Here is a 226,392-nt window from a genome sequence, read left to right on the forward strand (position 1 = left end):
GGCGGTCGAGTTCGGCGAGATCGGAGTCGGTGAGCCGGTCGAATTCGTCGGGCAGGGGTGCGCCAAGGGTGCGGATCAGCGGCGTGGCTGCGTCCGGCATGGGATCTCCGTATCGGTATCGAATTATGGCGGTCAGGTCAGCTGCTGCGCGGGGTGATCGCGGCGTGGTCGGCCCGCATGTCGTCGACGAAATTGGCGATCGCCTCGGCGACCAGCAGCGGCTCGGTCACCGGCAGCCAGTGGTCGGCCGGGACGGCGCAGCGCCACAGCCGGTCCACCCAGCGCGTCGAGGTGTCGTAGATGGAGGCGGGCACGAACGGATCGGTGGTGTCGACGAGCAACTGCACCGGAACCGCAGTCCGCCGCACCCGAGGCCGCCGCAAATGATGCAGCAGGTTGGCCTGCGCGATCCGCCCGCCCGCCAGTAGATCCGTACGCCAGGTGCGCGCGATCCTGGCCGGCACCGGCGAGAGGCCGCCGAGCCGTTCCACTAGCAGCGTGCGCACCCGCGGCGGGTAGAGCCTGCGCGCCACCGGTACCGGGCTGAGCGTCCATCGCACACCGCTCAACCACCAGCCGATGTCGCCCGCGTGCAGGCGGGCATGCGGCGCGACGGCCCGTAGCCAGAGACCGAGGTGATCAAGATTCGGCCCGGAAATGGCTGTGAACGAAGCGATTCGGGTGTTCGCCCGCGGATCACACACCGCTTCCCACAGCTGCACCGCGCCCCAGCCGTGCCCGCAGGTGTGCACCGGCCGCTTCGGGCTCGCCGCATCGATCACCGCGAAGAAGTCGGCGGCGAGCCGATCGAGCCGGAAGTCCGACAGCAGCGCCGGCGTGGCCGAACGACCGTGGCCGCGCACGTCATAGGTGATCACCCGGAAGCCGTCGGTCAGCAGCGCGGCGACCGTGGCCCACACGCGATGCGTGTCGGTGAGGCCGTGCACCAGGACCAGCGGTGCGGCGGCGGGGTCGCCCCATTCGTAGACGGCGAGTTCGGTGCCGTCGGCGGTCACCGTCCACTGCCGATCCGGGCGGGGCGTATCGGTGTCGAGCTCGTTGGTCATTATTTGTTGCCTCGTTCGGGTGCGGGCTGCCGGACGGTCACGCGGTGGTCGGCCGGGCATCGGACACTGCGATTGGCTCGCTGGAACGATCGGCCCGTACCGGTAGTACGTTTTCTGATACTGACAGTACGAAGAAATGCCCCAGAACGGGAGAGCTACCGACAGACTATGGCGTACCTCACGGCTACGCCTCGCTGGTGCTCGGCTTCACCGTTCGGTAAAACCGCGGTGTTGTCGGTTCGCTCGCTCACACCGGTTTCCGTACCAGCGGTACGTGTATGCTGCGGTCGTGCCTCGTCCCAGCGTTCGTTCGACGACCTCCCGTGCGGAGATCGTCGACGCCGCGATCCGGGTGATCGACCGGGACGGACCGCGGCCGAGCATGGACGACATCGCCCGCGAGGCCGGTATCACCAAGCCGCGCCTGTATCGGCAGTTCGCCGACAAGGCCGATCTCTACACTGAGATCGGTAACCGGATGGCCAAGGCCGCCGCGGCCGCCGCGGGCAACGACCTGACGCTCATGCTGCAGCCGCCGCGGACCGCGTTGCGCCGGGTGCTCACCGGTTACGCCGACAGTATTCTGCAGCATCCCAACGTTTTTCGCTTCCTGGGCCAGGCGCAGGTGACCCAGCAGTCCGACGGAACGGTGCTGCAGTTCGACCTCGGCCGGGCGGCCTCGGATCGCTTCGCCAGGCAGGCCCGCGACATCGCCGAGTCCATTCCGATCGACACCGCGGGCATCGACTACCTGTCCCGCGCGGTGGTCGGCGTCGTCGTCTCCATCACCGATCTGTGGCTGGCAGATTCGGCCCTGCCGCACCCGGACCGGACCGCCGAATTCATCGACCAGGCCACCGAATTCGTTTGGGGCTTGATCGACGGCTTCCTGCACCGGCAGGGCATCTCGGCCGATCCGGAAACGCCGATCTTCACCTCACTCGCCGCTGTCAATCAGGCGCAACAACCCGCAAGCTGACCGCTGCCAGCGTTTATCGGACCCAGCCGTGCCCGCCTTGTTGACACACTGCCAATAGTGCGACAATCTGAGCACGATGACCGGCGTCGACGCCGGGGGAGCTGCGAGCAAAGGATCCGATGATGGCACGCGCCGCATGGAGTGACGACGAGGTCGAGGCGGTACGCGACCTGGCGAGGGCGTTCTTCGAGAAGGAGGTCGTTCCGCACGAGGAGAAGTTCGTCGCGCAAGGCCACCCCGACCGCGCGCTGTACAACCGGGCCGGCGAACTCGGCCTGCTGTGCACCGCCATCCCCACCGAATTCGGCGGTGGCGGCGGCACATTCGCGCACGAGGCCGCGATCATCGAGGAGCAGTCCCGCGCGGGCGACGGCTCGCTGGGCATGCCGGTACACAGCTCGATCATCGCGCCGTATCTGAAAGAATTCGGCTCCGCGGAGCTCAAGCAGCGCGTGCTGCCGAAGGCGGCCAGCGGCGAGATGGTGCTCTCGATCGGCATGACCGAACCGGGCACCGGCTCCGATCTGCAGAACATCAAGACCCGCGCGGTCCGCGAGGGCGACGAGTACGTGATCACCGGCTCGAAGATCTTCATCACCAACGGCTGGCTCTGCGACGGCATCATCATCGCCGCCAAGACCGACCCGACCAAGGGCGCGTCCGGCGTCTCGCTGATCTTCGCCGACGTGTCCGACGACACCCCCGGCTTCAAGCGCGGCCGCATCCTGAACAAAATCGGCGGCAAGGCCCAGGACACCGCCGAACTCTTCTTCGACGGGCTGCGCGTGCCCGCCTCGAACCTGCTCGGCGAGGCCGAGGGGCTCGGCTTCTATCAAATGATGCAGATGCTGGCCCAGGAGCGCCTGGTCACCGGCATTATCGCGGTGGCGATGATGGAAAAGGCCGTGCAGCTGACCATCGACTACACCAAGGGCCGCGAGGCCTTCGGCAAGCCGCTGTTCGCGATGCAGAACACCAAATTCGAGCTGGCCGAGTGCGCCACCCTCGCGAAGGTCAGCCGCACCTTCCTCGACGACTGCATCGTCAAACACCTGCGCGGCGAGCTCGACATTCCCACTGCGGCGATGTCGAAGTACTGGCTCACCGATCAGCTGGGTATCGTGGTTGACCGCTGCCTGCAACTGTTCGGCGGCTACGGCTACATGACGGAGTATCCGATTTCGCAGCTCTACACCGGCGCCCGCGTCTTGCGCATCCTCGCGGGTAGCAACGAGGTGATGAAGGATCTCATTGCCCGGTCTCTCTGATACGACGAGCGAGACCGTGCCGCGCCGCCGTCGGCTGGAACCCGACGAGCGCCGGGCCGAGATCTTGGCGTGCGCGATCGACATGTTCGGCGAGCGGCCGTACGCGGCCGTCTCGACCGCCGAACTGGCCCAGCGCGCCGGGGTGGCCCGCGGTCTGATCAACCACTACTTCGGCAACAAGCGCGACCTGTATCTCGCGGTGGTGCGCCGGATGGTCACCCTGCCCAAGCTGGACGACATGATCGTGCCCACCGGCACCGAGCGCGAACGCGTCGATGCAAGTGTGCACTGGCTGCTGGATACCATCGCCGAGCACGGCAGCACCTGGGTGAAGGTGACCAGCCATGAGGGCGTCGGCAACGACCCCGAGGTGCAGCAGATCCTGGATCAGGCCGACGACGCGGCCGCCGAACGGCTGCTGCTGATGGTCGGCCTCGCCGATTCGGCACGCAGTGCGGCATTGCGCGCGATGGTCCGCGCCTACGGTGGGCTGGTGAAAGTCGCAGGCCGGGAATGGATCACCCGCGGCACGCTGACCCGCCCGCAGGTACACGAACTGCTTGCGGACATGTTGATGACGCTGGTCACCGAGTCGCTGCCGAAGGTGGACCGCCGCCGCTGAGCGCACGGCGGTCCCTGTTCGCTAGTTGAGCGCCTCGGGTGTGGTGTCGCGCGGTTCCATGCTGTAGCGCACCCGCCGCCGGTGGCCCGGCGCGTGACCGAGCCTGCCGTACTTCAGCTCGATTACTTCTTCGCGCCGATGCTCGACCACCAGGGCGCCGATGCCGAGAATCCAGAGCGCGGCCGTGATGATCGCGCCGGTCTGGGTCCAGTCGTTGAAGCCGTATCCCGCGGCAGTGAGGGTGCAGGCCAGCGCGACGATGCCGAGCGCACAGAGAATCAGGCCGGGAACGTTGTAATTGTCGCCGAGCAGATCGCCGGCCTGAGCGTGCCAAGGCCGATTTTCGCGGCCGTCATCGGTGGTGCTACCGAACATGGTTCCTCCTGTGGAGTGAGCGCAAGATCAGTGACACATTCCGATCATCATGAACCTCCGGCGGGGAAACGGCCAGGAATTGGACGTTTCAGATGATGTCGCGCCGTCGGGCCCCTATTGTTGGTCGGGATATCGGGGCGGGTCCGGGCAGTCCGAGGTTCCTGCACGGTTGTTGGTGTGGAGAGGGACCTGGCATGGCACGGGCGGAACGCCGTGAAAGTGAACGTTGGCCTGCGGCAGGGCAGGACGACCGGTGGCCTGAAGCAGGCGAAGAGGAACAGTGGGTCGATCCGGAACCCGAGGAGCGGTGGCAGGAACCCGCGTCGGCGCGGCGGCGGACCGGTCGGTTGCGGGTGGAAATTCCGCCGATTGTCAATCCGTACGCGATTGTCGCGCTGGTGGCCGCGCTGGTCGGGTTGTTTCCGGTGGCCATCGTTTTCGGCTTCATCGCGTTCTCGCATCCGCGCGGGCGGGTGATGGCGATGTTCGCGCTGCTGATCGGTGTCGCGGAGGTGACGGCGCTGGCCGGTGTCGTGGTGGTGTCGGGAAACATGTTGCCGGACTCGCTGACCCGCGCGAACAAGCCCGCGGCGAGCCTCACGGTATCGGCGACGGCAGAGCAACTACCGCAGCCGACGGTTCCGGCGGCGCCGACTCCGGTGGTGACCACGACGGCGAGCCCGTCGACGGCGAATCAGAGCAACCTGAAGAAGGGTGCGTCGTGCACCGAGGGGCAGGTCGGGCAGATCGGCAGTGCCTCGGACGGCGGCACGCTGATCTGTCTCGGCGCGGGCAGCACATATCAGTGGGCGGGCCCGTACACCGTGTCCACAGTCGTCCAGCAGGCCGGGGCGAAGTGCGATGGCACTACGGCGAAGACGGGCCGCACCGCGGACGGCCGCGCGCTGGTGTGCGAACCGGCGACTCGCAGCGGCACCTGGGTGTTGTGGACAGAGTAGTTCCTACTCTTCTTTCTTGGCCCGACTCGGCTGAACACGCGGCGGTTCGTTCGGCATCTTCGGATATTGCGGCGGCCACGGCGCGTCCATGAGACCCGACGCCATATCGCGTTCGGACATTTCCAGCAGTGGCGCAATGGATTGCGGTGCGCGATCGGCCCACGGGTCGCCGAGTTCGGCGAGCCGGGCGGGCACGGTGGCGATGGTCAGCTCGTCCGGGACGATGGTGTCCAATTCGGACCACGCGATCGGCGTCGACACCTGTGCGCCGACCTTCGGGCGCACACACCAGGCTCCGAAAACCGTTTTGTGCGGGGCGTTTTGGTTGAAGTCGACGAACACGCGGTTGCCGCGTTCCTCCTTCCACCACTGTGCGGTGATCTCCTCGGGGTGGCGGCGCTCCAGTTCCCGCGCCAGCGCGACGGAGGCGGCGCGCACCTGGTAGCCATCCCAATTCGGTTCCAGCGCAACGTAGATGTGTAGCCCGCGCGAACCGGAGGTCTTGATCCGCGACTCGATGCCCAACTCGACGAACAACTCTCGGGTGAGCACGGCGGCGTGCTTGAGGTCGTCGAATGTGATGCCGGGGGAGGGATCGAGGTCGATGCGCAGCTCGTCGGCGATCTTCAGGTTGTCCGCGCGGTTGGGCCACACGTGAAAACCCAAGCAGCCCTGGTTGACTGCCCACAGGATGTGCGCGAGATCGTGCGCGACGAGCGCATCGGCGGTGGTGCCGTTGGGGGTGGACACCTCGACGGTGTGCAGCCAGTCCGGCGCGGTTTTCGGCACCCGCTTCTGAAACCAGGACTTACCGGAGGCGCCGTCGGGATAACGCTCCAGCAGTAGCGGTCGCCCGCCGACCACATTCAGGAACGGTTCGGCCACCGCCTGGTAGTAATGCACGAGATCGAGTTTCGTGTCCCCGCGCTTGGTGAAATACACCTTGTCGGGATTGCTGATGGTGACGGTCCGGCCGTCGGTCTCGATATCGACTGACGGAGTCACTGTGCCTCACTGAAGATCGCACTCAATTCCGCGGGCGGTGCCTCGTCGAGCTGAGCGTAGGTACACGATTCGGGTGTGCGGTCGGAGCGGAAACGGACCAGCCTGCCGCCGTGGCGTAGCCGCCCAGACTGCACGTGTTCGTAGCGGACCTCGGCTACCAGTTCGGTGCGCAGCGCCACCCAGGACAGGTCTTTGCCGCCGGTCCAGCGGCTCACTCCGCCGGGCATCTTGCCGTCGGCCTTGGCCTGCGCAGCGGCGTCGGCCCATTCCCGCCACGGATGGTTTTCCAGGGCGTTCTCGCGCAGCGGCGCCAGTTCGTCGACGAGTTCCTTGCGCCTGGCCGCGGTGAAGCTGCTCGCGACGCCGACGTGGTGCAGGTGTCCCTCGTCGTCGAAGAGTCCGAGCAGCAGCGATCCGACGCCCGCGCCGTCCTTGTGCCATCGGAATCCGGCGACCACGCAGTCGGCGGTGCGCTCGTGCTTGACCTTGAGCATCACCCGCTTGTCCTGCAGGTAGGCCAGATCGTTGGCCTTGACCATGACGCCGTCGAACCCGGCGCCCTCGAACCGGGTGAACCAGTCCTCGGCGACCGCGGGATCCTGGGTGATCGGAGTGAGATGGACCCGAGCCAGCTCGGTGTCCAGGATGGTTTCCAACAGCCGCCTGCGTTCGGCGAACGGTTCCTCGGTCAGATCCTTGTCACCGAGGGCGAGCAGGTCGAACGCGACGAAGCTGGCGGGCGTCTCCACCGCCAGCTTGTTCACTCGGGAGGCGGCCGGATGCAGCCGATTCTGCAGAGTGTCGAAGTCGAGGCCCTCGTCGGTGACCACAACGATCTCGCCGTCCACCACGCACTGCTCCGGCAGCGCCTTCTTCAGCAGCTCGGCAACCTCGGGAAAGTACCTGGTCAACGGACGGTCATTGCGAGAGCCGAGCTCCACCTCGTCACCGTCCCGGAAGACGATGCAGCGGAAGCCGTCCCACTTGGGCTCATAACTCAGCCCGGCCTCGTGTGGCACCCCTGGCGCGGTTTTGGCCAGCATCGGCTTGACAGGCGGCATCACCGGTAGGTCCACGCGATCCTCCTCGGATTCGGTTCTCACCGGTACCGACGGACTGAGCACGCAGAACTCATCGGTACTTGCCGATGATCGTAAGCGCCGCATCCGACAAGATCGCGGAAGCGGGGGCGCCTGCTACACGTCCAGCCAGCCGTGTTGTTCGGCGAACACGGTGAGCCGGTCGCGGATGGTGAGGATCTCGCCCGCGGTGAGGGCGGGGCTCGCGTCGAGCAGTAGCTCGGTGATCAGTCGTTTGTGTTCGGCGGCGTTGAGCTGGCCCGAGTTCGACCGATGTTTCGTTTTGTGCGGCGCCGCCGGCGGCGGACTCGGCTGGCCACCGACCACGCTCAGATTGACCGCCTTCGGCCCACGATCACCCTCTGTCATGTCGAATTCGAACACCCGCCCCTGCCGCAACTCGTCTTCATCCAGACCGATGTCGTTGACGTGCACGAATACGTCCGGCCCGCCGTCCTCCGGTCGAATGAACCCGAATCCCCGAGAGCTATCGAACGACACCAATTTCCCGATGGACACCAACACCCGCTCCTCGTCGCGCCGTCGCTACCCGGTCACCTTAGCCCGCGTTATCGTCACTGTTGGACGAAAGCGCCTTTTGCAATGAATTGAAAACGGTGAGTCCCTGACCGACCATTCCGTTGACGAGTTCGCTCACTCCGTCCGGGCCGTTGAGCACGGTCAGATTCGCGCCCGCCAGCCCGTTCGAGGCCTGCTTGACGATCTCCGGCAGTTGTTCGATCAACAACTGGTCCAACGCGATCCGGTTGTTCGACGCGGCGGCTGCGGCCTGGATCCTGGTGCGGTCGGCCTCGGCCTCGGCCAGGATGCGCACCCGTTCCGCTTCTGCCTGAGCGGGTTTCACCACTTCGGTCTGCAGCTGCTGCTCGCGCAGTTCCGCGGTCTTGCGGGCCTGCTCGGCCTGCGCGGTCAGCACCTCCTGCAGCGCCATCGCCTCGGCGAGCGGACCAGCCTGTGCCGCTTCGGCATTCGCCTTGTCGATGTCGCGCTGATACTGCGCGCGCAGGATCGCGGTCTCGCGCTGGTACTCCGCCTGCCTGCGCAGCGATTCCTGCTCGGCCTGCGCGGAGAGCTGGGCCGCCTGCGATTGCGCGATCTGCGCGTCGCGCTGGACGGTGGCATTGTGCGGCGCGGCGAGTGCCTGAATGTAGCCGAGGTTGCCGTCATCGATCGACTGGATCTGGAACGAATCCACCCAGAGCCCGATATTGCCCATCTCCACTTTCGAGGCGACGAGTACTTCATCGGCCAGTTTCTGGCGTTCCCGGATGATCTCCTCGACCGTCATCGAGCCGACGATCGAGCGCAGATGACCGGAAAAAATACGGCCGGTGAGGACCGACATCTCCCTTTCCTGTTCGGACAGGAAGCGTTGCGCGGCATTCACGATCGAGGTGGTGTCGTTGGCGACCTTGAACGCGATCACCGCGCGGACCTCGAGCTGGATCGCCTGCTTGGTGACGCAGCGCTCCTTGATCTCGGCCTCGAACATGGCCAGCGAAAGGTAGCTGACCTTGCGGAACAGCGGAACCGCCCAGGTGCCGCGGCCGATCACCACCTTGAACGGCGCGTTGTCCTTGCTCTTGGCGCCGCTGATCAGCATCGCCTCGTCCGGGTCGGGTACGTGGTAACCCAGCACGGTTGTCTCCCTTACATTTTCAGATGGTTTCGGCCGGATCTGGCAGCAGCGGAATCCAGGGCACCACATCGACGATGCGCCCCGGACTGACGTCGATGACCAGCACGGTTGTGCCCGCTGGAATCGCTTCGACGGCACGTGCGATGTACAGCTCCGTCCCCCCGCGAATCGCCACCAGGACCTCCCCGAGCAGCCCCGCGCCTCGGATCGGCGATGTGAGCGTACCCGTCGAACCGACCACGGGGTCGCTCATCGCAACGATCTCCTCCCACTCGTATCCAGGCTCGCCACACTACGTCTCACACAGCACGTTTCGATATACGAATGGTGTCCGCGAACGTAACGCGATCGTTGTGACGACGGAATGCCCAGGTTGCGGGCATGTGATCCGTTTCGATAGCACGCGGGTATGTTGCTTGCATGGGAGGACGACTCGCTTTGGTTGTCGGGTCCGAGTGTGTGGCGCTGGGGGAACTGGGGTTCACCGGCGAACTCGCGACGGGTTTGTATGGGAGTTTGACGGAGGTCGGCGGGTGGCGCTCCGCGACCGAAGACGACGGCCCGGTGCTGAATCCGACTGCGGCGCAGCTGGTCACGGCGGTGGACGCCGCCTTCGAGGCGGCCGGGCAGCGGCAGGCGACCTTGCTGCTCGCGTTCATCGGACACGGCGTCGCGACCAGTGCCGAGGACTTCTATCTGCTCGGGCACGATTCGCCCGCAGTGCCGAACTCGCACAACGCCTTTCACCTCACCCAGGAGATCAGGGAACGGCTGAACCAGTCGGCCGTGGACGGTCTGGTGGTGCTGATCGACGCCTGTGAGACCGGGCAGGGCGTGCTCGGTGCGGCGCGGCGGTGGTCCGATCTGCTCGCGCAGTCGGCGGGGCGGATGGAGATGCTGGTCGCGGCGGGAGACGGGCCCGCGTATTCCGGCTGCTTCACGCGGACCATGCTGTCCACCTTCGATGACGGGTTACCGCTGCGCGGGGAGAACCTGCTGCCCGCGGACCTGGTCGATCCGATCGCCGGTGAATGCATTCATCAACAGCCACAATATCTTTCGTTCACCTCGGGCTCGGTGTCGGTGGCGCACGGCGCGGACCCGGGACTCTGGTTGGTGCCCAACCCCGCTCGGCATCGCGATGCCGTAAGTGGGCGCTCCGCTGCGGGTTTCGTCGATCAGCTGACGCGCGGGCTGCTGGTGACGCCCGATGTCCGCGAGCATCTCGACACGATCGTGGACGCGGGCAGTAATCGGCTGCGCGTGGTGATCGGCCCGGCCGGTGCCGGCAAATCCACTCTGCTCGCCATGCTGATTCGGCCGAGCCTGGTGGAAGGCCTGGCGGTGACGCCCGAATACATCACCGCCGCAGTGTTTCTGACCGCCGCCAGTTCGATCGAGGCGGTCGCGGCCGAGCTGGCCGCGCAGTTGAGTGCACGGGTACCCGGCTTCGCGGAGGCCGCGCAGGCGGTGCACGTGCATCTGGCGCGAGACGAGTTCGACATCTTCGACCTGTCGGTGCGGCATCCGCTGGCGCGGCTGTCGACCGCCGGTCGGCGGGTGACGATCGTGCTGGACGGATTGAACCAGCCGCAGGAAGGCACGCGGCGGCTGCTGATCTCGGCCATCGCGGATCTGACCCGCCGCCACGATCTGCGGCACGTGCGGGTCATCGTCGGCATCCGGGACGGCACCGGCGTCGAGGACGATCCCGCGCTGGCCCACATGTACCGGATCGACGTGGGCGAACCCGCCGCCGACGATATCGCCACCGTCGTCGGGTCCGCGCGCGGCAGCGGTGCGCCCGCCGATCCGGCGGACTGGGTGAACTGGATCCAGTCGCTGCTGATCGAAACCCCCACGGACGTCGAGGGGCCGCACGCCGTCTCCGGCGGCTGGCTGCTGGCCAGGATGCTGCTCGAGGTGGCATCGAGCATCACCGACGGCGCCGTCGCCGCCGGTATCGGGCTCGATCGGATCGTCGCACTGCGGGTCGATGCGGCGCTGCGCGGCATGTATGCCGAAACATCCGGAGCGACAGGTACTTTCCTCAGCATCATGGTTGCCGCCGGTGTCGGACCGGTGCTGCCGATGGAGCTGCTCGATGCCGCGCTGACGGCGCGTGGGTTCGATCTGCACATCGCCCGAATCCGGGATATGACAGTCGCTTTGGGAGCGTTGGTCACCCGCAGCCGACCCGGCACGCCGCGTGAGTCCCTCGGTGTGACCCACGGCGCCCTGCTGCCCGGGTTGCGCGCCGAATGCGCAAAGCTCGGCGCGAAAGTCGAAGACGCGCACCGGGCCATCGTGACGGCCATCAAGCAGAGTCCCGGTGATCGTGCAGCTGACTATGCACGCGGCTCGGCCGTGCGGCATTGCCTCGCGTATCGGGACTCCGCCAGCGCCCTGCATTTCCTCGAGCTGCTGCAAACCGCGAGATCCGCGGACAACCGGGACCTTTGGGCGGCCTGGGTGCCCGCGTTCGTCGAGACCTTGGGCCCCGACCACCCCGACACGCTGACCACCCGCAGCCGCGAGGCATACCATCGCGCCGAAAGCGGCGATCTGGTCGGCGCTATCAGCGCGTTCGAGCTGCTGCTGGCCGACCGGCTCCGTGTCCTCGGCCCCGATAACCCGAAAACCCTTGGCACGCGCACGAATCTGGCCACCTATCGGGCCCGCTGCGGCGACTACATCGGTGCCAGAAGCGAATACAAGCGCTTGTTCGCCGACCAGCGCCGCCTGCTCGGACCCGACGACCCCGACACGCTCCGGACCCGAAACGATCTGGCCTCCAACCGGGCCGACCTCGGCGACCTCGTCGGCGCCATCGCCGATTTCGAACAGTTACGCCTCGACCGTGCCCGCGTGCTCGGCGCCGACGACCCGCAGACCCTGCGCACCCGCAACAGCCTCGCGTACTGGCACGGCGAAAACGGCGACTTCGCTGCCGCCCGAACCGAATTCGAACAACTCCTCGCCGACAACCTGCGCATCTTCGGCCCCGACCACCCGGCCACCCTCGCCGCCCGCAACAGCCTGGCCGCCTTCCGCGCGCGCAGCGGCGACCTCGCGGGCGCGGCCACCGAGTTCACCCACCTGCTAGCCGACCGCCTCCGCGTGCTAGGTCCCGATCATCCCGACACCCTCACCACTCGAAGCACCCTCGCCGACTACCACGCCGACACCGGCGACCTCCCCGACGCGATCATCGAACTCGAACGCCTCCTCGCCGACCGCCTCCGCGTCCTGGGCCCCGACCACCCCGACACCTTCGCCACCCGCAACGACCTGGCCACCCGCCACGCCGAAACCGGCGACCTACCCAGAGCCATCGCCGAGTTAGAAGTCCTCCTGGTAGCCGAACTCCGCGCCCTCGGCCCCACCCACGCCGCCACCATCCGCACCCAATCCACCCTCGCCCACTGGCGAGCCCAACTCGTCAAGTAGCCGGGGGCCAGCTCCGGCGGCGTCTGGGTTCGGGTACAAATTTGCGGTTGATTTGGACTATCAGAACCGAATTTGCTATCAAAAACCCAGCTATGCAAACCGCGATGAGGATCCACGTAATCGCCATAGGTCCGCCGACACGGAATGCGACCACAGCACCCACGACGATCGCATCTGCTGCGCTCAACACCAGGGCTGCAATTGTGCCGCGTCTCAACCATTGTGGTGCGCGTTGGCTCATCCACAGTACTGGGACGCTACACAATGAAATAAGCGTTGTTATCGACAAGGCAATCGCGGCTATGACGATGACCTTGTCATTGCTATCGTTGAATTTGTTGAAGTCCCGCGTCAGAAGGACGAAGCCCGCAGTCGGTACTGTGCTGCCGACGGCATTTATGATGCCTCGAATCCTTTGCCACCGCAAAGTGATATCCATCTTATTTGATGGACCAGTCGGCGACGTCATCGAGCTTTGTTTCATTATCCCGGTCGTGTTGTGCGGCATCGTACGATTTACCATTCTGCCATGTAGTATTGTCGGGTGGCCGTGACCGCCTTGTCGCCATCCGCACCCAAATCCACCCTCGCCCACTGGCGAGCCCAACTCGTCAAGTAGAGGCCGGGGCCTGTCCGTCGAATTGGCTTACCAGCCTGCGAATCTCGAGATGATGGCGTAGAGCATGAATCCGACGAACACGGCGGCTATCGTCGCGACAATGTAAAACCAGGTCATGCCTGGCGACTTCTGCGGCTGTGGGTCGAGCGCTCCGGGGAGCATTGCGACGATCGGGGAACGGTAGTAGGTCCGCGTGCTGTGGTTGTGCGGTACGGGGAGGAAAGCATCGGTGAAGCCGAAGTCATGGCCCAGCCGCCGTAGGCCGACGTACTGGGCCCAGCGCAACCCTGCTGTGTAGACACGCACGCGGTAGATGCCCGGTGCCAGCGGGACGAAAGTGTCACCCCAGCCGGCATCGGGCACTTCCTGGCCATTGATGAAGATCTTCGGTCGAGTGAACGCCAAGAAATTCACCGGAAAATACATCGGAAGGTGGGAAGCAGTCACCATAATTCCGGTGGGGCCAGGCTCCGGCGTATACCTGGGCATAGGGGCTCGATTACGACCGGCCCACGGAATGCAGAAGTCCTCAGGTAACTCGACCATGCTGTACGGCGGCAGCTCGGTCGTCTGAAATGGGTTGGCCAGCAACACATGAGGTGGGATCAACGCCGGTCGCCCCGCATATGCGGGATTGCCCCGCGGATCCACCTGTGGCGGATACGGCTGCGGCTGGTACTGACGACCATCGGGCCCGGTTGCCCCCTGCCGTCCGCCGAAAGGATTACTCACGGATCTACCTTCATCTCGAATTGGACAGTCCCGCCGGTTCCCCGCTAAGCGGGTGCCTCCTCCTTCGGCGCGAGGAGCTTCAGAATCACACCGCCGATCTGCTGGACGTACGGCATCAGGTCGGTAAGAGCTCCGCGGAGCTCGGCGAGCAGCTTGGTGATCTTGAGACCGTCCCGACCGATGCGTTGCAAGACTTCTGCCGCCACCAATGGACCTGCGGCGCCGAGGGTTAGCGCGAGTTCGAGGGTGTAGGCGATCAATGCGCCCGCGAGGCTGGCCAGAATGTCGCCGACCAGACCGCGAATGGCGCCCACGATCTCCTTCGCCTTCGCGATGATCTCGGACATGCTTGCCGCGACACCGCCCGCGGCGTTGATGTGGTCGGTCATTTCGGTGGCACGGTTGCGGTAGGCGTCGGCGGCCGCGCCGGTCCACTTCGCGGTGTCGGTCTGCACGGCTGTCTGCCAGTCGGTGCTCACTCCGGTCAAGGCCTTGGAGATGTTGGCCCAGGAGTCGGCGTAGGCCTTGACCATGTCGGCGTTGCCCGCCAATCCGTCGAGCACCTTCCGATACGGCTCGACGTGCTCGAACATCCACCCGGCGATCTGGCTGCCGACATAGCCGAAGGGATCGGTGACCATTTCCTCGACATCGAGCCCGACGCCGCCGGCGCCGAGCAGCCCGTCGAGCAGATTCGCGCCCTGCAGATCCACGTATGTCTGCCAGGCATCACCGGCGGTCGTGCCCTTCAGTACCTCGGGCACGCCGTTCTCGTCCGTCGACAAGCCGACGTGGTGGAACGGAAACAACGTCTCCTGGAAGTACTCTTCGCGGAAATCGGTGCCATCGGCGATGAGGTCGTTGTTCTCCGGCTTGGCTTCGTCGTCCAGTCCGACACCGAGCATGTTCTCGTTGATGTACTTGCCGATTTGTGTGCTCATCAGCGCCCCTGATGTGTGCCGTTGATGACGCCGCGCAGCTCATCGAGTGCGCGAGCCCAGGTGTCGTCCCATAGGTCGAACGCGTCAGCGCTGGTGCCGAGCTTTCCGGGAAGTTCGGCGGTCTCGCCTGCGGCTTTGCTGATCGCGTCGACCGCGCCTCGATTGTTGTCGTCCATCAGCGAGTGGACCAGCGAGCGGATCAGCCAGCCGTAGCCGTCGTCGACATTCCCGAGGTACGACGCGGCTTCGACGGCCTTCGTCAAAGTCCCCATCAGCCCCTGGATTGTCGAGGCGTGCCGGCGCAGGTCATCGGTGACGACCTGAATTTGCGGATTGGTCATCGCTACTCCAGCCAAGTCTTGTTGCGGTAGTACTCGTCCTCGTCGGTGGGATCCATCGGTTCGGCCGGTCCGGGCCGTGGATCGGGCGTGGCCGAGGCCGACTCGCCATCCGGGAAGCGAGCGGTGTACTGCGACAGGACACGTGCGCCGATTTCGTCGTCGCCCACCATGTCGTGCACCAGCGCGGTCACCTCGCGGCGGAGCTTCGCCTGCGCCTGCCGCAAGGTCGACATCAGCTCCGCCGACAGCGCCGTCGGATCCATGCCCTTTGTCGCACTGGACAGCCGGATATCGGTGGGCACACCGTTGCTGTCGACGGTCACGCTGACCCGGTTGCCGTCGGAGGTCGCGGTCACAGTCGTCGCGTCCATCCGGCCCTGCAAACTTCGGTAGCGCTGTGCCTTGCGTTCCAGGTCTTCCGACCATTGCGTGAGACCGGTGATGGTGCGGTCCAAGGCGTCGGTCATCGTCCCCCCTTCGTACGTAACAGTTTTCGTGAGCAGCAGTCGAGCACTCTACTCAGAGCGACACGCGCCGTTTCGACGCTGGTCATCGTTTGCTGTGCCTAGATTCGTCCATTACTCAATCCGACGCACCAACCCGTAGATCGGTTCCATCTAAATTTGACTTCGTCAACGAGGCACGGCGCCGGTCGCTGAACTGCGGCCAGGGGGCGGGCTACCAGGGAACGACACCCGAGTCGTCGAAGAAGCCGCCTCGCGGTCCGTCATCGGGCAGGGTGGCGAGGTGGATTGCGATGGCGGCGCCCTGGGTGGGGGTGCGGGGGGAGTTGAAGCCGGTGAAGTCGGTGGCGACGTAGCCGGGGCAGCAGGCGTTCACGATGATGTCGGTGTCGGCCAGTTGGCGGGCGTATTGCGTTGTGAGGCTGTTGAGTAGGGACTTGGAGGGGGCGTAGGCGGCCAGGATCGGGCCGGTTTGCAGGGTTAGTGAGCCCATGTTGCTCGATACGTTGACGATGCGGGGTGCGGGCGCGCGGCGAAGCAGGGGGAGCATGGCGTTTGTTACCCGGACGGCTCCGAATGCGTTGGTATCGAGGACAGTTCGGAGCACGTCGAGGTCGAGGGTTGTCGGATCCTGTGCGCCGCCGTCGATTCGGCCGGCGATGCCCGCGTTGTTGACGAGCACGTCGAGTCGTCCTGCGGTCCGCTCGATGGTTGTCGCTGCCGTAGTGGCACTTTCGTCGGAGGTGACGTCGAGGGCGACACCGAACGCGTCGATGCCGGTGGCACTAAGGCGCGCAACGGCTTCCGCGCGCCTGGCGTCGTCGCGGGCTCCTACCGCGACGGTGTAACCGAGCGCTCCGAGCCCCTGGGCGATGGCGAAGCCGATTCCCTTGTTCGCGCCGGTGACCAGCGCGATCTTTGTGTCGTTCACTCGATCGATCCTTGGCGTGCGCGCCGGGATCGTCCAATATCGGTTCAGTGCACTGTGATACTCGCCAGGTATCAGCCGGTAGGCTGCTGACGTGCATGATCTCGAGACCCGTGAGCTGCGGTACTTCATCGCCGTCGCCGAGGAATTGCACTTCGGCCGCGCCGCCGGTCGGCTCGGGATCGCCCAGCCGCCACTCTCGCGCGCGATCCGCCAGTTGGAGCAGCGGCTCGGCGTCCAGCTCTTCGACCGGGACCGTCGTGGCGTGGCGCTCACCGAGGCGGGCCGGGTGCTGCTTCGGGAGGCCGCAGCGGCCCTCGATGCGGTCGCGGCCGCCGCGCGCCGGACGCAGCGTGCCGGAAGTCCGGAGCGGGCCTTGGTGCTGGTGACGAAGGCGGGAGCGTCCCATGAGCTGCTGCAACAGCTCCTCGACGCGCTGGCGCGCGAACCTGATGCGGCACCTGTCGAGGTCCTGCTGTGTGAGGTCGGTGAGCAGGCACGGCGGCTGCGCGACGGGCAGGCGGACGTGGCACTGATGCATCGCCCGTACGACGACCTCGCCGGATTCGACACCGAGGACCTCTACGTCGAAGGCCAGATCGCGCTCCTGCCCGCCGGGCATCCGCTCGCGGCACGCGAGAAGCTCACGCTGGCGGAGGTCAGCGCGGTGCCGGGCCTGCCGATCGCTCGGTGGCCCCGGCTCGACGGGACCTACCCGGACGGGCCAGGACCGGAGGTGCGCACCCAGTCACAGCTCGCTCAGCTCGTGGCGCTCGGCAAAACCCTGCTCGTCATCCCCGCCTCCAGCCGGGCCTGGCAGTGGCCCGAACACGTCGCGGTGCCCGTCATCGACGCGCCGGATGTCACCACGGTGCTCGCCTGGCCATCGAGCAGCCGCTCCCAGGCCGTCGCCGCACTCGTCCGCTCAGCGTCCGAACTCCACGTCACCGCGCCGCTCTAGCCACCGCAGATCGCGAGCGAGACGTCTACGCGGTCCACTTCCCGCGCACGCCCGCGAAGACCTGGGCTGCCGGATCGGCGGTGATCTTGTCGGAATCCGTGTCGTAGTCGTACAACTCGGCGTACCGGCCCCAGTCGATCGCGATATCCAGTTGCCGCCGAGCATCTTCCGGTCCGAACCCGCGGCGCAGCAGGTCGAGGAAGAAGCCGGCGCGCAGGCTGCCGTCGGAGCTGCCGGTGAGGCCCTTACAGATCGTGCGGACCAACGGTGCGCGGTGGCGGGCCTGTTCGGCGAAGATGCGCTTGCTCTCCTGGATGTCGGCGGTGGTGAAGCGGGTGCCGATGTCGGTGAGCAGCACGTCGCCGTCCTCGACGGTGATGAAGCCGAGCATCTCGGCGGCGTCGACGAGGGGGAGCAGGTCGTCGATTTCGAAGTTGAGCTCGTCGGCGATGTCGGGCAGGTCGGCGCGGCCGCCGTTGGCGTAGACGAGTTCGACCAGACCGGCCAGGCCGCCGACCGAGGCGTCGGGCAGCGGCTGGGCGGTGGGGGTGGCCTTATCCGGTTCGGCGACAACGGGTTCGGTATCACGGCCGGTGAGCAGGCCATAGATCTGGTCGACCATGGCCTCGAACCACGGTGCACGCCGATCCCGTGGGCGCTGCTGCGACACCGGGATTTCGGCGATGATGCGACCGGGGTTGGAGCCGAGCACCAGTACGCGGTCGGCCAGCTGCACGGCCTCCTCGATGTTGTGGGTGACGACGCAGATCGCCTTGGTGGGGAACCCGTCGGTGGCCCACAGGTTCACCAGCTCGGTGCGCAGGTTCTCCGCGGTGAGCACGTCGAGCGCTGAGAACGGCTCGTCCATCAGCAGCAGATCCGGTTCGAGCACCAGCGCGCGGGCGAAGCCGACCCGCTGGCGCATGCCGCCGGAAAGCTCCTTGGGGTAGGCGGATTCGAAGCCGTCCAGGCCGATCATATCGATCGCGGCCAGTGCCCGCTGCTGCCGCTCGGCGGGCGGCACGTTGCGGGCGGCGAGCCCGAGTTCGACGTTGTCCTGCACGGTGAGCCACGGCATCAGCGCGAACGACTGGAAGACCAGCGCGGCACCGGGATTGCTGCCGTTGAGCGGGGTGCCGCGGTAGGTCACCTCGCCGTCGGACGGCGCGATGAGCCCGGCGATGATGCGCAGCAGGGTGGACTTGCCGGAGCCGGAACGCCCGAGCAGCGCGACGATTTCGCCGCTGCGCAGCTGCAGGTCGATACCGTCGAGCACCCGCAACTCGTCGCCCGCGGCACCGGTGAATCGCTTGCCGACTCCCGAGATGTCCAGCAGCACATCGCGGTTGGCCTCGGTGGTGGTCACGGTCATGATCGATCTCCCGTCGAACGGATGGAGCAGTAGCGGGCGTTCACAGCGAGTACCGCCGTTCGGCCAGTGCGTAGAGCCGCCGCCAGAACAGCCGGTTGATGCCGACCACGTAGATGCTCATGACCAGCACGCCGATCAGAATCCGTGGTGAGTCACCGACTTTGGTCGCCTCGTGGATGTAGGAGCCGAGCCCGGCCGCCACCAGCGTGGTCGACCCGTAGTCGACGACCTCCGATACGATGGATGCGTTCCAGGCGCCGCCGGCCGCGGTGATCCCGCCGGTCACATAGCTGGGGAAGATGGCGGGCAGAATCAGCCTGCGCCACCACAGTTTTCGCGGCAGTTGCAGGTTGGCGGCGGCCTCGCGCAGGTCGGTGGGCACCGCGCTGGCGCCCGCGATGACGTTGAACAGGATGTACCACTGCGCGCCGAGCGCCATCAGGATGGTGCCCGCCCAGTTCAGGCTGGCCCCGCTCCACACGAGCACGGCGGTGATGAACGGGAACAGGAAGTTGGCCGGGAAGCTGGCCAGCACCTGCACCACCGGCTGCGCGAGCCGGGACACCTTGGGGTTCAACCCGATCCACACGCCGATGGGCACCCATACGATGGTGGCGAAGACCAGTAGTACGACCACCCGCAGCAGCGTCAGGAAGCCGAGCCCGAACGCGTGCCCGACCTCGCCGAAGCCCGCGGTGGATTCGATGTAGTCGGCCACCCGATACCCGCCGTAGGCGACGCCGGCCGCGACCACCGCGGCGAACACCAGATCCCCGGCGCGGCGCCGGACCGGCGAGGCGTGCAGTGGATACTCGGCGAGGCCGAACACGCTCATCAGCCGATCCAGCGGCGACACCAGCGGACCGAACACCTTGCCGAGCAGCAGCGGAATGTGCGAGCGCCGCAACAGATTCAGCATCACGCTGCGCGGCGCGTCGGCCGCCCCGGTGTCCTCTACCCGGAACCGCTCCGCCCACGCGGTGAGCGGCCGCCAGAACAGGAAGTTCACCCCGACCACCATCACAACCATCACGCCGATCGCGATGAACACCTTGCCGAGATCGCCGTCCCCGGTGGCCGTCGCGACGTAGGACCCGATGCCGGGCAACGCGTACTCGTGGTTGTTCACGCTGATCGCCTCCGACGCGACCAGGAAGAACCAGCCGCCGCCGAAGCTCATCATCCCGTTCCAGACCAGCGGGATCATGCCGCTCGGCACGTCGACGCGCCAAAAGCGTTGCCAGCGCGACAGTCTCAGGTTGCGCGCGGCCTCATCCAATTCACGCGGCTGCGCGGCCAGGCTGTGGTAGAACGCGAACGCCATATTCCACGCCTGCGAGGTGAAAATCGCGAAGATGGAGGCACTTTCGAGGCCGAGCTGGGAGCCGGGGAACAGTGCGATGAACCCGGCGACGGTGATCGACAGGAACCCGAGGATCGGCACCGATTGCAGGATGTCGAGCAGCGGCAGCAGCACCGTGCGGGCCCGCCGCAGCCGCGCCGCCGCCGTCGCGTAGACGAAGGTGAACAGGATCGAGAGCCCGAGCGCGGCGAACATCCGCAGCAGTGAGCGCGCCGCGTAGTAGGGCAGCTCGGCGGGATCGGTGGACACGGTGGCGGGTGCGTCGGCCTGGTCGAACGGCACGTTCGCGCTGGCCGACACCCGCACGACCAGCCAGATCAACACGGCCGCGCCGACGAACACGACGACATCGGCGAACCGATTGCGCGGCCGGTCGAGCGCACTGCCCGCAGGGAAAGAACGAAGCAGAGTCATGCCTGCGGGCCCTTCACATCCGTGGTGGCGATGTGCCAACCAACACTGGTCACCGACGGTTCCAGGCTGAGCCTGCTCACCGCCGACTCCATCTGGCGATCGTCGCGCTGATCGCCGAACAGTTCCGCGCGCACCTCGACCCGGCCCGGCGTGCCGGTGTTCGCGCTGGAGATCGAGATCAGCTGAAAGTCGGTGCGGGTCAACGCTTGTACGAGCAGCGCGCGCACGTGCGCCTCGTTGTCGTCGTTGGTGACGGCGGCGAACGCATAGGAGGCGGGTTGTTCGTGTCCGGCCTCGGGCTGCTTGTCGACGGCGCGTCCGGCCGCGCGCAGCGCGACATTGACGCCGACCACCGCGACCGTGCCCGCGGCCGCCGTGCTGTACATGCCCGCGCCGGCCAGCGCGCCGACCGCCGCCGCGCACCACAGGGTGGCTGCGGTGTTGAGGCCGCGCACGTTGAGCCCGTCGCGGATGATGACGCCCGCACCGAGGAAGCCGATGCCGGAGACGATCTGTGCGGCGACCCGGGTCGGGTCGGCGTCACCGCCGGAGAAGCCGTGTGCCGACAACAGCACGAACAGTGTCGCCCCTGCGGCGACGAGCGCGTTGGTGCGCAAGCCTGCCATCCGGGCCCGGTACTGGCGCTCGAAGCCGATGGCCGCGCCGAAGCCGACCCCGGCGAGCAGCCGGAGGATCATTTCCACTGTTGTCATGACCGCACTCCCTGAACTTGTCAGCGCACCGTCGAAAACAGCAGGTTACGGGGCTTTTCCCGAAATGAAATCAGCTGTTGAGGTGTCGCCGGGTGAATACTTGGCTAACGGGGGATACGGACTATTACCGCCGGGCATCCGGCTCACCTCCTTCGTCCATCAGCGCACGACAAATGCCGCACGTCACCTAGTTGATCGTGGCAGAGCACACCAGAGGAACCCGGCTAAAACGCCGGTCAGTACCCCTCCTCGTAAGACCTTTGGCACTTCACGGCGTAAACCCGGTGGAGCCGGGAGCCAATCGGGATCACCCCTTAAGCCGGGGAGATCTGTCCTGACCCGGGGCGTCTCTCGACGTTCGGGGTCGCTGGCCTGTTTCCGTGAAGGAGCCTCAGCGAACGATCGGCACCTTGCGCTGGTCAGTAAACACCCCAACGGAAGCAATGGCAACCCGGATGTGATCGCGGTCGCATCGCGACCGTGAATTCCGTTGTGCCCCAGTGGGGCACGCGCTGCGTCAGGACTTGTACAGCGAGCGGTACGCGGTGATCACCGCGACGCAGTGGTCGATGATCTCGTCGCGGGTGGCGCGCAGCGAGCCGTTGAGCCAGGCGGAGAACATGCCCGCGTTGCCGCTCGCCATGGTCACCGCGGCGAGCCTGCGCTTGACCGGGTCGTCGATGTGCGAGAAGAGGTGGTCCTGCATGAGCCGGGTGAAGACCGGCATCACCGAGATGGTGGTCTGGCCGAGGCCGGTGCTGGAGTAGGGCTCGACCAGGAACAGCCGGGATTTGCGCGGGTCGTCGAGCACTTTGTCGACCAGGATCTTGGCCAGCTCGCGGTCACGGGTCGGCTCGTCGGTCGCGGCGAACGCGGTCATCGGCTGTAGAAACTCGTCCGCGACCTGCCGATAGAGCACGTCCAGCAGCTCGTCGCGGCTGGTGAAGCTCTCATAGAAGTACCGGTCGGTCAGATTGGCGCGGCGACACACCGCACGCATGGTGACCCCGGCGGCGCCCGCCTCGCCGATCAGATCGAGCGCGGCCTCGAGCAGCGCGGTGCGACGCGCCTCCCTGCGTTCGGTGAGGGTCGTGCCGCCCCAGATCCGTGGGCCCGCGTCGTCGTCTGATTCCTGGCCTGATTGCACCGCACCAGACTAGTGCCTGGTCGGCGGTGAGATCGGCGCCCCTGACATCGGGGTCTTGCCGTCGCTGATTCGGGACGGCCATCCCGCGGCCATCATCGGTTCACCCGAGCTGGTTACGGTGCGCCCGATCGGTCGGCGGCACAGCGGAGGGTAATGGCGAGTGGACGGCTCCGCTGCGGGGGTTTCGACGGGGGAGTACGCCGACAGGAGAACGGTCAAAGTGCCGAATCATCCGGCGCTACAAATGATTCGGCAGGCACAGCTGGTTCGTGTGCCGCGTCCCGCGCGGCTGCCGCTGGCCCCGGCTCAGGAGCGGATGTGGCACGCGGCTCGCGCCGGGAGCTCCAGCGACTGGAATGTTGGTCGCGCCGTACGCATTTCGGGTGACGCGGTGAGTCTGCCCGCGCTGGCCGCGGCGATCGGCGATCTCGTCGACCGGCACGAGCCGCTGCGTACCCGCTACCCGGCATCTGGGTCGGGGCCCGTTCAGGTGGTCGTTCCGATGGCCGATGCGGCCGTCGTGACGGAGATCATCGCCGCCACCGAGGACGAATTACCGTGCCGAATCGCGGAATTCGTGACTGTGCCGTTCGATCTGACCACTGATCTCCCCTTCCGTGCCCGTGTGTGCGTGCTCGGGCCGCAGGACGTAGTGCTGATCCTTGTCGCGCACCACATCTCGATCGACGGCCGATCCGTCGCGCCGCTGATGCGTGACCTGGTCACCGCATATCTCGCCAGGCAGACCGGCCTACCGCCGGGGTGGTCGCCGTTGCCGGTCGACTATGCCGACTACGCGCTGTGGAAGCACGCGCAATTGGGTGACTACAGCGACGAGTGGAGCCGCGCGACGCAGCAACTGCGCTACTGGGCCAACGCGCTCGCCGGGCGGCCGCCGGTACTCGAATTCGCTTGCGCGCGTTCGTCTGACATTGAACGCGACACCGCCGGAGCTACGGTGCCGGTAGTATTCAGCGCCTCGGCGCACAGTGCGCTGCTGGCGCGGGGACAGCAAGCACGAGCGAGTCTGCTCGTGGTGCTGCAGGCGGCGTTCGCGGTCGTCGTCGGTGCGCTGGCCGACAGCACGGATATCACCCTCGCGACGGCCGTGGCGGGTCGCGACCACCGCCTGCTCGACGATCTGGTCGGCAATTTCGCCGACGACGTGCTGCTGCGCATCCGCCTCGACCGCGCCGCCGACGTCGACGAGCTGCTCGACCAGGTGCGCCGGGTCACCCTGGCCGCCTTCGCCCACCCGGACACGCCGAACCAACGGCTGCGCCGGTGCCTGCTGCAGGACGCCTGCTGCCCGCTGTTCCAGGCGACGCTGATCCTGCAGCGCGGCACCGTGCCCGAGCCCGCCTGCCCCGGCACGCTGACGATCACCGAGCTCCCCACCGGGGTGACCAGGGCGAAGCACGACCTCGAATTCGGCCTGGTCGAGCGCTACGACCGGGTCGGCACGCCCGCGGGCGTGGACGGCGTGTTCATTTATCCGACCGCACTGTTCGACCAGGCAACGGCGGCCCAGATCGTGGCTCTGTTCACCGCGACGGTCGAGATCCTGGCCGAGGGTTGTCGCGGGCCGCTCGATGCGCTGCTGCCTGAAGCATCGCTCAGGGCAATACGAGGCAAACCGGGCCGAGATTGACGCCGTTGCCGACGGTGGCTGCCGTCGAGACGAACGCGTTCGAACTGTGCACCGCATACACGGTGTGATTGCCGGGGATCAGCGGCGTCCACTTCGCGGTCACCGTGCCCGACGCCGGGACGGTGATCCAGCCGCTCGGGTCGAAGGTGCCGGTGGGGTCGAAGAATCCGACCACGTCGCCGGGCGCCGCGGTCGCCGTCGCGATGTAGGTGCAGTTGGTGCCGAACGAGGTGGAGCTGCCGAAACTCAGCCCCGGTGCCACGCCGACGGCGGAGACCGCGGCCGGTGCGGCGGGGGCGGTGAGCACCAGGGCCGCGGTGATGGCACCGAACGAGGTCAGTGCGGCGGCGACGGATTTCTTCGACCGGTACATGATGAATCATCTCTCTCGGGCGTTGACGTACGGACAGCGCTGGGTTCCGCGCTTCGTGAGCAGTCTCCCCGCGACCCGAAACAGACACGCGCGAAATGGCCGATGGCCCGCGCGCGTCACCCGCCACTTTCCAGCGGCAGGCCCGCATCCCGCCAGGCAACGATGCCGCCGGCCAGACTGCTCGCGTCATAACCCGCCTGCTTGGCCCGGGTGGCGAAGCGCAGTGACAGCTCGCCCACCGGGCAGACGAACACCACCGGCCGGGAGCGCGGGAACGGGATGCCGTGCGCGAACATGTCGTCGAGCTGGTCGTCGCGAATGTTGAGCGCGCCCGGCACATGGCCGATCCGGTAGGCCATCGAGCCGCGAGTGTCCACGATGGTCGGCTTGCCGGTGCGGTCCAGCTCGGCCAGCTCGCTGGGTGAAAGGCTCGGTGTGGCAGCCTGTTCCGTTGCGGTCGGCGGCGGTCGGCGGTCGGCGCGGTCGAACAGGTCGGGCCTGCGCTTCTTGAAGTAGGACAGGTACGGTTCCAGTCGGTCGCAGACGATGAACACGGCGACGATCGGCCCGTCCGTCCGCTCCGAGACATCCGCTGCGGCAAGGGTTTCCAACGCGGCCGCATAGCTGGCACCGCTCGTCGGCCCGGCCAGGATGCCGTACCCGGTGGCGAGGCGCAGCGTGGCGTCCACCGCGTTCCCGGCCTCGACGGTCACGATATCGTCGTAGAAGTCGGCTTGGAACAGCCCGACATCCCACATCTCGCTCTCCGAGCGGATGCCGGGAATGAAGTCGGTTCGGTCGGAAACCACGGCGACAGTGCGTAATTCGGGATTGTGCTTGAGCAGATAGGTGGCCGTCCCTCTGGTCGACCCTGTCGTGCCGAGGCCGCCGATCAGATAGTCGACCCGATTGATGCCGTCGGCGGCCAGGTCCTCGTGGATCTCCCGGCCGGTGCCGTGGTGGTGCGCTTCGATGTTCTTCTCGTTGGTGTACTGCGACGCGTGGAAGTAGGCGTCCGGCTGCTGCGCCATCGTCGCCTCGATCACCGAGTACACGTCGTTCGGCGTGGTCGGATCGGGGCACTCGGACAGGCCGGGCAGCTCGACGATCTCGGTCCCGAAGAGCTGCAACAGCTCTCGCACCTCGGCGACCTTGATCCGGTTCGTCACCGCCCGCAGCCCGATGCCGTGCATGGCGCCGAGGATCCGCAGCGCCTTGGCGGTATTGCCGCTCGACGCCTCGATGAAGGTCTGCCCGTTCGCCACGATGCCGTCGAGCTCGTCGCGGATCATGCCCCACGCCACCCGGTCCTTCACCGAGCCGAAGGGGTTGTAGGACTCCAGCTTTGCGTACAGCTCGACGTTGGGCAGGCCATGCACCGCAGGATCGAGCCGCAGCAGGGGAGTGTTGCCTATGAGTTCGGTGATGTGGTCGTAGCGCATCAGGGCGCCTGGGTGGGTATGCGCGGCGAACGTCGCGGTGTGGACTGGTGTTGCGGCGGTCCGATCGGTAGCTCGGGTTCGTAGTCGGCGTCGAGGCATACCTGGAAATCGCCACCGTGGCGCGCGACCGCCAGTTTGATCGGCGGTGGCCGCATCGACGCCGTGGCCGCGGACAGATCCATGTGGTAGGCACCGGTATTCGGGAACACCACCAGATCGCCGGGGCTCGGTCGCGCCGCAAGCCATACCTTGTGATTGGTGATCAGATCACGCTCCAAGCAGAGCCGCCCGGCGAAATACACACCGACAGGCGCGGTTTCGCCGCCACCAGACCTCGGCAGAATGACCGGATCGACCATCACCTCCTGATCGGCCGGTGTCACCGAGTCACGGCTGAGATCGAGGTTGACCAGCACCGTGCCGTCGGCGATCTCCTTGACGAACTCGACCATGGCCACCGTCACCCCCGCGTGATCGACCAGCGCCTTGCCCGGCTCCAGCCAGATGTCCAGCAGATTGTCCGAAGCCACCTCGGCGACGGTGCGCCCGCCGTGCCGCTCCAGCGGCGCGGTGAACAGGTCCGCCAGCATCTTGGTGGCCGGAATCGTGTTGGCGTACTTGTGGAACACCGGTATCCCGTGCACCGCGCCACCGGCGACGTGATAGCCGAAGGTGTTGCTGCCCCAGCTCATCGGCGTACCGTGGCCGAGCAGCGATTCGCGCAACGCGTGCACGTAGGCGTCGAATTGGTCGGCGTCGGCGGTGAACACCTGGCGGTACCCGCCGCCGATATTCAGCACCGACGGCGTCAGCCCGTAACCGTAGGCCTGCTCGACCAACGCCAGACACGCGTCGATCGCGCGGATCCGCTCGCCCGTGTCGCCCGAATCGAGGTGAAACGCGAACCCGAGGAACGCGATTCGGTCACGGTGCGCCGACAGCAGCTCGAACGCGCGCTCGACGTGCCCGAGCGGCACCCCGAATCGGCTCACCTGACCGTCATCGAACCCGGAAACCCGCAGCAGCACCGGCACTTTCGTGCGGGCCAGCTCGGCGATTCGGGCCAGCTCCCACAGGTTGTCCACGTTGATCGTGATACCCCGGTCGATCAGATCACGCAGGAACACCTCACCTTTCGGCCCGGTCACCTCGACCCGCTGCGGCCCGAACCCGGCAGCCACCGCGCAGGCGACCTCCTGCGGCGAGGCGGCATCGATGGCGATCCCGGCCCGCGCGGCGGTCCGCACGAACGCGCGAGACTGATTAGCCTTGTGCGCGTAGCAGATTCGATAACGAGGCAGCACATGATCGAGCACCGACCGGAACTGCGCGAGGTTCTCCGCGAACACCTGCGGGAATACCAGGTGCACCGGCGAACCGAACTGATCCAGCGCCGCCGCCACCGCGCCCGGCGAATCGAGAAAGGCGCGCACCAGCGGATCGATCTTCGCGGGCAGCGCCGGAATCGGTGCCGTCATACCGCGGTTTCCGACGCGACGACACCCTCCGCCGCCACCGCGGGCCGCTCCGCGACCGGGTTGTAGCCGCCGTCCCGAATGGCCTCGAAGGCCCTGGCACGGTTGCGCGGGCTGCGGAACTCGGCGACCACCCGCTTGCTCATCAGATCGATCTCGACCACCCGGATGTCCATCGACTCCAGCACCCCGCCGATCGTCCGGACGCAGTGCTTGCAGGTCATATCCGGCACGTAGAACACCTGATCCTCGGCGGTGGCCGCCCGATCGGCGGTCTCGCCGTCCAGGTCGGCGCTCACCTCGACGAGCTCGCAGCGCCCGGCGACCTGGGCGAACACCGCGACGAACTGATCGACCACCACCGGCAGGATGCTGTAGTGCCCGCCGCCGAGATGATGCGGCATCGCGGCCAGGCAGGCGGGCCTGGTCCCGGCGGGCAGCAGCGCGTATTGGCGGGAGATCAGGTCGAGGTCGTCGTGATACTTGGCAAGCGCCGCCGGAATGCTCAACCCCTCGACATGGGTGGCCCGCCGCATCACCGTGTGCGCGTCGGCGATGGTGGCGTCCTTCATCGCCCGCAACGTCGCCACCGTCTCGGCCGAGTACCGCACGGTGCCGTCGGGCTGCGCGATCAGGGTCACCGGAATCATCCCGCGCCGGTAGGTCGAGGCCTGAAGCTCCCAATACCAACGGGTGGCGACGGCCGAGAAGAGGCCGGATTCGTGCATGCCGAGCGCGAATTCGGCGGCGCTGCGATACGGCGTCTGCCTGGCGAGCAGGGCGTGCTGGGCTAGTGCCCGTCCGGCGGCTTCGATGCCGACCCGGAAGATATCCATCGGCTCGTGATCGGTCGTGGTGCCGTCCAGCATCGCGTGCTCGCGCGGTCCGAGCGCGGAAATGCGTTCGGCGAACGCGGTATTCGTACTCAGCGCGTGCCACAGCGCCAACACCGTCTCGCGCATGGCGATCGGCACCTGCGGGCCGAGGCCGTCGGCGCGATAGTAGCCGGTGTTGGGGATCCCGTCGCTGTCGGTCCAGGTGATCCGGTGCGTGGCGCTGGTGACCTGGTACGGCCGGCACGGCCGCATGAAGCGCTCCAGATACAGCCGCTGCGAGAAGGTGAGGTGGCTGTTCGGCTCGGTATGCAGTGCGGTGCAGGTGAATTCGAACTTGCGCCGGTCGGGGACGGGCACCGGCGCCGCGAACAGACCCGGCTGCGCCAGCCCCGCGAGCACCCGGGACGCGGCCCGCCGGTCGTAGCGCGGAGTGTCCATGGTCATCTGACCTCCTCGGCAATCGTCTTGACGCACTGGGTGAATCGGTCGATCTCGTCGGCGGTGTTGTAGATGTGGGTGCTGACCCGCACCGAGTCGTCGGCGTCGGCGAGCCGTTGGTCGAACGCGCTGTCCTTGACGGCGGCCGTGCAGTGCAGGCCGGTGCGGACCAGGAAACCCAGTTCGCTCAGCACGAAGCCGAGGTCGGTCGCGGAGATCCCGTCGAGGGTGAACGAGACGATGCCGTAGCCGCCCGCGTTCGGCGCATACGCTGGGCCAGGCAGGAATTCGAGTCCGCGGATGGGGCGAAGACCCTCGATGAGCCGCACGGTCAGTGCGTGATTGTGGGCCGCGATCGCGCCGATGTCGAACGACTCCAATACTTCGAGCGCGCTGCCGAGCGCGAGAATGCCGGGGATATTGTGCGTGCCGCCCTCCAGTAGCGCGGGCATCGCCGCCGGCATCAACCCAGCCTCGCTCACCAGCACCCCCGAGTTACCGCCGGGCAGGAATGGCACCAGGGTATCGTGTACTCGCCTGTGGCAGTACAGGATTCCGGTTCCCGGCGCGCCGAACATCTTGTGCGCGGCAAAGATCGCGAAGTCGGCGCCGAGCTCGGTCACGTCCACCGGCACGTGCCCGCCGCTCTGGCTGCAGTCGAAGCACAGCAGAATGGCCGGGTCGAGCAGGCCGCGCAGTGGGGCGAGCGTGGTCAGGCCGCCGTATACGTGGTGTAGATGGCTGGTGGTGATCAACCGGGTGCGCGGGGTGACCTTGGCGAGGATGTCGGCGGTGTCGGCCTCCCCGGTGGCGGTGACCCGATAGGGGACCAGCTCGATCCGGCGCCCGAAATGCGCGAGCAGGCCGCGCAGGTGGTACCAGGGATGCACATTCGACGCGTGATCAGCTGGGCTGTAAAGGATTTCGTCGCCGTCCTCCAGAATGGCCAATCCCCAGGACAGCGTGACGGCGTTGAGCGCCGCGGTCGCGCCACCGGTGAAGACCACCTCGTCGGGATACTCGGCACCGATGAACGCCGCGGTGCGATCCCGGATTCGGCTCAGTCGGGTGGTCAGGCTGGTCGCCCACGGGTAGGTGCCGCGCCCGGCGTTGGCGGTTCGTGAGCTGTGATAACGATGAATGGTCTCGATGACCGGCAGCGGCTTCTGCGTGGTCGCGGCGCTGTCGAGGTAGATTTCGGTGGATTCGGTCAGGGCTGGGAAGAGCTTCCGGATGTCGGCCGGGGTCGGCGTCGACGTTGCCGATAGTCGGGGGGCTGATGGCCGCGCGAAATGCGACCTCGAGGCATGGGATCGCAACGTGACGCTCCCTCCGCAAAACCCGTTCACAAGGTGCGTTGGACGCCACCCACGATACGCACTTTTGGTAGGGTCTTCGAAGGTTATCGCGCGGCCTCGAACATTCGTCCACGCAAGCGCTTCCTGGGCAACGGCTTTCACACACTAGGGTGGAGACCATGGCTTTGACCTTGAAAGAGCGTCAAGAGTTCCTCGCGCAGCCGCATATCGCGGCGCTGTCCGTGGCGGGTGGCCCTGGTCGGGGCCCGCTGTCGGTACCCATCTGGTACCAATACGAGCCCGGCGGCGAGCCTTGGGTGATGACCGGGGCCGACTCACAGAAGATCCGGTTGATCAAAGAGTCCGGGCGATTCACCCTGATGGTGCAGCGCAGCGAACCGACCACTCGGTATGTCTCGGTCGAGGGTTCGGTCGCCAGGATCGTTCCGCTGACCGATGAACTGCATGTGGAAATGGTCGAGCGCTACCTGAGCGGCGACGCTGTCGACCATTACCTGAAGCAGGCGGAGAGCTTCGGCGATCAGGTCGTGGTGTACCTGCGGCCTGAGCACTGGCTGTCGGCGGACCTCGGCAGCGCCTAGCGCAAACGGGCTCAGTACTTGCCCTGTAGATATTCGACGAGGTGCTGCTTCTCCGTGGCCAGCTCGGAGATCGCGCTCTTCACCACGTCGCCGATGCTGACGATGCCGATCAGCCTGCCCTGATCGACCACGGGTAGATGCCGAATCCGATGCTCTGTCATGGTGTTTCGCAGCCCGTCGACCTCGTCGTCGGGCGCACAGGTACGCACGCCGGTGGTCATGATCTCCGCGACCGGCGTGTCGAGCAGCTCCGCGCCGCGAGCGTGCAGGTTGCGTACCACGTCGCGTTCGGAGATTATCCCTACGATCCCTTCGCCGTCACGTGACACGACAACCGCACCGATATTGTGCTCGGCCAGCGTCGCCAACAAGCTTCGAATTGTCGTGTCGGGTGCGATCGTGGCGACGTCGCTCCCTTTTCTACGCAAGATCTCGGCTATTCGCATACTTTCACCATCCAGTGTCCGCGGCAGTTTCAGGATCCCAAGGTTCTGCTCTGGTGGCTAGTGCCACGTCATAGGCGACGGGTGACGCTGTTGTCCAGATCGCGGGCGAGCAGGGCGATGGCCGCCTGCGAAATTCCGGCCGAGGTGGCCAGGTCGATACTGGTGAGCTGCGCGATCCTGCGCAGCCGGTAGTCGACGGTGTTCGGATGCACATACAGCTGACGTGCGGTGAGCTGGCGGTTCATATCGTTGCCGAGGTACGCGCGCATGGTTTCGAAGAGTTCGGCGTGCGCTTCGAGCGGGTCGAGGATGGTGGCGATCCGCCGGGTCGCCGGGCCGCCGCGGGTCAGTTGATATTCCACCGCGAGGTCGGCCATCTGATACAGGCCAGGGGGCTTGCCACCTACCCGCACCAGATTGAGCAATTCGTGTGCCTGGTCCGCGGATTCGGGGACCTCGTCGGTGGCGCTCGCGACGACCGTCGCGGTGAGCGGCACCTCGGCGGCCTCGGCCAGCAGAGTCAGCGTCTCGACGGTCATGGTGGCCGCACAGCCTTCGCCCGCCGGGATGAGCATCGTGCCGCCCTTGGTACTGAGCAGTGCCAGCGCGCGCGAGGCGAACACGGTGGCCAGCGCGGATTGCAACCTGCGTAGCTTGCGGCGGGCCGCGACATGCGCGTCGACCCGGGAATCGCGTTCGTCCGGATGTTCCGAAAGCGACAGCGCCACCACCTGATACGAGTCAGCGATCGGGATGCCGGCCTGCCTGGCCAGCGCCGAACTGCCCCGTCCGCTCAGCAGCGCGGAGGCCAGGGTTTGCGCGGCGGTCTGGTGTTCCTTGGCGACCAGATGCTGTTCGTCGACGTAGGCATCGGCCACCGCGGCGGTGACGGCCTCCAGCAGTTCCAGCATGAGATCGGTGGCGACCAGCAGTTCGTCCACGTCGTCGGCCCTGGCGGGCGCGGTGACCAGGCCGAACGCGATGCGAACGCCCTCGTGGTAGCCGCGCAGAATTGTGCTGAGCGGCACGCCTTCTCGGGCCCACTGGGCGGCAGCCTCGCGGACCTCGCCGAATTGTTCATCGCCCGGAACGGTGCGCCGGTCGAACATCTCGGCGACCAGTCCCAGGCAGCTACGGGTGAGTTTGGTGACGTCACCGCGTATTTGTTCGCCGGGAAGGGAGCGGCACGGTGCCATGCAGGTGGCGAAATATCCCACCATCCGCGAGGCCACCCGGTCGGTGTTCTGCAGGGGCACCGAAGCCGGCTGGCCACCGATTTCGAGCGCCGTGTCGGACGAATCGGCGGGAAGATGCAGCGCGGAGAAGGTCATTCGGGTCGCTCCATTGCCACGTCGGGCGTAATAGAACTGTGCCCGAATCGTTCGGCTCACTATACGAAGGGGTCCTTCGCCGGGGAACATATCGGCGAGATCCATTGGGAGCCTACGGCATTATGGGGTGGCCTGATCGTGACATTCCACTGTCTCGGGACATCGCCGCGCGAGCGCGTTATGCTGCAGGGAATGTTCGGTCGGTTCGAACAATGTTCGGTTCGGACTCGAACATCCATTGTGTGCCAAGGGATTCGAGCGACTACTCGTCGTCGAGACCGGCGGAGAGGTAGGCGGCCGCGGCGAGCCATTGCCGGCACTGCGGGCCGTGTACCTCATGGGCGGACAGGATGTCGCGCGCCAGCCGGTAGGTAAGACCGGGGGGTTCGACACCGCAGTCGGAAACCTGGACCGGAGCGGGACACTGCCGCAAAGTCTCGACGCCGGTGCCGATGACGGCAACCCGGCGGGGAGTCCGGAATGGCTGGCTCATTCGACCGCCCCTCGCGTGTGGCGTGTGGGGAAGTTGCTGTGTAGGCGCCGCCGGCTCGAATCTCCCTGCGTACCTCCCCGATATGGGTCCGAGTCTATGCTGCCGTCGCTTACAGATGCAAGTACATCTGCACTAACGGCCCCGATGAATTCGAGCCGAAATCGAGCCGAACGGCGGTCGTTCGCGGCCGCCGTCGTCGTCCCCGATCGAGCTACGGCTTGCGAGCTACCGCGCAGTAGGCGGAGATCGGCCTGGTCAGGGCCTTCTCTGTGGTATCGGTTCGCCACTGGGTGATCGAAACGAACCCGGGCTCAACGAGTTCCAGCCCGTCGAAGATGTCGCGGATTTGTTCCTTGGGCCGCGGCAGATACGGCGCGCCGCCGGTTCCGGTGTAGTTGTCGCAGAGCTTCACGTAGTCGGCGCTGTCGTCGGTGCCATCCCAGACGGCGAGGTAGCTGCCGGATGGCACGGCGGCCAGGACGGTCTGCACGATGTGCGACACATCCTTATAGGACGCTGTGTGGCCGAGTACCCCCATGAACATGACGCCGACCGGCTGGTCGAGGTTCAGTATGTGCTGCGCTTCGGCCACGATGCGCTCGGGATCGTTGTAGTCGGCCGCTATGTAGGTGGTCACGCCTGCCCCGGCGGTGTCGGTCAGCAGGGCGCCGGATCGGACCAGCACCATCGGATCGTTGTCTATGTAAACGACTTTCGACTCGGCGGCGACCGCCTGGGCGATCTCGTGGGTGTTCTGCACGGTCGGCAGGCCGGTGCCGATGTCGAGGAACTGCCGCAGTCCCGCGTCGCCCGCCAGGTACTGGACCGCACGGATCAGGAACTGTCGCGATTGCACGGCCATGGTGACGATCTCGGGGTCGATCTCGATGCCGGCATCGCCCGCGATCCGGTCGATTTCGTAATAATCGTTGCCGCCCATCCAGTAGTTCCAGACGCGCGCCGAGTGGGGGATGTCGGTGCGGATCACGGGGCTGTTGTCCTCGTCTGGCATGGGGGTTGGGCTCCTCGGGAACGCCGGTGCGAGCGCGTGTTGTCGGCGCGCACCGGGGTGATGTCGCGAATGACTGATACATCCGATCTGCATTGCGACAGTACAAGATTCACCTTTCCTAGACAGTCGGTGCGCCGTCCTGACCAGTCGGTTCTTTATGCGAAACATTAGTGCCTCAGATCGTGGACCGGGTGGTCCAAATTAGTAGAGGCGCGGTGGCGAACTTCGTGCTATCGTCCAAACTGTTGGTGCAGATGCAAGAACGTTTGAGCGTGCAGATGCACAAACTGTTTGATCCAACACTGGCGTAACCGAGGAGTGGGGAAAATGTCGGATACATCCATCAACAAGATCACTGGCTCATGGCGAAAGAGCACATACAGCAACCCGAGCGGCAACTGCGTCGAAGTCGCCGAGGCGACCAACGGCCAGGTAGCCATGCGGAACTCCCGGGATCCCGAAGGCGGGGTGCTCTTCTACACTCGCCCCGAAATCGATGCGTTCGTCCGCGGCGCGAAGGCGGGGGAGTTCGACTATCTGACGAGTTGAGCGGTAACATAGGCGATCGGTGCGGTGTGTTTCGCGACAGGTGGTTGTGACACACTGTGGGCAACCCCCGAGTATCGGAGACGAACTCAATGATCGCTGAACCCGACGACGATGGTCAGGTGCATCCCGTTGTCGCGGAACGTGGTCCAACAGTGCTACGCATCGCACTGGGCGGCCAGTTGCGCAGGCTTCGAGAAGCCAAAGGAATCACCCGAGAAGCGGCGGGCGACGCCATTCGTGGTTCGCACGCCAAGATCAGTCGTCTCGAGTTGGGCCGCACCGGTTTCAAGGATCGCGATATCCGGGACCTGCTGTCGCTCTACGGCGTCAACGACGCCGAGGAGCGCGAGCGGTTCCTCGATCTGGCCAGGCAGGCGAACGAGCCGGGATGGTGGCATCGCTACAGCGATCTGCTGCCGCAATGGTTCGGCACCTACCTCGGTCTCGAACAGGCAGCGAGCAAGATTCGTACCTACGAGGCGCATCTTGTTCCCGGACTACTGCAAACCCCCGAATACGCCAGGGCGGTAGTGGCGCTCGGGTACGAGGATGTCGACACCGATCGGCGGGTCCAGGTACGTCAACGCAGGCAAGAGATTCTGCATCGTTCGGATCCGCCGATTGTGTGGGCGGTTATCGATGAGGCTGCGTTGCATCGGCCGGTCGGCGGGCCTCGGGTGCACCGCGAGCAGATGGAGCACCTGATCCAGCTGGCCGAACTGCCGACGGTCACCATTCAGGTATTGCCGTACTCGTCGGGTGAACACGCGGCCGCGGGTAGTTCATTCAGCATTTTGCGCTTCGCTGAGTCCGAGCTGCCGGACATCGTGTATCTCGAACACCTGACCAGTGCACTGTATCTGGATCGGCGCCAAGACCTCGCGCTGTACCTGTCGGTCATGGACCGGCTCAGCGTGCAGGCCGAGCGGCCGGAGAAGTCGGTGGAGATCCTTCGCAAGTACGCAGAGGGATACGGTAGCTGATCACCCGCGAGGGGATCATTTGTGAGGCGCGTCAGCACGGATATACCAGAACGCCACGTGTCACGAAGTCGGCCGTGGTGGTCTGGTTCGAGTGCTGTTCGGCGCCGGTCGGCCCGAGGAGGCCCGGCCGCTGTGCGCGATTCTGCGCGACGTAGCTATTCGCCGGGGACACTGCGTGATTCGGCGGCTGCCCCGCGGCCCTGTGCGCGATCAGCCGTCGGGAATGGGTTGTTGCGTGCCACGTCTCCGCCGCTCGACGGTGTACTGAGCGCCCATGGCGCAAGGCAATTCAGCGGGGGAGTCCGACACGATTGTGCGCCTGGTGATTCCATGCCGGCGCTGGCCGATTCGCTGCGGTTGCAGGCCAATTCACCGCGGGCGCAGCTTGATTCCCCGCGGGCGCAGGGTGATTCCCCGCGGGCGCAGGGTGATTCCCCGCAGGCGCAGGGTGATTCCCCGCAGGCGCAGGGTGATCCCCCGCTGGCGCGAGGTGATTCGGCGCTGGCGCGAGGTGATCCAGCGCTGGCGCGGTGTGATGCACTGCGAGCGTCTCGAAATTCGGTGCGGGCGCAGCATAATTCACTGCTGGCGCAGGGTGATGCCCCGCTAGCGCGAGGTGATTCGGCGCAGGCGCGGTGTAGTTCGGCGCAGGCGCGGCGAACTACACCGCGAGCGTTTCGAAGTTCGGCACGGGCGTCTCGGAAATTGGCACGAGTGCCGCGCAATGTGAAACGTGCGCAATACAATTCGATGCGGGTGCCCGGTGGTTCGTTATGGGCGCAGGGCGGCTTATCGTGGGCGCATCAGCGGGCGGCGCGTGCGCTGTCTGCTGGTTCGATCCGGCTCCGCGCCCAATTGCCTTGTGCCGCAAACTCTGCGCCTGAGGGTAGATCATCGCCGGTGGAGCAGGTCGGCTCAGTGCTTGCGGTACAAGGCAATTCGGCGTCCGCCGGACATCGGGATGCCCGGAAGTCTTACAGCCTGATGAAGCTGGAGGCTATCCGCCAGAACGTCGACGGCTGTATGGTGTGGAAGTCCCAATCGTCGACCACATCGTGCGCCGTGGTGACGATCCGATCGATATCGAAATCGTGCCGAGTGGCCGCACCTTTGGACTCGACGGCATCGATGACGAACGCGACGGCGGTTTCCCGCGAGTACGCGGTGGTCCTTTGGCCGCTTCGGGCCGTGGGTGTGCTCATTTTTGTACCGTTCGCTGGCTGGTCGACCAGTGCGGCGGCGGCTATTCCGAGCCGAGCGCCGGAAAGTGGTTGGTTCATTCGAACGCCCCTGACGTTTGGCGGCGGCGGACCCACGGCGACTGCGGCCTTCGGCTCGACCATCCGGCCTCCCCTGGTTGTCCCCTGTAAAGCGTTGCGGGACTGAGTTTAGGTCGCTGCACCTTTCATATGCAAGTACATCTGCACGATCGATTTGCAAGCGCACGTGCGGGTTTAGGCGTCTGATTGTTTGCTGACACGGTGTACCAATAAGACGATCAGTTGGCAAAAAGGACGTCTGTGCTGTAGTGGATCTGGGTTCCGGGTTCCACATACTTGTCGGCGGCGGCCCGCATCGCCAGAAAATGTTCGGTGAAGCGGTGCGCCTCGGCCGCCTCGTCATCGGTATATAGCTGGTAGAGGAAGAATCGATGCGGGTCGAGGCGGTCGGCACAGACATCGAAGCGTAGACAACCCGGCTCGTCTCGCAACGACGACACGGCGCTGCGCGAGATGGCGTCGAGGAAGTCGGCGCGCGATCCCTCCCGGATCTTCATGGATACGATGCGGCTGAACAAGGTTGCTCACTCCTAACGAGAAGGTGAACGTCAATCGGCAACGGGGGCAGTGCCATCCGAAATTGCGCGGTCGGCGAGCGCTGCCACCGCCCGGTTGATCGTCGTGTCGCCGGTGACGAGTTCGAGTGTCGCGCCCGCGGTGTGCGTCGCGGGGAGTAGTTCGGCGAGCACGGCGGCCACGTCGGCGCGCGAGATATCGCCACGCGGAACGGGCGGCGCGGTCAGGGTGACCAGGCCGGTACCCGCGGTATCGACCAGCCGGCCCGGCCGCAGGATGGTCCAATCCAGTGCGCGCTTGCGCAGGTCGTCTTCGGCTTGCGTCTTGGCATCGATGTAGGCGGCCCAGATGTCGTCGCTCCCGGGTGTGGGAGGTTGACCGGCACCCATCGTGGAGATCTGCACGAAACGCCGTACTCCCGCCCGTTCGGCGGTGTCGGCCAGCCGGACGGAGCCGTCTCGGTCGACAGTGTACTTGCGTTCGGCACTACTGCCCGGTCCCGCGCCAGCCGCGAAAACCACTGCGTCCGAACCCTGCACGGTGGCTAGCAGGTCCGCCGCGTCGGCGTGCTCGAGATCCAGCACTGCGGGTTCGGCGCCGACGGCGGTCACGTCGGCGGCGTGCTCCGGATTGCGGATGAGCGACACCACCTGGTCGCCGCGGCGGGTCAGCAGTTCAGCGAGCAGCAGTGCGATCTTTCCGTGTCCGCCTGCGATGACAGTGCGCATGGGTCGGTCCTTCCGGTCGGGGGTGGGCCTGGACTCAGCGTTCGGGGCCACCCGGGTTGCAGCGCGCTTCGACGGTGGCCTGGTAGCCGACCGCCGGACGCCAGGGTTCCAGATTCCAACTCGGTTTGTCCGGTTCGACCAGCCGCGCCCAGGTCCAATGACAGATGAACTGGTCGCGCATACCGGGTGTGTCCGCGTCCGGTGCTTGGGCGAGCACCTCCTGCCATGCGCGTTCGTCGGTGCCGGGAAAGGTGGTCTGCCGCCCGGCTGGTGTGGGGTAGACGAGCAGCCGCGGGCCGTCGATCGCCTCGGTCCAGTCGGTGTGGTCGATGAGCGGCAGGCCGGCAAAAGGGTCGACGGTGGGTGTCGCGGCGGTCGACGGCGGCATCGTCGCGGAAATCGTTGTCGGCGCGGGGGATACGGCGGCGGGTCCGCTCGATCCGCAGGCCGTCATCGTCGGCAGCATTGCGGCACAGAGCAGTACGGTCGTTCGGGCCTGGCGTGCGACATCGGCCCGCCGCGACACGCGAGTCGGCCGGTTCGGGTGTCCCACTCCGGCTCCTTTCGCGTCGTGCTCGGGCCGCTCACGACCCGGCCCTGTCCGTCGAGCCTAGCGACCGGCCGGTACCTTTGACAGCTTTCGGGCCCGAAACCAAGCCTGGCCATACCTCGCCGACGGCCGCGGAAACGCGCCGCCCGCCCCGCGTAGGCCAGTGATTGTGGTGGCTTGCCCCGGCGTGGCCGGGTGGGGATAGTCGGTCGATGATGTGTACACGGATCATGGCGGGGGCGGCCGGGGTCGTGATCTCGGTGGGTGTCGCGCTCGCGTCACCGGCGGTGGCGAGCGCGAGTGAGGCACCGGGGACGGTGACGAATCAGGCGGAACTGACGGGGCGTTTCCGGGTGGACGGCGCGGCGACCGCACAGCGGCTGACCTATTGGTCGCGTGGACCACGCGGGCCGATGCAGAGCACCGGCGCTGTCTACGTGCCGCCGGGTCCGCCGCCGGCGGGTGGCTGGCCGATCGTCGCCTATGCGCACGGCACCACCGGCATCGCCGATCAGTGCGCGTTCACCACCGAACCCCGCGTGTACTACCTGGATTCGCTGTACCCGGAGTTGCTGCGGGCCGGCTACGCGGTGGTGATCTCGGACTACGTCGGGCTCGGCACGCCGGGCACGCATCCTTATCTGGACGGACCTTCGGAGGCGCGCAGCGTGATCGACGGTGTCCGGGCGGCACGGGCGGTGGCGCCGGAACTGGGCACCCGATGGGCGGTGCTCGGTCAGTCGCAGGGCGCGCAAGCGGCGTTGTTCACCGCGCACCTCGGGCCCGCCGACGCACCGGAACTCCAGCTGCGCGGTGCGGCCGCCACCGGCCCGCCGTCGAACCTGGATCTGCTGCTCCCGCTGGGCGGACCGTGGATTCCGCGGCTGCCGCTGGAGAAGACCCCCGCCTACGTCGCCATGCTGCTGGCCGGATTGCGGGCCAGCGCACCGGAACTCGAGGTGGACAGCTACCTGACGCCGACCGGCCAGGCGGCGCTGCAGGTAGTAGAGACGGAGTGCATCACCGAGGCCAACGCCCGGCTGGCCGCGGTGCCGATCGGCGAGATGCTGGCCAAGCCGCTGAACGATCCGGCGCTGACGTCGGCCGCCGCCGAGATGATGCGAATACCGACCGCCGGGTACACGATTCCACTCTTCGTCGGTCAGGGCCTGACCGACATGGAGGTCCCGCCGCCGTTGACCGCGAAACTGCTTGCCGAGCTGAGCGCGTCGGGCACCGATCTCGAAACCCATCTCTACCCAGGCGATCACCTCGGTGCCGCGCGGGCGGCGCTGCCCGACGCCGTGGCCTTCCTGCGTCGCGTCCTGGATCCGGTGTAGCAGGCTGGAATTGCACTCGATGCCGACTGGCATGCGGTGCTGACGCGCAGAATGTGCTGAAACGCGGCGATTTTCGCCGCATATCCGACGAAATCCGCTCAGTGCCAGAGCGATCGGCAGGGCAATCGGCGCAATCCCGGACGCAGCATGCCGTCCACCGTGACGGTGAGTCCGGCGTGCACGGCGGCGGAGGTGAATTCCCAAGCCTCCGTGCTGCTTGCCGCGTACTCCAGGATCATCGCGTCGTCGGGAGTCGGGCCGTCGAAGTAGACGGTCACGCGTCGCGTCGGTACCTCGTCGATATCTTCGCGGTAGGCGAGTTTGCGCGCAGTGCCGTCCATGCCACCGTCTCCTTCCGAGCCGGGCGCGGCAGCCGCGCCGGTAGTTGTGAAGGTAGAGCCGCGCCACGGACCGCAACATGTTCCGTCTCGTTGGCTGGACATGTCACAGGACGTGGTCGCGGCGGTGGGGCCGTGTCACGAGCGAATGCGGATATCCGTCACAGACTGGTCGCTCCAAACTTGTGAGATCTCAACATGATCGCTTCGCTCCCTGCCTTTCGATGCCGAAGTTGTCGAGGATGAGTCACAACGTTGGACCATTCGAGAGGCACCTATCGATGAGTCAGGCCCTACGTTCGATGGGCAGGGGAGCGACCCGCACACGATTGGCTCGCGCGTTCGGCGCGATGGCGGCCGGGCTGGTGCTCGTCGCCACGATGGCCGGACCGGGCCACGCCGCCCCCTTGTACCCAGCACCGGACCCCGATCCCTTCTATGCGACACCGGCGGATATCGCGGACAAAAAGCCGGGCGATGTCCTCGCGACCCGCGTGATGCCGCCGCTGATGATCTTCCCGGACACCACGGTCACCGTCGTCCGGTTCCGTTCCACCAGCTCCGAGAACCAGCCGATCGCGGCGACCACCACCGTGCTCACCCCGAAAGTGCACGCCAAGGACGGTCCGCTGCTGTCCTTTCAACACATCATCAACGGCCTCGGCGCCGAATGCTCGGTCTCCAAGGTCCTCTACACCGGTGACCCGAACCTGATCGTCCGGGAGGCGCCGGGCTGGAATGTGCTGTTGCAGCGCGGCTGGACCGTCGCACTGCCCGATCATCTCGGACCGAACTTCGCCTACGGCGCCGCGAAGCTCGGCGGCCAGATCACTCTCGACGGCATCCGCGCGGTCAAGCAGGTGGCCGAGTTGCAGGTGCAGCAGAGCAAGGTGGCGATGGTCGGCTACTCCGGCGGCGGCATGGCCACCGCGTGGGCCGCGGCGCTGCAACCGACGTACGCGCCCGAGTTGGATATCGCGGGCGCGGCGATGGGCGGCGTGCCGATGAACCTGGTGAAGATGCTGGAGTCGCTCGGTCTCGGCTCGCACCCGGTGTTCGGGCTGGCGCTGGCCGCGGGGCTGGGCCTGGAACGCGAGTATCCCGACCGCTTCCCGCTCAGCGATCAGCTGAACGACCGTGGTCTCGCGGCTCGGGCGCAGATGGCCAACAGCTGCACCAACGACATTCTCTCGGCGGGCGCGGGGCATGGCGCGCTGGACTTCGCGAAGACGACGTCGATGATCAACGACAGCACCGCCCGCGGCGTGGTGGAGGAGAACAGCCTCGAACTCTACGATGGGGTCCCGAAAACGCCGGTCTTCGAATGGCATTCGCCGATCGACGGATTGATCCCGGTGGACGCCGTGGTGAACACCGACAAGCGCTGGTGCACCGCCGGTGCGAAGGTGCAGACCGAACAGATCCCGGTGCCCGATCATCTCACCGCAGCGGTGCTCGGCATCCCGGACGCGTTGAATTGGCTCGACGCCCGATTCCGAGGAGACCTGGCACCCAGCAACTGCTGAACATGTGATGACTACCGAGCCGAGGCCGCTTCGAGAGAAGCGGCATTCGGCTCGGTTGTTGCGGTTCGGCCACGTGTCACACACAACTCGGTCGTTTCAGCGCGGAGTTGCGCGCTGCGCGGGTTAGCCTGACTGTCTGGTACAACAGGGGGCATTTTCGGGGGCGAAAGCCGCATCTTCCTGGGTGCCAGGTGAACCCGACGTCCGCACCCAAAGGCGTGTGCCATGAGATGCTTGCCTGCCATTGCCGTGGCATTGCTGATCGTCTGCCCGATGGTGACGGGGCAGGCGGTCGCCGAGCCGCTGCCCACGCCACCCGCGCTGCCGGAACTGCCCGCGCTGCCGCAATTTCCGGGTCTTTTCCCGCCGCCGCCGGACGGCGGCTCGCTGCTGCCCGGTGTGCAGAATCTGATCGATCGGGTGATTCCACCTCCGCCGATCACGTCCGCCCAGACGGAGCCGTCGCCGGTGTGGGAGGCGACGAGCATGACGCCGCCGCTGGTCGCGCTGCGCGATGCCGCCCTGCCCGGCAACATCGGTGATCCGATATTCGATGCTTGGCCGGCGAACCTGGCGGACTATGCCGAGGGGCAGGTCATAGAGTCACGTGACATTACGGCGACCACCGCACCACTCATGCTGCTGCCGATCCAACGCGCGCAGCTGCTGAAATATCGGACCACCGACGCGCACGGCGCACCGTCCTATGCCACTGCGACACTGGTGGTTCCGGCCGCGGCCTGGCCTGGGCCGGGGGAACGGCCGGTCGTGGTCAACAACCTGCCGATCGACGCGCTCGGCCGCACCTGCACTCCCAGTTACACGCTGTCGCACGGCTTCAACGCGGACACCAGCGTCACCGACTTCATCCCGCCCACCACCTACGTCGCGGCGTTGCGCGGCTACGCGGTGCTCATTCCCGATCACGAGGGCCCGTGGATGGCCTATGCGGAGCCATATGTCGCGGGCCACGCGGTGCTCGACTCGATCCGCGCGGTGCGCGGCCTGCTGCCGGACGAGTTCGGCGCCAGCAAATTCGGCATGGCCGGATATTCGGGTGGCGCCATCGCCACGCACGGCGCGGTGAAACTGATCGACAGTTACGCACCGGAATTGGCGGGCGTCATCGTCGGCGCGGCGCTGGGTGGCGTGCCCGCGGACTACGAGATCCTGTCGCGCAGCATGAACGGCAACCTGGCCTCGGCGGTGTTCATGGCGGCGGTCTTCGGCATCGGTCGCGAACGCCCGGAAATCCTGGCCCGGATGAACAATCTGGCGCAGTGGGTGGTCACCTCGCCGGCGAAGGACCTGTGCGGCAGCACCTACGGGCTGATCGGGGTGCTGATGCTGCCGATCGATATCGCCGCGAACATCCCCGATCCGCTGCACTCCGCGGTCGCGGACGAGATATTCCGGGTAACCAAAATGGCGGACATGAAATCTGGTACGCCGCTCTATATCTACAACGGCGAGCAGGAATTCTGGATCCCGGCCGAAGGTGCCCACAATCTTTACCTCGAACAATGCCGTCTCGGGGTGCCCGCGGTCTATCGCAGTGTGCTCGGCGAGCACCTGATCGCGGGCGGGCTCGGCTATCCGGAGGCAATGCTGTGGCTGGATCAACGGCTGCAGGGTGTGCCCGCACCCAATGAGTGCTGACGGTCGGTGTGTCGTCAAGGCCGCTAGATGATCGGTGTTAGCGTTCGCCGCGTTTGTCGCGATCTAAGACGGACGAACCCTTCCCCCGATGTCGGTTGGGCCAAGTCCGGACCTGCCCGCCCCGGCGGTGCGACTCTGCCGCGTTTCGGTATTGTGGGCCGGTCCGGGCGAGCTTGACGCCAGGATTCGCGAAAGAGGCAGATGAACGACATCACGACCACCGCGTCCGAACAGGCAATGGCCTTGGTGGGACGGCACTATCGGATGACCGAGCACTACGAGGTAGGGCGCGAGAAGATCCGGGAATTCGCCCGCGCTGTGCACGAGCAGCATCCGGCACACTGGCACGAGGATGCCGCGGCGGAACTGGGCTACGACGCCCTGCTGGCGCCGCTGACCTTCACCTCGATCGTGCTGATGTTGATGCAGCGCAACATGTTCGAGTCCGTGCTCAGCGCCTACGACATCGGTCAGGTGTTGCAGTCCGAACAGTCGATCCAGGTGCATCGCCCGGTGCTGTCCGGCGACCGGTTGCAGTGCGTCTCCTACATCGAGTCGTTCCGGCAGTTCGGCGACAAAGACTTCATGGTGACCAAGAACGTGCTCACCAACCAGCACAAGGAACTGCTGCAAATCGCGACCTCCACCGCGGTCGCGCAGACCGGCGTGGAAATCGCCACCGACCTGCGGACCGCGGTCGACGGCGTGATCATGAGCGGGCAGTCGACGGCCGACCGCAACGACGCGGCGGCACACCGGGCTGCGCCCGGGGGAGAGGCGGGCGTGGTCGAATGCTTCGACGAACCCGCGCAGGCCGACCCGCTCGACCACCGGCGGACGCCGCGCACCGTGCCGAGTTTCGACGAGCTCGCCGTCGGGATGGAACTGCCCGTGCGTTCGATGCCGCTGTCCCGCGGCGATCTGGTGAATTACGCAGGCGTGTCCGGTGATTCGAATCCGATCCACTTCAGTGATGTGGTCGCGCGCAGCGCGGGCCTGCCCGACGTGGTCTCGCACGGGCTGCTCACCATGGGCCTCGGCGCGGGCTACCTGACCTCGTGGCTGGGTGATCCCGCCGCCGTCGCCAACTACGGCGTGCGGTTCGCCGGTTTCGCGCCGGTCGCGGCGACCAAGGCGAGCGAGATCGAGTTCCGCGGCAAGATCAAGTCGCTGGACCCCGAGCGGCGGATGGCTACCGTCGCGCTCACCGCGATCTGCGACGGCCGCAAGCTGTTCGGCCGCGCGACGGCGGACGTCGCGCTGCGCTGAGTGGGCCTGTTGCGGCGTGCCGAGACAGTGCTTCCGCCGAGAATTCGCATTCTGGGCGGGCTCTGTACCGGCGGTTTGTTTCCGGCACAGGGTCTTTCGTCAGTAGAAACCGACAAGGTTCGCATGGCAAACTTTAGGAATGCGTTCCTCGGAGGCTCGACAGTCGGCTGAATCCCCGCGCGTACACGGGGTGAGTCCGGCGGGCGGTCCCACCGTGTTGCGGATGATGCTCGGCAGCAGGCTGCGCAAACTTCGCGAGAACTGCGGGATGAGCCGCGAGGACGCGGGCGAGGCGATTCGCGGTTCGCACTCGAAGATCAGCAGGCTCGAGCTCGGCCGAACCGGTTTCCGGGTGCGCGACCTGGTCGATCTGCTCGACCTCTACGGGGTCACCGATCCAACCGAGCGCGAGGAATATCTGGAACTGGCGCGGCAGGGCAACGAGTCGGGCTGGTGGCACCGCGACAACGACTGGCTGCCCAAGTGGTACGACACCTATCTCGGCCTGGAACAGGCGGCCACGCTGGTCCGCGCCTACGAACCGCGGGCGGTGCCGGAGCTGCTGCAGACGCCGGAGTATGCCCGCGCGCTGTTGTCGCTGGCGCATACGGGCGAGCCACAGCCCTCGATCGAGCGGCGGGTCGCGTTGCGCATTCGCCGCCAAGCGATCCTCGACCGCCCGAATCCGCCGCAGCTGTGGGTGGTCGTCGAGGAGGCGGCGCTGTCCCGGCCGATCGGCGGCTCCGCCGTGTGGAACGAGCAGATCGATCACCTGTTGCGGGTCGTCAACAAGAAGAACGTGATCGTTCAGGTGCTCGCCGACCACGTCGGCGGGCCCGCGCTCGCCGATGGCGCGTTCACCATCCTGCGCTTCGCCGAGGCCGACCTGCCCGACATCGTCTACCTGCAGCAGCTCACCAGCGCGCTGTATCTGGACAAGCAGGCCGATCTGGACGCGTATCGCGCTGTGGCGAACCAGCTTTCGGTGCATGCCGCGCCGCCGGAATACACCGTCTCGTTGTTGAAGGCGCTGCGCCGGCGTCAGCCGCCGATCCTCGATCAGCCGTCGAGCATCCGCAGGGCCTGACCCTGCCGCCATGATTCGGCCCGGCTGAATCGGGCATGTCGATATCGGAGACCAATGCTCGTATTGCGCTGAGTGAGGACCCAGCCCGCCTTGCTCCAAGTGACCCGACACGGGCCGAACACTGGGCGCGAAGTATTGTCCCAATGGGACAATAAGGTGGTAAACTGACAATATGAGCGACGATGGTGTCGATCTCGATGGCCGTCGGCTGCGCACCAGGCGCAGTCGGGAAGCGTTGTCGCGTGCGGCCTTCGACCTGCTCACCGAGCGCGGGTTCGGCGCGGTGGCCGTCGAGGACATCGCGGTGCGGGCCGGAGTCACCCGGCGCACCTTCAGTCGTCATTTCACGTCCATCGCGGAGGCCGTCCTCGGCGATGTCGACCAGGACGTCCACCTGTTCAACGAAGCGCTGTGCCGCCGCCCGCCGCACGAATCGCCGCTGCTCGCGTACCGCAACGCCATCCACGACTGGTTCGAGGTCGAATACGGCGGCGAACGCGCCACGCTGCTGGCCCGGCGGTGGACGCTGTTCCAGCGTTTCGAGGACGAACCCGAGCTTTTCGCCGGATATCAGCGCATCCGGATCGAAGGTCAGCGAGAATCGGTGCGTATCATTGCCGCCCGGCTCGACGTGGACCCGGAGCTGGATCTGCGCCCGGCCACCGCGGTGGCCGCCGGTGCGGGCCTGCTCATCTCCGCGTTGCAAACCTGGGCCGCCGGCGACGATCCGAGCGCCCTACCCGACCTCATCGAGGATTATTTCGCCACACTCGTCGCACTCACCACCGAGTTCCGGACCGAGGAGTCACCGTCATGACCACAGGGTCGGTGAATATGTATCGCAGGACGTGCCGCCGCGTCGGGCTGGATCGAAACCCGATGCGCCGCAGAGAAGATCGCGTGCAGACCATGGTTGCCGCCGCGCTGGCGCTGGTGTTCCTGATAATCGTGCCGGTACTGGTGCTGGTGGTCGGCGTTCGCGTCTACCACACGGAAACCGCTGTGGTGCAAGCGAAGACAGCACAATTGCATCAGGTCGACGCGACGGTGATCGAAACCGGGAAGGCGCCGCTGTACGCGCCGATCATGCCGACCAAGGTGCAGTGGAAGGATGCCGACGGCATCGCGCACACCGAGGACTATCAATCCACCACCGTTGTGCAACCCGGTCAGGCCGTGACCATCTGGCTCAACGGCGCCGACAAGATCGTCGAGCCGCCGTCGGGGACCCAGGCGCTCAGCAAGGCGGTGCTGCTCACCTCCGGCGCCCTGTTCGGCGTGCTGCTCGCGGTGGTGGCCTGCTACTTCCTGCTGCGCAGCAGCCTCGACCGCAAGCGTCTGCGGATGTGGGAAATGGAATGGGCCACTGCGGATCTGCGCTGGGGCAGCCACAGCTGATCGGAAGAGCTCCGTGCCCGCCGAGCGAGGGTAGGGTTCAGGCTCGGCGGGCACGTCGCGGGCCCGGGTCGCGGCGAACGACGGCCGGGCACGTGCTCGACGTTAAGCCATCCGTCCCGAAGCCGTTGGGCAAGAACATGATCACCGGACACACCACGATCGGGGCCCCGGTTGCGTTGTGACCCAGCACAACCGGGTCGAGCGATTACACCGGCAGGAGGCTGTGCTTGCGTGGATTCGGCTTGGCGGTGTCCTTCTCGCGCAGCAACCGCAGCGCCTTGCGGATCTCCAGCCGCGTCTGGGCCGGTTCGATGACCGCGTCGATGTAGCCGCGTTCGGCGGCGATCCACGGCGTCGCCATGGTGGCGTTGTAGAAATCGATCATCTGCTGCCGCACCGCGGCGCGCTGGTCGACCGGGGCGGCCTCGAGCTGCTTGCGGCCGACGATGCCGACCATGCTCTCGGCGCCCATCACCGCGATCCGTGCGGTCGGCCAGGCCAGGCTGATGTCGGCGCCGAGCTGCTTGCAGCCCATCACCGCGTAGCCGCCGCCGTAGGCCTTGCGGGTCACGATGGTCACCATCGGCACGGTCGCCTCGATTACGGCGCGGAAGAAACGCCCGCCGCGCTTGATGACGCCGTTGCGCTCTTCCTCGATACCCGGCAGCACACCGGGGGTATCGACCACGAAGATGAGGGGCAGGCCGTAGGCGTCGCAGAGCCGGATGAAGTGCGTCGCCTTGTCCGAGGCCTGCGCGTCGAGCGCGCCGCCGAGCGCCTGCGGCTGATTCGCGACGACGCCGACGCTGCGGCCGTCGACCCTGGCGAAGCCGGTGATCAGGTTCTGCGCGGTGCCCGCGCCCATCTCGTGGAAGTCACCGTCGTCGAAGATCCGGAGCAGGATCTCGTGCATGTCGTAGCCGACCTTGTCCGAATCCGGAATGATCGAATTCAGTTCCAGGTCATGGCTGGTCAGCTCCGGCTCCAGACCGGGATTCACCACCGGCGGCTGCTCCAGGCAGCTGGACGGTAAGTAGCTCAGGTAGTTGCGCACCCAGTCGAAGGCGGCCTGCTCGTCGGGCGCGACATGGTGGACCGTGCCGTTGCGGGTCAGCGCGGCGGCGCCGCCGAGCTCTTCCGCGCTCACGTCCGCGCCGGTCACCTCTCTGGTGACCTCCGGACCGGTGACGAACATATACGAGTTGTCGGTGGCGACCAGCACGTCCATGTTGACCGGCCCGTACACCGAACCGGCCGCGCACTTGCCGAGCATCACGGCCACCTGCGGCACGTACCCGGACATGTCGCCCTGGCGGCGGCACATCAGCGCATACCAGGCCAGCGACGTCACCGCGTCTTGGATGCGGGCACCGCCGGAGTCGTTGATCGCCACCACCGGGCAGGCATTCTCGTACGCGAACTCCATGGCGGCGGCGACCTTGCGGCCGAACATTTCGCCGACCGAGCCGCCGTGCACGGTCTGGTCGTGCGCGATCACCACGACGGGCCGGTTATCGATGCGGCCGCGGCCGGTGACCACGCCGTCGCCGTACATGGCGCCGGGTTGGGCCGACTGGCGCATCAGCGCGCCGATCTCCACGAAGCTGCCGGGGTCGAGCAGCGCGCGCACGCGTTCCCGCGCGCTCGGGATGCCTTTTTTCTTTCGCTTCGCGATGCCGACTTCGCCGGCAGGTTCCGCGGCAAGCTCCAGGATCCCCCGTAGCTCTTCCAGCTTCTCTCGCGTACCACTCATGACTGCGCCTCGCTGGCGCTCGGCTCCGTCATGCGCGGTGCGCGCTGCAACATGACTCGGTCACTTCGTTCCCTCATGTGGTGTGTCATTGCCCTTCGAAAACTCTGCAGCGTCGCCGTACGTGGAGGCGCAGCGCTCGATGTTATCCGTGGTGAGAGCTACTGCACAGTCGTTCGTCACATCTCATGGAAGAGCGCACAGGTTTGGCCGTGGCGTTCGTGGTCAGTGCGACCGTCCGCGCTGCCTACGAAGGAGAGCCGTGTCTGTGCAACTTACCAGTCAGCGAGCGACGCGCCGAGGACAGCTCCCGAGGATCGCCGAGGTGCCTATTCGAGAGGGGCAGGTGGCGTTAAGGTGACGTCGACGCAGCGCCGGAATGCGCGGTCGGCGCTGCGTCACAAATAATTTGGGTGGTCGGGGGATCGCACCGAAGTGAAAATCAATCTGCGCCGTATGGGCCGTTATCGCCGAAATATTTCTCGTATGGGGTGGTTGACGTAACGAAAAGCACTCCGAGGCTTGTGATTTCGCCCAACTCATGACGTGATCACTGATGACTTACCCGATTTCGTGATCGTATCCCGATTCGATCACGATTCGCCGCTAGCCTTTGACAGTCATGACGGCAAAGCGGATGAGTTCGAGTTCCGAGAGTCTGGCGTCGAAGCTTCTCGACTACCTGGCGCCACGGGCGGGTAGCGCGCCACCCGGTGATGTCGCGACCACCACCAGGGATTGCGTTGCGGCGGCCGTCGAGTTGCTGGCACCGCGCAAGCGTTCCCGAGTAGCCGAGCCCCCGGAAATCGCCGGTGCCGCAACGCGTTGGGCGCGTGAGGGCGTGTCGCTGGAAACCGTGCTCGCCGCCTATCATGACGAAATTCGTTCCGGCCTGGAATTCGTTGCGGCACATACCGAAGGTGACGATGTGGTGGCCGGGGCGCAGCTGATCTTGCGGCTGCTGGAAATGGTGACCGTCACGTCGTCGACCGCGTACGTCGACGAACATCGCCTGGTGGCAAGGGAACACCAGACCGCGGCGCAGACGCTCGTGTCCGCGCTGCTCGGCGGCCATGCGGTCGGCGAACTGGTGAGCGAGACCGGGATCGCCGTGGCACCGGCGTATCAGGTGGTGGCGCTGAGCATTCCGGCCCATCCCGACGAGCGACGGCCGGGTGCGGGCGCGGCCGCGGCCCGGCGCAAGCTGCGCCGGGTGCAGGCCGCGCTGGCCGATCCGCTCGGCTCCCGCGCGTTGTCGCTGCTGTCCGCGGCGGGCGGCACCGTGCTCGTGCCCGCTGATGTGCGGCCCGTGCGCATCAGCGCACCCGCGATGACCGCCGACGTGCTCGCCATGCTGACCGAGGCCGCCGAGGTGCCGCTGACCGCCGTGCTGGCCACCGGGGCCACCGCGCGCATTCCGGAACTCGCCGCCCGCACCCATGACCTGCTCGACCGCATCCGCGCCGCGGGCAGGCCGCCCGGTCTCTACCGGGTGGCCGACCCGCGGGAGGCGACCGATGGTGACCCGTCTCAGCAGGTCAGGATTCCGGTCGTCACGTCGACCGATGAGCGCGAAATCGAACGCTCTGCATGAACGTCGGAATGATCGAAAAATGAGGTGAGACAAGCACAGTCGCTGATCAACGGTACGTACATTGACGCAATGTCATCGAATCGCGGGCGGTCGACGGCCGTCGCTGCACCGAGTGGCCGACCTGCGCGAGGCGACCGATTGTGATCCGGCCCAGCAGGCCGGGATCACCGTGGTCACCTCGACCAATGATCACGAAATCGAGCGCTCGGCTCGACGTTTCCGGCCTACTGTCGAATTCGCCGCGCTGAGCATAAGGAGCACGTGTGACCACTGCGCTGACCGATCGCGAAATCCTCCGTGAACTCGAACCCGTCGCCGAACGTTTGCTCAACGATCATCTGCGCAAAGCGAAGGACTGGAATCCGCACGACTATGTGCCGTGGGACGACGGTCGCAATTTCGCCGCGATGGACGGAATAGATTGGGAGCCCGGTCAATCGAAGCTGACCGAGGTGGCCAGGACCGCGATGGTGACGAACCTGCTCACCGAGGACAATCTGCCGTCCTATCACCGGGAGATCTCGGATTCGTTCTCCCTGGACGGCGTGTGGGGCACCTGGGTCGGTCGCTGGACCGCCGAGGAGAACCGGCACGCCATCGTCATGCGCGACTATATGGTGGTCACCCGCGCGGTCGATCCGGTACTGCTGGACAAGGCCAGGATGGCGCATATGACCACGGGTGTCGCGAAACCGGTGCCGGGGCCGCAGTTTCTGCGTTCGGTCGGTTATGTCACGCTGCAGGAATTGGCTACCAGAATCAGTCATCGGAACACCGGAACCGCGTGCGACGAACCCGTCGCTGAGCGTATGCTCCAACGGATCGCTGCCGACGAGAACCTGCACATGATCTTTTATCGCAACCTCAGCTCCGCCGCTCTGGACCTGATGCCGAACGAGATGCTGCGTGCCATCACCGACATCGTCACGCGCTTCCAGATGCCGGGGCTCACCCAGCCGAACTTCCGCCGCAACGCGGTCGTGCTCGCCAAACACGGCATCTACGACCTACGCCAGCACCTCGACGTGGTGGTCCGGCCGGTGCTGCGAGCGTGGCACGTGTTCGAGCGCACCGACTTGTCCGGCGACGGCGAGCGTGCCCGCGATGAGCTCAGCGCCTACCTCGACGAGTTAGCCGAGAAGGCAACCAGATTCGAGGAGCAACGGGATCGGATGGCGGCCAGGCAGGCAGAACGAGCCGCCGCAGCGCGATGAGACTCCGGAGCCCGATCACCGTGGCGGCGATGACCGTAATCGCCGCGACCGTCGCTGTGCCCGCGGTGGCGGACACACCGGGCGTGCCGAGTGGGCCGCCACCCGCCGTCGACCCGGCGATGACCAGGACCGGGCTGATCTCGATCGAGAGCGCGGGCCCGCACCGCGATCACCTGCAGATCGCCTCTGCGGCCATGCGACGGATCATCGAGGTCGACGTGCTGCGCGGCATCGGCTCGGGGCCGCGCCCCACGCTGTATCTGCTCGATGGTGTCGACGGTGAAACCACCTCGGGCTGGCTGAGCAAGGGTGGCGCGGCGGAGTTCTTCGCGGACAAACCGGTGGACGTGGTGCTGACCAGCGGAGGCACCGGCAGCATGTACAGCGACTGGGACCGCCACGACGCCACCCTCGGCCTCAACCGGTGGGAAACCTTCCTCACCGAGGAACTCCCGCCGATCGTGGAATCGCTGCTGAAGTCCAGCGGCCGCCGCGCCATCGCCGGGGTCTCGATGGGCGCGCAGGCGGCAATGATGCTGGCCCAACGACATCCGGGCCGCTATCGCGCGGTAGCAGGCATGAGCGGCTGCTATTCCACCGCGGACCCGCTCGGTCACGCCGTCACCACGATCACCGTCGCCTCGCGCGGCGGCAATGTCGAAAACCTCTGGGGCCCACCGACTTCCCCGGAATGGGCAGAGCACGACAGCCTGCTCGGCGCGGAGGCCTTGCGCGGCACCGCAATCTACCTCTCGGCCGCCACCGGCATTCCGACCGGCGCCGACCTCGTCGCCATCGCACAGTCGCCGTCGGTCGTCGAGGCGCTGCGACTGGCCGGCGGCGGCGTGGCCCTGGAAGCAGGCGCTCGCTCCTGCACCGAGCGATTCGCCGGCCGCCTGACCGAACTGAACATCCCCGCCACCATCGAATACGACGCCGCAGGCATGCACACCTGGCCCGACTTCGAGGCAGAGCTGCCAAGGGCCTGGTCGGTCCTGGCCAAGGCGCTGGAACTGCCGTCACCGAAGTGACCGTGGCCGCAACGCGGAATCACCGGCCGTTTGCCGCGTTGACACAGGTATGACCTCGGCACTTGCCTCTGTCCGGTTCTCCATCCTGGATCGTTCGCGTGTTCGGCGCGGGCAGAGCCATCCTGCGGCGTTGCGCGAGACGGTCGAGTTCGCGCGGCTTGCTGAGGAGTGGGGTTATCACCGGTTCTGGGTGTCCGAGCATCACAGTGTGCCTGGCGTGGCGGGGTCGGCGCCGACGGTGCTCGCTGCGGCCGCTGCTGCGGCGACCGAGCGCATTCGAATCGGGACCGGCGGGGTGATGCTGCCGAACCATCAGCCGCTGATCGTGGCCGAGCAGTTCGGTGTGCTGGAATCGCTGTATCCGGGGCGGATCGACATGGGTCTGGGCCGGTCGGTCGGCTTCACCGACGGGGTGCGACGCGCGCTCGGGCACGACAAGCGCGACGCCGAAGACTTCGATGCCCAGCTGACCGAAGTGCTGGACTACTTCGACCACGGCCGCAACGGCGTGCACGGCTGGCCCGCCGAGGGGCTGCATGTTCCGGCGTTTCTACTGGCCACCGGTTCGGGTGCGGAGCGGGCCGCGCGGTTCGGGCTGCCGCTGGTCATCGCCGCGGTGGGCGGGCAGGATCGGATGGTCGAGGCGATCGAGCGCTATCGGGCCGAGTTCACCGCCACGGCGTGGGGCGCCGAGCCGTATGTCATGGTGTCCGGGTCGGTGGTGATCGCGGATACCACCGAGGAAGCGCACCGACTGCTGCTGCCGGAGGCGTGGTCGAACGCGTATTCGCGGACCAGGGGCGAATTTCCGACGTTGATCCCACCCGCGGAGATCGAGGCGCTGACCATGACCGATCGGGAGCTGCGGATCTTCGAGGAGTCGTTGCACGGTCACGTGCACGGGACCGAGGACGAGGTCGCCGATCAGCTGGAGCGGCTCGTGATCAGCACGGGTGCCGACGAAATCCTGGTGCACACAAGCACTTACGACCGCGCGGCACGACTGGAATCGCATCGTCGGCTGGCGCGGTTGACCGGGCTGCTCGGCTCTGCGGGTGCGAGTCGTTCAGTCGTCGGCCCGCGATAGGTCAATCGGCAAGGGGGAAGCGGACTTCCGCTGCGGCGTAGCCGAAGAGTCTGCGGCCCGCTGAGCGTGCGTCGATCGCGATGGTTGCGCGGCGACGGCGCGGATCGAGTGAGGTGATGTGGCCGTTGAACTCGATCGCACTCGCGGCATGTGGCGGGATGCGCAGGTAGTGGGTGTAATGCGCGAACTGGGCGCGAAACCTGGTGACCGCGGCTGGATCGCCGAGCCGGGAACTCAGAAATGCCGCCGCCATACCGAGTTTCAGCATTCCGGGCGCGACTGCCGACGGCAATCCGGTCATCGCGCCAGCGGAGGTGCGCATGATCGAATCGGTGTCTCCCACCACTGCGGCGTAGTTCACCAGGTCATCGTGGGACAGTCGCACGGTGCGAATCGGCAGCGCGGCGCCGACCGCAAGCGAGTCGAAAGCGACAGTGGTGCAAGGTGTCCGGCTCCCACCGGACGGGGCAACCGGGTCCGCGAGCGGTAGCGCCGGTCGTGGCAGGGCGGGGGAGTAGCCCGGGAGCGCGACGGTCTCGGCCAGCTGCGGATGGGCGCGGCCGGTCCTCGCGAGCAGGGCGGTCGAGCCGGTCTGGACCGTCTCGCCGTGCTGATCGATGAGCACGCTCTTGATCGCGAGCACGTCGTAATCGGCGAAATGACGGACGGATTCGAAATAGATATCGCAGGTCAGTGTGTCGTCGGCAACCAATGGCCGATTGATGTCGAGCACTTGGTCGGCGTGCAGAATCCGGGTCGATCGATAGCCGGTGAGTACGGTGTCCAGAATTTCGCGCTGCACGTGGTTCAGGATGATCGAGGAGAAGGTGGCCGGTGCGAGCAGCCCGGTGAAACCGAGATCGGCGGCCGCGTCCTCGCTCCAATGCGCCGGGTGATAATCCTGGACGGCGCGGGCGAATTCGCGAATCTTCTCCCGACCTACCGTGTAGGGCGTCGTAGAACGATACCGACCGCCGGTCAGTGCCCTCACCTGATCGGACGTAGTCACCGAAATGTCACGCATAATCGCTCCTTTCGCAAACCGAGCCCGACGGCGATCGCACTGTGACTATTCCTCACCGACTTGTATCTCGGGGCTGGACTGTGCCGTTTAACTAACGGCGACAGCGGCTTTGGTGAGCTGTCCAGAAACCGCGTCGACCGAGCGGTTGCCGAGCCGCACGGTTTTAGCGTTGGCGCAGTTTCAGTGCCGGTTACCGGCATTCCTCGGCACTGTCACTCGAATTCTGTGCTCGACGTAGGAAGGCATGCAATGAAACGAAGTACCTCCGGCCGATCGTCGCTCGCGGCGGCGGTGCTGCTGGGCGTCTCGGTGCTGGTCATGTGCGTCGCCGGGCCAGGCGCGAACGCCGACCCCGCGCCGACCGAGCAGTCACTGGCCGACTACATCGCCGCGGGCCGCACGGCGGCGCCGGTCGCCGATTCCGGCAGCGCGTCCGGTTCCGCCTGCAACTCCGGCAGCGGCGCCGGCTCGGGCAACGGCTCCGGCAACTGCTACGGCGGTTCCGGTAGCAGCTCTGGTCTGTCCGGCGGATATGCCAGCGACACGGTCGGTTACGGCCCGCCGATGACCTCCTGGCTGGCCGCCTTCGGCTACGGCCTGCTGAATCCGGATGTCGCGCCGCCCGGTGCCAACGACTGGAACTGCAAGCCGACCGCCGCGCACCCGCGCCCGGTGGTGCTGCTGCACGGCACCTGGATGAACGCCTACAACGGCTACGCGTACATGGGCCAGCCGATCAAGGATGCGGGCTACTGCACCTTCACCTTCAACTACGGCCGATCCAACGTGATCCAGGGCGGCGGACTCGGCTCGGTGCTGCCCGGCGTGATGGGCACCGGCTACATCCAGGACTCCGCCGCGCAGCTGGCCACCTTCGTCGACCGGGTGCTCGCCGCCACCGGGTCACCGGAGGTCGACATCGTGGCGCACTCGCAGGGTGGCGCGATGGCGAACTGGTATACCAAGTTCAACGGCGGCGCGGACAAGGTGAAGAACCTGATCACCTTCGGCGCCACGAATCACGGCACGTCACTGGACGGCATCGGCGCGCTGGGCCGGGCGATCAACAACTTCGGCATCGACATCCTCGGCTTCATCGAGATCTTCGTCGGCCACGCCGGCATTCAGCAGACCATCGGCTCCGATTTCGTCAACAAGTTGAATGCCAACGGCGACACCGTTCCCGGCGTCGATTACACGATTGTCGGCACCCGCTACGACGAAGTCACCAATCCCTACGACTTGACTTTCCTGAAACCGGGACCGGGCGCGTCGGTGCGGAACATCACCCTGCAGGACGGCTGCGAACAAGACGTTTCGGACCATTTGACCATGATGTACTCGCCTCGGGCTCTGTCCATTGCCTTGCGTGCCTTGGACCCGGCCGGCCACCCCGGCCTGGAGTGCACCTTCAACCCATGGGTGATCGGCGGCGGCGGCGGGCTGTAGCACCCGAAGAGAACGTGCATCTCGAGAAACAGGCGAAACCCTAACTCTCCAAGCCTGTTTCGGTAGATGCGCCACCGCCGCGCGACCGGTGTGCCCAGAACGGGAACCTCAACCCCGCCCCTTGTTCTGTCGCATATTGTCCGAGCCGTGGCGAACGTGCCCACCGAGCGGCGACCGCACGCGCCGCCCGGTGGGCACTGTGCTTTTCATCGAATCTGTAAGAGGTTTACCGAATCTGGATGAAATTTACGTGCCTTTGGTCACGTGGTTATATCCGCTCCATGATTCGCTGTTTGCCTGTAGGTCTGTGCCGTTTCCGTGTATCCCGAACGCTGCGCACGACGCAGGAAGGCCTATCGATGAAACGAACGAACTCCAGCCGATCGTCGATCGTGGCTGTGCTGGTCGGCGTCGCCGCGCTCGTCCTCGGCGTCGCCGGTACGGGCGCGAGCGCCGCGCCGGGCGAGTCGATCGAACAGCTCATCGCCGACCGCATCGGGCGCGGCGCCGCGGTTGCCGACTACGGCTTCAGTGCCGGGCTGTCCGGTGGATTCGCCAGTGACACAGTGGGTTCCGGTCCGGTGCTGCCCGCGTGGCTGGCTGCCTTCGGCTACGGCCTACTGAACCCGGATGCCGCGCCGCCCGGCGCCAACGACTGGAACTGCAAGCCGACCGCCGAGCATCCGCGCCCGGTAGTGCTGCTGCACGGCACCTGGATGAACGCCTACAACAGCTTCGCGTTCATGAGCCAGCCGATCAAGGACGCCGGTTTCTGCACCTTCGCCTTCAACTACGGCCGATCCAACCCCGCGCAAGGCGGCGGACTCCCACCGGTGCTGCCCGGCGTGATGGGCACCGGCAATATCGAGGACTCGGCCAAGCAGCTCGGCACCTTCGTCGACCGGGTGCTCGCGGCCACCGGCGCGCCCGCCGTGGACATCATCGGCTACTCGCAGGGCGGCGCGATGGCGAACTGGTACACCAAATTCGAGGGCGGCGCCGACAAGGTGCAGCACCTGATCACCTTCGGTGCGACGCATCACGGTTCCACCATCGACGGTATCGCCGCGCTGGGCCGGGCCATCAACAACGTCGGCGTCGACGTGGTCGGCGCCAGCTCGATCGTCGTCGGGCACGCCGTGGCCGAACAGACCGTCGGCTCGGACTTCGTCAACCGGCTGAACGCCAACGGCGACACCATCCCCGGCATCGACTACACGGTCGTCGGCACCCGCTACGACGAGATCATGACGCCCTACAACCTGACCTTCCTCCGGCAAGGACGAGGCGCGTCGGTCCAGAACATCACCCTCCAAGACGGCTGCGAACTGGACCTCTCCGACCACCAAACCCTGATGTACTCCCCGCGCGCCCTCTCCATCGCGCTGCGCGCCCTCGACCCCGCGGGCCACCCGAACCTCGCCTGCACCTTCAACCCGTGGCTGATCGGTGGCGGCGGGCACCTGTAACAACGGTTCACTCGGTGGGGCTCGCGCAACCGCACAACACGCTGGTCGTGATGCCGGTCGCGGTGAGAGCCTCCGACGTCTTGGTGACGAGGTACTCGGCCCAGGACGTCTCCTGGGCCAGGGCAATTTCGGACTTCGTTGTCGCGCAGTGGAACTGGGCGCAGGCCACGGTGGCGTCCAGTGCGAAGATCACGTCGACGGCGACGCTGTGGTGCAGCGTGACGGTGATCGCGGCGATGGCGCGGCGTTCGACGATGTGCTTGGTGTGCACGGTGGCCAGGGCCAGATCGCGCACCCGTGGTGCGCTGATGCCGACGACATTGCCGAACCGCCACCGGCGCGGCGACCGATCGCCCGACTGGCCCGCGGCCTCGTGGACCGCCAGGATGAGGTCGTCCAGCGCCGGCGTCGGGACGCTCACCTCATAGGCATATCGACGGTTCACGATCCGTGCCCACACCTTCCGCGTGCGGCCGCGACGTTGTCGTACCGGCGACCGAGTTCAGAACAAGCAATGCCCGAGAAACTCGTGGGCGCAACTGATCTGCACGACGGCAGGGGGTGCTTGCCTAGTGCTGTGGTCGGTTTCGTCCGCGAAATCTGACGATGTCACGATTTCGCATCTTTGTCTGTCGGTCAAATGTCCGACACTACTGCCGTCGGCGGTGGGCACGCTCGATTCACATCGGTCGTTCGAATGATGTCGTGTCGACTATCGCGATGTTAGCGTCGAAGCGAGAGAAGGACGGTGGCGATGCGACTACAACTCGTCCAATGCGATCACGCCGTCCTGCAGGGCACGGGCCACCAGCGCAGCCTTGGTGTTGGCGGCCCGGTCGACTGCCGCGTATTTGGCGCGGATGCGGGTGATGTGGGTGTTCACGGTGCCGATCGACAGGTACAGCTGCATGCCGACCTGGGTTTTCGAATCGCATTTGACCCAGGCGACAAGTACTTCGAGCTCGCGCGCCGACAGGTGCGGGTCGCGCCACGACGGGGTCGGGTGTGGTTGTGGTCGGGGATCCGGAACGATCGCAGTCATCAGTTTTTTCCCGCTTCATGCAGTGTCAGTCGGCTCCGGTGCCGCACCTCCCCGAAGGTTGCAGACCAATAACCGATGTGCCCACTGAATATATGACCGGATTTCATTCCTGTGAATTCCCCAGCTCTCAGCCCGTAGGTCTGGGGTCTTGCTTCGCTTCGCGAACAAGTTGCCGACCGTCCAGGTCGGACCGGACCACGCCGGTCGCCTCGACCTCGATCCGCAGTTCGCCGTTGTCGCGCAACAGGATTGAGGCCAAGGTGCTGCGTCCCGGCGGCAGGATCCGGGCGGTGACGGTGCCGCCGTCGGCGTAGTCGAGCGCGTCGCGCAAGACGGTGCGTACCTGCTGGCGACGCTCGGTGTCGACCTCGTCGAGGCCGCCGCCGTCATCGAGTACGACGGTTACCCCGCGTTGGCGCGCATAGCGTGCCGCGGCGCCGACCGACGCATCGATCATCAAACCGCCCAGTATGTCGTCGCGCAACTCGGCCTCGACGAGTCGGCACTCGGCCTGCTCCTGCGCGGTGAGCGGCCGGCCGGAGGCGATGATCTCGAGCAGCGGCCGCGCGACGGCGTCGAGCCGGGCGACCCGTTCGTCGCGTTCCTGCTGAGCGGCCTGCGCGGCGGCCTCGGCCGCGGCCCGCTCGGTATCTTGTTGGCGCAGCGCGAGAATCGAATGGGCCAGCGGGCGGACCACCCTGGCGAAGAATGTCGCCATGAGCAGCGGGGTCAGGTTGATGAACGAGAAGCCGACTCCGGTGAGCCAGCCCTGACCGGTATGTGTCGTCCACGATGCGCTGACGGCGATCTGTCCGAGCACGCCCGCCCACGCCAACAGCGGTGCGCCGCGCACGCACAGGAAGTTCAGATACGCCGATCCCGCACCGAGGAACCAGATCTGGGTGGAATTGGCCATCGGCACCGGCAGCTGCCAGATGGCCAGCGCGGCGGCGAGCGGGGCCGCCGCCGCGGCGGGCACGGCGAACCGGGCTGGCAGCGGATCGCCCGGCGCGAGCAGCATCGCGGCTCCGGCGCCGAGGATGAGCGCCACAGCGAGCGCGGTGAACCGGATATCGCGGATCCCGTCGTCGGCGGCGAACGCCATCGAGGAGATCGCGACGGCGAACAGGCCGGACACCAGCCACGCCGCCCGGGTCCGCATACCGAGAATGTCGCGCACATCGTCGCGCACGGTTCGATTCGACATCATCGGGCCGCCCACCCGGTGCTGATCCGGCAGCCGCGGCCCGGTGCGGCCTCGATCATCGACCAGCCGCCCGGCAACTCGGCCAACCGGTCGATGATGCTGGCGCGCAAGCCGATCCGGTCCGGCGGGACGCTCGCGGGATCGAATCCGACGCCGTCGTCGACGACATCGATCTGTACCGAGTCCGCGTCGGCGCGCACCTCCACCTCGCAGGCCGCCTCGTGCGTGGGCGAACCGGCGTGCCGCTGCCAGTTCCGCAGCGCCTCGCCGACCGCGGCGGCCAGTGCGGTCGCCACCTCGCTCGGCACCGCGAGGGCGCTGTCGGCGACCTGATCGGTGCGCACCCGCACCGAGTCGTCGACCTCGGCCGCCGTCGCCCGGATGCTCGCGACCACCTGACCGATGTCGAGGGTGTCCCGCAGGGGCATACCGGAACTCAGCCGTTCGAGGTCGCGCAGCGTCACATCGGCGTGGTGGGTGAGCACGGCGGAGTTGGGCGCGCGCGAGGCCTCGAGCAGCGTCGCGATGACCCAGTCGTGCGCGAGGGCGTCGAAGCGCCTGCGCTCGAACCGGCGCGCCTCGGCGGCGGCGGTGGCGGTGGCCTTCGCGCGCACCTCGTGCGAGGTCTGATCCAGCACCCGCCCTACCCGCACCAACACGACGCACGCCGCACAGGGCAGGGCCGAATAGGCAACGGCGAACAGGAAATCGGGCACCACCGGGTTGTGCGCGTCCGGTCCGCGGGCGTACGCCGCGTCGATCTGCGCGAGCGCGGCGGCGGCGACGAGATAGGCGAATGGTATGCGGCGCCAGAAGATGCAGAGCGCCACCGCGGGCAGTCCGGGAATCCAGGTGATCCACAACGATTGTTCGGGCGGTACCACGGCATCGGCCCGCACGACCAGCCAGCTGGCCGCGGCGAACAGATAGCCGAACGCGAAAGCCAGTACCGCGTATCGGGTGAGGTCGAAGCGCCAGCGCAGCGCGGCGGCGGCGATGAGCACGGTGGGCGCGTAGATCACGGTGAGCGCCAACGGAGTCCACCACGACGCCGCCAACGACGACTGGGACAGTGCGGTCGGCACGGTGAGGGCCGCGTAGAACAGGCCGCCCGATCCGACGAACAGGCCTGCGCCGCGGACGAGGCGGGACTCGGCGCTACGCGGTGGCGCGGCCGTTTCGATCATCGGGGCCGTGGATCGCCGCCGATGAAGCCGTCCCGCTTCGCCTCCCGGTAGAGGTCGACCCGGGACCGGACCGGCCGGCCCGCCTCGGCGTACCTGCGGCGGATGCGGCTCAGGTAGTCGTTGACGGTGTGCTCGGAGAGTCCGAGCTTGTGCGCCACCGAGGCCGCGGTCTCGCCGTTCGCATAGTGCTCCAACACGTCTCGCTGCCGGGGCGGCAGGTCGATATTGGTCAGCGCCGGGTCGCTGTCGATGGCCGAGGCCCAGGCCATCGTCGCGACCTGCCTACCGGAGGCGGCCGCGCGGATCATCGCGGTGGTGCGTTCGGCCGGGTCGCTCTTCAGCGCGACGCCGAGCACGCCGGCCCGGGCGGCCGAACGGATCAGGTCGCGCCAGTCGCCGGTGGTGTAGACGAGGCAGGGGATGCCCAGGTTGTGCAGCGCTTCGACGTTCTCGCGTGGGCTGGAGCCGTCGGGCAGTCGCAGGTCCAGGATGGCCAGGTCCAGATTTGTTGCCTGCTTGAGCAGTTCGGGGACCGTCGGTGCGATCGCGACGACAGTGAGGTCCGGCTGGTCGGACAGGATCGCGGCCAGGCCCACCGCGACCGCCTGGTGGTCCTCGACGATGCCGATCCGGCGCACCGTGCCGGGCTTCGCGTACGGGCCGGGTAGATCGGTGACGGCCACGCCCGCCATAGTGAGCAGTCGACGGATCACCATGAATGGAATTAAATCACTCGGTAACGAACGTGCCAAGTCGGCCCGTTCATTTATTCGGATTTCACACCGGTTCGGCCGGATGGAATGATGATCGAATGGTGGTCTCGGATTGCACCTCGTACGGTGTAAGTTGATATCGACCGGTCGGTTTTATGGTTGCGTGCTCGAATCCGGTTGTGGCACTGGTGATCAGCGGTGTGATCCGGCGGCGTTGCGTGACTCTTCGGAATATCTGAAACTACACTGAGTCTAATCAGGTACTTCTAGACGAAATATGTTATCGGCTGAACCGGCCGACGTTATTTCGCGGAAGTTCTTCGAATTACCCATTTTGACTTCACCGACGGAGGAATGGTTGCCACCGAAATCCCCGATCATGGACTGGTGTCGTGCGTTCGGCGGACAGACAGCAGGCCTCGGCGCCACGAAGCTCACTAGGTGAGGACACGGGGCGCACCTCCCCGCGGAGCGGCAGGACTCAGGAGAGATGGACGTGCACTCGAGTCGGCATCCGGACAGCGCCACGATGTTGTTGTCGCGCTTACATTTTCCGGCGGCGAACATCGGTTATGGAATTCGGGCGGGGATTTGGCTGCCGGGCTGCCGGATCTTCTGCCGCGACTGCCTCGCCGAAAACGCCTGGGTATTCGACGAATCGACGCGCTGCGGCGTCGACGCGATCCTCGGCTGGCTGCGCGAGTTACCCGCCGACCGGCTCGACGGCGTCACCATCTGCGGCGGCGAGCCGACCGACCATCCCGCGGCACTGCGCGCCCTGCTCGACGGTATCGGTGAATGGCGCGCGAGTCTGGACGGCTTCGTCGACATCCTGCTCTACTCCGGGCGATCGGCCGCCGCGCTGGACGCGCAGCTCCCTTGGCTGCGGGGCTCAGTGGATGCGCTGGTCGCCGAGCATGTCGTAGCGGCGGACGGGCGCGACCTCGCGCTGCGCGGTGTGGCCAATAAGGAGGTCGTCGCGGGCTCCGCGCTCGGCACGCTGCGTTACGCCGCAGCGGAATTCGGCAGTGAGCTCATATCGTGCGATAGCTGCGCGCGACCAACGCCGATCGCAGATACCACAGCCCGGACGGTTGGGACGGGTCGAAGCCGGTGAGCTGACCGATGCGCTTGAGCCGGTAGTCCACGGTGTTGGTGTGCACGTGCAGGACTCGCGCGGTGCGCTGCCGGTTGAGGTTGTTGGCGATGTGGCGCTGCAGGGTTTCCAGGAGCTCGGGGTGCTCGTCGAGCGGATCGAGCAACTGGCCGAGGAACTCACGGCCTGGGCCCGGGCGGGTGAGCTGGTACTCGAGCGCGAGTTCGTCGAAGCGGTACAGCCCGGCCACTGCTTCCAGTCGCTGCACCATATCGAGCAATTCGTGCGCCTGGTCGGCGGCATTGGGGATCTGTTCGGGGGTGGCCTCGACCATGGTCGCGGTGATGCCGACCTGCGCGGCGTGCGACAGCTGGGTGACCATGGCGTCGTAGCCCGCGTTGTCGAAAGTGGCCGCCGGGATCAGGACGGTGCCGCCGTCGACGCTGAGCAGCGACAGCGCGCTCTCGCCGCAGCGGGTGGCGAGTTCGGCCTGCACCCGTCTGAGCTTGCGGCGCGCGACGACCTGACTGTCCAGCATCGGATTGTGCTCCTCCCGATGCGGCGGAATCGCCACGGCGAGCACGGCATACGAGGTCGCGATGGCGATACCGCACTCGCGGGCCATGGTGGAGGTGCTGTGCCCGCCGAGCAGCGCCGAGGTCAGCGTGTGCACGGCGGTGTGGTGCTCGCTGACCACCGAGCGCAGTTCCCTGATGTAGGCCACCGAGACGGCCGAACTGATCATGTCCAGCATCTCCAGCACCATCTTCGCGCCGTCGACCAGGCTGTCGTAGTCCTTGATGGACGCGTCCGACACCACCAGATCCAGCCCCATCTTGAAGCCTTCGTGGATGGAGTGGTGAATGGTGTCGATCGGCACGCCCTCGCGGGCCCAGCTCGACGCGGCGTCCTGCAGGCGCTGCAACTTGCCCGGGATGTCCTGTCCGTCGAGCATGCTGACCGCGAATTCGAGGCAGACCCTGGTGATGGTGGTGACATCCCCGGAGATCGCGTCCGCCGGCAACGTGCCGCAGGGGATGACGTTTTCGACGAAGTGGCCGACCATCTGGCGCGATAGTGCGCGAACGTCCTTGAGCGGGGACGACATCGGCTTGCCTGCCAGAGTCAAGCTTTGCCGTGCAGAGTTGTCGATCGACATTGACGACTTCCTTCCGCCCCCGGAGATAGCTGTACAGCGCATTCACACTAATCGTTCGATACCTGTTCCGGATCGATTCGCCAGGTTCTATAGCGGGCATCAGAGACTGGTCGGTTGGTGGTTGTGTTGCGTCACAGTGGGTTATGCGGCCTCGCATTCGCGCTCGCACGCGCTCGGTACCGCCGAATGCGGTACCGCCGGTTCTGTCAGTTGATGCGATCGCGGCCGGCGCTGGCGGTAGGATCGCTCGCGCCGGGCTTGTACCAGGAACCATGGGCTTGCCGGGCACGTGTCGTGCCGGAGGGGGTGTGCTGTACCCGTCTGCCGCGCACGCACGCCAGGGAAAGCGGAGATGACGCGATAGGGGGCTAGGACACATGAGACCGGCTCTGAGATGTCTTGTCTGGGAACTGGACAACACATTGTGGGACGGCGCGGTGAGCGACCGGATCAGCGGCGCGCTACGGCCCGCCGCGGTGCGCACGCTACGGCTGCTCAGCGAGCGCGGCATCTGGCACGCCGTGGCCAGCCGCGGCGATCGCGAGTGGACCATGGACAAGCTGTACCGGCACGGCGTCTACGAGATGTTCTCCGCCCTCGAAATCGGCTGGGGCCCGAAGTCTTCGGCGATCAGCCGGATCGGTACCACGTTGGGGCTGACGCTGGACACCATCGGATTCATCGATGACGAACCGGTCGAACGCGGCGAGGTGTTGCGCGCGTTGCCCAAGGTCCGCTGCTACGCCGCGCACAATGTCGACGTGCTGCCCGCGTTGCCCGACTTTCGCCCCGTCGTGCGGACCGGGCCCGATCCGACTCCGCCGGTGGGGTTCGCCCGGGTTCCTGCGCGGTAGTACCGGCCGAACTGCTCGTGCCCACACACGTCCGGTGTGTGGGCACGGTTTACGTTGTGGCCCAGGTTTATTGCGGCAGCACCGCGAGGTCGAGTTCGCGCAGGCGGGCCGGGTCGGCGATCACCTCGTAGCCCGCGACCCGAGCGTCGCGCACCGTAACCGTGAGGGCGAGTAGGAGTTTGCCGCGCGGCGCGACCAAGATGCCGACCGCGCCGTTCACCAGCGCCAATGTCGCCACCCGTGAACGACTTTGCAGCAGTACCGTTTCCTTCGCCACCGACTGAGCGCCGCGCACCACCGCCGACATTCCGGCGGGCAGCGCGGCCGGGTCGGCGACCCGGATCACGTCGGGGGCGAGCACGGCCAGCAGGGCGTCGAGGTCGCCGCCGCGGGCCGCAGCCAGGAAGGCGGCCACGACCTGCCGTTGGGCGGCGAGTTCGGTTGCCGTGGTTGTTGTTTCTCCCTGTGCGCGCTGTCGTGCGCGGCTGGCGAGCTTCTTCGTAGTCGCCGTGGTCCGCCCGACGATCGGCGCGATCTGATCGAACGGCACCGCGAACAGATCGTGCAGCACGAACGCCACCCGCTCGTCGGGGCCGAGCCTGTCCAGCACCACCAGCAGGGCCCGGCCGACCGAATCGATCAGCACCGCTTCGTGTTCCGGGTCGCTGTCGTAGGCGGAGTCGCCGAGTTCGGCGAGTAGATCGATGGGCTCCTCGCGCCGCGTCGCCCGAGTCCGCAGCATGTCGAGGCAGATCCGCGACACCACCGTGGTCAACCAGCCGACCAGGTTCTCGACGTCGTCGGTGTCGTGCCGGGCCAGCCGCATCCAGGCCTCCTGCACGGCGTCGTCGGCCTCGGTCCGTGACCCGAGCATCCGGTACGCGACCGCCCGCAAGTGGCCGCGATGCGTCTCGAATCGCTGCGCCAGCATGTCCTGGGCCCGCATCGGTCACCTTTTCGTTCCGCCATCCGTCACACAGTCGGCGGATACCACAGCGCCGGTCGACCGGGTGCCCGCCACCTCACGATCGCAGACCGGCCACGCAACGAACCAGGAGGGTGCTACCCATGTCCACCGCTTACGTCATCGTCACCATCGCCGCCGCGGCCGCCGCGCTGATCGCCTCGGGAGTCGATGTCTTCCGCGCCCAATGGGTGCGCGACAACATGCGGCGCTACGGCATACCGGACTGGACGCTGTACCCGCTGGCCGTCATCAAAGCCGCCGGAGCCCTCGGCCTACTGGTCGGCTTGGCCATTCCACCGCTGGGCCTGGCCGCCGCGATCTGCCTCGTCCTGTACTTCCTCGGCGCGATCATCACCATTATCCGAGCCGGTGGCTACCGCGATCTCGGTTATCCCATGCCCTATCTGGGGCTGGCCGCCGCATCGCTGGCCTTGTTCGTCGCGTCCTGACCGGGCTTACCCGTTCTGGATGAAGTGGGCAGCCTGCTCGCCGATGAAGACGGCGGGCGCGTGGGTGTGGCCGCGGATGAGCAGCGGCATCACCGACGCATCGGCCACTCGCAGGCCCTGTACGCCACGGACTTCCAGCTTCGGCGTGACGACGCTGGCCACGTCGGTGCCCATCCGGCAGGTGCCGACCGGGTGATACAGGGTGTGCGAGTAGCCGTTGAGGGCGAGTTCGAGGGTGGCTTCCAACTGTGACGGTGCCTGCGGCGGGTAGATGATCGGGCCGAGTACGTCTTTCATCGCCGGGGCGGCGGCGATATCGGTGCAGGTGCGCAGGCCCGACATCAGGGCGGCGCGGTCCATGCCCGCGCTGTCGGACAGGTAGCGCGGGTCGATCAGCGGCTTGGCGGCCGGGTCCGCGGAGGCCAGCGTGATGCGCCCGCGGCTGTGCGGGCGCAGCAGCACGGTCGCGAGGATGACGCCGTGTTCGGTCGGATCGACCAGGCCCTCGTAGTAGAACGGGGCCGGGGCGAAGATCATTTCGAGGTCGGGCAGGTCCAGATCGGGCCTGCTGCGCACGAATCCGTAGGCCTCGCCGACATTGGAGGTGAGCATGCCGCGATGCCGGACCAGGTAGTCGAGCAGCTGGCGGGGCTTCTCGGCGGCGAACAGCGAATCGCCGGCCACACTGTAGCCGACGCCGGTGACGAGATGATCCTGCAGGTTCGCGCCCACCTCGGGCGCGTGCCGCAGGGCACGAATACCTTGGCGCGCCAATTCGTCTCGGTCGCCGATGCCCGAAAGCATCAGCAATTGCGGGCTGTTGATCGCGCCGCCGCACAGCACCACCTCGCGCCGCGCGGTGACCGTGTGCGGTCCGCCGCCCTGGTGGTATTCGACGCCGACCGTCTGGGTTCCCTCGAACAGCACGCGCGTGGCCAGGGCCTCGCTGCGGATCGTCAGGTTCGGTCGGTGCAGCGCGGGCCGCAGGTACCCGTCCGCGGTGCTCCACCGCCGTCCGCCGTGCTGGGTGACCATGGTCTCGCTGAAGCCGTCCGGCTCCGGGCGATTCGGCGGCTCGACCTGGAAACCGGCCTCCCGCACCGCGGCCAGGTATGCGGCGGTCAGCGCGCGCGGACTGCGTTGGCGCGAAATGTGCAAAGGCCCGTTGGCACCCTCGTCCGGATATTGTGCGTCCTCGACACTTTCGATTCGCCGGAACTGCTCGACCGCGGCCGCGAAACCCCACTCCTGGCCGGCCAGCAACGCCCACTCGTCGTAGTCGGCGCGGAAACCGCGCACCCACATCATCGCGTTCATCGAGGACGAGCCGCCGAACATCTTGCCGCGCGGCCAATAGATCTGCCGGTTCTTCAGCTCCGGCTGCGGTTCGGTCAGATAGTCCCAATCCACTTCGGAGCGAAAGAGTTTCGCGAAACCGGCGGGGATGTGCGCGAATTTGTTCTTGTCCGCGGGTCCGGCCTCCAGCAGCACCACCGAGGTATTCGGATCGGCACTTAGTCGATTGGCCAGCACCGCGCCCGCGGATCCGGCGCCGACGATCACGTAGTCTGCGGTAAGGCCACCTGGTTGCACTGTCCCACTCCGATCTATGACGCCTATGGCAAAGATACGAGGCTGGGGCGGACCGGGGTTCGATTTCGGCGCAACCGAACCCAAGTCACCGACTGTGGCGGGTATGGCGTCCTTTACTGATCTTGCTTGCGGCCGATAGGGTGGCGAGATCGGTGACGACAGTCACAAGACGATCGATCGGTCGTATTCGCTTGGTAATCTCGGTTGAGACCGTTCGGTTCCCTTTGATCGAGAGGCTGTGATGACGATGTCGAACGAGGACCGCCAGCGCAAGATCGCGACGATCGAACAGTTCTACGAGTTCATCTCGGCGGCGGAGTACGAGAAGCTGTACGAGTTGTGCACCGACGATGTTCGGATGTCGATCCCGTTCCAGCTGCCCGGATTCCCGAATCATGGCGAGGGCAAGGACAATCTGCGCCAGTTGAGCGGGGCGATGGATCGGTACAGCTCCACCGCGCAAACGGTGGTCAAGGTCGAGCCCATGCTGAATCCGGACAGCTTTGTGGTCGAGACCAAGGGCGACATGGTCGTTCGGGATACCGGCAGGCCGTACCGCAACGACTATCTCAATATCTTCCGGTTCCGCGACGGCAAGGTCGCCGAATGGGTCAGCTACCACGACCCGGTGCGTCAGCTCGTCGCGTTCGGCTTCACCGAGTTGCCGGTACCCGCCGAGTCCTGATCGGCGTACGCGAGCCGGAAGCGCGACGGCGAGGTGCCGTAACGGTCGACGAAGGCCTGCCGCAGGGTTTCGGCCGAGCCGAAGCCGCAGCGGGTCGCGATGCTCGCGATCGGCAGCCGAGTGCTCGCCAGCAGTTGCGCCGCCGCCTCGGTACGGGAGCGGCGGACGAAGCGGCCCGGTGTATGGCCGAGCTCGGTGACGAACAAGCGGGTGAGATGGCGTTCGCTGACACCGATCTCGGCCGCCAGGGCACTCGGGGACAGGTCCTGGTCGAGATGGCTGTCGATGTAGGTCACCGCGCGACGGACGAGGTACCCCACGATGACACCCTCGCGCGCTTGCACCCGTCCAGCGTACGTCGAATGGGTAGCGCTATTTCAGGATGAGCAGCGCGGACTTCTCGATGCGGTCGGCGATCTCCGAATAGGACGCGTAGCCCATGCCCGCTCGCACGAGGGCGCCCGCGTACAGCAACTCCAGTGATTCGACGACATCCGGATCCGAGTCCTCGCCGAGCGCTCGGATGAGGCGCTTGCGGATCTCGGCCCCGATGCGGCCGCGCAGGTGCACCACGTCGGGATCGCGACCGAGCAGCGCGCTGGTCACCGCGCCGGACAGTTCCTGTTCGTCGGCGACGAGCATCGCGATGTTCCGCAATTCGGCGACCACCCGGACGGTCGGGTCGGCGTCCTCGCTGACCGGTGACGGCGCGGAAATCAAACGCCGCCAGAAGATCTCGGCGACCAGGTGCTCCTTCGAGGAGAAATAGGTATACGCGGTGGCCGCGCCGACTCCCGCCGCGGCGGCGACCATCCGGATGGTCAGCCCCGCGAACCCTTCGCGGGCAAGCACTTCCACCGCCGACTTGGTGAGCTTGTCGACGGTGTCGGCCTGCTTCCCGGACAGCCTGCGGCGGGTCGCCTCGAGAATGACGGAATCGGGTTCGGACATGTGTCTGGATACTACTGGTGACTGTTCAGTTCTTCGCGGCGGCAATGCCCGCCCGCCGGCCATAGAAACTGCCGTCGCCCAGGGAAGCTCCGCTCACGTACCCGCCCGCGCACAGCCCGGAGGTGCAGCGCCCGGCGGCGAACAGTCCCGGGATCGGCTCGCCGGAGACGTGCAGCACCCGGGAATCCAGGTCGGTGCGTAGCCCGCCGAGCGTGAAACCCGCGGTGAATCCGCGCATGTCGAACGCGGCCAGCGAACCTTGCAGTGGCCGTACCCATTCCGGCTTCTTGCCCAGCAGTGGATCCTTGCGGTCGGCGGCGTGCAGGTTGTAGCAGTCGACGGTGGTCTGCAGTGCCAGCGTGGGCAGGCCCATGTCGCTCTCGAGTTCCGCCACCGTTTCGGCGGCCCAGGTGGGCGGCTGCCGGAAGAACGGGGTGGAGGTTTCGGTGGCGAGTCCGGCTTCGTAGGACGCCTCGTCGATGACGAGGAACGCCTGGTTCTCCTGTTGGATGAGTGTTGCCTGGCCGATGCGGCCCGGGTAGGTGTCCTCGGCGATGAACCGCTGGCCGCGCCCGTTGACCAGGATGCCGCGCGCCATCAGCTGCGGGTCGCCGAAGAACGCCACCTCCGTCGCGTCCATGTGCGCCAGTTCCGCGCCGAGGGCTTGCGCGACCCGGATGCCGATGCCGTCGTGTTCCTCGATCGCGGCGGCGGGCCTGCCGATCAGGCGCGGTGCGTAGCCTTCGATCATCTGCGGGTGATAGGCGAAACTGCCGGTTGCCAAGACGATTCCGCGCTCGGCGCGGATCGCCACCTCCTTGCCGTAGCGCTTGGCGATCACGCCGACGACGCGATCGTCGTCGTCCACTACCAGCCGGCCGAGCCGCAGATCGTATTCGACTCGGACACCGAGGGATTCGGCGGTCTCCGCCAGGGGCTTCATCAGCATGTAGCCGCCGCTCTTGCGGCCGATCTTCTTGTCCGCCATCTGCGGAACATGGCCGCGCGGCGCCGGTTTCGCGATCGCGTTGAACGGTGCGGCGTTCTCGCCGCCGGAGTACATCAGCCCCTCGTCGTGCGGCGGCTCCCAGCCCGGCTCGCCCCAGAAGGCTTCGCGGAACGGCACACCGTTGGCGACGAGCCAGTTGTAGTGCTCGACGCTGCCGCGCGTGTAGTCGGCGATCTTGGCCTTGTCCACGCCTGGGCCGAGCGCGGCCAGCAGGAAGGTCTCCATGTTCTCCGGCGTGTCCTCGAAGCCGAGCGCCTGTTGCAGCGGGGTGCCGCCGCCGAGGTAGATGAAGCCGCCGGCCATCGCGGCCGCGCCGCCCCAGCCGCCGGTGCGTTCCAGGATCAGCACGTCGGCGCCCGCCCGGGCCGCCTCGATCGCGGCGCACACCCCGGCGATGCCGTAACCGGCGACGACGACGTCGGCCCGGTGGTCCCACGCGGTGACGCTGCTCGCTCGCAGCGGGCGAAGGGTGTTGGCATCAGACATGTTTCGGGTCCTTCACTCGGTGGGATCGGATTGTTGCTTGCGGGCGGCCTTCTTCTGTTGCGCCACAATGGTGCCCACCAGGAGGTCGAGTTTGGTGCCGTTCGGCCAACCTACGTAGTGGCAGAGGAACACCGCGATCTCGTGCAGTTGCTCCTCGGTGAGTTCCTCGTTGCGTAGCGCGGCGCCGATCTGGATGCCCGCGGTGTCGATGGCCCCCTGTGCGGTGAGAGCACCGAGCAGGATCAGTCGCCGGTCCCGGATGGACAGTGCGGGACGCGACCAGATGTCGGCGAACAGGTGATCGGCGGTGACGGCGAAGTGGCTGCCGGGGTAGTCCTGGAACTCCGTGCCGTACACCTCGGCCATCTTGGCCAGGCCGCGCTCGCGCACGGAATCGGCGGAACCGTTGTCAGTCATGATTGCCTTTCGGATGCGCCGACGCCGAGACCGGGCCCGAGGTGTTCGAGCGCGAGTTCGGCCAGGGGGAGTGCGATATCGAGCCGGGTGCCGAGGGCGAGGGCGAGGCTGAGGTCCTTCTCGCCGAGGTCGCGCACGTGCCGCAGGATCGGCAGCCAGAAGTCGCCCTGCTCGATCGGCGCGGTGCGGTCGCGCAGCATGATGGCGCCGGGTCCGCCGGTGACGGCGTCGGAGTGACGAACCACCTTGCCGAGCACCGTGATATCGAGTCCGGCGGCCTCGGCCAGCCGTTGCGCCTCGGTCGTCGCGGCGAACGAGATAAAGTGGATCAGGTTGCGCGCCAGCTTCATTCGCGTGCCCGCGCCGACCGGTCCGGCGTGCACGATCAGATCGGCGAAGCAGCCGAACGGTGCCCGGACACGCTCGAAGGCCGCGTCGCTGCCGCCGACCATGACCGCGAGAGTGCCCTTCGCCGCGCCCGGTCTGCCGCCGCTTACCGGTGCGTCCACGAGTTCGACACCGTGCGTGGTGCATTCGGCCGCCAGTTCCTCGGCGGTCCGGTCGCTGATCGTCGAATGCACCGCCACCACGGTTCCCGGTGCGGCACTGCGCAATAGTCCATCGCGGCCGGTGATGACGTCGCGCACCTGGGCGTCGTTCACCACGGCGACCGAAATGACCGTGGCGTGTTCGGCTACCTCGGCCGGCGAGGGGGCGGCCTCGGCCCCTTCGTCGGTATAGGGCTCGAGGGCCTCGGGTCGTACGTCACACACGGTCAGTCCACCCGGCCAGTCGAGCAGCCGCTTTGCCATCGGCGCACCCATCGCACCGAGGCCGATGAAGCCGATTCTCGGTTCGCTCACGATCGGAACACCTGTCCGCCATCGACATTGAAGATCTGTCCGGTGACCCAGCTCGCCTCGTCGGACAGCAGGTACAGGCACGCGCCGACCAGGTCCGCCGGTGTGCCCATTCGTTTGAGCGGCAGCCGATTCACCATGTCCTCGACGATCGCCGGCGGCGTCACCGCTTTGGTGGCGTCGGTGTCGATGGGACCCGGTGCGATGGCGTTGATTCGGATGTTCGAGCCGCCGAGCTCGAACGCCAGCTGCTGGGTCAGGCCGTTGATGCCGACCTTGGCCAGGCCGTAGAAGCTGGAGTAAGTCCAGGCGGCGGTGGATGATTGGTTGACGATCGAGCCGCCCGCCTTGCGCATGTGCGGCCAGACCGCGCGGGTCATATTCAGCGCGCCGTCCATGTTCACGCTCATGAACTTTTTGTAGTAGTCCCACGGCACGGTGAGCAGCAGGTTGAGCTTCATCTCGCCGTAGATGGCGGCGTTGTTGACGAGGTGATCGATGCCGCCGAACTCGGCGACCGTCAATGTGGCCAGCGCTGCGGCGGATTCGGGATCGGACACATCCACCTGACCGAACAGTGCGGTACCACCCTCGGCGGCGATCTTCGCTACCGTGGCCTGACCGCCCTCGGCATTCTTGTCGGCGACAACGACTTTCGCGCCCTCGGCGGCCAGCGCGGCGGCGTACGCGGCGCCGATGCCCTGTGCGGCGCCGGTGACGATGACGGATCTTCCCGCGAAACGGGCCATGACGATGTGCTCCTCTTATCCGGCGGTCGCGATCAGCTTGGTTTCCAGGTATTCCTCGAACCCGGCGAGGCCCATCTCCCGGCCGATGCCGGACTGCTTGTAACCGCCGAAGGGCGCGTCGGCGGAGTACCAGACGCCACCGTTGACGCTCAACGTCCCGGTGCGTACGCCGTTGGTGACGTGGCGGATTCGCTCGGGATCGGTGCCCCAGACCGAGCCGGACAGGCCGTAAGGGGAGTCGTTGGCGAGGCGGATGGCGTCGTCGTCGCCGTCGTAGGGGATGACGACCAGCACGGGGCCGAAGATCTCCTCGCGGGCGACGGTCGCGGTGTTGGGTACGTCGGCGATCAGTGTCGGTTCGAGGAAGAAGCCACGCGCGAGGTTCTTCGGCCGACCGCCGCCGACCACGACGCGGCCACCCTCCGATCGCGCGATGTCCAGATAACGCTCCACTCGGGCGCGCTGCCGTTCGGAGATGAGTGGCCCGCACACGGTCCGCGAGCTGGCCGGATCGCCCGGCTCGATGCCGGCGATGGTCGCGGCGGCGGCCTGCACCGCGTCGTCGTAGGCGGCGCGGGGAACGAGCAGCCTGGTGGTGATCGCGCAGCCCTGTCCGGCGTGCACGCACACCGAAAAGGCCGCCACCGCACAGGCTCCCGCGATATTCGCGTCGTCGAGCACGATGAACGCCGACTTGCCACCCAGTTCCAGGAACGCCTTCTTGAGTGTCGTTGCGGCGCCGCGCATCACCGCGCGTCCGGTCTGCGTCGAACCGGTGAAGCTGATCAGGTCGACCAGGGGATGCTCGGCGAGTTGGGCGCCGAGCCCGTGGTCGGCGGAGGTCACGATATTCAGCACACCGGCCGGAATATCGGTCTCCTCGGCGACGATCGCGCCGACGGCCGCCGCACACCAGGGCGTGTCGGGAGCGGGCTTGAGCACCACGGTATTTCCGGCTGCGAGCGCGGGACCGAGCTTGGCGAAGGTGATCTGGTGTGGGAAGTTCCACGGGGTGATCGCGGCGACCACGCCGACGGGTTCGCGGCGCAACACGCGCCGGGTCTTGATGCCCATCGGCTCCGCGACACCGAGATCGGTTTCCCAGCTGTAGGTTTCGGCGAGCGAGGCGGAGTAGGCGAGGTCGGCTACCGGACCCTCCAGTTGCGGGCCTCGGGTGAACATGGCGGGCGCGCCCGCCTCGGCGATGGTCAGCTCGCGTAGGTCCTCGATGTGTGATTGCAGTGCGGTGCGCAACTGTTCGAGGCAGTGCGCGCGGAAGGCGTGGTCGCGGGACCAGTCGGTGTCGTCGAATGCGGTGCGGGCGGCGGTGATTGCCGCGTCCATGTCCGCGGCGTTCGCGTTCGCGGCGTGCCCGAGCACCTCCTCGGTCGCCGGATTGACGGTGGCGAAGAAGCCGTCCCCGCCCTCGACGAGCTTGCCGCCGATCAGCAGTCGCGCACCGTCGGCGGGCAGCAGGCTGGTCATGCGGTTCTCCGATGCTGTCTGGACACGTGTACGGAATATAGTCACGCGCCCCGATTTTGTGCAAGAACAGGTTCTAACTCTGTCATTCTGGGCTAAGCGTCGCGCGGTTGTGGTGGATTCTCTCCGGTTCCCGGGCGGGTCGACCGGATTGTGCGCAATGGTGTTGGTAAGCCAGTGGAAACGTTGTCGGAGGTAAGGGCCGGTGGTACTGTCCAGACACATGTCCAGTTATCTGTCGCTGCCCGGTTCGATGCGGGTTACAGCTCGGGGGAACTTGTTCTCGAATATCGGGTGGGTGTGGTGACGGCCGCGTTGGAACCCTTGACGTTCGATCCGTACGACTACCGGTTCCATGAGGACCCGTATCCGACGTATCACCGGTTGCGCACCGAGGCGCCGCTGTACTACAACGCCGAGCTGGATTTCTGGGCTTTGTCCCGGCACGCCGACGTGACCAACGGATTCCGCGACAGCACACGGCTGTCCAGCGCCAACGGTGTTTCCCTCGATCCGGCCGCCTGGGGTCCACATGCGCATCGGGTGATGTCGTTCCTCGCCATGGATGATCCGCGGCACCTGCGCATGCGCAGGCTGGTCTACAAGGGGTTCACGCCGAAGCGGGTGGCCGAAATGCGGGGCCGCATCAAGGAATTGACGCTGTCCTACCTCGAACCCGCGCTTGCCGCCGGATCTTTCGACTGGATCGACGAGGTCGCGGGCAAACTGCCGATGGACGTCATCTCCGAGCTGATGGGCGTGCCCGCGAGCGACCGTGTCGAAATCCGCAGGCTCGCCGACCTGGTCGTGCATCGGGACGACGGGGTGCTCGACATTCCGCAGGCCTCGATCGAGGCCTCGATCAAGCTGCTCACCTACTACTCCGAGATGGTGGCCGAGCGCAGGCGCGCGCCGAGCGCGGACCTGACCTCGGCGCTGCTGGACGCCGAAGTCGACGGCGACACACTGTCGGACGAAGAGATCATCGGCTTCCTGTTCCTGATGGTGGTCGCGGGCAACGAGACCACCACGAAGCTGCTGGGCAACGCGCTGTACTGGGGCGCACGGAATCCGGGCGAGTACGCCAAGGTCGCGGTGGAGCCCGCGCATGTATCGGACTGGGTGGAGGAGACGCTGCGCTACGACACCTCCAGCCAGGTGATCGCCCGCTCCGCCACCACGGAGCTCGACTATTACGGCGGCGCCATCCCCGCCGGTGCGAAAGTGCTGCTGCTGATCGGCTCGGCGAACCGCGATCCCGCAGTGTTCGATGACGGCGACACCTTCCGTATCGACCGGGCCGACAAGGCCGGGTTGGCGAGTTTCGGTGCGGGCGTGCACTACTGCCTCGGCGCGCACCTGGCGCGGTTGGAGGCGGCGGTCGCGTTGCGCGAATTCGCCTGCCGGGTGCGGTCTTACGACGTGGTGGAGGCGGGCATCGTGCGCGTGCACTCCTCGAATGTGCGCGGCTTCGCCAAGCTGCCGATTGTTGTGGAGGCGAGATAGTGCCGCGTTTCGAACCCCATCCGGCCCGCCGCCCGGTCCTGGTCGCCGGAGCGTCGTCAGGGATCGGCGCCGCCACCGCGGCGGCGCTGGCCGACCTCGGGTATCCGGTCGCGCTCGGTGCGCGCCGGGTCGACCAGTGCGTGGAACTGGCGGACAAGATTCGCGCCAACGGCGGCGAAGCCTTCGCGCAGCGGTTGGACGTCACCGATGCCGCGTCGATCGATGAATTCGTCACTGCGGCCGAAAATGCGTTGGGCCCCATCGAGATTCTGGTCTCCAGCGCCGGGGACATCGAGTTCTCGCCGGTGCACGAGATGGACCCGGAGCGCTTTCTGAATCAGGTTCAGGTGCATCTGGGCGGTGCGCATCGGCTGGTACATCGGGTGCTGCCCGGCATGCTCGACCGGCAGCGCGGTGACGTCGTGCTGATCAGCTCCGACTGCGCCACCGAGCCACGTCCGCGCACCGGTGCCTACAGCGCGGCCAAGGCCGGGTTGGAGGCCATGGCGCTGCAGATGCGAATGGAATTGGAAGGCAGCGGGATTCGAGCCTCCCTGGTGCGACCCGGCCCGACGCTGACCGGAATGGGGATGAACTCCACCCCGGAGGTCATCGGACCACTGCTGGAGTCGTGGCGGGACTGGGGCTTCGCCCGGCATCCGAACATGCTGCGCCCGTCGGATCTTGCCGCCGCGGTGGTTGCCGTGGTGTGCACGCCGCGCGGTGCGCATCTCGTGCTCGTCGAAGTCCAGCCGGAAGCCCAGGTGAGCAAGAAGTGAGAATCATCGCGGATTTGGACCTGTGCCAGGGGCACGCCGTGTGTCAGGACGAGGCGCCGAACGCTTTTCGGGTGCCCAAGCGCGGCCAGGTGGAAATCCTGGTGGACGTGCCGGACCCGGCCGATCGGGCTGACATCGAGCGGGCCATCCACTACTGCCCGACGCAAGCACTGTCGATCGCTCCAACGGAAGGTGCCCGGTGATGACAGGTTTCCCGCGTGACGAGCTGGACGAGATGGTCCGGCGGTGGCTGATCGAGAACCAGCGCTGCGAAGAAAAGGGCGACTGGAAACCCCTGGCCGAGATGTACACCGAGGACGCCACCTACGGCTGGAACTATGGTCCCGCGCAGCAATTCATGGCCGTCGGCCGCGACGAGATCCGGGACCTCGCCCTCGGCCAGGAGATGCAGGGACTCGACGGCTGGACCTACCCATACCAGGAGTTCGTCGTCGACGACCGCAACGGCACCGTCATCGGCTTCTGGAAACAGGTGTCGGAGGTGAAACGCCCCGACGGGCGGCACTATTCGCCCGAGGGCATCGGCGGCAGCTGGTTCCGCTACGGCGGCGACTTCCAATGGTCCTGGCAGCGCGACTTTTTCGACTTCGGCAACGTCTCGCACATGTTCATGGAGATGATCACCGGCAAGGTACTGCCCGCCGGCATGCAGCAGCGCATCGAACGTTCGGTCTCCGGTCCACTGCCGGGGTGGTACCCGATCGGTGAATCACCGGCCTCGCTGTGGTGAATGCCATGTCGGGGAGCAACTTCGAGCAGTTGTCGCGGGCACAGCTCGCTACGCTGCTGCCCGAACTGCTGCTGTGCGGCCACCTGATCGACCGGTCCGGCATGGCACACACCATCGCGGCGTTCGGCCGGACCGGGATGACCGCCGTCGCGATCGAGGAGTGGCAGCTGGCCAGTCCGGTCTACACCCGGCGCATGCAACGGGCGTTCGGGTTCACCGGCGACGATGTGGTCACCATCTTCAAGGGCTTGCAGCTGGATATCGGCGCCCCACCGCAGTTCATGGATTTCCGGTTCCGCGTCGACGATCGGGACCACGGCGAGTTCTGGCTCGACCACTGCGGCGCGCTGCTCGATGTGGAGCCGATGGGGGACGAATTCGTGCTGGCGATGTGCCACGACATCGAGGATCCGACCTTCGATGCCACCGCGCTCGCCACCAATCCGCGCGCTCAGGTCCGGCCGGTCCATCGCCCGCCACGGCGTCCGGCGGACCGGAAGCCGATGTGCGCGTGGACGGTCACCATCGACGCGGCGCACGTACCGCCGCCGGTGCCGCCGAACGCCGACCGCATAGCGGCCACCGCGGCTGCGCGGGTGGTGCTCGCCGACATCGATCCAGCGGATGAGGGGCAGTCCGACTACTCGGGCCCGTTGCTGAGCGATCTTCGCTTCGCCGACTTCTCGAAGTCGGCGTTGGTGCGGATGGCCGACGAGGTGTGCCTGCAACATCATCTGCTGACCCTGGGATTCCTGGTCGCACTGCGGTCCCGGCTTGATCCCGCCGCAGCGATCGCGTTGGGCCGCAAGCAATTCGCTGGCATCGCCGGGCTTACCGCCGAACGACTGTGTAAGGCACTGAAGCTTGGCGACGACATGGTCGCGCTAGCGATGGTGCTTCGCCTTCATCCGGCTTGGAACCCGTTGGCGTACACAGACATCAGCGTTGTAGAAGCCGATGGCGCGCTCCAGCTGACGATTCCACGTGCAAGCTGTGCCGAGTCGGACGGTTCCTGGCCCGCGATGATCGATGCCGATCACCTCGCGCCCCTCGACGCGATGGCCCGCGCGGTGAACCCCCGATTCGCCGCGCAGACAGTCGATTCCACCGATCGCGCGCTGACGATCGAGATCATCCGCGCGGATCAGCCCTCCCGCGAGTCGACCGAGGTCGCGTTGACCCGATTCAGCACCGGGGCCGCCTTTGCCTTCACCGACCGCGGCATCCCGCTGCCGCTCACGGTGGTGTGAGAAGTATCGAGAGAGTGAATTGCCGTGGCACGTAACTTCGCCGACCTGTTCGAGCATTCCGTCGACGCGATGCCCGACCGCGTGGCACTACTCGAAGGTGACCGCCGCCTGACCTTCGCGCAGCTCGACGCGCGCGCGAATCGGCTGGCCGCACACCTGACGGCAGCGGGGATCCACGCGGGCACCCATGTCGGGTTCCAGATGCACAACGGCATCGAGACCATGGAAACGCTGCTCGCCTGCTTCAAGGTTCGAGCCGTCCCCATCAATATCAACTATCGCTACGGCGTCGAGGAACTGCGCTACGTCTACGACAACGCGGACCTGCGAGCACTGGTCTACCACGCCTCCTACGCACCGGCGGTGCACGAGGCAGCGGCACAGGTCTGGTCGCTGCATCACCGGATCGTGGTGCCCGACCACACCGCGGACACGGACCCACCGGTCGACGCCGTGCACTACGAAGACGCGCTCGCCGCCGGTTCCACCGAGCGTGATTTCCCGCAGCGCAGCGCCGACGACCTGTTCATGATGTACACCGGCGGCACGACCGGCCTGCCCAAGGGCGTGATGTGGCGCCAGGAGGACATGTGGCGGGTGCTCGGCGGCGGCATCGACTTCTATACCGGCGTACCGGTGGCCGACGAATACGAGCAGTCCCGTGTCGGCGCGCAGGGGGAGCAGAGCATGTGGTTCGTGCTGCCGCCGCTGATCCACGCCGCCGCCATGATGCCGACCTTCGCCGCGCTGTGGTCGGGCAACGCCGTGCTGTTCGAGCCCCGATTCGATGCGAATCGAGTGTGGCAGGCCGTCGTTCGGCACCGCCCACAGGTCATGGTCATCACCGGCGATGCCATGGCGCGGCCGCTGCTCGACGCCTACCGTGCCGCACCGGTCGACGCATCGGGACTGCTCGCCATCGGCTCGGGTGCCGCGCTGCTGTCGCAACCGGTGAAGAACGAACTGCTGGAACTGTTTCCGTCGGTGGTCGTCACCGACTCGATCGGCTCATCGGAAACCGGTTTCGGTGGAATAGGTTTCGCGCAGAAAGACGACAATCCCGGTCGCGGGCCGCGAGTCCGGACCGGTCGCGGTTCGATCGTCGTGGACGACAACGGCCGACCGGTCCAGCCGGGCGAGGAGGGGTGGCTGGCGAAGAACGGGTCTGTCCCGCTGGGCTACTACAAGGACCCGGTCAAGACCGACAAACTGTTCAAGACCGTCGACGGTGTGCGCATCGTGGTCACCGACGATCGCGCGCGCATCGAGCAGGACGGCTCGGTGACCTTGCTCGGTCGCGGCAACATGGTCGTCAACAGCGGCGGCGAGAAGGTGTTCGTCGAAGAGGTCGAGGGCGTGGTGAAGGCGCACGACGGGATCTACGACGCCGTGGTGGTCGGTGTACCGCACGAGCGGTGGGGCTGGCAGGTCGCCGCCGTCGTCTCGGTCGCCGAACCCGTCGATTTCGCGGCATTGAACACCCACGTGCGCCAGCACCTCGCGGGTTACAAAGTGCCCAAGCAGATCTGGCTGGCCGACGTCATCGCCCGAGCCCCGAGCGGCAAACCGGACTATCGCTGGGCCAAGGACTACACGGCACAGCGCGCACCGGACTATCAGACGGACTGATCCATGAGACTGCGCGAACGCCCACGCCACGCAATAGGAACATGTTCTAATTCGAGTCGAGCACCTGGCCCGATACCTGCGGCGATTCCGCACGTCATGGAGAAGTCCTGATGAGTACAGAGACCACGAAGAGTCCAACGGCCACGCTGCCTGCCCGGATCACCGGAGCGCTGATCGACCGGCTGACCGGTCTGGTCGCCGCCGACGGTACCGCCGCACCGTACTCGATGGTGGAGGTCTACACCGGCGCGCCGGTCGGTGTGCTCCCGCAGTCCACGCCGGACGACGTGATCGCTGCCGCCGCGACTGCCCGTGCGGCACAACAGGAGTGGGCCGCGCTGCCGCTACGACGGCGGCTGCAAGTCTTCGAGCGGATGCACGAACTGATCCTCGCCGAGGTCGAGACCATCGCCGATCTCATCCAGATCGGGTGCGGCAAGACCCGCCGGATGGCCGTCGAGGAATCGTGCGACGTGCCGATGGTCATCAGCCACTACTTGAAAACCGCGCGCCGCGTGCTGCGTTCGAAGCGCCGCGGCGGTCCGATGCCGATCGTGACCACCTCGACCGAGGAACACCGGCCCAAGGGGCTGGTCGCGGTGATCGCGCCGTGGAACTTCCCGTTCGCGATCGCGCTGTCCGACGCGATGCCCGCGCTGATGGCGGGCAACGGCGTAATCCTCAAGCCGGACAACAAGACCGCGCTGTGCGTCCTCTACGGCGTCGAACTGCTGCACCGGGCCGGGCTGCCGCGCGGGCTGGTGCAGGTCGTGTGTGGCGAGGGACCCGATATCGGGCCGAGCCTGATCGACAACGTGGAGTTCGTCATGTTCACCGGCTCGACGGCCACCGGCCGCATGGTCGGCGAACAGGCCGGGCGCAACCTGATCAGCTGCAGCCTGGAACTCGGCGGCAAGAACCCGATGCTCGTGCTGGCGGATGCGAACCTGGACGACGCGATCGCCGGCGCGGCGTTCGCGGTGTTCGCCAACTCGGGCCAGGCGTGCATGCACATCGAACGGATCTACGTGCATCGCAGCCGCTTCGACGAGTTCGTGCGTGGATTGGTCGCTGCCGCTGATGAATTGAACGACAAGATCGGCGCGGCCTACGACTACACGCCGGAACTCGGTTCGCTGGTGTCGGTGCAGCACCGGGATCGGGTTGCCGCGCATGTCGATGACGCCCGCGCCAAGGGCGCCACCGTGCTGACCGGCGGCAAGGTGCGCCCCGACATCGGTCCCGCGTTCTACGAGGCGACCGTGCTGACCGGCGTCACTCCGGAGATGACGCACGCGACGCTGGAGACCTTCGGCCCGGTGGTGAGCGTCTACCCGTTCGACGACGAGCAAGAAGCCATCCGGCTCGCCAACGACACCGACTACGGCTTGAACGCGAGCGTGTGGAGCCGAGACCTGGCCCGCGCCAACCATATTGCCGCCCAGCTCCAGGCGGGCAACATCAACATCAACGACGGGTTCGTGGCGACCTACGCCGCCAAGGGCACGCCGTCGGGCGGGCTGAAGCAGTCCGGCGTCGGGACCCGGCACGGCGATCAGGGCCTGCTGAAGTACACCGACACGGTGAACGTCGGCGTGCTCAAGCGCCAGGTGATGTCGGCCCGCTCCGGGCAGCCGTACGAGAAGCAATTGAAGATCACGCTGCTGTCCTTGCGGCTGATGCGCCGAACAAGACTGCGCTGAGGCGCGGTTCGCAGTACCCATCTGAGGAGGTAGCCGTGGCGACTCCGTCGTTGCCGGCCGGATTCGACTTCACCGATCCGGCGCTCTGGGAAACGCGAAGGCCCGTCGAGGAATTCGCGATGCTGCGCCGGACCGCGCCGGTCTGGTGGAACCCGCAGGCCGATGACCACTCCGGCGGGTTCCGCGACGGCGGCTACTGGGTGGTGAGCACACTCGATGACGTCAAGGAGATCTCGCGCAACTCGGAGCTGTTCTCGTCCGAGCGGAAAGGCTCGATCATCCGGCCGTCCGACGCCACCACGCCGGAGCAGTCGGCGGCGGCGAGCGTGCTGCTGGTGAACATGGACCCGCCGAAGCACTCCAAATTCCGCAAGATCATCACGAAGGGTTTCACGCCGCGGGCGGTGGAAGGATTGCGCGCTGCCCTGACCGAACGAGCGCATGCCATTGTGCACGAAGCGAAACAATCGGGCGGCGGAAACTTCGTCGAACAGGTCGCGTGTGAGTTGCCGTTGCAGGCGATCGCCGAGCTGATCGGCGTGCCGCAGGCCGACCGGCGCAAGTTGTTCGACTGGTCGAATCAGATGCTCAGTTATGACGACCCGGATTACGGGGATCCCGCGCTCGCCTCCGCCGAAATCCTCGGCTACGCCTGGAACATGGCCGAGCAGCGGCGCGGTGCGCCGGCGGGGGATATCGTGTCCGAACTCGTACATGCCGACGTCGACGGCGAGTCGCTCGGTTCCGACGAATTCGGTTTCTTCGTCATCCTGCTTTCGGTGGCGGGCAACGAAACAACACGCAATGCCATCACGCACGGCATGAAGGCATTCGTGGACAATCCGGAGCAGTGGGAGCTCTATCAGCAGCGGCGCCCACGCACCGCGCCCGACGAGATCGTCCGGTGGGCCACGCCGGTGACCGCGTTCCAGCGCACCGCGACCGCCGATACCGAGATCGGTGGGACGCCGATCCGGCAGGGCGAGCGGGTCGGCCTGTTCTACGGTTCGGCCAACTTCGACGAGGACGCGTTCGCCGATCCGTTCACCTTCGACATTCTGCGCGATCCCAATCCCCATGTCGGTTTCGGCGGCACCGGCGCGCACTACTGCGTCGGCGCGAACCTGGCCCGCCTCGAAATCGACCTCATGTTCAACGCCATCGCCGACGCCATGCCCAAGATCACTCAGGTGGCCGATCCGGTACGGTTGCGATCGGGGTGGATCAACGGAATCAAGAATTGGCAGGTCCGATACGAATGAATCTTCGAGACGTACCGCTACAGACGCTGAGCGGTGAATCCGCGACGCTGTCCGAGCTGGTTGGCGACAAGGTAGTGCTGCTGGTCAACGTGGCCTCGAAATGTGGGCTGACGCCGCAATACACCGGACTCGTCGAATTGCAGAAGTCCTACGGCCCGCGCGGTTTCAGCGTGGTCGGCGTGCCGAGCAATCAGTTCATGGGCCAGGAACCCGGCACCGCCGAGGAGATCCAGGAATTCTGCTCGACCACCTATGGCGTCGACTTCCCGCTGCTGGCGAAGACCGACGTCAACGGCGAAAACCAGCACCCGCTGTATGAAACCCTGGTCGAAACCGCCGACGCCGACGGCGCCGCGGGCGACGTCCAGTGGAACTTCGAGAAGTTCCTGATCGACCGCGACGGCAAGGTGGCCGGGCGCTTCCGCCCCACCGTCACCCCCGATGCGGCAGCACTGGTTGCAGCCATCGAATCTCTGCTCTGACTGCACAATTCGAGGCCCGTCCACCAGGACGGGCCTCGAATCATGTTCGGGTGCAGGATTGATACATGGGCCAATCCACACTGCACACCGAGCGACTGACCCTCGCGCCCCTGCGAGCCGAGCACACCGAGGCGGTCATCGAGGTGTTCGCGCACAAGAGCATGAGCACCTACATCGACATCGATTTCAGCGACCCGAACAACGCGCGCGAGATGATGCGGGGCCGGCTCGCCTTCAACGGCCCAGCGGGCATGGGCCACTGGGCATTCCTGGAAGGTGACACCCTGGTAGGCATAGGCCACCTCCGCCCCTCCTGGGAACTACCGGGCGACCTACCTGAAATCGGCTGGTACCTGAGCCCGCACCACGGCGGCCGAGGCCTGGCCACCGAAGCCGCCAAGGCCATCCTCGACCACGGCCTCACCACCCTCCACCTGAACTCGGTCTGGGCACTGGTACACACCGACAACCAACCCAGCCTCGAACTCGCCGCCCGCCTCGGCTTCCTGATCGTAGGCACCGGCCGCCACTACGGCGCCGACCATCGCGTCCACGTCGCGCTTCCCTGAGTCACAACCGCACCACTCCCGATGACCCGCACCGGCAATATTCGGTGGGCGGCATCGGAAATGGTGCGGCTCAGGTGCGGTGAGTGAGAGGGGCGCGGAGGCCGAGGTGGTGGCGCAGGGTGGTGCCGGTGTATTCGGTGCGGTAGACGCCTCGTTCTTGGAGTTCGGGCACCAGCCAGTCGACGATTTCGTCCAGTCCGGTGGGGATGAGGTAGGGGGAGATGTTGAAGCCGTCTACCGCGCCCTGGCGGACCCAGCGGGCCAGTTCGTCGGCTACCTGGGCGGGGGTGCCTGCGAAGCCGGAGCGTTCGGTGGTGGCGATGACTGTCTCACGGAGCGAGAGGTTTTCGGCTTCGGCGCGGGCGCGCCATTCGCGGGCGATCGATTGCGGGTCCTGGCCGTGGCGGGGGGAGCCGCGGGTTTCGGAGATGGGGCGGTGTTCGGGGTCTTCTTTCGGGAGGGGCCCGTCTGGGTCGAGGTGGGACAGGTCGCGGCCCCACACCTGGCCGGCCAGGGAAAGGGCGGTCTGGCCGGTGTATTGGCCGTTCTTGACCCAGCGGACCTTCTCTTCGACCTCGGATTCCTTCTCCGCCAACACGATCTGAGTGCCGGGGAGGATCTTGATGTCGTCCTCGGGTCGGCCCGCGGCGCGCAGGCGGGCGCGGATGTCGTCGGCAAAAGCGAGAGCGTCGTCGAAATGTGTTCCGTGCCTGGAGAAGATGACGTCGGCGTTGGCCGCGGCGAAATCACGGCCGGTGGGGGAGTCACCGGCCTGGAAGATGACGGGATGGCCCTGGGCACTGCGAGGCAACGTCGGGGTGATCTGGACCTGGAAGTGGTCGTTGGATCTCTCGACCGGACGGACCGCGTCCTCGTCGGCCCATGACGGGCTCTGCTGCGAGGAGGCGATGGCACCATCACGCCAGGAATCCCAGATCGCGCGGGCGGTGGCGAGGAACTCTCCGGCCCGCTCGTACCGCAGGGCATGATCCAAATAGCCACCGCGGCGGAAGTTTTCACCGGTCCAGGCGTTGTCGGTGGTGACGGCGTTCCAGCCGGCCCGGCCGCCGGAGATCAGGTCCAGACCGCTGAGGCGGCGTGCCAGGTCGGCGGGCTCGTTGTACGTCGTGTTCTGGGTGGCGACCAGGCCGATGTGCCGGGTGATGCCCGCCAGCGCGGCGAGTTGGGCGATCGCGTCCGGTCGGCCCGCGATGTCGAGTTCGAGGATCTTGCCGTCCTGCTCGCGCAGCCGCAGGCCCTCGCCGAGGAAGAACGCGTCGAACAGCCCGCGCTCTGCGGTCTGCGCGACGCGGCGGAAGGTCTCGAAGTCGATCTGTGAGCCGCTGCTCGGATCGGACCAGATGGTGGTGTGGTTGACGCCCTGGAAGAACACACCGAAGTGGACCTGGGCGTCCGGACGTGGATCATGTGTCATGGTCAGGCTCCTGTCGGTCAGTTCGACGCGGCATAGCGATTGGCGGGGCGGGCCAGGCCGAGGTTCGCGCGCAACGTCGAACCCGGCACCGGGCGATGTGCGACGCCGGTGCGCAGCAGCGCGGGCAGCACCTCGCGGGCGAGCACCGGAAGGTCCTCGTCGATGACGGCGGGGTGCAGGCGCACGCCGTCGAGATGGGTGCTGAGGTGGGTCAGTAGATCGACCAGCTCCGCCGCGGATCCAGAAAAGGCCAGGCGGGCAGGGGAATTCGAGGGTGCTGCGCCGAGCCGTTCGACGGCGGTCGCGCCGGGCGTGTCCAGCGTGACGTCGATTTCGGCGAAAGCCAAGGGTGCTCCCGCACGTTCGGCCGATTCGATAGCGGCGGCCACTGAGTCGGCTGCGACTATCCGGACATCGACGTCACCGTCGGCACCGAACACCACGGGCTGCCCCTGCGGCGGGCGCGGCACGATCGACGGGCCCTTCACCGAAAAGGAAGCACCACGAAAGTCGATGTAATGCAGTTTGTCCCGGTCCAAAAACCGCCCGTTGGGGTAGTCGCGGATCACCGCATCGTCCTCCCACGAATCCCAGAGTCGGCGGGCCACTTCGATGGAATCGCTTTGCTCCCTGGTTAGTTCGTCACCGGTGACCTGCGTGCGCCCCCAGGTCGCCGCGGCCCGCGGGTCGTCGAGCCGTTCGGCAATCCACCCGGCCCTGCCGCGCGACGCATAGTCGAGCGTCGCGATCTGCGAGGAGGTGTGGAACGGTTCGGCGTAGCTGGTGGCGACCGTCGGGACCAGGCCGATGGTGCTGGTGGTCGCCGCGACGAACGAGGCGCGGGTGACCGCGTCGATGCGACCGGCCACGGACTCCGGCGGCAGGATGGAGTCGGCGAATGTGACGAGCGTGAAGCCCGCGTTCTCGGCCGTGGCGACCCGGGTGCGCAGGGTGTCGCCGGTGAGCAGACTGTCCGGCGTGTGGGTGGCGCGGCGCCAGGCCTCCGGATGGAAGCCTTCGCCGTCGAGTTCTATGCCGAGCGCGAAAACGCCCATTCGACACCTTCCTCCGTGCTGCGATCGAGAATTGCGGCAACGAGACCGGTTCGCCCGACTGGCATCTCGACGCCTTTCTGTCCGACTGGCGAAGCAGCCCTCTTGAGCATGCGTTCGATCGCGGGCGGCCGCGACGGTTTGCGTCGTGCTGATTCGAAGCCGGACAGCACTGATCCCGGGCCACCAGGTGACCCGGGATCAGTGCGGTGCGTGCTATCGCGCCGCGCGGGCCGACAGACCCGCCGCGACCAGCACGGTCACCCCTTCCGCGATGGCAGTGCCGCCCAGCGCGTGCGACGCGGACAGCGCCGTACTGCCCGCCAGGCCGAGGAACAGCGTGCCGAACGAGGCGATACCGACGACGATGCCGAGCTGCACATTCGTCACGAGAATCCCGCTGGCGTCCGCCGCCAGACTCATCGGCACTTTGGCCAGCGTCCGCGTCATCAGCGGGCTGAACGCGAGTCCGTTGCCGACGCCGCAGAGCGCGAGCAGTACCAGTACGAGCGGGCCCACGTCGGCGCCGTTGCGCAGCAGCGCACCGATCGCGACCATGCTCGCCGCAGCCAGCACCAGGCCGAGCGGAATCATCTTGGCGTGGAACCGATGTGGGATGCGCTCCCAGTTCATGCCCGCGATCGCGAACGTCACGCCCAACGGGATGAACATCAGCCCGGCATGTAGCGCGCTGTAACCGAGCGTGCTCTGCAGATGGATGGCCATCACGAACATCCAGCCACCGAACGTCGCCATCACCACGAACAGGGTCGCCGCGGTCAGCAGCAGTCCCGGCGCGGCGAGCACGCGATGCGAGAACAACGGCTCACCGTCGCGTGCCGCCACCGCCCGCTCGATCCCGATGAACGCCGCGAAGGCAAGCACGCAGGCGCCCAATGAAATCCAGGACCACAGCGGCCAGTTCAGCTCTCGGCCGAGCACCAGTGGAAGCACCAGGGCCAGGACGGCGGCGGTGAGCATGGTGAGTCCGGCGAGGTCGAGCTTACGATCGAAACGCTGGGTCACCTTGGGCAGCACCCGCGGCGCGACCACCAGCAGCGCGAGACCGATCGGCACATTGACCAGGAACACCCCGCGCCAGCTGCTGCCACCCACGTCGGCGCTGACGATCAGCCCGCCGAGCACCTGCCCGGCGACCATGCCGCCGGAGATGATCGCGGAGTACACGCTCAGCGCCTTGGCCCGCGCGTTCCCGGTGAAGTTGCGCTGGATGAGTGTCATGATCTGCGGCACCATCGCCGCCGCCCCGACACCCTGGGCGAAACGGAACACGATGAGCGATATTTCGTTCCAGGCCAGCCCGCAGACCAGCGAGGCGAGCGTGAACAGCGCCAAACCGGCGATGAACATCCGCCGCTGACTGAATCGGTCGCCGAGCCGGGCGCCGGTCACCAGCAAAACGGCATAGGCGATCACATAACCGGCCACGATCAGCTGCAAAGCCGCGCCGGAGGTGTGCAGGGAACTGCGAATCGAGGGAATCGCGACATTGACGATGGAGGCGTCGAGCACGGCCATGAACTGACCGGTGAGAATCACTGCGAGGATGGCAAGGGTGCGCCGCGCACCGTACGCGGCGGGTGGTGCTGCCGGGGGCGCGGTAACCGGCTGTGCGGCTGCCGAATCCGGCGACAAGATCTGCGTCATGCACTGATCTTGCGGGCGGTCCGACACCAGTAACAGGAGCCCATTAAAACTGGTACCGGCAACACCTGGATAAGTGCGCGTGGAACGCGAGGAATGTCCGCTATACGGCATATTATTCCTGTCAGGTGTGGCGGATACCACCATTTTCGTCGCTAGTGCACGCCCTTTTCCGAAATACTTAGGCAGGCTAACCTGTTTGAAAAGTTGCAGGGCGTTTCTAACTTTCTCAGCGAGGGAGATTTGCCATGGCGGTAGGTACACGGGACGAACGGCTGAAGAGCCGTATCGCGCAGTTGTTCGCCGAAGATGAACAGGTCAAGGCGGCGCTGCCGCTCGAGGCGGTCACCGCGGCGGCGCGAGAACCCGGATTGCGGGTGGCGCAGGTCATCGACAGGGTGATGCAGGGCTACGCGGACCGTCCTGCCCTCGGTCAGCGTGCCTTCGAACTGGCTACCGATGACGCGACCGGCGCCAAGTCGGTGCGGTTGCTGTCCACGCTCGAGACCATCACCTATGGCGAACTCTGGCAGCGGGTCGGCGCGGTCTCGACCGCGTGGCAGCGCGATTCCGAAAAGCCTTTGCACCCCGGTGATTTCATCGCACTGCTGGGCTTCACCAGCATCGACTACACGACGCTCGATCTGGCCACGGTGCACCTCGGCGCGGTCACCGTGCCGTTGCAGGCCAGCGCGGCGGTATCCCAGCTGACCGCGATCCTCACCGAAACCGCGCCACGGCTGCTGGCCTCGACGCCGGACTACCTCGCGGCGGCCGTCGACTGTTTGCTCGCCGGCACCTCGCCGGAGCGACTACTCGTATTCGACTACCACCCCGAAGACGACGCGCAGCGCGCCGCATTCGATGACGCCCGTCGGCGCCTCGCCGACGCGGACAGCTCGGTGACCGTCGAAACTCTCGACGAGGTACTCGAACGCGGCAGCGCACAGCCGCAAGCGCCGTTGTTCGTCCCGGCCGAGGATGACGACCCGCTCGCGCTGCTCATCTACACCTCGGGCAGCACGGGCACGCCGAAGGGCGCGATGTACACCGAGCGGTTGACCAGGGTGATGTGGCAGGGCGGGCAGCCCGGCGTCGGGATCAATGTCAACTACATGCCGATGAGTCACATCGCCGGACGCCTGTCGATGATCGGCGTGCTCGCCCGCGGCGGCACCGCGTATTTCGCGGCGAAGAGTGATATGTCGACGCTGTTCGAGGACATCGCACTGGTGCGGCCCACCGAGATATTCTTCGTGCCGCGCCTGTGCGACATGATCTTTCAGCGCTACCGCAGCGAGATGGACCTGCGCTCGGCCGCCGGCGTGGACATCGCGGCCCTCGATGAAGAGGTGAAAACCGAACTGCGGCAGAACTTCCTGGGCGGGCGCCTGCTGGGGGCGATCGTCGGCAGCGCGCCGCTGTCCGCGGAGATGCGGACGTTCATGGAGTCCGTGCTCGACGTGCAACTGCACGATGGGTACGGCTCGACCGAGGCGGGCGCCGGCATCATCATGGACAACCGGGTCCAGCGGCCGCCGATCACCGACTACAAGATCGTCGATGTGCCCGAGCTCGGCTACTTCCGCACCGATCAGCCGCATCCGCGCGGTGAGCTGCTGGTCAAGGCGACAACCCAGATTCCCGGGTACTACAAGCGACCCGAGGTCACCGCCGAGATCTTCGACGAGGACGGCTTCTACAAGACCGGTGACATCGTGGCCGAGCTCGGGCCCGATGAGCTGGTGTATGTCGACCGTCGCAACAACGTGCTCAAGCTGTCCCAGGGCGAGTTCGTGACCGTCGCTCACCTCGAGGCGGTGTACGCCACCAGCCCGTTGATTCGGCAGATCTACATCTACGGCAGCAGCGAACGGGCCTACCTGGTCGCGGTGATCGTGCCCACCGACGCCGCGCTGCGTGACTACGACACCGACGCCTTGAAAACGGCGCTGACCGAGTCGATTCAGCAGCTGGCCAAGGACGCGGGCCTGCAGTCCTACGAGGTTCCCCGCGAATTCCTCATCGAGACAGAACATTTCACCATGGAGAACGGCCTGCTCTCCGGCATCGCGAAGTTGTTGCGCCCCAAGCTGAAGGAACGCTACGGGCAGCGGCTCGAGCAGATCTACACCGATCACGACGCGCGGCGCAGCGACGAGCTGCTGGAGCTGCGCCGGGAAGCCGGTCGACGTCCGGTGCTCGAGACGGTCGGTCATGCGGCCCGAGCCATGCTCGGCCTCGCCGCCACCGAGTTGCGCCCCGACGCGCACTTCACCGACCTGGGCGGCGATTCGCTGTCGGCGCTGTCGTTTTCGAATCTGCTCAACGAGACCTTCGGGGTCGAGGTGCCGGTCGATGTCATCATCAGCCCGGCGAACAACCTCCGGGAGATCGCGAAATACATCGAGACGGAACGTGATTCGAGCGCGAAGCGGCCAACCTTCACCTCCGTGCACGGTGCTGGGTCGCAGATCCTGGCCGCCGATCTCACGCTGGACAAGTTCATCGACGGCCGAACCCTGGCGGCCGCCGACACGATTCCGCATGCACCCGTCCCCGCACAGACGGTCCTGCTGACCGGCGCGAACGGCTACCTCGGCCGCTTCCTGTGCCTGGAATGGCTGGAGCGACTGGACAAGTCGGGCGGCAAGCTGATCTGCATCGTGCGCGGCACTGACGCGGCGGCGGCCCGCAAGCGGCTCGACGCGGCCTTCGACAGTGGCGATCCGAAACTCGTCACGCACTACCAGGAACTGGCCGCCCGGAACCTCGAAGTGCTCGCGGGTGACATCGGCGACCCGGATCTCGGTCTGGACGAACCGACTTGGCAGCGGCTGGCCGACACCGTCGACCTGATCATCCATCCGGCCGCGCTGGTGAATCACGTGCTGCCGTACCGCCAGATGTTCGGCCCCAATGTCGTTGGTACGGCCGAAATCATCCGCCTGGCGATCACCTCGCGGCGCAAGCCGGTCACCTACCTGTCCACCGTCGGGGTGGCCGATCAGGTCGAGCCCGCGGCGTTCCAGGAGGACAGCGACATCCGCGAGATGAGTGCGGTGCGGACCGTGCGCGAGGGCTACGCCAACGGCTACGGGAACAGCAAGTGGGCGGGCGAGGTTCTGCTGCGCGAGGCGCACGATCTGTGCGGGCTGCCGGTCGCGGTGTTCCGTTCGGACATGATCCTCGCCGACCGGCGCTACGCGGGCCAGCTCAACGTGCCCGACGTGTTCACCCGGCTGATCCTCAGCCTCGTCGCCACGGGCATCGCGCCGTATTCGTTCTACCGAACCGACGCCGAAGGAAACCGCCAGCGGGCCCACTACGACGGTCTCCCCGCCGACTTCACCGCTGAGGCGATCACCACCCTCGGCATCAAAGCCACCGACGGCTTCCAAACCTACGACGTGCTCAACCCGCATGACGACGGCATCTCGCTGGACGAATTCGTCGACTGGCTCATCGAATCCGGTCGGCCGATCCAGCGCATCACCGACTACGCGGACTGGTTCACCCGTTTCGAGACGGCAATCCGCGGTCTGCCCGAAAAACAGCGTCAGGCCTCAGTTCTCCCGCTGCTCGACGCCTACCGCCGCCAGGCTCCAGCCGTCCGCGGCGCCGTCCTGCCCGCCAAGAAGTTCCAAGCCGCCGTGCAGGCCGCAGAGATCGGCGCGGACAAGGATATTCCGCACTTGACGGAGGCACTGATCGACAAGTACGTCAGCGACCTGGAACTGCTACACCTGCTCTGATTCCTGCAGCAGGACAACAGAAGCGGCGAGACGGGCACGATTCGGCCGTCTCGCCGCTTCCGTATCCGATCAAACCAGCAGGGACGCGAACGCCTCGAGCATGGCGTTCACACCGGCGCGCACACCTCGTCCCTGACCTCGACACCCTGGCGATGGAGCCGAAGCAGAACCAGTCCCGAGCTGATGAGCACGATGGCGTACACGATGACAAAACTGTTGATCAGAATCTGCGCACCCGGCCACCACGGCGGGAACAGGAACAGCCCGACGACCACATAGTTCGGGTCGTACTCCCACGTCCACGCACCGATCGAGGCGAAAAGTGCTGCGGCGACGAGCCACCAACCCCACCGGGATTGCGCTTTGTGCACCAGATAAACGAACAGCGGAACAAACCACACCCAGTGGTGATCCCAGGAAAACGGGGACACCGCGCAGGCGGTGAGTCCCGCCAGGGCCACCGCGAGCAGCCGTTCGCCGCGCCGGAACAGACCCGCGGTAATCGCCAAGCTCACCAGCGTGACAGTGCCCGCGATGAGCAACCACAACCACAGCGGCGCGGGGTGGTGGGTGAGGTGCGCGATGGCGCCGCGGATCGATTGGTTCGACGGATGCATGTCGTCGGCGATCCGATTGGACTGGAAGAACGTCGAAGTCCAGTACTGCTTGGAGTCGGTGGGCAGCACGACCCAGGCGAGCACGATCGACGCGACGAAGGTCGCGACCGCGGTGCAGGCCGACCGCCATTGGCGCAGCACCAGGAACTGCACGACGAAGTAGGCCGGAACGAGCTTGATGCCCGCCGCCAGGCCGACGCCGATGCCGCGCAGCTTGCTCCGGTCGGAGCGGGAGAAGTCCCACAGCACCAGGAACATCAGCATCAGGTTGATCTGCCCGTAGAACAGCGTGGTGCGGACAGGTTCGATGAACGCGCAGGTGATCGCCAATAGCGCGCTGACCGCGGTGAGTTGGGCGTTGATCCGATATCCGAGGATGCGCCAGCTCAGCAGCACACAGCCGCAGAGCACGATCAGGTTCAACACCAGCCAGGTGTCGGCGACCCACGACCACGGAATCGCCACGATGGGTATGAAGGCGATCGTCGAGAAGGGGGTGTAGGTGTACAAGAGCCCAGCGATGGTCGGCTCGGTATAGAGCGGCTGTCCGTGCAGGATGCGCCAGGCGCCGTCCCGATACACGTGCACGTCCAGCCCACCGTCCAGGATGCCTGCCCGGTCCAGCCACGGGTCGACCGTGGTGAACAGCAGGATCACCGCCAGGGCGGCACTTGCGGCCAGTATGAAAAGCGTTGGGCCCGAGCGTGGAAACTCCAACATCCGGGACTTGGGCACAAGTGATCAACTTACCGAATAACTCGAGCCGGAGCACGCCCCGAAGGCTCGGGTCGCGTTCGAATGCCGGATCGCCGCCGTAAAACGGGTACTAGCAGCACCTGGATACCGCTAGTGATTTCGGGCACGATCATGAGATGACCGATGTGCTGGATGTCCGGGCGGTGCGCAAAGCGCGTCGCGCGGAGCTGGGAACGTTCCTGAAGTCGCGCCGCGCCAAGATCTCGCCGGACGACGTCGGGCTGCCACCCGGCCCGCGCCGCCGCACGCCCGGGCTGCGGCGCGAGGAGGTCGCGCAGCTGTCCGGCATCGGAGTCACCTGGTACACCTGGCTCGAGCAAGGACGTCAGATCAACGTCAGCGTGCAGGTGCTCGACGCGGTGGCCAGGACGCTCGCGCTCGACGATGCCGAGCGCGGTCATCTCTATCGGCTCGCCAATGTGCCGACCGTGCCGAGCCCGCACTCGAGCACCGCCCTGCCCGAGGAGATGCAGACCATCCTCGATCACTTGGCGCCGCTGCCCGCGGCGGTGTTGAGTGCGCGATATGACGTCTTGGCGTTCAACGACTCCTATGCGGCCCTGTGCCCACGTTTCCTGGCGGGGGAGCGCAATGTCGTGCGGCGGGTATTCCTCACGCCGCCCTGCTGCAACACCTACCGGAGCAGCCGGGACGATCTGCGCCGCATGGTCGCCTACCTGCGCGGCGCCTACGCGAAGAACCTCGACGACCCGAGCTGGCAGGAGTTCATCGAGGAAATGTGCTCCGAGAGTGCGGACTTCGCCGCGCTGTGGGCGCGCAACGACGTCGCGGTCCCGTCGAACCGGATCAAGCAGCTCCGCCACCTGGCCATCGGCGAGCTGGAAATGTTCATCACCAGCATGTCGTTGCCCGTCGTGGCCGGCGCGTGGGTGCAGATCTACACCCCGACCGACGAAACCCAATGGGCCCAACTTCGACTGCTGCTCGCGATGAGTCCGGAGGAGCAGCGCGAGCCCTGGGACGAGCACCGGCGGCGGTATCACTCGGTGCCCGCCGCGGTGTGAGCTCAGCCCTTGCTCTTCCACAAGGTGAGGATGCGGCTCATCGCGGCCCGGTCGCTGGTCACGATGTCGTACAGCTGAACAAGATCTTGCTTGAGCGCGGTACGCGAATTTCCGTCCAGGTACACCATGTGACCTGACTCGTAGAAACGGATCGACAGGTTCTGGCGGACCGTCGGATCGTCGAGCGGCATCTGCTGCAAGTCGAGCACCGTCTGATACTGCGGCGTGACGAAGTCGTAGTAGCCGTTGGCCGACAGGACTTTCAGGTCGACGTTTATCGCCATCAGCGCGGCCAAATCGCCTGCAGTGTAGAAAGCGTCGGGCCCGTGCTTCGTGCCGGTCGGGTCGACGTGGCTGTAATCCCAGTTCAGGAACACCTGATCATTGAGGTCGGTGAAAGCCGAGTCCGACGTGAACTTCAACTGTTCTTCGAGATACCAATTCCACATCGCGGTGTAGACGCCGGACACGGCCGCCATAGTCGGATCGTTGCCGCCGGAGTTCGGGTCGACCTTGCCTGCGATACCGGAATCGATCCCGGTGACCCGGCCGTCGTACGCGCCGACCGCGCGGTTGCGATCCTGCAGCAGCGTCGTCAAGAACGGCCAGCCGATGTAGAGACTCCACGAGGTCAGCACGATCTTGTCGATGCCCGTGTACGCCGCGAGCTTGTCGATCACGGCCGGATCGACCTTCGGAAACGCTTGCAGCGCAGCGAGATAGTCGCCGGTGGCGAACTGCTCGACCTCGGCCAGGAACGTGGCCAGGTCGGCGGACGGCGGGGTGATGCCGAGCCGTTTGTGATACCAGGCGTCGGCAGCGGCCGTCGGCAACAGGCCGATCGGGTTGCCCGACTGCCGGTAGTCGAGGATCGACGACAACAGGGTGATGCCGTTCAGGTCGACGCCGTCCTCGTGCAGCCGGTAGGCGAGGACGCAACTGCGTGCGGTGCCATACGATTCGCCGAACAGAAATTTCGGCGAGTTCCATCGGGAGTTCTTCGTCAAGTAGCGCTTGATGAACTGCTTCAGCGACTCCGCGTCCTGATCGACACCCCAGAAATCCCGATTCTTATGTGGCGCAACGGCTGCCGAGTAGCCGGTGCCGACGGGATTGACGAACACCAAATCGCTTGTGTCGATGAGACTGTCGGGGTTGTCCTCCATGGAATACGGTGCGGGCGGCGTGAAGTCGGGCATTTTGGTTTTGATCCGCCGCGGCGCGAACGAACCGAGCAGCACGAACACCGCCGAGGAACCCGGACCGCCGTTGTAGAAGAACGTGACCGGTCGCGTCTCTTCCCGCTGTGCGTCTTTCGTGAACGCGACATAGAACATTTTCGCGTTCGGCATCGAGCTGCTCGGATCGACCGTGACGAGGTGACCCGCCGTCGCGGTATACGGGATCTCGTTGCCGTCGATGGTGATCGTGTGATGGGTGACGGCCGCGCTTTCGGCGGTGTCGGTGACGTTGTCGTCCGGGCCGTTGCCGTACACCACCGGATCGAAGAACGCCTGATCACCGCCATCCGCTGGAGTGGTCGAACCGTCATCGGAAACGGAGTGAATGCGCATCGTAACCCTCCCCAGGGGTGGACAGCTTGCTATCAACCATACAAGCCTGGCCGCCGGCGGGGGTGGACCGTTCCGTGTAGTGGAACGCCCGCGCTGCCGCAGATCCTCGCTGCGCTGGCAAACGTGGCGCGAATACTCTTCCAGGCTGAACCATCCTGGCGGGCAATACGTTTCAACAGAATGGCGGTGTCTGCCGACACCGTGTGCGGACCATGATCGGAACAGCCATGGCATCGGACACCCCGTGCGTTTGTCGATTTCCCCTCGCCTACGACGCCGAAGCCCGGGCCTTCTGGGTGTGCGGACACCCGTTGCCGATCGTGACGCAGGACGTCTCGGACTACTGCGAGCAGATCTGCCTGGATCCCGACGCGCGACTGCGTCGACACGACCAGTTCGCCGCGCGTGCGCGTGCCAGGGAACTGCGCTCGGCCACCGCCGACACGAGCAAGTAGTTGCTGAAGAACAGCAATCGATGGTTGGAATGGAGACAGAAGAATGACTACCTCAGCCCTGGATAAGACCGCCGTACCCCTCGATACACCCGGTTGGGATATTGCACGCAAGCTCGTCGTCGAAGGGATCGGCACGTTCTTTCTCGTCTTCACCGTCGGCGCGGCGGTGCACAGCGGGAGTTCGCTCGCGCCACTGGCGATCGGCGCGGTCCTCATGGTCATGGTCTACGCGGGCGGCCACATCTCCGGCGCGCACTACAACCCAGCGGTCACCTTGGCGGCACTGGTCCGCGGCCGAATCAAACCACTTGTCGCCGTTGGCTATTGGCTCACCCAGCTAGTGGCCGGACTGATAGCGGCAGTGGTCGTCCGCATCGTCGTCGGCGGCCCATCGGGTCACGCGCTGAGTCCGTCGGGTCATCTCCTGGCCGACGCCCTCGTCGCCGAACTCGTCTTCACCTTCGCCCTCGCCTACGTCGTACTCAACGTGGCGACCAGCGCCGATCACCCCAACAACTCGTTCTACGGCCTGGCCATCGGATTCACCGTTGCCGCCGGAGCCATCGCAGTAGGCGGCATCTCCGGCGCTGCCTTCAACCCCGCAGTCCTGCTCGGCGGCATGACAATGGGCCTCTTCGGCACATCAACCCTGCTCTACCTGATCGTCGAGTTGCTGGCCGCCGCCGCAGCGGGCCTGGTATTCCGCATGCTCAACCCAGCCGACGCCTAGCCGCCGCCCGCTCTGCTGGCTTATGAATCCAGACGTGGGAAGCGGGTGCGCGTGAATCGCCCTCCGTCACCCGCACGGGACTGTCCCGTTGCCCGGCATGCTGTCCGCCGGATCATCGGGTCTTCGTCGAACTGTCCAGAACCGGTGGGCGACGATCAGCCCGCGGCGGACGTCTTCGTGATCTGCACGATCGGAAGCACCAGTGCGGCAGGCGCATTCGCGGGCACCACCGGCGCGGCCGGTGCGACCGGGGCGATCTGCTGGTAGGCGGCGCCGAGCGGGGGCCGGGTGTCGATCTCGCCCTTGTTCGGCCAGTAGGCGGCGGCGCGTTCGGCCTGGGCGGTGATGGTGAGCGACGGGTTGACGCCGAGGTTGGCCGAGACCGCCGCGCCGTCGACGACGCTGAGCGTCGGATAGCCGAAAACGCGGTGGTAGCCGTCGATTACGCCGTGCTCGGGGTCCGCGCCGATCACCGCGCCGCCGAGGAAGTGGGCGGTGAGCGGGATGTTGAAGATCTCGCCCCAGCTGCCGCCCGCGATGCCGCCGATCTTGGCGGCCACCCGACGGGTGACGTCGTTGCCCACCGGGATCCAGGTCGGATTCGGTTCGCCGTGGCCCTGTTTGCTGGTCAGCTTGCGGCCGAACAGTCCGCGCTTGGTGTAGGTGGTGATCGAATTGTCCAGGTGCTGCATGACCAGCGAGATGATGGTGCGCTCGCTCCAGTCCTTGGTGCTCAGGAAGCTGAAAAGGTTCATCGGGTGACGCAGTACGAGGCCGAGGAAGCGCAGCCAGCGCGGAATGCGACCGCCACCGTCCACCATCAGCGTCTGCAGCAGGCCCATGGCGTTGGAGCCCTTGCCGTAGCGGACCGGCTCGATGTGGGTGTCCGGGGTGGGGTGGATGGATGAGGTGATCGCCACGCCCTTGGTGAAATCGACTCCGGGCGTGACGTTCTTGGTCGCGGCACCGACGATCGACTCGGAGTTGGTGCGGGTCAGCTGGCCGAGCCGATCCGAGAGCTCCGGCAGTGCGCCCTTGTCCTTCATGGCGAACAGCAGCTGCTGAGTGCCCCGAGTGCCTGCCGCGAGCACGACGTTCGCCGCGGTGTAGGTCTTGGGCTGCTTGCGCACCCAGGCGCCGGTGCGCGCGGTGGACACGTCCCAGGTGCCGTCCGGGTGTGGCCGCAGATCGGTGACCGTCGTCATCGGAATGACTTGTGCCCCGGCCGTTTCCGCGAGGTAGAGGTAGTTCTTCACGAGCGTGTTCTTGGCGCCGAACTTGCAGCCGACCATGCAGTCACCGCATTCGAGGCAGCCGGTGCGCTCGGGGCCGACGCCGCCGAAGTACGGGTCCGCCACCGTCTTTCCCGGTTCGCCGAAGAACACACCCACCGGGGTCTGTACGAAGGTGTCGCCGACACCGAGGTCGTCGGCGACCTGCTTGAACACCTCATCGGCCGGGGTCATGTGCGGGTTGCGCACCACGCCGAGCATCTTCTGGGCGCGTTCGTAGTACGGCGCGAGCTCGGTCTGCCAGTCGGTGATGTCGCGCCACTGCGCGTCCAGGAAGAACGGCTCCGGCGGCACATACAGTGTGTTGGCGTAGTTCAGCGAACCGCCGCCGACACCGGCGCCGCCGAGGATGAGGACATCGCGCAGCAGGTGAATGCGCTGGATGCCGTAGCAGCCGAGCTTGGGCGCCCAGAGGAACTTCTTCAGATCCCAGCTGGTCTTGGGCAGTTCGTCGTCGGCGAACCGCTGGCCCGCCTCGAGGATGCCTACCTTGTAGCCCTTCTCGACCAAGCGCAGCGCGGTGACGCTGCCACCGAACCCAGAACCGACGATGAGAACGTCGAAATCCGTTGCTCTCTGGTCCATAGGAAACTCCTCGATAGGTCGCCAGTGACTCGAATAACACTACTACTCAGTAGGTTGTGCGCCGAACCAGGGCGGGTGGCGTGGTCTTGTGTCGACGCCACCCGCTTTCCGCGCTCAGGACTGCGACTTCTGTCAGGCGACGGAAGCGACCTTCAGCCAAGTGAGAGCAACGCTCTCTGTTGTTGACAATGCTCTCTTGGTATTGCACGGTGAATGCATGCCGACGACGCCGCGCGCCCGAGCCAGGGCGCAGACCATGACCGACATAGTCCGCATCGGCCGGGAGCATCTGGCGACCGACGGTGCCGCGGCTCTCTCGCTGCGCGCGGTCGCCCGTGACCTCGGCGTAGTCTCCTCGGCCGTCTACCGCTACGTCAGCAGCCGCGACGAACTACTGACCCTGCTGGTCGTGGACGGCTACAACGCACTCGGTGACGAGGTCGACGCCGCGCTCGCCGAAGCGCCCGACGACCCGATCGGACAAATCCGCATCCTCGCCCGCACCGTCCGCCGCTGGGCCCTGGCCGAACCCGCCCGCTACGGACTACTTTTCGGCACCCCGGTCCCCGGCTACGACGCCCCCGCCGACGAAACCATGGCCCCCGGCACCCGAGTGATCATCGCCCTGCAATCTCTCTTCGCTCGCGCCTACCAGTCGGACCTGCTGCACGTTCCCGCGTTGGTCCCGCGCCTATCATCGCCTCTAGCAACGGATTTCGCCCAAATCCGGAACGACCTCCACCTCGACATCCCCGACTGGCTCATCATCCGCGGAGTTACCTTCTGGGCCAGCCTGTTCGGCGCGGTAAGCGCCGACGTCTTCGACATGTACGGCGCGGAAACCTTCGCCGACCGAGCCGAACTCTTCGAACTTCAACTCGACGCCCTGCTCGACATGCTCGGCTACCGGCCGAACAGCTAGCCGCGCAGCCTGTTCCGGGCTCATGGGTGCGAAGCGACCGCTCGATCTAAGTTCCATTTAACGAACTAAGTTCCTGTCAAGCTATAGTGGTCGGCATGCCCGCCGATCCCCGCCAACGCCGCGCAGCTCGCCACGCCCAACCCGCAGCGGCGGCCGCGTCGACACCGCACAAGAAGCCGATCACCGTCCAGCGGATCACCGACGCCGCCTTGGAAGTCGTCGCGGCCGAGGGGTATGACGCGCTGACCATCCGCCGGGTCGCCGCCGTGCTCGGCACCGGTCCGTCGTCGCTGTATGCACACATCGTCAACAAGGACGACATCGACGATCTGCTGATCGGCAGCCTCTACTCCGAAGTCGTGCTCCCCGAACCGGACTCGGCTGTCTGGCGCGAGCAGCTGCTCGGGGTGTACACGCAGATCCGCGACCTGTACCTGAAATACCCCGGCATCTCACGTGCCGCGCTGGCCACGGTCCCGACCAACCTGGAAACGCTCCGGGTCGGCGAAGGAATACTGGCGATCCTGCTCACCGGCGGCATCGAACCCAGGACGGCCGGATGGGCTCGCGATGCGCTGTCCCTCTACGTCAGCGCCTATGCGCTGGAGCAGTCACTGGTCCAGCAACGGCGCCGGCACCCGGATCAGGAATGGGTGCTCAGCCACGAGGAGTTGTTGGACCGCTTCACCGCACTGCCCGCCGAGAAGTTCCCGCTGACTCGACGCCATGCCGCCGAGTTGATCTCCGGCACCGGACACGACCGCTTCGAGTTCGCCCTCGGCCTGCTCATGGACAATCTGACGACAAAGGCTTGATCAGCGGCAACGGCGGGACTGGTCAGCGATCCCCGGAACGGCCGCTCATCCTGATCCAGATGCCGGCCATCCAAGATCCGAATAAGGGGATGTCCGCTTTCTGATGAGGGTTTCGTGACCGGCGCTGTTGGTCTGTCCAGCTCGTCCAACCTCGAGGAATGGGGATCGGTAATGCGTAGGTTCATCCGCAGCACGCTCGGAATGACAGGCTTGCTCGTCACGTTTCTACTGGGTTCGAGCCCGGCCGCCTCGGCGACCGTGGCGGAGCACGTCGGCCCCTCGCAGCCCTCGGCCTGTAGCCGAGCCGGTGCCACTGCAGCAGCGGCACCGGACACGACCTTCGTGGCGGCCGACGCTTGGTGGACGGGGTGCCAGCTGAATTCCTGGGAAGTCAGGGGTTGCGAGCAGTACGACATGTACGAAATCGAGCGCCAGCCATGCGAGCGCGGGTACAAATATCACTGCTCGAGCACCCCGCCGAAGAAGAAGCCCGCGTAGCTCTCCGCACGATGTGATGGATGCAGCATGTCATCCACCACATCGCCCGTAGCGGACATCGCGAGAACGAACGGACGCCCAGCGCGCTAAGCAGGTGGCTGCGAATCCCAGTCGTTATCCGCAGGATCGCCGATTTCCTCGCAAGCATTGTTCTTCGCACGCACAGCGTCGGTGTACTTCTGTTTTGCGGCTGATGCCTTCTTCTTGTTCGCTGCGGAGGGATCCTTCTTGCTGGCATCCGCGGCCTTCTTCATGCTGGCTTCAGCACGCTCGGCAGCCTGGGTCGCGTCTTCGCAAGCGGCCTCCCGCACAGCGGTCAGGCGGGGGAGTGCGAGGTCTCGCGCGGACGCCGCGCCGGCACCGGAGACGAAGACGGCCGCGCATGCTCCGACCACGGTGACTAGTGAGGCAACACGTACCCGAACAAGGTGCATTGGTGGCCCTAACCGTTGGAAGGTGTACCGCGATTCGGTTCACCGTATGCGGTCTATTCGGAACTGGGGCCGACCTCGGATGGTACTGCGAGTTCATTGCGAATGAGCGGATTTAGGGGACAGCGTAACTGGTCGTATGCCCGTTTTAAGTGGATCTGCGGCGGTGCAGAGAGTTGGGGGAGGAGTCGGGCAGATCGGCCCTATAGGTGAGGCAGGGGAGTTGTCGCGCCTTGATAGGGAGTTCTGTTGGGGGACTGCGGGTTCCGGAGTCATCAGGTTCTGTGGCGGAGATCGGCTGAGGCTCAGTGGAAGGTATCAAAGTAGATAATCCATATAGATACGTAGATATGCGTATCTTCGCATACGGAATATTCCAACCGCACCTCACCACAAATCACCATTGCTCAATCAACCGTTCCAGCCCTCTCGTCAGCCAAGACGAGAGGGCGCGGGCGACGAGTACTAGTTCTCTGTTGAGGTGAGTGCCGCGAGGAGTTGGGCACCGGCTGCACGGGCGGGTGCGCGCATGACGAATCGGTCGAACCCCCAGCGCTTCTGGTGTGCACGCAGCTCGGTGACCAGCTCGTCGATTGTGCCGATCAAGACGTACGGTGCGCTGAGCAGCTCGGCGACGCTGGTGGTGGGAATGTCCTCGGCGAAGCGGGCACAGGCAGCTTCCGCGTCGTCGGTGATCTCCACATGCTGCACGAGCGCCTCGAACGCGGGCGAATGTCCTGCCTGCTGAGCAGCATCGAGTGCGAGCTCGACGTGCGCGTCGATCTGATCGCGACTCCACCGGGTTTCATGGTTGCGCCCATCGGCCAGCGTCCGACCGAGCCCGGAGAATCCGACGATATCCGCGTTCGCGGCCGCATATCGAAGCACGCGAGTCCCATTGCCGCCAACGAGAACCGGCACTTCCTCCTGCACGGGCCGCGGCCGGTTCAGTACCGCATCCCGGAGCTGAACGTGCTCACCCGCGAACGTCACCGTCTCGCCGGCGAGCAGCCGCCGCGTGGTATCGGTGACCTCGACCATTCGGTCCACCCGTGCCGAGGCCGAAGGATGCTCCCGCCCCTGCATGGTCCATTCCGCCGGGGTGTGCCCGGCCCCGATCCCGAACAACGCCCGCCCACCGGACACGAAATCGAGCGTGGCGACCTCGCCGGCCAGCAGAAACGGTTCCCACATCCCGGCATTCACCACATTCGTCCCGAGCCGGATCGTCTCGGTGGCGGTCGCGGCCGCGGCGAGCGCGACGAAAGGCGAAACGAACGAACCTGGATGGTCAGGGACCATCAGGGCGTCGAACCCCTCCCGCTCGCATCCCTTGGCGAAGTCCGGCCAGGAGCCGACCTCGACCACATTGGCGGTCATCGAGAACTTGATCGGAGCGTGCATGCTCGACCTCCCTTCGAGCTGCCCACGCTAATTCGGGAAAGCCGTGCTGCGTAAGCGATTCCGCTGAGGGCGAAGTCAGCGCTGTCCTTGATCCGCACTGACGACGGGCAGTCGCACGGTCACCGGGTCGGTGACGGGGGTGGTCTTGACGAGGTCGGTCATGTTGCGAGCGCTGGGGTGCTCATCATCGAGGACGGGTTCGCCGAGGCCGACGCGCTGTTGGAGCCGTTTCATCCAGGCCGGCGCCCACCAGCAGTCGTCGCCGAGCATTTTCATGATGGCGGGTACCAGCAGCATGCGCAGGATCGTGGCGTCGATGAACAGTGCGGCGATCATGCCGTAGGCGATGTACTGCATCATCACCAGGTCGGAGAAGGCGAACGCGCCGGTGACGACGAGCAGTATCAGCGCGGCGGCGGTGATGATTCCGCCGGTGTGTGCGGTGCCGATTCGGATGGCCTCGGTGGTGGTCGCGCCCTTGGTGCGGGCTTCGACCATGCGGGACAACAGGAATACCTCGTAGTCGGTGGAAAGCCCGTAGATGATGGCGATGATGACGATCAGCACGTTGGCTTGGATCGCCTGTGGAGTGAAGTTGAGCAGGCCCGAGCCGTAGCCGTCGACGAAGATGAGGGTGAGAATGCCCAGGGTGGATCCGAGGCCGAGCACGCTCATCAGAGCGGCCTTGAGCGGCAGTACGAGGGATCCGAAGGTCAGGAACATGAGCATCGTGGTCAGCAGCAAGACCACCACGACCATGAACGGTATGCGGCCCAGCATGCCATCGATGGTGTCCTTCTTGAACGCGGGTTGGCCGCCGACCAGCATGGTGACCCCGTCGGGCAGCGCCATCGCGCGTAGGTAGTCGATGGTCGCGTTGGCCGCGTCGGTGTTCGTGGAGTCGGCCAGTTGAGCCTCGGTGCGGTAGACGCCCGGCCGGAGGGTCGAGGGGGTCGGCGTGGCGAATTCGCCTGGCACACCTGGTCTGAGCTCAGCGAGCCCCGGTGCTCGATTTGCTTGTTTGAGCGCCACGCCGATGGCATTACGGTGAGCCTGGCGATTGTCGTCGGTGTCCTCGGTGACGAACACCAGTTGCACCGGGTCGGACTTGCGCTTCGGAAAGGTGGTGTCGAACTCGTGTTGAGCCATTCTGGTCGAATTATCCGGTGGCAGATAGGTTTCGCTGAAGGTACCGAAGGCGATGTTCTTGACCGGGATGATCAGTAGCAGCAAGCCGAGGATCAGCGGGACGGCGATCTTCTTCGGGTGCTGCATCACCCATCGCGTGCTGCGGCCCCAGAGTCCGTTCTCGACTTCTTCAGCGGTTTTGGTTCGGCTGAACCGCTTGACGCCGAGCATATCGACGCGCGGTCCGAGGATGCTGAGGATGGCGGGCAGAATGGTGATCGCTGACAGCGCGGCCAGCGAGACGGTCGCGATGGAACCATAGGCCAGCGATCGTAGGAATCCCTGTGGGAAGAACAGTAGGCCGCCGAGGCTGATGACGATCATGGTGGCGGAGAAGACGACGGTGCGGCCCGCGGTCATCACGGTGCGGCGGACAGCGACGTGAGTTTCGTAGCCTTCGGCGACTTCTTCGCGGAAGCGGCTGACGATAAACAGGCCGTAGTCGATCGCGAGACCGAGGCCGATCATCGTGACGACGCTGGAGACGAACGAGTTGACCTGTGTGATCTCGGTGATGAATCGGACGATGCCGTTGGCGCTGATGATGGTGAGGCCGCCGAGGATCAGCGGCAGTGCTGCGGCGACAAGACCACCGAATACGAAGAAGAGCAGGATCGCGACAGCAGGTAGCGCGAGCAGTTCCATGCGGTGCAGGTCGTCGGCGATGGTGTCGGTGAGGGCGCCCGCAACCGGTTGGAGTCCGGCTACCTGGACGTCGATTCCGGTGATATAGAAGACGTCCTTGACGGCCCGGAAATTGTTGACGATGTCGGTGTCGTTGTCGCCTTTGATGGCGACAGAGGCGAATGCGCGGTTCTCCTCGGGTTTACCGAAGATGGCGGGGTTCCCCGGCGCAGCATCGGTTCGCCAGTAGGCCCCGTTGACCTTGTCGATCTGGGGATACTTCTTCGGCAGATTGTTCAGGCTGTCGACGATCTTGGCGCTGAACGCGGGATCGTCGAGTTTCACACCGGGCGGTGCGGTGTAGACCAGAAGCACGTCGGCGGTGTGGTCGCGCAGGAACGCTTCGTCGGCAAGGCGTGCGGCGTGCGACGATTCCGATGTGGGGTCGTCGAATCCGCTGGCGCCGAGATGGTTTCCGAGGTCATAGCCGTATGCGCCGAGCGCGAGCATGCCCGCACCGACGACGCCGATGACGATGAATCGGAACCGGTGGACGAAATCTCCCCAGCGCGCGAACATCAAGCGGCTCTTTGTCGGTGCGGGCAGGTCGGTCGGGTGGGGAGCGGCCTGAGGGCACCGATCATCAAGAGATTGCATCCTTCCGGTGGTCGCGCCCGATATGCGCGCTATCCAAAGTACCGGTGGTGCGGAGTGGTCTTCCTGAGAGTTTTGCTAGGAAATGTCGGTTGGGCCAAGGATTTTGCCGAGTGTTCGGGTGAGTGTCTGCAGTTCGTCGGGGTCGAGTTTGCCTGCGAAGCGTTGTTCGATGCCGGCGAGGTAGCGCGGGGCGGCTTCGCGGAGGCGGGTGCGTCCGGTGTCGGTGATGGTGACGAAGGCGGATCTGCCGTCGTCGGGGTTGGCTTCGCGGGTGACCAGTCCGGCGGTCTCGAGTTCGGTGACGAGTCGGCTTACCCGGGTGCGGCTGAGGACGACGCGGGCGCCGAGGTCGGTCATGCGCAGGGGCGGGACGCCGTCGAGTTCGAGCAGGACGTCGTACCAGGCGAGGGGGAGTCCGGCTGCGGTGCGTAGGTCGGCGTCGAGTTGGGGCACCAGTTGGGCGTGGACGCGCAGGAGCGCGGACCAGGCGTTGGCTGCTGCGCGGGGATGGTCGGTGTGGGCCACGGTCCGATCTTACCTACTTGTGTGCGCCCGCACGCATATAGTAGCGTGCACACGCACATAGTTTGTGTTCGGAGGAAGGAAATCTCATGACCGATGTCATTGCTCGTGCGGAGCTCGCGGCCGCAATCGAGGCCGGTTCGGTGACGGTGCTCGACACGCTCGGGGCCGGCTACTACGAGAAGGCGCATCTGCCCGGCGCGCTGGTTCTGGTCGAATCCGATGTGGAATCGACTGCGGGGCAACTGCTTCCGGATCGCGAGGCGGCCATTGTGACGTATTGCGCGAACGAGGCGTGCCGTAACAGCGAGAACGTCGCGGTCAAGTTGCGGGCGCTGGGCTATACGAATGTTCGCGCGTACCGGGCGGGGATTCAGGACTGGGCGGACGCGGGTCTGCCAGTTGTCGAGGGGGTCTGAGCTGCTGAAACGGTGGAGACTTGCGCCTGTGTCTAGCTATGCTAGATTGATTAGCAACGCTAGATCGAGAGACGGAGTCCATCAATGTTCAGCACAGTCGTTCAGGTTCTCGGCATCGTTGCGGTGCTCGCCAACGCCGTCGTCTACGGCACCGATGCCTGCTACGCCATCATCACGCGGTCGGTGTACGCACGGTTGGACGATGCGACAGTGACGGCCTCGGCGGGGTGGGGGCATTACTACGGTGACCGTCGGATGCCGATCGTCGGGATCAGCGGGGTTGTCACCGCGGTGCTGACCGCTGTGCTGGCGGCGATCGGCGGCTATGTCGGTGCGGCCGTGGCGGCCGGTATCGCGGTGGCGGCGTTGGTGATCTGGCTGCTGGTCTACGTTCGCGTGGCCAAGCCGGTGAACACGCAGCAGACCGCCGCGGCGCAGGCGGGGATCACGCCGCCGAATGCTCGTGCGCTGCAGGACAAATGGGACAGTGTGGTGAATGCGCGGGTTGCGTTGCAGTTCGTTGCGCTTGCCGCGTTGGGCGCGGCCATCGCGTTGGTGTGAGGGCGCGGACTGTGCGGTCGCTCCGGTCGAACCGGATCGACCGCACAGTCATGTGATGAGCCGTGTTCGGATGGGTGCGGACCGGCTTCGTCGTTCGTGGAGCGTTGTCTGTCAACAACTTTGCGTCGCGGGCACGCGACCTCCGATGTGACATGCCCCTCGGTCCCGGCCTGGCACAGCGACTGGGGAACGGCAACGTGTCAGGATTCTCAGATGGTGTCGAATCCGCTGCCGCCGATTGCCCGCAGGCTGGCCCAACAGCGCTGGGTCATGCGCACCGCGCCGGTTGTCATTCCGGTGGAGCGCGCTGTTCGACGTTGGACCGACGGCCGCAGAGGCGTGCTGGATCTGGTCGGGCTGCCCTCGATCGAGGTCACCGTCGCGGGGCGCAAGACCGGTATCGCGCGGACCACGTCGCTGCTGTATGTGCCCCGTGGCGAAGACTTCCTTGTGATCGGCTCGAACTGGGGTAATCCGAAGCATCCGGTGTGGTCGGCCAATTTGCGTGCCGCCGATACGGCGACTGTGCGGCACAAGGGCGAGCAGTTCATGGTCGGAGTTACCGAGCTCACCGGTGTCGATCGCAAACCCGCCTGGGACCTGGCCGTGGAATTCTGGCCCGGGTACGAGATGGAGTACGAACTGTCCGGTGGGCGGCAGTTCCGGATGTTCGAGCTGCGCCGCCTCTGACGGCGGTCGAAATGTGTTCGTGGCGGCGGTGAGTCGCGGCTGACGAGCTGGCCCACCACTTTGTCGCAGGGCCGGGTTACGGTGGAACGGTGACCACGCATCTGACGCACTGGGGTGCCTTCGAGGCCGACAGCGACGGCGATCGACTGACTGCTGTTCGCCCGTGGCGCGGCGATCCGGAGCCGATGCGGTTGATCGAGAATGTGGCGTCGGCGCAGCATCATCCGACCCGGGTCGATCAACCCTATGTTCGACAGGGCTGGCTGGAGCGCGGGCCGGGTGCGGCCGGGCGCGGGGACGAGCCGTTCGTGCCGGTGTCGTGGGAGACCGCGTTGGATCTGCTGGCCGGTGAGTTGGGGCGGGTGTATCGCGAGCACGGTGCCGAAGCCGTGTACGGCGGGTCCTACGGGTGGGCGAGTGCGGGGCGGTTCCATCACGCGCAGAGTCAGACGCATCGGTTCCTGAACTGTCTCGGCGGGTATGTACGGCACGTCAACAGCTACAGCCTCGGGGTGTCGCAGGTGCTGATGCCGCATGTACTCGGCTCTCTCGATCTCGTCCTCGAGCGGGCGACGTCGAAGACGGTGCTGGCCGAGCACGCCGAGTTGGTGGTGGCGTTCGGCGGGTTGTCCCCGAAGAACGCTGCGGTGACGCCGGGCGGTGTGTCCCGGCACAACGCGCGGGGCTGGATCGGTGCCGCGCGGGCGCGGGGCTGCCGGTTCGTGTCGATCACGCCGTTGCGTGACGACATTCCGGCGGAGGCCGAAGCGGAGTGGCTCGCGCCGCGGCCGGGCAGCGATACCGCGCTGATGCTGGCCCTGGCGCAAGTGCTGGACGCGGAGGGGTTGGCGGACAAGGCCTTCCTGGACAAGTACACGGTCGGCTACGAGCGTTTCATCGGCTACGTCCGCGGCGAGACGGACGGGATCGTCAAATCTCCCGAGTGGGCCGCGACGCTCACCGGCCTACCCGCCGAACGCATCCGGACACTCGCGCGTGAGATGGCGAGCGCGCGGACCTTCGTGACGGTCAGTTGGTCGTTGCAGCGCGCGCAGTACGGTGAGCAGCCGCTGTGGTTGGGCGTGGTGCTCGCGGCGATGCTCGGCCAGATCGGGTTGCCCGGCGGTGGGTACGGGCACGGCTACGGGTCGACATCGCACGTGGGCGAGCCCGCGCGGGAATTCTCGCCACCGCGACTGCCGCAGGGGCGCAACGGAGTCGACACCTTCATTCCGGTCGCGCGCATCGCCGACATGCTGCTCAATCCGGGCCAGCCCTTCGAATACGACGGGCAACACCTGGTCTATCCCGATATTCGGCTGGTCTACTGGGCCGGTGGGAATCCCTTTCACCACCACCAGGATCTGGCCAGGCTGCGCGAGGCGTTCGCCCGACCGGAGACCGTGGTGGTGCACGATCCGTTCTGGTCCGCCACCGCCCGGCACGCCGATTTCGTGCTGCCCTCGACCATGTCGATCGAGCGCGACGACTTCGGCGCCGGCGAAAACGACCGCCTGATGTTCCCGATGAAGGCGATCACCCGTCCGCACGGCAAGGCGCGCGACGACTACGCCATCTTCGGCGAGCTGGCCGAACGCCTCGGCATCGGCAAGGAATTCACCGAGGGCCGCACCACCGACGAGTGGCTGCGCCACCTCTACGAGGAATGGCGACTCCGCCACAACCTGCCCGACTTCGACACCTTCTGGGCCAGCGAGCACATCGAACTGCCGGTGCCCGACCCGCAGCAGATCCTGTTCGCCGACTTCCGCGCCGCCCCCGAGCAATTCCCACTCGACACCCCGAGCGGCAAGATCGAGATCTTCTCCGAAACCATCGACGGCTTCGGTTACGCCGACTGCCCTGGCCACCCGAGGTGGTTCGAACCCGAGGAATGGTTGGGCGCCCCCGCTGCGGCCGAGTTCCCGCTGCAGCTCGTCGCCAACCAGCCGCGCGCCAAGCTGCACAGCCAACTCGACGTCGGCGCCTACAGTCAATCCACCAAAGTCGCCGGGCGCGAACCGGTTCGACTGCATCCCGCCGACGCCGCCGCTCGCGACCTGCACGACGGTGACACCGTCCGTATCCGCAGCAAGCGCGGCAGCTGCCTGGCCGGGCTGGTCATCGATGACGGAGTGCGGCAGGGCGTAGCGCAACTGTCCACCGGCGCCTGGTACGACCCCGATCCGACGAACCCCGCGTTCTGCCGCCACGGCAACCCGAACGTCCTGACACCCGACCGTCCCTCTTCGACGCTGAGCCAAGGAAGCACCGGTCAGCTGTCGCTGGTCGACATCGAACGGTACGACGGAGTCGCCCCTGACTTGGCCGTCGACCAGCCACCTGCCACGGTTGAGGAAGCGGCACAACGCCTTCCGTGACAGCGCGGGTGGTCGTGCCACCCGCGCTTCGGCAGAATCGGCGGTCATGGAACGAATTCCGTTCGACGTCGACGCCTACGTGCAGCGCACCCAGTCCGAGGCCTGCTTCATCTGCGGGCTGGTAGCTGCCAAAGACGAGTGGCACCAGGTGATCGCCGAGAACGAGGACAACATCGCGTTCCTGTCGAAGTACCCGACCCTGCTCGGCCATGTCCTGGTCGCCCCCAAGATCCACCACGAGCATGTCGTGCGCGATTGTGCCGAGGATGCATATCTGCAGTTGATGGCGTTGGTCTACCGAGTTGCCCGTGCGGTAGAGGCGGTTTTACCGGTCGAACGCACCTACCTGCTGACTCTGGGCAGCCAACAAGGCAATTCACACCTGCACTGGCACGTCGCGCCTTTGCCACCCGGCGTGCCCTACCGCGAACAGCAGTTCTATGCGCTGATGGGTGAGAACGGTGTACTGCCGTGGACACCCGAGCAGGCAGAGTCGTTGGCCGAACGACTCCGAAGAGCACTGGATACGGGTGATGCAGGTATAGTCGGATCCGACTAATAGGAAGCGACTAACTGTGGCACGACGCAAAGTTACCAACACGCTGGCCCTCGCACTGCTCGGGCTGCTGCTCGAACGCCCGATGCACCCCTACGAAATGGCTGCCACACTGCGAGAACGTCTCAAAGACAGCAGTTTCAAAATCAATTCCGGCTCGCTGTACGACACCGTCGAGGCGCTCGTGCGGCACGAATGGATCGAGCCGGTTGAGACGGTTCGCGATGGCAACCGCCCGGAGCGAACTGTTTACGCGCACACCGAACTCGGGCGCCAGGAATTCGTCTCGTGGCTCGACGAACTGGTGCGCATCCCGGTCGCGGAGTTCCCGAGGTTCATTGCGGCGATCAGCTATCTCGGCGCGCTCGGCCCGGTGCGGGCCGCCGATGCGCTCGAGGAGCGCGCCCGCCATCTCGCCGAACATATTTCCGGTGCGGACGCCACACTCGAGCAGACCGTGGGCGCAGGAGCGCCGCGGCTGTTCATGATCGAAGTCGAGTACCAGCGGCACGCCTGGCAGGCCGAACTGGAGTGGACCCGGCAGACCATCGCCGAGATCGCCGACGGCTCCCTTCCCTGGCCTGAGCCCGGCACGTACTGAGGGGGAACACGATGTCCGACCGTTCACTGGATACCGAAGTCTTGATCGTCGGCGCGGGCCCGGCAGGTCTGCTGCTCGCCTATGAGCTGGCACTGGCCGGGGTGCGCACCACCGTCCTCGAGCGTTCGCCGGAACCGCTGTGGTGCCGCGGCTACAACCTGAACGCCCGCGCACTCGACCTGCTCGCCCGGCGCGGCTTGGCCGAGCAGTTCATCGCCGAAGGCCACCAGGTGCCCAACGCTCCGGCCACCGGGATCCGGCAACCGTTGCGACTGGCCGGGACGCGGACCGATCACCCGTTCTCGTTGGGCATCCCGCAGACCCGCGTCGAAGAGGTACTGGCCACGCGGGCCTGCGAGCTGGGTGCCATCGTCTTGCGTGGTCACGAGGTTCGCGCAGTCGAGCAGGACATCGAGTCGGTCACCGCGACGGTCGATAACGGACGGTCCGTCACCCACGTGACCGCGCGGTATCTCGTCGGCTGCGACGGTGGCCGCAGTGTGGTCCGCAAGAGCGCGGGCATCGCGTTTCCTGGCACCGACGCCACCTTCTTCGCCTTGCTCGGCGACGTCGAATGCGATCTGCCGCATGGTCTTTCGACCGGACCGGACGGGGGAACCGTGTTCGTCATCCCACGGCCCGGATACGTCAGAGTCATTGTGCGCGAGCAGGATCCGCCCGCGGACAAGGACTCCCCGGTGACGTTGGCGTTGCTGCAGTCCCAAGTGTCCGACGCGCTCGGCGTGCGTACCGAACTGCGCGCACCGCGCTGGCTGTCCCGGTTCGGGGACGCCGCGCGCCTGGCCGAGCGCTTCCGCGATGGACGTGTCCTGCTGGCCGGCGACGCGGCGCACATCCACCCGCCCGCCGGGGCGATCGGCGTCAACGTCGCCCTCGACGACGCGTTCAACCTGGGCTGGAAGCTCGCGGCCACGGTCCGCGGCACCGCGCCGGAAAGCCTGCTCGACACCTATCACGACGAACGGCACGCGACCGGTACGGCTCTGCTGTCGAACCAGCGTGCGCTGCTCATGCTCACCGAACCCGAGTCGCCGCTGGCCGACCTGGTCCAGCGGGTCGCGGCACACCCGGCGGGCAACCGCGCGCTGACCGAGATCCTGACCGGCCTGGACACCTGCTATCCGCCCGGCGGGCACCACCCCTGGCTCGGCCGCCTCGCCCCCAACCTGTCCTTGTTCACCGCCGCGGGGGGAACAACCCTGGCCGCGCTATTGCACTCAGGCCGTCCGGTGCTGCTGGATCTGACTCCCGAACAGGCGTTCTCGAGGTGCTCGGCCTCGATCACCTGGGTCGGCGCCAACTGTCCTGCGCATCCCGATGTTCGCGCGCTGCTGCTGCGCCCGGACGGCCACACCGCCTGGCTCAGCACCACCCCCGCACACGACGCGAGCCTTGCCGACGCACTCGATCGCTTGGTCGCCCCAGCTCTTGCCGGATCCACCGGCGATATCGGTTAGCGGGGCGCGGCAAAGCAGCAGAGCGAGTCAGTCGGGCAGCAGTACAAGTCGTTGCGCGTCGTCGAACAGTGCGCGTTCCGCGACACGGGCGGCGGTGAGAGCTGCCAGAGCGGTCGCGGCCAACAGCATGTACATGACCACGATTTGGTAGCGGATCGCGGTGAGCGGATCGACACCGGCGAGGATGAGGCCGGTCATCGCGCCGGGCAGGCTGATCAAGCCGACGACCTTGGTCGCGTCGATCGAGGGGACAAGGGCGGTGCGCAGGGCGGACTGGCGGTGCGGCAGGAAGGCTTGGCGGGCAGGCAATCCCAGGCAGAGGCGAGCTTCGATGGCGGGTCTTGCCTGTCGGGCGTCTTCGCGGATTCGGCGTAGTGCCAGACCGGTGGCTTGCATGGCCCCCGACACGACCATCCCGCCGACCGGGACTACCACGCGAGGTTCGGTGGAGATCACGCCGAGCAGGACGAGCGTGCCGAGAGTGATGATGGTGCCGACGGCAACGCCTATCGTCGCGGTGCGGCGCGCCTGCGGGAGGCCGGCGCCGCGACGGCCCGCGACTTGTCCGGCGATGATCATCATCAGGATCACCCAGGCGAACGCGCCGGGTAGTGCGGTGTGGCGGAACACGATCAGCAGGATCGCGCCGACCGCGATCAGTTGAACGCCGGCGCGTATCGAGGCGATGACGAGTTCACGGGTCAGGTTGAGGTGTTGGCGGTAGGCGATGAACGCGGCCAGGGCGACCAGCAGCAGCGAGGTCGCGACGCCGGTCCAGTCCGGTACCGAAAGACCTTGCACCATCAGCGCTTCCGATCTATTTGGTCGGTTCGGTCTTCGGGTATCAGGTGTTTGTCGTCGAGTAGCAGGACGTCATCGGCGACGGTTCGCACGAAGCTGGGATCGTGGCTGACCAGGATCACGTTGCCGCCCGCGTCGACATGCTCGCGAATAAGGTCGGCGATCACCGCGGCCGCGGCCGCATCCAGCGCGGAGGTCGGTTCGTCGAGCAGCAGCACGTCGGGTTCGACGGCCAGCGCACGGGCCAGGCAGACCCGTTGTGCCTCACCGCCGGACAGTTCCGCGCAGCGGCGATCGGCGAACGACTCCGGCAACCCGACTCTGGTCAGCAAAGCCTGTGCCCGTGGGATCGGCAGGTCGCCGCGCCCGACCCGCACCTCATCGACCACAACGTCGGCCAGCAGTACCGATCGCTGCGGAACCAGTCCGACCCGGCGGCGCAACGCCAGCACGTCGAGCCCGGTGATCGGGGAGCCGTCGAGCAGGATCTGGCCGCTGCTCGGTTCGGCGAGGCGGTTGAGCAGTCGGAGCAGCGTGGTCTTGCCCGTCCCGCTCGGCCCGACCACCGCGGTGCACCGACCTCCGGGCATGGTGACGTCGAGGTCGACGAGCAGCGGTGTCGAACCGGCGACCACGCCGACTCGATCGAAGACGAAGGTGTGCACGGGCCAATCCTGCTACGCGGCGGTGAATTTATTGCGCTGCATCGGCACTCGGGTCCCCGATAGGCTCGCCGGCATGATTCTTCGCCACGTCGCCGTCGACTGCGCCGATCCGTACAAGCTCGCGTCGTTCTGGAGCGCCGTCACCGGTTGGCCGCTCTCCGATGAGGACGAAGTCGACGACGACGAGGCGCTGCTCAGAGCGCCCGAGCCCGTTCCCGGTTTCCTGTTCATCCGGGTTCCGGAGGGCAAGACGGTGAAGAACCGGATCCACTTCGATTGGATGCCCACCGAACGCACCCGCGACGAGGAAGTCGAGCGCCTGATCACGTTGGGGGCGACACTGTATGAGGATCACCGCACCCCCGAAGGTCGCGGGTGGGTCACTCTCCTCGACCCCGAAGGGAACGAATTCTGTGTCGAGCGAAGCACATCCGAACGAGGGATCGACGACTGAGCAAGGCTCAGCGCACGAGCATGCGCAGGCCGGTGCGTTAGAGAGCGCCGGTTCCTGCCCGACCTGCGGTAATGCGCTCGATGAACACAATCGGCACCGGCGGTTCACCCTGCCGGATCCAGTGCTGGCCGCGCCGGACCGGGAGCGGACACCCGGCACGTGGATGAGCGGCGAGACGGCCCACATCTCGGAGCTGTTGATGGTCCCGAACGAAGGCACGTACGTTCGGGCAACGCTGCCCATCAAACTCACCGGGGGATACACCGTGTCCTACAGCGTGTGGCTGCTCGTCCACCCCGATGACTGGAGGCCGATCTGCGATACCTGGTGGACCCCGGAATACGCGGATCTTCGAATACATGGCTGGCTCGCGAATGCCATCCCCCCGTTCGACATTTTTGCGGCGCCCGTCTTGGCGATTGTGCGCAGCCCGACGCAGGTCCCGCTCTGTCATCAGTCGACCGATCCGCTTCTCGATCGTGTCCTGCACGACGAATGGCCGCACGAGTTGTTCCTCGAGGATCTCGGCCGAGCGGGACCGGCGCGTGGCGACACTCCGTAATAGCCTGTGCGACCGTGTGATCGGTGCTGACCTCTACGATGCCCCGGTGACCTACGACGACCTCGAGCATCTCGACACCTCCCGCCTGCCGGAGCGGCAGCAGCAGATCCTGGCCACGATTCGCGATTGGGTGGTGCGCCAGGGCTATGCGCCGAACTCCCGGCAGATCGGGGACGCGGTGGGGTTGAAGTCTTCGTCGTCGGTGTCCAAGCACCTGAACAGCCTGGAGGAGAAGGGGTTCCTGCGGCGCAGCGAGACGATGTCGCGGCCGATCGATGTGCGGATGTTCCTGCCGGGCTCGGCGCCGCGGGAAACGAACGAGGATTCGGTGGCGGTGCCGGTGGTCGGTGATATTGCGGCGGGCACGCCGATTCTGGCCGAGGAGCACACCGACGACATGGTGACGATGTCGCGTCAGCTGGTCGGGCGCGGGACGGTGTTCGGGTTGCGGGTGCGCGGGGATTCGATGATCGACGCGGCGATCTGTGATGGTGACATCGTGGTGGTGCGGCAGCAGAACGAGGCGCACTCGGGGGAGATCGTGGCCGCGATGATCGACGGGGAGGCGACGGTGAAGGTGTATCGGCGGCGCAATGGGCACGTGTATCTCGAGCCGCGCAATCCCGCGTACGAGGTTATCGACGGGGACAAGGCCGCTGTTCTGGGCAAGGTGGTGTCGGTGATGCGCCGCGTCTGATCGGCCGGTGGCGGGGCGTCGTACGCTGAAATGATGTCGGACATCTCCGAACCGGACTTCGAGCGGCTGGTCGAGCTATTGGCCGGCCGGCGGGTGGTGGCGCTGACCGGTGCGGGGGTATCGACCGACAGTGGTATCCCCGACTATCGCGGTCCGTCCTCGCCGCCGCGCACTCCGATGACCTATCAGCAGTTCGTCGGTGACGCGGTGTTTCGGCAGCGGTATTGGGCGCGTAATCACATCGGCTGGCGGCGGATGGATGCGTCGCGGCCGAATCCGGGGCATCGCGCGCTGGCGCAGCTGGAACGGTTGGGTGTGGTGAGTGGGCTGATCACCCAGAATGTGGATCTGTTGCATACGAAGGCGGGGCATCGTCGGGTGATCGATCTGCACGGCACCTACGCACGGGTGCGGTGCTTGCGTTGTGCGGCTTTGATTTCGCGGATGGCGTTGGCGGAGCGGCTGGAGGCGGCGAATCCAGGGTTCGCCGAGGGGGCGACAACCAATGGGGTGGAGGTCGCGCCGGATGCCGACGCGGTTGTCGCCGATACCGACAGTTTTCGGATGGTCGATTGTGTGGGCTGCGGGGGAATGCTCAAGCCCGACATCGTGTATTTCGGGGAGAATGTGCCGAAGGAGCGGGTTGCTGCGGCGTTCGAACTCGTCGACGAGGCTGATGCGTTGCTGGTTGCGGGGTCGTCGTTGACGGTGATGTCGGGGCTGCGATTCGTGCGGCATGCGGCGAAACGTGGGCGGCCGGTGGTGATCGTCAATCGCGGAAATACCCGAGGGGACGAGTTGGCGTCGCTGACCGTTGATGCTGGCTGCTCGGGTGCGCTTGTCGCGCTTGCCGACAGGCTCGGGGATGCGCGCGTTCTTGCCGGAGTAGCGGTGTAATCGACTTTTATTGCGGCGCAATACACGTCGTTGCATCGCGTGCGTGTCGGCATTCGATGCCATTAATGGCGCGCGGCGGGGCTTGTGCGGCGAGCTTTGCGAAAGTATCGCCGGTTGAATAACCGGCTTGCGGTCGATGCAAACACGCATCCCGTGCCGAACAAGGCTTCTCGGCGGCCCGGAACTCTTCCCTTTCAACATATATCGCATGGGTGGGCTTGCGGCAAGCCCCTGTCGGTGCCGCATACTCGCAGGCCCGAGTTCGCGCGGCCGCTGAATGCCGGTCGCCCGACTCGATTTTCGGACAGGTGCGGATGTCCGATGCCGGCGACAGTGCTGCATCCCGAGACGGAGGAACCAATGGCTGAGGAGATGGCGATGCAGGTTGGTCCGTCGCGGCTCGACATCGCCTACGAACGCCTCGGCGACACAGCACTGCCGCCGGTGCTGCTGATCATGGGTGGCGGCGCGCAGATGATCAATTGGCCGGACGGGTTCTGCACCGAACTGGTCGACCGCGGTCTGCATGTAATCCGGTTCGACAGCCGCGACACCGGCCACTCGACACACCTGTTCGACGCGCCGGTCGTCGATATGCCTGCGGCGATGGCCGGTGACCTCACCACCGCGTCATACAACCTGTCGGACATGGCCGCCGACACCGTCGGCGTCCTCGACGCACTCGGCTTCGCCAGCGCCCACCTCGTCGGCCTGTCCATGGGCGGAATGATCGCGCAGACAATCGCGATCGAATACCCCCACCGCATCCGATCCTTGACCTCCATCAGTTCCCGCACCGGCGCTCCCGGCGTCGGCGACGCCGATTTCGCCGCAATCGGCCCGCTGGGTCCGCAACCGCACGACCGGCAGAGCTACCTCGACTGGCAGGTCCGCGCCTCGCGAGCGATCTGGTCGCCAGGCTTCGCCTTCAACGAAGCCGCGGTCGCCGAAACGGCCGGACGGGTGTACGACCGAGGCCGCGACCACGAGGCGATGATGCGCCACTTCGTCGCGGTCCTGGCCTCCGGCGACCGGACGGCACCACTGAACACGGTGCAGGTACCGACCTTGGTGCTGCACGGTGCCAACGATCTGATGTGCGATGTCAGCGGCGGCCGCGCCACCGCCGAAGCCATCCCCGGCGCGAAACTGATGATCTTCGATGGCATGGGCCACCACCTGCCCCGCGAGTTGTGGCCGACCTTCGCCGACCACATCGCCGAACTCGTGCACAGCGCGGAAGCCGCCGCCAGCTGAGGTACCAGCCGGCGGCGGATCGTTGCAGACGAGTTCGTGGCGGCTGGGCTGACCACCTCGATCGCCGAGGCCGAGCTCGGCAGCCGAGCACGCTGCCGGTCTGTCGCACGGTGTTGGTGATCGAGGATCAACGGCAGTGCACCGCGAGCCCGGTCATGAAGTGGCTCAGTCGTCCGGACGTGAAGGCCGCGCACGGGTGTGGGACGTGGCGGCCTTCGCTTCGTCTACCGGCGGGTTCCGGCCGGTGCGGGTGTTCCGATCTCGACGAGTCCGGTCAGGGCCTGGGGTAGCGGGCCTTCGTGGAGGACGCCGAGGCGTTGGGTTGCTCGGGTCAGGGCGACGTAGAGTTCGGCGGCGCCGCGTGGGCCTTCGGCGAGGATTCGTTCCGGGTCTACGACCAGGACGGCGTCGAACTCCAAGCCCTTTGTCTCTGCGGCCGTCACGGCGCCAGGCATACCTGCGGGCCCGATCACGACGCTGGTGCCTTCGCGATCGGCTTCGGCTTGGACGAATTCATCGATGGCAGTGGGTAATTCATCCTCGGTTACTTGTCTGGACCATGGCTGGACGCCGCACGCGCGGACCGATTCGGGTGGCTGAACGCCCGGAGCGAACTCGGCGAGCAACGCTGCGGCGACGGTCATGACCTCGGCTGGGGTGCGGTAATTCACCGTCAGGGATCGGTAGGCCCAGCGGCCGGGGACGTAGGGCGCCATCATCGTGTCCCATGAGGTCGCACCGGCTGCCGATCGGCGTTGGGCGAGGTCGCCGACGATCGTGAACGATTTGCTCGGGCAGCGGCGCATCAATACTCGCCAGTCCATTTCGGACAGTTCTTGGGCTTCGTCGACCACGACGTGGCGGTAGGTCCAATCGCGGTCTGCGGCAGCACGTTCGGCGAGTTCTCTGGTGTCACGTTCGAGGAAGCGGTCGGCCAGGTCTTCGGCGTAGAGGAGGTCCTGGGCGAACAGGTGGTCCTCGTCGTCCATCATGTCCGCGCGGCCGACCATGACGTCAAGGACGCCGGCGGCGTACTCTGCCTCGGCCTTTCGTTCCCGATCGGCGGTCTGATCGGCCGGTTTGTCGGGGCCGAGCAGATCGAGCAGTTCATCGAGCAGTGGCACGTCCGACACTGTCCATGCCGCACCGTCCGCACGCAACAGCGCCTCGTCGGCACCGGCCGCACGCAGTCGTTCGGGCGACGAATATAATTGTGCCAGTAGCGTTTCCGGCGTCAGGATCGGCCAGAGTTCGTCGAGTGTGGCGGCGAAGGTGTCGTGCGTGGCCAGCTCTTCGAGCAGGTCTTCGCGCAGTTGCTCCCATGCTTCGCGATCGTCTCTGGTCAACCAGTCCCGGCCGATCCGGGCTATCGCCCGCTCGGTGAGCACATACGTGATGATGTCGCGGAACACCGCTTGCGCCTCGTTGTGCGGCCGCCCGCTCGTGCGCGCCTCCTCCCTGGCCCACTCGGCGGTCTCGGCGTCGATGCGGACGGTGACATCGGCCAGTTCGATCGTCACCGGTTCCTTGGGCAGTCGCTGGCGATCGGCGACCGCGGCGGCGAGCACGTCCAGGATCTTCAGTGCCCCCTTGAGCTTCGCGGCTTGCGGGGCGTCCTCAGCGGTGACGCGCAGACCGGGCACGAGCCCGCCCGCGGTCGTGAATACCACGTTGGTCTCGCCCAGCGAGGGCAGGACGTGGGCGATGTGGTTCAGGAACGCCGGATTGGGCCCGACCACCAGCACGCCCTGACGTTCCATCCGCTCGCGCTGGGTGTAGAGCAGATACGCGACACGGTGCAGCGCCACCACGGTCTTCCCGGTACCGGGACCGCCCTCGATCACCAGCACGCCGGGATGGTCGAGTCGGATGATCTCGTCCTGCTCGGCCTGGATCGTCGCGACGATGTCGCGCATGCCCGCACCGCGCGGTGCGTTGACGGCCGCGAGCAGGGCCGCGTCACCGCGCTCGCCGTCGTCGGGACGACCGAGCACCTCGTCGGTGAAGTCGACCACCTGACGTCCACGAGTGTGGAACTGGCGGCGGCGACGCATGTTCTCCGGCGTAGCCGCGGTGGCGACGTAGAACGCCCGCGCCGCGGGTGCGCGCCAATCGAGCAGTAGCGGTTCGAACTCGTTCGCCTCGTCGTAGAGGCCGATCCGGCCGATGTAGGAGTGTTCGCCCGTGCGGGTGTCCAATCGACCGAAGCACAGTCCGTTGTCGGCGACGTCCAGCCGGTGCACCGACTTGCCCAGCGCGCGCACCTGGTCCTCGCGTTCCATGGCGGACACGTCTCTGCCGCGCAGCGCGGCGCTGTACTGGTCTTTCGCTTGCGCGCGTTCGGCGTCGAGACGCGTGTAGAGCCCGGCCACGTAGGTCCGCTCGGACCCTAGTTCCTCTTCATACCCCTGAGTAGGCATGTGCCCCTTCCCTTTTCGCTGGCTCGACGGTGTCGCGTTGGTCATGCGGGCACGGTCGCTCTGCTCGGCTGATCACATTGAGCAGCAGTCCCGCGGCCCCCTTCGATGCAGATCGTGGTGGCCACGGCTTTCGTTCGTGTGCAGGTTCTGGCCTCGGCCAGCGAGTATGCGGTACGACCGGGGTCTTGCCGCAAGCCCCCGGGTGCGTTATATATTGAATACGGAAAGGATTCAGTACCTCCTTTCCATTTTTCTTGTCCGCTGTAGACGGACGACCCCCTCGCCCGTGCCGAGCAGACCTTGCTGCAGACGTGCGCAACATCGAGCGCCGCGGCGACATCCTCGGATCGAGGCTGCTTTTCCCCGCAACCCTTTTCGGGAATCTGCACCCCTTTCAGGGGGTCAATGGCGAGTGCAGGTCGCCGAGGGGGAACTGGTGTCGTGCGGCTCTCGGGTGTTGCCTGCATCAGTTCCCCCTCGAGCCGGATCTGCCCGGGGGGCGCACCTGGGCGGTGTGGAACGCTCATGTGGGTGTTCGGTCTGGGGGGTGTAGCTGTGATGTTGATCATGTGGAGGGGGAATTGACTGTGCCGCGACGGCCGACGGTGTCCTGGGTTGGACGTGTTCACCAACCAGGAGGATCGCCATGGCGTTGCCGGAATTCATCTCTGTCGAGGACTTTTTCAAACCGCCGGTTAGTGCGGCGCCGTCGATCTCCCCGGGCGGCACCAGGATTGCCTACCTGGCGCCGCGCAAGGACCGGTTGAACGTGTGGATCCAGGAACTCGACTCCGACGCGGAGGCGCGTTGCGTGACTGCGGACGAGAACCGCAATGTCTACAACTTCCGCTGGACCGACGATCCGCGCTGGCTGCTCTACACCCAGGACACCGGCGGTGACGAGCAATGGCACCTGTATCGAGTCGATCTGGACAACCCGGACGCACCCGCGCTCGACCTGACACCGTTTCCTCGAACAGCGGTCATCGACTTCGAGTTGCCGGCGAGGCGCTCAGGGAAGGTGCTGGTACATCTGAACAACAGGAAGGTCGAGCTGTTCGACCTCTGCGAGATCGACCTCGCCACCGGCGACATCACGGTGCTGGCCGAGAACCCGGGTCATGTCGGAGCCTGGCTGTGCGGCCCTGACGGGGAAGTGTTCGGCCGTGGACTGACGACGACCGGCGATATCGAGCTTTCGCGTTGGGACAGCGACACTCTGCATCCCATCGCGCTGTTCGACGGCGCGGACTATCCGATGGGTGTGTTGCCGGTGCGGCTGACTCCGGATGGGTCCGGAGTGTGGCTCGGTTCCAACCGCGGCACCGACCGTACCCGGCTGGTCCGGCTGGATCTGACCACCGGACAGGAGACCGAGGTCGACAGTCACCCGACGTTCGACCTCGACACTCGCGGCGCCGTCATTCCCACGCTTCCAGCACCGTTGATTCTCGACCGGCGAACCGGAGAGCTGATCGGAGCCCGCTACCTGGGCGAACGCCAGGTGATCCACGCACTGGATCCGAATTTCGCTGCGGTGCTTGCCAACTTGCAGACGCTGTCCGACGGCGACTTGGCCGCAGTGTCCTCCGACGACACCGGGCAACGCTGGGTCGTCACCTTCACCCACGACCGCGACCCCGAAGTCGCCTACTTCTACGACCACTCCACCGGTGAGAGCCGACTGCTGTTCCGACCGTATCCGCATCTGAATCCCGAATCGCTGGCTCCGATGACACCCGTAACGATCACAGCGCGGGACGGACTGAACCTCCCGTCGTACCTGACACTGCCTGTCGGCATCGAACCGGTCGGATTGCCGATGGTGCTGATGGTCCACGGTGGCCCATGGCTCCGCGACAGCTGGGACTACGACCCGACCGCACAACTCCTCGCCAACCGCGGCTATGCCGTGTTGCAGGTCAACTACCGCGGTTCGACCGGATACGGCAAAGCGTTCGTCAAAGCCGCGATCACAGAGTTCGCAGGCAAGATGCACGACGACCTCATCGACGCCGTGCAGTGGGCCGTCGACCAGGGCTACACCGATCCGGCACGAGTCGCGATCTTCGGCGGCTCCTACGGTGGCTACGCCGCCCTCGTGGGCGTCACCTTCACTCCCGAAGTCTTCGCCGCCGCCATCGACTACGTCGGCATCTCCAACCTGGCGAACTTCCTGCGCACCATCCCTCCGTACTCCAAACCACACACCGCCAACAACTGGCACCTGTTCGTCGGCGACCCCGACGACCCGGAACAAGAAGCCGACATGCTGGCCCGCTCACCGATCACCCACGTCGACCGCATACGCACTCCACTACTGGTCGTCCAGGGCGCCAACGACATTCGGGTAGTTCGCGCCGAATCCGACAACCTCGTCGACGCACTCCGACAGCGCGGAGTAGAGGTCGAATACCTCGTCAAAGACAACGAAGGACACGGCTTCGCGAACCCGGAGAACCAGATCGAGTTGTTCCACACCATCGAGCGCTTCCTCGCCCGACACCTGGGCGGGCGCGAATCACCCACCCGCTAGGCCCTTCCGGTGTCGTATTCCTGCACGTAGACCGTGTCGACTCCGAGAGGACCGATCACCGTCCCGCCGCCCGGATGCCCGAGTGGCGTGGTCCGGCCGGGCAGCGGCTCGGTGAAGAAGCGGGCGTTTTCGACGAAGAACTGCTCCTGCCCTGCGGGAATGTCGTCCTCGTAGTAGATCGCCTCGACCGGACAGGCCGGTTCGCAGGCCGCGCAGTCGATGCATTCGTCGGGCTGGATGTAGGCCATCCGGTCGCCGATGAAGATGCAGTCGAGCGGGCACTCCTCCATGCAGGCCCGATCCAGCACATCCACGCAGGCCGCGCCGATCACGAACGTCACAATGTTCTCCTCGCTGTCCTTGACCCGCGACTCGGGACATCTCCGATCCTGGTGCCCGCCCACTCGGCCGGGTAGTGGCCCAATACCGACCACCCCATAAGCTGCCCTTATGGCCCTGCCGCCGGGAACACCCGATCTGGAGGCGCTCGACCTGCTTGCATCCGTGGCAGAACTGGGCAGCCTCGGCGCGGCCGCGCGACGGCACGGCATCAGCCAGCCCGCCGCCAGCATGCGGATCAGCGCATTAGAGGGCCGACTACACCTGCGGCTGCTGGATCGCGGGCCCACCGGCTCGGCATTGACCGACGCCGGGCAGACCGTGGTCGAACTCGGCCGACCGGTGCTGGCGGCAGCGCTGGCACTGACCGCGGGAATCGCGGCCCTGCACCGCGCCGAGCGGCCGAGCTTGCATATCGTTGCGTCGAAAACCATTGCCGACCATCGCATTCCGCACTGGCTGACCGCGCTCCGTAAGATCCACCCGCAACTGGCGATAGAACTGGACGTCGCGAACTCTCGACAGGTCACCGCAGCGGTGCGCGACCGCGAAACCGAACTCGGCTTTGTCGAAGGACCCCATCCGCCAACGGGATTGGGCAGCCGAGTCCTCGTCGCCGACGAGCTCGTCGTAGTTGTCGGTCCGACCCATCCGTGGGCAACCCGCCGCCGCCCGGTGACCCCGCGCGAACTCGCCGACACCCCACTGCTGTGGCGAGAGAAGGGTTCCGGAACCCGAGACACCGTCTGGGAGGCGCTCGAGATCCACGGCACCCCGGCCCCACCGGCTGCCGAACTCGGTTCTGCCGCAGCAATTCTCGCCACTACGCGCAGTGGCGCCGCACCTGCTGTCGTCAGCCGCCTGATCGTGGCACACGAGCTACGGGCCGGCACCCTCCACGAAGTACACCTGTCCGACTCGCTCACCCTGACCAGAAAGTTCCGCGCCATCTGGCACCGCCGAACACCACCCAGCGGCCCGGCCGCCGACCTGGTCGAGCTTGCCGCCCGCATCGAGGCGGCGCGAACGAGCAGGCCGCGACCACATTGACGGCGGAGCATCGGATCGGCCGGATTCACCACCGTATGGGATATCTACGACGCCACCGCCCCCCCGCCGAGCCGACCGGTCACGAACCCGGTACGCCGGCTTCGCGCGGGGACTTGTCGGGGCGCAGGCCGCGCCAGCTCGGATGGCGTAAACCGTCGGCGCCGGCCTCGCGGAATTCGATGTCGGCGACGAGTTCGGGTTCGACCCAGTGGGCGACGGCAGCCACCGCTCGCGGGGGTGGGAGATCGAAAGGGCTGTCGGGGCGGGCGATTTCGTTGAGTCGCAGCTGCAGGGCCTTGCGGTCGCGCATGGTCCAGCCGGTGCCGACGTTGCCGAGGTGGACCAGGCGGCCCGCGTCGTCGTAGGCGCCCATCACGATGGAGCCGAAGATGCCGGTGTAGCGCCCGTTGCCGGGGAGCCAGCCTGCGACTACGACCTCGGTGGTTCGGCGGAGTGGGGTTTTGATCCAGGCGGGGGAGCGGCGGCCGGGCTGATACGTGGAGTCGAGGCGCTTGGCGATGATGCCTTCGAGTCCGTGGTCGCGGGCGACGCCGAGCATGGTGGTGGCGTCGACGTTGGCGTAATACGGCGGGGTGCGAGCGATCGGCAGGTCGATCGCCAATTCGTCTAGTCGAGCGCGTCTTTCGGTATACGGGAGAGCGAGGAGAGACTCTCCGCTGTCGGCGAGCAAATCGAAAACCAGGTATTGGATCGGTATTTCGTGCAGTAGTTCGAGGCTGGGATTCACCACATGCATCCGGCGTTGCAGCCGACGGAAGGAAGGCACGCCGGTGCTCGGCTCCGGGGCCACGATCTCGCCATCGATCAGTATGTCCCTGTTACCGAGAAAGTCGGCGAAGACACTGGTCAACTCCGGAAAAGAGCTACTCAGATCGCGATTGTTCCGACTATAGAGGCGACATTGCCCGTTCGTCAGCCGCCCGATGGCGCGAATACCGTCCCATTTCATCTCGATCGCCCACAGACCGATATCCGCTGGCGGTTGCCCCGGGACGGCCAGCATCGGCATCGGCACTGATTGCACAAGAACAGCATACTGTTAGCTACCGATTTGTCTGGTGATCAAAGGTTGTTATCAGCTATGCGGTTTCCGGGCCACGGTGAGGTAGCGCTCAACATGGGTCCCGAGCTGACGAGGAACCCTCGGCGGCGGGTTGATGCTCGATTGAGGTCGGGACTTTAGCGTTGTTGTATGAGCGATTCGGGGTCGGGGTGCGATCAGCTTCGGGATCAAGACGTTTCCCGCGAACGTCAGTTACGCCGATACCCTGCGGGTCTGGCGTGCGGCCGACGAGATTGCCGAGATCGAGCACGCGTGGCTTTACGATCACCTGCTGCCCAGGGTCGGCCCGGGCATTGGGCTGGAGGAAGGTCTTTCGGGACCAGTTCATGAAGGGTGGACGTTACTCACCGCGCTGGCTGCCCAGACGCGGCGACTGCGACTCGGGTTGCTGGTCACGAACAATCGCATCCGACGGCCCGCGGTGCTGGCGAAAATCGCCGCCACCGTCGATGTGATCGCCGATGGACGCCTCGACTTCGGCATCGGCGTCGGCGGCATGCCGAAGCGCGATCCGCAGTTCGAGACACTGGTGGCGCCCGAGTACAACGCCTACGGCATTCCGGCAGGCAGTTGGCGCGACGCGGTCGCCGACCTCGCCGAAGCGTGCACGATCATCCGGCGGATGTGGACCGAACCGGTCTTCGACTTCGCCGGCGAGCACCACCAACTCACCGCAGCCCGCTGCAACCCCAAACCGATCCAGCAACCGCATCCGCCGATCCTGATCGCGGGCATCGGGACCGCCACCTTGCGGGTGGTAGCCGAACACGCGGACATCTGGAACGTCATCGGCCCGCCCCGCAACACCATCGAGTACCTGCGGCACCGCAGCAGCGTCCTCGACGAGCACTGCGCCGCGATCGGGCGGGATCCCCGAGAGATCACCCGCTCAGCCCAGATCACCGTCTGCTACGAGGATCCCGCCGAGTCCCGGCAGCAACTACGGCACCTGATCGACGCCGGATTCACCCACCTCGTCCTCGTATTACCCGCGCCGTATCCGAACAAGGTCGCACGCTGGGCGACTGATGAGCTCATCACGCCAACCTTCGACGACGGCGCGCAGTGATATTCCTTTATCTATAAATCCGCTGGAACATTCCAGTTCAATTCTTATTGCATTGCAACATTCCAATTCGGTGCTGCCGCAGGATATCTCGCGAGAATGTGAGGCGGAAATGCTTCGAAAGCTGGTGGGCTCAATAATCGGAATTTCGTTGAAAGTGTCGGTGGCGCAATGTAATCTCCTCGACCATGCCCCCGAAATTAGTCCATGAGGGTTTTGTGGAACTGTTCCGTAGTCGACCTGAGCTGGCTGTGGATTTTCTGCGGGAGGTGTTCGAGCTATCGATGCCCGACGCCACGCAGACCCATGCTGAGCCATGCGATTTCACCGACATCGGCCCAAAAGAGTATCGAGGTGACGTCGCCTTTTCGGTCACCGATGAGACGGGGACCGCGCTGGTCGGGATCGCGGTCGAGGTGCAGCTAGCGCGCGATGGCACACGCAAGTGGAGCTGGCCGGTGTACCTGGTTACCCTCCGAGCGCGGCTGAAATGCCCGGTGTTTCTGCTCGTGGTGGCTCCGGATTCCGGCGTCGCCACATGGGCGAGGCAACCGATCGAGCTGGGACATCCCGGTTTGACACTGCACCCGCTGGTCCTCGGCCCTGAACTGGTGCCCGCTGTGACCGACACCGCTGAGGCGATTGCGGTGCCCGAGCGTGCAGTGCTGTCGGCCATCGCCCACGCCGACGGGCCACAGGCACATGAAGTCCTATCCGCCCTGATCGCAGGCTTACAGAAGACCGATGACCAGCAGACGAAAATGTACTATGACATCGTGCTCGCGGCTCTGTCCGAGTCCGCGCAACACCACCTGGAGGAGCTGATGACGACGGGATACGAGTACCAGAGCGACTTCGCTCGTATGTATGTGGCTGAGGGACGTGCTGAGGGGCGGGCGACTGAAGCGGCACGCATCGTCTTGCGAATCCTCGACGCCAAGGGGATTTCTGTCAGTGACGAGATTCGTGTGCGGATCACGAGCTGTGACGATGTGGATCAGCTCGAGCGCTGGGTTGACCGCGCAGCGCTCGCCAAGGCTGCGGACGATCTGTTCAACTGACATCGACTCTGCGCTGTCGCCCGCTCTGCGACTCGTGACGTAGCGGCGTTGTGTCCGTGCGGTATTCGCCGCCTGCCGGTCGGCTGATCTCGGCGGATGAGTACATTGCCGCCGCCGACTCGGGGCGAGGGGCGGGGTGGTCCGTCGGGTGCCAAGCAGGCGCTTTTCCTGGCGTGTGGGGTGATCGCGGGTGCTGTGCTGGCGGTCGCGGTGCCGTGGGTGGGGGAGTCAACCGGTGTGGTTGGCCGTTTGATTCCTTCCCCGTGGGTTGTGTCGATCGGGCTGACCGTGGTCTTCACCGACAACGTAGGCACTCAACGATGGCTGACGCCGACCGCATTCCAGGTGCCCGGCAAGCCGAACGGCATCGATGACGAAGTTGTCGTGCGGTTCGATCCGGAAGACCCCGGCGATATCGCGCGGATCGTGGTGGAGGTCGATAACGGAGTCAGCCGAATCGTGCAGACACGGTAGCTCAGAGGCCGAGTTTGGTAACGGCGTTGTCTTCCAAGGGGTTTGCGGTACGGATGTAGCCGTGCACGGTGCGCGGATTGGACCAACGACCTTGGCGCATGATCTCGCGGTCACTGGCGCCACCGAGCGCAGCCTGGGTGGCGAAGCCTGCGCGCAGGGAGTGGCCGGAGAAGAGGTCGGGGTCGAGACCGGCGCGGGCGGCATAGCGTTTGACGAGTTCGGCGACGGCACGGCCGGACATCGGGGTGGCGCCGACCGTACCGTGACGATTTATGGTGGGGCACAAGGGTAGGTCGGGTTGCTCGGCGAGAGCGGTTCCGGTGAAGCCGTGACAGCGGTGAATGTCCGGGTCGACGGCGGACTCGGTGAGGTGGGTGCGCAGGCCCGATGTGCCTTCGGCAGTGTGTATTTCGAGCAAACGGACCCAGTCGGCGAAGGCGCAGACGGGGCAGGTGCGCGGCCGTTGACCGCGTGGCAGTGCGACGCGTTGTTCGGCGACACCGGTGGGGTCGGTCTTCGTCGACGGCAGCCGCACCAGCAGCACCGGTTCGCCGGTGGCGTGATCGAGTTGCACCTCGACGTCGGCGATGCGCAGTCCGGCGAGCTCGCTGCGCCGCAGTGCGCCGGCGAACCCGATCAACAGCACGAGCGCATCGCGACGCCGGGCCGGTTCGGTAGGCCAGCCAGGTTCGGGAAGCCCGGCCAGTAGCTGGTCGAGGGTGTGCAACAGTACGGGGCGTTTACGTTTCGGCTGCGTGCGCCGCGTACGCCGGATGCCGCGCAGAGTCAGCCGGACCACGTCGGAACGGGTGGGCGACGGCAACCCGTTCGCCGCATGCACTGCGGCGATCGCAGCCGACTTGCGTTCCAGTGTCGCCGCGCTGAACGCCCACTCGCCGGTGTCGCGACGCGCGTCCGCCGCCGCGGCCAGATAGACAGCGACATCGAGCGGATCAGCGGGCATCGCCTGCCGCGTCTCGGCCGAACACCACGCCGACCACGCGATCCAGTCGGTCCGATAGGCGCGCAACGTATTCGCCGACTGTGAAGCCTCGAGATACCGGCGCAGCGAACCCGCCTGATGGTCGTCAAACCGCTCCCGCACCAACCGCAACGCGGCCGCGTCCACGAGAACGCTCCGCACCCCGCGACGCAGCTCGGTCCGCACCGACTCCGGCATCGCGACGACAGCAGCGCCCTGTTCCATCGACCAGCTCCCTATTTCTAGACCGATCCCATTCTCCTGCTGCCCCAGTCCAATTCACGGCATCACCCGTCTCCCCGCGCGTCGGCATCCGCTACACCGAACACTCGGTCACTCATACCCACCAGTTCTAGCGTCCTTCGTAACGATCTCGCCGGTACCGCTGTTTGTAATCTGCTGTCCTATGCCAGAATCCGCGCATGAGTACCACCATGATCCATCCGGTACAGGATGACGAGCTGGTCGGCGTCGCCCAACTTCGTTGGCAGTGGTTCCGAGAGGTCCGTGGGACTCCGGCGACTACGCAGGAGGAGTTCACGGAGTCGTTTGTCGCTTGGGCGCAGGCCAACAGATCGTCGCACCGCTGTCTGGTGTTGGTGGAAGACGCAGTGGTGATCGGGATGGCATGGTTGGCGATCTATCAACGCGTACCGAGCGTCGGTACTTCGCAACGCCTTTCGGGTGACGTGCAGAGCGTGTACGTCGTGCCCGACCGCCGAGACAGCGGGCTCGGCAGTGAGCTCATCGACGCCGTCGTGCGGCTTGCCGACGAACTGGGATTGCAGCCGCTGACCGTCAACTCCAGCACCAAGGCGGTCAATGCGTACATCCGGCGTGGGTTCGTGACCTCGCCGGAGCTGTTGAAGGCCGAATTCGTGCGCTGAGCCTGGATCTAGGGCGCGGGGACCGGGGTTCGGTTCGGGCGGAAGCGCATCGGGGGTTCGGTGTACTCCTCGAGGGTGTGCGCGATCCAGCCGATGGTGCGGGCGATGGCGAAGATCGCCTCCCCGGCATCGGGGCGCATGCGGTATGCGTGCATGAGTACGGCCAGGGCGAGGTCGATGTTCGGTACGGCGGTCTGGGGTGCACCGAGTTGGTCGGTGATGGCGTCGATGGCGGTCAGGGCCGGTGCGGCGGTGGGGACGGATCGGAGCAGGGTGAGCAGCAGTTCGGCGCGTGGGTCGGTGGTGCGGTAGATCAGGTGTCCGAAACCGGGAAGTCCGCCGCCGAGGCGTAGCCGTTCGGACGCCGCGCCGAGCGGGTCGGCGATGGCATCGTCGAGGAAGCGGTACGCGACAGTGCTTGCCGCGCCGTGATATTGGCTGTCCAGGGCGCCGAGACCGGCGGAGACGACGCCGTAGGGATGGACTCGCGCGCTGGCCGCGACCCGGGCGGCCATGGTGGAGATCGCCAGGCCGTGGTCGGCCAGCAGTGTCAAGGTCGAGTCGAGCAGGCCGGCGGGCAAGGGTGCGTTGGTCAGGCTGGGCCCTAACCGCTGGGCCAGTGTTCCGGAGTCGAGTCGCGTCGCACCGAGGCAATCGACCTCGACCGCGAGCAGGATGCGGGCCGTGCGCAGCACTCCCTGCGGCGACAGGTCGAAACGCAGCTGATCACTGGCGCTGGCAACGGTCACCGCGACCCGCATCCGATCGGTCAGCCGAACACTCTCCGCCAGCGCGCCGACCGCGGCACGGCAGGTCATGAGAATCTCGGCGGGGGCGATGAATTGCTCTGGTGGCGAGTCCAAATCGCCGGTCCACAGCAGGCCGGCCACAGATTCGATCGGCTGTGTGAGGTCCTCGACGTTGTGGCCGCGGTAGTACAGCCGGTCGTCCTCGATGCGTGAGATCGCGGTGACGATGTCCTCCATCGTCCCGCGGCGCTCGCCACCATGCCGCCGCCCGTGCGCCAGCCGGGCCACCTCGTCCTCCCGGAACAGACTGCCTCGGCGGCCCGCAGCCGGGATCTTGGTCAACAGTCCCCGGCTGACGTAGGCGTAAACGGTCTCGGGCTTGATCTCGAGACGACTCGCCACCTCGGCGGTGGTGAGGTGGCGTGCGTCACCTTTCGCGTCCATGACCTGCCTCTCCGCACTCACATTGACTTGATCAATATTGACTCTAGTTGAGCGCGCTCGCACAGTTCAGTCAAGGAGGTCTGAACGATGACTATCAACGGTGTCGAACTCGACGAACTGATCAATGTGCCTGCCGGGCTACGCAATGTGGTGGCGGCCGATACTCGATTGGGTGATGTTCGCGGGCAGGAAGGCTTCTATCACTATCGCCAGTACTCGGCGATCGACCTGGCATCCGCACGCACCTTCGAAGAGGTGTGGTTTCTGCTGTTCGAGGGCCACTTGCCGGACCAGGCGGAGTTGATCGAGTTCACCGACCAGGTGGCCCGATCACGGCAGCTGCCGCCGGAACTGCTCCCGGTGTTGCCGACTATCGCGTCCAGCGGGGATCCGTTCCGTCCGATGGTCGGCTTGCGGACAGCTCTGTCGATGCTGGCTGCGGTGCGTGACCTGCAGCCGGTGTGGGACGGGGACTCCGCGTCACGTAAGGCCGACGCGCTGTTGATCTGCGCGGTGACGCCGACGATCCTGGCCGCGCTGCATCGGCTCCACCGCGGGCTGGAACCGGTTGTCCCGCAGGCGGATTTGTCGACGGCGGCGAACTGGCTGTACATGCTGACCGGCGAGCTGCCGGGACAACAGGCCAGTCGGGCGATCGAGCAGTACCTGATCGCGACGATCGATCACGGGTTCAATCCCTCCACCTTCACCGCGCGGGTCGTGGCCTCCACCGGTGCCGACGTCGCGTCGGCGGTCGTCGCGGCGATCGGCGCGTTCTCCGGACCGCTGCACGGTGGTGCGCCGGACCGGGCGTTGGACGGGTTGGATGAGATCGGCAGTGCGGATCGCATCGACGGCTGGGTCCGCGACAAAGTCGCCAACGGTGACCGGGTGATGGGCTTCGGACATGCCGTGTATCGCACCGCGGATCCTCGTTCGGTTCTGTTGCGCGACATCGGTATCGGACTCGGCGGCGAGCTGGTGGAGTTCGCGACTACGGTGGAACGCCGGGTTACCGAGGTGCTCGCCGAACTCAAGCCCGGCCGGGATCTCTATGCGAACGTCGAGTTCTATGCCGGGGTCGTCATGGAACTGTGTGGGATACCGCGTTCGATGTTCACCCCGACCTTCGCCACGAGTCGTGTCGTCGGGTGGACCGCCAACATTCTCGAACAGGCTGACACAGCGAAGGTTATCCGTCCGTCCGCGCGATACGTCGGTCCGCGTGCGCCGCAACCTGTGCCTGGGTCAGTGAGGTAGATCCAGGGCGTCGAACTGGTGAGTCGACCAGAAACGGCGCGAGTGTTCTCGGGGTCGGGGGCGGTTCGCGTGCGACCCAACCGGTGCGGGGGTCAGTCAGGTAGGTCCAGGCGCCGAACTGATGAGTCGACAGATACAGCGTGAGTGTTCTCGGGTAGAGGTCGATTGGCGTGCGCCGCAACCTGTGCCGTGTGGGTCACTCGGGTAGGTCCAGCGCGCCGAACTGGTGGGTGGACCAGATGCGGCGTGAGCGTTCCTCGGGGTAGGGCTGAGTTGTCGGCTCGGGAGTGTAGACGCGGGTTGATCGGGCGTCCGGAACGTATGGGGCCCAGCCGGGGTCGCCCGTGGTGGCGAACTTCAGCCAGTCGGTGCGCATGTGGTGGGCGACGTGCACGGACTCGGCGGCGGCGTTCGGGAGTGCTGACGGATGGTTGCGGACGTCGTCGAGGTCGAGCGTGCCGAACACGAGCAGCACGTCGAGGCTGTGGGAGGCGCCCTGGTCCCGGTTGTAGCTCCAGCAGAGTTCGTAGTTCCAGACCTGCCCGCCGCCGGTGTGCTGGGCGTCGGCGAGATGTAGGTCAGGCATCCGAAACAGCCAGTCGCAGTTGATGAGTTCGTACAGCTCGCCGGGGGTGGCCTCTGGGTAGAGGGCGCGGTAACTGGTGTCCGAGGTCGGTGCGAAATGGTCCAGCGTGGTGTTCACCTGGGCGTCGGTTACCTCGGTGCCGAGCAGGGAATTGATCAGCCGGTATTCGTCACGGGTGTGTCCTACGAGTAGGTCGATATCTCGTGCGGCACCGTTGGCGAGCGCGTGCCATGGTGCATGCGCGAGGACATCACCGTCGACGACGGGTGAGAACGCGGTCGGGGTCAGCGCGGTGGGGCCCCAGGATTCGACGAAGTCCGGCATCTTCTCCAGGACGGCATCCGCTGCGTTGACCAGCGCGGCCGGGGAGAAGCGGGTGAGCTCATCAACCGTGGCTTGCGCACCGAGTGCCGCAGCGATCGTTGCCGAGATCGCGGCGGACAGCCGCGGCGAGAAAAACGTACCGGGGCAGCTCTGGGCTATCGCTCGACGAAACAGTCCGGCGGCCAACGGCATAGTGAGTAGCGCGGTAGTGCAACCCGCGCCCGCGGACTGGCCGAACACGGTGACGTTGCCCGGATCGCCACCGAACGCGGCAACATTGTCCTGCACCCACCGCAACGCGGCGATCTGGTCGAGAATCCCGCGATTGTTCGGTGCCCCAGCGATATTGGCGAAACCTTCTACGCCGACGCGATAGTTCATGCTGACCATCACCACACCGGATTCGGCGAGAATCGTTCCGTCGGTGTGCGGGTTACTGGAGGTGCCCTCCACATATCGGCCCCCATGAATCCACACCATCACCGGCAGCGCAGCGGCGCCGAGGTCGGGGGACCAGACGTTGAGAGTCAAGCAGTCACCGTCGCCAGAAATCACGCGTGCTTGTGGAACCGGCGGACCGAAGTCCAGTGCGTCGCGGACACCGTCCCACGGTTGCGCCGGAACGGGAGCGGCGAACCGCCGTGCGCCGAATGGTGGCTCGGCGTAGGGGATACCTCGGAACACTGCGACGGCGTTCTCCCACCTGCCGCGCACAACTCCGGCGGCCGTGCGGATTTCAGGTTCGGTGTGCACTCGCAAGAGCTCGCTTTCCTTCAGGGGCGTCCTGGAGCTGGTCGATCCGAGAGGGAAGCGCCGAGTTACTGGCGGTGCGCTCTCCCTTGGCCCACTCAACCGGGCACGAACACGGCATCTGCACGGTAGACCGCAGATCCAGTGATGCTCAACAGAATTTCAGCGCCGGCTCGAACCGCTGGAACGTCGCTGGGCGAGGTCGCGAACGGAGAACCGTTACCGGTCCGGACCGTCCGGCGACGGCATCAGAGCCACTGACGGCTGCCCCCATAAGTGGCGCTCCCAGGGCTGCGGTCCGATCGATAGGCTCATGCGGCAACGCAATTCGCTGCGAATCGAAGGGACTCCACATGCTCCGATCACACCGGTTCGCTGCGGCTGCGATGGCGACGGTGGGTGCGATGGCGGCCGCGCTGGTACTGACCGCGCCTGCGGCGCCGGCCGCGATCACCGCTTTCACGGTGAAGTCGCTGGACGACCCGGCCACCTACACCGCGGACTGTGCCTACATCGTGCGAGCGACGGCCGAGCCCGGCACCTACCTCAGTTTCCACGACGGCCAGGACGGCAAGTTCGATCCACCGAACGCGACCAAGACCGGCGTCGACGGCGACGTCCTCGCCATGTGGACCCCACACACCACTGGTTTACACACGCTGCACGCCGTACAGGCCGGTGGTGACGAGCGCACCATCGAGATCGAAGTAGGCACCGGCGCGGTCGAGGAGTGCGCCCAGCTCTCCTGGATGTCGGTGGCTCCCAAATAGTATTGGCCCGCAACCGGTTACGAACCGGATGAGGGCATCCACGGCCTTGACTGAGCCGCATTGCCAACAGCCGCGCTGCAGCCGGTGCCGAACCACGGCACGGGCGAACTCGGGGACGGTGAAAGCTGTCCGGGCGTTGCCGCGAACCTATCGCCGGGTTGCGGTCAGGACTTCCAGTTTCACCGGTTCGATGAGTCCGTCAGGCTCGATTGCCTGCAGGGTTTCGGTGACCTCGTGCTCGAACTCGGAGCGCCGGTTACCGAGCAGGCGACGAAGCCGTAGGGAGGTCGAGTAGAGATACCCGATCACCTGTTCGGTCGTCCAGGGGCGGTCGAATTCATAGACCAATCGATTCACCTGGGAGAAGGGCGAACGTGCGAGGACCTGCTCGTGCGGGTGGTGATCAACGGCGCGGTTGAGACGGCCCGGCAGGGGATCCGCTGGCGTTAGCTCCGGTGGTAGATAACGGCGTTGGATGTCCTCGACGGACTGCTGCCATGCGGTGGTCGGTCGGACCAGGCAGCTGTCGTTGGCAAGCACGATGACGCCGTTCCGCTCGACCATGACGTCGAGGGCATCGAGGACTTGCTCGCGATCCATCCAGTGGAACGAACGGCCCATGGTGACCATCCGGAATTGCCCGAGCTCACCGGAAAGGTCGGTCGAACCGCCTTGTTCCCAGTGCACGTTGGTGGTTTCCGCAGCTTGGGCGCGTCGGGCGGCCTCGACAAGCATCTCGGGTTCGGGGTCCATTCCGACCGCTTCGGCGACGTGGGCCGCCAGCGGTATGGCCAACTGACCTGTGCCGCAGCCCAGATCGAGAAGCCTGCCAGTGCGGTCGAGGTGAAACCGCTCGATGAGATCGTCGAAGAACGACTGCGGGTAATCCGGTCGATAGCGGGCATAATGCCACGCGGTTCCCTCGAACAGTCCGCTGTTGGAACGCTTCGGTGAGTCGGTCATCGTCGGAATATCAGCTGAGGGCTTGGGTTTCGGTCGCTAGTCTCTCTTGGCTGGCCGCCCACGACGCCAGTAGTGCTAGACCGTCTGCGGTCGCCGTGCCAGCTGCTGCGGTGTAGACGATCAGGAGCAGGCCGGGTTCGGCAGGTAGCTCCATCGACTCGACGTCCAGGTCGAGCTGGCCCACTACTGGATGGTGCAGACGCTTGCGGCCGGATCGGTGGAGCCGAACGTCCTGAGATGCCCACCGCTGCCGAAATAGTTCACTGCGTGTCGATAATTCACCGACCAGGGCGATCAGGTCTTCGTCGTGCGGATTGCGTCCGGCTTCCATGCGTAGCTTCGCGGCCACATCGGCGGCGATTCGGTCATAGTCGGCGAAGAACGTTTGTGCCGCTTCGGGGTCCAGATACACGAACCGTGCGGTGTTGGCCGGCCGTCGCGTGTCGGCCAGCACCGGTGAATACAGCGCGCGGCCGAGCTGATTCATGGCCAGCACGTCGAAACGGCCGTTGCAAATCCATGCTGGCGCATCGGTGATGGCGTCGAGCACCTGCCGAAGCGCCGGACGCACTGTCACAGCGGGTCGCCGACGGCGGCGACCACTGGGCGCCCCGGACTGCCGCGCAAGGTGGAACAGATGATCGCGCTCGGCCTCGTCGAGTTGCAAGGCGGCGGCCACCGCGTCGAGCACCCCGTCGGAGGCGCCGCTGAGGCTGCCGCGCTCCATCCGCACGTAGTAGTCGACCGATACTCCTGCCAGTAGAGCCACCTCTTCGCGGCGCAGACCCTTGACCCGGCGGTTGCCGCCGTAGGCGGGCAGTCCGGCCCGCTCGGGCCCGATCCGCGCGCGACGCGAACTCAGGAATTCCTTGATCTCAGTGCGCAGTTCGATCGTGGCCACCCCTTCACCGTAGGTCCTGTCCGCAGGCGAAGGGAGGTTCTGCTGGTACCCCCGACGGCTACGTGCCCTGAAGGGCCTCTGCTCACCTTGGCCCGACCGATCCGCGCTGCGTTGGCCCATCGCGGACCCCGCGGGTCATGTGCGGTATAGCTCGGTGAGAAGCTCGACTACAGCGCGGGTGGCTGGGTGGGGGTCGTCGCGCCACCAGACGAGTCGCACGGTGACCGGTTCGGCGTCGCGTACCGGCAGGTAGACGATGCCGGGCCTTGGATATTGGTCAACGACGGACTGCGCGGTAACCCCCACGCACCGGCCGGTGGCGATGACCGTGAGCCAGTCATCGATGTCGCGGCTCTCCTGCGTCACGGGCCGCGCGTTCGCGGGCCACAAATCCGGGCCGGTCGTTCCGGTGCGCTGGTCAACGAGCAGGACGCGGCTGCTGAGATCGGCCAGGTGCACCGAGCGGCGCCGCGCCAGGGGATCGGCGGCGGCCAGCGCGCACCAGCGTGTTTCCTGACCCACGATGGCGCCCTCGAAGCGGCGGTCCACCAGCGGCCTACGGATGACCGCGAGGTCCGCGGTGCCCTCGGCCAGGCCGGCGCTCGGGGAGTTGATTCGAAGCAGGTGCATTTGCGTTTCCGGGTGCGATTCCCGCCACCGGTGTTGAAAGTCGACTGTCAGTCGGCCGAGTGCCGACCATGCGTGGCCGATACGCAGTTCGACGTGGCCCGATGTCGCTTCCTGTATCAGGTTGTCGACCTCGTTCAGCACGCGCCGGGCGTGCGCTACAACGCGTAATCCGATCGCGGTCGGCGAGGTTTCGCGGGACGTGCGTCGCAGCAGCCGTACGCCGAGGCGCTGCTCGAGTGCCGCAAGTGTGCGGGAGACCGCCGCCTGTGACACCCCCAGCGCGATCGCGGCGTCGGTGAACGTGCCCTCGTCCACGATCGCGATGAGGCAGCGCAACTGACGCAACTCGACATCCATAACCGGATCGTATAGTTGTTGTGCCCCATGCATTTTGCGCACGGTCCGGCGCAGCACAGTATCGACGCATGCAAGCAGCCTCCACTCGCTCGGCAGACCGCGCCGTCCTGCGGGGCGCCGTGCCTATGGCCGGGGTCTGCACGATGCTTGCCAGCGGCCTTTCGACTCAGCTCGGCGCCGCGATCGGGTCGCTGGCTTTCCCTGTCCTCGGCCCGGCCGGCGTCATCGCGGTCCGCCAGTACGTCGCGGCGGCGGTGCTGCTCATCCTCGGTCGACCCCGCCTTCGGTCCTTCACTCGCCGCCAGTGGGGGCTGGTGCTGCTGCTCGCGGCCGACTTCGGTGTGACGAACCTGTCGCTCTACACCGCGATCGACCGGATCGGTCTCGGCCTGGCGGTGACCCTGGAGTTTCTCGGCCCACTCGCGATCGCGCTGGCCGGCTCGCACAGACGCGTGGACCTGGGCTGCGCCGTACTCGCCGTGGCGGGAGTCGTCGCACTGATGCGCCCGCGCCCTACCGCCGATTACCTCGGCATGGGGCTCGGTCTGCTCGCCGCCGCCGGTTGGGCCGCTTACATTCTGCTCAATCGTTCCATCGGGCAGCGCATCCCCGGGGCACAGGGTACGGCCGCCGCAGCGGTGTTGTCTGCCTTGGTCTTTCTGCCCATCGGAGCCGGCGTCGCGGTACACCACACGCCTTCCGCCGGGGCGATCGGTGCGGCTGTCGCGGCCGGAATCCTATCCTCGGCGCTGCCGTTCCTCGCCGACCTGTTCACGCTGCGCCGCGTTCCCGCAGAGGCATTCGGATTGTTCATGAGCGTCAACCCGGTGCTCGCCGCAGTTGTCGGTGTGCTCGTTCTAGGACAGCACCTCGACGTGGCCGCCTGGTTGAGCATCGCGGCGATCATCGCGGCCAACACCATCAGCATCCTCGCGCAGCCGAGGCACGCTTGACGCCGCGACGGTGTTCACCGTGCGCCGAAGCAGCGCCCGTATCCACGATCACGCCATTGCTGCAAAGGAGCCTTCCATGCCCGGTCTAACGCTGACCGATCATCTCTTCTCCGTCCCTCTCGACCATGATCGGCCGGACGGCGAGCACATCGAGGTCTACGCCCGCGAGGTGGTGGCCACCGGACACGAGCGGCTTCCCTGGCTGCTGTTTTTGCAAGGCGGGCCCGGCATGCTGCCGCCACGGCCGATCGGCCGGGACTCCTGGCTGGACCGCGCACTCGACGACTACCGCGTCCTGCTGCTCGACCAGCGCGGCACGGGCCGCTCCACTCCGATCACCCGTCAAACACTCCCGGCCCGCGGCGGGCCCGACGCGCAGGCCGACTACCTCACCCATTTCCGCGCCGACGCCATCGTCCGCGACGCCGAACTGATCAGGCGCACACTGACCGACGAACCGTGGTCGGTGCTCGGCCAGAGCTTCGGCGGCATGTGCGCCGTCACATACCTCTCGGTCGCGCCCGAGGGCCTGCGCGAGGCAATCATCACCGGCGGCCTTCCCGGTTTGCGGGTCACCGCCGACGAGGTCTACCGCGCCACCTATCCGCGCGTGCATCGCAAGAACAATGCCTACTACCGCCGGCACCCGCAGGACGTCGCCTCGGTCCGCCGGATCGCCGCGCACCTGATCGAGCGTCCCGCACCACTGCCGGACGGATCCTTACTCACCGTCGAGGCGTTCCAGTCGCTCGGGCTGATGCTCGGCACGAGCGACGGCGCGGACGTGCTGCACTACCTGCTCGAAGACACCTGGGCCGGAGCCGAGCTGTCCGACAGCTTCCTCGCCCGCGCCGCGGGTTTCCTCAGCTACGCCCAACTGCCGCTGAACCCGCTCATGCATGAACTCACCTACGCCCAGCGCGGCACCGGCGCCACGAACTGGGCGGCTGAGCGGGTGCGCGGCGAGTTCCCGCAGTTCGACGCGCGCATGGTGTTGGCCGGGGACGACCCGGTGCTGTTCACCGGAGAGATGACCTACCGGGGCCACTTCGACCAACCCTGCCTCGCGCCCCTGCGCGAGCCCGCCGAAGTGCTGTTCGCCCGCGAGGACTGGCCCGACCTCTACGATCCTCAGCGCTTGGCCGCGAACGAAGTCCCCGTGGCCGCCGCCGTCTACCTCGACGACATGTACGTCGATGCCACTTACTCGCTGCAGACCGCTGAGACCATCAGGGGCCTACAGCTGTGGGCGACCAACGAGTACGAGCACGACGGCCTTCGCACCAGTAGCGGACGCGTCCTCGACCGCCTGCTGCGAATGCTGCACAGCCAAAATCACTTTCGTGGGGAGTCGCAAGCTCGAGCGTGAATTCCACGTGGGCAGATTGTCAGTCCACCGGGCACGGGGTGAGCGCTTCCCCGATGTCGATCGATGACGAATAGTGCCGACTACCAACCGGTGTCGAACCGGTTGGTAGTCATCGGCCAGTTGTGCGTCAGCGGGGAAAGGTCACCGCTCGCCAACGCCACCGAGTACGGGTTTGAGGTCGATGACCGGTGTGCCGTCGACCGCCTCCAACGCATCGACGGACAGGACCGGTCCATCGATGCCGGTGATCGTCACTCGATGCAGGCCGATCGGATTCGGCCGGGCGGGGGAGCGGGTGGCGAAGACGCCGGTGGGCGCGCGCGACGTATCCCCGCGCGGATGTACCGTCAGCACGTCGCGATCGGCTTGATGCATCCAGGTCAACACCAGCACTTCGGTGCCGGGCCGCAAATCGGACGCGGCCTCGAAGACCTCCGTGCACAACCTGATTCGGGCAGGCGGGGCGCCCTCATCACCCTGTCGGGGCGCTACGGCCGGGTCGGTCAGTGGCGATTCCACCCAGCCGATGGGCCGCACCGTGAATTCCGTTGTCACGGTTGCAGCAATCCGACCGGGTTGCCGTCCGGGTCGACTAGCGTGGCGATCAACTTGCCGCCGCCTACGTCGCGCGGCTCGTCGCGCACCACCGCGCCCGCCGCCACCAGCGCCGTGATCTGGGTGTGGATGTCCTCGACGTGCCAGTAGCCGACCGGGCCGGCCATTCCCTTCTGTGCGCCGTGGGGGTCCAGGCCGATGTCCTGCCCGGCGGCGCGGTAGCCCACGTAGTAGGCGGTGTCGGTGGTGGGTTCGCCTAGCAGTGCACCGTAGAAGGCCTTGGCCTTGACCAGGTCGGTGACGGGATACACGATGGTCTGTAGTCCTGCGGTCATCATTCGCTCCTCGGTTCACACTGCCGTTCCGGTTGTTCATCCACCTACCTGACCGGCGAAATCGGAAGAGTGTGACAGATGGACGAGATTTTTCTCGCGCAACGGTTCGAGGAGTACCGTACGCACCTGCTCGCGGTGGCATACCGGATACTCGGGTCGGGCAGCGAGGCGGACGATGCGTTGCAGGAAGCCTGGTTGCGGTTGAGTCGTGCGGACTCCGAGGAGATCGAAAATCTGGGCGGCTGGCTGACCACTGTGGTGGCTCGGGTCTGCCTGAACATGCTGCAGGTGCGCAAGACCCGCCGCGAGCAGCCGCTGGCCGACCACGAGCCGGCGGAGCTGGTGACCGGTCCGGAAAACGATGTGGTGCTGGGTGATTCGATCGGGCTCGCGTTGCTGGTCGTGCTGGACCGGCTCTCGCCGCCGGAGCGGCTTTCGTTCGTGCTGCACGATATGTTCGCCGTCCCGTTCGACGAGATCGCCCCGATCGTCGGCAAATCCTCCACGGCCGCACGGCAATTGGCGAGCCGGGCGCGTCGTCGGGTGCAGGGTGCCCGCGCTGTTGCCGACCGCGACCGTCAGCGCGAGGTGGTGGACGCCTTCCTCGCAGCCTCGCGCGACGGCGATTTCGCGAGGCTGCTCACCCTGCTCGATCCCGAAGTGGTGCTGCGGGCCGACCAGGCCGCGCTGGCCACCGGCGCCGCGGCCGCCGTCGGTGCCCGAGCCGTCGCCGAAACGTTCTCCGGCCGAGCCAAGGGCGCCCGATTCGCGCTGATCGACGGTCGGGCTGGGCTTGTCTGGATGGTCGGCGGCGTGGCGCGGGTGGTCTTCGACTTCACCGTGTCCGACGGCCGCATCGTCGCGATCGACCTGCTTTCCGACGCCGACACGATCGACCTGATGGACCTGCAACTGCCGTCGTGATCGTCACATCCCGGCCACCGTGCCGGTCATGGGGGTGACGGCGCGGCCACCCCGGCCGCGCCCACCATCACAGGGAGAACCATCATGACCGCAATGCGCCGGATCGGCTACTGGACCACCACCCTGGTGCTCGGCTTCGTGTGGATATCCGGCGGCGCCGCCGACCTCATGCACCGCGGCGGCACCACGGACGGCATGGTCGCGCTCGGCTACCCCACCTATGTGATGACGATCCTGGGTTTCTGGAAGATCCTGGGTGCGCTGGCCATCCTTGCGCCTAAATTCCCGCTAGTGAAGGAATGGGCTTATGCCGGCACGGTGTTCGAGCTGACCGGTGCCTTCGCCTCCCACATCGCCTCGAATTCCTCGGTGAATCACCTGATCTACACCGGTGGCTTCGCGCTGTGCTCGGTAGTCTCCTGGGCACTGCGTCCCGCCGACCGCATGCTCGACATCCCCGGCCTGCGCCGGTTGCGTCCGAGCGAGGAGCGCGTTGTCGTTCGCGCATCGGTGCCTACCGTCGCATAGGTGTCACATCTCGGCCGGGCGGACGGTCATGGCGATATGACTATTGCCCACACCTGGCCCGGATGGGTCGCGACCGGTTTCCTGTGGTTCCTCGCCTTCGAGTTCATGGTGGGTGCGGTGACCAAGTTCTGGCCCGGGCCTACGTTTTTCGGGCCCGCGTATTCGATCAAGTTCGCGGACTGGGGGTGGCCCGCCTGGTTCCGGTTCGTCGTCGGCGGGATCGAGGGCGCGTGTGCGCTGCTGCTGGCGATTCCGTATCACGAGGCGCGATTCCTCGGCGCCGCGGTGCTGATACTCGTGCTGACCGGCGCGGTGGTCACGCACATCATCAATCACCACGGGCGCAAGGAAAGTTTCGCGGCGCCGGTGCATCTGGTCATCATGGTGCTTGTCGTGCTATCGACCTGGCCCGCCGACTGGGTGGACGTGGTTCAGCCGGGGCGGTGGTCGTAGCCGAATGTCCGCCGCCTGGCGCCGGGAAAGTTGCGCTGGCCACCAACAGAATTCGCAAAGTGGTACTGGCGTACAGGGGTGCACAGTTTTCGAGCCGTTTCGTTGAAGTTTCGTTGCGTTGGCTGTGACCAAACGTAAACGTAATAGAACCAACCAGATTGCGGGATTTCCCGGAGGGGAGTCAGGGGCTGACCGCCGATAATGTTCACTTATCGGCGGTCAGAAAACGAGACGGGGAAATGAGTCTCCCTGCGACACGCCACATTTCGTTTCGTATGAATACGTCAATAATGACGAAACCAACGCTACGATTCTCCGGTGTCCAACGTCTGCAACTACCCGGGCTGCTCGCGACCGATCACGCGCGGCGGGGGACCTGGCCGTCCCTCCGAATACTGTGATCACCCAGACCACACGCGATGGCGCGCTTGGCGGGAACGTCAACGGCAACAACAGGAGTCAGAGGCACCCCTCGCTAACGTCACTGTGACGCAGCAAGGCCCGGTTACCGTCGCCCGCCTCCGGGCGGATGAGCTGCTCACTCAATTCCGTGGACTGGCCGACCAACTGGGCAATACCCTCAACGCGGCCGTCGCGGAACTGTCCACCCTGGGCGACCCGTCCGTCGCCGAGGCACAGGTCCAGGCCGTGCAAGCCGACGCCGCCCGGCGGATCGCCGAAGCCGAAATGGCTTCCGTCGCTGCCGAACAGGCACGACGCGAGGCCGACGAGGCACGCGCGCTCGCCGAAGCCGCCGCTGACGACGCCGCCAGTGCGGCCGAAAGTGCCGAAGCCGCAGTTGCCGACGCGAACAGCACCCGCGATGACGCGCTCCGCGAAGTCGAGCGCGCCACCCGTCAGGCCGCCGACGATGTCTTCGCTGCCCGCAGCGAAGCCGAGGCCGACGTCCGCACGGCTCGCCGCGAAGCGGCCGAGGAAATCGAACGGCTCCGCAAGGAAGCCGCCGAACAGGTCGAACGCGCCGAACGCCGCGTCGCCACCGAAATCGCGCACGCACAACGCGAATCCGCCGCTCAGGTCGCCGCCACCCAGTCCGAACGCGACCTCGCGGTCCAACGCGCCGCCGACGCCGAACGCGCCACCGAACGCGCCGAACAAGCCGCCATGGAACGCATCGAAGCCGCCAACGAAGCCCGCGATGAATGGCGCCGGGTCCGCGCCGAACTCGACACCACCCGTACCGAACTCGCCGAGATCCGCCGCACCGCCGCCGCCGACATCGCCGCCGCCCGCGCCGAAGCCGCAGCAACCATCGACAAAGCCCGCACCGAAGCCGCACACCGCATCGAGGCCCTCGACCAAGCCCGCACCCAAACCCTGGCCCGCGCCGAACGCGCCGAAGCCCAACTCGACGAACTCCTCGCCGAAACCCGCCGCAAACCAACCACGGTCACAAAACTGGACAGCCACACGGGGGCATAGGGCAGTTCGCGAAACCGGGCGGCGACGGTGGTCGAGATCGTCGAGTTGTCGGCCCGTCTCACACGTCGGTGGGGAAGCGCTCGTTGCCCAGCACTCCCAGCAGCTGCAGCTTCTCGTAGCCCTCGGTGCACGGGGCAGCGGTCAACACCAGCAGCGCCAGCGACTGGTCCTCGGTGAACAGCACTTGGCAGTCCACCTCGATCGCACCCAATTCGGGGTGCAGCAGCACTTTGTGTTCCTCGAAGCGGCGGGCGACCTGCTGGCGCTCCCACAGCTCGGCGAACTCCACGCTGGCCTCGCACAGCGCGCCAACGAGTTCGCCGGCCCGCGACCGCGCACCCATCGACCCGTACGCGGCGCGCAGGCTGGCGACCTGGGCCCGGCTCACCCGGTCGTGGTCGTGCTCGGGATAGCGCAACCGCTCGGCGGGCTGAGTGAACCACCGGTAGACCTCACTGCGGGCCAGGCCGGTGTGCGCGGTCCAGTCACCCAGCAACGCCTTGGCCATCCGGTTCATCGCCAGCGCCTCACCCAGGTTGGACAGGATCAGCGATGGCGTGTCTTCGAGGCGGTCGAGCACCCGCAACAGCGCGGGCGCCACTTGCGTCGCGGTCGGCACCGTCGACGGGCTGTTGCGTCCGGCCATCTGGAACAGGTACCGGCTCTCGTCGACGGACAACCGGAGCGCACGGGCCAGCGAGGACAACATCTGCTCGCTGGGCTGCGTGCCACGCCCCTGCTCGAGGCGGGTGTAGTAGTCGGTGGACATGGCCGCGCGCGAGGCCACCTCCTCGCGCCGCAGTCCCGGTGCCCGTCGGCGCGGGCCAGGCGGCAGCCCGATGTCCTCGGGGCGCATGGTCTCGCGCCGGGTGCGCAGGAAGGACGCCAGTGCCACACGGTCCATGCGACCAGAGTATCGGCAGGTTGCCAATTGGTAGCCAGGGATTGCCGATCCCCCGATAAGCGCTCTCTGTATCCCACCCGCCGCGGTGGGCACGATCAGGGCATGAACATTACTGGAAACACCATCTTCGTCCCCGGCGCCACCAGCGGAATCGGCCTCGCACTTGCGGTCGAGTTGCAGGCGAGGGGCAACACCGTCATCGTCGGCGGCCGGCGCACCGCGCTGCTCGAGCGGATCGCCGTCGAGCACCCCGGCATGCACACCGTGCAGATCGACACCGCCGACCCCGCCAGCATCGAAGCCGCCGCCAAGCTGGTGCTCGACCAGCACCCCGAGCTCAACGTGCTGGTGACCATGGCCGGCATCATGAACGTCGAGGATTGGCACCAGCCCGAGACGTTCCTCGCCTCCGCCGAGTCCATCGTGACCACCAACCTACTCGGCCCGATCCGGCTGATCGCCGCGTTCATCGAGCAGTTGCGCAGCCAGCCCGACGCCACGATCATGACCGTGTCCTCGGGGCTCGCGTTCGCCCCGCTCACGGTCACCCCGAGCTACAACGCCACTAAGGCCGCCATCCACATGCTCAGTGAATCGCTGCGATTGCAGCTGGCCGACACCTCGGTGCGGGTGATGGAACTGGAGCCACCGTCGGTGCGCACCGCACTGCTGCCCGGCCAGGAAAACAGCGAGTGGGCCATGCCCCTCGACGAGTTCGTCACCGAGGTGATCGGGTTGATCGAGTCCCAGCCCGACGCCAAGGAGATCCAGGTCGAACGCGTCAAGTTCCTGCGCTACGGCGAGGCGCGCGGCGACTACGAGAAGGTCGTCGCCACGCTCAACCACAGCGACCCGAACGGCAAGTGACCGGTGATCGGAAGGAGATTGTGATGACGCTACAAGGAAAAGTCGCCCTGATCACCGGCTCGTCGCGAGGGCTTGGCCGGGCGATCGCCCTGCGCTTCGCCCAACAAGGAGCGGACCTGGTCATCAACTACGCACGTGACGCGGCAGCAGCGGGCGATGTCCAGGCCCAGGCGAGCGCCGCCGGCGTCAAGGCCGTCGCGGTGCAGGCCGACGTCTCCACCTCCGACGGTGTCGAGCACCTGTTCCGCACCGCGCTGGACACGTTCGGGCGGTTGGATGTGGTGGTCGCCAACGCCGGCATCGAGAAGGTCAACATCCCGGTCACCGACATCACCGAGGAGGACTTCGACCTGCTGTTGCGGGTCAACACCAAGGGGCCGTTCCTGGTGCTGCGGGCGGCGGCACGCCACATCGCCGACGGCGGGCGCATCATCAACGTGGCCTCCAGCACCACCCAGTTCCCCGCCGTCGGCATGGGCCTGTACGGCACCAGCAAGGTCGCGCCCACCTACCTCGTGCAGGTGCTCGCCAAGGAACTCGGTCCGCGCGGGGTCACCGTCAACTCGCTGATACCCGGCGCGATCGACGACGCGGGCATCTTCGACGGCGTACCCGATGACGACCCGTACAAGACCGACCTGCGCGAGTCGGTGCCGCTCGGCAGGTTGGCCACCACCACCGACGTCGCCGACGTGGCCGAACTGCTCGCCGACCCCAAGGCGGCTTTCGTCACCGGCCAGCACATCCTGATGAACGGCGGCTCGAATCAGTGAGCTCTGTCCTTGGCGTTCAACCAGCCGCGCTGGTTGAACGCCAAGGTCAATGCCGCCCCGACCGCGCTGACGAAGGCATGGAAGGCCCGCGCGACGGCGGGTCGCTGCCGGTTAGCCAGTTGTCGATGATCGCCAGCATTTCGGCGAGTTCGGTCGCGCCGTCGACGGTGAGTCAGCTGGTTCCGGGCTCGTTGAGGGAACCGCCATGAGCGAGTTGCCCTGTGCTGCAACAGCATGGCCAGGTACCTGCTCGGCTCGGGTCACCCGCAAGCACTGCGGTGCGAGCGAAGCTCCGAGCGACCCGGGCACATCGCAGTCGGAATCCCATAGACTGCGATGCGCGGCGGCGACTGGCCTCGCCGTCACAGAGGGAGAAGGCGCGCATGGCGGTAATCCACGAGACCACAATGGTTCCCACGAAGGTCGAGTTGTTGTCCTCGTGGTTGCCGACGCGGTCGTGGTATCGCGGAGGCGCTCAGCCCGTGCTGGATCGGGTCGGTGGGTTTCGGCTCGATGATCCGGACGGTGAGGTCGGGATCGAGTTCGTTGCGGTGACGGACAGTTCGGGTGCCGAGCCGGTCACCTATCAGGTCGTGTTCGCTTATCGCGGGGCACCGCTCGAGGGGGCCGAGGACGCGCTGATCGGCACGTCGATGCACGGTGTGCTCGGGCAGCGGTGGCTCTATGACGGGACGCGCGATCCGGTGGTGGTGGCGCAGATTCTGGCGTTGCTCGGTGGAACGGCAGTGCCGCAGGCGCAGCATGACAGCGCGACGATAGATGAGTCGGTTGTCGTGACGACCCCGGAGATCGCGGTTCCCGCACTCGGATCCGAGCCGGTGACGGCGGAAGATGGATCATCGGGCACCGACATCATGGTCGGCGCGCGAGTGCCGGGCAGTACGGCGATTGTCCGGATCAACCGGATTCTGCGTCCCGGTGACGAGTCCTCCGAAGCGGCCGGGGCGGGTCACGTCACCGCGAATTGGCGCCTGCCGGACGGTTCTACGGTCCGCGGAGTGTTGCTGACCTTCCATGGCCACGCAGCGGGCTAGTTGAAAGATGAACGGCCGCAAGGCTGTTCAGCGACACAACACCCGCTTGGCGAGACACGCGCCGCCCGGCCTGCGACCATATCCTTGTCGGAGTGCACGGCGCACGGATTGTGCAGCGGCGGGGATGGCCTGCTCCGACGACGAAAGGACGTGATTCCGCTGTCGAAACGGACCACGCGATACGCACCGATCATCGTCGGTGTCGCGTTACTCGCCGTCGCCGGCTGCGCGAGCAACCCGGCCACCTCTGATGAATCCCCGAGCGTCGGTAGCAAGCAAGTTTCACCATGTGCCGCTGGGCAACTCGTGCTCAGCGCCACCGAGGTATCGCCCGGCTCGACCCACCGCGGCGTGCAGATCACCGTCGGCCTGGCCAACGGCACCGCCGCGTGCGAGCTCTCGGGCTACCCCGAGATCGAGGCCGACCAGGGCGGCCCCGCCATCCGCGCCGACCACACCCCCCGTGGCTACCTCGGTGGACTCCCACCCGACCTCGACGCTCCACCCGTCGTCATCATGACCACCGCTCCGGCCGCAGCCATCGTCGAGGGGATAGCGGTCGACGCCAACGGCAATTCCTGCCCGACCTACACCCGCCTACGCGTCACCCCACCCAACACACCCACCCCACAGTCCATCGCGACCACTATCACCGCATGCACACTGGAAGTCCATCCGCTCCTCGGCCCAGACATGCACTGATCCAACTGGCGGTCCACTCACGCTGGCGCGCAGGCAAATTCGCCATGTTCGTCAACCTTTCAGGTCATGGCCGACAGGGGTGGGCGCGATCGGTGGCGCCGGCGTTCAACTCCGCAACTGCGCATTGAGCCGGGCGGCCTGTCGCGTGAGGTGTTCGCGTTCGGGGAGGCTTGCTGCCGAGTGGGCTGCTTCGTTGTAGAGCCGTGCCGCGGTGGCCGGGTCGCCGTCACGTTCGTGTAGGTATGCCGCGACGGCCGCGTACCTGGGCAGGGCGGGGTCGAGGCCCGTGAGTGCGGCCAAGCCCGCTCGTGGACCGTCGGCCTCACCGACCGCGACGGCCCGATTGAGCTGGGCCACTGGACTGTTGGTGAGTCGCACCAGTTGGGGTGGGACCGGAATGCGAGCGAAACGTGCCACACGCCAGCGGCAGGTAGGTCATAGGCGCGAATCAGTGTCGTAGGCGGGCGGCGAGGACGTCCGCCGACTCGAAGAGGCAACAACGCGGACACCGAGGTTGTTTCATAGGTGGTCCCCGTTTCAACGCCGAGCGCCGACGGTATCGCCGCAGGCCGATTTGTTTCACCGGTCGTTTCCTTCCTCTTGACCGGTGAAACACATTCCTGAAACGATCCCGGCGTGATCACCGACCCGTACCGGCTCGTCGAGTCGCACGTCTGCCCGATGTCCACCTGCCAGGCCCCGGCGGGCTCGCCCTGCCGCACCACCGCCGGCAAGGTCGCACTCAAGTACCACACCGCCCGCTTCCAGCTTGTCCCCGCGCTCCGCTCCGAACTGCACGTCGCGACCCCGGCCGTACGCCATCCCGGCTCCGTCTGGATGGCCCTGCCGGTGCAGAAGCTGGCGGCGCCGGCCGTGTCGATGGAAGTCCGGCTCGCGTACGCCAGGGTCTCGACCCGCACGCAGGAGATCCAGTCTCAGGTCGACGCCCTCGAAGCATCCGGCGTGCACCGTCTGTTCCAGGAACAGATCAGCACCCGGGTCCGGGAACGCCCCGAGATGAAGGCCGCCCTGGCGGCGGCCCGCGAGTACCGCTCGCTGGGAGCGAAGGTCACCCTCGTGGTACACGAGATGAAGCGCCTGGGCCGCGGCGCCCTGGAACTACTGAAGGTCGCCGAAGAACTGCGGGACGCCGAGATCGAGCTGGAGTTCCTCACCGGCCCCCTCGCCGGGAAGCACGACCCGGCCGGCCATGGGGCCGCCTTGTTCGCTTTCTTCGCCGCCATGGCCGAGTCCGAACGCGACTACATCCGCGACAAGAGCCTCGAAGGCCAGGAGACCGCCCGCACGAAGGGCAAGGTGATCGGCGGCGTCAAGGTCTCCGACGAGGACATGCTCGCCACCGCCCTGCGCCTGCGCGACGACGAACGCCTCTCGCTGCGCGAGATCGCCTCCCACCTCGTCATCCGCACTGGCAAGAAGCGCGGTCAGCACCCAGCCCCGGCCACCGTCATGCGCATGCTGCGTGAACACGACGAGCAGACAGCCACAACCCCTCTGGAGCCCACGGCCTGACCTGGGGGATCAGTCCTCAACGTTGTTTTTTCGGCTCACCAGTCTGGGACCCCTCGTAGTCGGGGAGGGTGAGGGCGGAGTACGCGGCGCGCGGCGGGTCGGAGGGGAGGGCGGACAGAGAGCGCAGGGCGTCGTTGCGCTGCTGGAGGGACTCCTCGGTGGCGGGGAAAAGCTCCGTGTCGCCCCCGTTGGCCATCTCCTGGTTGAGGGTCACGAACGGCCTCAGCACCCTGTCATAAGCGTCGAACGCCTCCGCGTGGTCGGCATGCGCGGCCAGCTCGCCGGCCAGCACATAGGCCCCGACCAGTGCGAGACTGGTGCCCTGTCCCGTCAGGAAGGACGGCGCGTAGGCGGCGTCACCGACCAGCGCGACCCGGCCCAGGGACCAGTTTGTCATCCGTATCTGGCTGACGGCGTCGAAGAACAGGTCCTCGGCGGCGCGCATCTCGGCGACCATCCGGGGAATTTCCCAACTTTCGTCCGGGAAGGTGGCGGCGACCAGTTCGCGCTGCGCGTCGGGGTTGCGGAAGGCGTCGAAGGGCTGGTCGGAGCGCCTGAAGGAGAGCAGCCCGAACACGTTTCGGCCGGAGCCTGCGGCATACAGGGCGGCGCGCCGGCCTGGGGTGTTCCACAGCACGCCCTCGTGGGAGAGCCCGAGGTGGTTGGGCAGGGTGAAGCCTGCAAAGCAGGCACCGAGGTAGTGGTGGAAGCGCTCCTCGGGGCCGAGGATCAGACGGCGGGTGTTCGAGTGGAGTCCGTCGGCCCCGATGACGACATCGAAGGTGCGGCGGGCGCCGCTGCGGAAGGCCACCTCGATGCCGTCGGAGCGGTCGTCGAGCGAGGCGATGGAGTCGTTGAACATGAACGCGACGGAGTCGCGGACCGCGTCGTAGAGAATCTCGGTCAGGTCGCCGCGTTGCACCTCGAGGTCGCCGTCAGCGCCGATGCCCATGTTCTCGGCGCGCAGTGCTGCGATGGTGCTGCCGTCGGCGCCCACGAAGGTGATGCCCTGGGTGTTGACGTGGGCCTTCTGCAGTTGGGGCAGGACGTTCATACGCCGTACCACCTCCAGGGCGGTACCGCGGATGTCGATGGGGTAGCCGCCACCGCGCACGGTGCCCGCCTTCTCGACGACGGTGACGTCGAAGCCGTAGCGGTGCAGCCAGTAGGCGATCGCCGGGCCGGCGATGCTGGCGCCGGAGACGAGGACGGAGCGGTTGCGGGGGTGGCGATGTGTCTCGTTCATGGTTGCTCCTTTCTGGCCGCGCCGCGTCAATGCGCGGGGCAGCCAGATGTCAGACTCGGGTTTCTTGTTTTTGGGGTGCGGTGGGGCGCTGTGCGGAACGGCACTTGAAGGTGCTCAGTGGGTCTCCGCACGCCACAGGTAGGCGGGCCTCGCGGAGTATTGCTCCGCGAGGATCGGGGCATGGGGCATTCCTTGAGGTGGTGGAAGTGACGCTAGGACAGGGCCCGTCAGCTTTCGGGGCTCGTTCTCGTGTCCGTGCGCACTAGAGTCCCTGCCTGCCGTCGGCTCAGTACGGCCTCGTGGTGATGGCGCGGCGAGGCATGCTCTGGCCCTCGATGAGCGCATGCCGCTGGATGGACTGAGCGTGGCCCAGCAGCACCGCGCCGTCGAGATCCGTGAATTCTCCTTCGCCGATGGCGTGTTCGAGCCAGGTCTGCAGTGCGTCGCCCGGCGCTTCGGCGGCGGGCAGGAAGTGGTATTGGGGCCAGCGGTCTGCGAGGGGCGCCGTCGCTGTCGAGGTCATACGGTGATACTACACCGTGCAGTGTAGTAAGTAAACTGCACGGTGTAGAGTGGTATCGTGGCTGGTCATGAACACTGGCGGTACGGAGAAGACCGTGCGCGAAGGATCCTTGGAGAAGCGGACGGCGATTCTCGCCGCCGCACGCGACCTGTTCGTACATCAGGGAGTGGACCGCGTCAGCATGGACGCCATCGCGGCCCGGGCCGCGGTCTCGAAGCGCACCGTATACGACTACTTCGGCGACAAGCGGCGCCTCTTCCTCGCCATCCTCTCCGACGCCTCCGAGTCAATGTCGGCCACAGCATGCCGGGCGCTCGACGAACACCTCCCCATGGACGCCCGGATCACGACTGCGCCGCAGCTGGAGAAGGCGCTGACCGCTTTGGCTGTCGACCTCGGCACGTCGATCGTCGGATCCGCCGACTACACCGCCGCATTCGCCCTCGTCGCCCAGGAGCGCCTGCGGACGCCGATGACCAAGGACGACATCGCGACGGCCGCGGTGGAGGAAGCGCTCGCGGAACGCATCGCGCACTTCGCCGAGGCGGGGCTCCTGGATACGGACAACCCGCGTCTGGCCGCCGACCACTTCGGTGCCCTGACCCTCTTGTTGGCCTACGAACGTCACCCGGTCCCCGCCAACGCCGACCTGGGTCAGGTCCGCCAGACCATGATCGACGGGGTCCACGCATTCATCCGCGCGTACACCACGCGTTGAGAACGGCAGGATCCGGTAATCGATCGGCTCCCGTGCTTGGCCGCGGTCGACCCGTCGCCCCACATCGCGGCGACATCCAGCTTCGCGAAGGCGTTGACCACGTCCGCCGACGCCTTGTAGATCTTGTCGGGGTGGCGTGCTTGTTCCCGGCCGTGTAGATCTCGTGGGCGCTGACCCCGCGCATGTGCGGGGCGACCTCGGTCGGCCCGAGGTTCCCGCCGTAGGCGAACGCGGTCACCACGTACGTCCTTGCCATCGCGCTTGACGGTGACGCTCTCCTCGATCCACTCCGCGCGCCGGTCAGTTGTGCTGTCCATTCGAGCGGGATGTCTTGTCGTAGGGATAGGTGCGTCGCCACCGAGGCCGCTTGGGCGCAGGACCTAGCTCGCCCACACCGGATGTGGCTCCCGCGATGAATGCGCCGATCCAGTAGCCGATGCTCGTGCAGATCCACACCACGTATTTCCAGAACATGATCGCCAACCTTTCAAGTCATGGGTGAGCGCGATCGGTGGTGCTGGCGTTCAACTCCGCAACTGTGCGTTGAGCCGGGCGGCCTGCCGGGTGAGGTGCTCGCGTTCAGGAAGGCTCGATGCGGAGCGGGCCGCTTCGTTGTAGAGCCGTGCCGCGGTCGCTGGGTCGCCGTCACGTTCGTGGAGATACGCCGCGACGGCAGCGTACCTGGGGAGGGCGGGGTCGAGGCCTGTGAGTGCGGCCAAGCCTGCTCGCGGACCGTCGGCTTCACCGACCGCGACGGCCCGATTGAGTTGAGCCACTGGGCTGTTGGTGAGTCGCACCAATTCGTCGTACCACTCGACAATCTGCACCCAGTCGGTCTCCTCGGCAGTCTGAGCGTCGGCGTGCAGGGCGGCGATGGCGGCCTGGGCCTGGAATTCGCCCAGTCGGTCGCGGGCGAGGGCGGCCTGGAGCACGTCGACGCCCTCGGCGATCAGGCGAGTGTTCCAGAGGCTGCGGTCCTGTTCGGCGAGCGGGACAAGGCTGCCGTCGGAGCTGGTCCGGGCCGGTCGTCGCGCGTGGTGCAGCAACATGAGTGCGAGCAGGCCGGCCACCTCCTCGTGCATGGTCTTGGCGGCGAGTTGGCGGGTGAGCCGGATGGCCTCACCGGCAAGGTCGATATCGCCGGAGTAGCCCTCGTTGAAGACCAGGTAGAGCACGCGCAGCACGGTGGCGACGTCACCGGGCTGGTTGAACCGGACATCCGAGACGGTTCGCTTGGCCCGGCTGATCCGTTGCGCCATGGTCGCCTCGGGCACCAGATAGGCCTGCGCGATCTGACGAGTGGTCAGGCCGCCGACCGCGCGCAAGGTGAGCGCGACGGCCGACGCCGGTGTCAGCGACGGGTGCGAGCACAGGAAATACAGCTGAAGCGTGTCGTCTGTTGTCTCGGCCGGGCCGGGTGGCGGCTCGGCCTCGATCCGCTGCTCTCGCTCGCGACGCGCCGCCTCGGCGCGGTGCGCGTCGAGGAATTTGCGCCAGGCGACCGTGACCAGCCAGCCCTTCGGGTCGGCGGGCTGCTGGTCCGGCCAGCTCGTCGCGGCCTGGATGAGAGCTTCCTGCACGGCGTCCTCGGCCGTCGCGAAGTCGACGCCGCGATGCACGAGGACGCCGATCACCGCGGGAGTCAGCTCCCGCAGCGGCAGTTCGTCCATCACTCGGTGACCGTCGGCGTTTCGCCGTAGAGCGGGCGCAGTTCGAGCCACTCGTGGATCGGCTTGCCGCCCGCGCCCGGTGCCGCGGACAACTCACCGGCCAGCTCGATCGCCCGCTGGTAGGTGTCGACGTCGATCACCATCCAGCCCGCGATCAGGTCCTTGGTCTCGGCGAACGGGCCGTCGGTGACCGGTGGCCGTCCCTCACCGTCGTAGCGGACGAAGGTGCCCTCCGGGGACAGCGCTCGCTCGTCGACGAATTCGCCGGTGGCCTCGAGGCGAGTGGCGAAGTCGCGCATGTACTGGATGTGAGCCGTGATCTCCTCGGGCGTCCACTGGTCCATCGGCGCGTTGTTGACCGAGGCGGGCGCGCCACGGTAGTGCTTGAGCAGCAGGTACTTGGCCATCGTGTTCTCCTTGATGTGGTTCGGCCCATTGTGGCCGGGTGCTGTTTGCAGGGATGAAGCAGCGCGGTGGTTCTGCACGCTGCAGCGCTCAGGCGCGCGACCGTTGCGCCCGCTGCTGGATCAGCTCCTCGACCGGGCTGGGCAGGGTCGTGTCGAAGTCGATCAGTTTCGCCCAGGTCGGGGTGACGACGATCCGGACCATGCCGTCGTAGAGCGAACGCACCTCCGCCTCCCAGTGGACCCGCTGCTCAGCGGTCATCTCGTAAGAGCCGTTCATCTGGAGGTACTCCGCCGGGATGCCGTCGACCACGTCCAGCTCGACCCGGCCTCGAATGAGCAAAATCTTCGGCGGATGCACCTCGGTGTCGATCGTCAGAGCCACCATCGGATTCTCGCGCAGGGCATGCAGTTTCGGGGCGTTCTTCGAGGTGCACAGGACGACCTCGGCACCGTTCCAGGTGAACGCGATCGGGATATTGCGGGGTGTGCCGTCCTTGGCGACGTAGGCCAAGCGGGTCAGGTCGCGGGCCAGCAGTTCCTGGCTGAGCGGGCGGTTCAGGACTTCGGCGATCTCGTTCTGTTCCACGGTATTGCCTTTCGGTGTTGTTCGTTGGCTGGGCGGTTCTTCTTCGTCGCGGCCGGTGGTGGCCGCTGATATCCCTAGGACGGAGCCGGCGCTACGTTCTCGACATCGGAATCGTGCTGAGTTCCAGAAATTTTCTGCTGACCGCCGGAGACCTGACCGCAGCGCTTGCGGCAACGACGTGGCAACATTCGCCGACTGCCAGCGGCCAGACCAGCCGAGACGCGTAGCCGATCCCTGTAACGGGGTCACAATCCGGCGTTCCACTAGGCGCACCGAGTGAAAGCAAACACGCGGCTATCCGCACGAACCCGCCATATCATGTAGCTATGCCCGAAACCGAGCTCGAAGGGCGTACGGAACCACTGGCCGGGGGCGTCCGGCAGGCAATAGTGGTGGCCGGTGCCTGCTCGATGATCGTGGGTGTGGTCGTAGCGGTGTGGCCACACAAGTCGCTGCCGACCGCGGAGCTGCTCTTCGGTCTCTACCTGCTGCTCAACGGCGGATTACAGATGGTCATCGCGTTCGGCGCGAAATTCGCGCCCGCGCTGCGTGTGCTCGTCTTCGCCAGCGGCCTGGTCTCCCTGCTGCTTGCCGTGCTGTGTTTCAGCGGCGGCAATTCGGCACTGCTGCTCTCGTTCTGGATCGGGCTGGCCTGGTCGGTGCGCGGAATCTGTCACGCCACGGTCGCGGTCTGGGCGGACGATCTCGCGGGCGGCGGCAGGCAGGAGGTGTTCGGCCTGGCGACGATGGTGCTCGGCATCCTCGTCGGTGTCCTGCCGTTCGACTCGGTGGACGTGCTCGGCCTGGTGGTCGGCCTGTTCCTCATCCTGATCGGGACCATGGAGGTACTCAGCGTCGCCGCGGTGCGTCACCGTGTGGTGGAGCTGCCCGGGGCTTCGCGAATGCGTGCGGTCCGGCTCGATCGCTGATCGCCTGGCATGCGATGCCGAAATGCGGCCGCTGCGTAACGCATTCCGCTAGTGGTGGGTCCGCGCAGCAGGTTCACTGGAAACCATGGCAGCCCAGCAGTCCGCGCTCCAGTTGCAGCCGGAGCTGATCGTGGTCACCCATGGCGCGGACACCCCGCTCAGCCCGAGCGCCCTCGATGAGAGTCTCAGCGCCGAGGCGCGGTTGACCGGGCTGCTTCCCGCAGGTGGTCGGCTCGCGCGGATCTTCGGACCGGTCAACCGTCTGCACGGTCGCGTCGCGGGGACACCGCACGAATCTGTCGCCGCGCAGTATCTGCGGTACTTCGCCGTCCGCGGGATCACCGAGGGGCTCGCCGACATCGCGGCACGACTGCGCGAAGACGACGCGGTCGATGGTGCTTATCTCAAACCGCCCGCCGAACCGCCGATCGCCCCGGGCGGCACCGCCTATTCCGTGGCGGCCGACGCGCCACCGGTCACCCCGAACTTCGAAGCGCGCCAGGGTTATCTCGACGCGGCACCGCAAGGCATCGACGCCCGCTGGGCCTGGACCGTGCCGGGCGGCGGCGGCCAAGGTGTGCGCGTGATCGATGTCGAAGGCGCGTGGCGGTTCACCCACGAGGACCTGCTCGCGAATCAAGGCGGCGTGATCGGCGGCGACCCCTCGCCAGATCGGGGCTGGCGCGACCACGGCACCGCGGTCGCGGGGGAGATCAGCGGTGACGTGAACGCCTTCGGCATCACCGGCATCGCACCCGACGCCTTCTTGCGGGCCGTCTCGATCTTCGGACCAGGATCGGCCGCGGCCATCCGCGCGGCCGCCGACGCGCTCGCTGCAGGCGATGTCATCTTGCTCGAACTGCACCGTCCCGGACCACGATTCAACTACGCGGGCCGCGCGGACCAGGCGGGCTATATCGCCATCGAATGGTGGCCCGACGACCTCGCCGCCATCCGCTACGCCGTCGGGCGCGGTGTCATCGTGGTCGAGGCAGGCGGGAACGGTGCCGAAGACCTGGATGCCGCGCTGTACGACACCCGTCCCGTCGGCTTCCCGACCTCGTGGCGCAACCCGTTCCGCGGCGGTGCGGCCGACTCCGGGGCGATCATCGTCGGCGCCGGCGCGCCACCGTCCGGCTTCCACGGCCGCGACTACGGACCCGGACGGTCTCGACTCGATTTCTCCAACTTCGGTTCTCGTGTCGACGCCCAAGCCTGGGGGAGGGAAGTCACCACCACCGGCTATGGCGATCTGCAGGGCGGTTCCGACGAAGACCTCTGGTACACCGACGTGTTCAGCGGGACATCCAGTGCCTCACCGATCATCACTGGCACCGTCGCCAGTTATCAGGGGATCAGCACCGCAGCCGGTCAACGCCGGACCCCCGCCGAGGTACGCGCCCGGCTGCGAGCTACCGGGTCACCGCAGACCAGTGCGCCGGGCCGACCGGCGAGTCAGCGGATCGGCAACCTTCCGGACCTGAAGGCGATGGCCGCGCCGCACTGAACCGCCAATCCTGGACAGCTTTCCGGCATTCCACGTCAGATCGCGACGCACCGGGACGTGCGGCTAGCATCCGGAGAATGGGTGGGCAGTCGAATCACGATCAGGCAAGTTCGTTCGGTGCGGGGGCAGCGGTATACGCGAAGTCACGACCTTCCTATCCGGGAGAAGCAATACGTTGGCTGGTTCCGTCCGGCGCGCGGAAGATACTCGACCTGGGGGCCGGCAGCGGCCAGCTGACGCGAGGGCTGCTCGAGCTCGAATGCGATGTGGTGGCGGTGGAACCGTCCGACGGTATGCGTGCGGAGTTCGTGCGCGCACTGCCGGAGGTGCCGATCCTGGCGGGCCGAGCGGAGAGCATTCCCCTCGACGACGACTCGGTGGATGCCGTCGTCGTCGCGCAGGCCTGGCACTGGGTGGACGTGGACGCTGCCGTTCCCGAGCTGAACCGTGTGCTGCGAGATGGTGGTCAGCTCGGGCTCGTATGGAACATCCGCGACGAACGCGAACCGTGGGTCGCCGAGCTGGGCCGAATCATGCGGCAAGGCACCGAGCTGGACATGAACAGTGAAACCCCGTATGTCGGACCGCCTTTCGAGCCGATCGAGCGACGAGACTTCGAATGGATTTGCCGCATGTCCCGATCCGGACTACTGGATCTCGTCGCGTCCCGCAGCTACATCCTGACCCTGGAACCACCAGCCCGGCAGCAAGTGTTGAACGCCGTGAGAGCCCTGTTGAACACGCACCCCGCTCTCAGCGGGCATGCGGATATCCACCTGCCGTATGTGACCCGCTGTTCACGGACTCGCTTGGTGAAGTTTCAAGGCGGCGCGAGCACGCCATCCTGATCCGCGATCGCGCCCTACTCGCACTTTCTCGCCGCCATGTCCCGCTCGGCATCGACGCGACCATCGGATGGGACTTGGCGGCGGCCCCACTCGTGCGGGGGCGGTTGGACAGCGAGGTGGGAGCTCGGTCCGGGCGCGAAGGTCTGGGTTCGCCGGAGTTGAGGGCTTTCGCGCGTGATCGGCCGAACAGCGGCGCATTGGTGCTGCGGAGGGACAATCTGCGGCCGTCGGCGGGGTACTTCGCCGGAGTCGGCGGCCTATTCGGACAGAGTCGGCGGGCTTTCAGAAGGTCGCTGCACCCTCTGGGTAGCCGGTACCAGGGATTCGAGTAGTCCAGCACTCGTGGCACGGCGGTCGGTTCTTGGCACGGTGGTGGTGGCAAGAAAAGGAGTTCACGATGAGCGCAATTCATATTCGTGCACCTCGACACCATCATCAGCCCGGTTTGGCAGGGGGTGCGGGGTTGCATGGCATGGTGGTTTTCGGGACCGGTGTCGACTGCTACCTGTCGTATCGGCCGACGTTCCAGGCGCCCTTCAACTTCCAGGTCTTGCTCGCCGTCGAGTTCGATGAGCGGGGCAAGCGTGCGCTCGGTGCGGATCGGCGGATCGGTTACACCGACATCCACACCTTCGATCCCGAGGATTTCCCGGTCGCGGAACTGGATCCGGGGCGCGCGCGCCGTCGGAGGTCCTTCCGCGGCATGCTGATTCGCGGTAGGCGCGAACGTGGCGGCATTGCGATTGCCACCGAGGTACGTGCGACGGTGCGTAGCGTCGTGTACTTCGCCGAGCTCGATCCGGATCGCGTGCGCGGTCGCGGATTGCTCACCCACCTGTGCTTCGGGCGGCCCGATCGGCTGTACCTGGCGCATCACATCAACCGGCGACCCAGTTTCGATCAGATCGTCGCGGCCCGGCTGATCCCCGGAACCGTGACCGACCTGCTCGGTGAGCCATTGGCCGACGCGGTCGCCGGGGCGGGGTTCGCGCAGGCGCAACCGATAATCCTCGGGCAGCGCGAGTTCACCGGTGCGCGGTTGCGTGCGGGGGAACTGGCGGTCGCGGCGTTCCCGGCGACGGCCGGTAGCGGACAGGGATTCCTGGCCGAGATCGCGGTCGAGCGGCAGATCTATCTCGAGGTCGCCGACCTGACGTGACCGCCGAACGTCCAATGTCAATACGCCGCAGGTCGCAGTCGTCGTCTCCCAAGGTCAGGGCGTCGATCAGCCCGGCGGCGGACGCGCAGCCCAGGGCCGGTGGCTAATTTCGATACCATGACCAAATCGGTTCTCCCCGTCACTACTTCGGGTCGACGGATCGCAGAGGTCGACATTCTGCGCGGGTTCGCGCTGTTCGGCATCCTCGTCACCAACGTCATGTTCGCGACCACGTGGTGGTCGTACGGCGGCACGAGTGACGATCCGACACTGCGCTTCGACGGGCCGTTCGACCATCTGATGAGCGCGGTGGTCAACGCCTTGTTCGAAGGCCGGTTCTATCTGCTGTTCGCGTTCCTGTTCGGCTACTCGTTCACGTTGCAGATCGCGGCGGCGCAGCGCGCGGGCGCGTCGGCCAACACGCGGCTGTTGCGGCGTTGCCTAGCGCTGCTGGTGATCGGGCTCGCGCACGTGTTCTTGCTGTGGATCGGTGACATCCTCACCCTCTATGCGTTCCTGTGCCTGATCCTGATCCCGTTGAAGAAACTGAAGCCCCGCACCGCCGTGATCACCGGGGTGGTGCTGTATGTGTTGTGGTGCGGGTGGTCGTTCCTGCCGAGCGAGGGAGGCGAGGGAATCTCCGCGCTGGCCGACCTCTTCGACGTGCCGCGAGTCCACGACGGATACACCGGCACCTTCGGCGACACGTTCGCCAACCAGATGTGGCTGGCACCCTTCGTCATCGCCCTGATCTGGTTCACCCAGGGCGTGACGGCCTTCGGCATGTTCCTGCTGGGGATGGCGGCAGGCAAACGAGAACTGCTCACCGACCGGGAAACGTTGCGGCGCTGGGCGCCTCGGGTACTGGTCGGCGGACTGACGATCGGACTGCCGGTGTCGGCGGTGACCTTCGCCGGAACCATGGAATGGATAACGCCGCCCACGATCTGGGCCGGCGTGCAACAACTCGTCAACCCGCTGATGACCTTCGCCTACATCGCAGGCATCATCTGCCTCACCCAGTCGCCGCGCACCGCGCACCTGATCGGCCGACTGGCCCCGGCCGGGCGAATGGCGGCGTCCAACTACATCGGACAGTCCATCGTGCTCATGGTGATCTACACCGGCTACGGATTCGCGCTGGCCGACAAGATCCCACCGGCCGGCGTCATCGCCATCGCCCTGCTCACCTACGCCGGCCAACTGGCGCTGAGCACCTGGTGGTTGCGCAACCACCGGTACGGACCGGTGGAGTGGGCTCTGCGGGCGGCGACTTACCTGTCGATCCCGGCGTGGAAGCGTCGCCCGGAACAGGTTCCCGCACAGGCGGATTGACCTCGCTCCGGCAATACGGTCACCCCTTCCACGCCGAGTCGGTCACGACCTCTGCATGAGCGTGACAGCTACTCGGTGGCGGCGCGGCGACCAAGGGATTATGAGTCCACGGTGGCGGCCTGCACGACCCGCTGGACGAGCTGATCGCCTTCGTCCGCGACGGCGACACGGTGATCGTGCATTCGATGGATCGGCTCGCCCGTAACCTCGACGGTCTGCGCCACCTCGTCAGAGTGCTGGCTGCGGTGCCCGGATTAACGTACCCACGTCCTCGTCAGGAATTTGCGGGTCGAATACCGGACACACTCCGGGGAGGTCACGAAATGATCCACCTGGTCGGGGTGAGTCGCACGGGGGCGTTCCACGGTGAGGAACAGCTGATGGTGAGCGACATATGTTTTCAAATATTCTGCAGGCGTGCATATCTGCACGGTGACAAGGAACGAGAAAACGATGAGCCTAAGTAGCTTGCTGGCAAGAATCTCATTTGCGGCCCAGGTCTGCTCAAACTAAAAATTACCGCCACACGAGCTGTGGTATCGACCCACTAATGAATATGTTTCCGTCCCGGTGCACGAGCGTCGGTACACCAAGGAGGTGATGGCCATGCGCGCCATCAAGAAGATCACTGCCGTCCTGGCCATCGCAGCCACGGGCCTGCTCGGATTCAGCATCCCAGCCAACGCACAAGGCATCGACGTCGCCGTCAGTGGCAGAGCCGCTGCGACCCCAGCTTTTGCGGCGCTCGACCTTTCGGCCAACATCTGCACTGGCACCGAGGTCGTCACCTACACCCCGGGCATCACCAACACCTCACAATCGGTCACCCGCAATGTCGAGGGCAATCTGGGCACGCCCCTGCACTGCACCGATCCGGCCGCGCCGACCGGAACCTACACCGAACTGACCAATAATGTGGTCACCTCATGCACCGACCTGCTCGCCCTTTCGACCGGAACCCGCGTCTTCCACTGGAGTGGCGGCGGGAGCAGCACATTTCCATTCGTTCGAACCGTGACCCGCGCCAACGGTAACGTCGTAGTCACGCACACCGGAACAATCAGCTCCGGAATGTACGCCAGCCACCCGGCCACGCTGGTAATCACCATCCCCGAAACCCAGCTAGCGGACTGCTCGACGCCGCAAGGAGTCACTCAGCTCACCGGTGTCAGCGCCTTGACCATCGTAATAACGAACTACTGCTGGTAGTGGCAGTTTTGGCGGCGGCCAGGCCGTCGCGGGTGCGTTCGCTCAGCAGGGCGTGTTCGAATTCGGCTATCGCGCCGAGGATTTGGAAGAACATGCGGCCGACGGCGGTCACTGCCGATCAGCTGGACGTGGCCGCGGTGCGTGGGATGCGCTGCGCCCAGGTAGGTATCCACACCTCGGTGTCGGGTGCGTCGGCTCGTTTGGAGTCGAGGTGGTGGCGGAGCTCGACGAGCGCCGGATGCGGATTGTCGTTGCGCCATATGATCGACATCGGGTAGACCGGCGTCGGGTGACGTAGCGGTATGCGGCGCAGGTCGTAGCTGTCCGGCCACAGGTACCGCGAGCCTTCGCCGATCAGGGTCGCCAGGTCCGAGGAGTCGGCGATCTCGTCCAGCAGGGCCTCCTTTGCGAAGACCGGGCCGAGTACGTCGATGGTGAAACCGAAGGTGGTGGCGAGTTCGGCGTAGTAGTCGGTCACCTCGCCACGGGCGGCGAGGCCGGGCATCCAGATTCGGTGTCCGGCCAGTTGCGCGGGTGTGACGGTGCGGGCGTTGGCGAGCGGGTGGTGGGGGCCGACGAGCAACTGGTGCGGCTCGTCGATCACTAGAGCGGTGTTGATCGCCTTCGACAGCTGCTGCTGCGGGGGGACGGCGTGGAAAGTGGCGTCGATCGTTCCGGCTTCGACCGCGGCGATCGCCGCGTCGACGTCGGCATCGAGGGTGACGAGGTCCAGTTCGATGTCAGGGTGCGCGCGGTGAAAGTCCTGCAGGGCCACTGCCGTGACGACGCGCCGGGCCACGACGTCGACCCGCAGCGCGCGCCGGCCAGGGCGAACGGAGGCGTCGGCGCGCTCGGCGACCCGGAGCAGTTCCCGGGCGTGGGGCAGGAATGCGTGGCCGTCGATCGTGAGTTGGACGCCGCGGGCCGTGCGGGCGAACAAGCGCACGTCCAGGTATTTCTCCAGTGTCGCGATGCGCTTGGAGACCGCCTGCTGAGTGATCGACAGTGCTGCTGCAGCGTCCTGGAACTGGCCCTCGTCCGCGGCGGTGACGAACGTGCGCACGGCGTTGAGATCCACGCGGCACACCCTACTGACACAACCTACAGTTGTGGCTTGCCGCCCGGTCGGTTGTTTGATTCCTCTTCCTCGGCCCTGCTTTGATCACCGCGATCAACAGTGGGTTGTTCGAAGCGGGAGGTACAGATCTTGGTGGCCAGACGATTCCTAGGTCGGCGGTTCGGCTGGCTGTGGACGTCCTACGCGGTCAGTGCCTACGGCTCCGGAGTGGGGTTCGGTGCGTTACCTCTGATCGCCGTGCTGGTATTGCACGCCGGGCCCGCGCAGGTGTCCGCGCTGTCCGCGGTGGGACCGGCGGTGGGTGCGCTGATCGCGTTGCCGCTCGGGCCGTGGGTGGAGTTTCGCCGCAAGCGGCCGGTGCTGATCACCATGGACCTGCTCCGGTTCGCAGCCATGATGACGATCCCGATCGCCTACGCCTTCGGCCGACTCAGCTTCGGCCAATTACTGATGGTCTCGGCCGTGGTCGCCGCAGCCAAGATCGCCTTCAACGCCGCGAGCGGCGCCTACTTGAAATCTATTGTCCGGCCGGAGGACCTGCTCGTGGCCAATGCCCGGTTCGAGTCCACGAATTGGAGTTCCATCGCGGTCGGACCCCCGCTGGGCGGTGCGGCGATCGGCCTGTTGAGCCCCGTCATCACCGTAATGGCCGACGCGTTCAGCTATCTGCTCTCCGCACTCGCGATCATCACCATTCGCGACCGCGAAGACCCCCCGCAACGAACCGACAAGCGCCGGGTCAGGGCCGGTGAGTTGCTCGACGGCTGGCGATACATCCTCGCCCATCCCGGCTTGCGGGCGCTCTACCTCAATAACATGGTGGTCTCCGGCCTGATCATGGCCACCGAACCACTGTTGGCCGTACTCCTGCTCAGCGAACTCGGATTCCCGCCCTGGCAGTACGGCCTGGCCTTCGCCGCGCCCTGCCTGGGCGGGCTGATCGGCTCACGCCTCGCCCAGCGTGTCGTCACGCGATACGGCCAAAACCGGATCCTCCGTACCGTCGGCACCCTTCGCGTGGTCTGGCTGATCGGCCTCGCCTTCGTCCAACCCGGCATCACAGGCCTCGTCACGGTGATGGTTGTCGAACTCGCGATCATCATCAGCATGAGCCTGTACACCCCGGTGCTCGCCACCTACCGCCTCGAGCGCACCCCCAAAGACCGTGTGGCCCGCACCCTTTCGGCCTGGTCGATCAGCAGTAGCGCCGCCATCGCCATCCTCAGCGCACTCGGCGGGCTACTCGCGGCCGCCACCAGCCCCCGGACCGCCATCGCAGTCGCAGGACTGCTGATCCTCGCCAGCCCGCTACTGCTACCCCGCCGCCAGGATTCCCCGCCGACACCCGATCTTCCGGTGCCAACCGGCCGTGCACACCCACAGGGCGCTTCGCATGAAGCCAAGTAGAAGGGCCGCCAACACCTTTCAGATACAAGCCACGCGACCAATGGATTATGAGTCCACGACAGTCTCTCTCTGATATCTCATGGGTGTCTCGCACCGACCTGCTGTGGCGTCGGCAGGCCGGCCCAGGCGTACGCGTCGTCGTACAGCGCGGTGAGCTCGGCGGGTCTGTCGGTGCCGTAGCGATCGGCCGGGACGGTGTACCCGCGCTCGGTCATCCACAGGCTCAGCATGCGATAGGACGGCCGAGCTGCGGCAAGGTCGTCCAGGTGCAACGTGGGCGGGGCGCCGGGGAGAGCCGGGGTCATCGTGTCGTGGTCGAAGATCGCCACGGACGCGGCGAACCGCCAGTCGCCGTCCCCTTTTTCGGCGCGATGCAGCATCCGTATGTACGCGGTCAGGTCGACCTCGACGCCGCGAAAAGCGCCGCGCATCTCGATGGTCATCGGCACCTCGGCGATCGCGCGGGCGCCGTTGATGTCGATAACGGGCTGTCCCAGCCGATGGCCGGACGGGGTCTGTTCGAACACGCGCTTGGACAGCTCGATGTACTCGACCGCGGTGCCGTCGAACCAGCTTGTCTGGATCGTCGCCTCGGGTGTGTAACACCGCTCGAGGAGGGACCACCAGCCCCGGTCACGGGCCTGTCGCTCATGGGTGATCAGGGTCAGCACACTCAGCGGGTCGGAGTCGCTGCCGGACATGGACCGCATCACACATTCCTTTGCTCGGACCGACGTCTTGTCGTATCGCCTTGACGCCACGATCGCAGTGTATATGGTTTGGTGTATACCAACATTTATACAGGAGAAGTCATGACGGGATATGTCATCGAGGGCGCCCGGGTGTTCGACGGCGAGCAGTCGCTCGGCGTGCGGACCGTGGAGGTGGAGGGGGCGCGGATCGTCGCGGTCGGCGCGGTCGTGCCCGCCGGGGTCGAGCGAATCGACGGCGGCGGCGCCACCCTGCTGCCCGGCCTGATCGACGCACACACCCACGCCGACGTCGAAATGCTCGGCTACGCCCTGCAATTCGGCATCACCACCGAGCTGGACCTGTTCTCGTTCCCGCAGACAATGGACGCGGTTCGCCGCGCCGCCGCCGAACGCACCGACATCGCGGATGTTCGTTCGTCCTCGGTGGGCATGACCGCACCCGGCGGGCATCCGACCCAGCTCCGCGGCGGCGTGGACGACCCCGAGTTACCGACGGTCTCCCGGCCCGAGGATGCCGCCGGTTTCGTCGACGACCGGATCGCCGAGGGCGCCGACTACATCAAGGTGATGATCGAGAGCGGCGAGACGCTCGGCAAGCAGGTCCCCGTCATCGATGCGGACATCGTCAAGGCGGCGGTGGTGGCCGCGCACGACCGCGACCGCATGGTGCTCGCCCACGCGCTGACCATCGAGGCGACCCGGCAGGCGCTGGCCGCCGGCGCCGACGGGTTCACCCACCTGTTCATCGATGGTCCGTGCACGCCCGATCTGATCGAGGCCTTCACCGCGGCGGGGGCGTTCATGATCCCGACGCTGAATCTGCTGGCCTCCATCACCAACCAGCGCCTGGGTGCGGTCCTGGCGCGCGACAGCCGGGTCGCCGGTCGCTTGCCGCAGGCATGGACGGACAATCTCGGCGCCCAATTCGACACGCTCCCGGCCGGCAACTTCGATGCCGCCCTGGCCGCGGTGAAGGCGTTGCATGCCGCCGGTGTGCCGATCCTCGCCGGCTCCGACGCCAATCACCACTTCGGCGCGCGCGGCATGGCGCACGGCGTGAGCCTGCACGGCGAACTACAGCTTCTCGTCCGGGCCGGCCTCACCCCGATCGAGGCGCTACGCGCCGCCACCAGCGTGCCCGCGGCGACATTCGGCCTCGACGACCGCGGGCGGATCACCCCGGGCGCACGCGCCGATCTGCTACTGGTCGACGGCGACCCCACCAGCACGATCGCCGACACCCTGTCGATCAGGGAGGTGTGGCGGAGCGGATCCAGGACAGCCCGCTGAGACCCTTGCCCGGCCCCCTCTCGGCATCAGACCTGGTCGACGCGGGGAGGGCGGCCTCCGCGATCGACTGCAACGAGGCCTGCAGCGTCCGAAGGGACTCATCGGTGAGTCCTGCGAGCAGACGACCCATCACCTCCTCCGCGATGGTGTTGCAGCGGCGCAGGAGTTCGTCGCCCTCCGGCGTGATCCGATGCAGAATCGCCTTACCGACACCGGGCCTGCGCTCGATCAACCCTCGCTGTTCGAGGCGGCCGACCACCGCGCCCGCCGACTGATCCGACTGCCCGATGAACAGGGCCAGCGCGTGAGTCGAGGAATCAGGCTCGGCTGCAACGGCATACAGCATGCCCCACTGCGGCAACGTCACCCCCACCCGAGCGAGCGCGGCCTCGCAGGCCAGCTGCTTGCGCAGCTGTGCCCGCCGCAACAGCATCGCGATCTCGACACCATCGGGCACGTTCCGATCGGCTATCATCCCCACAGTATATAACAACACGTATATAGCCGCGGACGGCCGCCTTACATCCGTAAGCAGCTATCTTTTTATGAGCTCCTGCGGTAACGCCTCAACATCTGCCCCGGCCTCGCACGGGGGCGCCAGCAGCCTGCGACCGTGGAGCCCCTCAAGGGGGCGCGGTTGTGGGTGCCGTTGCGAGACAACGTAATTCGCGCGCGGCAGTTTTGAAACATGATCATCCATCTGGCTTCCGGACCGTGACCGGCCGCGCGTGTAACGCGGCGCTTCGTACCGGTCCGAGGTCGGCGTGTATCAGGACCGATAGATTCGGACCGATAGATTCAGATGGAACCGTAGGCGACCCGGGCGCGTCCAACATTGCAAGATCGCACCCGAACCCCGAGGAGCATCCCGTGACCGACAACGCCGCCATCGCGGCATCCACCACCTTCAACCTGGTTCCAGAGCACGTCAGCGAGGCGGGACGTTACGTGCAAGCCACCGCGCAGAGCCTCATCAGCGGTTTGCGTTCGGCATCGGCCGACGTCAACGCGCTCGAGACGACCTGGCGCGGCACCGCGGCGACGGCATACGCCACTGCGTGGGACGAGGTCCATCGCGGTGCCCTGGATGTTTTCGAGGCTCTGGCGGATATGGCCGACTTGTTGGGCGTAGTGGTCGATCGCACCGCCGCCACCGACACCAGCAACGCCGCTGCGGTCAACTCCCTCGATTTGCCCTGACCTTGCCGGTTCCATACTCGTTTCGAGTCGAGACACGTTGGGGGACAACGCATCATGACTGACCAATATCGAGTCGATCTCGCGCACCTGGACGCTGTCACCGCCAAGGTAGCCGCGCTCAATGCGTTCGTGGCCGACGCCTTGACCGAGTTGGACACACGGATCGCCACGATGCAATCCAGCTGGACCGGCGCCGCCGCCGACGCCCACGCCACTGCACACGCCGAATGGGTCGCCGCCGCCGAATTAATGACCGACGGACTCGAGAAGATGCGCGCCGCCGCCGCAGCTGCGCACGCGTCTTATGAGAACGGAACCGCCGCCAACCTCGCGATGCTGGGCCGCAGCGGTCAGGACACACAGTGACCGGCACCGTCCTAGACGTCGACACCACCGTCTACTACGACACCGCGACCAAACTGGCTGCGGGCGCTGCGGCCTGGTGGGCCGACGTCGACGCACGCTGGCCTGAGCTGGAAAAAGCCAACCACATGGCCGGCAGCTACTCCGACGCCCTGGACTGGGCCAAGTCCTACGACCAGCGTGCCACCGACATTCTGAAGATGGTCGAGAAGGTGGCGACGGCCGCGCACACCTACGCCATCGTGCTCAACGAGATGGGTTACCAACGTGCCCTCGACGAGCACGGCGCGACCATCGACGCCGGACCCGCGCCGGTCAAACCACCGACCCCCATGTACCCGGTACTCGTGTGCCGGGTGCCGCTGCCGAGCGCGGGCGGCCCCGGACAGGGCTTGGTAGATGAGGGACTCGGCCTGGTCGAGAAGATCGGTCTCACGGTCCCGGACGGCAACGCCACCACCATCTCCAACGCCGCACTGACCTGGGACGGTGCCCGTAATTCCCAAGGCGCGGCAGGTTTTCCGGCCATCCTCGAAACCGGCGCCATCGCATTCCAAGACGTGATCGCTCCCGAGGCTGCGTTCATCGATGAAGATCTACGCGCCCTGAAAGCGTCGGCAGAAGCCACGCTGACCGCCATGGCCGATCTGGCGCAATCCTGCCGCGACCACCGCATCGCCCTCGACGAACTACGCGACCTGCTCAAACAGCAACTGGAAATGGTTCGCGACGCACTCATCCAAGAACTGGCGATCACCGCCGCAATCTCGGTCGCGTCCTCGTTCATCACCTTCGGTGCAGGTGCCGCAATCGGTCTGGCCGGTGCCGCCGCCATCTGCGCCCGCTACGCACGCCCCATGCGCGTCATCATCGAATCATGGCGCACCAACCGCAAAATCAGCGCAGGAGTGAAGCTCGACCAAGACCTCATCCGAGCCAAACGTGAATGTGAACGCCTCGAAGACCTCGCTCCGAATGGGCGACTCAGACCCAAACGCGACCCCACACCAGCAGAGCTGCTCGATGACACCGACCGGGCCGCACTCTGGGACTACACCGGCCCCGACGCCGAAACACTCAACTACATGCTCCGGCACGAACCTGGCAACATCAGCAGAGCACAACAACTGAGGATAGACGAAATCACCAAAGCACTCGACAAACTCCCCGACTATCAAGGCCCAGTCACGCGCCGCGTGAACCTCAGCGCCGACGACATAGCAAAATACAAGGAAGGCGGATTGTGGACCGAGCCCAGCTTTACCTCCAGCTCACGAACTCCGGAAGCAGCATTCGATCGACAGGTCGAATTTCAGATCGAATCTGCACACGGTAAGTCAGTCGAGCAATTCGCGCGAAAACCCGAAGAGCAAGAGGTGATATTCAGGCCGGATTCAAAATTTGATGTCATTAAGAATGCCCCCGACCCTGACCATCCCGGGCGGACCATTATCGTCATGCGCGAGCGACCATAGAAAAGGATTACGCAATGGCTGAATATTACAAAGGGCGACGTATCTCGACTCCCGAAGAAGAGGGTTTGCAACCGCTGACCGACGAGGAAAAGGCCGCGACGCTTGCAATGATGGCCGAATGGAATGCGCGCAGGAACGCGGTTCCCGAGGACCAGCGCATCCACCTGTCGGGCCGTTTCGGTGACGATTGGCACGACGACGAGGTACCGCGGAACCCGGACGGCACCCGCAAGGACCCAGCCACCGACCCCGAGCAGGAGCCGAGATAGCGCCGTGCATCTGCAGCTGGGGTGGAAGAGGTCTGGATCTTCAGGGGCATTCTGCGGACTGCACTGAGGGATAGGGCCGCTAGCGTACTCGGGCGGCGAGGAGTAGGTCGAGTAGTTGGGTGGCGAATTCGGTGGGGGCTTCGGTGAAACCGCTGTGGCCGCCGGGGAATTCGGTGAGGGGGATGTCGAGGTGGGTGGCGAGGGTGGCGGCTGGGCGATGGGGGAGGTGGCCGCGGGTTTCTCGGCCTGCGGCGAGGATCAGGCGGTCGGTCAAGGAGGCGAGAGTGGGTTCGTTGGGGAGGTAGGAGGTGATGGGGCGTAGTTCGTGGGCCATCATGAGGGCGGCGTTGGCGTGCAGGCGGTGGATCATTTCGGCTGTGCGGGGCGGTAATTCGGTGGGGTCGGGCATGGGTTTCATGGTGCCGCCGATGCCTTCGAGGAAGCGGGCGCCTGCGGCTGATACGCCCTCGGTGCGGAAGAGGGTGTAGACCTCGTCGATGAAGGCTTTTTGTTCGGCGGCGTCGGGGAGCACGGCGAAACAAGGGGGTTCGTGGGCGATGACCAGGCGGAGGCGTTCGGGGTGGTGGGTGAGAAGGTCGAGGGCTACTACCGCGCCGCCGCTTCCACCGAAGATGTAGGCGTCTTCGCCTGTGGGGGTGAGGGTTTCGAGGAGCCGATGAGCGTCGTCGCGTTGAACCGCTACCTGCTGGTCGACCGGTTCGGTGGAGTCGAGGGTGCTGCGGGAGTAGCCGCGTGGGTCGAGGGTGACGACGGTGAAGTGGTCGGCCAGGGGGTCGACGATCGGGTCGAAGACGGCTGCGTCGCCGCCGCTGCCGGGTAGGAGCAGTAGCACGGGGCCGGTGCCGCGGACCTCGTAGTAGAGGGTGGCGCCGGGGACCTTCAGGGTGTCGGATCTCATCGGTGTTCCTTGGTGTTGCTGGACGGCCAGTGTTCGAGGGTGACGTGCAGTGCGTCGATGATGCGTTCCCAGGAGGCGGCGGTGTCGCGGGAGTGGGCGAAGCCGCCGGTTGCTTCCAGGGCGGCGTAGCCGTGAAAGGTGCTGCGCAGCAACCGGACTGCGTCGGTCAGGTCGGGTTCGGTCAGGCCGTAGGCGCGCAGCATGCGGTAGGTGAGTTCGATGCCGCGTAATGCGCCGGGGTCGGGCTCGATCACGCCGGGCGGCACTGAGGATTGGGTCGCGGTGTAGCGGCCCGGGTACTGCAGCGCGTACTCGCGCCAGGTGTTGGCGAACGCGGCGAGTGCGTCGCGGCCCGCTCGCCCGGCGACGGCGCTCGCGAGCAGGTCGGTCTTCTCGACCGCAGCGAGCATGGCGACTCGCGCCCGGAGTTCCTGGAGGTTCTTGACGTGTGAGTAGAGACTGGCGTCTTTGACGCCGAACTTCTTGGCCAACGCCGACATCGTGACGTTGTCGAAGCCGATCTCGTCGGCGAGATCGGCGGCAGCGCGGGTGATCCGCTCGGCGGTCAACCCGGCTCGTGCCATCATGCACACCTCCGTCAAACTAGGGTACCTAGTTTATATCCTAGGAGCATTAGGTTTGGCAAGGTGGCGGAGTCTGCTCAGGCGAGGCGGCGCAGCGCTTCGTCCGCTGCACTGCCTGGCTCGGGGAAGTACACGTACAGGACGTGGCCCTCCGGACCGGTGAGCGCAAAGGTCTCGAACTCGAGGCGGAGGATCCCGACGCCGTCGACGCGCAGTTGTTTCGCGCCCATCGTGCGCGCGTACACGTCGTGCGAATCCCACAGCGCCCGAAACGTTTCGCTGCGCTCGCGCAGATCCGACACGAAACCGTCGAGTTCGCCGCGGCGTGCAACGGCGGTGGCGCGCAGACCGGCGACTGCCTGCAGCGCGATCTCGTCCCACTCGGGATACACCGTGTGCGCACGCGGATCGAGGAAGGTGAACTCGATCAGGTTGTGCCCCGGGCTCCAGGCGGGATTGACCCGGACGGCTAGTGCGGTGCCGGCCAGCACGTCACGGCTGGGGCCGACGATGAACGCGGGCAGATCGGCCCACCGCTTCAGTAGCTGCAGCACCCCGGGCCGCACTGTGCGGGCAGGCGCCACGTCGTTTTCCGCCGGGTCCAGCGACGGTATCGCCAAGGACCACAGGTAGGACCGCTCGGTGTCGTCCAGGCGCAGCGCTCGGGCCAGCGCTTGCAGGATCTCGCGCGAGGGATTCCGGTCGCGGCCTTGCTCGAGCCGAATGTAGTACGAGGGGCTGAGTCCGGCGAGCAGCGCAAGCTCCTCCCGGCGCAGCCCCTTCACCCGCCGTCGCGTGTGGTCGACGACCCCGGCGGAGGCGGCGTCGATCTTCTCCCTCCGGCTGCGCAGGAAGGAGCCGAGCTCATTGTCGTCACGTGCCATCCGGGTGAACGTTACCTGCCGCGCCGCACACGAAACTGCCCCTGTGAGAGCCACCCTCGAGCGGGTGTGGCACCTTCTCCGGCTCGTCACTTTCATGGAGGCATGCCGAACGACACGAACACAGCGAAGGTCTGGCTGATCACCGGATGCTCCAAAGGACTGGGCCGCGCCCTGGCCACACACGCCCTCGAACGCGGTGACCGGGTAGCTGTCACCGCCCGAAACCGCACTGCCGTAACCGATCTCGCCGCCTGGTACGGCGATCGCGCGCTCGCTCTGCAGCTCGATGTCACTGATCCAGTGTCGGTGACCACCGCGATCCGGGACTGCGAGCAAGCATTCGGACGCATCGACGTCCTGGTCAACAACGCCGGATACGGCTACCTCGCCGCCATCGAAGAAGGTGAAGACGCCGCGGTCCGCGCACTGTATGACACCAACGTGCACGGCGTGGTGACGGTCCTCAAGGCCGCGCTGCCCGGCATGCGAGCCCGCCGCTCGGGACGCATCGTCAACATCTCCTCCTTCGGCGGCCTGGCCGCCTTCCCCGCGACCGGCCACTACCACGCGACGAAGTTCGCACTGGAGGGCTTGTCGGAGTCCTTGGCCGCGGAACTCGCACCGCTGGGCATCGCGGTGACGATCGCTGAGCCAGGCGGTCTGCGCACCCAGTGGGCGGGAGAATCCATGCAGCAGTCTGCGATTCGCCTGGATGACTACGAGCAGACCGCAGGCAAACGCCGCGAGTCCACGCTGGCCGTCTCCGGTCACCAGCCCGGCGACCCGGCTCGCGCCGCCGCGGCCGTAGCCGCAGCGGTGGATACCGAAGAGCCACCGCGACGGCTGCTGCTCGGCTCCGATGCGCTCGCCGGCACGCGCGCCCGCCTCGAGCGGATGCGCGACGAGATCGATGCGAACGAGGCACTGACCGTGAGCGTGGATCTGGGGGAGCAGTGAGGGGCGCGTTCGCCGTGGTCGGCGCCGGACCGGGTCTGGGTGCCGCGGCCGCCCGAAGGTTCGGCCGCGAAGGGTATCCGGTCGGGCTGATCGCACGCGGCGCCGAAAGGTTGGGCGAGATCGCGGCAGGCTTGATTTCTGAAAGCGTCACGACGGCAACCGAATCCGCGGATGTCACCGATGCGAAGTCGCTCACCGTGGCACTCGACGCCCTGCGCGAGCGGCTCGGCCCGATCGAAGTAGTGCTGTTCAGTCCACGGCCGAACCTCGAGTGGATCAAGCCCGTCCTCGATACCGCACCGTCGGACATCGAGAGCGCGCTGGCACTGAACGTCGTTGCCGCGGCGACGGTTGCCCGCGCGGTGGTGCCGGACATGCGCCACCAGGGTTACGGCACTTTGCTGTTCACCACCGGCGGCGCTGCCGTCGAACCACACCGCGACCGCGCGGTATCGGGAATCGCCTACGCGGCCGAGTCGGCCTACACACGCATGCTGCACGACACCCTCGCCGCCGACGGCGTGCACGCCGCGCAGGTCACGATCGTCGGCCCGATCGGCCCCGGCGCCCGGCACGAACCGGACGAGGTGGCCGAGGAACTCTGGCGGCTGCACACCACCCGCGACCAGCCGCTGCTCGTCCTGCGGTGACACTGCTCGCTGAGTGAGGTGCGATCGGTTGGCCCAGGACGCCACCCGCCTCGGCCAGCCGATACACTTCCGCGTCAGGAGGTCTTGCGCCGCACACCAAGTCGTGTGCTCTGTGCACGAGATGAACTCGCCGGCAACGCCGCCGAGCGGATGGATCAGGCAGACATTTGTGATCAGCTGTCGCGGCTGATGGAACGGCGCGGCCTCCGTGGGCCGACGGATGGCAAGTCCCGTTGGCAGCTCGCCCGAGCGCCTGCAGGATCGTGGCGCGCAACGGGACTGCTTTGTCGTCCAATCCAATTCGGAAGCTGACCAACGCGGCCATGAGCGGCTGCGCTAGCCGAACGACGAAGCCTTGTGCCATTGCGATGCCACAATCCCTGCATGACGCACAATCAAGAACCGGGCGACTACACCCCCGAACCCGATGGTGTCAGCCCCCACTACCTGCGTGTGTTCCCCGATGGCAGCGAAGAGCAAATGCAGTGCGAGCCAGGATTGGCGGCCTGGCAGATACGTCCGGGGGAAGTCATCTGCGCGCCGCCCAGGGGCGTACTTCGGCCAATGCGACCGATCGCATTGACCGAAGTACGCCGCGACGGACCGGACGGAGATTCGGCCGACGCCCGCGAACCTCGCCACCCCGTGCCACCGAGCCCGCACCTGCGTGGGGCCCAGAACATCCCGCCCGACTCCGATCCGATCAGCCTCCCCGGTACCGACGGCTAGCCGGGAGAGCGGGCGCCATCGAGTCCGATCCGGACACCGACCGTTAGCCCGAAGTGTGGACACCATCGAGCGATCGGGGCCCGCGGGGATCTGTCGGTGACAATGCGGACCGGCGAGATCGGGCCGGCATCCCGGCTCGTGGCCAGGCCAGGCATTCGACGGTGTGGTTCGTGCCGGTGCGCTTGTGCGCGAGCAGCCACGGCAGCGCCTTCCCGCGAAGACCACGTGGCCCGCGCCGTCGCTGCCCGCTCAGTGGACAGCGCCCCCGAACCATTTAGGCAGCTCACCGAGCAGCCCCTGCTGATCTTCACCGACCCACGCCACGTAACCGTCCGGCCGCAACAAGACTGCGGGCGCATCGAGTTCCTCACTGACATCGACGACGTGGTCGACCCGATCCGTCCAGCCCGCCACCGAAAGCCGCCCGGTCTGATCGAGCAGTAGTCCGCGCCCTTCATGCATCAACTCGAACAGCCGCCCCCGCTTCAACCCGACATCCCGCAGCCGCCGACCGAGCAGTTCATGGCCCTCGCCGAAGTCGTAGCGGACCCCGACTCCGATGATCATCTCGGTCAAGTACTTACTCACGACGTCGAAGTCCATCAGCTTCGCCACGAGCCTGCGCGCTGCCTGTGGTCCCGGCTCGAGTGCCGTCAACTCCATCTGCGCGCGCGTGTTGTCCAGCACGTCGGCGGCCACCGGGTGTCGCTCGGCCTGGTAGCTGTCCAACAGGCCTTCCGGTGCCCAGCCGTCGATCGCAGCGGCCAGTTTCCAGCCGAGGTTGAACGAGTCCTGGATACCGAGGTTGAGCCCCTGCCCACCCATCGGCGGATGGATGTGCGCCGCGTCGCCTGCCAACAGCACCCGGCCGACCCGATACCGCTCGGCCTGCCGGGTGGCGTCGCCGAAACGGGATAGCCAGCGCGGCGAGTGCACGCCGAAGTCGGTGCCCGCTGTCGCCAGCATCTGCTCCTTCAGCTCATCCAAAGTCGGTGGGACAGTACGGTTTTCGGCCACCACCGCGGCAGGCGCAACGACCCGGAACACCCCGCCGCCGAGCGGCATCGCACCGAAGCGCAGCTGAGTCTTGCGGACCTCCGCGTTCACGGCGTTGATCGTCTCCAGCGACGCGGTCAGCTCGACCTCGCCGAGCAGCGTATCGACCCTGGTCGGCTCGCCGGGGAAATCGACACCGAGCAGCTTGCGCACCGTACTGCGCCCACCGTCACAGCCGACGAGGTAGCGCGAGCGCAGCTGCGTGCCGTCGGCCAGTTCGGCGGTCACCCCGTGCCCGTCCTGGCTCAGTCCGACCAGTTCGCAGCCGCGCCGGATCTCGACGCCGAGTTCGACGGCGCGCTCGGCCAGCAGGCGATCGGTGGTGGGCTGCGGGATGCTGAGAACGTACGGATGCGAGGTGTCCAGCGGCTCGGGGATCGGCTTGCGGATGCCCGCGAAGAAACCATTGAGCGGGTGCTGCGTGCCGAGCGCGAGGAACCGGTCCAGCAGGCCACGCTGATCCATGATCTCGATGGTGCGCGCGTGCATGCCGAGCGCACGAACAATCCTGGTCGGCTCGGCATCCTTCTCCAGCACGAGAGCCTGCACGCCGCGCAGTCGCAACTCGCCCGCCAGCATCAACCCGGTCGGTCCGCCGCCGACAATGGTCACGTCAATCAAGAAAGCTCTCCAGTCTATTTCCGCAGGTACTGGGTTCGGCGGACCATTGTGCGGCACGACCGGGGTCTTGCGGCAAGGCCCCCGGTGCGATATATGTTGAAGGGGACAAGGAGTGAGTTCACCTCCTTGTCCTTGTTTATTTCTCGGCCCCGTCGGCTGCGCCCAACGCGTATCCGAAGCAATTCCACTGTCGGCCGATGAGTTTCAGACGCAAGCGCCGTCGACAGTCATGAGCACCCAGCACCATCCTCAAAGGAGTACTCATGACCCAGACCTCGTCCGTCACCTCACACACCCTCGACGTCCCCGGCGCCCACCTGTACTACGAGCTCCGCGGCAGCGGCCCGCTGATCGCGATGGTCGGCGCCCCGATGAACGCCGCAGCCTTCGCACCGGCGGCCGATCTGCTCGCCACCGACCACACCGTGCTCACCATGGATCCGCGGGGGCACCAGAGCAGTGTGCTCGACGACCCCGAACAGGACTCGACGCCGGAACTGCGCGCCGATGACCTGGCCCGGATCCTGACCCACCTCGACGCGGGCCCGGCGGTGGTTCTCGGTTCCAGCGGCGGCGCGGTCACGACCCTGGCCCTGGTCCAGGCCCACCCGGAACTCGTCAGCACCGCGATCGCCCACGAGCCCCCGCTGAACGTCCTGCTCGACAACCGCGACGAATTGCGCATGCAGACAGCCGATCTCGTCGCCACCTACGCCAGCGGCGACACACTAGGCGCCTGGCGGAAGTTCATGGCCAACGCCAACATCGAGATGCCCGAACCGGTGTTGCAGCAGATGTTCGGCGGCGACCGCAATCCGGCGGACGTGGCCAGCGAACGCTTCTGGTACCTGCACGAGATCGAGGGAACCAGTTGGTGGCAGCCGGATCTCGCGGCACTGCGCGCGACACCGGTCCGTGTGGTGGCCGGCATCGGCGCCGCTTCGACGAACCAGTTCTGCGACCATACGACGCGCGCGCTGGCCGCCGAACTCGGCATCGAACCCACCCTGTTCCCAGGCGGTCACACCGGATTCGTCGAGGACCCAGCCGCTTTCGTCACCCGGCTGCGCGCAGTGCTCAGCTGATCCGTCGGCACGCGGTCATGCCCACGCCGCGCAAAGGTGACGTCCTGGACGGCGGCGCTGCCCTCGCCCACCGTCCAGGACGTACACCGGGCGGCCTGATGAGGGTCGAGGTCGCCCGGCGTCACCGCCCACGTGGTCCGGCACGCGGGCACTGACGAATTAGGTGAGCCCCCTGATGAATTCGGCCAGGTACTGACCGCTGTAGTCGGGCTTACCGTTGTTCTGCACCGCGGCCGCGCCGATGGTGTCGATGTGTGTGTAGCCGGGCAGGGTTTCCACCTGTGCGGTGGCTCCGGTCGGCACCCAGGTACCGACGCCGTACTGCACAACACTGTCACCCGCGTAGGCGATGAAGTTCGGCTTGGTGCGACTCATGTTGTGGTAGCGCAGGTTCACCATGTCACCGCTGCGCGCTCCGGTCATCCCGGCACCGAGATCGATGATCATGCGCAACGGAAAGTAGGTCTCCCAGTAGGCCGTTGGCGCGCCGGTGCCCAATTGACGGGCCACCTCGTTGATGTCGGCGGTCTCCCGGCTCGGCGCGGTCCACGGCACACCGACGACGTCGTTGTAGTTGCGCCAGGTGTAGAGCGCGTTCCGGTCGGTCGGCGCGACGCGCGTCTGCGGGCCCGCGCTGATCCGCAGGTAGTTGCCCAACACCGGAATCTGGGTCGCCCCACCGCCGTTCGGGAACGTCTTCTCCTGCACGGGCCCGCCGGAGAGCGCGCCGACACCCTGCTGCAGCAGCGCGAAGTTGCCGGAGTTGTTGTCGATGAACGTGCCGAGCAGCGCCGCGTTGGTGAACCGGTAGTCGCGAATGGTGCCTTCGCCGTCCCCGCCACCGGTCGCCACTGCCGCCCAACTCTGGCCGAACATCGTCGTGAGCGTCGCGTCGATCTCGGGATCGTGCAGATGAGCGAGCAACTGGCTCTCCTCATCCGGCGCGAGATGCGCGGCGAGCCCGGCGAGTCGGTAGAGCACCATCGCCTTGGTGCCGATCACCGGAACGGGACCGAGCGTGCGCATCGGCAGCACACCGCTGTCGAAACCGGCCTTCAACACATTGTTCGTCGGCCCCATGAGCGCGTCGGTGATGTCGTGGAAGAACGGCGTGTTCTGAATGGCGGCCGGATCCGACGAGACCATCGAGTCCTGCGCGGCGAACGCGGCGCACTGGTTGTAGCCCGCATCGGCCTGGGTGGCCGGGTTGCCGTCGAAATCCCAGTCCGCGAAAAACCCGGTGACCATCCCGCCCATCGAAATGCCGGTGCAGACGTATTTGCGTTGCCGCTCGGCCTGATCCGGGATCTCGTGCAGCATGATCTCGTACTGGTCGCGGATCACCCGCTCCACGCCGATCGAATCGAGAATCGGCAGGTCCTGTGAGCTCTTGAAGCCGGGGAAGGTGCGTCCGTCGATGGGCTTGCCGTTGAAGTAGTAGTCGACCGCGTCCAGGTAGTTCCCGGTCTGTAAGGCGTAGTCGAAGCCGGCTGTCTCATCCAAGCAGGCGCCGCGGCGCGCCAGCGACCAGAACTCGATGTTGCGACCCAGCGTCTTCGCCGAGCGCACGGTGTTGCCCGCGACGCCCTCGGAATTGACTGCGCCACCGGCCAATCCCTGCTGTTGCACCACTACCGCGTCGGCATCGCGCGAGTTCTCCGGGCCGCCGACCGGCCGATACCGCAGGTAGCCGGTGCGATCGCACGCCTGCGGATGCGCGGGCGCGTTGGCAGGCAGCGGCAGCCGAAAGCTGACGTAGGAGATCGCGATTCCGTTGCGCGTCGCCACCGGCTGCTCCTGCCGATCCGTCGCCACCGATGTGGGCGGTTCGTCGGCCGCCGCCGCCGGACCCGGCGGGAGCAGACCGGCGGCAACCACCGTCAGCACCACCGTTGCCGCCCAACCATTTCGGCGCTCAACGCGCCGCCTCCGCTGTGGTACCGACCGTCCGAGACGCAACGCTGCATTCCTCACGGTGAGTGACGTTGCCATGCGGAACGGGCCACGTCACTGGGAGATATGTCAGGAGTTGGCCGGAGAGTTCATGCACTTCGCCAAGATCACCACCGGCTGATCTCGGTGAAAGTTGCCCCGGCTCAGACGGTTGTTGCAAAACTGCCCAACGGGATTCACTCCTGGCCGATCGTGCTCGGCGCGCAGCTGCTGCCAGTCCGACTGCTCGCTGCCGGATCCACCGCAGACCAGATCGTCCGCGCGAGTGATCGACCGCCGCGCGGAACCTACCCGGCGGCCGATTCGAACACTCTCCCGGACGGCCGCTTCAAGCCAGGTTCCACCGGTAGGTTCGCTGTCCGGACCTGACCGTCGATGACCGCTCCGGCGCGCCGGTACTGCGGACGAGTCTCCCGATTCACGCCCTCGGATACAGTCGCCCCATGTTCCGCGTATGGGTGTTCGCGCTGGTTACTGCGGTGACGACGACGTGGGTTGGGGTTCCTGCCGAGGTTTCGGCGCAGGAGCCTGCCGGGCGTGCGGTGATCGCGCAGATGTTCGGCTGGAATTGGCGATCGATCGGACGTGAATGTCAGTCGACGCTCGGCAGGCTGGGGTACGGCGCCGTGCAGACCTCGCCGCCGGAGGAGCATTCGCTCTTGCCGGAGAAGGGGTTTCCGTGGTGGCAGAGCTACTCCGCGGTGTCGCACAAGTTGGAGAGTCGGTTCGGTACGCGTGACGAGCTGGCGTCGATGGTTCGCAGCTGTCATGACGCGGGCGTGCAGGTGTATATCGACGCGGTGATCAACAACATGTCCGCGACAACCGGGTGCGGCATCGGCAGCGGGGGCACGCCGTACTGCCACTACTGGTATCCAGCAGTGCCGTATAACGATCGCGACTTCCACCATTGCGGGACTCCCGACGATGCCGTCACCGACCTGCATGACCGCTCGCAGGTGTTCAACTGCCAGTCGTTCAACGGAGCAGACGTGGCGACCGAGGACGACTCCGTTCGGGATCGGATCGCCGCTTACCTCAACGACCTGCTCTCCATCGGCGTCGACGGTTTCCGTGTCGACTCGGCCAAATACATTCCGCCCGAAGACCTCGCGGCCATCGAACAGCGACTGACCCGACCGGCCTACGTCTATCAGGAAGTCATCTACGGCTGGCAGGAAGCCGTACAACCCGAGGAGTACCTCGCGACCGGCGCGGTAATGGACCTCCGCTACGCCGGAACCTTGAGCCAGATCTTCCGCCAGGGCCGCCTCGCCTGGCTCCGCACCTTCAGCTCCGCCCTGCCGTCGGACAAGACCGTGGTCTTCGTGGCCAACCACGACACCGAACACAACGGCTCCACCCTGACCTACGCCGACGGCGACCGCTACACCCTGGCCAACGCATTCATGCTCGCCTGGCCCTACGGCCGCCCAAAAGTGCTCAGCGGCTACGCATTCAACTCCTATGACGAGCCGCCACCGTCCGATCCGCTCGGCCGCGCCCTGGACAGCACTTGCGGAGACGGCCACTGGTTGTGCGAGCACGCTTGGCCGGGCATCGCCGGCATGGTCGCTTTCCACCAGCAGGTCCAAGGTCAGCCGGTGGTCGACTGGTCCGACAATGGTGCCAACCGGATCGCGTTCGGCCGCGGCAACGAGGGATACCTCGTCATCAACGGCGAGGACTCCCCGGACACCGAAAGCGTCTACCACACCTCACTTCCCGCAGGCCGCTACTGCGACGTCATGCACGGCACGGTCCAGGCGGGCTCCTGCACAGGCCCGACCTACGAGATCGACGGCGCCGGGGCGCTGCACGCCGAGGTCGCCGCACAATCCGGACTCGCACTCCACACCGGCGCCACCGTCGCCGAGTAACCCTGTTGCCTATCGATAGACGTAACTGGGTGACTTGTCGCCCATGACCCACGTGCCGGCCATATCGGATCGACGATCGCCGGGTCGCGATGGCAAGCTTGTCGCATGGTGATCACAGAATGAGCCGAGGTGTGTTGGTAACCGGGGCTTCCCGGGGGATCGGGCGGGCAATTGCCCTGGCGTTCGCGGAGATCGGGGATCGAGTCGCGGTCCATTACTCGTCGAGTCGCGACGATGGTGCGGAGACGTTGCGCAGGTTGCCGGGAGAAGGGCATGTGCTCGTCAGCGGGAACATCGGATCCGCAGATGCGGTCACCGGGATCGTCGAAGCGGCGATCGAAGGACTCGGTACGGTCGACGTGCTGGTCAACAATGCCGCGGTCAACATCGCACATCCGGTGGCCGACACCGACTACGCCGACTGGCAGCAGGCATGGCGGCAAACCATGGACGTCAACGTCTTCGGGACCGCCAACATGTCCTACTGCATCGCCCGGCACATGATCGACAAGGGCATCGCAGGCCGAATCGTGAACATCGGCTCCCGCGGCGCATTCCGCGGCGAACCCGAATACGCAGGCTACGGCGCAAGCAAAGCCGCAGTACACGCACTCGGCCAATCACTCGCAGTCGAACTGGCACCGCACGGCATCGCCGTCGCCTCCGTCGCTCCCGGCTTCGTCGCCACCGACCGAGTCGCCCACCGTGTCACCGACGACGTCCGCGCCCAAAGCCCCTTCGGCCGCGTCGCCGCCCCCGAGGAAATCGCCTCAGCCGTCCGCTATCTCGCCTCACCCGAAGCAACCTGGACTTCCGGCTCCGTCCTGAACGTCAACGGCGCCTCCTACCTCCACTGACGGGACCGTTGTCGCCCGCCGCCGCGCACTTTCTCGCCCGCCGCGCACGAAACTGCTAGCAATTTCGTGCGCGGCTGCACAATTCATGCGCGGCGAGAACTTCTTGACGACGATCAGATCGGTAGGGCGCCGCGGCGTAGGAGGTGTCGGAGTGAGTGCGGTACAGCCAGTACTCCCGTGCCCTCGGTTGGGATGTGCGGGCCGAGGCTCGCCAGGTTGATCGACAATCGCTGTGCTGCTGCACGTGCACCGAATACCAGGTCTTGTGCAGGCTCGGCGGCCGGGATGCGACCATCAAGTTCTGCTGGATCGGGCTCCTGGTTTTCTGGCGGCAAGCGATCATCACCGTTACGGTCATCCAGCACGGACTCATAAGCTTCTGCCCAATCGTGCTGCTCTTGCGCCGGGCGTGGCTCGCGCCCGTGCTCGTTGGCCGTCATCCAGGCATCCAATTCGGCGAGTGAGTCCACGGGGTCATCTTCTTCGCACCGATAGACGTAGACGTCATCGGAAGACACACAGTGCATGCGGATTTCGCCGTCCCCGGCGATGCACCACTGGCTCCGAATGGTGCCCGCGTAGTCGTCGATGATGAACTGCTCGTACCAGTGCGCGGCACCGAACCGCAGGCTCAATTTCTCCATCCGCTGATACAGCTCGTACCGGCTTTGCGGCGAGGTCGAGGCAGGTATCAGTCCGCCGAGCGTCTCGTTCCGGCAGAAAACCAGGGTCCATCCGTCCAGCACCGGAGAGACGAATACTTCTGGGAAAAGGCCGTGCCGATAGAGCTGCGAATTCTCGGTCCAGAAATCGCCTTGGCGCAGCGCCCACGTGTCGGTGGGCATACGCTCCGGTGCTGCTCCCTGCCATGGCGCGAATCCCATCCGCATCGTCGCCGGAACCGGATCAGTGAGATCGAGCGCGTCCAGGACCGCGGCCTGATCGGTGGTAGGCAGCGCGAACCACGCGCCGTCGCGCATGCCGACGGATTGAGGTGCTTCGCCTTGCTGTTTCATCCGGATCAACCGTCGCAGCAGCACCAGATCTTCCGCAGGGATGTGTTTCCACCCGAACTCAGCAAGCATCACCAGCGCTGCTCGCCCCGCAGCCGAGTTCGACCGGCGTACCAACCGCAGTGCGTCTACGATGCCCGGCCCAAATCTCTCCAGCGCCCACCTCGCCTTGTCCCGAACCGTTTCGATCGAACTGCCCAGTAGCGCGAGGAGAACAGGCAGGTGACGGCAGCGGTGTGCGGCATAGACTTCGCCACACCCATCCCACGTCGTGCAGCGGATCGGTGCAGTGGACTGCTGGGGCGAGATCTCCGGCATCCGAGTGGCGGCAGGCAGTCCGAGCGTGACCGACAGCCGCCCCCTCAACCCTTCGCTCGACGCATCCACCAATGCGCCGACCAGAAAGTCGAAATCCATCGGTCTGCGCAGCACCTCGATGCATTCCGGCCAGGCGTAATCGAAACGCTTGTCGGCCAACAGTTCCATCGCCATCTGGACGCGCGGCACCCGGTAGTAGCCATTGCGAGTGTCCACCCAGCACACACGAGTTCGAACCTCCGGATCGGTGTCGGTCAACAGCGTCCGGAATTGGTCTTCGGCGAGACCGTCTATCAGGAGTCCATAGAACAGGTCTCGATTACTGTCATCGACGAGCAGATCCAGCGCATCCCAGGTCTGCCGCCGGATCCTCGGGTCGGCATCGGTGGCCAGCGACCGCACGTCTTCCAGCAACTCTTCCCCTGCTTCGCCGCGAAAACTCCACCATCGCAGCCACTCCTGCGGCCCCGAGTGTTCGGCAAGCAAGGCCTGCAGCCTGTCCCAGTCGACCTTCATCACCGTCGCAACATAGCGAACCGCACCGACTGGAAAGCGAGGGAGCCGTCGGCCCATCAGGAACAAAATGAAGCCGCACACCGTCTGGGTGACCCGAACACCTCGGATAGCGGGTGGTACGGGTCACCCAGACGGTGTGCGGCTGGAGAACTACTTCAGCGGACGAAGGTTGCGGCTCGGTCTGCCAGGTCGAGGACGAGCTGGGGGAAGATGCCGAGGATGAGGGTGGCTCCGGCGCCGAAGGTTACGACCGTGGTGGTGAGGAAGGGGGAGACGACGAGGGGAGCGTCGGTGGGTGGGTCGGTGAAGAACATCAGGACGATGACTCGGATGTAGAAGAAGGCGGCGATGGCGCTGCAGATGACACCGACGATCACCAGGAAGGTGGCGTCGCCGGCGGCGGCGGCTTCGAAAACGGCGAACTTGCTGACGAATCCGCTGGTCAGTGGGAGACCGGCGAAGGAGAGCAGGAACAGCGCGAAGACGCTGGCCAGCCAGGGGGAGCGGCGGCCGAGGCCGGCCCATTGGGACAGGGCGCTGACTTCCTCGCCGGAGGCGTCGCGCACGAGGCTGACGACGGCGAACGCGCCGACGGTGCCGACGCTGTAGGCGACGAGGTAGAACAGGATCGCCGAGACACCCTTGTCGTTGGCCGCGACCAGGCCGGTCAGGATGAAACCGGCATGTGCGACAGAGGAATACGCGAGCATCCGCTTGACGTCGGTCTGCGTGATCGCCATGATCGCGCCGACCGCCATGGTGGCGATGGCGATGGCGGCGAGCACCGGCCGCCAGTCGTCGCGCAGCCCGGGCACCGCGACCTGCAGCACGCGCAACAACGCACCGACTGCCGCGATCTTGGTGGCGGCGGCCATGAACGCCGTAACCGGTGTCGGCGCACCCTGATACACATCGGGCACCCAGGACTGGAACGGCACCGTGCCGATCTTGAACAGCAGCCCGACCGCGAGCAGCGCCACCCCGAGCAGCGCGAGCATCGCGTTATCGGGATGCAGCGCAATGGCATCGGCGATCCCGGCCAGCTTGACCGTGCCCGCCTGCCCGTACAGCAACGCGACACCGTAGAGGAAGAACGCCGACGAGAACGCGCCGAGCAGGAAGTACTTCAGCGCCGCTTCCTGCGACAGCAGCCGCTTGCGCCGAGCGAGCCCGCACAGCAGATACAGCGGCAGTGACAGCACCTCGAGCGCGACGAACATGGTGAGTAGATCATTCGACGCCGGGAACAGCAGCAACCCGCCGACCGCGAGCAACGTCAACGGGAACACCTCGGTCGTCGCGATCCCCGCTTTCAACGCGGTCCGCTCCATCGCACTCCCCGGCACCGAGGACGCTTGCGGCGTAAACGCATCCATCCCGCGCCCGAGCGTCGCCGCGGCCACACTCCAGGTCCCCGGCCCGCTACGCGCCTGGACCCGCGGCTCGGCGCCGCGCTCGCCCATGAACAGCACACCGAGGATCGACACCACCAGGATGGTGCCCTGCAGGAACAGCGTCACCCCGTCGATGGCAACCGCTCCGCCGATCGCGGTGGCGTTGGTCCCCGCCAACAGCACCACCGCGACCAGCGCGCCGACCAACCCGACAACGCTCAACAGCAGCTGCGCGCCGAACCGGAACCGCCGCCCCGTGAACGCTTCCACCAACACACTGATCACCGCGACACCGAACACGATGAGCATCGGCGAAAGATGCCCGTATTCGATGTTCGGCGCCGGAATCGCCGCGGCGAGGGTTGTTCCGTAGTCCAAGGAAGTCACTTAGGCCGTCCTCGAGAAGGAGATCACCGCGGCGAGCAGCCCCGCGACGATGAGAGCGATGGCGACGCGAACACTGGTGCGACTCATTTGTGGACACCTCCGGGATGATCGGCCTTGCCGGCCTCGGGCAGCGCGGGCACCGCCGGTGCCGGGTCGTGCTTGCCGATGGTGGTCAACGTCTGGCTCACCGCGGGATTGATGAAGTTCAGGATCGGTTTCGGATACACACCGAGGAACAGCAGCGCCGCGATCAACGGCACCACCACCGCGAGTTCGCGGGGCACCAGGTCGTAGATGCGCTCGTTGCCGTCCTTGACCGGTCCGGTCATCATCCGCTGGTACATCCACAGCACATACAGCGCCGCGAGCACCAGCGCACCGGTCGCGATGACCGCCGCGACCTGGTAGCGGGCGAAGGTGCCGACCAGTACCAGGAATTCGCTGATGAACGGCGCGAGCCCGGGCAGCGACAGGGTCGCCAGGCCGGAGATGAAGAAGGTGCCCGCCAGGATCGGCGCCACCTTCTGCACGCCGCCGAAGTCGGCGATGAGCCGGGTGCCGCGGCGCGACACCAGGAAGCCCGCGATGAGGAACAGCGCGGCGGTGGAGATGCCGTGGTTGACCATGTAGAGCGTCGCGCCGGTCTGTCCCTGACTGGTCATCGCGAAGATGCCCAGGATGATGAACCCGAAGTGCGAGATCGAGGTGTAGGCGATCAACCGCATCACGTCGGTCTGTCCGATGGCAAGCAGCGCACCGTAGATGATGCCGATCACCGCGAGGGTGATCACCAGTGGCGCATAGGTACTCGACGCGTCCGGGAACAGCATCAGGCAGTAGCGCAGCATGCCGAAGGTGCCGACCTTGTCGACCACCGCCATCATCAGCACCGCACTCGATGGTGTCGCGGCGACGGCGGCGTCGGGCAGCCAGGTGTGCAGCGGCCACAGTGGCGCCTTCACCGCGAACGCGAACATGAACCCGAGGAACAGCGCGTTGAGCACCGCGGGTGCCGCGCCGAGCTGCCCGGAGTTGGCCGCGGTGACCACCGTCCGGAAGTCGAAGGTGCCCGCCGATCCCGCACCGAGCCCGTCGCGCGCGGTGACCACGTACAAACCGATCACCGCGGCCAGCATGATCAGTCCGCCGAACAGGTTGTACAGCAGGAACTTCACCGCCGCCCGCGACCGCTGCTGGCGCAGTTCGAGATTCGCCGACCGCGGCCCGAACCCGCCGATGAGGAAGTACATCGGAATCAACATGGCTTCGAAGAACACGTAGAACAGCAGAATGTCGAGCGAGACAAAGGAAATCAGCACCATCGCCTCGACCAGCAAGGTCAGCGCGACATAGGTGTGCGACACCCGCCGCCCACTGCCGACTTCACGCTCGTCATGCCAGCCCGCCAGAATCAGCAACGGCACCAGCACCGTGGTCAACAGCACCAACACCAGCGCGATCCCGTCGACCCCGACGGTGTAACCGGCCCCGAACGCCGGAATCCATTCATGGTCCTCGACGAACTGGTACTGCGCCCCACCGGGTTCGAAGCGCACCGCCAGCACAATGGCGAACACCAGCACCGCCACCGACACCGCCAACGCCAGGCACCGTGCGAGCACTCGCTGCGAAGCGGGCAGTACCAGCACGATGACCGCGCCGATCGCCGGCGCCAACCACAACGTGGTCAACCAGGGAAAGTCGGTCACGACCACAACCTCACTGCCAGCAGGGCAGCGGCCACCAGGGCCGCGCCGGTGAACATGGACAGGGCATACGAGCGCACGAAACCGGTTTGGACGCGGCGGATCCGACCCGAGAGCCCGCCGATCAGTGCGGCGGTTCCGTTGACGATGCCGTCGATGCCTCGGTTGTCGAGGAAGACCAGTGCGCGGGTCAGGTAGCTGCCCGGACGCATGAAGGCCGCCTCGTTGAGTGCGTCACCGTAGAGGTCCTTGCGGGCCGCGATGGTCAACGCGGACACGGCTTCCGGTGCGGTTTCCGGGATTTGGCGTTGCGCGTACTGGTAGTAGGCGAACCCGACACCGATCGCGACCACCACCAGCGCGAGCGCCGTGACGACGCCCGCGGGCACGGTTTCTTCGCCGTGATGCGCACCGACCACCGGCTCGAGCCAGTTCTGCAGCGAGGAACCGAACGCGAACAGCGCACCCGCCGCGACCGATCCGATGGCCAGCAGAATCATCGGCCCGGTCATCACCGCGGGAGACTCGTGCGGATGGGTGTCGGGCTTCCAGCGCCGCTCACCGAAGAACGTCAGGAACATCACCCGCGTCATGTAGAACGCAGTGAGCCCCGCACCGAGCAGCGTCACCGTGCCCAATGTCAATCCGCTTGCGCCGCCCTGGTTGAACGCCACCTCGATGATCTTGTCCTTGGAGAAGAACCCGGCGAACGGCGGGACTCCGATGATCGCGAGATACCCGAGCCCGAAGGTGACGTAGGTGATCGGCAGCAGTTTGCGCAGTCCGCCGTAGCGGCGCATGTCGGTCTCGTCGTCCATCGCGTGCATCACCGAACCAGCTCCGAGGAACAGCCCGGCCTTGAAGAACCCGTGGGTGAGCAGATGCATGATGGCGAAGGCGTATCCGGCCGGGCCGAGGCCCGCGGCCAGCACCATGTAACCGATCTGGCTCATCGTCGACGCGGCGAGCGCCTTCTTGATGTCGTCCTTCGCGCAACCGACGATCGCACCGAAAAGCAGTGTCACCGCACCGACCAGGACCACCCCGAGCCGAGCATCGGGCGCCAGATCGAAGATCGGCCCGGACCGCGCGATCAAGTACACACCGGCGGTCACCATGGTGGCCGCGTGGATGAGCGCCGACACCGGAGTCGGGCCTTCCATCGCGTCCCCGAGCCAGGACTGCAGCGGCACCTGTGCGGATTTACCGCACGCGGCGAGCAACAGCAGCAACCCGATTGCGGTGAGCGTCCCTTCCCCGGCCTGCGGCGCACCCGCGAACACGTCGGTGAAGTTGATCGACCCGAATGTCGAGAACATGACGAACATCGCGATCGCCAACCCCATGTCACCGACCCGGTTGACCACGAACGCCTTCTTGGCCGCGGTAGCCGCGGTCGGCTTGTGGTACCAGAACCCGATCAGCAGGTAGGACGCCAAACCGACGCCCTCCCAACCCAGATAGAGCACCAGGTAGTTGTTCGCCAGCACCAGCAGCAGCATGGCCGCGAGGAACAGGTTGAGGTAGGCGAAGAATCGCCGCCGTCCCGGATCGTGGCTCATGTAGCCGATGGAATAGATGTGGATCAGCGAGCCGACACCGGTGATCAGCAGCGCGAAACACATCGACAGCTGGTCCAGTTGGAGGCTGAAGTCGGCCTGCAGGCCGGAGACCGGCACCCAGCTGAACAGGTCGGTGTGGATGCCGCGTTGCGCGTTGTCGCGCCCGAGCATGTCGAAGAACCCGATCCCGGCGACCACGAAGGCGGCCAGCGCCAGCACGGTCCCGAGCAGGTGGCCCCACTTGTCGCTGAAACGACCGGTGAGCAGAAGGATTACCGCGCCTGCGAGGGGCAGGGCGGGCAGCAGCCAGAGCGTCGCCGTCTCCATCTCAGAACTTCAACAGGTTGGCGTCGTCGACCGAGGTCGAGCGGCGGGCGCGGAAGATGGTCATGATGATGGCAAGGCCGACAACGACTTCGGCCGCGGCGACCACCATGGTGAAGAACGCGAACACCTGGCCGTCCAGGTTCGAATGCAGCCTGGCGAAGGTGACGAAGGCCAGGTTCGCCGCATTGAGCATCAGCTCGATGCACATGAACACCACGATGGCGTTGCGCCGCAACAGCACTCCGGCCGCGCCGATGGTGAACAGCAAGGCGGACAGGAACAGGTAGTTCTCGGGATTCACCGGTTGCCTTCCTCGTCGCTCTGGTTCTCGGTCACGCCGGCGGGCATCGCATCGTCCGCCGCGACCGAGATAACGGCCGCTTCGGTGAGCGCCCGGGTGCGGCGGTGCCGCAGAATGGTGCTGACCGACAGTTCCTCGAAGGACCCGTCGGGCAGCCTGGCCGGAACGTCGACCGCGTTGTGCCTGGCATAGACGCCGGGCGTCGGCAGCGGGGTGGCGCGGTGGCCCGCCTCGCGGAACCGCCGCACCGACATTTCCCGCTGGCCGATCTTCGGCCCGAACTGCTCGCGGTGCGCGAGCACCATCGCGCCGATGGTGGCGGTGATGAGCAGCGCGCCGGTCAGCTCGAACGCCCACACGTAGCGGACGAAGATCAGCTCGGCGAGCTCGCCGATCACGTCGCGTCCGGCGAATCCGGTTGCCGGGAAGGTGATTCCGGATTCGCGGATGCCGCGGGCGATGCCGCTGATCAGCAGCAGGCCGAACCCGAGACCGACCGCGGCGGCCGCGAGCTGCTGCCCGCGCAGGTTCTCCTTCAGCGATTCGGTGGAGTCGACACCGACCAGCATGAGCACGAACAGGAACAGCATCATGACCGCGCCGGTGTAGACGACGATCTGCACCACCCCGAGGAACAGCGCGTCCTGGGCCATGTAGAACACGGCGAGCACGATCATGGTGGCGGCCAGGCAGATCGCGGAATGCACTGCCTTGCGGGCGAACACCATGCCGAGCGCGCCGACCACGGCCAGCGGCGCGAGCACCCAGAAGTTCACCGCCTCGCCGGTGGAGGTCCGGGTGAGCGGCTCGGCGGCGAGGATGAATTCGTTCACCGCGACCCTCCTTCCACGCCCGCCACGACGGGCTCTTTCGGACTGTCCGGCGCGGCGTTTCCGTTGCTGCCGTTGGGTTCCCGGATGTTGCCGAGCACGTTGCCGAGGTAGTAGTCGCCCTCGTCGGTGCCCGGCGCCATGGCGTGCGGTGGCGCGGTCATGCCCGGCTGCAGCGGAGCGAGCAGCCGGTCCTTCTCGTAGATCAGGCCGGCGCGGTTGTCGTCGGTCATCTCGTAGTCGTTGGTCATGGTCAGCGCCCGGGTCGGGCAGGCCTCGATGCAGAGGCCGCAGCCGATGCAGCGCAGGTAGTTGATCTGATAGACCTGCCCGTACCGTTCACCGGGCGAAAAGCGTTCGGTCTCGGTGTTGTCCGCGCCTTCGACGAAGATGGCGTCGGCGGGGCAGGCCCAGGCGCACAGCTCGCAGCCGATGCACTTCTCCAGCCCGTCGGGATGCCGGTTGAGCTGATGACGCCCGTGATAGCGCGGCGCGGTCGGCACCTTCTGTTCCGGATAGAACTCGGTGTTCGGCTTCTTGAACATGGTCGCCGCGGTGACCAGGAACCCGGCCAGCGGATCGAACAGCCCCGACTTGGCGACCTCGCGGGGATGTTCGGGCAGCGGCGGTGTCGGGAAACCGAGGAAGACCGCCGAATCCGCAGCGGCTGCCGCGGGTTCCGGCTCGGCAGGCGCTGCGGCGCCGCCCCGGCGCCCGGCCCGCAGGAACGTGCCGACCAGCAGTACCGAGATCACCACGCCGCCGATGACCAGCGCCGGCGTCTGCACGTGATAGCCCTCGGCCTGCAGCACCCGGGCGCCGCCGACCAGCATCACCCACAGCAGCGAGGTCGGGATGAGCAGCTTCCAACCGAGGTTCATGAACTGGTCGTAGCGCAGGCGAGGCAGTGTGCCACGCAACCAGATGAACACGAACAGGAAGCCCCACACCTTGGCGGTGAACCACAGCACGGGCCACCAGCCGGTGTTGGCGCCGGCCCACAGGCTCAACGGCCACGGCGCGTGCCAGCCACCGAGGAACAGCGTGGTGGCGAGCGCGGAAACCGTTGCCATGTTGATGTATTCGGCCATCATGAACATGGCGAACTTCAGCGACGAATACTCGGTGTGGAAGCCACCGACCAGCTCGCCCTCGGCCTCGGGCAGGTCGAACGGCGCCCGGTTGGTCTCACCGACCATGGAGACGCAGTAGATGAGGAACGAGGGCAGCAGCAGGAAGACATACCAGGTGTCGTGCTGTGCGGCCACGATGCCCGAGGTGGACATCGTGCCGCCGAGCAGGAACACGGTGGCGAAGCACAGCGCCATCGCGATCTCGTAGGAGATCACCTGCGCGGTCGAGCGCAGCCCGCCGAGCAGCGGATAGGTCGAACCCGACGACCAGCCGGCGAGCACGATGCCGTACACGCCGATCGAGGTGATCGCGAGGATGTAGAGCACCGCCACCGGCATATCGGTGAGCTGCAGGGCGGTGTGGTGGCCGAAGACGGAAACCTCGGGGCCGAACGGGATCACCGCGAACGCCATCACGGCTGGGATCAGCGAGATGATCGGCGCCATGATGAAGATCGGCTTGTCCACGATGGCCGGGACGATGTCTTCCTTGAGCGCCATCTTGACGCCGTCGGCGATGCTCTGCAGCATGCCGAACGGGCCGATCCGGTTCGGGCCGATGCGCATCTGCATGCGCGCCACGATCTTTCGCTCCGCGACCACCGCGATCATCGGGATGAGCAGCAGGAAGATGAAGATGGCGACGGACTTCCCGATCACCAACCACAGGGGATCGTGGCCGAACAAACTGAGGTCACTCATGCCTGTGCTCCTTCATCCTCTCGTCGGCCCGCCGCAACTGCACGATGCCGCCGGGCTGGGTGGCCAACTGTTCGGCGATCGAGCTGCCCGGTGAGTGCTGCGGCAGCCAGACCACCCGGTCGGGCAGGTCGGTGATGACCAGCGGCAGCGTGACGGTGCCGTGCTCACTGGCGACGGTCACCAGATCGTCTGTCGCGGCGCCGATTTCGGCGGCGGTCGCGGGCGACAGCCGGGCGACCGGGGTGCGGGCGATGCCTGCCAGGTTGGGTTCGCCGTCCTGCAGGCGGCCCAGGTCGAGCAGCATCCGCCAGCTGGCCAGCACCGCGGTGCCGGGTCCGGGCTGGGTCAGCGGATGTGGCCGATGTGCCGGCGCCGCGACGGCCGCACCGTCCCAGGCGCCGAGTTCAGCGAGTTCGGCGCGAGCCGCGTCGGTGTCGGGCAGGCCGAGGCGCACCTTCATCTCGTCGGCAATCGCTTGCAGCACACGCTGATCCGACAGCGGGGCGGACTGGCGGCGCACCATGTCGTCGCCCATCGCGGCGGCGAACGGGCGCGGCCTGCCCTCCCAGTTGCGGAAGGTGCCGGATTTCTCCATGGCGGTGGCGACCGGGAACACGACGTCGGCGCGATCGGTGACCGCGCTGTGCCGCTGTTCCAGGCTGACGACGAACCGTGCGGCATCGATGGCGGCCAGCGCGCCGCTCGGATTCGGCAGGTCGGCGACGTCGACGCCACCGATCACCAGCGCACCGAGACCGGGCGCGGCGTCCAGGATGGCGGCGGTATCGCGACCAGCCGTGACGGGCAGGTCCGGCACATTCCAGACGGCCCGAACCTGTTGGCGGGCAAGCGGATCCGCCACCGGCCGACCGCCGGGCAGCAGACCGGGCAACGCACCGGCCTCGACGGCACCACGCTCACCCGCGCGACGCGGCACCCACGCCAGCGCGGCACCGGTCTCGTCGGCAAGCCGGACCGCGGCGGACAGCGTACCGGGAATCCCGGCCATCCGCTCACCGACCATGATCACCGCGCCTGGTTCGCGCAGCAGTCGCGTCACATCGGCGATCTGCGTGGGATCAGCTCCCACAGTGGCGTTTTCGCCGGTACGCACCGCGTCGAGCAGGTGCGGTTCGGCACCGGGCATCGCCTGCATCAGCTTGCCCGACATCCGGTCCAGCCCGCGCGAGGAGTACGGCGCCATCGAGTAGATCGGCAGGCGACGCTTGCGTGCGGCCTTGCGCAGCCGCAGGTAGACGATCGGCGACTCTTCCTCCGGCTCGAAGCCGACGAGCAGCACGATCGGCGCGGACTCCAGGTTGTCGTAGCTGACCGCCATGCCCTGGCCCGCGACGCGGGCGGCGAGGAAGTCGGCCTCCTCGGCCGAGTGCACCCTGGCGCGGAAGTCGACATCGTTGGTGCCCAACGCGATTCGCGCGAATTTTGCGTAGGCGTAGGAGTCTTCTTCGGTGACCCGGCCACCCACCAGCACGCCCGCGCTACCGAACGCGGCGGCCAAGCCTTCCGCGGCGGCGGCGAGCGCCTCGGACCAGGAGGCCGGTGCGAGGTTGCCGTCCCACCCACGAACCAGCGGCGTGGTGAGCCGGTCACGTTCGGTCGCGTAGGCGAACGCCCACCGGCCCTTGTCGCAGTTCCATTCCTCGTTGACCTGCGGGTCGTCCCCGGCCAACCGGCGAAGCACCTTGCCCCGACGGTGATCGGTGCGCTGCGCGCAACCGGAAGCGCAGTGCTCACACACATTCGGGCTCGATACCAGATCGAACGGGCGGGCACGGAACCGATAGCTGGTCCCGGTCAGCGCGCCGACCGGACACACCTGCACGGTGTTGCCGGAGAAGTAGGAATCCAGCGGTTCGGCCTGCGCGGTGCCGACCTGTTGCAGCGCACCACGTTCCAGCAGTTCGATGAACGGGTCACCGGCGACCTGCTGGGAGAACCGGGTGCAGCGCGCGCACAGCACGCAGCGTTCCCGGTCCAGCAGCACCGCGGTGGACAGCGGAATCGGCTTGGGATAGGTGCGCTTCTCGCCCTCGAACCGGGTTTCGGCGCGACCGGTGGACATCGCCTGGTTCTGCAACGGGCACTCACCGCCCTTGTCGCACACCGGGCAGTCGAGCGGGTGGTTGATGAGCAGCAGCTCCATCACACCCTCTTGCGCCTTGTCGGCGACCGGGGAGGTGAGCTGGGTGCGCACCACCATGCCGTCGGTGACGGTCATGGTGCACGAGGCGACCGGTTTGCGCTGGCCCTCGACCTCGACGATGCACTGACGGCACGCGCCGACCGGGTCGAGCAGCGGGTGATCGCAGAAGCGCGGGATCTGGATGCCGATGAGCTCGGCGGCCCGGATCACCAGGGTGCCCGCGGGCACGCTGACCGTGGTGTCATCGATGGTGACGCTCACCAGATCCGCGGGCACGACCCCGCTGGTATTCGCATTCACAGTGGCAGTCATCGCACTCCTTCCGTGTGTGCTGCTGCGGCCTGATCGCGCGAATGCGGCACGGCCCCAACGCCGTTCGACCACGCGGTGGACCGAGCCGGATCGAACGGGCAGCCGCCGCTGGTGACGTGCTCGACGTACTCGTCGCGGAAGTACTTCAGCGACGAGATGATCGGGCTGGCCGCACCGTCGCCGAGCGCGCAGAACGACTTGCCGTTGATCGTGTCGCTGATGTCGAGCAGCTTGTCCAGGTCGGATTCGGTGCCCCGGCCGGCCTCGATCCGCTGCAGCAGTTGAACCAGCCAGTAGGTGCCTTCGCGGCACGGAGTGCATTTGCCGCAGGACTCGTGCATGTAGAACTCGGTCCAGCGCAGCACCGCGCGCACCACGCAGGTGGTGTCGTCGAAGATCTGCAAGGCCTTGGTGCCCAACATGGATCCGGCCGTCGCGACGCCCTCGTAGTCGAGCGGCACATCGAGGTGCGCGTCGGTGAACAGCGGGGTGGAGGAACCACCCGGCGTCCAGAATTTCACCGTGTGCCCGGTGCGCACGCCACCGGCATAGCCGAGCAGCTCGCGCAGCGTGACACCGAGCGGTGCCTCGTACTGGCCGGGCCGGTGCACGTGCCCCGACAGTGAGTAGAGGGTGAACCCAGGGGACTTCTCGCTACCCATCGACCGGAACCACGCGGTGCCGTTGAGGAGGATCGCCGGCACGCTGGCGATGGATTCCACGTTGTTCACCACGGTCGGGCAGGCGTAGAGACCTGCGACGGCCGGGAACGGCGGGCGCAGTCGCGGCTGACCGCGACGGCCTTCCAGGGAATCCAGCAGCGCGGTTTCCTCACCGCAGATGTAGGCGCCCGCTCCGGCGTGCACGATGAGTTCGAGGTCGTAACCGGAGCCGAGGATGTTGCGGCCCAGGAAGCCCGCCGCGTAGGCCTGCGCGACCGCGGCTTGCAGTCGGCGCAGCACCGGCACTACTTCACCGCGCACGTAGATGAACGCGTGCGCGGCGCGGATGGCGTAGGAGCCGATGATGATGCCCTCGATCAGGGCGTGCGGGCTCGACAGCATCAGCGGAATGTCTTTGCACGTACCGGGTTCGGATTCGTCGGCGTTGACCACCATATAGTGCGGCTTCAGCACGCCGTCGGGTCCGGCGCCCTGCGGGATGAAGCTCCATTTCATGCCCGTCGGGAAGCCCGCGCCGCCACGGCCGCGCAGTCCGGCGTCCTTGACGGTCTGGATGACCTGATCCGGCTCCATCGCCAGCGCCTTGCGCAGCGCCTGGTAGCCGTCGTGGCGGCGGTAGGTGTCCATCGTCCACGACTGCGGGTCATCCCAGTACCTGCTGAGTACAGGGGTCAGCGTCATTTAGGCGCCCTCCGAATCCTGTTGCGGCCCAGGAGCGTTCATGTTCTGCTCACGTGCGACGTGCAGCCCGGCCAGCGTGGCCTCGCCCGCCGCGTGGTCGAGCACGCCGGGCCGCTCGTCGGGGAAACCGGCCAGGATGCGCGCGGTCTCCTTGAACGTGCACAGCGGCGCGCCCCGAGACGGCGTCACCTGCTGACCCGCACGCAGCGAATCCACCAGGGCCTGAGCCGATTCCGGGGTCTGGTTGTCGAAGAACTCCCAGTTGACCATGATCACCGGCGCGAAATCGCAGGCCGCGTTGCACTCGACATGCTCGAGGGTGATCTTGCCGTCCGCAGTGGTCTCGCCATGCCCGACGCCAAGATGCCGTTCCAGCGCGGCGAGAATGGCGTCGCCACCCATCACCGCGCACAGCGTGTTGGTGCACACGCCGACGTGGTAGTCGCCGGTCGGGGTGCGCCGGTACATCGAGTAGAACGTGGCCACCGCGGTGACCTCGGCACCGGTCAATCCCAGCTGGTCGGCACAGAAGTCGATGCCGGTGCCGGTGACGCAGCCCTCTTCGGCCTGCACCAGATGCAGCAGCGGCAGCAGTGCCGAGCGTGGCTCCGGATAGCGGCCGATGATCTCCTTGGCGTCCAGTTCCAGCCGTTCGCGGATGAACGGCTGGAACGGTTCGGGCCTGGTGCTGAGCTTCAGCATTATCTCGGTCATCGGTCCACTCCGCCCATCACAGGGTCGATGCTGGCGACTGCGGCGATCACATCGGCGACCATGCCGCCCTCGCAAGTCGCCGCTACCGCTTGCAGATTGGTGAACGAGGGGTCGCGGTAATGCACCCGGTAGGGCCGGGTGCCGCCGTCGCTGACCATGTGCACGCCGAGCTCGCCGCGCGGTGACTCGACGGCGGTGTACACCTGACCGGCCGGCACCCGGATGCCCTCGGTGACCAGCTTGAAGTGGTGGATGAGTCCCTCCATGGACGTGCCCATGATCTTGCCGATGTGCTTGGGGGAGTTGCCGAGTCCGTCCGGGCCGAGCTGCAGGTCGGCGGGCCAGGCGATCTTCTTGTCGTCGACCATCACCGGGCCGGGACGCAGCTTGTCCAGGCACTGTTCGACGATCTTGAGCGATTCCTTCATCTCGTCCACGCGAATCACGTAGCGGCCGTAGCAGTCACAGCCCGTGGTGGTGGGGATGTCGAATTCGTAGTTCTCGTAACCGCAGTACGGCTGAGCCTTGCGCAGATCGTGTGGCAGGCCGGTGGCGCGCAGTACCGGGCCGGTGATCCCGAGGGCCATGCAGCCCTGCAGGTTCAGGTAGCCGATGTTCTGGGTGCGGGCCTTCCAGATCGGGTTCGAGGTGAGCAGCTGTTCCATGTCCGCGAGCCGCTTGGGCATCAGGGCAAGCAGCTCACGGACTTTCGCGACACCGTCGTCGGGCAGATCCTGCGCCAGCCCGCCCGGCCGGATGTAGGCGTGGTTCATCCGCAGCCCGGTGATGGTCTCGAACACGTCGAGGATCAGTTCGCGTTCCCGGAAACCGAACAGCATCGGGGTGAGCGCGCCGAGTTCCATGCCGCCGGTGGCCAGTGCCACCAGGTGTGAGGAGATCCGGTTGAGCTCCATCAGCATGACCCGAATGATGTTGACCCGCTCCGGGATTGCCTCGGTGATGTCGAGCAGCTTCTCCACGCCCAGGCAGTACGCCGTCTCGTTGAAGAACGGCGAGAGGTAGTCCATTCGGGTGACGAAGGTGACGCCCTGGGTCCAGTTGCGGAATTCCAGGTTCTTCTCGATGCCGGTGTGCAGGTAGCCGATGCCGCAGCGGGCCTCGGTGACCGTCTCGCCCTCGATCTCGAGGATGAGCCGCAGCACGCCGTGCGTGGACGGGTGCTGCGGGCCCATGTTGACGACGATGCGTTCTTCACCGGCGCCACGCAGCGAGTCGGAGACTTCTTCCCAGTCCTGACCGGCGACGGTGACAACAGTGGGTTCCGGCCCAGCGTCGCCTGCGACGTCGGGCCGGGTGTCGGTGTCGTTCAGCCCACCCGTCGCCCGACCGCCACCCCTCACGGAATCGCTTCGCGATGCAGTCATTAGTTGTACGCCCTCCGCTCGTCGGGCGGCGGTATCCGCGCGCCCTTGTACTCGACCGGGATCCCGCCCAGCGGGTAGTCCTTGCGCTGGGGGTGACCGCGCCAGTCGTCGGGCATCAGAATTCGAGTGAGCGAGGGGTGCCCGTCGAAGATGATGCCGAAGAAGTCGTAGGTTTCCCGCTCGTGCCAGTCGGTGGTCGGGTACACCCCGTACAGCGACGGAATGTGCGGATCGGTGTCGGGGGTGGACACCTCGACGCGCAGCCGCCGGTTGTGCGTGATCGACATGAGCGGATACACCGCGTGCAGTTCGCGGCCCGCGTCGTCGGGGTAGTGCACGCCGCTCACGCCGAGGCTCAGCTCGAAACGCAGTGCGGGATGGTCACGCAATACCTGCGCGACGACCACCAGGTGCTCGCGGTGCACGTGCAGGGTGAGTTCGCCGCGGAACACGACGATCTTCTCCAGCGCGGTCTCCAACCGGGTGCCGGCCGCGCCGAGCGCGGTGCGCAGTGCGTCGACGACCTCGTCGAAGTAGCCGCCGTAGGGTGTCGGCGTGCTGCCGGGCAGGCTGACCGGGCGGACCAGGCCGCCGTAGCCGGAGGTGTCGCCGGAGCCGGTGACACCGAACATGCCGTGCCGCACGCCGATTACCTCGGCGCCGGCCTGCTGGTCGTCCTCGCTGGGCAGGGTGGCTTCCGCTCCTGCCGTTGCGGCCGCGTCTGTTTCGTCGTGCGCGGTGGTGGTGTTGTCGGCGGAATCGAACGTCATCGCAGCAGACCCTCCATCCGGATGGTCGGGGTGGAGGCCAGCGCCGCCGCCTCGGCGGCCTTGATGGCCTCTTCGCGATTGACGCCGAGCGGCATCTCCTGAATCTTGGCGTGCAGCGTCAGGATCGCGTTCAACAGCATCTCCGGGCGCGGCGGGCAGCCGGGCAGGTAGATGTCGACCGGCACGACGTGGTCGACGCCCTGCACGATGGCGTAGTTGTTGAACATGCCGCCCGAGGACGCGCAGACGCCCATGGCGAGCACCCATTTCGGCTCGGTCATCTGGTCGTAGACCTGACGCAGCACCGGGGCCATCTTCTGGCTGACCCGGCCGGCGACGATCATCAGATCGGCCTGCCGCGGCGAGGCGCGGAACGCCTCCATGCCGAAGCGGGCGATGTCGAAACGGCCACCGCCCGTTGCCATCATCTCGATGGCGCAGCAGGCGAGGCCGAAGGTGGCGGGCCACAGCGAGCCCTTACGCATGAACCCGGCGAAATCCTCAACAGTGCTCAGCAGGAATCCGCTGGGCAGTTTTTCCTCTAACCCCATATCCGACTAACCTTCACTTCCACTCGTCGCCCGAACACGTTGCGCGGCAATCACTCCCAGCTGAGCCCACCGCGTCGCCATTCGTAGGCGTAGGCCACCGAGACGTTGAAGATGAACAACGCCATCGCGGCCAGACCGAAGAGACCGAGCGCATCGAAGTGCACTGCCCACGGGTAGAGGAACACGATCTCGATGTCGAAGATGATGAACAGCATGGCGGTGAGGTAGTACTTCACCGGAAAGCGTTGGCCCGTCACGTTTCCCGGGCCGCCGGCGATGGCGTGCGGCGTCGGTTCGATGCCGCATTCGTACGCCTCGAGCTTGGCCCGGTTGTACCGCTTCGGCCCGACCAGGGCCGCCATGACGATGGAGAACACCGCGAACGCCGCGGCGATCGCGCCTAAGACCAGAGTGGGCATCTCGATATTCACGAAAGCGCTCTCCCTTTACTCTGCGCTAGCCCCTCCTTGCGAGCTGGAGCCTGCGGGTGGGTCTTCCGTTGCCGGACGGCAGCTTCCGAGGCGGGCTGACGTCGTTGTCCGCCTCGGCCAGACCCGCCCCATGGCCTGCTCGACGCGAGTAGGGCTGGTACCCGCGCTGGTGTGAGCTAGGGCACAGCCTACAACTGATCGCTCTGAGTGCCGCACGTTTGGTCGCTGCGTTTGATCGAATTCGCGACGTCGATTCATGACTGAAACGGGGGTAATCCGGGATGTTGTCACGTGACGTTGGTTGACCGGTCAGTCTGTCCTGCGAAAACATGACTATTGCAGCGGTTTTCGGGGCGTCATCGTGGCGTTCGCCGGGATCGGGTCGCGAGGTCGAGCGGCTAACTCACCGCTTCCCTCCGGATCGAGTCCGGAACGGTTCGGTGGGTTTGTCCGAATTGACGGCAGTGCATCGAGTGCAGGTCAAGAGCGATTGATTAATGCACACTCTGCATAAGTGAGTGTGTGGAACCGGACTATTCAGGCTGCCGAACGGTTGCGCAGCAACCCGACGACCGCCTCGGTGAGCCGGATCGGATCGATCGGATGCGACACCGCCGCCTCCGCGCGCGACCAGTTCGCCAACCAGGCGTCGTCGGGACGACCGGTGAGCACGAGTACCGGTGGGCAGTGCTCGATTTCGTCCTTGAGTTGCTTGGCGATGCCGAGCCCGCCGGTCGGCGCCGACTCGCCGTCGAGGATCAGGAGGTCGAAGCCGCCCGCGTCCATGCGCTCGATCACCACGGGGCCGGTGGCCACTTCGAGGTAGTCGAGGGACGGTAGTTCGGGGTGCGGGTGTTTGCCCAGTGCCAGGATCACCTGGCGCCGGGTATCGGCGTCGTTGCTGTATACGAGGACCCGCAGAGGGGTGGAACGAGTCGAGTCGGCCACCAGCGCATGCTACTTCCGCGAGGGTCTCGTCCGTGGCATGTTGGGCCAGATCCACCTCCGCGCGTCGCGCACGCGCGGCGGCTCCCGCGCGTCGCGGGCCGGGTCACCGCGCGTCACCGGGGGTGCTTGCCGCTGCAGGAAGATCGCAAGTTATCCGTAAGAATCGGCCGGTAGAGTCCCCGAAATGCGGGGCGATCTAACCCAGGCGCTCGTCGATACCGACGTGTGGACCGATGAAATGCTGGACAGCACCGGGATTCCGGTGATCGATGTGCCGTTCGTGACGATCGGCAGTGGGATCGGCTCGTTCGTCACCTACGACACGTTGCGGATCTTCGGGGTGCCCGCACAGTCCATGGCGGTGCTCGGGCCGCAGGAGCACCCGTGGGCGTCCTATGAGTACCTGACGAGGGTGTCGCAGATTCCGCGCGGCGAGCGGCTGCGCAGCGACTCGGCCTCGGAGCCGGACAACATGTGGGGCTTCCCGTCCTATGCGGTGCGGGAGGCGATCGCGGACAAGTCGATCCGGCCGCTGTGGAATGTGTTCGTAGAGCCGATCTTCGCGAACTACTACACGCCGCGGGCGGGGCAGGCATTCGTCGGGATGGAACGCGAGTTCCGGCGCATCGACTATGCGAGTTCGTTGCATCGTGGGCAGGTTCGCATGGTGCGCAAGCGGCAGGGTGGTGGGTACTTCACGATTCTCACCCCGGCGGCCGGGTCGACGCCGACCAAGCGGGTGGCGTTTCGCAGCACGTATGTGCATGTGGCGGTGGGGTATCCGGGGCTGAAGTTGCTGCCGGATCTGCAGGAGTATCGGGAGACCCACCGCGACCCGACGCGGGTGGTGAATGCGTACGAGCCGCATGAGCACGTCTATCAGGCGTTGCAGCGCAGGCCGGGGACGGTGCTGATTCGCGGTAGCGGGATCGTGGCGAGCCGGGTTCTGCAGCGGCTCATCGATGATCGCGACCGGCTGCAGTTGAATACGCAGATCCTGCATCTGTTCCGCACCTATGTCGCCAGATCGCACGGCAAGAGCGTGTTCAACCGGCGCAAGGGCGCCGACGGCTGGGCGTATCAGGGATTCAACTATCCGAAGTCGGTGTGGGGCGGGCAACTCAAGCAGAAAATGCGTTCGCTGCAAGGGGAGCAGCGAGCCGAGGCGTACAAGGAGATCTCCGGGACGAATACGCCGATCCGGAATTCGTGGCAGGAGCAGTTGAAGCGCGGGCGCAAGCAAGGCTGGTATCAGGTGATGGCCGGGACCATGCGGGCACCGCGGCCCGCCGAGGGACGGCAGGGCGTGGTCGCCACGATCATTCCCGATCCCACCGCCGAGCTGCCGACTCCGCCGCCGACGCAACCGTTCGACACCACAGTCGATTACATCATCGACTGCACCGGGCTCGAAGCCGACATTCGCGAGCATCGGCTGCTGGCCGACCTGCTGGACCATGCCGGGGCCGGGCGAAATCCGGTGGGACGCCTAGACGTGGACACCACGTTCGAGTTGATCGGCACGCGAAGTGGCACTGGACGCATCTATGCATCCGGTAGTGCGACACTCGGCGGGCCGTTCGTCGGGGTCGATACCTTCCTCGGGCTACAGATCGCCGCGCAGGAGATCGCGGACGATCTTGCGGCGCTGGGGTTCTGCCGTCGGATGGGTCCACTGCGCTCGACGCGGCAGTGGTGGTCATGGGTCACGAACAAGAAGATCTGAGCTGATGCTGCCAACTTTGAACGGGCGAATTCAGACCCGGGTACTCGCGCTGAGCGTGATCGGGTTCTTCGTCGCACTGATCATCACGCCGTTTCTGCCGACGGGATCGCTGAGTCTCGGGCAGGCCTACCGGGTGACGTTATCGATCCTGCTCGCCACCGTTCTGGTCGGCGTGCTGTGGGAGCTGCTCTACCATTTCTTACAACAGTTCCGCTGGGAAAAGGATTGGCCGACGCTGTTCGGCTTCCTGACCATGGTCAACGAGGGGGCGCTCATGTGGGTGCTCGTCCGGTACACGACCGTGGTGTTGCCCGAGTCGCTGCATCCGTCGCTGACCGCGTTCTTGATTCAGTTCGTCGTCACCTGGATGGTGTTCTGGCTCATCGTCAATGGGCCGATGCGGGTTGTGTTTCATCGGTGGCGTTTTCAAGGTGGCAGGTTCTTGTGAGTAGTCAGATCGAGGTTCTTCCCGGCGGTCACCTGGTGGGCGGTGCCGGAGGTGTGGTTGTGGTGGTCGCGCATCGGGTCGCCGGTGCGGTGACCGCGGATTCGGTGGCGGCGCGGGCGTTGACCGAACTGCTCGGGATCGTGCGGCAAGCCGGAGCGCAGGAGCCGCGGCGGCGCGGGCGGACAGTGGCACGGTTGGCCACCAACTGGTTGATGGGGTTGGAGAACGGGGATGAGGACGAGGTCGAGTTCGGGGTGATCACGCCGGGGGACGGTGGGATCGCGGTGTTCTTGCACGGTGGGGTGACGGCGGTGTTGGCCGGGGTGGAACGGTCGGAGACGCTGCGGGGGCGGGAGGCGGGGTTCACTGTCGACCGGGTCGTGTCGCCCGCGCCGGGTGTCGGGGCCGGGTTGTTCGTGGATGAGATGGGGGCTGAGGTCGAGATATTGCCCGCGCGTGGGGTTTTCGCGTTGGCGGAAGGTACGGCGCCGGGCGCGGGAGCGGTGCTGTGGTTCGATGCTGCCGATCACGAGGCTGTCACGGAGGAAGTTCCGCGAGGCGGTTACTCGGCGCAACCCGTATCCGACGCTCAGCGCGCGTTCGAGCCGTGGCGCGAGTTCCCGCCCAACGACGTGTTCGACCCGTCGCGCATGTCCGACCCGTCGGCCGTGTCCGGACCCCAATACGTCTCGGACCCACAGCACTCGTCCGACCCATCGGCCGTCTCGGGACCCCAATACGTCTCGGACCCACAGCACTCGTCCGACCCATCGGCCGTGTCCGGGCCTCAATACACCTCGGACCCGCAGCGCGCGCCTGAGCCCGAATACCTCTCCGATCGGCAGCACGACATCGCCAACCGGGAGCGCGTGCTCGAGCCTCGAGACGGCGCCGAGCCGCGGAGCGCTTCCGACCCGTCGGTTGTGTCCGGACCCCAGTACATCTCCGACCCGCAGCGGGCATCCGACCTGTCGCGTGTGTCCGGCCCTCGAGATGCGTTCGACCCACAGCAAGCGTCCAATCTATCGGCCGTGTCCGGACCTGAACACATCGCCGACCCACAGCACTCGTCCGAACCCCCACACGTGCCCGCCCCGCGGCGGGCGCCGGACCTGTGGAAGCGGGATGAATCTCTGGACGCGGCAACGGAGAACTACAGCACAGCGGCGATACAGCCCGAGTCTCCTGCGCAGGCAGGTGGCGAGCCGCTGCACTACGGTGAACCGGCGCACCTCGCGGCGGAGCCTTCGCATGTGCCGCCCTACTCTGGCGCGCCGGTGCCGGGGCACAGTGAGGCAGTCGACGAAGGCCCACGGACTCAAGAGCCCTCGAGCGCACCGCGGTTCCCCGACTCAGCCGCGCCGAGGCCCACTGCTTCACCATCCCCGGCTGGGCACTCCTCGAGTGCGCCGCGCTTTCCCGGCGCGGTCGGGACAGGGCACGCCGGGTCGGTCAGCGGCGAATCTTCCTCCGGCACTGGGGAATCCTCGAGCGTGCCGCGTGATTCTGGCGGGTCGGCGCCGGGGCGCATAGGTCAAGATGTAGGTCTTCCTAGCGGGGCTGCGAGCGCCGGGGCGCGGAGCGAAGAATCGTCAACTCTGGGGGAGTCGCCGGGCTTCCCTGGTACGGACGTAGCAGGGAGCACCGAACTGCCCGATGAAGGCTCGTCACCTCGGCACGTTCCACCGGGTGCAGTGACTCCGCCGCATCCGCACCACTCATACAGCGCCGCGGATGCCGGATGGCCGAGCGAAGAATCGTCACCCGGAAGCGCGACACCGCCGCACCAGGTCGCCTCGTCCGGCGCGAATCCTGAGTGGGCGAGCCAAGAGTCGCCTGCCGTGCGTCCGGGACTGCCACACATCGCGATGCCGAACCTGCACAAGCCCGCTCGGACGGAGCAACCGGAGAATGCTGGGCAGGCATACAGCGGTGCACAGCCTGGTATTCCGCAGCACGATTCCGGTGCACACGAGGAGGTTCAGGACCGCTTCAGCGACGTGGATTTCCAAGAGACCATGATCTCGGCGGAGAGCTTGGTTGCGCGGGTTCTCGACAGCGCCGCCATTCCTGAACAGATCCCGCAGGGTGTGGTGGTCAAGGGGTTCAAGTGTGCGCGTGATCATCTCAATGATCCGCGGGTGTCGTTCTGTGCGGTGTGCGGGATCCGGATGGATCAGCTGACCTGTGTGCTCACCGATGGTGTCCGCCCGCCACTCGGGTTGCTGTTGCTCGATGACGGCACCTCGTTCGTCCTCGACAATGATTGCGTGCTGGGCCGCGAGCCCGAAAATGCGGAGGCCGTCGCGCACGGCGCTCGGCCCGTTCGTCTGGAAGATCTCTCCGGCGGAATGTCGCGCGCCCACGCCGAGATTCGTCTCATCGACTGGGACGTCACCGTTGTCGACGGCGGCTCCACCAACGGCACCCACGTCCGCCAACCCGGCCACCAGGATTGGACCCGCGCCATCCCCGGCCACCCGATGAAGCTGACCCCCGGCGCCCAGGTCCAGCTCGGCGGCCGCGTCGTCACCTTCGACTCTCAACACGGTCAGCTGTAATTACCCGATGAATACGAAGATCCTCCCCAGTTGTCGCCATTGGAGTTGATCATTCTGGGTGTGTTTCTACTTGGGATATGAATTCCAGAAATGGCTCGCGTGGGGTCGGCCGCCGCTCGGCGCTGCTCCGATTCGCAATGGTTTTATTGGCGGCGATCGGCACGGCGGTGGTCGCCGTCGCTCCGGGTGTTTCCGCGGCGCCGGCCGACACCACCTGTCCCACCAAGCCGAAGCCGACCGGCACAGTGCTGCAAGGCTATTGGGAGAACTGGGACGGCGCGTCCAACGGTGTACACCCTGGCATGGGCTGGATCCCGATCACTGATGCCCGCATCGCCGCGCACGGCCACAATGTCATCAACGCGGCGTTCCCGGTGATCGAGTCCGACGGCACCGCGCGCTGGGAGGACGGGATGGACGCGACGGTGAAGGTCGCGACGCCCACGGAGATGTGCCAGGCCAAGGCGGCCGGCGCCACCATCCTGATGTCGATCGGCGGCGCGGCGGCGGGCATCGACCTCAACTCCAGTGCGGTCGCCGATCGTTTCATCGCGACCATCGTGCCGATCCTGAAGCAGTACAACTTCGATGGCATCGATATCGATCTGGAAACCGGGCTCGTCGGCAGCGGCGACATCAAGACCTTGTCGACCTCGCAGGCCAACCTGGTCCGCATCATCGATGGCGTTCTCGCCCAGATGCCCGCCGGTTTCGGCCTGACCATGGCACCCGAAACCGCCTACGTCACCGGCGGCAGCGTCACCTACGGTTCGATCTGGGGCGCTTACCTGCCGATCATCAAGAAGTACGCCGACAACGGCCGCCTGTGGTGGCTCAACATGCAGTACTACAACGGCAGCATGTACGGCTGCGCGGGCGACTCGTATCAGGCCGGCACGGTCCAGGGTTTCATCGCTCAAACCGATTGCCTGGCAAAGGGGCTCACCGTTCAGGGCACCACGATAACCGTGCCCTACGACAAACAAGCCCCGGGCCTTCCGGCCCAGTCCGGTGCAGGCGGCGGCTATATGACACCGAACCTGGTCGCCCAGGCCTGGAACCACTACGGCACCGGCGCCAGCAATTCGTTGAAGGGCCTGATGACCTGGTCCATCAACTGGGACGGCTCCCGCAACTGGACCTTCGGCAACAACGTCAAGTCCCTCCAGGGTCGTTAGCCCACTTCGCTCGGGGTCAGAGCATCGCGCGACCACGCGGTGGGAAGTATCGGCTGCCCGCGGTGGCCGTCGATTGTTCTCACAGCGGTTCGTAGCCGCACGCGACCAATCCCGGATCTACTACACTATGTAGTGTGACAGCGAATGTCAGACCGGTACGCCTCGGTCTAGGCCGCCGCGGCGCCTGGACGGCACTCCTCGCCGGAGTCGGCGCACTGGGCGTAGTGGAATTCTCCGTCCTTCACTTGCTCGCCACCGGCCTACTACCGCACCCGGCTGCCCTCATCATCGACCTGGTCATTGGAATCCCTACCGCCACACTGATACTCGCGGTCGCCTCCCCTTTGTGGAGCACCCACCGCCTCACCCGAACCCACCTACACCTCCGCTTCGGCTGGCTGGCCGCCATCGACATCCCCCCACCGCTCATCCACGACGCCAGCACCTACCGCCCACCCGTCCAACACCCCGCCCAAACCGGCCTCGACTTCGACTCCAAATCCGCCACGTGGTCCGCCATCCGCTCCCCAGCCTCCCCCCTGATCCGCATCACCCTCACCGACCCCATCCCCGCCCGCACCCAGGCCTGGCGCCGAGTCTCCCCCCGCTCGATCGTGATCAGCGTGGACAACGCCGACACATTCCTTTCCGCCCTCGACTCCACCCGCGACAATTAGGCGAAACCTCCTGCAGGCCAACGTCGACGGCTTCCACGCCAGAGTCTGTCAAAACCGAGCGGACCTACTCCGGTACGTGAATCGGCGGCGACTCCAGCGACCAAGATGTCGATTCGTGTGCTGCCGGTGAGCGGCCCACAGTGCGGTGACCGGGGCGGGGATCAGGCGGGGTGGAAGGCGGCGGGGCCTACTTCTTTGGGGTCGAGGATGTGGGTGAGGAAGAGGCGGGTGGTGGGGGTGGGGGTTCGGGTGGTGATGGCGTGCCAGGGGCGGTCGAGGGGGGTGCCGGTGACGGGGAGGATGTGCAAGGTGCCGGATTCGAGGTCTTGGGAGACGGCGTCGCTGTGGATGAGGGTGACGCCCAGGCCTTCTCGGGCGGCGGCGAGGACGGCGCCGTGGCTGCCGAGAGTCAGGGTGGGTGGGGCTATGTCGAGTTGGTCGAGCAGGGCGAGGGTGGCGTCTCGGGTGCCGGAGCCGCGACCGCGCAGAAGCCAGGTGGTGTGCAGGGGGTCGTGGTGGGTGGCGCCGACGACGATGAGGTTGCTGGGGCGGCGGGCACGGATGACCAGGCCGGTGTTGCGCGGTGGGCGGCCTGCGATGACGAGATCTGTTTCGTGGTGCTGTAATTCGAGGAACAGGACGTCGCGGGGGTGTACGGACAGGCTGAGTTCGATGTCGGGGTAGCGGTTGCGGAAGGCGGCGAGGGGGCGCAGCAGGACGTATTCGCCCGCGGTGGCGACGACGCCGATGCGTAGTCGGCCGGTTTCGGCCTGCTGAACGGCGGCGTGGGCTTCTTTCATCAGGCCGAGGATGCTGCGGCAGTATTCGGCGTAGACGCGGCCCGCCTCGGTGAGTGCGATGCCGCGGCCGGATTTGGCGATGAGCTTGGCGCCGAGCTGTTTTTCGATGTGCGCGACGGCGGCGGAGACGGCAGCTTCGGTGATGTGCAGCTGGGCGGCGGCGCGGCGGATGCTGTTGAGGCGGGCGACCACCAGGAATGTTTCCATTCTGGCCGCACTGACCGCTCCCATCTGCCGACGGTAGCAAACGATCGACGGTGACTCTGGTGCCAACGGAATTGACGGCTCCGGGGGAGCGGCGCGGGGGTGGTGATCTGTGGAAACATCGATGAGGTCGAGGGCAACCCGACGGCGGCGCGTGACTCCCCTTCCGCGCCGCGCACGAACACCCCGGGACGGTGCGCGTCCCGGGGTGCTCGTTGCGGGTTCCGGAAGTTTTCCGTCGCCCGCGGCCCTTCTTACCCCCGCAGCGGTCGCGTGAAACCTGACTATTCCGTTGAGTTTTCACAGGAACAATCAAATTGTTTGTTGTCGGCGCTGCCGTCATCCTGGAATTCGTCAGGCGCGCAACCGGTAACGGACGTCCCGCAGTACGACTGCCAGGAGGAACGATGGCTGAGGAAACCGAGCGGGGCCGGTGGGATCCGGGTGTTCAATCGTATGCGTCGATGGGATATTACGCGCCGGACTATCAGCCGTCGGATACCGATGTGCTCGCCGTTTTCCGGGTGACCCCGCAGCCCGGCGTGGACCCGATCGAGGCGTCGGCCGCGGTGGCCGGTGAATCGTCCACGGCGACCTGGACGGTGGTGTGGACCGACCGGCTGACCGCGCACTCGAAGTACCAGGCCAAATGCTATCGGGTCGACGAGGTGCCGGGGCGGCCCGGCGAGTATTTCGCTTATGTCGCTTACGATCTCGATCTGTTCGAGGAGGGCTCGATCACCAATCTGACGTCCTCGGTGATCGGCAACGTGTTCGGTTTCAAGCCGCTGCTGGCACTACGTCTGGAGGACATGCGGATTCCGGTGGCGTATGTGAAGACGTTCCAGGGTCCGCCGCACGGCACGGTGATGGAACGGGAATATCTGAACAAATACGGTCGGCCGCTGCTGGGCGCTACAGTGAAGCCGAAACTCGGTCTGTCGGCGCGTAATTACGGCCGGGTGATCTATGAGGCGTGCAAGGGCGGGCTGGATTTCACCAAGGACGACGAGAACATCAACTCGCAGCCGTTCATGCGCTGGCGTGATCGCTACCTGTTCGCCATGGAGGGCGTCAACCGCGCCATGGCCGAGACCGGTGAGATCAAGGGCCACTATCTGAATGTCACCGCGGCGTCGATGGAGGACATGTACGAGCGGGCCGAGTTCGCCAAGGAACTGGGCAGTGTCGTCATCATGATCGACCTGACCGTGGGGTACACGGCGATGCAGTCGATGTCGCACTGGGCGCGGCGCAACGGGGTGCTGCTGCATCTGCATCGGGCCGGGCATTCCACCTTCACCCGGCAGAAGACGCACGGGGTGAGCTTCCGGGTGCTGGCCAAGTGGTGCCGGCTGATCGGGGTCGATCATGTGCACGCGGGCACAGTGGTCGGCAAGCTCGAGGGCGACCCGGCGACGACGCGCGGGTTCTATGACACGTTGCGGGACAACCACATTCCCTTGAACCCCGGCAACGGCATCTTCTTCGATCAGGATTGGGCGAGCCTGCCCGGGGTGATGCCGGTGGCCTCCGGTGGCATCCACGCGGGCCAGATGCATCAGTTGCTCGATCTTTTCGGCGATGATGTGATCCTGCAGTTCGGTGGCGGCACCATCGGGCACCCGCTGGGGATCGCGGCGGGCGCCGAGGCGAACCGGGTGGCGCTGGAGGCGGTCGTGAAGGCCCGCAACGAAGGTCGCGATCTACTCAAAGAAGGCCCGGACGTGTTGCGTAGGGCCGCCGAGATCTGCCGTCCGCTCGACGTCGCGCTGGCGACCTGGGGCGATGTCACCTTCGACTACACCTCCACCGACGCACCGGATGCGGTGCCGACGGTCACTCGCTGAAACCTTTTGGAGCCCAACTCATGTACCTGCGTCACGGAACGTTTTCGTATCTGCCGGAATTCACCGACGCGGAGATCGCCGCCCAGGTGCGTTACGCGCTGCTGAACAGCTGGCCGGTGTCGATCGAATACACCGACGACCCTCATCCGCGCAACGCGTACTGGGAGATGTGGGGGCTGCCGCTGTTCGATCTGGACGAGCCCGACGGCGTCCTCGCCGAGATCAATGCCTGCCGTTCGACTTTCCCGCGCCATTACGTGCGGGTGCTGGCCTACGACGCCCGCTTCGGCCGGCAGACCACGGCACTGAGTTTCCTGGTGCAGCGCCCGGCCGACGAACCGGGCTTCCTGCTGACCCGCCTGGAAGGACCGGATCGTCAGCAGAAGTACGGCCTGCGCTCCTACGCCACCGATGACCGCCAGGGACAGCGGTATGGCGGCTGAGGCCAACGGTTTCCGACTACACCGTCCCAGCGCGAGCGACAGCAGGCCGGTGCGGGCCGAGCCTGCCGAGGCCGACGAGCCGGAGATCTTGGATGACGCTGCGGTACTGGATCTTTCGACCGACATCGCGGGCAACGACGTCGAAGACACCTTGCGCAGACTCGACGTCGAACTCGTCGGCTTGGCCAACGTCAAACGCCGGGTGCGCGAGATCGCGGCCCTGCTGCTGATCGACCGGGCCAGGCAACGTTTCGGCCTGAGCTCCTCGCGGCCCACCATGCACATGAGCTTCACCGGCGGGCCCGGCACCGGCAAAACCACCGTCGCATTGCGGATGGCCGAAATGCTGCACGCGCTGGGCTATATCCGCAAACCCAAGGTACACACCGTCACCCGTGACGACCTGGTCGGCCAGTTCATCGGCCACACCGCGCCGAAAACCAAGGAGGCACTGGCCAAGGCGGCCGGTGGGGTGCTGTTCATCGACGAGGCCTACTACCTGTTCCGCCCGGAGAACGAGCGGGACTACGGCCAAGAGGTCATCGAAATCCTGTTGCAGGAGATGGAAAGTGAACGCGCCAGCCTGGTGGTGATCTTCGCGGGCTACCCGGACCGGATGGAACGGTTCTTCTCCGCCAATCCCGGCCTGTCCTCGCGGGTGGCCCATCACCTGGAGTTCGCCGACTACACCCACGCCGAGCTGATGGGGATCGCCGAACTCATGGTGGCACGGGAGAACTTCCACTTCGACGCGCCCGCGCATACCGCCTTCGCCGAATACCTGGAGCTGCGGATGACCCGGCCCCGATTCTCCAACGCGCGCAGCGTCCGTAATGCGTTGGACCGCTGCCGGTTACGGCAGGCCAAGCGCCTGGTGGAGCTGCACCGGCCGCTGACCAAGACCGATCTGATCACGCTGACCGACCGGGATGTCTACGGCAGCAGCGTCTTCACCGACAGCACCGAACCGCAGGACGGGCCGAGCGCGCGGGCCCCGGCGTGACGAGATCGAGGCGCCCATGCCCGAAGGACTGAAGACGCTCACCCGGTACACGATCGAGGAGGAGCATCGCCATCCCGGCTCGTCCGGTGAGTTCTCCGCGTTGCTGAATGTCGTTGCCACCGCGACGAAAATCATCGCCAACCAGGTGACCAGGGGCGCCATCGTCGGGTCACACCGGGGGACGGCAGCAGGCGTAGCCGACGGGGTGGGTGAACACGGCGCGGCCGAGCCGGATGATCTGCCGCCGACGGTGCATCGCAAGCTCGACGCCATCGCCAACGACGTCATGGTGTCGGAAACCCAATGGACCGGGCATCTGGCCGCGCTGTTGTCGGAGCAGATGTCGAGCATTCACCCGGTGCCCGACGCGCATCGGCGCGGCAAGTATCTGCTGGCCTTCGATCCCCTCGACGGTTCCTCCAATATCGACGTAAACCTACCTGTCGGAACGATTTTCAGCGTGCTGCGAGCCTCGGAGCGGGAGCACGCCGCACCCACCGCCGACGACTTCCTGCAACCCGGCGTGCGTCAGGTGTGCGCCGGATTCACTCTCTATGGCCCGGCCACCATGCTGGTGATCACCACCGGCAGCGGTGTCGACGGGTTCACCCTCGACCGGGAGATCGGCGCGTTCGTGCTGACCCATCCGCGGATGCGCATCCCGGAGGACACCTCCGGGTTCGCGATCAACGCCGCCAACGAGCGATTCTGGGAGCGGCCGGTGCGCCGGTATGTGCACGAGTGCCTCGCCGGCGTGGAGGGGCCACGCGGGCGCGATTTCAATATGCGCTGGGTGGCGTCGCTGGTCGCGGACACCTTCCACATCCTGACCAGGGGCGGGATGTATCTGTATCCGCACGACAATCGCCCGCCGGTACGTCCCGGCCGGGTGTCGTTGATCTACGGAGCCAATCCGATCGCGTTCATCGTCGAGCAGGCCGGCGGATGGGCCACCACCGGTGGCGAGCGGGTGCTGGAGGTGCCGCCCGAGCACGTGCACCACCAGGTGCCGTTGATCTTCGGGTCGCGCAACGAGGTCGAGCGGATCGAGCGCTACCACAGCGAACCCGACGACGGGCATGTGTTCGACAGCTCGCTGTTCGGGTCGCGGTCGCTGTTTCGTCCGGCGCCGCACTGAAATCTGTTGTCCGGCAATCGAGGAGGTGCCATGTCGGTCAAACATCCCGTCGTCGCGATCACCGGATCATCCGGTGCGGGAACGACCAGCGTCACACGGACATTTCAAGAGATCTTCCGTCGTGAAGGCATCAATGCCGTTGTGGTGGAAGGTGATTCGTTTCACCGCTACGACCGCAACGAGATGAAGCTGGCGATGGCCGAGGCCGAACAGAACCGCAATCCGACCTTCTCGCATTTCGGGGAGGAGGCGAACCTGCTCAAAGAGCTGGAGACATTGTTCCGGGATTACGGCGAGACCGGGGTCGGGTCGGTGCGCAAGTATCTGCACGACGAACTCGAGGCCAAGCCGCACGGACAGCCCGCGGGCACGTTCACGCCGTGGGAGGATTTGGCGCCCGGTAGCGATCTGCTGTTCTACGAAGGTTTACACGGTGCCGCCGTCACCGACACTGTGAATGTCGCGCAGTACGCGGATCTACTGGTCGGGGTGGTGCCGATCGTGAATCTGGAATGGATTCAGAAGGTGATCCGGGACAAGACCGAGCGCGGATATTCGAGCGAGGCGGTGATCGATACGATCCTGCGGCGGATGCCCGACTACGTGAAGTACATCTGCCCGCAGTTCTCCCACACCTACGTCAACTTTCAACGCGTGCCCACCGTGGACACCTCGAACCCGTTCATCGCGCGCAGCATTCCGACCGCCGATGAGAGCTTCGTCGTCATCCGCTTCGCCGACCCGAAGGTCATCGACTTCCCCTACCTGCTGTCGATGCTGCACGACTCGTTCATGTCCCGCCCCAACTGCATCGTGGTGCCCGGCGGCAAGATGGCACTGGCCATGCAGCTGATCTTCACCCCGCTGATCCTGCGCCTCATGGACAAGCGCCCCAAACGTCCGCACTGATCGCTCGCCGCGCGTGAGTTCGCGGCCCGCGCACGGATTCGCCGACGATTTCGCGCGCGACCTGAGGTGCTGTGCGCGCGGCCTCGACTAGATGCCACTCGGAAGTTTCTGCGTTACCCTCGAACCGACCCTATTCAACGAGTTGCATATGCGAGGTGCCGTGATGACTACGTTCCGCGAGGCCGTCGAAGCCAGAGACACCGACGCGGTCGAGGCGCTGCTCGCCGATAACGTCGTATTCACCAGCCCGGTCGCGTTCAAGCCCTACCCCGGCAAGGCGATCACCGCCGCCATCCTGCGTGGCGTGCTGCGCGTCTTCGAGGACTTCCACTACCTGCGCGAGATCGCCAACCCCGACGGCCGCGACCACGCGTTGATCTTCGAGGCGAAGGTGGACGGCAAGACCGTCAACGGCTGCGACTTCCTGCACTACGACGACAACGGCAAGATCGACAGCTTCACCGTGATGGTCCGCCCGCTCTCGGCCGCCCAGGCGCTGTCCGAGGCGATGGCCGCCCAGTTCCCGCAGATTCAAGAAGAGGCGTTGGCTGCCGCACAAGGCCGGTCGGCTTCATAACCGGGCCGGTTCCCAGAGACGCCCAGGGCTCATCGTCGACGCGGCAACAACGTCGAATCCAACTGCTCGATGGCCTCATGAATTACCCTGCGGCCCGCCGGATCTGGCCGCGGCCATGGTGCTGTCAGTCCGGCAGCAGCGGCACCGACAAGCCCTCGCCGCGGCCGAGCAAGGCAGCGCGGGTGACGGCGGCGGAGCCGAAGCGGTGACGTAGGTCGTCGAGGGTCGCGTCGAGGGTGTTGGTGGCGCGCGCTTCGAAGGGGAGCGGCAGTTGGAACGGGTCTGCGTCAGCGAGATTGGTGAGCGCGAGGCCGATCAGGGTGAGGCCACGTTCCTGGATCAGCGGCATGGCGGTGGCCAGTAGCGATCGCGCGGCGCACAGCAGAGTCCCGGTGTGGTCGGTCGCTTCGGGCAGGGTGTGGGAGCGGGTGGCTCGGGTGAAGTCGTCGAAACGCATGCGCAGCACCAGGGTTCGGCAGATGCGGTCGGCGGCGCGCAGGCGGCGGCCGAGGCGGTCGGTGAGGCCGTGCAGGTAGGCCTCGATCTCGTCGGGCGGGTGGGGCTGGCGGCCGAGGGCGCGCTGGGCGCCGATGGAGCGGCGGCGCACGCCGGTTTCGACGCGACGGGGATCGCGCGCCCAGGACAGGGCGTAGAGGTGGCGGGCGGCGCCTGCGCCGAGCAGGGCGCGCAGCGGGCTTTCACCGAGGTCGGCGAGTTGGCCGACGCGGGTGATGCCGTGTTCGTGCAGGGTGCGGGCGGTGACTTCGCCTACGCCCCACAGTCTTTCGATGGGCAGCGGGTGCAGGAAGTCGAGTTCGGCGTCGGGTGGCACGAAACGCAGGCCGTCGGGTTTGGCGACAGCACTGGCAACCTTCGCGAGAAATTTGGTGCGGGCGATGCCCACCGAGATCGGCAGACCGACTTGGTCACGCACTTGGCTGCGTAATCGTTCGGCGATGCCGATCGGTTCGCCCGCGATGCGGCGCAGCCCGCCGACATCGAGAAACGCCTCATCGATCGAAACACCCTCGACCACCGGTGTGGTGTCGTGGAAGACCTCGAACACCGCCTTGCTCGCCTCGGCATACGCCGACATCCGCGGCGGCACCACGATCGCATGCGGGCACAGCCGCCGCGCCTGCCCACCGTTCATCGGCGTGCGCACCCCGAACGCCTTCGCCTCATAACTGGCCGCGAGCACGACACCGCCGCCGACGATGACCGGTTTGCCGCGTAGCCGGGGATTGTCGCGCTGCTCGACCGAGGCATAGAACGAGTCGAGATCGGCGTGCAGGATCGAGGCCTCGGCCCGCGCGACGATCCGCGGGCGGGAGGCGGGCGCGTCGGACACGAACATATGTTCGCATGGCCCACCGACAAGCGGAACCCTGGTCATCGCCGAGAATGACCAAATCTACGGCTTGGCTACGTAGCAATTCGGACGAACCGGTACGCTGGCCCGACAGCAGGGCACGTTTTTGGATGAGGGAGTCGGTACTGTGCGCGGATTTGGAGACCTGGAGGCGGTGATCATGGACCGCATCTGGGATCGGGACGCAGAGGACACCACGGTGCGCGAGATCTTCGACGAACTGTCCGCACAGCGCGACATCGCCTACACCACCGTCATGTCCACCATGGACAACCTGCACCGCAAGGGCTGGCTGGCACGCGAACGTTCCGGCAAGGCCTACAAGTACTGGCCGACGCTGACCCGCGAGGAGCACAGTGCCCGGCTGATGCTCGAGGCGCTCGGCGCGGGCGGGCGTTCCGATCTGGTGCTCAGCCATTTCGTCGACCGGATCAGCGCCGAGGAATCGGCCGGATTGCGCGCCGCGCTGCGCAGGATCACCGCCCGCAAAACCCCCGACGCACCGCCGGGTGACGCCACGTGACACTGGCGATCGCGTTGATGTTGTACGGCGCCACCGTGGCCACGCTCGGGCCGCCGGTGCTGCGCAGGCTGACCCGCCGCGGTAACGCGCCGCGGCTCGGCATCATCGCCTGGGTCGTCGCGATCGTCGGCACGCTGGGCGCGTGGGCCGCGGCGGCGACCATGCTCACCGTCGAGTTCGCCACCTACTGGGGACATCCGCACGACGCGCTGCGCGCCTGCTTCGCGATCATGTGGAACCCGATCCACGACGGCAGCGGCGCGACCAAGGCGGTCACCTTCGCGGTCGGCGCGTTGGTCGCGGCGTGCACGATGGCGGTGGTGGCACGGGCGGTGTCGGTGGTGCGGGAGATGCGCAGGCGCACCCACGCGCACGCGAAGGCGCTGCGGCTGGTCGGGCGACGGATGCCCGGGCTGGGTGCGCTGGTGCTGGATTCGCCGGAGCGCCAAGCCTATTGCGTGCCGGGGCGGCCCGACACGATCGTGGTGACCAGCGCCGCGCTGGATGCCTTGGCGCCGGATCAGCTGGCCGCGGTGCTGGCGCATGAACGGGCGCATCTGTCGGGTCGGCATGCGCCGTTGACCGCGGTGCTGCGGGCGATCGCCACCACGTTGCCGGGGTTGCGGCTGGTTACCGCCGGCACCGCGGAAATCACTCGGCTGCTGGAGATGTGTGCTGATGACAAGGCCGCCGACAAGCATGGTTCGGAGCCGTTGCTCGGTGGGTTGCTGGCGATCCTCGGGGTGTCCGAGGCGCTGCCCGACGGTGCGATGGCTGCCGCGGGCACCGCGGTGCTGGCCCGGGCCGAGCGCCTGGTGGATCCGGTGAGCCGGATCCGGCGGGCGACGACCCGTACGGCATTGCTCGGCGTGATCGCCGCGACGGTAACGGGATTGGCGTTCGTCGCGGCCACGGTAGCGTTCTGCAGCGCTGTGTTGGGCTGATGTTGTCAGGAGTTACCGTGCGCCTCACCTGGGATCAGGTTTTCGCGTGGCGATTGCGGCGACAATATGTCGCTGAGCCCGCCGCGGGTGTGTCCGAGATCGTCGCCCGGTTGTGTGGGGTGCAGGCACAGGTCACCTCGGCCGCGGAAATGGCGGTGGCGCTGCGCAGTTCGGCTCCTGCGGCCGGTGCACTGGTTGACGAGCTCGGCAACGGCACGTTGGTCAAGACGTGGGCGATGCGCGGCACCTTGCACGCGCTGACACCGGATCTCGCCGCAGCGTGTCTTTCGCTGCTGGCCTCGGCGCGTACCTGGGAGAAACCGGCGTGGGAACGTAACTTCGGTGCGTCACCGGCCGAGGTCGCGGCCTTGACCGAGGAGGTGCGCCGAGTCCTCGACGGCGCTGTGCTCACTCGCGAGGAGCTGGTCGAGACTCTCCTGGCCGACCCGGCTTACCACCGGCTCGGTGAACAGCTGCGCTCCGGTTGGGGTGCGTTGCTCAAACCACTTGCCTGGCAAGGGGCGATCTGTCACGGCCCGGCCCAGGGCGCCAAGATCACGTTCGCTGATCCGGCCAAGCTGATCAAGGGCTGGCCCGGCCTGCCCGAACCCGATGTCGCTGCCCCGCAGGCGATTACCGCCTACCTCGGCGCCTACGTCCTGCGACGCCGGAGGCGTTCGACGCCTGGCTCAGTCGCGGCAGTCTACGCAAAACCACACTGCGCCGGTGGTTTTCGGAACTGGGGGACACCCTCACCGAGGTCGAGGTCGAGGGCCGCTCCGGCTACGCATTGACCGAACACCTCGATGACCTCGCCGCGACCGAACCCACGAAGTCTGTCCACCTTCTCGGCGGCTTCGACCAGTACATCCTCGGCCCCGGCACCGGCGACACCGCCCTGCTGCCCGGCGATCACCGTGCGAAGGTCAGCCGCACCGCAGGCTGGATATCCCCGATCGTCGTCGCAGGCGGCCGCATTGTCGGCACATGGGAACTCGACGGCGACGCAGTGGCCGTGTCCACGTTCGATGGCACCCCGTTGCCGAAGAAGGGTCTGGCAGCAGCGGTCGAACACCTCGGCGTGGTCCTCGGTCGAGACTCCTTGGCCGTCCAGGCCGTGTAGGTGCGCCTCGGGCCTACCGGGTTTGCGCCATATTCCCGAAGTCCCCTGTCCGCCAGAGGATGTGGTTCGCGATTTCGGCGATGCGCCAGCCGTCCGAGGTGTCTCGCAGATCCGCGGTGCCGACACCACCGGCGATCAACGACCGTTCGAGCATAGCGGCGTCGGCGGATCGGTCTTTCCAGAGATGGATGGCGACGAGATTTGCTCGCACGGTGGTGGTTTCGCCGTCTATCGTCACATCGTGGCCGGTGGGCAGGTGTTGGCTGCCTTCGAAGCGGGTGCAGCTCTCGGCGTGGCTGTTGGCGATGTTCGCCGGGCCTATCGTGGCTATACCGTTGGGGCGGATGGTTTTTCCGTCGGGCGTGAAGATCTGTCGGAAATGTGGCTCGTCGAACTGTTTGTCGTCCAGGGCGCGGAAGTATCTGTTGAATACTCGGGTAATCCGTGCGGTGTCGAGCAAATTGTCGAGTTCGGCTTGGTCTGTGGCCTGCACGGGTTCGAGTACGCCCGAGCACCGTCGCCCTCGGGTGGCGACTAGAGGTCGAAGTCTCTTTCCGTGAGTGCGACCTTGGCGCCGGGTACAGCTATGGCCTGTCCGGCCAGGCCGATGAAAGTCACCTTGAACCAACGCGTCAGCATCTTGCCGTCTCGATCGACGAGAGTGCTCGACAGCACGACGTGGAGGGGGTCCGGGAACTTCGCGCCACCGAAATCGGCCACGGCCTGCCCGCCTCTGCCGACTTGCTCCGTGATGATTTCCTTTGCGGTGGTGACCATTTTGTCGCGTCCATGGTCTGTGTCGTACTCGCGGAAGATACTGGGCCCGGCTGCGGTGGTCGCCTGCGCGGCCGGGCTCGCCGCGCTCTCGACGGTGTCGGTGCACGCGGTGACGCCGAGGATCGCGCCGACGGCGAGGACCGCCACGGCAAGCGCCGGGCGACGCCCGGATACCGGTCTGGGCGAGTACTGTTCGGTCATGTCGGCTCTCTGCTACGTCGAAACCGCCATGTAATCACACCTCAGCGCCGCCTGCACGGACATCACCCCGCCTCTTCACCAGCAACCATATGACTCGCCTCGATGGCACCAACAACCATTTGACTCGCCTCGATTTCCCCAGCATCTCTGAACCGGACCACAGCCAGTCTTCACGCTGGAACTCGCACGCTGCCCATCACAGGCTGCGGAAGAGAAGGTCGGGGACCCCACCTGACGTGCCCAGCACTACTCCGGTCATCCGATGAGCTGTCGAAAACCTCTGGGGCAGCGGACTATCGGAGGTCTCTCTGTACACGGACCCGAATCAGTACAGTTGAGAGACCCCGCAAAGGTGCACCTATCCGGGCAAGTGCTGCTTAGGGCTCCATGTGGTGAGCAGTTCATTGAGCTGAAGACCTGTCCACGTTTTCCTGTGAGTGGTGCTGGGCGCGTCGGGTGGGGTACCCGGCTTTAGGTGTGCGTCAGGTGTGTGGTGTCGCGTTTTTGAGGTGGTCATCTGGCTGTGGTTGCGTTGCGGGAGTTCGATATTGAGTGAATCTCGGCTTCCGGGGTGGTGAAGAAACCTGCGGACACCGTTTGTGTCGGGCGCTCACTCAGTACAGCGGGGGTGGGGCTGACACGGTGGGTGTCCGGTTAGGTTCTCGCGTGGTGATCCGGCGATGGTTGCGCCCCGCAAGGGTGTATTGCCTTGGATCTGCACTCGGAATTGGGCTCTAGGGTCGGTGCAGATCCCGAGAGTGTGCGCGGATTCTGTCGTCTGTTAAGCGATTTGGGGGGCTGCACACCGTTTGTGTCGGGCGCTCACTCAGTACAGCGGGGGTGGGGCTGACACGGTGGGTGTCCGGATGGGTTCTGGCGTGGCGATCCGGCTTGTGGCTGTACCTCACGGGCTTCGGCGTGGCGAAACCCGTTGGTGGGGGGGTTCACAGGGGGTGTATACCCTTCACAGCAGCTCAGCACCCTGTGAAAGGTGTGGGCGCTCTGTGAGTTCGGCAGTTACCGACGGGGAGGTGCCGGTCGCCACCGGCCGGTGCGGGTTGCGGGCCGGATTGCCTCGGATCTGCACTCTGTCTTGGGATCGGCACTCGGAATAGGGCCCTAGAGTGGGTGCTGATCCGAGAGGGAGTGCAGATTCGCTGCAGTGTGCTGCGGTCGGTGGGTGTCAGGTGGGGATTTTGTTTGATGCTGGGTCGCGCGGATTGTCTGCGGATGGCGGGGTGGTCGAAATTGGTTGGGGTGTTGTCGCGGATGGCAATTTGGTGCGCAATCCGACCAGGCCGGCGAGGACTGCTACGGCGGCGGTGACGTACCAGCCGCGGTGGAAGGCGTCGAGGGTTGCTTGGGGGGTGGTGGGGGTGCCCAGGACGGCGACGAACAGGGCGACGCCGAGGGCTAGGCCGATTTGGCGGGCCATGCTCAGGACGGCGGAGCCGGTGGCGAAGCGTTGGGGTGGGAGGCCGCTGGTGCCGGCGGCGAAGGAGGTGGGGAGGCTGAGGCCGACGCCTAGTCCGCTGACGAGCATGCCGCCGAGCAGTCCGCCCACGTAATCGGGGTGCAGGGTGATCGCTTGGGCCCACCAGAGCAGGCCTGCGGCGAAGGTGATTCCGCCTGCGGCGATGACCTACCAGGACAACCCCGTTCGCCACGACTACCGCCTCACCCCGAAGGGCCGCTCCCTGTGGCCGGTCGTCACCGCGATGCGCCAATGGGGCGACGACCGGGCTGCCCCCGCCGACCCACCGCTGGAGCTCATACACAAGCCCTGCGGACACACCGCGGTAATCGCCCCGGTCTGCTCCCACTGCGGCGAACACGCCACCCGCTCCGACCTGCAACCCGTCCTCGGCCCCGGCGCCCGCACCCCTGCCCTCCTCCCGGTCCCGGTGCACTAGGCGAGGATCCGCCGGCTCGCACCGCGGCGCTGCTCGTTCCCGGCAGATCGGACGGGGACCTGATGTGGCATGCACCGCAGCATTGCTCCCGATCCCCGCGCACTAGCCGAGGAGTCGTCCTTTGCCCACACCGCGGCCGCCGTTCAATGACGCTGGCGTGTGCGGTGTTTCACCCACCCACCGTCCGACACCTTCAGGACCTCCCAACGTGTCGCGCTGACCCGCCAGCGCCGACCCGCACTTGCCGTAGGTTGCGTGCTCTTGACACAAGCTGCAACCAACGTCGAGAGCACGCTTCGTACGTCAAGTCGTCGTGGCACTATAGGGGGGCGCGCATCCGGGTTTGGGCCTCGCCTCGGCATTGCTCTCGCTGCTACCCATCCCAGCAGACGACTCGCTGGCATCGAGTTGGCTGACCGCTGCGGCGGGTGGTTAGGGTGCGGGGGTGGATGGGCAGCTGATCGATACGGTGGCGTGGGTGCGGATCGAGGGTGGGCGGATTCTGTGTGCGCGGCCGCGGGGCAAGGATGTGTTCTATATTCCCGGGGGTAAGCGGGAGGGCGCGGAGACCGATCTGCAGACCTTGGTCCGGGAGATCGAGGAGGAGCTCGCCGTCGCGTTGCTGCCCGAGACGGTCGCGCACGTCGGCACCTATGAGGCGGTGCACGCAACCGAGCAGGTGGTGCGGATGAGCTGCTATACCGCCGACTATCACGGCACGCTCGCCGCGAGCAGTGAGATCGAGGAGATGGCGTGGTTCAGCTACGCCGATCGGGCGCTGGTGCCGCCGGTGGATCAGCTGCTGTTCGACGATCTGGTGGATGCGGGCCGATTGCGTTGAGCCGCAGGCGCAACGCGCTACGGTCGGCGGTATGAGTTTGGTCCTGGGGTGGCTGCGCGCGGCGGCCTATGCCCTGTGGGCGCTGCCGCTGGCGGTCGGCCCGGTCCCGCCGCGACTGCGGGTGCCGCGGCGATTGCTCGGCGAATCCGTCACTCCACGTAAGTATTCGGCAGTGCGTGCGGTGTGGCATTCGCTGCTCAGTGGCGCGCTGGCGGTGGTGACCTGGTTCTTCGCGTTCCTGGCGGTGCTCGGCGCAGTGCGTGGCGCGTTGTATCCACTACTCACGAGCGGGTACGAGAACGCGTGGGGCGGCCCGAGTTTGGCCGGGGCCTGGTCGGTGCACCTGCTCATCGGCGCCGCCCTGGTGCCGGTGTGGCTGCTGGTGCTCGCCGGACTGGGCACGTTGCAGGTATGGCTCGCCCGAGCCGTGCTCGGGCGAGCAGCACCACGCTGGCCCGTTGCGGTGGCGGTGCTGGTGTGCTCGGCGGGTGTGCTGTTGTTCCTCGCCTGGCTCGATCAGGCGTGAGCTCAGCACAGTGAACATATCGAGCCCATCCACTGCCCCTTCAGCACTCGATCAGGCGTGAGCTCAGCAGAGCGGAAACGTCGAGCCGACGAACTGCCCTTTCAGGAAACACACGAGGAAGAACACGAATTCGCGGGCGTAGGTGGCGGCCCCGGAGTCCACGGTCGAGACCACCGGCGCGGCCTCGGGTTCGGCGACCGCGGGCGCGGCAACCGATAACACCAGCGCACTCGAAACGAGCACGGCGGCAAGGGTTCGCGCGATACGCATAACCCGACTCCCTTCGAACGGTGAAACCCCGACAGCCCCGAGGTGGCGGGGCTGTCGGGTTGTTCAGGTGGTGACGGCCGGACGCTGTACGCGTTCGATGAGATGTTCCACCAGTGTCGTCAGCACCGTCTTGCACGAGTTGCGGTCGCGGGCGTCACACAGCAGCACCGGGGTGTTGGGGTCGAGGTCGAGCGCGTCGCGCACCTCATCGATCGTGTAGACCGGCGCTCCGTCGAAGCAGTTGACTCCGACGATGAACGGCAGTCGCCGCCGTTCGAAGAAGTCGACGGCGGCAAAGGAATTGCCGAGTCGTCGGGTGTCGGCCAGCACGACCGCGCCGAGCGCTCCGCGCGCCAGCTCGTCCCAGAGGAACCAGAAGCGGTCCTGCCCGGGGGTGCCGAACAGGTACAGCACCAGGTCCTTGTCGATGGTGAGCCTGCCGAAGTCCAGAGCGACCGTGGTCGTTGTCTTCTGCTCCACGCCGGACAGATCGTCGACGCCGGTGCTGACCTCGGTGATCAGTTCCTCGGTGCGTAGGGGCGCGACCTCGCTGATCGCCGACACCATGGTCGTTTTGCCGACACCGAACCCGCCGGCGACGAGGATCTTGACCGAGGCGGCCAGGTGCGGCGTGCCGCTGGGGTCAAAGTTTTCGGATTCCATCCAGTACCGCTCGCAATATGTTGAGGTCTTCGGGCCCGGCTTCCGTCGGGACGGGAGCACGGAATATGAGTTGCCCGTCGCCGATTAGGTCGCCGACGAGGATCTTCGTCACCGCGAGCGGTAAACGCAACTGTGCCGACACTTCGGCCACCGATTGCGAAACACGGCACAGCCGAAGGATATCGGCGTATTCGGGTTCCATCCGGCGCGAGGCGCCCGCCGATTCGTCGGCGACCACCGAGGTGAGCATGTCGAGTTCGGGACCGCCGCCCGCGGTGCGCCCGCGCGTCACCGCGTACGGACGGACCAGCGGGCCTGCCGCTTCATCGAACCAGGGCTCACGCGGGTGGGTCATGGCAGAGTCGATTCACCCTGTCCGACGAGATCGCGCCGTGGCGTGGTGGACAGGTAGTTGCCGACGCGTTGGACGGTGAGGTTCATCTCGTAGGCCACCATGCCCAGGTTCGCGGACTCGATCGCTTGCAGCGCAAGGCATGCGTTGTCGCCGGCGGAGGTGACGAACAGCACTGCCCGATCGAGTTCGATGACGGCCTGGCGCACGCCGCCGCCGTCGAATCGGTTGCCGGCGCTGCGGGCGAGCCCGTAGAGCGCCGAGGACATCGCGCCGAAGTGTTCGGCGTCTTCACGGGTCATCGCGCTGGAGCGGCCGAGTAAGAGTCCGTCGGTGGACAGCACCACCGCGTGGCGCACCCCGGCCAGCCGGTCGACGAGATCGTCGAGCAGCCAATTGAGATCACCTGTGGGAGAAGAGGACACCCCTAACCTTCCTGTTCGTCCGGGATGACGGCGGAGCGTCGGCCCTGCCTGGTCCCGTTCTCGATGGCGGACATCAGATCGCGTGCTTGTTCGGCCGAGCGGGCGGGCGCCGCGGGTGCGGGCGGCTCGGGTGTGGGTTCGGCCAGTTGCGGTGCCAGATTGGTTTGCCTGCTGCGCCGCGGCAGGGCGGGGCGGCCGTCACTGTCGGGTTGTGGCGCGGGTGGGATGTGGGGGCGCGGGCTGTAGGGCGCGGGGGATTCGAGGGCCAGGGTGGCGACCGCGCCGGTGACCGGTTGCGCGGATTCGACGGGTTCGCTGGTCATCGGCGCCGCCAGGCGCCTGCGCCGGCCGGGGTCGGTGAGTTCCGAAGGTGTTGGCGCGGGGATGGATTCGGCGACGATCAGGGCCGAGGGGATGAGCACGATGGCTTTGATGCCGCCGTAGTCGGATTCCGAGAGCCGCACCGTGACCCCGTGGCGGACGGCGAGCTGGGCGACCACGAACAACCCGAGCCGCGAGTCGGCCGAGAGCGCGGCGACACCGAAATCCGGTGGGGTGCGCAGCATCTCGTTCAAGCGGGCGAGTTCGGCGTCGGACATGCCCATGCCCTGGTCGGTGATCTCGGCGACCACGCCCTTGCCGACCACGTTGCCGCTGACCTCGACCCGTGACTGCGGCGGGGAGAACGCGGTGGCGTTGTCGACGAGTTCGGCGAGCAGGTGGATGAGGTCGGCGACGACGGTGCCGACGACGTGCACCTGCGGCAGCCGCGACACCCGCACCCTGGCATAGTCCAGGGTTTCGCCGACCGAGCTGCGCACCAGATCCATCAGCGGCACCGGGTTGCGCCACTGCCGTCCGGGCTGGCCGCCGCCGAGGATGGTGAGATTTTCGGCGTTGCGGCGTTCGCGGGTGGCCAGGTGATCGAGCCGGAACAGAGTGTCGAGCAGGACCGGATCTTCTTGGCGCTGTTCGGCTTCGTCGAGGATCTCGAGCTGGCGGTGCACCACGATCTGGCTGCGGTGGGCGATATTGAGGAACACGGCTTTGACGCCCTCGCGGGTGCGGGCCTCGGCGACCGCGGCGCCGATGGCGGCGGCGTGCGCGTGCTGGAAGGCCTTGGCCACCTGCCCGATTTCGTCGTGGCCGAAGTCCAGGACCGGGGTTTCGGCCGCGGGGTCGATGGTTTCGCCCTCGTTGAGCCTGCGCATGGTCTCGGGTAGTCGTTCGTCGGCCAGGGCGAAGGTTTGCTTACGTAGTCGCTTGAGCCGTCGGATGATCCGGTTGGCGAGCACGAGCGCGATCAGGAACGCCGCGATCGAGACCAGCAGCACGCCGCCGCCGGCGTAGAGGGAGTTGGCGGCGGAGGTGTTGGCCTTGTCCTCGGCCAGTTCCTGGGAGTGGCGGTTCTGCGAGATCCACACATCGATG

At 66.3% G+C, this 226,392-nt stretch carries 221 protein-coding genes, 4 pseudogenes and 1 riboswitch (2 of these 226 cut by a window edge); of the genes and pseudogenes, 111 read left to right on the forward strand and 114 right to left on the reverse strand.

Annotated elements, in window-relative coordinates; translation table 11 throughout:
- A protein-coding gene (locus ABZ942_RS31575) for a hypothetical protein (protein ID WP_357388397.1) crosses the window boundary here: on the reverse strand, positions 1-100 show its 5' end (the start). It extends 116 nt beyond the left edge of the window; the window shows 100 of its 216 coding nt (coding positions 1-100); its start codon is at positions 98-100; its stop codon lies beyond the left edge, outside the window.
- 37 nt (positions 101-137) lie between these two features.
- Entirely contained in the window at positions 138-1,067 is a 930-nt protein-coding gene (locus ABZ942_RS31580) for an alpha/beta fold hydrolase (RefSeq protein WP_357388399.1), read from the reverse strand.
- A 289-nt stretch (positions 1,068-1,356) separates the two neighbouring features.
- Between ABZ942_RS31580 and ABZ942_RS31585 the strand changes: the two genes are divergently transcribed.
- From ABZ942_RS31585 to ABZ942_RS31595, 3 genes are all read left to right on the forward strand, one after another.
- Positions 1,357-2,046 (forward strand): TetR/AcrR family transcriptional regulator, encoded by a 690-nt coding sequence (locus ABZ942_RS31585; RefSeq protein WP_357388401.1) that lies wholly within the window; start codon positions 1,357-1,359, stop codon positions 2,044-2,046.
- 122 nt (positions 2,047-2,168) lie between these two features.
- Positions 2,169-3,314 (forward strand): acyl-CoA dehydrogenase family protein, encoded by a 1,146-nt coding sequence (locus ABZ942_RS31590; protein WP_357388403.1) that lies wholly within the window; start codon positions 2,169-2,171, stop codon positions 3,312-3,314.
- On the forward strand, positions 3,298-3,936 hold the full coding sequence (locus ABZ942_RS31595) for a helix-turn-helix domain-containing protein (protein WP_357388405.1): 639 nt from the start codon (positions 3,298-3,300) through the stop codon (positions 3,934-3,936). Before ABZ942_RS31590 ends, ABZ942_RS31595 begins: the two co-directional genes overlap by 17 nt.
- 21 nt (positions 3,937-3,957) lie before the next feature.
- Here ABZ942_RS31595 and ABZ942_RS31600 read toward each other — a convergent pair whose 3' ends face one another.
- Positions 3,958-4,311 carry a hypothetical protein gene (locus ABZ942_RS31600; protein ID WP_357388407.1) on the reverse strand — a complete coding sequence of 118 codons (354 nt, stop codon included), beginning with the start codon at positions 4,309-4,311 and terminating at the stop codon, positions 3,958-3,960.
- A 194-nt stretch (positions 4,312-4,505) separates the two neighbouring features.
- On the opposite strand from ABZ942_RS31600, the gene ABZ942_RS31605 reads away from it, so the two are divergent.
- Positions 4,506-5,270 (forward strand): hypothetical protein, encoded by a 765-nt coding sequence (locus tag ABZ942_RS31605; protein ID WP_357388408.1) that lies wholly within the window; start codon positions 4,506-4,508, stop codon positions 5,268-5,270.
- A gap of 3 nt (positions 5,271-5,273) precedes the next feature.
- Here ABZ942_RS31605 and ligD (ABZ942_RS31610) read toward each other — a convergent pair whose 3' ends face one another.
- The 5 genes from ligD (ABZ942_RS31610) to ABZ942_RS31630 form a co-directional block, all read right to left on the reverse strand.
- A complete protein-coding gene (gene ligD / locus ABZ942_RS31610; protein ID WP_357388410.1) occupies positions 5,274-6,275 on the reverse strand; it encodes a non-homologous end-joining DNA ligase in 1,002 nt (333 codons plus the stop codon).
- A complete protein-coding gene (locus ABZ942_RS31615; RefSeq protein WP_357388412.1) occupies positions 6,272-7,351 on the reverse strand; it encodes an ATP-dependent DNA ligase in 1,080 nt (359 codons plus the stop codon). Before ABZ942_RS31615 ends, ligD (ABZ942_RS31610) begins: the two co-directional genes overlap by 4 nt.
- Before the next feature lie 120 nt (positions 7,352-7,471).
- Positions 7,472-7,879 carry a cold shock domain-containing protein gene (locus tag ABZ942_RS31620; RefSeq protein WP_357388414.1) on the reverse strand — a complete coding sequence of 136 codons (408 nt, stop codon included), beginning with the start codon at positions 7,877-7,879 and terminating at the stop codon, positions 7,472-7,474.
- 34 nt (positions 7,880-7,913) lie between these two features.
- Positions 7,914-9,014 (reverse strand): SPFH domain-containing protein, encoded by a 1,101-nt coding sequence (locus tag ABZ942_RS31625; protein ID WP_357388416.1) that lies wholly within the window; start codon positions 9,012-9,014, stop codon positions 7,914-7,916.
- 19 nt (positions 9,015-9,033) lie between these two features.
- Positions 9,034-9,267, reverse strand: a complete 234-nt coding sequence (locus tag ABZ942_RS31630; protein WP_357388418.1) for a hypothetical protein — start codon at positions 9,265-9,267, stop codon at positions 9,034-9,036.
- A gap of 167 nt (positions 9,268-9,434) precedes the next feature.
- Here ABZ942_RS31630 and ABZ942_RS31635 point away from each other — a divergent pair, with 167 nt between their 5' ends.
- Positions 9,435-12,464 carry a tetratricopeptide repeat protein gene (locus ABZ942_RS31635; RefSeq protein WP_357388420.1) on the forward strand — a complete coding sequence of 1,010 codons (3,030 nt, stop codon included), beginning with the start codon at positions 9,435-9,437 and terminating at the stop codon, positions 12,462-12,464.
- Between the two features lie 646 nt (positions 12,465-13,110).
- Here ABZ942_RS31635 and ABZ942_RS31640 read toward each other — a convergent pair.
- The 5 genes from ABZ942_RS31640 to ABZ942_RS31660 all read right to left on the reverse strand — a co-directional run bounded on the left by ABZ942_RS31640 (position 13,111) and on the right by ABZ942_RS31660 (position 16,492).
- Positions 13,111-13,815, reverse strand: coding sequence for a hypothetical protein (locus ABZ942_RS31640; protein ID WP_357388422.1), 705 nt, complete (start codon positions 13,813-13,815; stop codon positions 13,111-13,113).
- Between the two features lie 44 nt (positions 13,816-13,859).
- Positions 13,860-14,756, reverse strand: a complete 897-nt coding sequence (locus ABZ942_RS31645) for a hypothetical protein (RefSeq protein ID WP_357388424.1) — start codon at positions 14,754-14,756, stop codon at positions 13,860-13,862.
- A complete protein-coding gene (locus ABZ942_RS31650) occupies positions 14,756-15,097 on the reverse strand; it encodes a type VII secretion target (protein ID WP_357388426.1) in 342 nt (113 codons plus the stop codon). Before ABZ942_RS31650 ends, ABZ942_RS31645 begins: the two co-directional genes overlap by 1 nt.
- 2 nt (positions 15,098-15,099) lie before the next feature.
- The gene (locus ABZ942_RS31655; protein ID WP_357388428.1) at positions 15,100-15,564 is read right to left on the reverse strand and encodes a YbaB/EbfC family nucleoid-associated protein; all 465 of its coding nucleotides are present in this window, start codon (positions 15,562-15,564) and stop codon (positions 15,100-15,102) included.
- Positions 15,565-15,775: 211 nt separating this feature from the next.
- On the reverse strand, positions 15,776-16,492 hold the full coding sequence (locus tag ABZ942_RS31660; protein ID WP_357388430.1) for an SDR family oxidoreductase: 717 nt from the start codon (positions 16,490-16,492) through the stop codon (positions 15,776-15,778).
- 91 nt (positions 16,493-16,583) lie between these two features.
- On the opposite strand from ABZ942_RS31660, the gene ABZ942_RS31665 reads away from it, so the two are divergent.
- Entirely contained in the window at positions 16,584-17,450 is an 867-nt protein-coding gene (locus ABZ942_RS31665) for a LysR family transcriptional regulator (RefSeq protein WP_357388432.1), read from the forward strand.
- Between the two features lie 25 nt (positions 17,451-17,475).
- On the opposite strand, the gene ABZ942_RS31670 is transcribed toward ABZ942_RS31665, so the two are convergent.
- The 4 genes from ABZ942_RS31670 to ABZ942_RS31685 all read right to left on the reverse strand — a co-directional run bounded on the left by ABZ942_RS31670 (position 17,476) and on the right by ABZ942_RS31685 (position 22,459).
- On the reverse strand, positions 17,476-18,822 hold the full coding sequence (locus ABZ942_RS31670; RefSeq protein WP_357388434.1) for a nitrate/sulfonate/bicarbonate ABC transporter ATP-binding protein: 1,347 nt from the start codon (positions 18,820-18,822) through the stop codon (positions 17,476-17,478).
- A 40-nt stretch (positions 18,823-18,862) separates the two neighbouring features.
- On the reverse strand, positions 18,863-20,599 hold the full coding sequence (locus tag ABZ942_RS31675; RefSeq protein ID WP_357388436.1) for an ABC transporter permease subunit: 1,737 nt from the start codon (positions 20,597-20,599) through the stop codon (positions 18,863-18,865).
- Positions 20,596-21,312, reverse strand: a complete 717-nt coding sequence (locus ABZ942_RS31680) for an MgtC/SapB family protein (protein ID WP_357388438.1) — start codon at positions 21,310-21,312, stop codon at positions 20,596-20,598. Before ABZ942_RS31680 ends, ABZ942_RS31675 begins: the two co-directional genes overlap by 4 nt.
- Positions 21,313-21,550: 238 nt before the next feature.
- Positions 21,551-21,722: riboswitch (M-box (ykoK) riboswitch) on the reverse strand.
- Positions 21,723-21,829: 107 nt separating this feature from the next.
- Positions 21,830-22,459 (reverse strand): TetR/AcrR family transcriptional regulator, encoded by a 630-nt coding sequence (locus ABZ942_RS31685; protein ID WP_357388440.1) that lies wholly within the window; start codon positions 22,457-22,459, stop codon positions 21,830-21,832.
- Between the two features lie 220 nt (positions 22,460-22,679).
- Here ABZ942_RS31685 and ABZ942_RS31690 point away from each other — a divergent pair, with 220 nt between their 5' ends.
- Positions 22,680-24,110, forward strand: a complete 1,431-nt coding sequence (locus ABZ942_RS31690; protein ID WP_357388442.1) for a condensation domain-containing protein — start codon at positions 22,680-22,682, stop codon at positions 24,108-24,110.
- Here the strand turns inward: ABZ942_RS31690 and ABZ942_RS31695 are convergent.
- From ABZ942_RS31695 to ABZ942_RS31715, 5 genes are all read right to left on the reverse strand, one after another.
- A complete protein-coding gene (locus ABZ942_RS31695) occupies positions 24,076-24,483 on the reverse strand; it encodes a hypothetical protein (protein ID WP_357388444.1) in 408 nt (135 codons plus the stop codon). The two genes, ABZ942_RS31690 and ABZ942_RS31695, sit on opposite strands and share 35 nt — an antisense overlap.
- A 116-nt stretch (positions 24,484-24,599) precedes the next feature.
- A complete protein-coding gene (locus ABZ942_RS31700; RefSeq protein ID WP_357388446.1) occupies positions 24,600-25,925 on the reverse strand; it encodes a pyridoxal-phosphate dependent enzyme in 1,326 nt (441 codons plus the stop codon).
- A complete protein-coding gene (locus ABZ942_RS31705) occupies positions 25,925-27,403 on the reverse strand; it encodes an alanine racemase (protein ID WP_357388448.1) in 1,479 nt (492 codons plus the stop codon). The genes ABZ942_RS31700 and ABZ942_RS31705 overlap by 1 nt, the downstream gene beginning before the upstream one ends.
- Positions 27,400-28,680, reverse strand: a complete 1,281-nt coding sequence (locus ABZ942_RS31710) for a heavy-metal-associated domain-containing protein (RefSeq protein ID WP_357388450.1) — start codon at positions 28,678-28,680, stop codon at positions 27,400-27,402. The genes ABZ942_RS31705 and ABZ942_RS31710 overlap by 4 nt, the downstream gene beginning before the upstream one ends.
- Entirely contained in the window at positions 28,677-29,993 is a 1,317-nt protein-coding gene (locus ABZ942_RS31715; RefSeq protein WP_357388452.1) for an aminotransferase class V-fold PLP-dependent enzyme, read from the reverse strand. Before ABZ942_RS31715 ends, ABZ942_RS31710 begins: the two co-directional genes overlap by 4 nt.
- Before the next feature lie 158 nt (positions 29,994-30,151).
- On the opposite strand from ABZ942_RS31715, the gene ABZ942_RS31720 reads away from it, so the two are divergent.
- Positions 30,152-30,574 (forward strand): pyridoxamine 5'-phosphate oxidase family protein, encoded by a 423-nt coding sequence (locus ABZ942_RS31720; RefSeq protein WP_357388454.1) that lies wholly within the window; start codon positions 30,152-30,154, stop codon positions 30,572-30,574.
- Positions 30,575-30,585: 11 nt separating this feature from the next.
- On the opposite strand, the gene ABZ942_RS31725 is transcribed toward ABZ942_RS31720, so the two are convergent.
- From ABZ942_RS31725 to ABZ942_RS31740, 4 genes are all read right to left on the reverse strand, one after another.
- Positions 30,586-31,020, reverse strand: coding sequence for a CBS domain-containing protein (locus tag ABZ942_RS31725; RefSeq protein WP_357388456.1), 435 nt, complete (start codon positions 31,018-31,020; stop codon positions 30,586-30,588).
- Positions 31,021-31,088: 68 nt separating this feature from the next.
- Positions 31,089-32,351 carry a helix-turn-helix domain-containing protein gene (locus tag ABZ942_RS31730; protein WP_357388458.1) on the reverse strand — a complete coding sequence of 421 codons (1,263 nt, stop codon included), beginning with the start codon at positions 32,349-32,351 and terminating at the stop codon, positions 31,089-31,091.
- Between the two features lie 262 nt (positions 32,352-32,613).
- On the reverse strand, positions 32,614-32,844 hold the full coding sequence (locus ABZ942_RS31735) for a hypothetical protein (RefSeq protein ID WP_357388460.1): 231 nt from the start codon (positions 32,842-32,844) through the stop codon (positions 32,614-32,616).
- Between the two features lie 211 nt (positions 32,845-33,055).
- Positions 33,056-33,856, reverse strand: coding sequence for an SAM-dependent methyltransferase (locus tag ABZ942_RS31740; protein ID WP_357388462.1), 801 nt, complete (start codon positions 33,854-33,856; stop codon positions 33,056-33,058).
- Positions 33,857-34,183: 327 nt separating this feature from the next.
- Here ABZ942_RS31740 and ABZ942_RS31745 point away from each other — a divergent pair, with 327 nt between their 5' ends.
- Both ABZ942_RS31745 and ABZ942_RS31750 read left to right on the forward strand, forming a co-directional pair.
- Positions 34,184-34,405, forward strand: a complete 222-nt coding sequence (locus ABZ942_RS31745) for a DUF397 domain-containing protein (RefSeq protein ID WP_357388464.1) — start codon at positions 34,184-34,186, stop codon at positions 34,403-34,405.
- Positions 34,406-34,494: 89 nt separating this feature from the next.
- The gene (locus tag ABZ942_RS31750) at positions 34,495-35,388 is read left to right on the forward strand and encodes a helix-turn-helix transcriptional regulator (protein ID WP_357388466.1); all 894 of its coding nucleotides are present in this window, start codon (positions 34,495-34,497) and stop codon (positions 35,386-35,388) included.
- Positions 35,389-36,362: 974 nt separating this feature from the next.
- Here ABZ942_RS31750 and ABZ942_RS31755 read toward each other — a convergent pair.
- The 4 genes from ABZ942_RS31755 to ABZ942_RS31770 form a co-directional block, all read right to left on the reverse strand.
- Positions 36,363-36,590, reverse strand: coding sequence for a hypothetical protein (locus ABZ942_RS31755; RefSeq protein ID WP_357388468.1), 228 nt, complete (start codon positions 36,588-36,590; stop codon positions 36,363-36,365).
- A gap of 296 nt (positions 36,591-36,886) precedes the next feature.
- Positions 36,887-37,165, reverse strand: coding sequence for a putative quinol monooxygenase (locus ABZ942_RS31760; protein WP_357388470.1), 279 nt, complete (start codon positions 37,163-37,165; stop codon positions 36,887-36,889).
- Positions 37,166-37,216: 51 nt separating this feature from the next.
- Positions 37,217-37,912 (reverse strand): SDR family oxidoreductase, encoded by a 696-nt coding sequence (locus tag ABZ942_RS31765; protein ID WP_357388472.1) that lies wholly within the window; start codon positions 37,910-37,912, stop codon positions 37,217-37,219.
- Positions 37,913-37,946: 34 nt separating this feature from the next.
- Positions 37,947-38,465, reverse strand: coding sequence for a DUF2599 domain-containing protein (locus tag ABZ942_RS31770; protein WP_357388474.1), 519 nt, complete (start codon positions 38,463-38,465; stop codon positions 37,947-37,949).
- 209 nt (positions 38,466-38,674) lie between these two features.
- On the opposite strand from ABZ942_RS31770, the gene ABZ942_RS31775 reads away from it, so the two are divergent.
- Positions 38,675-39,802 (forward strand): lipase family protein, encoded by a 1,128-nt coding sequence (locus ABZ942_RS31775; protein ID WP_357388475.1) that lies wholly within the window; start codon positions 38,675-38,677, stop codon positions 39,800-39,802.
- A 98-nt stretch (positions 39,803-39,900) separates the two neighbouring features.
- On the opposite strand, the gene ABZ942_RS31780 is transcribed toward ABZ942_RS31775, so the two are convergent.
- Positions 39,901-40,143, reverse strand: coding sequence for a hypothetical protein (locus ABZ942_RS31780; RefSeq protein WP_357388477.1), 243 nt, complete (start codon positions 40,141-40,143; stop codon positions 39,901-39,903).
- A gap of 347 nt (positions 40,144-40,490) precedes the next feature.
- On the opposite strand from ABZ942_RS31780, the gene ABZ942_RS31785 reads away from it, so the two are divergent.
- The 6 genes from ABZ942_RS31785 to ABZ942_RS31810 all read left to right on the forward strand — a co-directional run bounded on the left by ABZ942_RS31785 (position 40,491) and on the right by ABZ942_RS31810 (position 47,079).
- Positions 40,491-41,666 (forward strand): lipase family protein, encoded by a 1,176-nt coding sequence (locus tag ABZ942_RS31785; protein ID WP_357389014.1) that lies wholly within the window; start codon positions 40,491-40,493, stop codon positions 41,664-41,666.
- 225 nt (positions 41,667-41,891) lie between these two features.
- Positions 41,892-43,325 (forward strand): lipase family protein, encoded by a 1,434-nt coding sequence (locus ABZ942_RS31790; RefSeq protein ID WP_357388479.1) that lies wholly within the window; start codon positions 41,892-41,894, stop codon positions 43,323-43,325.
- Between the two features lie 201 nt (positions 43,326-43,526).
- A complete protein-coding gene (locus ABZ942_RS31795; protein WP_357388481.1) occupies positions 43,527-44,594 on the forward strand; it encodes a fused (3R)-hydroxyacyl-ACP dehydratase subunits HadA/HadB in 1,068 nt (355 codons plus the stop codon).
- A 139-nt stretch (positions 44,595-44,733) separates the two neighbouring features.
- A complete protein-coding gene (locus ABZ942_RS31800) occupies positions 44,734-45,681 on the forward strand; it encodes a helix-turn-helix transcriptional regulator (RefSeq protein WP_357388483.1) in 948 nt (315 codons plus the stop codon).
- Between the two features lie 172 nt (positions 45,682-45,853).
- Positions 45,854-46,498, forward strand: a complete 645-nt coding sequence (locus ABZ942_RS31805; RefSeq protein ID WP_357388485.1) for a TetR family transcriptional regulator — start codon at positions 45,854-45,856, stop codon at positions 46,496-46,498.
- On the forward strand, positions 46,495-47,079 hold the full coding sequence (locus ABZ942_RS31810; protein ID WP_357388487.1) for a hypothetical protein: 585 nt from the start codon (positions 46,495-46,497) through the stop codon (positions 47,077-47,079). Before ABZ942_RS31805 ends, ABZ942_RS31810 begins: the two co-directional genes overlap by 4 nt.
- 205 nt (positions 47,080-47,284) lie before the next feature.
- Here ABZ942_RS31810 and ABZ942_RS31815 read toward each other — a convergent pair whose 3' ends face one another.
- The gene (locus tag ABZ942_RS31815; protein ID WP_357388489.1) at positions 47,285-48,832 is read right to left on the reverse strand and encodes an acyl-CoA carboxylase subunit beta; all 1,548 of its coding nucleotides are present in this window, start codon (positions 48,830-48,832) and stop codon (positions 47,285-47,287) included.
- Positions 48,833-49,466: 634 nt separating this feature from the next.
- Here ABZ942_RS31815 and ABZ942_RS31820 point away from each other — a divergent pair.
- From ABZ942_RS31820 to ABZ942_RS31835, 4 genes are all read left to right on the forward strand, one after another.
- Positions 49,467-50,423 carry a transcriptional regulator gene (locus ABZ942_RS31820; protein ID WP_357388491.1) on the forward strand — a complete coding sequence of 319 codons (957 nt, stop codon included), beginning with the start codon at positions 49,467-49,469 and terminating at the stop codon, positions 50,421-50,423.
- A 263-nt stretch (positions 50,424-50,686) separates the two neighbouring features.
- Complete coding sequence (locus tag ABZ942_RS31825) at positions 50,687-51,637, forward strand: acyl-ACP desaturase (protein WP_357388493.1); 951 nt, start codon at positions 50,687-50,689, stop codon at positions 51,635-51,637.
- A gap of 29 nt (positions 51,638-51,666) precedes the next feature.
- Positions 51,667-52,668 carry an alpha/beta hydrolase family protein gene (locus ABZ942_RS31830; RefSeq protein WP_357388495.1) on the forward strand — a complete coding sequence of 334 codons (1,002 nt, stop codon included), beginning with the start codon at positions 51,667-51,669 and terminating at the stop codon, positions 52,666-52,668.
- Between the two features lie 49 nt (positions 52,669-52,717).
- Entirely contained in the window at positions 52,718-53,755 is a 1,038-nt protein-coding gene (locus tag ABZ942_RS31835; RefSeq protein ID WP_357388497.1) for an LLM class flavin-dependent oxidoreductase, read from the forward strand.
- A 1-nt stretch (position 53,756) separates the two neighbouring features.
- On the opposite strand, the gene ABZ942_RS31840 is transcribed toward ABZ942_RS31835, so the two are convergent.
- Entirely contained in the window at positions 53,757-54,779 is a 1,023-nt protein-coding gene (locus ABZ942_RS31840) for a fused (3R)-hydroxyacyl-ACP dehydratase subunits HadA/HadB (protein WP_357388499.1), read from the reverse strand.
- A gap of 249 nt (positions 54,780-55,028) precedes the next feature.
- Between ABZ942_RS31840 and ABZ942_RS31845 the strand changes: the two genes are divergently transcribed.
- A complete protein-coding gene (locus ABZ942_RS31845; protein ID WP_357388501.1) occupies positions 55,029-56,228 on the forward strand; it encodes an alpha/beta fold hydrolase in 1,200 nt (399 codons plus the stop codon).
- Between the two features lie 359 nt (positions 56,229-56,587).
- Positions 56,588-57,697, forward strand: a complete 1,110-nt coding sequence (locus ABZ942_RS31850) for an alpha/beta fold hydrolase (protein ID WP_357388503.1) — start codon at positions 56,588-56,590, stop codon at positions 57,695-57,697.
- A gap of 7 nt (positions 57,698-57,704) precedes the next feature.
- Here ABZ942_RS31850 and ABZ942_RS31855 read toward each other — a convergent pair whose 3' ends face one another.
- The 5 genes from ABZ942_RS31855 to ABZ942_RS31875 form a co-directional block, all read right to left on the reverse strand.
- Positions 57,705-58,142, reverse strand: coding sequence for a hypothetical protein (locus ABZ942_RS31855; RefSeq protein WP_357388505.1), 438 nt, complete (start codon positions 58,140-58,142; stop codon positions 57,705-57,707).
- A gap of 315 nt (positions 58,143-58,457) precedes the next feature.
- A complete protein-coding gene (locus ABZ942_RS31860) occupies positions 58,458-58,739 on the reverse strand; it encodes a helix-turn-helix transcriptional regulator (protein ID WP_357388507.1) in 282 nt (93 codons plus the stop codon).
- A gap of 127 nt (positions 58,740-58,866) precedes the next feature.
- Positions 58,867-59,949 (reverse strand): hypothetical protein, encoded by a 1,083-nt coding sequence (locus tag ABZ942_RS31865; RefSeq protein WP_357388509.1) that lies wholly within the window; start codon positions 59,947-59,949, stop codon positions 58,867-58,869.
- On the reverse strand, positions 59,946-61,133 hold the full coding sequence (locus ABZ942_RS31870; RefSeq protein WP_357388511.1) for an ATP-binding protein: 1,188 nt from the start codon (positions 61,131-61,133) through the stop codon (positions 59,946-59,948). Before ABZ942_RS31870 ends, ABZ942_RS31865 begins: the two co-directional genes overlap by 4 nt.
- A complete protein-coding gene (locus ABZ942_RS31875) occupies positions 61,130-61,825 on the reverse strand; it encodes a response regulator transcription factor (RefSeq protein ID WP_357389016.1) in 696 nt (231 codons plus the stop codon). Before ABZ942_RS31875 ends, ABZ942_RS31870 begins: the two co-directional genes overlap by 4 nt.
- Positions 61,826-62,336: 511 nt before the next feature.
- On the opposite strand from ABZ942_RS31875, the gene ABZ942_RS31880 reads away from it, so the two are divergent.
- Positions 62,337-62,963, forward strand: a complete 627-nt coding sequence (locus ABZ942_RS31880; protein WP_357388513.1) for a 4Fe-4S cluster-binding domain-containing protein — start codon at positions 62,337-62,339, stop codon at positions 62,961-62,963.
- Here ABZ942_RS31880 and ABZ942_RS31885 read toward each other — a convergent pair.
- Complete coding sequence (locus ABZ942_RS31885; protein WP_357388515.1) at positions 62,881-64,101, reverse strand: helix-turn-helix domain-containing protein; 1,221 nt, start codon at positions 64,099-64,101, stop codon at positions 62,881-62,883. The two genes, ABZ942_RS31880 and ABZ942_RS31885, sit on opposite strands and share 83 nt — an antisense overlap.
- Before the next feature lie 377 nt (positions 64,102-64,478).
- Here ABZ942_RS31885 and ABZ942_RS31890 point away from each other — a divergent pair, with 377 nt between their 5' ends.
- A complete protein-coding gene (locus ABZ942_RS31890) occupies positions 64,479-64,955 on the forward strand; it encodes an HAD-IIIC family phosphatase (protein ID WP_357388517.1) in 477 nt (158 codons plus the stop codon).
- 67 nt (positions 64,956-65,022) lie between these two features.
- Here ABZ942_RS31890 and ABZ942_RS31895 read toward each other — a convergent pair whose 3' ends face one another.
- Entirely contained in the window at positions 65,023-65,901 is an 879-nt protein-coding gene (locus ABZ942_RS31895; RefSeq protein ID WP_357388518.1) for a sigma-70 family RNA polymerase sigma factor, read from the reverse strand.
- A 122-nt stretch (positions 65,902-66,023) separates the two neighbouring features.
- Between ABZ942_RS31895 and ABZ942_RS31900 the strand changes: the two genes are divergently transcribed.
- Complete coding sequence (locus tag ABZ942_RS31900; RefSeq protein WP_357388520.1) at positions 66,024-66,371, forward strand: DoxX family protein; 348 nt, start codon at positions 66,024-66,026, stop codon at positions 66,369-66,371.
- A 6-nt stretch (positions 66,372-66,377) separates the two neighbouring features.
- Here ABZ942_RS31900 and ABZ942_RS31905 read toward each other — a convergent pair whose 3' ends face one another.
- Positions 66,378-67,964 carry a GMC family oxidoreductase N-terminal domain-containing protein gene (locus tag ABZ942_RS31905; protein WP_357388522.1) on the reverse strand — a complete coding sequence of 529 codons (1,587 nt, stop codon included), beginning with the start codon at positions 67,962-67,964 and terminating at the stop codon, positions 66,378-66,380.
- A 241-nt stretch (positions 67,965-68,205) separates the two neighbouring features.
- Here ABZ942_RS31905 and ABZ942_RS31910 point away from each other — a divergent pair, with 241 nt between their 5' ends.
- The gene (locus ABZ942_RS31910; protein ID WP_357388524.1) at positions 68,206-68,649 is read left to right on the forward strand and encodes a nuclear transport factor 2 family protein; all 444 of its coding nucleotides are present in this window, start codon (positions 68,206-68,208) and stop codon (positions 68,647-68,649) included.
- Here the strand turns inward: ABZ942_RS31910 and ABZ942_RS31915 are convergent.
- Genes ABZ942_RS31915 through ABZ942_RS31945 form a run of 7 tightly spaced genes read right to left on the reverse strand, consistent with a single transcriptional unit; the run spans position 68,598 to position 74,606 of the window.
- Positions 68,598-68,993: a helix-turn-helix domain-containing protein gene (locus tag ABZ942_RS31915; RefSeq protein WP_357388526.1), complete on the reverse strand. Its 396-nt coding sequence runs from the start codon at positions 68,991-68,993 to the stop codon at positions 68,598-68,600. The two genes, ABZ942_RS31910 and ABZ942_RS31915, sit on opposite strands and share 52 nt — an antisense overlap.
- 28 nt (positions 68,994-69,021) lie before the next feature.
- Positions 69,022-69,600 (reverse strand): TetR family transcriptional regulator, encoded by a 579-nt coding sequence (locus ABZ942_RS31920; protein WP_357388528.1) that lies wholly within the window; start codon positions 69,598-69,600, stop codon positions 69,022-69,024.
- Between the two features lie 25 nt (positions 69,601-69,625).
- Complete coding sequence (locus ABZ942_RS31925) at positions 69,626-71,095, reverse strand: FAD-dependent oxidoreductase (RefSeq protein ID WP_357388530.1); 1,470 nt, start codon at positions 71,093-71,095, stop codon at positions 69,626-69,628.
- 12 nt (positions 71,096-71,107) lie between these two features.
- Complete coding sequence (locus tag ABZ942_RS31930) at positions 71,108-71,512, reverse strand: carboxymuconolactone decarboxylase family protein (protein ID WP_357388532.1); 405 nt, start codon at positions 71,510-71,512, stop codon at positions 71,108-71,110.
- Positions 71,509-72,375: an NAD(P)-dependent oxidoreductase gene (locus tag ABZ942_RS31935; RefSeq protein WP_357388533.1), complete on the reverse strand. Its 867-nt coding sequence runs from the start codon at positions 72,373-72,375 to the stop codon at positions 71,509-71,511. The genes ABZ942_RS31930 and ABZ942_RS31935 overlap by 4 nt, the downstream gene beginning before the upstream one ends.
- Positions 72,372-73,121 carry an SDR family oxidoreductase gene (locus ABZ942_RS31940; protein WP_357388535.1) on the reverse strand — a complete coding sequence of 250 codons (750 nt, stop codon included), beginning with the start codon at positions 73,119-73,121 and terminating at the stop codon, positions 72,372-72,374. Before ABZ942_RS31940 ends, ABZ942_RS31935 begins: the two co-directional genes overlap by 4 nt.
- A gap of 15 nt (positions 73,122-73,136) precedes the next feature.
- The gene (locus ABZ942_RS31945; protein ID WP_357388537.1) at positions 73,137-74,606 is read right to left on the reverse strand and encodes an aldehyde dehydrogenase; all 1,470 of its coding nucleotides are present in this window, start codon (positions 74,604-74,606) and stop codon (positions 73,137-73,139) included.
- Positions 74,607-74,903: 297 nt separating this feature from the next.
- Here ABZ942_RS31945 and ABZ942_RS31950 point away from each other — a divergent pair, with 297 nt between their 5' ends.
- The 10 genes from ABZ942_RS31950 to ABZ942_RS31995 all read left to right on the forward strand — a co-directional run bounded on the left by ABZ942_RS31950 (position 74,904) and on the right by ABZ942_RS31995 (position 84,534).
- A complete protein-coding gene (locus ABZ942_RS31950) occupies positions 74,904-76,109 on the forward strand; it encodes a cytochrome P450 (RefSeq protein WP_357389018.1) in 1,206 nt (401 codons plus the stop codon).
- Positions 76,109-76,888, forward strand: a complete 780-nt coding sequence (locus tag ABZ942_RS31955; RefSeq protein WP_357388539.1) for an SDR family oxidoreductase — start codon at positions 76,109-76,111, stop codon at positions 76,886-76,888. The genes ABZ942_RS31950 and ABZ942_RS31955 overlap by 1 nt, the downstream gene beginning before the upstream one ends.
- Positions 76,885-77,091 carry a ferredoxin gene (locus ABZ942_RS31960; protein ID WP_357388541.1) on the forward strand — a complete coding sequence of 69 codons (207 nt, stop codon included), beginning with the start codon at positions 76,885-76,887 and terminating at the stop codon, positions 77,089-77,091. Before ABZ942_RS31955 ends, ABZ942_RS31960 begins: the two co-directional genes overlap by 4 nt.
- Complete coding sequence (locus ABZ942_RS31965; protein ID WP_357388543.1) at positions 77,091-77,639, forward strand: nuclear transport factor 2 family protein; 549 nt, start codon at positions 77,091-77,093, stop codon at positions 77,637-77,639. The genes ABZ942_RS31960 and ABZ942_RS31965 overlap by 1 nt, the downstream gene beginning before the upstream one ends.
- Before the next feature lie 5 nt (positions 77,640-77,644).
- The gene (locus ABZ942_RS31970) at positions 77,645-78,889 is read left to right on the forward strand and encodes a hypothetical protein (RefSeq protein ID WP_357388545.1); all 1,245 of its coding nucleotides are present in this window, start codon (positions 77,645-77,647) and stop codon (positions 78,887-78,889) included.
- Positions 78,890-78,913: 24 nt separating this feature from the next.
- Positions 78,914-80,518 (forward strand): acyl-CoA synthetase, encoded by a 1,605-nt coding sequence (locus ABZ942_RS31975; protein WP_357388547.1) that lies wholly within the window; start codon positions 78,914-78,916, stop codon positions 80,516-80,518.
- A 110-nt stretch (positions 80,519-80,628) separates the two neighbouring features.
- Complete coding sequence (locus ABZ942_RS31980) at positions 80,629-82,221, forward strand: succinic semialdehyde dehydrogenase (RefSeq protein ID WP_357388549.1); 1,593 nt, start codon at positions 80,629-80,631, stop codon at positions 82,219-82,221.
- A gap of 35 nt (positions 82,222-82,256) precedes the next feature.
- Complete coding sequence (locus tag ABZ942_RS31985; protein ID WP_357388551.1) at positions 82,257-83,483, forward strand: cytochrome P450; 1,227 nt, start codon at positions 82,257-82,259, stop codon at positions 83,481-83,483.
- Positions 83,480-83,965: a glutathione peroxidase gene (locus tag ABZ942_RS31990; RefSeq protein WP_357388553.1), complete on the forward strand. Its 486-nt coding sequence runs from the start codon at positions 83,480-83,482 to the stop codon at positions 83,963-83,965. Before ABZ942_RS31985 ends, ABZ942_RS31990 begins: the two co-directional genes overlap by 4 nt.
- Before the next feature lie 65 nt (positions 83,966-84,030).
- A complete protein-coding gene (locus ABZ942_RS31995; protein WP_357388555.1) occupies positions 84,031-84,534 on the forward strand; it encodes a GNAT family N-acetyltransferase in 504 nt (167 codons plus the stop codon).
- 70 nt (positions 84,535-84,604) lie between these two features.
- On the opposite strand, the gene ABZ942_RS32000 is transcribed toward ABZ942_RS31995, so the two are convergent.
- From ABZ942_RS32000 to ABZ942_RS32010, 3 genes are all read right to left on the reverse strand, one after another.
- Entirely contained in the window at positions 84,605-85,969 is a 1,365-nt protein-coding gene (locus tag ABZ942_RS32000) for an NtaA/DmoA family FMN-dependent monooxygenase (protein ID WP_357388557.1), read from the reverse strand.
- Between the two features lie 17 nt (positions 85,970-85,986).
- The gene (locus ABZ942_RS32005) at positions 85,987-87,024 is read right to left on the reverse strand and encodes an LLM class flavin-dependent oxidoreductase (protein WP_357388559.1); all 1,038 of its coding nucleotides are present in this window, start codon (positions 87,022-87,024) and stop codon (positions 85,987-85,989) included.
- A 213-nt stretch (positions 87,025-87,237) separates the two neighbouring features.
- Positions 87,238-88,689, reverse strand: coding sequence for an MFS transporter (locus ABZ942_RS32010; protein ID WP_357388561.1), 1,452 nt, complete (start codon positions 88,687-88,689; stop codon positions 87,238-87,240).
- 245 nt (positions 88,690-88,934) lie between these two features.
- Between ABZ942_RS32010 and car the strand changes: the two genes are divergently transcribed.
- Positions 88,935-92,441 (forward strand): carboxylic acid reductase, encoded by a 3,507-nt coding sequence (gene car / locus ABZ942_RS32015; RefSeq protein ID WP_357388563.1) that lies wholly within the window; start codon positions 88,935-88,937, stop codon positions 92,439-92,441.
- A 107-nt stretch (positions 92,442-92,548) separates the two neighbouring features.
- On the opposite strand, the gene ABZ942_RS32020 is transcribed toward car, so the two are convergent.
- Entirely contained in the window at positions 92,549-93,793 is a 1,245-nt protein-coding gene (locus ABZ942_RS32020) for a glycosyltransferase 87 family protein (RefSeq protein WP_357388565.1), read from the reverse strand.
- A gap of 137 nt (positions 93,794-93,930) precedes the next feature.
- Between ABZ942_RS32020 and ABZ942_RS32025 the strand changes: the two genes are divergently transcribed.
- Positions 93,931-94,839 (forward strand): helix-turn-helix transcriptional regulator, encoded by a 909-nt coding sequence (locus ABZ942_RS32025; protein WP_357388566.1) that lies wholly within the window; start codon positions 93,931-93,933, stop codon positions 94,837-94,839.
- A gap of 2 nt (positions 94,840-94,841) precedes the next feature.
- Here ABZ942_RS32025 and ABZ942_RS32030 read toward each other — a convergent pair whose 3' ends face one another.
- Positions 94,842-96,413, reverse strand: a complete 1,572-nt coding sequence (locus ABZ942_RS32030) for a peptidase S1 (RefSeq protein WP_357388568.1) — start codon at positions 96,411-96,413, stop codon at positions 94,842-94,844.
- Positions 96,414-96,640: 227 nt separating this feature from the next.
- On the opposite strand from ABZ942_RS32030, the gene ABZ942_RS32035 reads away from it, so the two are divergent.
- On the forward strand, positions 96,641-96,868 hold the full coding sequence (locus ABZ942_RS32035; protein WP_357388570.1) for a hypothetical protein: 228 nt from the start codon (positions 96,641-96,643) through the stop codon (positions 96,866-96,868).
- Positions 96,869-96,911: 43 nt separating this feature from the next.
- Positions 96,912-97,598 (forward strand): aquaporin, encoded by a 687-nt coding sequence (locus ABZ942_RS32040; RefSeq protein ID WP_357388572.1) that lies wholly within the window; start codon positions 96,912-96,914, stop codon positions 97,596-97,598.
- A gap of 155 nt (positions 97,599-97,753) precedes the next feature.
- Here the strand turns inward: ABZ942_RS32040 and ABZ942_RS32045 are convergent, their stop codons facing one another.
- Complete coding sequence (locus tag ABZ942_RS32045; RefSeq protein WP_357388574.1) at positions 97,754-99,475, reverse strand: GMC family oxidoreductase; 1,722 nt, start codon at positions 99,473-99,475, stop codon at positions 97,754-97,756.
- Positions 99,476-99,692: 217 nt separating this feature from the next.
- Here ABZ942_RS32045 and ABZ942_RS32050 point away from each other — a divergent pair, with 217 nt between their 5' ends.
- Both ABZ942_RS32050 and ABZ942_RS32055 read left to right on the forward strand, forming a co-directional pair.
- On the forward strand, positions 99,693-100,397 hold the full coding sequence (locus ABZ942_RS32050) for a WHG domain-containing protein (protein WP_357388576.1): 705 nt from the start codon (positions 99,693-99,695) through the stop codon (positions 100,395-100,397).
- A 95-nt stretch (positions 100,398-100,492) separates the two neighbouring features.
- Positions 100,493-101,212, forward strand: a complete 720-nt coding sequence (locus ABZ942_RS32055; protein WP_357388578.1) for a TetR/AcrR family transcriptional regulator — start codon at positions 100,493-100,495, stop codon at positions 101,210-101,212.
- 584 nt (positions 101,213-101,796) lie between these two features.
- Here the strand turns inward: ABZ942_RS32055 and ABZ942_RS32060 are convergent.
- The 4 genes from ABZ942_RS32060 to ABZ942_RS32075 all read right to left on the reverse strand — a co-directional run bounded on the left by ABZ942_RS32060 (position 101,797) and on the right by ABZ942_RS32075 (position 106,539).
- Positions 101,797-102,021, reverse strand: coding sequence for a hypothetical protein (locus ABZ942_RS32060; RefSeq protein WP_357388580.1), 225 nt, complete (start codon positions 102,019-102,021; stop codon positions 101,797-101,799).
- A 585-nt stretch (positions 102,022-102,606) separates the two neighbouring features.
- Positions 102,607-103,545: a TIGR03621 family F420-dependent LLM class oxidoreductase gene (locus tag ABZ942_RS32065; RefSeq protein ID WP_357388582.1), complete on the reverse strand. Its 939-nt coding sequence runs from the start codon at positions 103,543-103,545 to the stop codon at positions 102,607-102,609.
- Positions 103,546-103,620: 75 nt separating this feature from the next.
- A complete protein-coding gene (locus ABZ942_RS32070) occupies positions 103,621-105,936 on the reverse strand; it encodes an MMPL family transporter (RefSeq protein ID WP_357388584.1) in 2,316 nt (771 codons plus the stop codon).
- A 153-nt stretch (positions 105,937-106,089) separates the two neighbouring features.
- Positions 106,090-106,539, reverse strand: coding sequence for a MarR family winged helix-turn-helix transcriptional regulator (locus ABZ942_RS32075; protein WP_357388586.1), 450 nt, complete (start codon positions 106,537-106,539; stop codon positions 106,090-106,092).
- Positions 106,540-106,625: 86 nt separating this feature from the next.
- On the opposite strand from ABZ942_RS32075, the gene ABZ942_RS32080 reads away from it, so the two are divergent.
- The 7 genes from ABZ942_RS32080 to ABZ942_RS32110 all read left to right on the forward strand — a co-directional run bounded on the left by ABZ942_RS32080 (position 106,626) and on the right by ABZ942_RS32110 (position 113,222).
- Positions 106,626-106,955, forward strand: a complete 330-nt coding sequence (locus ABZ942_RS32080) for a rhodanese-like domain-containing protein (protein WP_357388588.1) — start codon at positions 106,626-106,628, stop codon at positions 106,953-106,955.
- 84 nt (positions 106,956-107,039) lie between these two features.
- Positions 107,040-107,516 (forward strand): DUF1772 domain-containing protein, encoded by a 477-nt coding sequence (locus ABZ942_RS32085; protein ID WP_357388590.1) that lies wholly within the window; start codon positions 107,040-107,042, stop codon positions 107,514-107,516.
- A 213-nt stretch (positions 107,517-107,729) separates the two neighbouring features.
- Positions 107,730-108,206 carry a nitroreductase family deazaflavin-dependent oxidoreductase gene (locus ABZ942_RS32090; protein WP_357388592.1) on the forward strand — a complete coding sequence of 159 codons (477 nt, stop codon included), beginning with the start codon at positions 107,730-107,732 and terminating at the stop codon, positions 108,204-108,206.
- Between the two features lie 89 nt (positions 108,207-108,295).
- Positions 108,296-110,587, forward strand: coding sequence for a molybdopterin guanine dinucleotide-containing S/N-oxide reductase (locus ABZ942_RS32095; RefSeq protein ID WP_357388594.1), 2,292 nt, complete (start codon positions 108,296-108,298; stop codon positions 110,585-110,587).
- 46 nt (positions 110,588-110,633) lie between these two features.
- Positions 110,634-111,146, forward strand: a complete 513-nt coding sequence (locus ABZ942_RS32100) for an HIT family protein (RefSeq protein WP_357388597.1) — start codon at positions 110,634-110,636, stop codon at positions 111,144-111,146.
- 16 nt (positions 111,147-111,162) lie between these two features.
- Positions 111,163-111,744, forward strand: a complete 582-nt coding sequence (locus ABZ942_RS32105) for a PadR family transcriptional regulator (protein ID WP_357388599.1) — start codon at positions 111,163-111,165, stop codon at positions 111,742-111,744.
- A gap of 11 nt (positions 111,745-111,755) precedes the next feature.
- On the forward strand, positions 111,756-113,222 hold the full coding sequence (locus ABZ942_RS32110; protein ID WP_357388601.1) for an FAD-dependent monooxygenase: 1,467 nt from the start codon (positions 111,756-111,758) through the stop codon (positions 113,220-113,222).
- Positions 113,223-113,249: 27 nt separating this feature from the next.
- Here ABZ942_RS32110 and fetB read toward each other — a convergent pair whose 3' ends face one another.
- Complete coding sequence (fetB, locus tag ABZ942_RS32115; RefSeq protein ID WP_357388603.1) at positions 113,250-114,026, reverse strand: iron export ABC transporter permease subunit FetB; 777 nt, start codon at positions 114,024-114,026, stop codon at positions 113,250-113,252.
- The gene (locus ABZ942_RS32120) at positions 114,026-114,688 is read right to left on the reverse strand and encodes an ATP-binding cassette domain-containing protein (protein WP_357388605.1); all 663 of its coding nucleotides are present in this window, start codon (positions 114,686-114,688) and stop codon (positions 114,026-114,028) included. The genes fetB and ABZ942_RS32120 overlap by 1 nt, the downstream gene beginning before the upstream one ends.
- 73 nt (positions 114,689-114,761) lie before the next feature.
- Between ABZ942_RS32120 and ABZ942_RS32125 the strand changes: the two genes are divergently transcribed.
- From ABZ942_RS32125 to ABZ942_RS32145, 5 genes are all read left to right on the forward strand, one after another.
- A complete protein-coding gene (locus ABZ942_RS32125; protein ID WP_357388607.1) occupies positions 114,762-115,142 on the forward strand; it encodes a VOC family protein in 381 nt (126 codons plus the stop codon).
- Positions 115,033-115,704 (forward strand): DUF2199 domain-containing protein, encoded by a 672-nt coding sequence (locus ABZ942_RS32130; RefSeq protein ID WP_357388609.1) that lies wholly within the window; start codon positions 115,033-115,035, stop codon positions 115,702-115,704. Before ABZ942_RS32125 ends, ABZ942_RS32130 begins: the two co-directional genes overlap by 110 nt.
- 46 nt (positions 115,705-115,750) lie before the next feature.
- Positions 115,751-116,401, forward strand: a complete 651-nt coding sequence (gene lexA, locus ABZ942_RS32135; protein WP_357388611.1) for a transcriptional repressor LexA — start codon at positions 115,751-115,753, stop codon at positions 116,399-116,401.
- Between the two features lie 33 nt (positions 116,402-116,434).
- Positions 116,435-117,298, forward strand: a complete 864-nt coding sequence (locus ABZ942_RS32140; protein ID WP_357388613.1) for an NAD-dependent protein deacetylase — start codon at positions 116,435-116,437, stop codon at positions 117,296-117,298.
- A gap of 360 nt (positions 117,299-117,658) precedes the next feature.
- Positions 117,659-118,555: an alpha/beta hydrolase gene (locus tag ABZ942_RS32145; RefSeq protein WP_357388615.1), complete on the forward strand. Its 897-nt coding sequence runs from the start codon at positions 117,659-117,661 to the stop codon at positions 118,553-118,555.
- Between the two features lie 224 nt (positions 118,556-118,779).
- On the opposite strand, the gene helR is transcribed toward ABZ942_RS32145, so the two are convergent.
- Positions 118,780-120,975, reverse strand: a complete 2,196-nt coding sequence (gene helR, locus ABZ942_RS32150) for an RNA polymerase recycling motor ATPase HelR (RefSeq protein WP_357388617.1) — start codon at positions 120,973-120,975, stop codon at positions 118,780-118,782.
- 646 nt (positions 120,976-121,621) lie between these two features.
- Here helR and ABZ942_RS32155 point away from each other — a divergent pair.
- Positions 121,622-123,511 carry a S9 family peptidase gene (locus tag ABZ942_RS32155; protein WP_357388619.1) on the forward strand — a complete coding sequence of 630 codons (1,890 nt, stop codon included), beginning with the start codon at positions 121,622-121,624 and terminating at the stop codon, positions 123,509-123,511.
- On the opposite strand, the gene fdxA is transcribed toward ABZ942_RS32155, so the two are convergent.
- Positions 123,508-123,852: a ferredoxin gene (gene fdxA, locus ABZ942_RS32160; protein ID WP_357388621.1), complete on the reverse strand. Its 345-nt coding sequence runs from the start codon at positions 123,850-123,852 to the stop codon at positions 123,508-123,510. The two genes, ABZ942_RS32155 and fdxA, sit on opposite strands and share 4 nt — an antisense overlap.
- Before the next feature lie 109 nt (positions 123,853-123,961).
- On the opposite strand from fdxA, the gene ABZ942_RS32165 reads away from it, so the two are divergent.
- Entirely contained in the window at positions 123,962-124,900 is a 939-nt protein-coding gene (locus ABZ942_RS32165; RefSeq protein WP_357388623.1) for a LysR family transcriptional regulator, read from the forward strand.
- A 79-nt stretch (positions 124,901-124,979) separates the two neighbouring features.
- Here the strand turns inward: ABZ942_RS32165 and ligD (ABZ942_RS32170) are convergent, their stop codons facing one another.
- On the reverse strand, positions 124,980-125,924 hold the full coding sequence (ligD, locus tag ABZ942_RS32170; RefSeq protein ID WP_357389020.1) for a non-homologous end-joining DNA ligase: 945 nt from the start codon (positions 125,922-125,924) through the stop codon (positions 124,980-124,982).
- Between the two features lie 226 nt (positions 125,925-126,150).
- Between ligD (ABZ942_RS32170) and ABZ942_RS32175 the strand changes: the two genes are divergently transcribed.
- From ABZ942_RS32175 to ABZ942_RS32185, 3 genes are all read left to right on the forward strand, one after another.
- Positions 126,151-127,053, forward strand: a complete 903-nt coding sequence (locus tag ABZ942_RS32175) for an LLM class flavin-dependent oxidoreductase (protein WP_357389022.1) — start codon at positions 126,151-126,153, stop codon at positions 127,051-127,053.
- Between the two features lie 215 nt (positions 127,054-127,268).
- Positions 127,269-128,111 carry a hypothetical protein gene (locus ABZ942_RS32180; protein ID WP_357388625.1) on the forward strand — a complete coding sequence of 281 codons (843 nt, stop codon included), beginning with the start codon at positions 127,269-127,271 and terminating at the stop codon, positions 128,109-128,111.
- 96 nt (positions 128,112-128,207) lie between these two features.
- The gene (locus tag ABZ942_RS32185) at positions 128,208-128,585 is read left to right on the forward strand and encodes a hypothetical protein (protein WP_357388627.1); all 378 of its coding nucleotides are present in this window, start codon (positions 128,208-128,210) and stop codon (positions 128,583-128,585) included.
- A gap of 1 nt (position 128,586) precedes the next feature.
- Here ABZ942_RS32185 and ABZ942_RS32190 read toward each other — a convergent pair whose 3' ends face one another.
- Positions 128,587-129,792, reverse strand: coding sequence for a site-specific integrase (locus ABZ942_RS32190; RefSeq protein WP_357388629.1), 1,206 nt, complete (start codon positions 129,790-129,792; stop codon positions 128,587-128,589).
- Between the two features lie 197 nt (positions 129,793-129,989).
- Between ABZ942_RS32190 and ABZ942_RS32195 the strand changes: the two genes are divergently transcribed.
- Positions 129,990-130,454 carry a GNAT family N-acetyltransferase gene (locus ABZ942_RS32195; RefSeq protein WP_357388631.1) on the forward strand — a complete coding sequence of 155 codons (465 nt, stop codon included), beginning with the start codon at positions 129,990-129,992 and terminating at the stop codon, positions 130,452-130,454.
- An 8-nt stretch (positions 130,455-130,462) separates the two neighbouring features.
- Here ABZ942_RS32195 and ABZ942_RS32200 read toward each other — a convergent pair whose 3' ends face one another.
- Positions 130,463-131,647: a citrate synthase gene (locus ABZ942_RS32200; RefSeq protein WP_357388633.1), complete on the reverse strand. Its 1,185-nt coding sequence runs from the start codon at positions 131,645-131,647 to the stop codon at positions 130,463-130,465.
- Positions 131,648-131,734: 87 nt separating this feature from the next.
- Between ABZ942_RS32200 and ABZ942_RS32205 the strand changes: the two genes are divergently transcribed.
- Entirely contained in the window at positions 131,735-132,907 is a 1,173-nt protein-coding gene (locus ABZ942_RS32205; protein WP_357388635.1) for a citrate/2-methylcitrate synthase, read from the forward strand.
- Between the two features lie 196 nt (positions 132,908-133,103).
- Here ABZ942_RS32205 and ABZ942_RS32210 read toward each other — a convergent pair whose 3' ends face one another.
- Positions 133,104-134,570, reverse strand: a complete 1,467-nt coding sequence (locus tag ABZ942_RS32210; RefSeq protein WP_357389024.1) for a carboxylesterase family protein — start codon at positions 134,568-134,570, stop codon at positions 133,104-133,106.
- 350 nt (positions 134,571-134,920) lie between these two features.
- Here ABZ942_RS32210 and ABZ942_RS32215 point away from each other — a divergent pair, with 350 nt between their 5' ends.
- Positions 134,921-135,337, forward strand: coding sequence for a hypothetical protein (locus tag ABZ942_RS32215; RefSeq protein ID WP_357388637.1), 417 nt, complete (start codon positions 134,921-134,923; stop codon positions 135,335-135,337).
- 147 nt (positions 135,338-135,484) lie between these two features.
- Here the strand turns inward: ABZ942_RS32215 and ABZ942_RS32220 are convergent, their stop codons facing one another.
- The 3 genes from ABZ942_RS32220 to ABZ942_RS32230 form a co-directional block, all read right to left on the reverse strand.
- Positions 135,485-136,300, reverse strand: a complete 816-nt coding sequence (locus ABZ942_RS32220; RefSeq protein ID WP_357388639.1) for a class I SAM-dependent methyltransferase — start codon at positions 136,298-136,300, stop codon at positions 135,485-135,487.
- Positions 136,301-136,310: 10 nt separating this feature from the next.
- Positions 136,311-137,201, reverse strand: coding sequence for a helix-turn-helix transcriptional regulator (locus ABZ942_RS32225; RefSeq protein ID WP_357388641.1), 891 nt, complete (start codon positions 137,199-137,201; stop codon positions 136,311-136,313).
- Between the two features lie 135 nt (positions 137,202-137,336).
- Positions 137,337-138,188, reverse strand: coding sequence for a LysR family transcriptional regulator (locus tag ABZ942_RS32230; protein WP_357388643.1), 852 nt, complete (start codon positions 138,186-138,188; stop codon positions 137,337-137,339).
- A 68-nt stretch (positions 138,189-138,256) separates the two neighbouring features.
- On the opposite strand from ABZ942_RS32230, the gene ABZ942_RS32235 reads away from it, so the two are divergent.
- Both ABZ942_RS32235 and ABZ942_RS32240 read left to right on the forward strand, forming a co-directional pair.
- On the forward strand, positions 138,257-139,141 hold the full coding sequence (locus ABZ942_RS32235; RefSeq protein ID WP_357388645.1) for an EamA family transporter: 885 nt from the start codon (positions 138,257-138,259) through the stop codon (positions 139,139-139,141).
- A 76-nt stretch (positions 139,142-139,217) separates the two neighbouring features.
- A complete protein-coding gene (locus tag ABZ942_RS32240; protein ID WP_357388647.1) occupies positions 139,218-140,510 on the forward strand; it encodes an alpha/beta fold hydrolase in 1,293 nt (430 codons plus the stop codon).
- 141 nt (positions 140,511-140,651) lie between these two features.
- Here ABZ942_RS32240 and tsaA read toward each other — a convergent pair whose 3' ends face one another.
- Positions 140,652-141,065: a tRNA (N6-threonylcarbamoyladenosine(37)-N6)-methyltransferase TrmO gene (gene tsaA / locus ABZ942_RS32245; RefSeq protein WP_357388649.1), complete on the reverse strand. Its 414-nt coding sequence runs from the start codon at positions 141,063-141,065 to the stop codon at positions 140,652-140,654.
- Positions 141,062-141,400, reverse strand: coding sequence for a VOC family protein (locus ABZ942_RS32250; protein WP_357388651.1), 339 nt, complete (start codon positions 141,398-141,400; stop codon positions 141,062-141,064). Before ABZ942_RS32250 ends, tsaA begins: the two co-directional genes overlap by 4 nt.
- 78 nt (positions 141,401-141,478) lie before the next feature.
- On the opposite strand from ABZ942_RS32250, the gene ABZ942_RS32255 reads away from it, so the two are divergent.
- The 4 genes from ABZ942_RS32255 (at position 141,479) to ABZ942_RS32270 (ending at position 144,748) form a co-directional block, all read left to right on the forward strand.
- Complete coding sequence (locus ABZ942_RS32255) at positions 141,479-142,324, forward strand: sigma-70 family RNA polymerase sigma factor (protein ID WP_357388653.1); 846 nt, start codon at positions 141,479-141,481, stop codon at positions 142,322-142,324.
- An 84-nt stretch (positions 142,325-142,408) separates the two neighbouring features.
- Entirely contained in the window at positions 142,409-142,852 is a 444-nt protein-coding gene (locus ABZ942_RS32260) for a DoxX family protein (protein WP_357388655.1), read from the forward strand.
- Positions 142,853-143,305 (forward strand): DoxX family protein, encoded by a 453-nt coding sequence (locus ABZ942_RS32265; protein WP_357388657.1) that lies wholly within the window; start codon positions 142,853-142,855, stop codon positions 143,303-143,305. It abuts the gene before it with no gap.
- A gap of 486 nt (positions 143,306-143,791) precedes the next feature.
- Positions 143,792-144,748 (forward strand): hypothetical protein, encoded by a 957-nt coding sequence (locus tag ABZ942_RS32270; RefSeq protein ID WP_357388659.1) that lies wholly within the window; start codon positions 143,792-143,794, stop codon positions 144,746-144,748.
- Positions 144,749-144,806: 58 nt separating this feature from the next.
- Here ABZ942_RS32270 and ABZ942_RS32275 read toward each other — a convergent pair whose 3' ends face one another.
- The gene (locus ABZ942_RS32275; RefSeq protein WP_357388661.1) at positions 144,807-145,652 is read right to left on the reverse strand and encodes a helix-turn-helix transcriptional regulator; all 846 of its coding nucleotides are present in this window, start codon (positions 145,650-145,652) and stop codon (positions 144,807-144,809) included.
- Between the two features lie 102 nt (positions 145,653-145,754).
- On the opposite strand from ABZ942_RS32275, the gene ABZ942_RS32280 reads away from it, so the two are divergent.
- From ABZ942_RS32280 to ABZ942_RS32295, 4 genes are all read left to right on the forward strand, one after another.
- The gene (locus ABZ942_RS32280; protein WP_357388663.1) at positions 145,755-146,519 is read left to right on the forward strand and encodes an SDR family NAD(P)-dependent oxidoreductase; all 765 of its coding nucleotides are present in this window, start codon (positions 145,755-145,757) and stop codon (positions 146,517-146,519) included.
- A 23-nt stretch (positions 146,520-146,542) separates the two neighbouring features.
- Positions 146,543-147,292 (forward strand): SDR family oxidoreductase, encoded by a 750-nt coding sequence (locus ABZ942_RS32285; protein WP_357388665.1) that lies wholly within the window; start codon positions 146,543-146,545, stop codon positions 147,290-147,292.
- 407 nt (positions 147,293-147,699) lie between these two features.
- Positions 147,700-148,347 carry a 1,4-alpha-glucan branching protein gene (locus ABZ942_RS32290; protein WP_357388667.1) on the forward strand — a complete coding sequence of 216 codons (648 nt, stop codon included), beginning with the start codon at positions 147,700-147,702 and terminating at the stop codon, positions 148,345-148,347.
- Positions 148,348-148,497: 150 nt separating this feature from the next.
- Positions 148,498-149,049 (forward strand): DUF4232 domain-containing protein, encoded by a 552-nt coding sequence (locus ABZ942_RS32295; RefSeq protein ID WP_357388669.1) that lies wholly within the window; start codon positions 148,498-148,500, stop codon positions 149,047-149,049.
- Between the two features lie 105 nt (positions 149,050-149,154).
- Here ABZ942_RS32295 and ABZ942_RS32300 read toward each other — a convergent pair.
- Positions 149,155-149,433: pseudogene (locus ABZ942_RS32300) on the reverse strand (RNA polymerase subunit sigma-24); the annotation flags it as partial.
- Positions 149,434-149,685: 252 nt separating this feature from the next.
- Between ABZ942_RS32300 and ABZ942_RS32305 the strand changes: the two are divergent.
- The gene (locus ABZ942_RS32305) at positions 149,686-150,582 is read left to right on the forward strand and encodes a recombinase family protein (RefSeq protein WP_357388671.1); all 897 of its coding nucleotides are present in this window, start codon (positions 149,686-149,688) and stop codon (positions 150,580-150,582) included.
- Positions 150,583-150,598: 16 nt separating this feature from the next.
- On the opposite strand, the gene ABZ942_RS32310 is transcribed toward ABZ942_RS32305, so the two are convergent.
- Both ABZ942_RS32310 and ABZ942_RS32315 read right to left on the reverse strand, forming a co-directional pair.
- Positions 150,599-151,828 (reverse strand): FAD-dependent monooxygenase, encoded by a 1,230-nt coding sequence (locus ABZ942_RS32310; protein ID WP_357388673.1) that lies wholly within the window; start codon positions 151,826-151,828, stop codon positions 150,599-150,601.
- Positions 151,829-152,114: 286 nt separating this feature from the next.
- Positions 152,115-152,351 (reverse strand): hypothetical protein, encoded by a 237-nt coding sequence (locus ABZ942_RS32315; RefSeq protein WP_357388674.1) that lies wholly within the window; start codon positions 152,349-152,351, stop codon positions 152,115-152,117.
- Positions 152,352-152,418: 67 nt separating this feature from the next.
- On the opposite strand from ABZ942_RS32315, the gene ABZ942_RS32320 reads away from it, so the two are divergent.
- A complete protein-coding gene (locus tag ABZ942_RS32320) occupies positions 152,419-153,069 on the forward strand; it encodes a helix-turn-helix domain-containing protein (protein ID WP_357388676.1) in 651 nt (216 codons plus the stop codon).
- On the opposite strand, the gene ABZ942_RS32325 is transcribed toward ABZ942_RS32320, so the two are convergent.
- The 4 genes from ABZ942_RS32325 to ABZ942_RS32340 all read right to left on the reverse strand — a co-directional run bounded on the left by ABZ942_RS32325 (position 153,006) and on the right by ABZ942_RS32340 (position 155,732).
- Positions 153,006-153,386 carry a hypothetical protein gene (locus ABZ942_RS32325; RefSeq protein ID WP_357388678.1) on the reverse strand — a complete coding sequence of 127 codons (381 nt, stop codon included), beginning with the start codon at positions 153,384-153,386 and terminating at the stop codon, positions 153,006-153,008. The two genes, ABZ942_RS32320 and ABZ942_RS32325, sit on opposite strands and share 64 nt — an antisense overlap.
- A 207-nt stretch (positions 153,387-153,593) precedes the next feature.
- Positions 153,594-154,739 (reverse strand): DUF6596 domain-containing protein, encoded by a 1,146-nt coding sequence (locus ABZ942_RS32330; protein WP_357389026.1) that lies wholly within the window; start codon positions 154,737-154,739, stop codon positions 153,594-153,596.
- The gene (locus ABZ942_RS32335) at positions 154,739-155,146 is read right to left on the reverse strand and encodes a YciI family protein (RefSeq protein ID WP_357388680.1); all 408 of its coding nucleotides are present in this window, start codon (positions 155,144-155,146) and stop codon (positions 154,739-154,741) included. The genes ABZ942_RS32330 and ABZ942_RS32335 overlap by 1 nt, the downstream gene beginning before the upstream one ends.
- Positions 155,147-155,234: 88 nt before the next feature.
- A complete protein-coding gene (locus ABZ942_RS32340) occupies positions 155,235-155,732 on the reverse strand; it encodes a pyridoxamine 5'-phosphate oxidase family protein (RefSeq protein ID WP_357388682.1) in 498 nt (165 codons plus the stop codon).
- A gap of 326 nt (positions 155,733-156,058) precedes the next feature.
- Here ABZ942_RS32340 and ABZ942_RS32345 point away from each other — a divergent pair, with 326 nt between their 5' ends.
- The 7 genes and pseudogenes from ABZ942_RS32345 to ABZ942_RS32375 all read left to right on the forward strand — a co-directional run bounded on the left by ABZ942_RS32345 (position 156,059) and on the right by ABZ942_RS32375 (position 162,719).
- On the forward strand, positions 156,059-156,661 hold the full coding sequence (locus ABZ942_RS32345; RefSeq protein WP_357388684.1) for a DUF308 domain-containing protein: 603 nt from the start codon (positions 156,059-156,061) through the stop codon (positions 156,659-156,661).
- 85 nt (positions 156,662-156,746) lie between these two features.
- Positions 156,747-158,168 (forward strand): S8 family serine peptidase, encoded by a 1,422-nt coding sequence (locus ABZ942_RS32350; RefSeq protein ID WP_357388686.1) that lies wholly within the window; start codon positions 156,747-156,749, stop codon positions 158,166-158,168.
- Between the two features lie 77 nt (positions 158,169-158,245).
- Positions 158,246-159,016: a class I SAM-dependent methyltransferase gene (locus ABZ942_RS32355; RefSeq protein WP_357388688.1), complete on the forward strand. Its 771-nt coding sequence runs from the start codon at positions 158,246-158,248 to the stop codon at positions 159,014-159,016.
- Between the two features lie 397 nt (positions 159,017-159,413).
- A complete protein-coding gene (locus ABZ942_RS32360) occupies positions 159,414-160,175 on the forward strand; it encodes a hypothetical protein (RefSeq protein ID WP_357388690.1) in 762 nt (253 codons plus the stop codon).
- 117 nt (positions 160,176-160,292) lie between these two features.
- Positions 160,293-161,510: a DUF418 domain-containing protein gene (locus ABZ942_RS32365; RefSeq protein WP_357388692.1), complete on the forward strand. Its 1,218-nt coding sequence runs from the start codon at positions 160,293-160,295 to the stop codon at positions 161,508-161,510.
- A gap of 131 nt (positions 161,511-161,641) precedes the next feature.
- Positions 161,642-161,743, forward strand: a pseudogene (locus ABZ942_RS32370) (recombinase family protein); the annotation flags it as partial.
- A 337-nt stretch (positions 161,744-162,080) separates the two neighbouring features.
- A complete protein-coding gene (locus ABZ942_RS32375; protein WP_357388694.1) occupies positions 162,081-162,719 on the forward strand; it encodes a hypothetical protein in 639 nt (212 codons plus the stop codon).
- On the opposite strand, the gene ABZ942_RS32380 is transcribed toward ABZ942_RS32375, so the two are convergent.
- The gene (locus ABZ942_RS32380; protein ID WP_357388696.1) at positions 162,679-162,831 is read right to left on the reverse strand and encodes a recombinase family protein; all 153 of its coding nucleotides are present in this window, start codon (positions 162,829-162,831) and stop codon (positions 162,679-162,681) included. The two genes, ABZ942_RS32375 and ABZ942_RS32380, sit on opposite strands and share 41 nt — an antisense overlap.
- A 6-nt stretch (positions 162,832-162,837) precedes the next feature.
- On the reverse strand, positions 162,838-163,797 hold the full coding sequence (locus ABZ942_RS32385; protein ID WP_357388698.1) for a LysR family transcriptional regulator: 960 nt from the start codon (positions 163,795-163,797) through the stop codon (positions 162,838-162,840).
- Between the two features lie 132 nt (positions 163,798-163,929).
- Between ABZ942_RS32385 and ABZ942_RS32390 the strand changes: the two genes are divergently transcribed.
- On the forward strand, positions 163,930-165,204 hold the full coding sequence (locus ABZ942_RS32390) for an MFS transporter (RefSeq protein ID WP_357388700.1): 1,275 nt from the start codon (positions 163,930-163,932) through the stop codon (positions 165,202-165,204).
- A gap of 77 nt (positions 165,205-165,281) precedes the next feature.
- Here ABZ942_RS32390 and ABZ942_RS32395 read toward each other — a convergent pair whose 3' ends face one another.
- Positions 165,282-165,914, reverse strand: coding sequence for a nuclear transport factor 2 family protein (locus tag ABZ942_RS32395; RefSeq protein WP_357388702.1), 633 nt, complete (start codon positions 165,912-165,914; stop codon positions 165,282-165,284).
- Positions 165,915-166,016: 102 nt separating this feature from the next.
- On the opposite strand from ABZ942_RS32395, the gene ABZ942_RS32400 reads away from it, so the two are divergent.
- Complete coding sequence (locus ABZ942_RS32400; RefSeq protein ID WP_357388704.1) at positions 166,017-167,207, forward strand: amidohydrolase family protein; 1,191 nt, start codon at positions 166,017-166,019, stop codon at positions 167,205-167,207.
- Here ABZ942_RS32400 and ABZ942_RS32405 read toward each other — a convergent pair.
- Entirely contained in the window at positions 167,167-167,682 is a 516-nt protein-coding gene (locus ABZ942_RS32405) for a MarR family transcriptional regulator (protein ID WP_357388706.1), read from the reverse strand. The genes ABZ942_RS32400 and ABZ942_RS32405 overlap by 41 nt on opposite strands.
- 395 nt (positions 167,683-168,077) lie before the next feature.
- Here ABZ942_RS32405 and ABZ942_RS32410 point away from each other — a divergent pair, with 395 nt between their 5' ends.
- From ABZ942_RS32410 to ABZ942_RS32425, 4 genes are read left to right on the forward strand one after another with little or no spacing between them, the layout of a single operon-like run.
- Positions 168,078-168,407 (forward strand): WXG100 family type VII secretion target, encoded by a 330-nt coding sequence (locus tag ABZ942_RS32410; protein WP_357388708.1) that lies wholly within the window; start codon positions 168,078-168,080, stop codon positions 168,405-168,407.
- A 54-nt stretch (positions 168,408-168,461) separates the two neighbouring features.
- A complete protein-coding gene (locus ABZ942_RS32415; protein ID WP_357388710.1) occupies positions 168,462-168,773 on the forward strand; it encodes a WXG100 family type VII secretion target in 312 nt (103 codons plus the stop codon).
- Entirely contained in the window at positions 168,770-170,245 is a 1,476-nt protein-coding gene (locus tag ABZ942_RS32420) for an ADP-ribosyltransferase (RefSeq protein ID WP_357388712.1), read from the forward strand. Before ABZ942_RS32415 ends, ABZ942_RS32420 begins: the two co-directional genes overlap by 4 nt.
- A 14-nt stretch (positions 170,246-170,259) precedes the next feature.
- Complete coding sequence (locus tag ABZ942_RS32425) at positions 170,260-170,514, forward strand: hypothetical protein (protein WP_357388714.1); 255 nt, start codon at positions 170,260-170,262, stop codon at positions 170,512-170,514.
- A 79-nt stretch (positions 170,515-170,593) separates the two neighbouring features.
- Here ABZ942_RS32425 and ABZ942_RS32430 read toward each other — a convergent pair whose 3' ends face one another.
- From ABZ942_RS32430 to ABZ942_RS32440, 3 genes are all read right to left on the reverse strand, one after another.
- Positions 170,594-171,433 (reverse strand): alpha/beta hydrolase, encoded by an 840-nt coding sequence (locus ABZ942_RS32430; RefSeq protein WP_357388716.1) that lies wholly within the window; start codon positions 171,431-171,433, stop codon positions 170,594-170,596.
- Entirely contained in the window at positions 171,430-172,020 is a 591-nt protein-coding gene (locus tag ABZ942_RS32435; protein WP_357388718.1) for a WHG domain-containing protein, read from the reverse strand. Before ABZ942_RS32435 ends, ABZ942_RS32430 begins: the two co-directional genes overlap by 4 nt.
- 74 nt (positions 172,021-172,094) lie before the next feature.
- On the reverse strand, positions 172,095-172,901 hold the full coding sequence (locus tag ABZ942_RS32440; protein WP_357388720.1) for a helix-turn-helix transcriptional regulator: 807 nt from the start codon (positions 172,899-172,901) through the stop codon (positions 172,095-172,097).
- A 102-nt stretch (positions 172,902-173,003) separates the two neighbouring features.
- Here ABZ942_RS32440 and ABZ942_RS32445 point away from each other — a divergent pair, with 102 nt between their 5' ends.
- The 3 genes from ABZ942_RS32445 (at position 173,004) to ABZ942_RS32455 (ending at position 175,237) form a co-directional block, all read left to right on the forward strand.
- Entirely contained in the window at positions 173,004-173,858 is an 855-nt protein-coding gene (locus ABZ942_RS32445) for an oxidoreductase (protein ID WP_357388722.1), read from the forward strand.
- Entirely contained in the window at positions 173,855-174,508 is a 654-nt protein-coding gene (locus ABZ942_RS32450) for an SDR family NAD(P)-dependent oxidoreductase (protein ID WP_357388724.1), read from the forward strand. Before ABZ942_RS32445 ends, ABZ942_RS32450 begins: the two co-directional genes overlap by 4 nt.
- A gap of 384 nt (positions 174,509-174,892) precedes the next feature.
- Entirely contained in the window at positions 174,893-175,237 is a 345-nt protein-coding gene (locus tag ABZ942_RS32455) for a hypothetical protein (RefSeq protein WP_357388726.1), read from the forward strand.
- Between the two features lie 249 nt (positions 175,238-175,486).
- Here ABZ942_RS32455 and rox read toward each other — a convergent pair whose 3' ends face one another.
- Positions 175,487-176,914: a rifampin monooxygenase gene (gene rox, locus ABZ942_RS32460; RefSeq protein WP_357388728.1), complete on the reverse strand. Its 1,428-nt coding sequence runs from the start codon at positions 176,912-176,914 to the stop codon at positions 175,487-175,489.
- Positions 176,915-177,177: 263 nt separating this feature from the next.
- On the opposite strand from rox, the gene ABZ942_RS32465 reads away from it, so the two are divergent.
- Entirely contained in the window at positions 177,178-177,999 is an 822-nt protein-coding gene (locus ABZ942_RS32465) for an alpha/beta hydrolase (RefSeq protein WP_357388730.1), read from the forward strand.
- Between the two features lie 159 nt (positions 178,000-178,158).
- On the opposite strand, the gene ABZ942_RS32470 is transcribed toward ABZ942_RS32465, so the two are convergent.
- Positions 178,159-179,889 carry a hypothetical protein gene (locus tag ABZ942_RS32470; RefSeq protein WP_357388732.1) on the reverse strand — a complete coding sequence of 577 codons (1,731 nt, stop codon included), beginning with the start codon at positions 179,887-179,889 and terminating at the stop codon, positions 178,159-178,161.
- Positions 179,890-180,395: 506 nt separating this feature from the next.
- On the opposite strand from ABZ942_RS32470, the gene ABZ942_RS32475 reads away from it, so the two are divergent.
- Both ABZ942_RS32475 and ABZ942_RS32480 read left to right on the forward strand, forming a co-directional pair.
- Positions 180,396-181,832, forward strand: a complete 1,437-nt coding sequence (locus tag ABZ942_RS32475; RefSeq protein ID WP_357388734.1) for an alpha-amylase family protein — start codon at positions 180,396-180,398, stop codon at positions 181,830-181,832.
- A gap of 119 nt (positions 181,833-181,951) precedes the next feature.
- The gene (locus ABZ942_RS32480) at positions 181,952-182,689 is read left to right on the forward strand and encodes an SDR family oxidoreductase (protein ID WP_357388736.1); all 738 of its coding nucleotides are present in this window, start codon (positions 181,952-181,954) and stop codon (positions 182,687-182,689) included.
- Between the two features lie 113 nt (positions 182,690-182,802).
- Here the strand turns inward: ABZ942_RS32480 and ABZ942_RS32485 are convergent, their stop codons facing one another.
- From ABZ942_RS32485 to ABZ942_RS32560, 16 genes and pseudogenes are all read right to left on the reverse strand, one after another.
- The gene (locus tag ABZ942_RS32485) at positions 182,803-184,539 is read right to left on the reverse strand and encodes a hypothetical protein (RefSeq protein ID WP_357388738.1); all 1,737 of its coding nucleotides are present in this window, start codon (positions 184,537-184,539) and stop codon (positions 182,803-182,805) included.
- Between the two features lie 152 nt (positions 184,540-184,691).
- Positions 184,692-186,317, reverse strand: coding sequence for an NADH-quinone oxidoreductase subunit NuoN (nuoN, locus tag ABZ942_RS32490; RefSeq protein ID WP_357388740.1), 1,626 nt, complete (start codon positions 186,315-186,317; stop codon positions 184,692-184,694).
- Positions 186,318-186,400: 83 nt separating this feature from the next.
- Entirely contained in the window at positions 186,401-188,026 is a 1,626-nt protein-coding gene (locus tag ABZ942_RS32495) for an NADH-quinone oxidoreductase subunit M (RefSeq protein ID WP_357388742.1), read from the reverse strand.
- Positions 188,023-189,912, reverse strand: a complete 1,890-nt coding sequence (nuoL, locus tag ABZ942_RS32500) for an NADH-quinone oxidoreductase subunit L (RefSeq protein WP_357388744.1) — start codon at positions 189,910-189,912, stop codon at positions 188,023-188,025. Before nuoL ends, ABZ942_RS32495 begins: the two co-directional genes overlap by 4 nt.
- 1 nt (position 189,913) lies before the next feature.
- Positions 189,914-190,213: an NADH-quinone oxidoreductase subunit NuoK gene (gene nuoK / locus ABZ942_RS32505; protein WP_357388746.1), complete on the reverse strand. Its 300-nt coding sequence runs from the start codon at positions 190,211-190,213 to the stop codon at positions 189,914-189,916.
- Complete coding sequence (locus ABZ942_RS32510) at positions 190,210-191,046, reverse strand: NADH-quinone oxidoreductase subunit J (protein WP_357388748.1); 837 nt, start codon at positions 191,044-191,046, stop codon at positions 190,210-190,212. Before ABZ942_RS32510 ends, nuoK begins: the two co-directional genes overlap by 4 nt.
- Entirely contained in the window at positions 191,043-191,666 is a 624-nt protein-coding gene (gene nuoI, locus ABZ942_RS32515; RefSeq protein ID WP_357389028.1) for an NADH-quinone oxidoreductase subunit NuoI, read from the reverse strand. The genes ABZ942_RS32510 and nuoI overlap by 4 nt, the downstream gene beginning before the upstream one ends.
- A gap of 36 nt (positions 191,667-191,702) precedes the next feature.
- Positions 191,703-192,878, reverse strand: a pseudogene (nuoH, locus tag ABZ942_RS32520) (NADH-quinone oxidoreductase subunit NuoH); the annotation flags it as partial.
- Positions 192,871-195,354, reverse strand: a complete 2,484-nt coding sequence (locus tag ABZ942_RS32525; protein ID WP_357388750.1) for an NADH-quinone oxidoreductase subunit G — start codon at positions 195,352-195,354, stop codon at positions 192,871-192,873. The pseudogene nuoH and the gene ABZ942_RS32525, both read right to left, overlap by 8 nt.
- Positions 195,351-196,718, reverse strand: coding sequence for an NADH-quinone oxidoreductase subunit NuoF (gene nuoF, locus ABZ942_RS32530; RefSeq protein ID WP_357388752.1), 1,368 nt, complete (start codon positions 196,716-196,718; stop codon positions 195,351-195,353). The genes ABZ942_RS32525 and nuoF overlap by 4 nt, the downstream gene beginning before the upstream one ends.
- A complete protein-coding gene (gene nuoE, locus ABZ942_RS32535; RefSeq protein WP_357389030.1) occupies positions 196,719-197,420 on the reverse strand; it encodes an NADH-quinone oxidoreductase subunit NuoE in 702 nt (233 codons plus the stop codon). It lies immediately after the preceding gene.
- An 8-nt stretch (positions 197,421-197,428) separates the two neighbouring features.
- Positions 197,429-198,817, reverse strand: a complete 1,389-nt coding sequence (gene nuoD / locus ABZ942_RS32540) for an NADH dehydrogenase (quinone) subunit D (RefSeq protein WP_357388754.1) — start codon at positions 198,815-198,817, stop codon at positions 197,429-197,431.
- Positions 198,817-199,587, reverse strand: a complete 771-nt coding sequence (locus ABZ942_RS32545) for an NADH-quinone oxidoreductase subunit C (protein WP_357388756.1) — start codon at positions 199,585-199,587, stop codon at positions 198,817-198,819. The genes nuoD and ABZ942_RS32545 overlap by 1 nt, the downstream gene beginning before the upstream one ends.
- Positions 199,584-200,138 (reverse strand): NADH-quinone oxidoreductase subunit B family protein, encoded by a 555-nt coding sequence (locus ABZ942_RS32550; protein WP_357388758.1) that lies wholly within the window; start codon positions 200,136-200,138, stop codon positions 199,584-199,586. The genes ABZ942_RS32545 and ABZ942_RS32550 overlap by 4 nt, the downstream gene beginning before the upstream one ends.
- Before the next feature lie 50 nt (positions 200,139-200,188).
- Positions 200,189-200,569, reverse strand: a complete 381-nt coding sequence (locus tag ABZ942_RS32555; protein WP_357388760.1) for an NADH-quinone oxidoreductase subunit A — start codon at positions 200,567-200,569, stop codon at positions 200,189-200,191.
- A gap of 537 nt (positions 200,570-201,106) precedes the next feature.
- The gene (locus ABZ942_RS32560; RefSeq protein ID WP_357388762.1) at positions 201,107-201,517 is read right to left on the reverse strand and encodes a hypothetical protein; all 411 of its coding nucleotides are present in this window, start codon (positions 201,515-201,517) and stop codon (positions 201,107-201,109) included.
- 184 nt (positions 201,518-201,701) lie between these two features.
- Between ABZ942_RS32560 and ABZ942_RS32565 the strand changes: the two genes are divergently transcribed.
- From ABZ942_RS32565 to ABZ942_RS32585, 5 genes are all read left to right on the forward strand, one after another.
- Positions 201,702-203,243, forward strand: coding sequence for a hypothetical protein (locus ABZ942_RS32565; protein WP_357388764.1), 1,542 nt, complete (start codon positions 201,702-201,704; stop codon positions 203,241-203,243).
- Positions 203,244-203,247: 4 nt separating this feature from the next.
- A complete protein-coding gene (locus tag ABZ942_RS32570; protein WP_357388766.1) occupies positions 203,248-203,691 on the forward strand; it encodes a hypothetical protein in 444 nt (147 codons plus the stop codon).
- Positions 203,688-206,252 carry an FHA domain-containing protein gene (locus ABZ942_RS32575; protein ID WP_357388768.1) on the forward strand — a complete coding sequence of 855 codons (2,565 nt, stop codon included), beginning with the start codon at positions 203,688-203,690 and terminating at the stop codon, positions 206,250-206,252. The genes ABZ942_RS32570 and ABZ942_RS32575 overlap by 4 nt, the downstream gene beginning before the upstream one ends.
- Before the next feature lie 77 nt (positions 206,253-206,329).
- Positions 206,330-207,430, forward strand: a complete 1,101-nt coding sequence (locus ABZ942_RS32580; RefSeq protein ID WP_357388770.1) for a chitinase — start codon at positions 206,330-206,332, stop codon at positions 207,428-207,430.
- A gap of 134 nt (positions 207,431-207,564) precedes the next feature.
- A complete protein-coding gene (locus ABZ942_RS32585; RefSeq protein WP_357388772.1) occupies positions 207,565-208,107 on the forward strand; it encodes a hypothetical protein in 543 nt (180 codons plus the stop codon).
- 161 nt (positions 208,108-208,268) lie between these two features.
- On the opposite strand, the gene ABZ942_RS32590 is transcribed toward ABZ942_RS32585, so the two are convergent.
- Entirely contained in the window at positions 208,269-209,138 is an 870-nt protein-coding gene (locus tag ABZ942_RS32590) for a LysR family transcriptional regulator (protein WP_357388774.1), read from the reverse strand.
- A gap of 380 nt (positions 209,139-209,518) precedes the next feature.
- On the opposite strand from ABZ942_RS32590, the gene ABZ942_RS32595 reads away from it, so the two are divergent.
- The 6 genes from ABZ942_RS32595 (at position 209,519) to ABZ942_RS32620 (ending at position 215,031) form a co-directional block, all read left to right on the forward strand.
- Complete coding sequence (locus ABZ942_RS32595; protein WP_357388776.1) at positions 209,519-210,961, forward strand: form I ribulose bisphosphate carboxylase large subunit; 1,443 nt, start codon at positions 209,519-209,521, stop codon at positions 210,959-210,961.
- Positions 210,962-210,981: 20 nt separating this feature from the next.
- Entirely contained in the window at positions 210,982-211,404 is a 423-nt protein-coding gene (locus ABZ942_RS32600; protein WP_357388778.1) for a ribulose bisphosphate carboxylase small subunit, read from the forward strand.
- On the forward strand, positions 211,394-212,407 hold the full coding sequence (locus ABZ942_RS32605) for an AAA family ATPase (RefSeq protein WP_357388780.1): 1,014 nt from the start codon (positions 211,394-211,396) through the stop codon (positions 212,405-212,407). Before ABZ942_RS32600 ends, ABZ942_RS32605 begins: the two co-directional genes overlap by 11 nt.
- Before the next feature lie 16 nt (positions 212,408-212,423).
- On the forward strand, positions 212,424-213,545 hold the full coding sequence (locus tag ABZ942_RS32610; protein WP_357388782.1) for a class 1 fructose-bisphosphatase: 1,122 nt from the start codon (positions 212,424-212,426) through the stop codon (positions 213,543-213,545).
- Positions 213,546-213,575: 30 nt separating this feature from the next.
- Complete coding sequence (locus ABZ942_RS32615; RefSeq protein WP_357388784.1) at positions 213,576-214,454, forward strand: phosphoribulokinase; 879 nt, start codon at positions 213,576-213,578, stop codon at positions 214,452-214,454.
- Positions 214,455-214,617: 163 nt separating this feature from the next.
- A complete protein-coding gene (locus tag ABZ942_RS32620) occupies positions 214,618-215,031 on the forward strand; it encodes a nuclear transport factor 2 family protein (RefSeq protein WP_357388786.1) in 414 nt (137 codons plus the stop codon).
- Between the two features lie 124 nt (positions 215,032-215,155).
- Here the strand turns inward: ABZ942_RS32620 and dinB are convergent, their stop codons facing one another.
- Positions 215,156-216,388 carry a DNA polymerase IV gene (dinB, locus tag ABZ942_RS32625; protein WP_357389032.1) on the reverse strand — a complete coding sequence of 411 codons (1,233 nt, stop codon included), beginning with the start codon at positions 216,386-216,388 and terminating at the stop codon, positions 215,156-215,158.
- A 142-nt stretch (positions 216,389-216,530) separates the two neighbouring features.
- Between dinB and ABZ942_RS32630 the strand changes: the two genes are divergently transcribed.
- The 3 genes and pseudogenes from ABZ942_RS32630 to ABZ942_RS32640 all read left to right on the forward strand — a co-directional run bounded on the left by ABZ942_RS32630 (position 216,531) and on the right by ABZ942_RS32640 (position 218,993).
- Positions 216,531-216,926 carry a BlaI/MecI/CopY family transcriptional regulator gene (locus tag ABZ942_RS32630; protein ID WP_357388787.1) on the forward strand — a complete coding sequence of 132 codons (396 nt, stop codon included), beginning with the start codon at positions 216,531-216,533 and terminating at the stop codon, positions 216,924-216,926.
- On the forward strand, positions 216,923-217,870 hold the full coding sequence (locus tag ABZ942_RS32635; RefSeq protein ID WP_357388788.1) for a M56 family metallopeptidase: 948 nt from the start codon (positions 216,923-216,925) through the stop codon (positions 217,868-217,870). The genes ABZ942_RS32630 and ABZ942_RS32635 overlap by 4 nt, the downstream gene beginning before the upstream one ends.
- A gap of 149 nt (positions 217,871-218,019) precedes the next feature.
- A pseudogene (locus ABZ942_RS32640) lies at positions 218,020-218,993 on the forward strand (crosslink repair DNA glycosylase YcaQ family protein).
- A 13-nt stretch (positions 218,994-219,006) separates the two neighbouring features.
- Here the strand turns inward: ABZ942_RS32640 and ABZ942_RS32645 are convergent.
- The 3 genes from ABZ942_RS32645 to ABZ942_RS32655 form a co-directional block, all read right to left on the reverse strand.
- Positions 219,007-219,486 (reverse strand): nuclear transport factor 2 family protein, encoded by a 480-nt coding sequence (locus ABZ942_RS32645; protein ID WP_357388790.1) that lies wholly within the window; start codon positions 219,484-219,486, stop codon positions 219,007-219,009.
- 41 nt (positions 219,487-219,527) lie between these two features.
- Positions 219,528-219,971 (reverse strand): hypothetical protein, encoded by a 444-nt coding sequence (locus ABZ942_RS32650; RefSeq protein ID WP_357388792.1) that lies wholly within the window; start codon positions 219,969-219,971, stop codon positions 219,528-219,530.
- Between the two features lie 1,183 nt (positions 219,972-221,154).
- The gene (locus ABZ942_RS32655) at positions 221,155-221,535 is read right to left on the reverse strand and encodes a hypothetical protein (RefSeq protein ID WP_357388794.1); all 381 of its coding nucleotides are present in this window, start codon (positions 221,533-221,535) and stop codon (positions 221,155-221,157) included.
- A 16-nt stretch (positions 221,536-221,551) separates the two neighbouring features.
- Between ABZ942_RS32655 and ABZ942_RS32660 the strand changes: the two genes are divergently transcribed.
- The 3 genes from ABZ942_RS32660 (at position 221,552) to ABZ942_RS32670 (ending at position 223,251) form a co-directional block, all read left to right on the forward strand.
- A complete protein-coding gene (locus ABZ942_RS32660) occupies positions 221,552-221,884 on the forward strand; it encodes a winged helix-turn-helix transcriptional regulator (RefSeq protein WP_357388796.1) in 333 nt (110 codons plus the stop codon).
- Between the two features lie 445 nt (positions 221,885-222,329).
- On the forward strand, positions 222,330-222,725 hold the full coding sequence (locus ABZ942_RS32665) for an NUDIX domain-containing protein (RefSeq protein WP_357388798.1): 396 nt from the start codon (positions 222,330-222,332) through the stop codon (positions 222,723-222,725).
- A 31-nt stretch (positions 222,726-222,756) separates the two neighbouring features.
- The gene (locus ABZ942_RS32670; RefSeq protein ID WP_357388800.1) at positions 222,757-223,251 is read left to right on the forward strand and encodes a hypothetical protein; all 495 of its coding nucleotides are present in this window, start codon (positions 222,757-222,759) and stop codon (positions 223,249-223,251) included.
- A 63-nt stretch (positions 223,252-223,314) separates the two neighbouring features.
- On the opposite strand, the gene ABZ942_RS32675 is transcribed toward ABZ942_RS32670, so the two are convergent.
- The 5 genes from ABZ942_RS32675 to ABZ942_RS32695 all read right to left on the reverse strand — a co-directional run.
- Positions 223,315-223,521, reverse strand: coding sequence for a hypothetical protein (locus ABZ942_RS32675; protein WP_357388802.1), 207 nt, complete (start codon positions 223,519-223,521; stop codon positions 223,315-223,317).
- A 63-nt stretch (positions 223,522-223,584) separates the two neighbouring features.
- A complete protein-coding gene (locus tag ABZ942_RS32680; protein ID WP_357388804.1) occupies positions 223,585-224,184 on the reverse strand; it encodes an ATP/GTP-binding protein in 600 nt (199 codons plus the stop codon).
- Positions 224,165-224,539 (reverse strand): DUF742 domain-containing protein, encoded by a 375-nt coding sequence (locus ABZ942_RS32685; RefSeq protein ID WP_357388806.1) that lies wholly within the window; start codon positions 224,537-224,539, stop codon positions 224,165-224,167. The genes ABZ942_RS32680 and ABZ942_RS32685 overlap by 20 nt, the downstream gene beginning before the upstream one ends.
- Positions 224,536-224,961: a roadblock/LC7 domain-containing protein gene (locus ABZ942_RS32690; protein ID WP_357388808.1), complete on the reverse strand. Its 426-nt coding sequence runs from the start codon at positions 224,959-224,961 to the stop codon at positions 224,536-224,538. The genes ABZ942_RS32685 and ABZ942_RS32690 overlap by 4 nt, the downstream gene beginning before the upstream one ends.
- A 2-nt stretch (positions 224,962-224,963) precedes the next feature.
- A protein-coding gene (locus tag ABZ942_RS32695) for a nitrate- and nitrite sensing domain-containing protein (RefSeq protein ID WP_357388810.1) crosses the window boundary here: on the reverse strand, positions 224,964-226,392 show its 3' portion. Its footprint extends 878 nt past the window's final position; 1,429 of the gene's 2,307 nt are visible here — the last part of the coding sequence; its start codon lies off the right edge, out of view; the stop codon is at positions 224,964-224,966.

This window comes from Nocardia sp. NPDC046473 (assembly GCF_040645995.1).
GTDB lineage: Bacteria > Actinomycetota > Actinomycetes > Mycobacteriales > Mycobacteriaceae > Nocardia.

Excerpts from the sequence above, each read along its gene's own strand:
- ABZ942_RS31580 (WP_357388399.1), bottom strand. The coding sequence starts at position 1,067 with ATGACCAACGAGCTCGACACCGATACGCCCCGCCCGGATCGGCAGTGG.
- ABZ942_RS31590 (WP_357388403.1), top strand. The coding sequence starts at position 2,169 with ATGGCACGCGCCGCATGGAGTGACGACGAGGTCGAGGCGGTACGCGAC.
- ABZ942_RS31600 (WP_357388407.1), bottom strand. The coding sequence starts at position 4,311 with ATGTTCGGTAGCACCACCGATGACGGCCGCGAAAATCGGCCTTGGCAC.
- ABZ942_RS31605 (WP_357388408.1), top strand. The coding sequence starts at position 4,506 with ATGGCACGGGCGGAACGCCGTGAAAGTGAACGTTGGCCTGCGGCAGGG.
- ABZ942_RS31630 (WP_357388418.1), bottom strand. The coding sequence starts at position 9,267 with ATGAGCGACCCCGTGGTCGGTTCGACGGGTACGCTCACATCGCCGATC.
- ABZ942_RS31635 (WP_357388420.1), top strand. The coding sequence starts at position 9,435 with ATGGGAGGACGACTCGCTTTGGTTGTCGGGTCCGAGTGTGTGGCGCTG.
- ABZ942_RS31645 (WP_357388424.1), bottom strand. The coding sequence starts at position 14,756 with ATGAGCACACAAATCGGCAAGTACATCAACGAGAACATGCTCGGTGTC.
- ABZ942_RS31650 (WP_357388426.1), bottom strand. The coding sequence starts at position 15,097 with ATGACCAATCCGCAAATTCAGGTCGTCACCGATGACCTGCGCCGGCAC.
- ABZ942_RS31655 (WP_357388428.1), bottom strand. The coding sequence starts at position 15,564 with ATGACCGACGCCTTGGACCGCACCATCACCGGTCTCACGCAATGGTCG.
- ABZ942_RS31670 (WP_357388434.1), bottom strand. The coding sequence starts at position 18,822 with ATGACCGTGACCACCACCGAGGCCAACCGCGATGTGCTGCTGGACATC.
- ABZ942_RS31675 (WP_357388436.1), bottom strand. The coding sequence starts at position 20,599 with ATGACTCTGCTTCGTTCTTTCCCTGCGGGCAGTGCGCTCGACCGGCCG.
- ABZ942_RS31680 (WP_357388438.1), bottom strand. The coding sequence starts at position 21,312 with ATGACAACAGTGGAAATGATCCTCCGGCTGCTCGCCGGGGTCGGCTTC.
- ABZ942_RS31695 (WP_357388444.1), bottom strand. The coding sequence starts at position 24,483 with ATGTACCGGTCGAAGAAATCCGTCGCCGCCGCACTGACCTCGTTCGGT.
- ABZ942_RS31700 (WP_357388446.1), bottom strand. The coding sequence starts at position 25,925 with ATGCGCTACGACCACATCACCGAACTCATAGGCAACACTCCCCTGCTG.
- ABZ942_RS31705 (WP_357388448.1), bottom strand. The coding sequence starts at position 27,403 with ATGACGGCACCGATTCCGGCGCTGCCCGCGAAGATCGATCCGCTGGTG.
- ABZ942_RS31710 (WP_357388450.1), bottom strand. The coding sequence starts at position 28,680 with ATGACCATGGACACTCCGCGCTACGACCGGCGGGCCGCGTCCCGGGTG.
- ABZ942_RS31720 (WP_357388454.1), top strand. The coding sequence starts at position 30,152 with ATGGCTTTGACCTTGAAAGAGCGTCAAGAGTTCCTCGCGCAGCCGCAT.
- ABZ942_RS31725 (WP_357388456.1), bottom strand. The coding sequence starts at position 31,020 with ATGCGAATAGCCGAGATCTTGCGTAGAAAAGGGAGCGACGTCGCCACG.
- ABZ942_RS31730 (WP_357388458.1), bottom strand. The coding sequence starts at position 32,351 with ATGACCTTCTCCGCGCTGCATCTTCCCGCCGATTCGTCCGACACGGCG.
- ABZ942_RS31735 (WP_357388460.1), bottom strand. The coding sequence starts at position 32,844 with ATGAGCCAGCCATTCCGGACTCCCCGCCGGGTTGCCGTCATCGGCACC.
- ABZ942_RS31740 (WP_357388462.1), bottom strand. The coding sequence starts at position 33,856 with ATGCCAGACGAGGACAACAGCCCCGTGATCCGCACCGACATCCCCCAC.
- ABZ942_RS31745 (WP_357388464.1), top strand. The coding sequence starts at position 34,184 with ATGTCGGATACATCCATCAACAAGATCACTGGCTCATGGCGAAAGAGC.
- ABZ942_RS31750 (WP_357388466.1), top strand. The coding sequence starts at position 34,495 with ATGATCGCTGAACCCGACGACGATGGTCAGGTGCATCCCGTTGTCGCG.
- ABZ942_RS31755 (WP_357388468.1), bottom strand. The coding sequence starts at position 36,590 with ATGAGCACACCCACGGCCCGAAGCGGCCAAAGGACCACCGCGTACTCG.
- ABZ942_RS31760 (WP_357388470.1), bottom strand. The coding sequence starts at position 37,165 with ATGAAGATCCGGGAGGGATCGCGCGCCGACTTCCTCGACGCCATCTCG.
- ABZ942_RS31765 (WP_357388472.1), bottom strand. The coding sequence starts at position 37,912 with ATGCGCACTGTCATCGCAGGCGGACACGGAAAGATCGCACTGCTGCTC.
- ABZ942_RS31775 (WP_357388475.1), top strand. The coding sequence starts at position 38,675 with ATGATGTGTACACGGATCATGGCGGGGGCGGCCGGGGTCGTGATCTCG.
- ABZ942_RS31780 (WP_357388477.1), bottom strand. The coding sequence starts at position 40,143 with ATGGACGGCACTGCGCGCAAACTCGCCTACCGCGAAGATATCGACGAG.
- ABZ942_RS31785 (WP_357389014.1), top strand. The coding sequence starts at position 40,491 with ATGGCGGCCGGGCTGGTGCTCGTCGCCACGATGGCCGGACCGGGCCAC.
- ABZ942_RS31790 (WP_357388479.1), top strand. The coding sequence starts at position 41,892 with ATGAGATGCTTGCCTGCCATTGCCGTGGCATTGCTGATCGTCTGCCCG.
- ABZ942_RS31795 (WP_357388481.1), top strand. The coding sequence starts at position 43,527 with ATGAACGACATCACGACCACCGCGTCCGAACAGGCAATGGCCTTGGTG.
- ABZ942_RS31800 (WP_357388483.1), top strand. The coding sequence starts at position 44,734 with ATGCGTTCCTCGGAGGCTCGACAGTCGGCTGAATCCCCGCGCGTACAC.
- ABZ942_RS31805 (WP_357388485.1), top strand. The coding sequence starts at position 45,854 with ATGAGCGACGATGGTGTCGATCTCGATGGCCGTCGGCTGCGCACCAGG.
- ABZ942_RS31810 (WP_357388487.1), top strand. The coding sequence starts at position 46,495 with ATGACCACAGGGTCGGTGAATATGTATCGCAGGACGTGCCGCCGCGTC.
- ABZ942_RS31815 (WP_357388489.1), bottom strand. The coding sequence starts at position 48,832 with ATGAGTGGTACGCGAGAGAAGCTGGAAGAGCTACGGGGGATCCTGGAG.
- ABZ942_RS31820 (WP_357388491.1), top strand. The coding sequence starts at position 49,467 with ATGAGTTCGAGTTCCGAGAGTCTGGCGTCGAAGCTTCTCGACTACCTG.
- ABZ942_RS31830 (WP_357388495.1), top strand. The coding sequence starts at position 51,667 with ATGACCGTAATCGCCGCGACCGTCGCTGTGCCCGCGGTGGCGGACACA.
- ABZ942_RS31835 (WP_357388497.1), top strand. The coding sequence starts at position 52,718 with ATGACCTCGGCACTTGCCTCTGTCCGGTTCTCCATCCTGGATCGTTCG.
- ABZ942_RS31840 (WP_357388499.1), bottom strand. The coding sequence starts at position 54,779 with ATGCGTGACATTTCGGTGACTACGTCCGATCAGGTGAGGGCACTGACC.
- ABZ942_RS31845 (WP_357388501.1), top strand. The coding sequence starts at position 55,029 with ATGAAACGAAGTACCTCCGGCCGATCGTCGCTCGCGGCGGCGGTGCTG.
- ABZ942_RS31850 (WP_357388503.1), top strand. The coding sequence starts at position 56,588 with ATGAAACGAACGAACTCCAGCCGATCGTCGATCGTGGCTGTGCTGGTC.
- ABZ942_RS31860 (WP_357388507.1), bottom strand. The coding sequence starts at position 58,739 with ATGACTGCGATCGTTCCGGATCCCCGACCACAACCACACCCGACCCCG.
- ABZ942_RS31865 (WP_357388509.1), bottom strand. The coding sequence starts at position 59,949 with ATGATGTCGAATCGAACCGTGCGCGACGATGTGCGCGACATTCTCGGT.
- ABZ942_RS31870 (WP_357388511.1), bottom strand. The coding sequence starts at position 61,133 with ATGATCGAAACGGCCGCGCCACCGCGTAGCGCCGAGTCCCGCCTCGTC.
- ABZ942_RS31875 (WP_357389016.1), bottom strand. The coding sequence starts at position 61,825 with ATGGCGGGCGTGGCCGTCACCGATCTACCCGGCCCGTACGCGAAGCCC.
- ABZ942_RS31880 (WP_357388513.1), top strand. The coding sequence starts at position 62,337 with ATGGACGTGCACTCGAGTCGGCATCCGGACAGCGCCACGATGTTGTTG.
- ABZ942_RS31885 (WP_357388515.1), bottom strand. The coding sequence starts at position 64,101 with ATGTCGATCGACAACTCTGCACGGCAAAGCTTGACTCTGGCAGGCAAG.
- ABZ942_RS31890 (WP_357388517.1), top strand. The coding sequence starts at position 64,479 with ATGAGACCGGCTCTGAGATGTCTTGTCTGGGAACTGGACAACACATTG.
- ABZ942_RS31895 (WP_357388518.1), bottom strand. The coding sequence starts at position 65,901 with ATGCGGGCCCAGGACATGCTGGCGCAGCGATTCGAGACGCATCGCGGC.
- ABZ942_RS31900 (WP_357388520.1), top strand. The coding sequence starts at position 66,024 with ATGTCCACCGCTTACGTCATCGTCACCATCGCCGCCGCGGCCGCCGCG.
- ABZ942_RS31910 (WP_357388524.1), top strand. The coding sequence starts at position 68,206 with ATGACGATGTCGAACGAGGACCGCCAGCGCAAGATCGCGACGATCGAA.
- ABZ942_RS31920 (WP_357388528.1), bottom strand. The coding sequence starts at position 69,600 with ATGTCCGAACCCGATTCCGTCATTCTCGAGGCGACCCGCCGCAGGCTG.
- ABZ942_RS31925 (WP_357388530.1), bottom strand. The coding sequence starts at position 71,095 with ATGTCTGATGCCAACACCCTTCGCCCGCTGCGAGCGAGCAGCGTCACC.
- ABZ942_RS31930 (WP_357388532.1), bottom strand. The coding sequence starts at position 71,512 with ATGACTGACAACGGTTCCGCCGATTCCGTGCGCGAGCGCGGCCTGGCC.
- ABZ942_RS31940 (WP_357388535.1), bottom strand. The coding sequence starts at position 73,121 with ATGGCCCGTTTCGCGGGAAGATCCGTCATCGTCACCGGCGCCGCACAG.
- ABZ942_RS31945 (WP_357388537.1), bottom strand. The coding sequence starts at position 74,606 with ATGACCAGCCTGCTGCCCGCCGACGGTGCGCGACTGCTGATCGGCGGC.
- ABZ942_RS31965 (WP_357388543.1), top strand. The coding sequence starts at position 77,091 with ATGACAGGTTTCCCGCGTGACGAGCTGGACGAGATGGTCCGGCGGTGG.
- ABZ942_RS31970 (WP_357388545.1), top strand. The coding sequence starts at position 77,645 with ATGTCGGGGAGCAACTTCGAGCAGTTGTCGCGGGCACAGCTCGCTACG.
- ABZ942_RS31980 (WP_357388549.1), top strand. The coding sequence starts at position 80,629 with ATGAGTACAGAGACCACGAAGAGTCCAACGGCCACGCTGCCTGCCCGG.
- ABZ942_RS31990 (WP_357388553.1), top strand. The coding sequence starts at position 83,480 with ATGAATCTTCGAGACGTACCGCTACAGACGCTGAGCGGTGAATCCGCG.
- ABZ942_RS31995 (WP_357388555.1), top strand. The coding sequence starts at position 84,031 with ATGGGCCAATCCACACTGCACACCGAGCGACTGACCCTCGCGCCCCTG.
- ABZ942_RS32000 (WP_357388557.1), bottom strand. The coding sequence starts at position 85,969 with ATGACACATGATCCACGTCCGGACGCCCAGGTCCACTTCGGTGTGTTC.
- ABZ942_RS32005 (WP_357388559.1), bottom strand. The coding sequence starts at position 87,024 with ATGGGCGTTTTCGCGCTCGGCATAGAACTCGACGGCGAAGGCTTCCAT.
- ABZ942_RS32010 (WP_357388561.1), bottom strand. The coding sequence starts at position 88,689 with ATGACGCAGATCTTGTCGCCGGATTCGGCAGCCGCACAGCCGGTTACC.
- car (WP_357388563.1), top strand. The coding sequence starts at position 88,935 with ATGGCGGTAGGTACACGGGACGAACGGCTGAAGAGCCGTATCGCGCAG.
- ABZ942_RS32025 (WP_357388566.1), top strand. The coding sequence starts at position 93,931 with ATGACCGATGTGCTGGATGTCCGGGCGGTGCGCAAAGCGCGTCGCGCG.
- ABZ942_RS32030 (WP_357388568.1), bottom strand. The coding sequence starts at position 96,413 with ATGCGCATTCACTCCGTTTCCGATGACGGTTCGACCACTCCAGCGGAT.
- ABZ942_RS32035 (WP_357388570.1), top strand. The coding sequence starts at position 96,641 with ATGGCATCGGACACCCCGTGCGTTTGTCGATTTCCCCTCGCCTACGAC.
- ABZ942_RS32040 (WP_357388572.1), top strand. The coding sequence starts at position 96,912 with ATGACTACCTCAGCCCTGGATAAGACCGCCGTACCCCTCGATACACCC.
- ABZ942_RS32045 (WP_357388574.1), bottom strand. The coding sequence starts at position 99,475 with ATGGACCAGAGAGCAACGGATTTCGACGTTCTCATCGTCGGTTCTGGG.
- ABZ942_RS32050 (WP_357388576.1), top strand. The coding sequence starts at position 99,693 with ATGCCGACGACGCCGCGCGCCCGAGCCAGGGCGCAGACCATGACCGAC.
- ABZ942_RS32055 (WP_357388578.1), top strand. The coding sequence starts at position 100,493 with ATGCCCGCCGATCCCCGCCAACGCCGCGCAGCTCGCCACGCCCAACCC.
- ABZ942_RS32065 (WP_357388582.1), bottom strand. The coding sequence starts at position 103,545 with ATGCACGCTCCGATCAAGTTCTCGATGACCGCCAATGTGGTCGAGGTC.
- ABZ942_RS32070 (WP_357388584.1), bottom strand. The coding sequence starts at position 105,936 with ATGTTCGCGCGCTGGGGAGATTTCGTCCACCGGTTCCGATTCATCGTC.
- ABZ942_RS32080 (WP_357388588.1), top strand. The coding sequence starts at position 106,626 with ATGACCGATGTCATTGCTCGTGCGGAGCTCGCGGCCGCAATCGAGGCC.
- ABZ942_RS32085 (WP_357388590.1), top strand. The coding sequence starts at position 107,040 with ATGTTCAGCACAGTCGTTCAGGTTCTCGGCATCGTTGCGGTGCTCGCC.
- ABZ942_RS32090 (WP_357388592.1), top strand. The coding sequence starts at position 107,730 with ATGGTGTCGAATCCGCTGCCGCCGATTGCCCGCAGGCTGGCCCAACAG.
- ABZ942_RS32100 (WP_357388597.1), top strand. The coding sequence starts at position 110,634 with ATGGAACGAATTCCGTTCGACGTCGACGCCTACGTGCAGCGCACCCAG.
- ABZ942_RS32110 (WP_357388601.1), top strand. The coding sequence starts at position 111,756 with ATGTCCGACCGTTCACTGGATACCGAAGTCTTGATCGTCGGCGCGGGC.
- fetB (WP_357388603.1), bottom strand. The coding sequence starts at position 114,026 with ATGGTGCAAGGTCTTTCGGTACCGGACTGGACCGGCGTCGCGACCTCG.
- ABZ942_RS32125 (WP_357388607.1), top strand. The coding sequence starts at position 114,762 with ATGATTCTTCGCCACGTCGCCGTCGACTGCGCCGATCCGTACAAGCTC.
- ABZ942_RS32130 (WP_357388609.1), top strand. The coding sequence starts at position 115,033 with ATGAGGATCACCGCACCCCCGAAGGTCGCGGGTGGGTCACTCTCCTCG.
- ABZ942_RS32140 (WP_357388613.1), top strand. The coding sequence starts at position 116,435 with ATGTCGGACATCTCCGAACCGGACTTCGAGCGGCTGGTCGAGCTATTG.
- ABZ942_RS32145 (WP_357388615.1), top strand. The coding sequence starts at position 117,659 with ATGGCTGAGGAGATGGCGATGCAGGTTGGTCCGTCGCGGCTCGACATC.
- helR (WP_357388617.1), bottom strand. The coding sequence starts at position 120,975 with ATGCCTACTCAGGGGTATGAAGAGGAACTAGGGTCCGAGCGGACCTAC.
- ABZ942_RS32155 (WP_357388619.1), top strand. The coding sequence starts at position 121,622 with ATGGCGTTGCCGGAATTCATCTCTGTCGAGGACTTTTTCAAACCGCCG.
- ABZ942_RS32165 (WP_357388623.1), top strand. The coding sequence starts at position 123,962 with ATGGCCCTGCCGCCGGGAACACCCGATCTGGAGGCGCTCGACCTGCTT.
- ligD (WP_357389020.1), bottom strand. The coding sequence starts at position 125,924 with ATGCTGGCCGTCCCGGGGCAACCGCCAGCGGATATCGGTCTGTGGGCG.
- ABZ942_RS32185 (WP_357388627.1), top strand. The coding sequence starts at position 128,208 with ATGAGTACATTGCCGCCGCCGACTCGGGGCGAGGGGCGGGGTGGTCCG.
- ABZ942_RS32190 (WP_357388629.1), bottom strand. The coding sequence starts at position 129,792 with ATGGAACAGGGCGCTGCTGTCGTCGCGATGCCGGAGTCGGTGCGGACC.
- ABZ942_RS32195 (WP_357388631.1), top strand. The coding sequence starts at position 129,990 with ATGAGTACCACCATGATCCATCCGGTACAGGATGACGAGCTGGTCGGC.
- ABZ942_RS32200 (WP_357388633.1), bottom strand. The coding sequence starts at position 131,647 with ATGGACGCGAAAGGTGACGCACGCCACCTCACCACCGCCGAGGTGGCG.
- ABZ942_RS32205 (WP_357388635.1), top strand. The coding sequence starts at position 131,735 with ATGACTATCAACGGTGTCGAACTCGACGAACTGATCAATGTGCCTGCC.
- ABZ942_RS32215 (WP_357388637.1), top strand. The coding sequence starts at position 134,921 with ATGCTCCGATCACACCGGTTCGCTGCGGCTGCGATGGCGACGGTGGGT.
- ABZ942_RS32220 (WP_357388639.1), bottom strand. The coding sequence starts at position 136,300 with ATGACCGACTCACCGAAGCGTTCCAACAGCGGACTGTTCGAGGGAACC.
- ABZ942_RS32230 (WP_357388643.1), bottom strand. The coding sequence starts at position 138,188 with ATGGATGTCGAGTTGCGTCAGTTGCGCTGCCTCATCGCGATCGTGGAC.
- ABZ942_RS32235 (WP_357388645.1), top strand. The coding sequence starts at position 138,257 with ATGCAAGCAGCCTCCACTCGCTCGGCAGACCGCGCCGTCCTGCGGGGC.
- ABZ942_RS32240 (WP_357388647.1), top strand. The coding sequence starts at position 139,218 with ATGCCCGGTCTAACGCTGACCGATCATCTCTTCTCCGTCCCTCTCGAC.
- ABZ942_RS32250 (WP_357388651.1), bottom strand. The coding sequence starts at position 141,400 with ATGACCGCAGGACTACAGACCATCGTGTATCCCGTCACCGACCTGGTC.
- ABZ942_RS32255 (WP_357388653.1), top strand. The coding sequence starts at position 141,479 with ATGGACGAGATTTTTCTCGCGCAACGGTTCGAGGAGTACCGTACGCAC.
- ABZ942_RS32260 (WP_357388655.1), top strand. The coding sequence starts at position 142,409 with ATGACCGCAATGCGCCGGATCGGCTACTGGACCACCACCCTGGTGCTC.
- ABZ942_RS32275 (WP_357388661.1), bottom strand. The coding sequence starts at position 145,652 with ATGGACCGTGTGGCACTGGCGTCCTTCCTGCGCACCCGGCGCGAGACC.
- ABZ942_RS32280 (WP_357388663.1), top strand. The coding sequence starts at position 145,755 with ATGAACATTACTGGAAACACCATCTTCGTCCCCGGCGCCACCAGCGGA.
- ABZ942_RS32285 (WP_357388665.1), top strand. The coding sequence starts at position 146,543 with ATGACGCTACAAGGAAAAGTCGCCCTGATCACCGGCTCGTCGCGAGGG.
- ABZ942_RS32290 (WP_357388667.1), top strand. The coding sequence starts at position 147,700 with ATGGTTCCCACGAAGGTCGAGTTGTTGTCCTCGTGGTTGCCGACGCGG.
- ABZ942_RS32310 (WP_357388673.1), bottom strand. The coding sequence starts at position 151,828 with ATGAACGAGACACATCGCCACCCCCGCAACCGCTCCGTCCTCGTCTCC.
- ABZ942_RS32315 (WP_357388674.1), bottom strand. The coding sequence starts at position 152,351 with ATGACCTCGACAGCGACGGCGCCCCTCGCAGACCGCTGGCCCCAATAC.
- ABZ942_RS32320 (WP_357388676.1), top strand. The coding sequence starts at position 152,419 with ATGAACACTGGCGGTACGGAGAAGACCGTGCGCGAAGGATCCTTGGAG.
- ABZ942_RS32325 (WP_357388678.1), bottom strand. The coding sequence starts at position 153,386 with ATGGACAGCACAACTGACCGGCGCGCGGAGTGGATCGAGGAGAGCGTC.
- ABZ942_RS32330 (WP_357389026.1), bottom strand. The coding sequence starts at position 154,739 with ATGGACGAACTGCCGCTGCGGGAGCTGACTCCCGCGGTGATCGGCGTC.
- ABZ942_RS32335 (WP_357388680.1), bottom strand. The coding sequence starts at position 155,146 with ATGGCCAAGTACCTGCTGCTCAAGCACTACCGTGGCGCGCCCGCCTCG.
- ABZ942_RS32345 (WP_357388684.1), top strand. The coding sequence starts at position 156,059 with ATGCCCGAAACCGAGCTCGAAGGGCGTACGGAACCACTGGCCGGGGGC.
- ABZ942_RS32350 (WP_357388686.1), top strand. The coding sequence starts at position 156,747 with ATGGCAGCCCAGCAGTCCGCGCTCCAGTTGCAGCCGGAGCTGATCGTG.
- ABZ942_RS32355 (WP_357388688.1), top strand. The coding sequence starts at position 158,246 with ATGGGTGGGCAGTCGAATCACGATCAGGCAAGTTCGTTCGGTGCGGGG.
- ABZ942_RS32360 (WP_357388690.1), top strand. The coding sequence starts at position 159,414 with ATGAGCGCAATTCATATTCGTGCACCTCGACACCATCATCAGCCCGGT.
- ABZ942_RS32365 (WP_357388692.1), top strand. The coding sequence starts at position 160,293 with ATGACCAAATCGGTTCTCCCCGTCACTACTTCGGGTCGACGGATCGCA.
- ABZ942_RS32395 (WP_357388702.1), bottom strand. The coding sequence starts at position 165,914 with ATGCGGTCCATGTCCGGCAGCGACTCCGACCCGCTGAGTGTGCTGACC.
- ABZ942_RS32400 (WP_357388704.1), top strand. The coding sequence starts at position 166,017 with ATGACGGGATATGTCATCGAGGGCGCCCGGGTGTTCGACGGCGAGCAG.
- ABZ942_RS32405 (WP_357388706.1), bottom strand. The coding sequence starts at position 167,682 with ATGATAGCCGATCGGAACGTGCCCGATGGTGTCGAGATCGCGATGCTG.
- ABZ942_RS32415 (WP_357388710.1), top strand. The coding sequence starts at position 168,462 with ATGACTGACCAATATCGAGTCGATCTCGCGCACCTGGACGCTGTCACC.
- ABZ942_RS32425 (WP_357388714.1), top strand. The coding sequence starts at position 170,260 with ATGGCTGAATATTACAAAGGGCGACGTATCTCGACTCCCGAAGAAGAG.
- ABZ942_RS32430 (WP_357388716.1), bottom strand. The coding sequence starts at position 171,433 with ATGAGATCCGACACCCTGAAGGTCCCCGGCGCCACCCTCTACTACGAG.
- ABZ942_RS32435 (WP_357388718.1), bottom strand. The coding sequence starts at position 172,020 with ATGATGGCACGAGCCGGGTTGACCGCCGAGCGGATCACCCGCGCTGCC.
- ABZ942_RS32440 (WP_357388720.1), bottom strand. The coding sequence starts at position 172,901 with ATGGCACGTGACGACAATGAGCTCGGCTCCTTCCTGCGCAGCCGGAGG.
- ABZ942_RS32445 (WP_357388722.1), top strand. The coding sequence starts at position 173,004 with ATGCCGAACGACACGAACACAGCGAAGGTCTGGCTGATCACCGGATGC.
- ABZ942_RS32455 (WP_357388726.1), top strand. The coding sequence starts at position 174,893 with ATGACGCACAATCAAGAACCGGGCGACTACACCCCCGAACCCGATGGT.
- ABZ942_RS32465 (WP_357388730.1), top strand. The coding sequence starts at position 177,178 with ATGACCCAGACCTCGTCCGTCACCTCACACACCCTCGACGTCCCCGGC.
- ABZ942_RS32475 (WP_357388734.1), top strand. The coding sequence starts at position 180,396 with ATGTTCCGCGTATGGGTGTTCGCGCTGGTTACTGCGGTGACGACGACG.
- ABZ942_RS32480 (WP_357388736.1), top strand. The coding sequence starts at position 181,952 with ATGAGCCGAGGTGTGTTGGTAACCGGGGCTTCCCGGGGGATCGGGCGG.
- nuoL (WP_357388744.1), bottom strand. The coding sequence starts at position 189,912 with ATGGAGACGGCGACGCTCTGGCTGCTGCCCGCCCTGCCCCTCGCAGGC.
- ABZ942_RS32525 (WP_357388750.1), bottom strand. The coding sequence starts at position 195,354 with ATGACTGCCACTGTGAATGCGAATACCAGCGGGGTCGTGCCCGCGGAT.
- nuoF (WP_357388752.1), bottom strand. The coding sequence starts at position 196,718 with ATGACGCTGACCCCTGTACTCAGCAGGTACTGGGATGACCCGCAGTCG.
- nuoE (WP_357389030.1), bottom strand. The coding sequence starts at position 197,420 with ATGCTGAAGCTCAGCACCAGGCCCGAACCGTTCCAGCCGTTCATCCGC.
- nuoD (WP_357388754.1), bottom strand. The coding sequence starts at position 198,817 with ATGACTGCATCGCGAAGCGATTCCGTGAGGGGTGGCGGTCGGGCGACG.
- ABZ942_RS32545 (WP_357388756.1), bottom strand. The coding sequence starts at position 199,587 with ATGACGTTCGATTCCGCCGACAACACCACCACCGCGCACGACGAAACA.
- ABZ942_RS32550 (WP_357388758.1), bottom strand. The coding sequence starts at position 200,138 with ATGGGGTTAGAGGAAAAACTGCCCAGCGGATTCCTGCTGAGCACTGTT.
- ABZ942_RS32565 (WP_357388764.1), top strand. The coding sequence starts at position 201,702 with ATGCGGGGCGATCTAACCCAGGCGCTCGTCGATACCGACGTGTGGACC.
- ABZ942_RS32570 (WP_357388766.1), top strand. The coding sequence starts at position 203,248 with ATGCTGCCAACTTTGAACGGGCGAATTCAGACCCGGGTACTCGCGCTG.
- ABZ942_RS32580 (WP_357388770.1), top strand. The coding sequence starts at position 206,330 with ATGAATTCCAGAAATGGCTCGCGTGGGGTCGGCCGCCGCTCGGCGCTG.
- ABZ942_RS32590 (WP_357388774.1), bottom strand. The coding sequence starts at position 209,138 with ATGGGAGCGGTCAGTGCGGCCAGAATGGAAACATTCCTGGTGGTCGCC.
- ABZ942_RS32595 (WP_357388776.1), top strand. The coding sequence starts at position 209,519 with ATGGCTGAGGAAACCGAGCGGGGCCGGTGGGATCCGGGTGTTCAATCG.
- ABZ942_RS32600 (WP_357388778.1), top strand. The coding sequence starts at position 210,982 with ATGTACCTGCGTCACGGAACGTTTTCGTATCTGCCGGAATTCACCGAC.
- ABZ942_RS32605 (WP_357388780.1), top strand. The coding sequence starts at position 211,394 with ATGGCGGCTGAGGCCAACGGTTTCCGACTACACCGTCCCAGCGCGAGC.
- ABZ942_RS32610 (WP_357388782.1), top strand. The coding sequence starts at position 212,424 with ATGCCCGAAGGACTGAAGACGCTCACCCGGTACACGATCGAGGAGGAG.
- ABZ942_RS32615 (WP_357388784.1), top strand. The coding sequence starts at position 213,576 with ATGTCGGTCAAACATCCCGTCGTCGCGATCACCGGATCATCCGGTGCG.
- ABZ942_RS32620 (WP_357388786.1), top strand. The coding sequence starts at position 214,618 with ATGACTACGTTCCGCGAGGCCGTCGAAGCCAGAGACACCGACGCGGTC.
- dinB (WP_357389032.1), bottom strand. The coding sequence starts at position 216,388 with ATGTTCGTGTCCGACGCGCCCGCCTCCCGCCCGCGGATCGTCGCGCGG.
- ABZ942_RS32650 (WP_357388792.1), bottom strand. The coding sequence starts at position 219,971 with ATGACCGAACAGTACTCGCCCAGACCGGTATCCGGGCGTCGCCCGGCG.
- ABZ942_RS32670 (WP_357388800.1), top strand. The coding sequence starts at position 222,757 with ATGAGTTTGGTCCTGGGGTGGCTGCGCGCGGCGGCCTATGCCCTGTGG.
- ABZ942_RS32675 (WP_357388802.1), bottom strand. The coding sequence starts at position 223,521 with ATGCGTATCGCGCGAACCCTTGCCGCCGTGCTCGTTTCGAGTGCGCTG.
- ABZ942_RS32680 (WP_357388804.1), bottom strand. The coding sequence starts at position 224,184 with ATGGAATCCGAAAACTTTGACCCCAGCGGCACGCCGCACCTGGCCGCC.
- ABZ942_RS32685 (WP_357388806.1), bottom strand. The coding sequence starts at position 224,539 with ATGACCCACCCGCGTGAGCCCTGGTTCGATGAAGCGGCAGGCCCGCTG.